The following is a 175198-nucleotide window of genomic DNA, read 5'->3' on the forward strand; positions in this document are numbered from 1 at the left end:
CCGTAGGAGGCGTAGCCGGCCACCTCGCCGTCGATTTCGGCGATCAGGATCGGCATGGCGGCATCGGTACGGGTGGCGAACCAGGTGAGGCGGTCGTCCAGGTCCACTTCGTCGGTGTCCCAGATCGCGGTCGACTCGGCGATGTTGGTGTTGTGGATGGCGAGGACGGCGGGGAGGTCGGCCTTGTCGGCGTCGCGGATCAGCATCGGCTCACCCTCTGCCGACAGCGGCGGCCAGCGCGGCGCCGATGGTCGGGTGCTGGTAGGTGTACCCGGCCTCTTCCAGCACCGCGGGGATGGCGCGTGGGCCGTGCAGGATGGAGTCGGCCAGCTCGCCGACCAGGGCTTGCAGGGCGAAACCGGGGACGATGAACGGGGTCGGCCGGCGTAGTGCGCGGCCGAAGGCGCGGTTGAATTCCGCGTTGGTGACGGGGGCGGGGCCTGCGACATTGATCGGGCCGGAGAGCTCGGGGTGAGTGAGCGCGAAGACGATCGCGCCGACCTCGTCGTCGAGGGAGATCCACGGGAGGTACTGGCGGCCGCTGCCGAGGCGTCCGCCCAGACCTGCCCAGTACAGCGGGTGCAACTTGCCGAGCATGCCGCCGTTGCGGGCCAGCACCACGGCACTGCGCAGCAGCACGATGCGCGCGCCCGCTTCGGCGGCCGGTTCGGTGGCGGCTTCCCAGTCCCGGCACAGGGTGGCCAGGAAATCCGTTCCGGCGGGCGACGTCTCGTCGACGATCGCGTCACCGGTCCCGCCGCCGTAGTAGTGCGAGCCGCTGGCGTTGACCAGCGTCGGCACACCGGTGGCGGCCACCGCGGTGGCCAGGACATCGGTGGGAGTGATGCGGCTGTCACGCAGCAACTGCTTGTAGCCGCCGTCCCAGCGACGGTCGGCGATGCCGGCACCGCACAGGTTCACGACCGCGTCGGCCCCGCGCAACGCCCGCTCGTCGAGCTGGGCGCGCGCGGGATCCCACGCGAATTCGTCCGGTGCGGCGGGAGTGCGCCGCACCAGGCGGGAGACCTGGTGCCCGTCGCGGCGCAGTGCCGCGACGAGCGCCGTCCCGATCAGGCCGGACGAACCGGCGATGACCACCTTCATGAATTCCTCGACTACAGGCCGAGATCGGCCTCGAACGCCGAATCTTCCAGCCGGTGCTTGATGGTGGAGACGAACCGGCCCGCGTCGGCACCGTCGATGAGACGGTGATCGTAGGTGAGCGGCAGGTACACCATCGAGCGCACGCCGATGGACTCGCCACCGGCCTCGTCGGTCACCACCACCGGGCGCTTCACGATCGCGCCGGTGCCCAGCATGGCCGCCTGCGGCGGGACCAGGATCGGGGTGTCGAAGAGCGCGCCCTCGCTACCGATGTTGGTGATCGTGAAGGTGCCACCGGACAGCTCGTCGGGCTTGAGCCCACCGGTGCGCGCGCGGTTGGCGATATCGGCGATCGCGCGGGCCAAGCCGGCCAGCGACAGGTCGCTGGCGTTGTGGATGACCGGCGAGAGCAGACCCTGCTCGGTGTCGACCGCGATCCCCAGGTGCACCGACGCGTGGTAGGTGATCTCCTTGGTGTCCTCGTTGTAGGACGCGTTCACGTTCGGGTGCACACCGAGCGCCTCGACGACGGCCTTCGCGAAGAACGGCAGGTACGTCAGGTTGACGCCCTCGCGCGCCTTGAACGAGGCCTTGGCGAGCTGGCGCAGATGCGCGATCTTGGTGACATCGGCCTCGTGGACCTGGGTCAGCTGCGCGGTGGCCTGCAGCGATTCGCGCGTCTTGGTCGCGGTGATCTGGCGGATCCGGCTGGCCTTCTGCGTGGTGCCGACGAGGGCGGCCAGCTTCGGGGCGGCGGACTGCTTGGCCGCGGGCGCGGGTGCGGCGGCAGCGGCCGGAGCCGGAGCAGCGGCGGGCGCCTTCTTGGCCTCGGCGGCGGCGAGCACGTCCTGCTTGCGGATGCGGCCGCCGACACCGGAACCGGTGAGGGTCGACAGGTCGACGTTGTTCTCGTCGGCCAGCTTGCGGACCAGCGGGGTCACGTACGGGGTGCTGCCGTTGGACGACGCCGGGGCAGGAGCGGCCGCGGCAGGCGCGGGTGCCGGAGCGGGCTTGGGAGCCGGTGCCGGAGCGGGCTTCGGCGCGGGTGCCGGGGCCGCGGCGGCGGGAGCAGGCGCGGGTGCCGGGGCAGGCTCAGCCGCCGGGGCGGGCTCAGGTGCCGGGGCGGGAGCCGGTGCGGGCGCGGCGGCCGCGGGCTGGCCGCTACCGATCACACCCAGCTGACCACCCACATCGATGACGTCGTCTTCCTGCGCCGTGATCTCGAGCAGCGTGCCCGCGACCGGCGACGGGATCTCGGTGTCGACCTTGTCGGTGGACACCTCGAGCAGCGGCTCGTCGACGGCGACGGTGTCACCCACGGCCTTGAGCCAGCGGGTCACAGTGCCTTCGGTGACCGACTCGCCCAGTTCGGGCATCTTCACGGGCGTGCCGGAAGCAGCGGACGCGGCAGGCGCGGCGGCCGGGGCGGGGGCCTCGGCGGCGGGTGCCTGCGCGGCGGGCGCGGGCGCGGGTTCGGGGGCCGGCTCAGGCGCGGCGGGTGCGGCAGCAGGCTCAGGAGCGGTGGCGGGGGTCTCGCCGGCATCGCTGATCACGCCGAGCTCACCGCCGACCTCGACGATGTCGTCTTCCTGGGCGACGATCTTGGAGAGCACGCCCGCGGTCGGCGACGGGATCTCGGTGTCGACCTTGTCGGTGGAGACTTCGAGCAGCGGTTCGTCGACCTCGACCGTGTCTCCTTCCTGCTTCAGCCACCTGGTCACCGTGCCCTCGGTGACGCTCTCACCAAGGGCTGGCATCTGGACGGAGAAGGCCATGTCCTCTGACTCCTCTGAGTGTGTACCCGGCGGACATCCGTCGCGGGTCGCGGCTTTCGTCCACCCCGCCGGTCTCGGCGGAGCACCCGGGAAACGTTGGTTCTTGTTCCGGCAACCATCCTTGCACTCGTCTGTCGCGGGTGTAGCGCAGGGCGGCGATCCGGGCGAAGCTGGCACCATGGAATGTACGGCGGTGAGCAGAATTCCGCCGGAATGTAGGAGGTCGAGCCGGATGGGTTTGCTGGATCGTTTCCGTGGTGGGCGCGGTGCGAGCAGGTCAGGCGCTCGCGAGACCGCGTCGGAAGTGAGCGCCTTGGCGGACTGGGCGCGGACGCGACGCGGCGTCGAAGCTTTCGTCGAACCCAAAACGACTGTGACCGATGTCACAGCAGTGCTGGTGGCCGCGGACGGTGAGTGGACCCGTCGCATCGTCGGCGAGAAGGGCGCGCGGCGGTTGGCCGGCGCGCTGAAGATCCCCGTCTACGACGTGAACCGCACCGGCTACCCACAACGCATGCGCGACTTCGATGCCCGCCGCCGCATCGAGGAGCGGCGGGCTCGCGAAGCCGAGTTGGGGGAGTGACTACTCCGCGCCGATCTCCTCGATCACCGTGATGAGCGTGCGCACCGGGACGCCGGTACCGCCCTTGCCGATGTAGCCGAACGGGCCGCCCGTGTTGTAGGCCGGACCCGCGACGTCCAGGTGGGCCCACTGCACGCCCTCGGGCACGAAGTCCTTGAGGAACAGTGCGGCCGAGAGCATTCCGCCCCAGCGGTGCGGCGCGACATTGGCCAGGTCGGCGACCTTGGAGTTGAGGTCGGCGCGCAGCTCCGCGGGAAGCGGCATCGCCCAGCCGTTCTCGCCGACCGAGCGCGAGATCGCGGCGACGCGGTCGCGGAACTCGTCGGTGCCCATCACGCCCGGGGTGCGGGTGCCGAGCGCGACCATCTGCGCACCGGTGAGGGTGGCGACGTCGATCAGGTAGTCGGGCTCGTCCTCGATCGCGCGCACGATCGCGTCGGCCAGGATGAGACGGCCCTCGGCGTCGGTGTTGATGACCTCGACGGTGGTGCCGCCGTACTGGGTGAGCACGTCGCCGGGGCGCTGTGCGGTAGCCGAGGGCATGTTCTCCGCCATCGGGACGGTCGCGGTGACGGTGACCGGCAGGCCGAGCCGCGCGGCCAGCAGCACGGTGGCGATGACCGCCGCGGCGCCCGCCATGTCGGAGGTCATGTTCTCCATGTTGGCGGCAGGCTTGATCGAGATGCCGCCGGTGTCGAAGGTGATGCCCTTGCCGACGAGCGCGATCTTCTTCGGGCCGCCCGCGTAGGTGATCCGGATCAGGCGCGGCGGACGCGAGGAACCCTGGCCGACGCCGATGATGCCGCCGTAGCCTGCCGCGGCGAGCGCGTTCTCGTCGAGCACCTCGACCTCGAGGCCGGCCCCGACGGCGAGGATCCGGGCCCGCTCGGCGAACTCGGCGGGGTAGAGCGCGCTCGGCGGAGTGTTGACGAAATCGCGTGCGGTGGCGATCGCTTCGGCGACCAGCTGTGCGCGCAGTAGCTCGAGCGTGCCGAATTCCGGCCCGGGTACCAGCAATTCCAGGCGCACCACCGGGCGCTCGTCCGGCTTGGGCGCGCTCTTGGACTTGAACGACGAGAAGGTGTACGCGCCGAGGTAGAACCCTTCGGCCGCCGCACCGAGATCGATGCCGGACAGGGTGGTGGCGACGAGTTCGGTGCCGCTGAGCGCGCGCCCGGCCACACCGGCGCTGCGGCGTACCTGTTCGGCGTCGACCTTGTCGGCCGCGCCGAGTCCGACGGCGAGCACACTGGTGACGTCGGCCAGTGCGGCGGGCGCGGGCACCCGGGTGAGTTCCTCGGGCTTGCCCTTGGCGCCGACCGAGCCGAGAGCGTCCAGCAGTTCCGCGCGAACCTCGGCGGTGAGCACGTCGCCGAACAGGTCGGCGGGCACGATGGCCGGTCCGTTCTCCGAGGACGTCAACCCGATCACCAGCACGTCGGTGTCCGCGGCGATGGTTTCGGTGCGCGCCAATTCCGGTCCGAGTGAACGATCTGCAACAGCTGTCATTGCCCCAGGTTATTCGGTCGCTATCGGTGCTCGCATCACGAGTCCGGGTGGACGGGTGTGCGGCACGTCGGTTCGGCTGTCCCGGAAATACTGGGAATTACTGGACAATACTGGTAGCTGTGGATACGCTCCGACTCGTGACGGACTCGGCCGAGGATCTGGAGGTGCGCATCTCCGGTTTGCGGGCCGAGGTGCGACGGGCGGCCGCCGGTGGGGATCGGGCCGGGGCACGGCAATTGCGCGCCGAACTGCGCCGGGCCGAGTTGGCCTGGGACGCGGCGGTTCTCGGTTCGATGCCGGACGAGGCGTCGGAGGCGCCGGGGGTGCCGGTGCGCGAACATGTGCATCGCGCGTTGACCTTGCTGTCGGTGCCGTCGTCGCCGAAATTGGTGCTCGCCACCCATGACGCGTTCTTCTCCGGCGAGCTGCTGCCCGCCCGGCTGACGAGCCTGCGCCGTGACGAGGAGCGTTCCTTCCGGTCGGCGCCGTACGCCCGGCCGTACTACCTGTGCGCGGCCCTCACCACCGATCTGCTCGCCCCAGCGCGCGGTCTGATGGCGGTGAGTTCGTGGCCACTGGAACGGCGGATGGTCGGCCCGTTGAGTCCCCGGGTCGGGCTGCTGGTGTCGGCTATTCGCTTGGCCGAACATCTTTCGGCGCAGCCTGCGGGGGAAACGTCGGGTTTGCGCGTACTGTGGCGGCTCGCCGTGTCGATTCCTGGCATCTCCACCGCCCCGGATTCGCTCGACCCGGCGAAGGTGATCGAGGCCGCGCGGCGTGAGCTCGCGGTGCACGAGGACGAGGACGCGAGGCAGCGCAATTCGGCCGCGTGTCGGGCGGCGGATCAGCTGGCGGATCCGGCCGCACAACTATTCGGTGTTCGGCTCGGCGTAGCCGATCGGCGACGAATCGAGGTGAAATGAGCACTCTCGCAGCACAGTTGGACGAGTTGCGCGGCGAAGCCCCCGCGACCAGACACAATGCCCGCACCATCGCCGCGCTGACGGCCAATCCCGGATGTGCCCGCCGCGCCCTGCTCGACGCGGCCGCGGTGGACAAGACTGTGATCGCCCAATCGCTGGGGTTCCCGCCACAATTCGGTCAGTCCCAGTTCGCCATTACGCGCGGCAACGCTTTCGAGGCGATGGTGAAGGCGAACGGTTGCGCGGAACTGCTCGCCCTGTTGCGTGACAAACTCGGACTCACGATTCCCGAAGTCGCCTACCACGACCTGAATTCGGTGGGGGAGAACACCGGCAACGCGGTGCGGTATCAACGCACCAGGCAATTGCTGAAGAGCGCGATCGCGGCGGGCGACGGCACCTTGTTCGACCACCCCATGCTGCGGCTCGATATCGCCGGTGCGACGGCCTATCTGGAACCCGATGTGGTGGCCGTGCAGTTGGACGGCAAATTCCATGTGGTGGAGGTCAAGGCCTTCCCCGTGATCGACGGGCAGGCCGATCCGGCGCAGGTGGCGGCCGCCGCGCGGCAGTCCGCGGTGTACGTGATCGCCTTGCGCGAGTTGATGACCGAGATCGGTGAGTCACCGGAGATCGTGTCGCACAATGTGATTCTGGTCTGCGCGAAGGACTTCTCGAATCGGCCGACCGCCGAACTCGTCGATCTGCGCAAGCAACTCGCCACGGTCTCGCGCCAATTGACCAGGCTCACCGCGATTCCCGACCTGCTCGACCTGCTGCCACCCGAGGCCACCTTCGCGCCGGGGGAGCACCTCGAGAAGACGATCGCCGCCATCCCGGCCCGCTACGCGCCCGAGTGCATGTCGAGCTGCGAGCTCGCGTTCGCCTGCCGCGACGAGGCCCGCACCTGCGGTTCGGTGGACGCTCTGGGCCGCGGGGTGTGCGATGTGGTCGGTGGCATCGAGAACATCCACACGGTCCTGGGCCTGGCCGACGGGACGCTGGAACCCGGCCCCGAGCACGCCGACATCACGGCCATGCTGCGGACCGCCCATCGGCTGCGGTGGGAGATCGCCGGATGAGCGTCCTGGCGGCCCTGGCCAAGGCCGAGGCCGTGCGGGCAGGCCGCGCGCAGGCGACCGCGGCGGTGCGCCACATCCACCTCGCCGAGCGGCCGCTGGTCGCGGTGCCGTTGCGGTTGGCGGGGGAGGCGGCGGCGCCGGTGGCGATCATGATCGGCACCTCGGCCGGCGACCAGAACGTGCTGACGGTGCCGCAGCCGCGCGACCGCGTGCTGCGGTTGCGGTTCATCGAGCAACTGGCTGATGTTGTGCTGCCCTATCTTTCGACGTTTCTCGTCGAAACCGAGGAGCTCACCAGCAAGGCGGGTGAGACCTACACGCGGTGTCTCGACGCGCCCCAGATGTGGACACCGAACCCCGGCGGCGTGAATTTCCTGAAGCTGCTGGGGCGTTCGGTGCGATTTCACCGGATCGACGGGGACAACCCGGTGCCGGAGTCGATTCCGCTGCTCGGACGCTGGCTCACCTGGTTCGGTGATCGCGCCGAACATCCCGGTTCGGCGGTGCTGCCCGCGATGACGACGGCGCTGTCGTCGCATTGGGCGTCGGGCCAATCCAGCCTCGAAGACGGCAATCTCGCGGCCCTGCTCGGCTGGATCGATCCGCCGCCCGGGTCGACCGGCGCGGAAGCCGCTGCCCTGGCCGAGGACCCGCTGCTGTCGCCGCCCGCGGGTCCGGCCACCGATCCCGGATTCGACAACGAGGAACTCGCGCCGCTGATCGCCGCCTACAACGCCGCACTTGACGACTCCGCCAGATCTGTCGCGGCCGAACGGCTCGAGCGCTCGCTGCGTGGCCAGCTCGAACCCACCTGGCAGCTGATGTGGCGTTCGATCGAGCTGCTGAGCGCACTGCCCGAAGGCGCCAGCGTCGAGAACCGGTGGACCGATGATCGCGGTGCGTTCTCCCGCTTCGCCGCCGATGTCGCGGAGGGTATTCCGCAGGCCCGCCGCGATTCCGCCGTTCCCGCGGTGCGCAGACTGCTGGAGCGGGAACGGGCGCTGGAAGCCCTGCAGGGGCAGTGTGCTTTCGATGATCCGCTGCGCATGCTCGAGCACCGTGTCAGCGGAGCGGCTTTCCGCGGCACCGTCACCCACAGTGAGCCGGAGCGCCTCGATCGTTCGGGATCGCGTCCGAAACTGCGCCCGCACATCCACATTCGCACCACCGACCCCTTCATCGCCGTGGCCGGGGAGGAACTGACCTGTGTCGAGCGGCCGAAACAGTCCGGGCTCGTCGTCGAGATCGACGGTGACACGATCGTTCTCGAACTGTCCGGCGGAATGGGGCGCAAACTCGTCGCTGAGCCGGGCAGTGTTCCGGAGGAAGGCGATGACCTCGGTTTCGCCCGCTTCAAACCGGCACCGTTCAACGGGATGCTGAACCTGCCCGCGCGCGAGGAGACGCCGTGGACCCACGGGGGCCCGCCGCCGGAATGGACCCCGCCGACCGACGAGGAAGGGGACGAACTCCAGTGACCACACCGGACGAGGCCGTCGCCGGAATTCTCACCGACCTGCGCGACGAGAGCCATCGCGCGATCGTCGTCGACTCCCCACCGGGGGCGGGCAAGTCCACGCTGGTCGTGCGCGCGGCTCGCCAGCTCGCCGAGGACGGCGACCAGCGGATGATCGTCGCCCAGACCAACGAGCAGGTCGACGACCTCATCGACCGGTTGGCCGCCGCCGATCCCGCGCTGCGGATCGGGCGGCTGTCCAGCGCGGCCTACGTCGTGAGCGATCGGGTGGATCGGCACGGCAATGTCCGGGTCGCCAAGCAACCCGGCGACCTCGCCGACCGCGCCATCGTCATCGGCACCGCGGCCAAGTGGGCCACCATCACCGAGGGCAGCTGGTCGCACGCGATCATCGACGAGGCGTACCAGATGCGCTCGGACATGTTGTTGCGTATCGCGAATCGGTTCGATCGCGGGCTGTTCGTCGGCGACCCGGGACAGCTCGACCCGTTCGCGACCGTCGAAACCGCGCGCTGGGCCGGTCTCACCTGGGATCCGACGATGAGCGCGGTCAGCGTGATGCTGGCCAACAACGATCACATTCCCACCCACCGGCTGCCGGTGTCCTGGCGACTGCCCGCCACTGCCGCACCGGTGGTGTCGAAGGCGTTCTACCCCTTCACCGAATTCCAGTCCGGCACCGGACTCGGGGACCGGCGCCTGGACTTCACGACCCGCGGTCTGGGTGGGCCGGTCGACGCGGTGCTGGAGGAGGCGGCCGAGTCCGGATGGGGCTGGTACGAATTGCCTGCCCGGCACACCCTGCGCACCGACCGTGACGCCGTCGCCGCACTCGCCGCGATCGCGGCCCGGCTGATCGAACGCGGCGCTACCGCCCACTCCGAATCCGGCAGCCGCCCGGTGACCACCGAGCGGGTCGCGATCGGCACCGCGCACCGCGACCAGGCCGACGCCATCCGCACCGCCCTGCGCGGTACCTGTGCCGAACCCGTCACTGTCGATACCGCCAACCGGCTCCAGGGTCGCGAATACGACGTCACCCTGGTGCTGCACCCGCTCTCGGGCCGCCGCGACGCCAGCGCCTTCCACCTGGAGGCGGGCCGGCTGTGTGTGCTGGCCTCCCGGCACCGCCACGCCTGCATCCTCGTGGGCCGCGCGGGCATCCCCGAACTCCTCGACGCCCACCCCTCCGCGGACCCTGTCCACCTCGGGGTGCCGGTGAAGTTCCCCGACGGCTGGGAGGCGAATCAAGCCGTGCTGAGTCATCTGTCGAGCCATCGGGTGCGAGCGGCGGCGCTGTAAACCGCACCTGGCGTTCAGATGCTGTGAGTTAGCCTGATACACCCTGTGTTTCGACAATTCGCGACTTCGCGCACACGGTCGGGCCGTCGGTTAGTCTCACGGCGAGACACGCGTGGTGGGTGGCCCATTGGCGGCACCGGTACGCAGCGGGGCGCCCGGGCGCTCCGGGGAGCGGAAAGATTTCAGATTTGAAGATCAGGCGTACCGGTGTTCGTGGCCGGGTCAGTGTGCGTATCCGGTTGTTGTCAATGGTGCTCATCTCCAGTGTCATGCTGTTGGTGGTCGGTGGTGGCGGAGCTGTCTATCTGGTGAATTCGGCCAGGGATTCCACCGACTGGGCCGAATTGGCGAGCAGTACCACCGGGCCCGCGATTCTCATGGTGTCGGCATTCCAGGAAGAGCGCAGGCTGTCGCTGTTGCGGCTGGCCGGTGACGTGTCGTCGGCGCCCGCGCTGGCCACCGCCAAACAGCGTTCCGACGAGGCGCTCGCGGCGGTGATCGCGAAAGGCGACGCGGCTCGCGCGCTGAATCCCGAGGGTTCCCGCGAGGACATCGAGGGATACAACAAGCTGTTCTCCATGGTGCCGACCGTGCGCACCGGCGTGGAATTCCTGCGGATTTCCCCCGATGAGGTTTTCGGGTTCTACACCGGAGTGATCGGCACGATCATCGCCGCGTCGATGCTGGCGGCCCGGGTCGCGCCCGAGGCGAAGGTCGGCATCGAATTGGGCTACGCCGTAGAACAATTGCGTGCGGCCGAAGCGCTGTCACAAGCCGACTCGCTCGGTTCCGTCGCAGTGACCACCGGCGAGATGAGCGCTGCCCAGCTGGTCGACTTCGGCCGTCGGATCGGCGAATTCCGCGGCGAGGCAGCCTATTCCGCGACGGTACTGAAAGGCCGCCGCCTGGCGCAGCTCTCGGAGATCACCGCAGGCCCGCAGTGGCAGCAGGTCATCGCGATGCAGGACGCCATCCTGTTGCGCGGACCGATATCCGTACGCGACGGGGAGGCCGGGCTCCCGATCGGTCTGGCCGACTGGCAGGACGCGTCGAAACACGTCGGCCTGGCCTTGCAGAAACTGTGGGAAGACCAGAGCGGGGACGCCCACGTCATCGCCAGAGAGCAGGGCGAACGCGACACCGGCAGCGCACTGCTCGGCGGTGCGCTGATCGCGCTCGCCGCGGTGGCCGCCTTCCTCGTCGCGCTGGTGATGGCGAATCGGTTCATCGCGCGGATGCACCGATTGCGCCACGACACCCTCGAACTCGCCGACGAGCGGCTGCCGGAGGTGATGCGCCGGGTCGCGACGGGGGAGACCGTCGAGACCGCGGCGGAGGGTTCGAGCCTGGACTTCGGTACCGACGAGCTCGGCCAGGTGGCCGCGGCGTTCAACCGCGCCCACGTGGCCGCGATGTCGGCCGCCGTCGCCGAGGCGCAGACGAAGGCGGGGATCAGCACGGTCTTCCTCGACATCGCGCACCGCAGCCAGGTGGTGGTGCACCGCCAGCTCGCACTGCTCGACCGCGCCGAGCGCGACGAGAGCAACGCCGATCAGCTCGATCTGCTGTTCCAGCTCGACCATCTGGCCACCCGTGCCCGGCGTAACGCCGAGAACCTCATCATCCTCGGCGGCGAACAGCCGGGCCGTCGGTGGCGCAAACCGGTCCCGCTGTTCGAGCTGGTGCGCGGCGCGATCGCGGAAAGCCTGGACTACACCAGGATCGCGGCCAAGCAGATGCCGGATGTGCGCGTCTCGGGGCACGCCGTCGCGGACGTGATCCACCTGCTCGCCGAGCTGATGGACAACGCGACCGCCTTCTCCCCACCCGAGACCCAGGTGGCGGTGTCGGGGATTGTGGTCGGTCGTGGGGTCGCGGTGGAGATCGTCGACCAGGGTCTGGGCATGTCGGAAAGCGATGTGGCCGAACGTAACGCGATGCTGGCCGACCCGCCCGCGTTCAGCGTGGGCATGCTGGCCGGAACCTCGCGGCTCGGGCTGTTCGTCGTGGCCACGCTGGCGGGCAGGCACGGCATCTCGGTGCGGCTGTCGGAGTCGGTCTACGGCGGCGTGCGGGTCGTGGTGCTGATCCCGTCGGCGCTGGCCGAGGCGTCCGATCCCGAGTCGGCGATCTCCGGCCAGTTCCCCGCTGTCTCGCCGCGACCATGAGCGACGAGCGCGAACACTGGTACGAGGACGAAGCTGGTCCGCTGGTGCGCCTCTACGCCGTCACCGGCGGGCGCGCCAAGGCGCAGCGCCCCGACCTCGAGCTCACCACCCTGCTGGTCGACGCGCGCTCGGGCGCCCGCTCACGTCTGCTCGCGCCCGAATACGACGCGATCGTCGAGTTGTGCCGCACGCCACTGTCGGTCGCGGAGGTCTCCGCCCACCTGAACCTGCCCCTGACCTCGACGAAGCTGCTCATCGGCGACCTGATCGACGAGGGCAGGCTCCATGCCAGGGCGCCACGAAATCAGATGAGCACCGCCCCGGACCTGGACGTCCTACGGGCGGTGCTCGCCGGGATCAAACGGTCCTAGGCCGGCTCGTCAGGCTTTCGCCACCGATACCGGCCGCGTCGACAGTGTCGCGAGTTCGGAATCGAGATCGGCGGGCTCGGCCGGTCGGCGCGGAATGGTCATCGCTGTCCCGGCCGCCACGAGCGCGACAGCGGCGCCGATCAGCAGGCCGACATGGAACCCCGCCTCCGACGGCACGGCGTGCCCGGCGAAGTCGGTTGTCATATTGGCCAGCACCACACCGACAACGGCGGCCGACACCGACGTACCGAGCGAGCGCATCAGTGTATTGATGCTGTTGGCGGAGGCGGTTTCCGACAGCGGCACCGCGCCCATGATCAGGGCGGGCATGGCGCCGTAGGCAAGGCCGACACCGATATTGGTGATGCAGACCATCGTCATCAGACCCCAGGTCGAACCCATCAGCACGGCCGAGGAGCCATAGCCGACCGCGATGATCAGTGCCCCGACCGCGAGGGTGACCTTGGGTCCGCGTGCGGCCGACAGTTTCGCGCCCGCCGGTGACAACAACATCATCATCAAGCCACCCGGCGCCATCCACAGACCCATGCCGAGCATGGTTTGTCCCATGCCGTGACCGGTGGCCGCGGGCAACTGCATCAACTGCGGCACGATCAGTGCCTGGCCGTACATGGCGAAGCCGACCAGGACGGAGGCGGCGTTGGTCAGCAGCACCTGCGGCCGGGCCGTGGTGCGCAGGTCGACGAGCGGGTCGGAAGTCCGCAATTCCCACCATCCCCACGCGGCCAGGGTCACCGCCGAGGCGGCGAACAGCCCGAGCGTGGTGGCACTGCTCCAGCCCCACCCGGCACCCTTCGACACCGGCAGGAGCAGGAATACCAGTCCCGCGCCGAGTCCCGCCGCGCCGACGAAATCGAACCGTCCACCCGCGTCACCGCGCGTGGCCTCGGCCGGAACGAGGGTTGCGATGAGCACCACGATCAGGACGCTCAGCGCGGCCGCGGCCCAGAACAGGACCCGCCAGCTCGCATACTGCGCGACCGCGGCCGACACCGGCAGACCCAACGCGCCACCGACCCCGAGCGACGCGCTCATGAGCGCGATCGAGGAACCCAGCCGCTCCGCGGGAAGCACATCGCGCATCAGGCTGATTCCCAACGGAATCAAACCGACCCCCATGCCCTGGATTCCGCGTCCGATCAGCATGGGTACCAGCGAGGAGGACATGGCGGCGATCGCGGCGCCCACGATCAGAAATCCGCCGGAGACCAGCAGCATGCGGTGTTTTCCGTAGAGGTCACCGAGCTTGCCTGCGACCGGGGTGAACACCGCGCCGACGAGCAGCGTCACCGTGATCACCCACGAGGCGTTGGCGGCGCTGGTATGGAGCAGTTGCGGGAGTTGGCCGATGATCGGCACCACCGCCGTCTGCGTAATCGCGGCGACGGTGCCGCCGAAGGCGAGGACGCCGACGACCACCCCGGGTCGTGCCGTCTTTTCCGAGATCCCCACGTACCGCTCCTATCGACAAACACGCAAATTATGTACAGAGCACAAGATATGCATACTGCATCAGATGTGTATAGTACACATCATTGAGCGCGCGAACTCGATCGACAAGTCGTGATGTAGGTCGCAGTTGCGCTAGTGATCCGCGGGCAGGGCCGTGATCGGCCGTGGCCAGTACTCCCCTGACCGGCGTTCGATATCGGTGTTGAATCGTCGCAGGTAGCCGACGAAGGCGGCGATATCCTCGGCCGGCCAGTCCTCGAGGATCGAATCCAGGGCGTCGACGATCAGGGCTCGTTCGGCATTCAAGCGGCGCTCACCCTTGGAGGTGACCCGAAACTTCCGCGCCATCCCGCCCTCGGGATCCGGCATCCGCTCGATCGCGCCGGTCCGCATCATGGCGGCGGTCTGCCGGTTGAGAGTCGAGGCATCCAAGCCCAGTGCGTCACTGAGCTGGCCGATGGACATCAACCCACCCATCCGCAGCCTGCTCAGCAAGATATAGGCGCTGCGGTCCATGGCGTCGGGCCCCCGGCGCGATCTCAGGCTGTGGCGACCCAGGAGCATGGTCTCGAACTCGACCAACTGCGTCGCCTTGTCCATCTCAGCCCTTTCCGCGAATTCGCGCCGGCCCGGCCGCGCGGTGGATCACCACATGTGTAGCGACCACACTACGTGTCCACTGCACATCGACACCACTAGCCCAGCCGGGCCGCGAGCCGTTTCGCGTTCATGTAGCCGATCGCCTCGATGGTGACCATCGGGTTCACACCGGGGGCGGTGGGGAAGCTCGACCCGTCGGCCACCACGATGTTCGGCACATCCCAGGTGGCACCGTCCGGGTCGGTCGCCGAGAGTTCCGGCGTACCGCCCATCCTGGCCGAGCCCATGATGTGCAGCGCGCCCATCGAGCAGCGGCCGGGGCCGTAGCCCGCCTTCTTCGCCGCGGCGTCGAATTCGGCGAGCGAACCGCGGGTGCCCGGTTCGAAGGAGATGCCCGCCTGATGACCGGAGAAGATCCGTTGCGCGCCCGCGGCTTCCAGGATGGAGGCGGCGCCGACGATGCCGGTGTGCAGGTGCGCGGCGTCGTAGTCGGACAGCTGGTATTTCACCACCGGTTCGCCGGACTTGTCGATCGAGACGGTGCCGGGGTCGCGGTCACGGGTGATGATGCCGATGGAGTTCGTGCGCGCGAAATCGAGCATGGTGGCCCGATGTTGCGCCGCGCCGCGCCAGCTCATGAAGCCGGTGGCCAGACCGGGATGGACCGGGCCGGTCTCGTAGATCACGCCGTAGCCGTTGCCGTCGAGGTTCGCGTGGTGCCTGCTGATGCGGGCCTGCAACGCCCCTTCCCACGGGCGGACGTCGTCGTCGAAGACGCCGAAGACCGCCGCGGCCGGGTGCAGGCGCAGATACCGGCCGATGTTCTTGTTGCGCAGACCGGATCGTCGCAGCAGCGCCGGTGTCTGGATCGCGCCCGCGGCGACCACGACGGCCTTGGCGCGCACCGTGATCTCGACCCCGGCGGCGGTGACCGCCGAAACCGATTCGGCCCGACCCGCTGTCACGGTGATCGCGCGGACGTCGGCGTCGACCACCAGGCGCGCACCGTGCTCGGCCGCATCGGCGAGCCAGGTCTTGGTCGCCGACTGCTTGGCGCCGAGGCGGCAGCCATAGCCACAACGCCCACACTCGATTCCGGCGTCACAGGCATCGCTGACATTGCGCGGCAGGGTGTCCACCTCCCAGCCGAGCGCGCGCGCACCGCGCTCGAGAATGCCGTCGCGCGCCGAGAGCGGTGACTTGCTGTCGGTGACGCTGATCCGTTTCTGTACAGCGGCCAGCGCATCACCGAACTCGTCCTCGGCGAACTGCGGCACGCCGGTCTCGGCCCATTCGGCACGGACGGTGTCGGGCGTCGGCAGCGAGGTGCTCCAGTTGACCACGGTGCCGCCGCCGAGGCAGGTCCCCGCGACGAGGGTGATCTGGCCTTCCGCCGAGGCGGCGGGTCCCGGTGCGTACAGACTGGTCAGTGCGTCGAGTTCGCCGTCGCCGAAATCCTGGTCGTCGTAATAGTTTCCGCGCTCGAGCACGATCACGTCGAGGCCTGCTTCGGCCAGCACCGCCGCGGCGGCACCGCCACCGGCGCCGGAGCCGACCACCACCACATCGCATTCGAGCGCGGTGGATTCGGTGAATCGCAGCGGTGACAGCGGCGGCTTCGGGGCGGTCTCGAGCCGACCGGCCGGCGCCGGATAGCCGATCTCCGCCCACAGCGGATTCGTTCCGGTGGGCCCGGGACTCACGTTGTAGGCGAGCAGGGAAGCCTGCTTGAGCGCCTGGAAGATCGCCCGGGCGGGGGCGAGGCCGGAGTCGGCCAAGCGCAGCAGGGCTGCCTCGCGCTGCTCCTGCGAGAGCGTGGAGAACCGGCGTGGGCCGCGGCCGGTGAACAGACCGAAGAGGCGAGAATCCCACAGTCCCAACAGCGTTGCCAGCTGCTTCTGCTCGGCCTCGCGAGGATTGCGCCCGAGGATACGGAAGATCGTGTCGACCGCGCCGATATCGGTCGCGGCGGGTAGTCCGCGCCCGTCGCCAGGGAGAAATGTATCGCAGATCATGCCCAGCGCGGCCCGCTGTTCGGCTGTCGGTTCCATGCGGAAACCACCCCTTTTCACTCTGGGGTGATTTCTATCACGGGACACGCGACCGCGCTGGGGGTCAACAGGTTTCGGGCCGGGCGGTGACAGCGCCCGGCCCGGCCTCCTCGATCAGTCGGCGGTGAACTGGATCGTTTTGAGCGACGGAGTCGACAGGTCGACATCGGCGCGGGTGACCGACTGCGTCGCCGAATCGTTGCGGTAGGCGGTGAGCCGGTAGCGCCCGGGCTGTAGTCCGCGGAAACTCACCTGCCCGTTGGCCCCGGTGGACATGTGCCGGTGAATATTGTCGCCACAGGCGTCGATGCCGGTGAGGACGATCTTGCCGCCCGCGATCGGCATGCGGTTCTTCGCGGTGATCAGCACCGCGTCGATCTGGCCCGCGGCCGCCGGGCTCGCCCCGCGGACTCCCTGGCCGTTCTGCCGTGCCTGTCGTAGTTCCTCGCAGGGCGCCGCGTCCTGCGCGATCGAGTCGTCGGCGCCGGGGTGAGCCCCCGTGGCGGTCGCCGCCGTCCCCATCAGAGCTGTTGCCGCCAATCCGATCGCCAAACACTGGGAAATGACAAATCGTGGCATCGCGCCGTCTTCCTCCTACTTCCTGGCCTGACCTGAAAGTGCACGTGGACATTGCTGAGGTAACGCTCGGGCGGCAACAATACTGACGGGAATTCCGGCGCTGAAACCGGTGTTCCATAGAGGCGGTTGTGGCCGTTTTGTGCGACCGTTGAGCCCTCATGAAGGAGGATGTGTGAGCGACACTCGTAAGGCGATTCTGGCCGGTGGATGCTTCTGGGGCATGCAGGATCTGATCCGCCGGCAGCCCGGCGTACTGGCCACCAGGGTCGGCTACACCGGCGGCACCAACGACAATCCCACCTACCGCAATCACCCGGGCCACGCCGAGGCCGTCGAGATCGAATACGACCCGGCGCAGACCGACTACCGCGCGTTGCTCGAGTTCCTGTTCCAAATCCACGATCCGACCACCAAGGATCGCCAGGGCAACGATCTCGGCGGCAGTTACCGTTCCGCGATCTTCTATCTCGACGACGATCAGCGCCGCGTCGCCGTCGATACCATCGCCGATGTCGACGCCTCGGGCCTGTGGCCGGGCAAGGTCGTCACCGAGGTGACCCCGGCGAGCACGTTCTGGGACGCCGAGCCCGAGCACCAGGACTACCTGATTCGCTACCCCGACGGCTACACCTGCCATTTTCCTCGTCCCGGCTGGAAACTCCCGAAGCGCGAGAACACCGGCAAGTAGCGTTTTCCATATGTCATGATCGGCTGTGTCGGCGTGACCGTGACGTCGGATCGGAGTACTCATATGAGCGGCAGCGACCGTCTCGAACGATGAGGGGAAGCGATTCGGATGACATATGGACAGCAGCAACCCGGTTATCCTCCGGCGGGACCGACGCTCAGTGTCGGTGACGCCATCGGGTACGGGTGGACGAAATTCAAAGACAACGCGCTCGTGTGGATCGGGATGGTGGTCGTCGCATTCCTGATCCAGGCGGTGATCAGCTTCCTGTTCGGGCTCGGAAACTCCGGCGACACCGATTATGACGGCGGTGTCAGTTTCGGGTTCGGGCTCTGGCAGATCCTCGGCACCATCGTGAGCACGGTGATCGGATATCTGATCTCGGCGGCATTCGTGCGTGGCTCGCTGCACGAAACCGATGGCAACAAGCCCGGATTTGGGTCGTTCTTCCAGTTCACCAATGTGGGTGCGGTGATCATCGCCGGCCTGCTGGTCGGTCTGGCGACCGGCATCGGCCTGCTGCTGTGTGTGTTGCCGGGCCTGGTCGTCGCGTTCTTCACCTGGTGGACGATGCAGTTCGTGATCGACCGTGACCAGGACGGTGTCACCGCGATCAAGTCGAGTTTCTCGGCGATCTCGAGCAACGCGGGAACGCTGCTGCTGCTGGCGCTGGCGCTGTTCGGTATCAACGTCGTCGGTGCGCTGCTGTGCGGCCTCGGCCTGCTCGTCACGATCCCGTTGACGATCATCGCCTCGACCTACGCCTACCGGCTTGTCACCGGTGGGCCGGTCGCCGGCGCGGCGAAGACCCCGGAGCCGGGATACCCGCAGCAATACGGCGGGCCCGCAGGGGGATTCGGCGGGCAGCCGGGGTACGGCGGTCCGGAAGGCGGACAGGGTTACGGCGGTCCCGGTTACGGCGGTCCAGAAGGTGGACCGGGTTACGGCGGGCCTGCGGGCGGTCCCGGCACCGGTGGTCCGGGTACAGGCGGACCGGGTTACGGGGGTCCTGGCACCGGTGGTCCGGGCACGGGCGGACCGGGTTACGGGGGTCCTGGCACCGGTGGTCCGGGTACAGGCGGACCGGGTTACGGGGGTCCTGGCACGGGCGGACCGGGTTACGGCGGTCCTGGCACCGGTGGTCCGGGCACGGGCGGGCCGGGTTACGGCGGTCCCGAGCATCCGGATGGTCCCGATCTGGGCAAGCCCAATGACCAGGGCTGGGGTCCTGAAGGCAACCGCTGAGAAGTTGATCCCGAGGGGCGTGCGATGTCGTTCATCGCACGCCCCTCGTGCTGTTCACTCGCAGCCGATGCCGTCTCCGTCGCGGTCGAGGCCGTAGTCGTCGGGGCCGATCACCGTGACGCGGCCGGTGTAGACGGGGCCGTTGCCGCTACCGCCTTCGCAGTCCACATCGCTGACGATGGGCAGGCACGGGGTGTAGGAGGCGTGGCAGTTCGAGGGCTGCGCTGTTGCGACGGCCGGCGTGGCGATCGCGAACGCGAAGGCGGCGATGACGGCGGAACCGAGGGTGACGGCGTACTTCATGGTGCTCCATTCAATTATTTAGCGGCGCACAGTGTTTCACGGGTGGGTGATTTGTCGTAAATTTGCTTGTCGGTACCTGCCGGTAGCATCGGGGCACTCGGACAAGGGGGAGTGATGCGGGGGAAATGGCGGGCGCTGTCGTGGTGGGCGCGGGGTGCGGTGATCGCGCTCGCGCTGGTTCTTGTGGTGACGCTGCCGGTGGCGGGGGTGGTAGCCGCCCTGCTGGTGCACAACATCGGCGAACAGTCCGAACAGGCGCGGACGCGAGGCAGAGACGCGGTCTGGCTCGGTCATGCCTGGGTGGACGGGCGCAAGACCGACGCCGATATCGACGGACTCGGGAAGTTGCTGGCAGGTACCGGAGTTCGGGATCTGTACGTCCATACGGGACCGTTGGAACACGACGGGAGTCTGCGCGACGATCTCGCACCGCGGGCGCAATGGTTTGTCGACGCGGTGCACGCGCGATTACCGGCAATTCGGGTGCAGTCGTGGCTCGGCGACATCGTGCAGCCCGAATTCGACGGCCTGGATGTGGAATCGGCGGCCTCGCGCGAGCGGGTGGTGGCATCGGCGCGGCGAGTGCTGGCCTACGGGTTCGACGGAGTGCATTACGACCTCGAACCCGTTCGGTCCGGGTCGCCGGGATTTCTCGCGCTGCTCGACGCGACTCGGGTCGTGACGTCGGGGGCGCGCGTCCAGCTGTCGGTCTCGGCGCCGGTGATCGATCCGCTGCCCGGATTGCATTCGGTGGGTTCGGCTGTCGCCGATCACGGAAAATGGTGGAGCCAAGCCTATTTCGCCGAGGTCGCCCGTCGCTCCGATCAGGTGGCGGTGATGTCCTATGACACGGCGATGCCTACCCGAGCTCTCTACAGCGGGTATGTGGCGCAGCAGACCGAGCTCGCCGCCGAGGTGACACCGGACGGAGTCGATCTGTTGATGGGAGCACCCGCCTTCTGGGCCGACGACCCGGGCCGTCACGGTACTGCCGAGACCGTTGCCGCCGCGGTACGGGGGATTCGTCTCGGCCTGACCGACACCGACGTCGGCCGCGCGAACTTCGGTGTGGCCTTGTATGTGGATTTCGCCGCCACGCCGCAGGATTGGGCCGACTATCGACGAGAGTGGTGCCGGATGGCCGAATGAATTCGGCGACCGTTCGATTCCGGATCGGCGGTATCGCCCGGTCGCGGTTGGTTCCGCGCCGCCTGTTTGGCGCTATTCCGCAGTGGTGGGGACGACGGCGGGCGCGTAGATCTCGGTCAGCCATGGGTGATCCGGGTAGAGCTGGGTCAGCCAGGAATTCAGCCGGGTGAGCCGGTACTCGGGGAGAAGGGGCAGGACGCGGAGGAAATCGGCATGGTCTTTGGGGCGGTTGGCTTTCGCCTTGAACAGCAGCACGACCTCGGGAACGAGATAGGGGATGCCGTTGGCCGTGGTGCGGATGAGTTCGGTGTAGGAGAGAGTGATCGTGGGGTCGCGGCGGCAGATCCAGGTGTCGCCGTCGTGCGGTTCACGGAAGACGTCGAGATGGAAGGCGCCGGTGAAGGGGTCGCGCAGCCAGGTTTGATGGAGTTCGGGGTTGGCCGCGGCCAGGGCATAGGGCCAGAGCTCGCCGCTGCCGACGACGTCCCATTCGTATTCGGGGAAGGCGGCGGCGATCTGGGGGAAATCCGTTCGGGGAACGGTGATTTCGATGTCGTCGTGGGCGCGGGAGATCGCGCCCGCGAAGAGGTCGAGGGCCCAGCCGCCCGCGACGGCCCAGGGGGCCGGGCAGCTGGCGAGGCGGGCGGCGACCACGCTCGGGGTCCACGGGTCCCAGCGGCGGGCGGCTTCGGTTGCGGTGATCGGACGTCCCCCGTCCGGCGAGCTCATCTACCCATCCTCGGTACCCACGGCCGGGGGCGCAAGGCTGTTGTGGGCGATGGTGATCGAGACGAGACGGGTTTGTGAGGAAGTCAGCGTCGGCGGTCGGTGAGCCAGGCCAGGGGGCGGCGGTGGTGGGGTCGTGGGCGGTTTTCCCAGCGGGGGTTGTCCTCGTTACGGCGGTAGGCCGGGATCCGGCCCGCCACCGAGAAACGGAAAGTGGTTGCGATACCCACTACTTCGCCATCCGCGGCGACGGCGACGGGGGTTCTCGAGGTGACGGTGAGTTCGTGCATCTGACGTTCGCCGTAGACGCGGCTGTGCCCGATGGCGGCGAGCATCAGGGCGATGACGGCGCGGGTCCGGGAGAACCGGACATCGGCGCGGAGCCAGCGGACGTCGAGCAGGCCCTCGTCCAGGCGGGAGCGGAAAGCGGGCACAGCGCCGTGCGGGTGGTAGGGGCCGTTGCCGATGAACAGGAACCACATGTCGTGCCAGCGGTCGTCGAGCCGGATGTGGATCGGTTCCGCGCGGCGCAGCGTGACGACGAGGGCGGCGGCGAAGGCGGGCCACTTGCCCCAGCGGTCTTCCCACTTCTCGCGCAGGCGGACCAGCTCGGGGTAGGCACCGATGCTCGCGGTGTTGATCCAATGGTGGGTGTAGGGGCCGTCGGTGGTGTCGAGTTCGACTGCGGCGATGTCGACTTCGACGGCTTCGCCGGTGCCGGTGGCATCGGCCACCTCGCGCAGGTCGTAGACGCCGAGGTCGCGGGCGAAGTGGTTCAGGGTGCCGGCGGGGATGACGACCAGGGGCAGGTTGTTGCGGACCGCGACGGCTGCCGCCGCGGCGATGGTTCCGTCTCCGCCCGCGGCGCCGACCGCGAGGACCGAGGTGCGGTCGCTCGCCGCGCGATCCGCGGTGTCGCTGTCGGTCGCGACAGCGGTGTCGACCGCTTCCTGCAACACCTCGACGGCGTCACGGCCGGGTTCGGTGCGTACCAGGGTCGCGGCGGGCAGGGCCTCGGCGATGTCCGCCGTGGGGTCGTAGGAGGAGTCGCCGGAGCGGGGATTCACCAGCAGCAGCAGACCTTTGCCGTCGGCGAGGATGGGCGCGTCGTGCACGACGTGGGCGTCGGCCTCGTCGGATTCGCGAATCGGCCACCAGCGGCGGGTGGTGAGAGCGACAGCGGTGCCGACGCCGGCGCCGACCAGCACGTCGGACGGCCAGTGCGCGCCGGTGTGGATGCGCGAGTAGGCGACGGCGGCGGCCACCGGCGCGACGGCGAGCGCGGCGCGCGGGCTCTCCAGGGCGACGGCCGTGGCGAAGGCGGCGGCATTGGCGCTGTGGCCGGACGGGAAGGACGACGACACCGGCGCGGCGACCAGCCTGCGGCCCAGCGGCATCAGTTCGGCCGGCGGCCGCCGCCGCGGGATCAGCGTCTTGAGCACGAGGTTGACGACGAAGCTGCTGCCACCCAGCGCTATGACGCCGCGCAACGCCGCCCGTCGCGGGGGACCCGGCTTCACCGCGAGCGCCGCCGCCACGGCCAGCCATAGACCGCCGGTGTTGGCGGACCGGGTCAACCGCAGCATGCCGCGATCGACCGACGATTCCGGAATACGGGACACCGCCCGGCTCATCGTGTCGTCCATCCGGGCGACATGGCCGAAGCGTGCTCGGGGCAACTCACTCACACCCAGAACACTACCGCCGTTGGGCGTCACGATCTTTCGACGCGGACAGCGTCACCCGTGCACCCTCGGTGGCGGGGCCGCGCTGTTCACCTGGCTGAGGCAGCCGAGGTCGATCTATCCGGTCGAGCCGGAGACGCCGATCCGACGGAGGTTCATGCCCGCCATCCTCGCACCGGCGGACGACGCGCGAAACCGGTCGGATCCCCGCAATTACGGGGGCAGGAAGCGGTAGGCGCGCCGCCCGATAAACTCTGCCCATGACCGACACCGCGCTGCTCGAGGGCCCCATCCACGCTGTTCATGTCGAACTCGGCGCCACCTTCGCGCCGTTCGGTGGGTGGGAGATGCCCGTGCAGTACGCGGGCACGGTCGGCGAGCACACGGCGGTGCGCACCACGGTCGGGCTCTTCGACGTGAGCCACCTCGGTAAGGCGACGGTGGCGGGTCGGGGAGCTGCGGCTTTCGTGAACTCGGCGCTGACCAACGACCTGGGCCGGATCCAGCCGGGCAAGGCGCAGTACACCCTGTGCTGTGCCGAGGACGGCGGCGTGATCGACGACCTGATCGCCTACTACGTCAGCGACGACGAGGTGTTCCTGGTGCCGAACGCGGCCAACACCGCGGCGGTGGTCGCCGAGTTGCGCAAGGTCGCTCCCGAGGGCATCACCGTCACCGACCAGCATCGCGACTACGCGGTGTTCGCGGTGCAGGGGCCCAAGGCCACCGAAGTGCTCACCGCACTCGGCCTGCCCACCGAGATGGAGTACATGGCCTACGCCGACGCCGAGTGGCAGGGCCGCCCGGTGCGCGTGTGCCGGACCGGCTACACCGGCGAGCACGGCTACGAGCTGCTGCCGACGTGGGCAGACGCGGAGCCGCTGTTCCGTGCACTGATCGCGCAGGTCGAGGCCGAGGGCGGCCAGGCGGCCGGACTCGGCGCGCGCGACACCCTGCGCACCGAGATGGGCTACCCGCTGCACGGACACGAACTGTCCCTCGACATCACCCCGAACCAGGCCCGCACCGGCTGGGCCGTGGGCTGGAAGAAGCCGGAATTCTGGGGCAAGGCCGCGCTCGAGCAGGAGAAGGCCGACGGCCCGCGCCGTACGCTGATGGGACTGAAGGCACTGGATCGCGGCGTGCTGCGCCAGGGCCAGACCGTGCTCCGCGACGGCGAGCCGGTCGGCGAGACCACCTCGGGGACGTTCTCACCGTCGCTCAAGGTCGGCATCGCGCTGGCGCTGCTCGACACCGACGCGAAGCTCGAACCCGGCGACGAGGTGGAGGTCGACGTCCGTGGGCGCAAGCTGCGCGCCGCGGTCGTCAAGCCGCCCTTCGTCGACACCAAGACCAAGTAACTCCCCCGTAGTGGGGGCGAGACAGCACCGAATCGGCCCGGATAGGATTCCCACCATGACAGTCGCCGCACAGTTCACCCGTATCCCGCATCCCGCGCCCACCCCGGCGCAGCGGCGGGACGAGGTACTGGCGGCCCCCGGTTTCGGACGATTCTTCACCGATCACATGGTGTCGATCGACTACGCCGACGGCCGGTGGGGCAACGCGCGCGTCGAACCGTACGGCCCGCTCTCGATGGACCCGGCGACCATGGTGTTCCACTACGGCCAGGCGATCTTCGAAGGGCTCAAGGCCTACCGCCAGCCCGGCGGCGAGATCGCGACCTTCCGCATCGATGCCAACGCCGCGCGGTTCCGCCGCTCGGCCGCGCGGATGGCGATGGCGGAACTGCCCGAGGAACTGTTCATCGAGTCCGTGCGCCAGCTCCTCGACGTCGACGCCGACTGGGTGCCCGCGGCCGGTGGCGAGGACTCGCTGTACCTGCGGCCGTTCATGTTCTCCACCGAGGCGGGCCTGGGCGTGAAGCCCGCGTCGGCCTACAAGTACCTGCTGCTGGCCTCGCCTGCCGGGGCCTACTTCCCGCGCGGTGTGAAGCCGGTGCGGGTGTGGCTGTCGACCGAGTACGTGCGCGCGGCTCCCGGCGGCACCGGTGAGGCGAAGGTGGCGGGCAACTACGCCTCGTCGCTGCTCGCGCAGGCGCAGGCCACCGACGAGGGCTGTGACCAGGTGGTCTGGCTGGACGCCTGCGAGCGTCGCTATGTCGAGGAGATGGGCACCAATAACCTGTTCTTCGTGTTCGGCACCGGCTCGGAGGCGCGGCTGGTGACCCCCGAGCTGTCGGGTTCGCTGCTGCCCGGTATCACCCGCGACTCGCTGCTCACCCTGGCCGCCGACTCCGGCTACCCGGTGGAGGAGCGCAAGATCTCGGTGGAGGAATGGCGCAAGGGCGCCGAATCCGGGGAGATCAGTGAGGTGTTCGCCTGCGGAACGGCGGCGGTGATCACGCCGGTCGGCTGGGTGAAGTCCGGTGAGGGTGAGTTCGCCATCGGCGGTGGTGAACCCGGTGAGGTGACGATGGCGCTGCGCGACACGCTGACCGGAATCCAGCGCGGAACCTTCGCCGACACCCACGGGTGGATGCGGACTCTGTAAGCGTCACAACAGCATTCGAGAGCGGGTCCCTGGCGTAGGGGCCCGCTCTCCTGCTGTTCGTTCAGCCCGGCATCAACGCCTGCCACTCGCCGAGGGACTTCGGACGCAGGACGTAGTTGGACTCGCGGACGGAGGACAGCGCGGCGCTGGGGGCTTCGGAGTACCAGTGGCCGGGGTAGACGACCGGGTTGCCGTCGAGAGCGGCGAGTTGGCGCAGGCTGCGGAACATCTCGTCGGTGTCGCCGCCGGGGAAGTCGGTGCGGCCGCAGCCGTCGATGAACAGGGTGTCGCCGGAGATGAGGCGGCCGTCGAACAGGAAGCACTGGCTGCCCGGGGTGTGACCGGGCGTGTGGAGTAACTCGATCTCGAAGGCGCCGACCTTCACCTTGTCGCCGTGGTCGTGGCCGGTCAGTTCGCTGGGGGCGATGCCGGTCGTCTGGGCGACCCAGTCCAGTTCGAGCTTGTTGACATGGACCGGGACGCTGGTCTTCTCGAGCAGTTCGGCCACGCCGCCGAGGGTGAAACCGAGCATGGTGCCGCCGACGTGGTCGGGATGATGGTGGGTGGCGAGCACGCCGGATACGCGCATGCCGTCGGCCTCCGCGACGTCGACCAGGTCGGCCGCTTGGTAGGCGGGATCGACCAGGAGGGTCTCGCCGGTCTCCCGGTCGCCGATCAGATACGCGAAATTGCGCATCTGCGTGGCGATCGGATCGCCGACGGCGTAATCCCGGCCGGACAGCAGCTGGCGGAAGTAGAGGCGCTCGGATGACATGCGCTCCACTGTATTGCCACCGGTGTGCTGGCGACGCACCCGAGTACCGTTGACCGGACGGTCTGTGGGAGCACACAATCGCCGATATCCTGGACTTGTGACCAGTACGAGTTTGCGGTAACTGAGCGTTTCGCTATAACGCCAGCGAGAAGCCCACTGCAGCAATCGAAACCGTGATCTCCACTACTGCGCCGAGAATATCGCCGGACAGGCCCTCGAAACGGCGGACACAGTGCCGGGTGACCACAACGGTCGCCGCGAGGGCGGCGATCACGACAACGGGGCCGAGCCAGAGGTTGTCTGGCACCGCCCACACCGCGATGCCGACGGCGATCGCGGTCCAGATCAGCACGACGGCGCGTGGCTGCGTGCCCGCGACCAACGCGCCGAAACCGGCGTCGGGGGCGGCGCGGATGCCGGTGCGGCACGCAGGCACGACGGCGACCCGGCTCACGGTGACGGCGAGGACGAGCGCGAGCCAGCGGTGCTGATCGGCCAGCGTCGCGAAAGCCACCGCTTGGACGGCGACGGCGAAGATGAGCGCGGCCACGCCGAACGGGCCCGCGCCGCCGGACTTCATGATCTCGCGGGCGCGCTGGGGCGGACCATAGCTGCCGAGCCCGTCGACGGTGTCGGCCAGGCCGTCGAGGTGCATGCCCCGGGTGAGCAGGGCGAGCAGGCCGACGACGAGGAGACCGGCGAGCAGGGCGGTCAGGCCCGCGTTGACCAGTAACCAGAGGGCGCCCGCCGCGAACGCTCCGAGAGCGAGCCCGATCAGCGGGGCGAGCGAGATCGCGTGGCCCGCTGTGCGCCGGTCGACGACTGCCGGGCCGGTGATCGGGACGATCGTCAGCCAGGAGACCGCGAGCCGGAGCGCGTTCACTTGGCCAGGTCGACGGTGTCCGATTCCTCGGCCGAGGTGCTGACGCCCGCGTCGGCGAAGGTCGACATCTCGGCGAGGGTGGCGACCGCGGCCCGCAGGATCGGGAGGGCGGTCAGGGCCCCGGAGCCTTCGCCGAGGCGCATCTCGAGGTCGATCAGCGGGGTCAGGCGCAGGTGCTTCAAGGCCAGGTCGTGAGCCGGTTCGGTGGAGCGGTGGGCCGGCAGCCACCAGGCTTTCGCGCCCGCGGCGAGGTCCTCGGCGACCAGGGCCGCGGCGGTGACCACGACGCCGTCGAGCAGCACGGGCGTGCGACGGACGGCCGCCTGGGCGAGGAAACCGGTCATGGCGGCGAAGTCGGCGCCCGCCGCGACGCGGAGCAGGTCGACGGGGTCGGTGGCGACCGGGCGGGCGCGGCGCATGCCGTCGCGGATGGCGGCGACCTTGCGGATCCAGCCCCGGTCGTCGACGCCGGTGCCGCGGCCGACCGCGGCGACGGGTTCGGTGCCGGTGAGGACGGCGATGAGGACGGTGGCGGGGGTGGTGTTGCCGATGCCCATGTCACCGGCGACGAGCAGGTCGGCGCCCGCGTCGATTTCCTCGTCGGCGATCGCGCGACCCGCGGCCAGTGCGGCGGTGACCTCGGCGTCGGTGAGCGCGTCCTCGCGATCGATGGAGCCGCTCGAGCGACGCACCTTGTGCTGGGCCACCGAGGGTTCGGTGTCACCGTCGACGGCGATGTCGACGACCCGCACGGTCGCGCCCGCGACGGCGGCCAGCGCGTTCACGGCCGCGCCGCCCGCCAGGAAATTGGCCACCATCTGCGCGGTGACCTCGCTCGGATACGCCGAGACACCGTGCTTCGCCACGCCGTGGTCGCCCGCGAACAGCACGACCCTGGCGCGTTCGAACTGCTGGGGTGGGCATACGCCCTGGCACGCGGCGACCCAGTTGCCGAGTTCCTCGAGCCGTCCCAGTGATCCGGCCGGTTTGGTGAGCTGCGTCTGGCGCTGCTCAGCCGCCGCGCGTACCTGCGCGTCCGGGGCCGCGACCGGGTCGAATCCGTGCGTCACTGGCAAGCCTTTCGGAGGTGGTGCGGGGTGTTCGACGCCCATCTTGCCCGGATCACGGTGCACGGCGGCGACCGACCCGGCTCATTTCAATCGAAGCGGCAGCCCGGCGACGATGAGGTACGCCTCGTCGCACGCCTGCGCGAGACGCTGGTTCAGCGCGCCGATCTCGTCGCGGAACAGCCGCCCCGAGCGGGTTGCGGGGATCACGCCCATGCCTACCTCGGGCGATACGATCACCAGCCGTTCCCGGTAGGCCGCGACAGCCTCGACGAGCGTGTCGCAGTCGGGGGTGACGGTGCCGCGCGGTGCGTCCCAGGCGTCGCGGGCGTCGAGGCGGGCGGTGAGCCAGGTGCCGATATCGTCGAGCAGGGTCGCGGGCGCCGCGGTGGCGAGAACCGTTGCGGGCTCGGTGTTCTCGACGGTCGTCCAGTGTTCGGGGCGGCGGTCACGGTGGACGGCGATCCGGTCGGCGAAGTCGTGATCGGCGGGATCGACCACGGCGGTGGCCAGATAGCGAACCGAGGGTGCGTCGGTCAGCACGGCCTCGGCGAAGGCGGATTTTCCGGAGCGGGCGCCGCCGAGCACGAGGACGCGGGCCGAGGGGGACCTGTCTGACATGTCAGCACGGTAGCAATCGGCCACGGCCGCGGCTTCGGAGTCAGGCCGACAGCGCGTCCAAGATCATCGGGCGAGCGGTGGTGAGGGCCTGTTGCCAGTACGGCCAGTTGTGGGTGCCGTTGACGATGTCGACCCTGGCGGAGACCCCGAGGGCGGTGGCCCGGTCGCGGAAGATGCCCGCGGCGACCACCGTCATCGCCTCGAGGCTCATCGCGTTGAGGGTGTTGCCGAGGCCGTAGGGCACATCGGCGGCGCCGGGGATGCCGTTGCCGGTGGTCACGTAAAGGGGCAGGCCGCGCAGTCGCTCGACCTGGGCGGTGGCGTCGTTGCGGGCCCACGCGGGATCGCCTGCCGGGCCCCACATGTCGTCGACATTGAAATTGCCCTCGTCGAGCATGGCGACGCGCATGGCCTGGTTCCACATCGGGTAGGTCGGGTTGACGAAGCCGGAGAACGAACCGGCGAAGCGGAACTGATCACGATGGTGGGCGGCGAGGGTGAGTGCGGCGTTGCCGCCCATGGACGCGCCGACGATGGCGTTGTTGGTACGCGAGACCCCATATCTGGCAAGGAAATCGGGCAGTTCGCGGGTGAGGAACGTTTCCCACCGGTAGGTCGTCTTCTGGCCGTTGGTGCTGCTGGGTCGGTACCAGTCGGTGTAGAAGCTGGAGTGGCCGCCGACCGGGAACACCAAAGTAACGTTGTCGCCGGCGAATTGGCGCAGGGCGTCGGTGTCGGTGGTCCATTGGCTGTGGTCGTCGGGGGCGCGCAGACCGTCGAGCAGATACAGCGCGGAGCTGCCGCCGCGCGCCGCCCATTGCACCTGGACCTTGATCGGGCCCATGCTCGACGGCACGATCAAATCCTCGAAACCGCCTGCGGGCGTTCGTATCACCGGCGGCGCTGCAACGGCCGCGGCGGTGCCGATGGACGACACGACCACGGCCGTCGCGACGATCGTGAGAGCTCGGCTCAGCCGACGAGATCTTCCCCACCCAACGTTGAACACATCAGCCAGCTGATCAGTTTCCGATAGGCCGAGTCAAGCGGACTGTGCGACCTCACAGCCTGAACTCACCCAGTTCGGCGCGCCGAATGGTAAGGGCGGCAACCGGTGACGGTGCGGCCGTCGTAGCTGAATTCCAGGAACACCCGCCAGAGCTGGCGGACCCGGTGATCGGCCCACAGTCCGCGGGTCGGTTCGATGCGATAGAACACCTGCTGGCCTTCGTCGGGGAGTTTGACATTGTCGTAGAGCGAGATATCGGCGAGCCACGGGAACTGCTCGAAGCTGAGGGTGACGGCACGCTGGATCTCGGCGGGATCGGTGACCAGCGTGGCGCGACCCTGGATCTGCACCGAACGAATGGCGTGGCGACCCGCGAAACCGCCGGGTGGAATATGGCTCACCACGTAGCTGACATTCGGATTCTGTTGCATCTGAGCGTGTTTGCGATTGAATTGGAAGGTGTGCATGTAGGCGATGAGACCGTCGGCGGCGATGTGCATGGCCGAGGTCGACGGCGCGCCCTGCTCGTCGATGGTGGCCAATGCGGCGAGCTCCTCGGTGCGCAGGAGCTCGGTGATCGCTTCCTGGACTTCGGCGGGGCCGGGTTCGATGTTCATCAGGCGCCCATTCCCAGGTCGGCGAGGACCGCCAGCGCGGCGGCTCTCGCGCCACCGGTGACACCCTGACCGGGATGAGTGGACGGCCCGACGAGATAGAAGCCCTCGGCGGGCAGCCGGTAGCCCATGTTCGGCAGCGGTCGCATACCCATGAACTGGAACAGCTGGCAGCCGAAGTGGCCGGGATCGCCGTCCACCCAGGCGTCGTTGTAGCGCTCCATGTCCAATGGGCTGTGCACCACCCGTGACAGCACCTGATCGGGGCCGATATTGGTGGTCATCTGCGCGAAGGTGGCGAAGACCTGATCGAAGATCTCCTCCTTGCGGCTGTCCCAATCGCCCTCGGCCAGCTCCATCGGGGCGTAACCGAGCAGGTAGAGCGTGTGATGCGGGGCGGGAGCCCTGCTGGGGTCCCAGCGGGTGGCGGTCGAGACCGTCGGGATGGTGTGCACCGGTTCGCCGTATTTGAGCTGGTCGAAGGTACGCAGCAGGTCGGGCAGATCGAGGGCGACCTCCTGGAAACCGGCTTCGGTGACCTCCGGCCCGGCACGGAACTCGGGCGCCTCGCTCAGGACGAGATGCCCGGCGACCAGGCGGAAACCGGCGGACTTGATCCGATCGACCTTGCGCTCCCACTCGGCGCCGAATCGGTGCTCCACCATCGCGGGCAGCTGCTTGATATTGAGGTCGGCCAGGACAGCGCGACGCGCGCTGAACTCGGTGCCGTCGGCGCAGCGCACCCCGGTGACCCGGTCGCCGTCGAACCGGAACCGCTCGACCTTCGCGCCGGTGTGGATGGTGCCGCCGTAGCCGCGCAGCGCGGCGGCGAGCGCGTCGGACAGTGACTGCGAGCCGCCCACCGCGAAACCCATGCCGTAGCGATGGATGAACGGCACCATCAGCAGCAGGAAGGCGCCGGTGCCGCCCTCGTCCGGCGAGATCAGCAGCTCCGACACCCAACGGCACAGGGCCGCTTTGACTTTCGGGTGCACGAACCATTCGTGGCAGACGTCGAGGTAGCTCATCATGAGCACCCGCATCGTCTCCTGACCGATCTCGGACTGTTCCAGCTGCGCGAACAGCGCGCCGAGCGGGGCCGGCGGGCGGAACATCGCGGGCAGCAGCTGGTCGAGCAGCGGGCTCGCGAATTCGTAGAAACGCAGGTAGTTCTCGGCGTCGACGGGGGAGATCCGCGCGATCGTCTCGGCCGTCTTGTGCACGTCGTGATAGAAGGCGATGAAGTCGTCGTCGGGGAACACCACCGACATGCTGGGGTCGGGATAGACATAGCTCAGCCCGTGCTCGGCGAGCAGGCCCAGTTCGTCGTCGAGGATCATCGGATTGCCGTGGATGAAGATGTGTGCGGCGGCGTGCAGGTCGTGCTGGTGACCGGGCAGGGTCACCGCCTCGCTGACGACGCCACCGCCGATCTCCGACTTGGCCTCCAGGACCACGACATCCAGGCCCGCCTTGGCGAGGTAGGCGGCGGCGGTGAGGCCGTTGTGCCCCGCCCCGACGACGATCACGTCATGGTCAGCCATGGTGTGCTCCGAGTCCGTAGCCGCCGTCGATGTCCCAGATCGAGCCGGTGACGAAACCGGCGCCCGCGGAATCGAGCAGGGTCAGTACCGGCGCCGCGACCTCGTCGGCGGTGGCGATGCGTTTGATCACGTTCGTGGCGACGACGCCTTCCTCCAGTCCTGCGATCGCCTCGGCGCCCGCGCGGAAGCCCGGGGTCTCGGTGATGCCGGCACAGACGCCGTTGACTCGAATTCCCCTGGGGCCGAGTTCGCTTGCCCACGTCGGCACCAGGTATTGCAGGGCTGCCTTGGTAGCGCCGTAGATGCCGGTGCCCGGTCCCGGCTTGCGGCCGATGGCGGAGGAGATGACCGCGATCGAGGAACCGGTCTGCTTGCCCAGCGCGGGCACCGCCGCGGCGACGGTGGCGATGGTGCCGCGCAGGTTGACGTCGATGATCCGGTTCACTTCCGCCATCGGCTGGGCGAAAATCGCACCGGGAATGAGGATTCCGGCATTGCACACCAGGAGGTCGAGGCCACCGAACTGCTCGACCGCGTGGTCGACGGCGTGGTGCGCGGTGTCCGGATCGGCGATGTCGCCGCTGATCCAGGCCGCGCCCAGGGTGTCCGCCGCCTCGGCCAGTTCCTTCTCGCGGCGCCCGGTGAGTACCACCTTCGCGCCCTCGGCGACCAGCGCCGCCGCGATCGCGTAGCCGATGCCCTCGCTCGATCCGGTGATCAGAGCGGTCTTACCTTCGAATCGCATGCTTCTCCTGTGCTGCTTCGGCCCTGCGCCACTGCACGACGCGGCCGTTGTCGGGGGTGGTGCGGATGGTGAGCAGACCGTCGGTCAGCTCGGCGATGCGGACTTGTTCCTCGCCGACCCAGTCGGTGCGTGAGCAGACGAGGATGTGATGGCGCAGGACGCCGTCGTCGACGCTCCAGCGGCCCGCGTATCCCATGAACGCGGGTTCGCCGGGGGCGGTGCGCATCATCGCGACCGAGAGGTGGCCGGACGCGGTGTAGGTGAGGAACCCGGCGGGCTCGGCGCCGAGTGGGCCGGGCGTCGGCGTGCCCGTGGGATCGGTGTCGTGGAACGACGCGAGTTGCCAGGTGCCGATCAGATCGTCGGGTCGGGCCATGGGCTAGCGCCAGCCGCGCGGATCGCGAAACCGGGTGTAGGGCCACACCGCCTGGGGCGGCGACAGCTCTTCGGCCTGCTCGTCATAGGTCAGCAACACCGCGGCGACGGCGGCGATCATCTCTTCGCTCGGATCGTTTCGGGAATCGACCAGCGCTAGGGAATCGGACATGTGGTCCTCCTACTGGGGTGGGTTGCCGTGCTTGCGCACCGGCGGCTCGGAATGCTTGGCGCGCAACATGTTCAGTGATCTGATGAGGATCGAACGGGTGTCGGCCGGGTCGATGACGTCGTCGACCAGGCCGCGCTCGGCGGCGTAGTAGGGATGCATCAACTCGCGGGCGTACCGGGCAACGAGCTCGGTCCTGGCCGCGTCGGGGTCGCCGGCGGCGGCGATCTGTTTGCGGAAGACCACGTTCGCGGCGCCCTGTGCGCCCATCACCGCGATCTCGTTGGTCGGCCAGGCCAGCGCCAGATCGGCACCGACACTGCGCGAGTCCATGACGATGTAGGCGCCGCCGTAGGCCTTGCGCAGCACGATCGAGATCCGCGGCACGGTCGCGTTGCAGTAGGCGTACAGCAGCTTCGCGCCGTGCCGGATGATGCCGCTGTGTTCCTGGCCGACCCCGGGCAGGAACCCCGGCACATCGAGCAGGGTGACCAGCGGGATGTTCATCGCATCGCACATCTGGACGAAGCGTGCGGCCTTCTCGCTGGCGCTGATATCGAGAGTGCCTGCCAGGCACTGTGGTTGGTTGGCGACGAAACCGACTGTCTGACCGTTCATCCGGGCCAGCGCGATGACGATATTGGCGGCCCAGCGTTCCTGGATCTCCAGATACGCGCCGTCGTCGACGATTTCGGCGATCACCGCGCGGATGTCGTAGGGCGTGGTCCCGGTGTCGGGGACGAGATCGCCGAGCGCGGGGCATGGCCGATCGACCGGGTCGTCGGTGGGCACCACCGGCGGCAGTTCCCGGTTGTTCTGTGGCAGAAAGGAGAGCAGGTAGCGCACATCGGCGAGGCAGGTCGCCTCGTCGTCGTGGACGAAGTGCGCGACACCGGAGCGCTCGGCGTGGATGTCGGCGCCGCCCAATCCGTCGAGGGTCACCGATTCGCCCGTGACGGCGGTGACCACCTCGGGCCCGGTGATGAACATCTGCGCGGTGCCGCGCACCATCAGGACGAAATCGGTCAGGGCGGGGGAGTAGGCGGCCCCGCCCGCACAGGGCCCCAGCATGACGCTGATCTGGGGAATCACCCCCGAGGCTGCGGTATTGCGCCGGAAGATGCCCCCGTAGCCGGCCAAGGCGGCGACACCCTCCTGGATCCGGGCGCCCGCACCGTCGTTCAGCGACACCAGCGGCGCCCCCGCGGTGATCGCCAAATCCATGACCTTGTGGATCTTCTCGGCGTGCGCCTCGCCCAGCGCACCGCCGAAGATCCGGAAGTCGTGGGCGTAGACGAAGGTGGTGCGTCCGTCGACGGTGCCCCAGCCGGCCACCACGCCGTCGGTGTAGGGCCTGCTGTGCTCGAGGCCGAACCCGGTGGCCCGATGCCTGCGCAACGGTTCGAGTTCGGTGAACGAGTCCGGATCCAGCAGCAGCGAGATCCGTTCGCGGGCGGTCAGTTTGCCCTTGGCGTGCTGGCGCTCGGTCGCGGCCGGATCGGGGCCGAGCTCAGCCAGTTCCTTACGCAGGCGCAGTTCGTCGATCCGGTCGAGGTCACCGTCGGAGGTGAACGGCAGCGTGTATTCCTCGGTCACAGCGGTGTCCTCTCGCTCAGGCCGCGATGGGGTCGAGCAGGCAGGTTTCGAAAAAGGCCAGCGCACTCGTGTGATAGGCCCTGGCCGCCCAGCCCAGGCTGATGTTGTGGCCCGCCTGCGGGACGCGGGTCAAGCCGCGGCGGGGCGCCGAGGCGAGCAGGGCGGACAGGTCGGCGAGCGCGGCATCGTCGGTGCGCCACCACTTCTCCTGCTCGGCGAAGCTGAACCGCACCGGAATCCGGATGCGATCGGCCAGTTCGGCGAAGGTCTGCGGCCAGGCGGCGGCGTCGACCAGTTCCAGTATCGGCGTCGAGTCCACCGCCGCGCCCGACCGGGCGAAGGTGCCGGGCGGATACAACTGGAGATCGCCCCAATTGCGTTGCCACATCTTGGTTTCGGTGTCCTCGCTGTAGAGGTGCCCGCAGCCCGAGACGTCGACGCCGCAGAACTCGCTCTCGGTCGCCATGGTGAGGGCGAGCTTGCCGCCGAAGGAGTGCCCGAGCAGGAACATCCCGGCGCCGACCTCGTTGTCGGCGGTGAAGTCGGCGAGCGCGGCACGTACGGTCTCGGCCTGGTCGGTCAGCGACTGACCGTCCGGCAGGGCGTCGACCGAGGCACCGTAGCCGGGGCGGTCCAGTGCCAGCACCGCGTAGCCCAGCCGGGTGGCGGTGCTGAGCAGCGACACGTCCGGGTGGGCGCGGCCGTGGAAGTACGCGGCGGACATCCCTGCCCCGTGCAGGGCGACGATGGTGGCACGAGGCAGGGCCAAGGCGGGCGTACTGAGCAGGCCGGACATCGGAATTCCCGCCGCGTCCAGGGTGATCCGGTGCACGCCCGGGGACAGGAGTGCCGCGCTCGCCTCCGCGGAGCTCATGACCGTTCCTCGGCGAACTTCTTGGCATGGGCCAGGGTGGCCATGCTGTTGGTGCTCAGCGCCCGCTGCACGTACTCCCTCGCGGTCGCCACATCGGCGTCGGGACCGAGGACCGCGGTGATGTTGTCGGTGTTGATCACCACGCTGTGCTGCGACGACACCGCCACCCCGCCCTCGGACGGCCGCACGGTCCAGTACCCGGTGTGCAGCGTCATCAGCGCGGGCATGGTCAGCTGCTTGTAGGCGATCATGGTGTCCGGGAACACGATGCGATACGACATGGTGCGGTGCTGGGAACCGTCCATCGCCACCGTGTCCATCGCCAGTGACTGGATGCCGGGACCCGGTTCGATGAGCTCGACCCCCGCCACATGCGGCAGCCGCTCCGGCCACAGCTGCGCTTGGCTGATGAACCCGAACACATCGGCGGCCGTGCCCGCCACCTCGACGGTGTCCTCGAAGGAGAACGTCGCGTCGGTGCCCGCGTCGCCGAGTTCGATATTGCGCTTCAGCGCGGCGAGCTCGGTGGTCGAATTGCGGTCGACCACCTGGTCGATCCAGCTCAGCTGGTCTTCCTCGGTGGCCTGGTAGTCGTGCAGCAGGCGTACGTTGCTCCGATTCACCGAGAGCGCCTCGATGATCCAGGTGCCGCCCATCGCGGCGATCGGCGCGCTGCTGACCTCCTGGCGGAACTCGATGCGGCGTTGCTCCGGATCGAGTACCCGGCGCGACACCCAATGCTTGACGCTCTCGCCCGCGGTGGCCCAGATCCGGATGCGCTGCTCTCGGTCGTCGTTGTCGAGGTAGTCGGCGAAAATGGTGGGCGGGAACAACTGTGGCCAGTTCTCCACCTCCGCGAGCAGCCGGTAGACGGTCGCCGCGGGCGCGGCGATCTCGATCGAATGTTCGGCATGGCCGGTGGTGGTGACGGATACGGATGCGGACATGGTCGATCCCCTTTCAGTAATTCCCGAGTCCGCCACAGACATTCATCGCCTGGGCGGTGATGGACGCGGCGGTGTCGGAGGCGAGATAGCCGACCAGGCCCGCCACTTCCTCCGGAGTGCAGTAGCGGCCGAGCGGGATCTTGGCGGTGAACTTCGCCATCACCGCGTCCTCGGTGCTCTGCTGCAGGCTCGCGTAGTTCCGCCGAACCTGCTGCGCCATCGGCGTTTCCACGTAGCCGGGGCAGACCGCGTTGACGGTGATGCCGGTCGGCGCGAGCTCGTTGCCGAGCGCCTTGGTGAACCCGACGACACCGTGCTTGGATGCCGAGTACGGTGCGCCGAGGACCACGCCCTGCTTGCCGGCGGTCGAGGCGATGTTGATGATCCGGCCGCGGCTGCGGTGGCGCATCCCGCCGGTGTTGAGCACCTCGCGCGTCATCCGGAAGACGCTGTTGAGGTTGGTGTCGATGACGTTGTCCCAGATCTCGTCCACCAGGTCCGCGGTGACGCCGCCGCCGCTGATACCCGCGTTGTTGACCAGCACGTCCACCGGGCCGAACCGGGCGGTGGCGGCTTCGATGAACTCGTGCACCGACTCACCCGAACGCACGTCGACGGCGCTGCCGTCCACCTCGAGGCCGGCTTCGGTGAACTCCTTGACGGTGGTGGCGACGTTCTCCGCGGTGCGCGCGCCGAGGTAGACGGTGTGCCCGTTGCCGGCGAGCAGCCGGGCCACGGCCAGCCCGATACCGCTGGTGGCACCGGTGACCACTGCGTGCATTTTCGACATGATGACTCCTTCTAGGGGGTGCGAACGGGGAGAAGGGCGTTCACCGCGTCGAGAAAGGTGCGCGGTGTGGTCGCTTCGATCACGGTCGAGTCGTCGAGGGTCACCCCGAATTCGCGTTCGACGCGGCTGGCGGTCTCGAGCATCGCGAGGGAGTCGTAGCCGAGATCGTCGAAGGTGAGGTCGAGGATGTCGGACTCCAGGTCGACGTTCTCGGGTTCGCCGGAGCCTTCGAGGAGGATCCGGGTCAGGTCGTCGAGGGTGAATGTCATGAGATTTCCCTTCCTTCGGGTGCGGACACGACCATGGCGGAGTTGAATCCGCCGTAGCCGCGTGCCAGGACGAGTGCGGCACGCACCGTCGCGTGCCGCACCCCACCGACCACCAGGTCCAGTGGCGAGTCGGCGTTCGGGGTGACGTTGATCGTCGGTGGGATCTCGCCGGTCGACATGGCGAGCAGCGCGGTGGCGACATCGAGGGGGCCCGCTCCCGAATACAGCCGTCCCGTCATGGTTTTCGGTGCGGTGACGGGGACGCCGCGGTGACCGAAGACCGCGGTGACGGCGTCGGACTCGATCTGATCGTGCTCGGGCAGACCCGCGGCGTCGGCGAACACCACGTCGATATCGCTCGGCGCGAGTCCGGCATCGGCGAGCGCCCGTTCGATCGCCGCGCGCAGGGCCGGTTCGCGACCGGTTCCGGGCCCGGGATCGAACGTCGCGGCGTATCCGGCGATCTCGCCGTAGCTGCGCGCTCCCCGGGCGGTGGCGGCCGCCGCCGACTCGAGGATCAGGATCGCGCCGCCCTCACCCGGGACATGGCCCGCGGCCCGCGCGTCGAACGGCAGGTAGGCGGCGTCGGGATCGGCGCCCGCGTGCAACCGGCCGCTCGTCCACAGTGCCGCCCAGCCCCACGGGCACAGCGTGGCGTCCATCGCGCCCGACACCATCAGCGCGGTGCCTCGGCGAATCTGCCTGCGCGCATGGGCGATCGCGTCGAGGCCGCCTGCCTGGTCGCTGACCAGGACACCGCTGGGCCCTTTCATACCGTGACGAATGGAGATCTGGCCGCTGTTGACCGCGTAGAACCAGGCGAAGGACTGATAGGCGCTGACGAAACGGCTACCCCGGCTCCAGAGATTCCCGAGCTCCTTCTGCGCGAACTCGAATCCGCCCGAGGACGAGGCGGTGAGCACGCCCATGTCGAAGTCGTCGAGCTCGCCGGTGTCGATGCCGGCATCGGCCAGTGCCCATTCGGCCGCGACGAGAGCGAGGCGGGTCACCTGATCTGTCTGAGGCAGAAGGCGATTGGGCAGGTGTTGCTGGGGATCGAAGTCGTCGATCTCACCGGCCAGCGTGGCCGGGTAGCCCGCCGGATCGAAGCGGGTGAGTCGGCCGATGCCACTGCGGCCCCCGCGCACCGCATCCCAATAGGGCTGAGTACCGAGGCCGTTCGGCGCGGTGATGCCGATGCCGGTGACCACCGCGCGGGTGTCGTCGAGTACCGCGGTCATGCCGCGACTCCCTTCGCCGTGGTGAGGACCATCGCGCTCTGGAAGCCGCCGAAGCCGCTGCCCACCGTGAGTACGGTGTCGGTGCGGTGCTCACGGGCGGTGAGCGGCACGTAGTCGAGGTCGCATTCGGGGTCGGCGGTGTGCAGGTTCGCCGTCGGCGGCACCACGTCGGCGCCGATCGCCAGGACCGAGGCCGCGATCTCGATCGAGCCGATCGCGCCGAGCGAATGCCCGACCATCGACTTGATCGAGCTCACCGGGGTGTCGTAGGCGTGTGCACCCAAACTGCGCTTGAACGCGGCGGTTTCGTGCCGGTCGTTCTGCTTGGTGCCCGAGCCGTGCGCGTTGATGTAGTCGATCGAGTCGCCGGGCAGCCGGGCCTCGTGCAGCGCCACCCGGATGGCCTCGGCCATCTCGACGCCGTCGGGGCGCAACCCGGTCATGTGATAGGCGTTCGCGCGGGTGGCGTAGCCGGCGATCTCGGCGTAGATGTGCGCACCGCGCCGCCGGGCCGCGGACAGTTCCTCGAGGACGAACAGGGCCGCGCCCTCACCCAGGACGAAGCCGGTGCGGGAGGCATCGAACGGCCGGGAGGCGGTTTCGGGGGAGTCGTGGCGCGGGGTGGTCGCCTTGATCGCGTCGAAGCAGGCCATCGTGATCGGCGAGATCGGCGCGTCCGAGGCGCCGGTGACCATGATGTCCACCGAGCCCTCGGCGATGAGCTGGGCGGCGTACCCGACCGAGTCGAGACCGGACGTGCAGCCCGAGGACACCACGGTCGCCGGCCCTTGCGCGCCGACCGCGAAGGCCACCTCGGCGGCGAACGAGCCGGGCGACAGATGGTGGTAGAGGTGCTGGTCGGCGTACTTCTGGTCGACCAGTTCCAGGCGTCCGCCATTGCTGATCACGCGGTAGTCCTGCTCCAGGCGCATCGTCGCGCCGACCGCGCTGCCCAGTGCCACCCCGATCGAGTACGGGTCGATGGTGTCGAACTCGAGCCCGCTGTCGGCCACCGCGCTGCGCGCGCCGACGACGGCGAACTGTGCCGCGCGGTCGAGTCGCTGGATCTCGTGGGGAGTGAGGCCGTGCAGTTCGGGGTCGAAGTCGACCTCGGCCGCGACCTTGGACCGGAACTGCTCGGGATCGAAGAAGCTGATCCGCCGGGTGGCGGTGCGGCCGGCGGTGAGCAGTTCCCAGAACTGCTTGGTGCCGACTCCGCCGGGGGCGATCACCTCCATTCCGGTGATGACGACGCGCCGGGTGTTCACTGTGCCTCCCAGTGGTAGAAGCGGTGTGCGACCGCGTCGGCCGGCTTGCGCCAGGTCGACGAGTCGTACTTGTCGATCAAGGGGTCGAGGTCGTCGCAGATCTGGATGAAGCGCGGGTCGGCTTGCTTCCACGCCTGGGCGATCACCGCACCGCCGTCGGGGGTCTCGAAGTCCTGCAGGTGGAAATAGACGCCGCCGAGGGCGAAGAGCTGCCTGCGCCGGGTGCCCATCCGGTGGGGGACGTCGGTGGTGTCGAAATCGGCGAACAGCTGCGCGACCTGCGGGCGGCGTTCGGGGACCAGGCGATTGACGACGAGGGTGCTGAACATGGCGGGGTCCACCGGGCCGGGCAGCCAGTGGTAGTAGCGCTCGGCGAGCACGGTGGTGTCGAAGGGCGCGATATCGGCGCCGAGGTCGGGGCCCTCGGGCTCGCCGGGCAGCGGTGTGTCGCTGTCGACGATGTGGATGAGCAGGTCGTCGTGATAGTGGAACAGTTGGCGGCGAACGATTTTCGCGTCCGTCGGGGCCGCCGTGGCATCGTGCTCGGCGAACCTGCCCGCCACGCGTGCGCGGGCCGCGATAGTGGTCGTCCTGGCGACCGTGACTGTCGTATGCATCCGGTGTCGGCTCCTCTGCGGTTCAGTTCTGGATCCGGCACAGCACGGCGCCGCTGCCGATACTGGTGCCGATGTCGGTGATCAGGCCGACGACGATGCCCGCCTTGTGGGCGGTGACCGGTTGTTCCATCTTCATCGCCTCGATCACCGCGATGAGCTGCCCGGATGCCACCGAATCACCCTCGGCGGCAGCGAGTTTCACCAGAGTTCCGGCCATCGGGGCGGTCAGTGAGTCGCCGCTGGGGGTAGCGGCGGCGCTCACGCGCAGGGGGCGAGGCGAGGGTCGGGAGGCCGGTTTGGTGCCGCGCGCGGGCAGGGTCACCTCCACTCGTTTACCGCGCACTTCGAGCACCACGGTCTCGCGCGGCGCCGTGGCACCGGGCGGTGCGGCGGTATCGGGGTAGGGCTCGATGGTGTTGTCGAACTCGGTCTCGATCCAGCGGGTGTGTACGCGGAACGGCGCGTCGGTGAAGGCGGGGTCGGCGACCACCGCACGGTGCAGCGGCAGCACGGTCGCGATGCCGTCGATCGCGAACTCGCTGAGCGCGCGCGCCGCCCGTTGCAGTGCCTGGGTCCGGTTCTCGCCGGTGACGATGAGCTTGGCCAGCAGTGAATCCCAGTTCGCGCCGACCTCGGTGCCCGCCTCGACCCCGGAGTCGACCCGCACGCCCGGACCGCTCGGGGTCCGGTAGCCGGTGATCGTGCCGGGCATCGGCGCGAAGTTGCGCCCGGCGTCCTCGCAATTGACGCGGAACTCGATCGAGTGCCCACGCGTCGGGGGATCGGGATAGTCGAGGAGTCCGCCCGCGGCGATGCGCAGTTGCTCGCGGACCAGGTCGATGCCCGTGACCTCCTCCGAGACCGGGTGTTCCACCTGGAGCCGGGTGTTGACCTCGAGAAAGGACAGCGTGCCGTCGGCGCCGATCAGGAACTCACAGGTGCCCGCACCCACGTAGCCCGCGGCACGCAGGATGGCCTTGGAGGATTCGACCAGCGCGCTGTGCTGCGCGGGCGTGAGGAACGGCGCCGGCGCCTCCTCCACGAGCTTCTGATGACGGCGCTGCAGCGAACAATCCCTGGTCGAGACCACGACCACGGTGCCTGCCGTGTCGGCGAGGCACTGCGTCTCCACGTGCCGCGGGGAATCCAGATAGCGTTCCACGAAGCATTCGCCTCGACCGAACGCGGCCGTCGCCTCGCGGACCGCCGAGGCGAAGCACTCCGGGATCTCGGCGAGGGTGCGCGCCACCTTGAGCCCGCGACCGCCGCCGCCGTATGCCGCCTTGATGGCGACCGGCAAGCCGTGGGCCCGGGCGAACGCCACGACCTCGTCCGGATCCGATACCGGGCCCGGGGTACCCGCCACGATCGGCGCGCCCGCCGCGACCGCGATCGTGCGGGCGGTGACCTTGTCGCCGAGATCGCGGATCACCGAGGGCGGCGGGCCGATCCAGATCAGTCCCGCCGCCAGGACCGCGGCGGCGAAATCCGCGTTCTCCGACAGGAAGCCGTAGCCGGGATGGACCGCGTCGGCACCCGCGGCTCGCGCTGCGGCGAGTACCGCCTCGACATCGAGATAACTGGACTGCGCCGTGTCGCCGTCCAGTGCGTAGGCTTCGTCGGCGGTGCGCACATGCAGTGCGTCGCGGTCGGGATCGGCGTACACCGCCACCGCGGTGATGCCCGCGTCACGGCAGGCTCGTGCGATTCTGACGGCGATCTCACCGCGGTTGGCGATCAGCACTTTTCGCACGATGCCTCCTGAAAGTCGTTGGGACGCTTCACTAATCGTGCGTAACGGAGATCACCATATGGTGAACGGAACCTCCGGAAATCTTCAGGAGCTGCGCGCGCCGGGCGCCGCAGTCTGTGGAGTTCGTCCAATTCATCCGGGCTGGTTCAGGTTTCGCTCCGCCCGGTTGCCGACGGTGTGCGTCGGCCCTAGCATCACGCGCCGGCTCCGCGTCGACCGGGTGTCCGCTACCGGTCGCAATTACATGGCTTGCCATGTAATCTGAGGGGAGCCGCAGATCAACGACGATGGAAGGTGGGTATGGAACCGCTCGAGACGCTACCGATGGATCGGAGCAACTCCCTGGGGTACGTGATCAACCATCTGGCGCGGCTCATGGAACAGGCACTGCGCGACCGAATCGCCGGGCACGGTGTGGTGCCCGGGCAGTTCGCACAACTGCTCGCGCTGTACGAGGAGGAGGGGATCTCGCAGCTGCAACTCTGCGAGAAGGTCCGGATCGACCAGTCGACGATGGCCCACACGCTCAAGCGGATGGAGCGCGACGGCCTCATCCAGCGCACCGCCGACCCGCAGGACGGCCGGCGAGCGCTGATCTACCTCACCGACCGGTCCCGGCGATTGCGCACCGCGCTGATCGCCGCGGCCGGGGAGGTGAACGACATCGCGACCGCGGGGTTCCCCGAGGTCCGCGGCGACGACTTCATCCGCATGGTTCGACAGGCGATCGGCAACCTCGAGGCCGATCGGTCCACATGACCATCGAAGAGAGGTAAACCATGCTCTCGCGCATCCATCCCGTCGCGGGCACGATCGGATTGCTCACGATTCTCACCTTCTGGACCTCGACTGTGGTGAGTGAGCTCAGCGGTTCCAAGGACGCGATCATCGCGGTGAAGCAGACCATCCCGTGGGCGTTGCCGATCCTGGTGCTCGCCCTCGCCGCCACCGGCGGCACCGGCTTCCGGCTGGCCGGGGACTCCACGATGCCCCCGATCCTCGCGAAGAAGCGCCGGATGCCGTTCATCGCGGGTAACGGGTTGCTCGTGCTGATTCCCTCGGCGATCACCCTTTCCGTCCTCGCGGGCCGCGACGAGTTCGGGCCGTTGTTCTACGGCGTGCAAGCGCTCGAACTCGTCGCCGGTGCTACAAATATCGTGCTCATGTCACTCAATATTCGCGACGGCTTCCGCATCACCGGCCGTTTCGACAAGTCGAAATCGGAAAATCGAACCGCTACCATCGGTAGCGAGGAATCCCAGGGATAAATGATGAACGAGACCATTCTCCGTGCTGAGCTCGAATCGCTTCGCGCGGAAGTCCGTGAATTGCGCGACCATCGTGAGATCGCGGCACTCTTCGATACCTTCTTCTTTTTCGAGGATCGCAAATCGATGGACGACGCGTGGGCGCAAGCCATTTTCACAGACGATGTTCTTCTCGAATTGCCGCCCGAGGATTATCGCGGTATCGAGGGAATCGCCGCGCATATGACCTATGTGGTCAACCTGTTCGGTCCGACCCATCACACCACCACCGATTGTCATGCCGATATCGACGGCGACACCGCCGCGGTGCGGCTCAATCTCACCGCGACCCACAAGCACGTGGTGCCGGGCGAGGCGCCGCTGCTGGTCTGGGGCTACCTCGACGCTGATGTCGCGCGCACCGCCGCGGGGTGGCGGATCGCTCGGATGAAGTTCATCAAGGTGCTGCGCACCGGCGAGGCGCCGCCCGGATTCGCGTTCGACGAGAACCTGAACGTGGTCGCGGTCGGTAGCTGAGACAGCGAAGCCGCCGACTCCTCGGAGTCGGCGGCTTCGTCGTCGCCCCTCAGTCGCGCGGCATCAACTTGAAGCCGATTCCGCGAACGGCGACGATCCAATTGCTGGCGCCCAGCTTCGCCCGCAGGCTGCTGACGTGCGTGTCCACCGTGTGTTGCGACCAGGAACCGTCCCAGATCTCGCCCAGGATCTGCTTGCGCGCCACCACGATTCCCGGGCGGCGTGACAGCATCAGCAGCAGGTCGAACTCTTTTCTGGTGAGTGCGAGCGGGCGTCCGCGCAGAGTGGCCTCGCGGGCCCACTCGTCGACGCGCAGCGCGCCGCATCCCGAGGGTGACGCGCCGTTCTCGGTCTGTGGGCTGACCCGCCGCATGAGCGAGTCGATGCGGGCGACCAGTTCTCTGATGCCGAACGGTCGGGTGACATAGTCGTCGGCGCCGGAGCGCAGGCCGAGTACGCAGTCCAATTCGGAATCGCGATCGGTGACAACGATGATCGGAACCGTATGGCGCGCACGGATGGAACGGCATACCTCGAATCCGTCGAAATCGGGGAGATCGGGATCGAGCAGCACCAGATCGGCACGGCCGAACAGCTTCAGTGCCATTCTTCCGGTATCGACGGTGGCAACCTGGTGGCCATATCGGGGGAGTTCGCTGTCGAGCGATCCGACAGCATCCGAACCCGCCGCGATAAGAATGCGCCATGACCGTTCCACGGCGACGAGGCGAGGCTCGGGGAAATTCGGGGCGAGCTCGGTGTCGGTTTCCTTGAGTTCGCTGCTACGCATGGCTCGAATACCCTACCGTCCTGGGCATCGAAATGCCGCGCTGACGACCACACTGCTACGGGCGGTCGGGATTTCACCGGTCAGTATCAGCGTAGCCGACTCATTTCATTCGTGCACTGTGGAGTTAGTCGCCTTTTTGCGGAAAAGCGTCCGGATCGGTATTCCACGCACAATAACGGACGGTTGCTCAGCCTGCCGCGCCGAAGCGGCGGCGGTATTCGGTGGGGGCGATGCCGACCTGGCGCTGGAAGTGGTGGCGCAACAGGGCGCCGGAGCCGAAGCCGGACTCGTCGGCGATCCGTTCCAGGGCCATGTCGGTGGTTTCGAGCAGGTGCTTGGCGAACAGGACGCGCTGAGTGGTGAGCCATTTGACCGGGGTGGTGCCGGTTTCGGCGGCGAAGCGGCGGGCGAAGGTGCGGGTGGACATGCTGGAGCGGGCCGCGAGCTCGTCGACGGTGTGTGGGTGGGCGAGGTTCTCGGTGAGCCAGGCCAGGGTGGTGGACAGGCCGATCGAACTGCACTCGGGGACCGGCTGCTCGATGAACTGGCGCTGGCCGCCGTCGCGCTGCGGCGGCACGACCATGCGCCGCGCGATGCCGTTGGCGGCGGCGGTACCGATCTCGCGGCGGACCAGGTGCAGGCAGGCGTCGATACCCGCGGCGGTACCCGCGCTGGTGATCAGGTTGCCTTCGTCGACGAACAGGACGTCGGGGTCGACGGTCGCCTCGGGGAACATCGCGGCGAGTCTGTCGACATACCGCCAGTGGGTGGTGCACTTGCGGCCGTCGAGCAGGCCGGCCGCGCCGGCCAGGAAGGCGCCCGAGCAGACGGTGAGGACGGTCGCGCCCGCGTCGGCCGCCCCGCGCACCGCCGCGAGTACCCGGTCGTCGTACTGGTCGATCGGGGAGGCCGGGATGGCGACCAAGTCGGCCTTCGCGAGTTGGTCGAGGCCGAATTCCGGGGTGACGGCGATGCCGGGGGTGGTGGAACGCAGTGGCGTGCCCGGGTCGGCGCCGCAGACCCGGAAGTCGAAGCCGGGCAGGCCGTCGGCCGTGCGGTCGAGGCCGAAAACCTCACAGACGACACCGAATTCGAACATCGCGAGCCGGTCGCTGAGCACCACGGCAACCTTCGAGAGCATGCCTCATCGTAGCTGGCTGAATCTTTACGCACAATGACAGAACAGCCACTTTCGGCTGAAAATCATCGAGCGCAAAATTACTGCCATGCTTACTTTTCTGATCGTCCTCACCGCCGTCATCGGACTCGCCGTACTGATCGGTCGCGGCACCGCCGGCTCCACCGGGATCGTCGACCGCGACGCTCAGCGCATGGACACCGAGCTCAAAGCCATCGCGGGCTACGCCGACTACATCCGCCCGAGCCATCACTGAAAAGACGAATGCCGCCCCATCCGCAGGGATGAGACGGCATGCGCAAGTCCGGTCGAACTCAGACGGCGTCGCCGGGGCCGACCCGCGGCTTCGGAGCGCGCATCTTGCGGATCTGCGAGGCGCGGACGAAGGCGTACCAGCCGAGCTTGAAGCCGGTGTCGGTGGTGTCGGGGAACCGTTCGATCACCCGGTTGCTCACGATCTTGCCCAGGACGAAGCCCTCGATGATCATGAAGACCATCATCACCAGCATGGCCAGGGTGACGATGGTCTGCAGGCCGGGGGCGACGAACATCGACAGGATCAGCACCAGCGCCATCGGCATGAACAGGCCGACGAGGTTGCGGCGGGCGTCCACCAGGTCGCGCACATACGCGCGGACCGGGCCCTGATCGCGGGGCAGCAGATACTTGTCCTCGCCGGCGAGCATGCGGGCGCGGCGGTCCTGCACGGCGGCGCGACGGTCGGCGGCGGCGGCCTTGCGGTCCTGTTTGGTGCCCTTGACAGCCTTGCGGCGCGCGCGGGCTTCCTTGGCGGTCAGCGGGGCGGGCGCGATCGGACCGCGCCGCTTGCCTTCTGCCTCACGCCTTTTCGGCGTCGGCCTGCCCTTACCAGGAGTGGTCGACGCCGTGGCGGCGGCCTGTTCGGAGTCGGACACCGACGGGTCGACGGACTCGTCGATGGTGCTGGACTCGTCGCGACGAAACAATTTCACGTTCACCAGGCTATTCGATGATGCCGACCATCGGGAAATGCGGTCCGCTCAGCGGTGGGCCCGGTCTCATCCGCGGCCGGGCTGCGACGCAGATCACGCCGTCACAGGGCGTACTGTGGGCACAAGCACCCAGGTGGCGTCCACTGGCTGCGCCGAGGGTGGCAAAATAGGAATAGCAGTTGCTGCGACAGCGTTGAAGACAGTCGTGCGCTGTGCACCTGAGGTCCGTTGACGGGCTGAGTCGAACTAGGAGTGTCCATGACTGTGCAGAACGAGACCGCCACCGAGACCCACGGTGCGACGTTGACCGACGCTGCCGCCATCAAGGCGAAGGCGCTGCTCGACCAGGAGGGCCGCGACGATCTGGCCCTGCGGATCGCCGTGCAGCCCGGTGGCTGTGCCGGTCTGCGTTACCAGCTGTTCTTCGACGATCGCATCCTCGACGGTGACATCGTCGTGGAGTTCTCCGGCGTGAAGCTGGCCGTCGATCGCATGAGCGCCCCGTACATCGACGGCGCCTCGATCGACTTCGTCGACACCATCGAGAAGCAGGGCTTCACCATCGACAACCCGAACGCCACCGGCTCCTGCGCCTGCGGCGATTCGTTCAACTGATGTTCGGCGCCGCGGGTTAGCGGCGCCGTAACCTCGCCTTCGAGGGCGCGCCCGGGATCATTGTGGTTGCGTGGCGAGGTAGCGAACAGGTGAACCACAGGCGGTAGCGCTTGCTAACGTTGAAGTCCGGGATCGGGTGATCCCGGACTTTCTGTTTTCCTCGTCTAGCGTCGAAGGGGCCCTGCCTCGTGTCTGTTGCCGTGTCCGCATCCATCGCCACCGACCACCTCATGCGCTTCCCCGGCCGGTTCGCCGATGCGCTGCTCGCCGATCAACTCGATCATGTGTCCTTGAGCTTCCTCGTCGACGATCTGCAGATCCGCCGCGGCGGAGTGGCGGGCAACATCGCCTACGCGATGGGCCTGCTGAAGCAGCGTCCGGTGCTCGTCGGTGCCGTCGGCGCCGACTTCGCCGAGTACCGCCAGTGGCTGGAGGCCAGCGGCGTCGACTGCTCGGCCGTGCACGTGTCCGCGACATCGCACACCGCCCGGTTCGTGTGCACCACCGACGAGACGATGGCGCAGATCGCGTCGTTCTACCCGGGGGCGATGAGCGAGGCGCGCGATATCGATATCGCCGCGATCACCGCCGCCCACGATGTCGACCTGGTGCTGGTCGGGGCGAACGACCCCGACGCGATGGTCGCGCACACCCGCCAGGCCAAGGCGCAGGGCATCGCCTATGCCGCCGACCCGTCCCAGCAGCTGGCCCGTCTCGACGGCGAGCAGGCGACCGAACTGGTCGACGGCGCCGCCTACCTGTTCACCAACAAGTACGAGTGGGCCCTGCTGCAGCAGAAGACCGGCCTCAGCGAAGCCGACATCACCGCCAAGGTCGGCATCCGGGTCACCACGCTGGGTTCCGAAGGTGTGCTCGTCGTCGACGCCGACGGCACCGAGATCCGCGTCGGTGTGGTGCCCGAGGTGGCCAAGGTCGACCCGACCGGCGTCGGCGACGGTTTCCGCGCCGGCTTCCTCACCGCCCACCGCGCCGGCCTGACCCTGGAACGGGCCGCCCAGCTCGGCTCCCTGATCGCCGTCCTGATCCTGGAGACCACCGGCACCCAGGAGTGGACCCTCAACACCGACGACGCCCTCGAGCGCCTCACCAAGGCCTACGGCTCGGATGCCGCCGACGAACTGGCCTTCCTGCTCTGACTACAGAACGCGAACGCCCCCTGGATCTTTCGATCCAGGGGGCGTTCTTCTGTGCGTCTACAGCGAGACCGGGTAGACCGGTTCCTGGATTTCGGGCTTGATGCGGTCCTCGACGAAGATGCCGTGCCAGACCATGAAGACCAGGACGGTCCAGAGGCGGCGGCTGTGGTCGGAGATGCCCGCTTTGTGGTCGCGGAGCATCTGGAGGACGGCCGGCTTGTGCAGCAGGTGGTCGGTCTGGGACTCGGCGATCTGGGTTTCGGCCCAGTCGTAGAGTTCGGTGCCGCGCAGCCAGTGGCGCAGCGGGACCGGGAAGCCGAGCTTGGCGCGGTGCAGGACGTGGTCGGGGACGATGCCGTCCAGGGCCTGGCGCAGCGCGTACTTCGAGGTTTCCTTGGTGATCTTCTGATCGAACGGGATGCCCTCGGCGACGCGCATGACCTCGTTGTCCAGGAACGGCACGCGCAGTTCCAGGGAGTTGGCCATGGTCATCTTGTCGGCCTTGACCAGGATGTCGCCGCGCAGCCAGGTGAACAGGTCCAGGTGCTGCATGCGCGCGACCGGGTCCCAGCCCGCGGACTGGGCGTAGATCGGCGCGGTGACGTCCTGGTGGGTCCACTCGGGGCGGAAGTCGCGCAGGACCGCGCGCAGCTGGGCGTCGTTGAAGCTGCGGGCGTTGCCGTAGTAGCGGTCTTCGAGGCTGAGCGAGCCGCGCTGCAGCAGCGACTTGCCGCGCTTGCCGTCGGGGATCTTGTCACCGAGCTTGCCGAGCAACTTGCGCGCACCGGCGGGCAGATATTCGAAGGGCTTGAGCGACAACGGTTCCCGGTAGATCGTGTAGCCGCCGAACAGCTCGTCGGCGCCCTCGCCGGAGAGCACGACCTTGACGTGCTTGCGGGCTTCTTTGGCCACGAAGTACAGCGGCACCAGGGCGGGGTCGGCGACGGGTTCGTCGAGGTACCAGACGATCTCCGGGATAGCCGCGGCGAACTCGGCGGGCGTCACCATCCGGATGTAGTGCTTCGCGCCGATCAGCTCCGCGGTCTCGGCGGCGACATCGGCCTCGGAGTACCCCTCGCGTTCGAACGCGGAGGTGAAGGTCAGCAAATTCGGGTTGTGCCGGATCGCCAGCGCGGCGATGGCGGTGGAGTCGATGCCGCCCGACAGGAACGAACCGACTGTCACATCGGCGCGCATGTGCTTGGCGACCGAGTCCTCCAGCGCCGCGGCGATCTCGGCGTAGCGTGCCTTCTCCGACCCCGCCACGAACGGGCGGACCCGGAAGTCGGGGCGGAAATAGCGGGTGACAATCGGTTCCTGGCCGACCTTCACCGTGGCGTAGTTGCCGGACTCGAGGCGACGGATGTTGCGGTGCAGCGACTCGGGCTCGGGCACGTACTGCAGCACCGTGTAGTGCTCGAGCGCGCGCGGGTCCAGCTCGTCGGACAGTTCCAGCGGGCTCAGCAGTTCGAGCAGGCTCTTCTTCTCGCTGGCGAAGGCGGTGCCGCCGGGGCCGGTCGCGATGAACAGCGGCTTGATACCGAACGGATCGCGCGCGAGGAACAGTTGCGAGGTCTCGGTGTCCCAGATCGCGAAGGCGAACATGCCGCGCAGCTTGCGCACGGCCTCGGGACCCCAGAAGTGGAACGCGGCCACGATGGCCTCGCCGTCACCGTCGGTGGCGAAGATCTTGCCATCGGGGAATGCGGCGCCGTGCTCGGCGGCCAGCTGCTCACGCAGTTCGAGGTAGTTGTAGATCTCGCCGTTGAAGGTCATCGCGTAGCGCTGCGGGTTGTCCGCGGGGCCCCAGCGCAGCGGCTGGTGCGAGTGCTCGATATCGATGATGGACAGGCGATTGAACCCGAAGATCATGTGATCGTCGTGCCAGGTGCCCTTCTCGTCCGGGCCACGATGCCGCTGGCAGTGCAGCGCGTCGTACACCTGATCGACCACCGCGGTCGTCGCGGAATCAGCTGTCAGGAATCCGAGCAGTCCGCACACGGTGTCGCCCAACCTTCTCTCGTTCGATGATGGGTGGCCACAACGGGCCGAAACGCTGTGTCCGAGTATGCCGCACGCCTGCCCGACACGCCGCGCTCGCCCGCTCCCGCGGGGTGCGCAGCCACCAGACGAGGGCCAAACCGCAGGTCGCGATGTTCGGCGCGGTCACGGCGGAGTGTCGAAAGTGACCCCGCGACAAGACAGTGCCCGCTTTGGTCTACGCTGCGTAGTACTCAGGTCCTTCTCAGGTGTGCAGGCGTCACAGCGGCAATACTTCGAGAGGCCTGAAACTGCTTTGAAGAGGTGTCGGAACGGGCGAATCGCCGCCCGGACGACGCAATGTGTCGGAATGTGTGGCGACCAGGAAGGCGTGAGCGTGGCGCACAAGGCGAGCGAAGAGATCGGGGCACGACCCGAGAAGGGTCGGCAGGGCCGGATCCTTCGGCGGGCCGGGCTGGCGGTGTCCTTGGGGATCACCGCGATGCTCGTCTCGGGCTGCTCGATCGACAATGTTTGGCTCCGGTTCGGCTGGCCGTCGGGTATCACCCCGCAGGCCACCCGGATGCGCGAGCTGTGGACCTGGTCGGTGCTGGCCGCGCTCGCCATGGGCGTGCTGGTCTGGGGTCTGACCTTCTGGACGGTCATCTTCCACCGCAAGCGCAAGAACTCCCCGGAGTTCCCGCGCCAGACCGGCTACAACGTGTCGCTGGAGCTGACCTACACGGCGATCCCGTTCGTGATCATCGCGGTGCTGTTCTACTTCACCGTGGTCGTGCAGAACTATGTACACGAGAAGACCGACAACCCGGATGTCACCGTCGACGTGACCGCCTTCCAGTGGAACTGGAAGTTCGGCTACCGCAACATCAACAACGTCGGCGGTCTCACCTGGAACGGCATCGACACGGAGAAGGAGCTGCTGAACGAAGAGCAGCTCGCCGAATACCGTGAGCTGAAGAACGACAAGGGTCACCCGCAGCCGGGCCCCCTGCACGGCAAGCCGGCCAACGACATCCTCTCGTACCTGCACTACGACAAGGTCGAGACCTTCGGCTCCAGCGAAGAGATTCCGGTCCTGGTGCTGCCGACCGGTAAGCGCATCGAGTTCCAGCTCGCCGCCGCCGACGTGATCCACGCCTTCTGGGTACCGGAGTTCATGTTCAAGCGCGACGTGATGCCGAACCCGAAGGAAAACCAGTCCGACAACGTCTTCCAGATCTCCGAGATCGAGAAGGAAGGCGCGTTCGTCGGCCGCTGCGCCGAGATGTGCGGCACCTACCACTCGATGATGAACTTCGAGGTCCGCGCGGTCTCGCCGGAGAAGTACGCCAAGTACATGCAGGCGCGCATCGAGGGCAAGACCAACGGTGAGGCGCTGGCATCGATCGGCGAGTCGCCGGTGGCCACCTCCACGTACCCCTTCAACACCAAGCGTGATGCCAAGAGCGCTTCGGTGAACGAGAGCAAGTGAGGATTCTGATATGAGGATCGAAGCGCGGATCTTCGAACTGCTCACGGCGTTCTTCATCCTGGTGGGCATCGTCTACGGCTTCTTCACCGCCCAGTCGCGCACCGGCATCGAGTGGGCAGGCACTACCGCGATCGTGCTGACCGCGGGTCTGTCGCTGATCATCGGCACCTACTTCCGGTTCGTCGCGCGTCGCATCGACCTGCGTCCCGAGGACTACGAAGAGGCCGAGATCGTCGACGGCGCCGGTGACCTGGGCTTCTTCTCGCCCGGTAGCTTCTGGCCCATCCTCCTCGCGGGCGCCGGTTCGGTGACCGCGCTGGGTCTGGCGTTCTTCCAGTTCTGGCTGATCGGCCTCGGCGTGGTGCTCGTGCTCGCCGCCGCCGCCGGCCTGGTCTTCGAGTACTACCTGGGTGCCGAGAAGCACTGATCCATCAGGAAACGGTCGCCGCGACGCCCTCGAGCCGAGGGAGTCGCGGCGACCGTTTTCGTTGTCGGAGGATGTCTCCCGAGAACGGCAGAGCCGGTCGTGCGAGCGCACGACCGGCTCTGGGCATCGAATGCCTCAGTGCGCGAACACCAGTCCTTCCTCCGGCCCTTCCACCGTGCGCGGAGCGGACAGCTGCACGATCCGGCGGGGCAGCGCCGCCGCGACCACCGCACCGATGAGCGCGGTCGCACCACCGATCAGGAAGGCGATCGTGAAGCCGCGGTCCAGATAGAACACCGCGCCCTGCGTCATCTCCGGCGGGATCGGCGCGATGTAGGAGTTGTTCATGATCGTGAAGGCGATAACCGGCAGGACGGCGGGGAACACGCTCTGCGAGACGCCGACGATGCTCGCGGTGCCTGCCTGCAACTGCGGCGGCACGGCCTCGATCAGCAGATTCGGGATCGCGGCGTAGGCCATGCCCATGCCCGTGCCGAAGATGCCCGCGAAGACGATCAGCAGGGGCTTGCTGTCGTGCACGGCGGCGGTCAGCACGAATCCGACGGCCATCAGCAGCATGCCGCAGGTCATCAGGATGCGGGGGCGGACGTCGCGGCGGCCGACGAGCACACCCACGAGCACGCCGCCGACCACCACCATCAGCCCCACCGGCGCCTGGAAGATCGCGAAACCCTCCGCGGTGACGCCGAATCCGTAGTCGAGCCCGAACACGGCGGGCGTCATGGCCATCATCGGCAGCAGGATGGTGAACAGCCCGCTGGCGCCGTAGCAGAGTCCGGCGCCGATCGTGGTGAGCAGCACCGAACGGCGGCCGAGCACATCGAGGTCGATCAGCGGTTCCCGGATCATTCGCGCGCTCGCCAGCCAGGCCAGCAGCAGCACCACGCCACCGAAGAGGTACGCCATGGTCGTACTGTCACGCCAGCCCCAGGTCGGTCCGAAGCTGACCGCGATGAGGATGCCGGCGATGCCGCCACCGAGCAGAATCGCTCCGAGCGGGTCGATCCGTGAGCGCAGCCGCACCGACGACTCGGCCGTCGTGAAGAAGATCAGCGCGCCCAGCACGGCGAGACCGATGACGAAGAACCAGAAGATGCTGCGGAATCCGTGATTGTCGATCAGCCACCCGGTGAGGAACGGCGCGGGAATCGCGATCAACCCCATGCCGCTGGTCGCGATGCTCACCGCCAGCGCGATCGTCTTCGCCGGGAACACGTCCCGGATCAGCGAGTAGCTCAGGAACAGGCAGGGGATGAGCAGGCCGGTCAGCGCACGGCCCGCGATCAGGACGGCGTAGCTGCCCGCGATCGCCGACAGCAGCGATCCCGCCGCTGCCACGGTCACGCACCCGAGCAGGGCTTTGCGCTTGCCGTACATGTCCGCCAGCTTGCCGATCAGCGGCGCGGTGACGGCGCCGACCAGCAGGAACGATGTCAGCAGCCAGGCGCCCTGGGTGGTCTGGTAGTGCGCGGCGATCGACGGTAGCGCCGTCGAGATCATCATGTAGCTCACCGCGAGCATCTCCAGCAGGAGCACGATCGAGGCGAGCGAGAAGATCAGGCGTGGGGTCCAGCGGTCCACGGCGGGTGTCGGAGTGGGAGCGACCATCAGAGGTCCTTTCGAGGATGGGGCCCGCATTCGACGAACGATCGAAATGCGTAACCGACATCACACTTTCTCCGGGTGATCCGTAGAGCCGACTATCCCATCCACTGGGAGATGGATATGACTGATAGTCAGATAGCCACCGTGGGACCCGACGTGACCAGCGGGTTCGGCGTGTAACACAGTGCGCGAATACGCGCAGCCGGGCGAAACGCCGAACCCGCCGGGTCCGTCCGTCAGACGCTGTAGCGCAGGCCCTGCTCCGAGCGGCAGATGTCGTCGATGCCCGAGACGATCTCGCGCAGCTGCTCCGAGGGTAGGGCCGAGGGACGCAGGCGGCAGGTGAAGGTGATCAGGCCGTAGTCGGCGGGCGTGAGGCCGCGGGCGGCGGCTTCGGCGCGCAGGTACTCCGAGCGCACGCCGTAGGTCATCGCGGAGATGACGGTGAAGCAGCCAGAGCGCTCGCGGTGCGCCGAGAACAGATCGTGCAGGCCGTAGAAGACCGAACCGTAGTTGGCCAGCGGGGCGAACACGCCGACGCGGTAGGCAGGGCCGCGTTCGGAGGAGTTGATGACGGTGTCGGCCAGGTACTCGGCGTCGCGCATGGTGAGGACCTTCGGCGCGAACATCAGCGCGCCCGCCGCCGCGTTGCGGACCGGCATGCCCGCGCGGCCGCCCGCGGCGGAAGCGATGGCGCCCAGCGACTTCCGGGTCCGCGTGCCGACCTCACGCCGGGCCCGCAGGCCGCGCGTGGGGGCGGTGGGGTACAGGCTCGACCACTGACCGAAACGGACGGCGCCGAGGGTCACCTGGCCGGTGCCGACCGGGCGCGCCACCTTGAGCGGGGCGGTGTCGACCCAGCGACCGACCTGCAGCGCCGCGCTGCCGGGGTTGGTGATCTCGTTGGTCGCGTGCTCGACGAAGGAGTCGAAGTCGAGGAACCGGTCGGCGTCGGTGGTGAGCATGGTGTGGTCTTTGTCGACCTCGACCACGTCCAGGGTGAGGGCGGTGATGATGCCCGCACGACCGCCCGCGCCGAGGATGCGGTGGAACCGCTCGGTGTGGTGGCCGCGCCCGCAGGTGCCGATCCGGCCGTCGGGGTCGACGTACTCGAGGTCGACGATCTGGTCGATGAACATGCCGTAGCGATGCGAGGCGGTGCTCACCCCGCCGACGGAGGCGAAGCCGCCCGCGGTGATGTCGCGATGATCGCCGACCACCGGCAGGCCGAGACCGTGCGCGCCGAGCCTGCGGTCGATCTCGGACAGCTTCGCGCCCGCCTGCACGCGCACGGTGCGTCGGCCCAGGTTGATGTCGAGCACCGAGTTCATCTTGCGCAGCGAGAGCGCCCCGCGCTGATCGGTCAGGCCATAGGACTCTTCGGTCTGTTCACCGCCGCGCACCGTCAACCGTTCCGACCGACCGCGCGAATCACGCACAGTGCGAACGACATCCGCCGTATCGGTGGGGAGATATTCTTCGGAGATGACGGTATGCGGCGTGCCCATGACCGCATAGCTAACCATAGGTGCGCGGTTCTTGCGCAGGGTACTTCGCACCTATTTCCGCGTGGGCGCGAGTTGCTTGGTGAACAGGACTTTTCCGGTCGCGTCGCACAAGTTGACGGTCATTTCTCCGGTGCGGCCGTCGATTTTCACCTCGCCGAAGTGCTGGTACTCCGGATCCATCGGGGAGGTGTTCGCGGTGGGCGGCGCGTGGACGTAGACCGCCTCGGGCCCGAAGGTGGGATCGAGGGGGTTGGGGCCGAACGCGCCCGCGTTGAGCGGGCCCGAGACGAACTCCCAGAACTCGTCGAAATCGGTGAAGGCGGCGCGGGCGGGGGAGTAGTGGTGCGCGGCGGTGTAGTGGACATCCGCGGTGAGCCAGACGACATCGCCGACCTTGTTCGCCTTGATCGCCGAGAGCACCTGGGCGATCTCGGTCTCGCGGCCCGACGGTGCGCCGGGGGCGGCGTTGGCGGGGCCTTCGAAGGCGGTCTTGCCGTCGGGGACGACCACGCCCAGCGGCAGGTCGGCGGCGACGATCTTCCAGGTGGCCTTGGAGTTCTTCAACCCCTCGGTGAGCCAGGCGATCTGGGCGGCGCCGAGGATCTGGCCCCGGGGCGCGGTATTGGCGGTGTTGGCGTCCTTGTAGGCGCGCATGTCCAGGACGAACACGTCCAGCAGCGGGCCGTAGGAGATCTTGCGGTAGAGGCGGCCGTCGACAGCTTCCTTGGGCTCCAACGGCATCCACTCGTGGAAGGCCTGCCAGGAACGCGTAGCGAGGGTGTCCATGCTGCGCTCGGTGTAGCCCTTGTCAGCGGCGACCGTGCCGCCGGGGGACCAGTTGTTGGTGGTCTCGTGGTCGTCCCACTGGACGATCTGGGCGACGGCGGCGTTGAACCGGCGGTAGTTGTCGTCGGTGAGGTTGTAGGCGTAGTTGCCGCGGAACTGGTCGAGGGTTTCCGCGGGGGCGTTCTTCGCTTCGGCGGTGATGTTGCGCCAGATCCGCCCGTCGGGCAGCGTCACCGATTCCTTCAGCGCGTTGTCGGCGTAGATGCAGTCGCCGGAATGCAGGAACAGGTGCGGGTCGCGAGCGGCCATGGCGGAGAACACCTTCATGCCGCCGAGGTCCGGGTTGATCCCGAAACCCTGGCCGGCGACGTCACCGGACCACAGCAGCGAGATGTCGGCGGGCGCGGTCGGCGCCGTGCGGAACACGCCGGTGAGCGTCTCCGAGCTGGCGCCGCCCTCCCCGTCGAGGCGTACCCGGTAGTGCACGAGTTGCCCGGCGGGCAGACCGTTCACCCGCACCCGTCCGGTGCCGTCGGTAGCCGGGGTGAGCAGCGGCCCCGTGAATCGCTTGACGTCGGTGAACTTCTCGCTCGCCGACGTCTCCACCACCAGCGTCGCGGGCGTATCCGAGCGAGCCCAGATCAGGGCGCCATCACTACGCGGATCCCCGACCGCCACCCCGTGCGTGAGCGAAGGCCTGGCTCGTACCAATGCGGGCCCGTCGTCACCGCAGGCCACCAGGGCGGGAGCGGTCACCACACCGAGGGCGGTTGCGCGCAGCAGCGTGCGCCGAGACATCGCGAAATCCGAAACAGCCATGAACGTCACGGTGCGCCACCGGTCGGAACACCCGGTCGTTAGCAAGGCAACGGAACATGAACGATGCCGTACGGCAGACCGAACTCGGGTGAGGCGTCTACAGCCCCGCGGCGGCGGCGGTTTCGGGGTACCAGCGGGTGCATTCGGCGCGGAGGGGGACGGCGGTGTGGAGTTGGCACAGGACTGCCAGACCGCCGAGGAAGGAGCGCAGGATCGGGGTGTGGGCGGGGGGCATGGTGAGCTGGCGCAGGATGTTCGTCAGGCGCAGGTCGGTGGCGAGGCGGACCTGTTCGCGGAGCCAGTCGGCCGAGAGCGGGTAGGTGGGGGCGAGGAGGGCATCGCGGACCGGTTGCAGGCGGGCGGCGACGGTGGCGATGTCGAGGTCGCGGTCGGGAGCGACGAAGCCGTGGCGGCGCATGGCGGCCTCGAGGTCGGCGGGGGAGTCGGCGATGACGGCGGCGCCGACGTCGCTCGCGACGTCGAGGAAGGTGCCGGGCCACGGTGTGCAGGCGCCGAAGTCGACCACGCCGAGCCGGCCGTCGGGCATGCGAAGGAAATTGCCGGGGTGCGGGTCGCCGTAGACGAGGGCGGCGCGGGCGGGAGCGGAGAACAGGAAACGCATGATCAGCACGCCGAGCCGGTCGAGTTCGTTCGCATTGCCGCGAATGATCAACCGGGACAGAGGAACACCGTCGAGCCATTCGGTGACCAGAACGTCACCGTGCTGGGCGATCACCCGGCTCACCACGACATCGGGGTCGTCGGCGAAGGCGGTGGCGAAGGCGCGCTGGTTGACGGCCTCGCGGGCGTAGTCGAGTTCGTCGCGGATCTCGTTGCACAGCGCCTCCACCACCGGGCGGGTGTCGGCGCCGGGCAGCAGTGCGGTGAACAACGGTGTGGCGCGTCGCAGAGCTTGCAGGTCGGCCAGCACCGCGCGGCGGGAGCCGGGGTACATGACCTTGACCGCGACCTGCGTGCCGTCGTGCCAGCGGGCCCGATGGACCTGGCCGACCGAGGCGGCGGCGGAGGCGCGGTCGTCGAATTCGAGGAACAGCGAGCGCCAGTCCGGGCCGAGATGGGTGGCGAGCTCGGCGTGGACCGCGCCCGGAAGCATGGCGGGCGCCGAATCGTGCAGTCGGGCAAGGGCTTGGCGATACGGTTCGGCCAGGTCGGGGGCCAGGCCGAGTTCGAGCAGGCCGAGGAGCTGGCCCAGTTTCGCGACACAGCCCTTGAGCTCGCCGAGTACCTGGAAGAGGTGTTCGGCGGTGCGAACGCGGATGTCGCGGTCGACGGCGGCGGGGTCGCGACCCGCGGCGCGTTTGCCGAAGCCCGCGATGCGGCGGCCCGCGTAGGCCACCGGTACCGCGGCCAAGCGCGCGCTGCGCACTACCCGGCCGGTGGGCGGATTGCCGTCACGCGGGGTCGTCCGCCGGGCGAACGGCATGACGCGACCCTCGTCGGATTCGCCTCCGGCCATCGTCTACCTCGCTGTCCCCGGCGCCCGCCACCTGTGGTGGCCGCCCGCCCGTGCCTGGCAAAGGTTACCAATCGGGCGCGAAGGTGTCCGGGCAACGGCGGACGCGTGCGCGGAGAAACGATCCGGGCAACGACGACCTACGCCGGTTCATCGTGTGGCGCACCAGGGTTCGGCTCAGCCGGCCTTGGTCTCGGGGATGCGGGTGGCGTCGATCTGGTTGTCGGTGGGCGCGACGCCCTTCTTGAGGCTGTGCGCGTACACGTCGACATATTCCTGGCCGGTGAGCCGCATCAGCTCGTACATCACCTCGTCGGTGACAGCGCGTTCGACGAAGCGGTTACCGCTCATACCCTCGTAGCGCGAGAAATCAAGAGGCGCACCGAACTTCAGCGTGACCTTCTGGCGACGCCACTTGAACGGTCCGGGCGGGCTCACCTTGTCGGTGCCGATCACCGCGACCGGGATCACCGGGACGCCGGTCTCCAGCGCGAGGCGCGCCATGCCGGTCTTGCCCTTGTAGAGGCGGCCGTCGGGGGAGCGGGTGCCCTCGGGGTACAGGCCGACGAGGCGACCTTCGTCGAGGAGTTTGGTGGCGGCGATGAGCGCGTCGTCGGCAGCCGAGGCGCCACTGCGATCGATCGGGTACTGGCCGGTGCCGCTGAAGAAGAACTTCTGCAGGCGCCCCTTGAAGCCAGGGGTGGTGAAGTACTCCGCCTTGGCGAGGTAGTTGATCCGCCGGGGGCTCAGCAGCGGTGCGAACAGCCAGTCGGAGAACGACAGATGGTTACCCGCCATGATCGCCGGTCCATCAGCCGGGACGTTCTCGAGGCCCTCGACAACGGGCCGGTTGTACAGATGCATGAACGGTCCCGGGAAGACGTACTTGAGCAGCCAATAGAACATGGCGTCCTTTCTTCGGACCGGGATCGTGGTGTGCGGCTTCGGACAACGACTTTACCGCTGGTCGCAGGTCACAACCAACCCGAGCTGGTAGCTGGAGCACATGGCTGTGACCCTTATCTCGCCGCGCGACCGGCCACCGGCGCATCGACCGCCGCCCTGGCCAATTCCGCGGCGCCGATCATGCCCGCGGCCTCCCCGAGCTGCGTGGTGCGCAGACGCGCCAGCGGCCGATGCCCGGCTCCGGTGACCGCGCTCGCGTAGTGTTCGCGAGCCTCGTCGAGGAACAGCGGCGCCGAACTGCTCACCCCACCCGCGATCACCACGAGGTCGGGATCGAACAGATCGCTGACGAAGGCGAGGCCGAGTCCGAGCCACCGCGCGAAGTCGGCCATCACCCGGACCGCGAGCGGATCGCCGTCCTGTGCGGCGCCCGCGACCCGGCGGCCGGTGAGCGAGCCGGGGTCGCGCAGCACATCGCGCGCCAGCACCGAACGCACAGGGTCGGTGGCGAGCATTTCGATGGCGGTGTCGGCCAGCGCCGTTCCGCTGCAGTAGCGCTCCCAGCAGCCGTGTTTGCCGCACGGACAGGCACGGCCCTCGGGCACGACCTGGAGATGGCCGAGTTCGGGGGCGATGCCGTGGCTGCCGCGATAGAGCTGACCGTCGATGAGCAGCGCGGCGCCGATGCCGGTGCCGATCGCGACGAGCACCACCGTCTGCCCGCCCGCCGCCGCACCGAAGCGGTACTCGGCCCAGCCCGCGGCGTTCGCGTCGTGTTCGAGGATCACCGGCAGGCCCAGCCGCGCGGTGAGCCGTTGGGCGACCGGGGCGTTCTGCCACGGCAGGTGCGGGGCGAACAGGACCGTCGATTGATCGGTCGAGATGAAACCGGCGACGGCCAGCCCCACCGCCGCGATCGGATGCCGCCGGGCCAGCTCGCGCACCGAGCGGTCGATCGCGTCCTCGAGGGCGCGCGCCGAATGCGGGGTCGGCGCCTGCACAGTGTCGAGCACCTCACCGTCGACGTCGACCACCGAGGCACGAATGTTGGTGCCACCCACATCGATGCCGACGGTGAGCAGGTGTTGAGGGTCGATCCTGCTGGTCATCCCCGGATCGTCACCGGAATGTCGACATATTGCGAGCGCGGCGCGCGGGCGGCGGCCGACCGATCCTCGGCGGTGGGCCTGGGGCGCTGGTTCGGGTTGGCGGCCGTCGGCGGCGCGGTGGTGGCGAATGCGGCAGCGTCCGGCGCGGTCGCGTCGGCGCGGTCGGGTTCGGGGGTGATGTGCGGTGTGCGCGTGGTCCGCGGCGCGTTGTACTCGTCGACCCGGCGCGGGCGAGGGGCGCTGGACTGGTCCGGGCGCGGGGCTCGCGAGCGCGGGCTGGAACCCGGATCCTGCAGACCTGTGGCACCGCTGGAGCGTGGGGGCTGACCCGTGGGCTCGTGTGCGGCGGCATGGTCGTCGGCCGAATTCGGGTGTCCCGCAGCGTGCTCGGCCCATTCCGGCGGGAGGACCGGTTCGACGGGAATGCCCGCGAGGGCTTCGCGCAGGACCGTCACCATGGAGGTGCCGTGGTCGGCGAGGGCCGCGACGACGTCGTGGTGGTCGCCGCGCAGCAGGGCCGCGGCCGCGCAGACCGGGCACCAGGCGCAACCGCCCAGGTCGGCCCGACCGTCGGCGGCGGTGCGGCGTAGCACGGGTTCGACCCGGGCGAGGAGAACTTCGGAGAGTAGGCGCAGCTCCTCGGTGAACTCGGCGAAGCCGTCGTGGCCGTGGCGCTCGGACTGGGAGTCAGTGCTCATCTGCGGTGGCCTTCGTGTAGTTCGGATCGGCGGGCCACACCCGCGGATCGGGCCGGAAGCGGACCACGAGGTGACCGGTGTCGAGTTCGGCGCCCGCCACTGTGCAGCGTCGCAGCACCGGCGCGAGGCGTACGCGTGTGCGTACCCCGTCGGCTCCCACGATCAGATCGTCCTCCACTCGGCCCAGCCGCAAGGTGCCGGGATCGACTACCGGCAGCCGCATCCGCATCGCGTACACGGAGTCGACACCGGAGCCGGACTCCCATCGAACCATCGGTTCGCCCGAATCCGCGCCCTGAGCGTGTTGTGCGGGCAGCGTGTCGACCGAATGCGAGAAGGCCGCCAGCGAATTCACCCCCACCGGCTCGGCGCCGGCGTGCTGGGCGATCAGGATCGGGACATCGGTGAGTTGCTCGTGCAGCCGGGCCACCACCTCGAGTTGCTCGGCGCGGCGGTTCAGATACCAGTGCACGGCCGGGTGGGCGTTGTCGCCGGGCGGTGGCACCGGGGCCAGCACCTTGTTCACCACCACCGCGTCCATCCGCAGGCCCAGCAACGCGGCCGCCGAACGCACCCGCCGCGCCTCGGCGACGGCGACCTGTTCGGGGCCGGTGATCAGGCGGGCGCTGGTGCGGGTGCGGTCGGCGAGGAGATCGCGGACCTGGGTCACCGCGACCACGACCCGTTCGACCGCGGCCGCGAGCACCGCCTTGCGGAGATCCAGTCCGATCGCGCTCATCGTGCGCGCATGCCGGGGCCAGAGGCGTTCGAGATAGTTGAGCATGGTGTCGGGGGCGGTGACGATGCGCAGCATGTCGGCCGAGGGCGGGCAATCGACGACGATGACGTCCCAGTCGTTCTCCTCGGCGTACTGGGCGATCTCGACCAGCATCAGCAGTTCCTGCACACCGGGCAGCCCGGTCAGCTCGGCCGGGTCCAGCGCGGCGAGGTCGAAGCCGTGATCGTGGCCGCCGCCTGTGGCGAGCATCGCCACCACATCGCGGAAACGGTCCTCGAGCAGGGCGAGGGAATCGATCTCGATCACCTCGATGCCGGGCGCCACCCGGGCCACCCCGGCGACGGTGCCAGGATCGTGCGGGAAACGGAAACCGAGCGCGTCACCGAGCGAATGGGCCTGATCCAGCGAGGCGATCAGCACACGCTGACCCGAGCGGGCATAGGTCATGCTCGTCGCGCAGGCCAGCGTCGTCTTCCCGACACCACCCTTGCCGACGAACAGTTCGACGCGGGTACCGCCCGGGGCGCTCAGCCTTCGACCCGCTTCTTGAGCTCGTTGAGCGCGGTGTCGGTGATGACCTTCTCGGCTTTGCGTTTGAACATGCCGATCATCGGGATGTTCAGGTCGACGGTGAGTTCGTAGACCACCTCGGTGCCACCCCCCGGCCGGTCCCGGAGTTCGTAGCTGCCGTCCTGGGCCTTCTGCAGGTCACCTTCGAGCAGCCGCCAGCTCACCGCTTTGCCGTCGGCGCGCCAGGTGTAGGACAGCACGTAGGTGTCCTTGACGACGCCGGCATCGAGCACGAACCGTGCGGTGGCCGCACGCCCTTCGGCATCGCGATCGACGACTTCGACCGACTTCGCGGCGGCCACCCACTCCGGATAGGACTCCAGATCCGCGATAACGGCCATCACCTGCTGCGACGGTGCGTCGATGAGAATCGATCTCTGAGTCCGGTCGGCCATGGCAGCCAAGCCCTCATTTCTGTCTGGGAACGATGCCTGTCAGGGGGCGGCGGGGATCGCGGGCGCGACGCCCGCGGGGCGACCGGCTTCTAGTCGTGCTTTGAGTTCGAAGGCCATGTTGCGGCCCGCGACCCGGCGGGCGCGATTGGCCGCGGCCAGCGCGCGCGGCGGCTTCGATGCGGCCGTGGTGGGCTCGGCGTGCAGGAAGTAGTGCAGGATGGCGCCCTCGGGGACGGCCTCGAGCCATACCTCCATGGTGCCGGTCAGCGCGCCTGCCACCGTCCAGCGGATGCCTTTGTCGCCGCGATCCTCGCGCACATCGAGGCGCAGGTCGGGCCACCAGCGGCGCCAGTTGTTCGCGGCGCTGAGCACCTCGGCGATCGCGGTGCCGGGTGCGGCGAGGAAGGTCTGATCTGCGACCTGGATACTGCTCACCCGGCTGAGCGTAGTGGACGCCACATCGGGCCCGGCCAAGGTGTCACCGCAGCAGTTCCCGCAACCGGGCGCCCTGACGGTCCCAATGCCAGTTCCGCTCCACCCAGGCCCGGCCCGCGGCGCCCATCTCGGCCGCCTTGTCCCGGTCGGTGAGCAGCTCGACGATGGCATCGCTGATCTGCGGGACCGACCGGCCGTGCACCACGATGCCGGTCTCGCCCTCGCGCACCGTCTCGGGGGCGCCGCCGGAGTCACCCGCTACGACCGGGACCCCGGTCGCCGACGCCTCGAGGAAGACGATCCCGAGCCCCTCGACGTCCAGGCCCGCCCCGCGTGTACGGCACGGCATCGCGAACACATCGGCGATCGTGTGATGGGCGGCCAGCTCGCCGGAGGGCACCCGCCCGGTGAACACCACACTGTCCTGCACGCCGAGCGCCTCGGCCAGCGCGCGCAGGCGCGTCTCGTACGGTCCACCGCCGGCGATCACCAGCACCGCGCCGTCGACGCGCTCGCGGATCTCGCTCATCGCCACGATCAGCATGTCCTGGCCCTTACGCGGGACCAGCCGCGACAGGCACAGCACCGTCGGGCGCTCGCCGAGGCCGTAGCGGGCGCGCAGCTCCTCCCGGGCGGCCGGGTCGGGCCGGAACTCGGTGGGGTCGACGCCCGGCGGCAGATGTTCGAGGGCCGCGCGCGGACCGAAGGCCGAGGCGAAACGGCCGCGGGTGTACTTGCTGACGTAGGTCACCACATCGGTGTGCTCGCCGATCGATCGCAGCACCTGGCGCGAACCGGGCAGCATCGACCAGCCGACCTCGTGACCGTGGGTACTGGCCAGGATGCGCTCCGCGCCCGCGCGCCGCAGCATCGGCGCCATCGCCGCCAGGGGAGCGGCCGCGCCGAACCACACGGTGTCGCAGCCGTGTTCGCGCAGCAGCGCACTCGCCCGCTTGATGACCGCGGGGGTCGGCAACATCAGTGTCGTCGGATGACGCACCACCTGGAACTTCTGCGCGGCGTCGAACTTCTCGTGGCTGTCACCGCGCCAGCGCGGGGCGTACACCACCAGGTCCTCGGGCGGCAGCTGATTCGACAGCGCCTGCAGATACGACTGGATTCCGCCCGGCCGAGGCGGGAAATCGTTGGTAACCAGCAGAGTTCGGGCCATAAGAGAACAACCTAATCGGTCGGCTGACGGGTGGGCGGACGTGGTCGGGCGTACCCGCGCCTGCGCCCGTCATGCGGCGCGGCCGCGCAACCAGGCCCGCCACCCGTCCAGCAACTCGGCGCGCGAGGCCCCGAGCACGGCGGTGAACGCCGCATCCTGGGCCGCGGGGGATTGCGGGCCGGTGGCCAGGCGCTTGTACAAGGTGGTGAGGGCGGCGGTGCCGTAGCGGTCGGCGAGGAAGGCGCAGGTGCTCCACGCGCTTTCGTAGGCGTAGGCCGCGTCGACACCGGTGAAATCGGTATCGGCGACGAGTTCGGTGGGTAGGGCGCCGCCGCGCAACCGGGTGGTCAGCGTGGGCGCGATCTGGGAGAAGGTGGTCTGCTGATCGCGCTGAGCGACGTACTCCGCGAAGCCCTCCAGCATCCACAGCGGTGCGCCGTCGGCGGTGTCGGCTCGGGTGGCGAGGTGGGTGAGTTCGTGGCGCAGCAGCGTGGCCATGCCCTCGTTGCCGACCCGCCTGCGGGCGTCGGGGTTGAACACGATGCGCTGGTCGGTGGGCTGGGTGCCCGGGGTGTAGGACCCGGTGAGCGACACGGCGGCCACGTCGGCGCCGGTGGCGCCCGCGGACCTGGTCAGCGCGGTGAATTCGGCTGGAGTGCTCGCCACGACCACCACGGGCGCGCGATTCCACTCGGTGCCCCACACCGCGCTCACATCCGAAATGGCTCGGCCCAGCTGTTGTTCGAGGACATCGAGATCGGCGCGATGGCTGGGGTGGGCCACCAGCAGCGCCGGGGCCGCGGCACCGTCGGCGACTTCACGCACCAGGATCGGGCCATAGGGTTGCAGCTCGCGGCGCACCGGACTCAAGCGCGGATTGTCGATGCCCTCGGAGGTGTCGAGTACTTCGGCCTCGTCGGTGGCCAGCTGCAACGGACCCGCGTTGCGCGGCACCAGGATCAGTGCCACGCACGCCCCGGTCAGCAGTGTGACCGAGGCGAGCGTGATGCAGAATTCCAGGCGGCCGTTCGACGAGAACCACGAACGCAGGCCCGAGCGGGGGGACGGATCGGTCACCGGTCTTGCTCAGTATCGCCGGGCCGAGTGGTACGGGGTGGTGTTGATCGGCGCGACAGCGACCGGCACGCCGAACGTGGAGGCGTGCACCATCATTCCGTTGCCCGCGTAGATGCCGACGTGGGTGATGTCGGGATAGAACAGGATCACGTCGCCGGGCAGCAGTTCGTCCTTGGACACCGGCGTGCCGTAGCCCGCCTGCTGGGAACTGGTGCGCGGCACGTTCTTGCCGACCTGCTTGAACGCCCACTGCACGAGACCGGAGCAGTCGAACTGATCGGGCCCGGTGGCGCCCCAGACATACGGATCGCCGACGCGGGTGAGGGCGGCGGCCAGCGCGCTGGTGCCGCTGCCGGGGACCAGGCCCGCGAGCAGCGAATCACGGTCGAAGCCAGGGGGGAACGGTGAACCGGCCAGCGTCGACTTGTCGCGCGCCGAGAGCTGGCTCCACGCCTCGACCACCGAGGTGGTCGAGGCGGCGAGGTCCTGGCGTTTGCGTTCGACATCGGCGCGCACCGCGTCGGCGGCGGTGGTCGCGGCGTGCGCCGCCTCGGCGGCGGTGCGGGCGACGGCGTCGGCCGCGGTGGCGGCGTCGGCGGCCTGCTTGAACTGGCGGACCGTGTCGGTGGTCTGCTGGGCGAGCACGTCCAGCGTCGACATCTTGTCCAGCAACTGCTGCGGTGAACCGCTCGACAGCACGGCGAACATGCTGTTGGTGCGTACGCCGGTATAGGCGGCCACGGCGGTGCGGTCGATCATCGGCTGGAACCTGCGCACTTCGGCGCGGGCGGCCTCGACGACCGCGGAGGTGGCGGCGACCTTGTCGTCGGCTTCGCGTTGCAGCGCGAGCTTGGCGTCGAGATCGCCTTGCGCGGTGAGCGCGAGCTGGTTGAGTTGCTCGGACTGGCGAGAGAGGTCGACCATGCGCGAGATCGCGTCGGTCGCGGTGGTCGGCATGGCCACGGGGTCGGCACCGGAGGGGCCGGCGGTGTAGATCGCGCACACCAGGATCGCGGCGGAAAGGGCTCCGGCGAAACCACGCGTGGCGTGCGAATTCCGGTGGTGTGCAGTCACAGTGGCCCGTGCCCCGTTCTCTCGTTGTCCGCCGATACAGCGCACTACCTGAGCGCGATCTCCTCGTCAGCCGAGAAGGTCTCGATCAGGTTACGGAACTGTATGCAGTCGTGTCCAGTAAAGGTACGTGCGCCGTCCAACCCAGTGGACGGCGCACGTACCCGGACGATCAGTGCCGTGACGGTGCGCACTTCCCCGCGAACTGCGCATCATGCGGCATTCGATCAGAAGCGTCGAGCACCCGCGAACGGCATCGACGACAGCGACGCGATCTGAACGGGGGTGCCCGCGGTGGAGGCGTGCACGACATTGCCGTCACCGGCGTACAGGCCGGAGTGGCCGCCGCCGTAGAACGACACCATGTCGCCGGGCTGCAGGGCATCGATGGAGACCGGGGTGCCGGCGCCCAGCTGGGCGTCGCTGGTGCGCGGAATGTCCATGCCGGCCTGGGCGTAGGCCCACTGGACCAGACCCGAGCAGTCGAAGGCGTTCGGGCCCGCGGCGCCGTAGACGTAGGGCGAGCCGATCTTGCTCAGCGCGGCATCGAGGGCGATGTCGGCGGCGGTGGCGCGCGGTGCGGTGAAAACCTGCGGCGCGGCCGGGATCTCGATGCCGGGGACGCCCTGGGGCAGCGGAATCTCGTTCGGAACCTCGAAAGTGCCGATGCCGGGCACGGTCACCGGGGTGGCCGATGCCGGGGCGGCCGGCAGGAGGAACGCGCCGATGGTGGCAGCGCCGACGGCTCCGACGGCAACGGCACGCTGCGCCTGACGCTTGACGGTGTTGTTCGCCATGATGCGGAACTTCCAATCTGCCCCACGACGCCGTGTCCGTTTGACGCGGCGGGCTTCGTCTCGCTGACCGTTTCCGATCGGCGGGACTCCGTGAGGTCTCAAAAAGGTTACGAAGACATCACGGGGGTTTGTAAAGTCGGACATCGGTCCAAGGGGGGTTTCGGCTGATATCACCGAAGAATGTGTGCGAGCTGAGTCACACCCGATCACGAAACGATAACGCCAGGTCGCGGCGATCGAGATTTCCGGGTGCTACCGGCGCGTCGCCAATAGGGCTCGCGCGGCGATTTTCGTGCCCAGAATCGGTAAATCCGCAGGTCGCGCAGGCTTGGAGCATGGTTTGCCTGCGTGTCGGACGGTTCGCCTCACGGGCGGCGCGCCGTAAGCTGCGGCGCGCGCAGAGCGGTAAGGCCGATTACCCATTGAAATCTGATGAACTCATGTGAATTCGATAATAATGTGAGCCCGGTCACAAATCAGTTTGATCTTGGGCATTTTGTTCGCATCAGAACGAAAGTCTCGCGCCGAATTGTCGGCTCCGAAGATCACGGCCCCGGGTTGTGCCGGGTCGCGGGACGGGTCGCTGGGCGGTCCTCTCCGACATCTACTGGCCATGGCCGACTCGATGCGCTCGGGGGAGGTGCGCCCGATCGGCTGGGCGGTCATCGAGTTCGGGCCGAGCTTGTCGGACCCCCGTCCTACGCTGCTCGCCGTGCCCGATCCCGCTCCGCTCCCGGCTGCCGCCCGGCAGTTGGCCTTCGATGAGCTCGATACTCCGCTGTATGCCACCACTTTCGTCGTCGTCGACCTCGAAACGACCGGGACCAGCGCTGATCGGGACGCGATCACCGAGATCGGGGCGGTGAAGGTGCGCGGCGGTGAGGTGCTGGGGGAGTTCGCGACCCTGGTGAATCCGGGGTACGCGATTCCGCCCGCCATCGTGCAGATCACCGGGATCACCACGGCGATGGTGTACGAGGCGCCGCGGATCGAGGGGGTGCTGCCGGGGTTCTTCGAGTTCGCCGCCGGGGCAGTGCTGGTGGCGCACAACGCGCGGTTCGACACCGCGTTTCTCAAAGCGGCCGCGGCGCGTCAGGACATCGCGTGGCCCAATCCGCAGGTGTTGTGCACCGTGAAGCTGGCGCGGCGGGTGCTCACGCGTGACGAGGCCCCGTCGGCACGACTCGGGGTGCTGGCACAGCTCCTCGGTGCGTCGACGACACCGACGCACCGCGCGCTCGACGACGCCCGCGCCACCGTCGACGTGCTGCACGCGTTGATCGGCCGGGTCGGCAATCAGGGCGTACACAGCTTGACCGAGCTGCTCGACTACCTGCCCGGCGTCACCGGAACCCAGCGCGCCAAGCGCACTTTCGCGACCGATCTGCCTGCCGCGCCCGGCGTCTATCTCTTCCGCGGACCGTCGGGCGAAGTCCTCTATATAGGGACTGCGGTGAATCTGCGCCGTCGCGTCCGCAACTACTTCACCGGTTCGGAGACCCGCGGCCGGATGAAAGAGATGGTGGCACTGGCGATTCGGGTCGACCATGTGGTGTGCGCGCACGGCCTCGAAGCCGGGGTGCGCGAGCTGCGGTTGCTCGCCGCGCACGCGCCGCCGTACAACCGCCGCTCGAAATTCCCCAAGCGTGGGTGGTGGCTCACCCTGAGCGAGGAGGCATTCCCCCGGTTGACCGCGGTGCGCACCCCGACCCGGACTGCGGTGGGGCCGTTCAATTCCCGGACCGACGCCGTCGACGTGGCGTCCACGATCGCCGAATTCGCCGGAATCCGAACCTGCGCCACCCGCCTCACCCGCACGGCGAAACACACCTGCCCGCCCGCGGTGGTCGGCGGCTGTCCCGCCGCACGCCACGACGCTGACCACAACGCCACGAGCTACGCTCCCGCCGTCGACGCGGTCCGCGACCTGTTCACCGGCCGCGCCGACACCCTGCTCCGCGCGATGATAGATCGAATCGAAACATATTCCACCGCAGAGCATTTCGAGGCAGCGGCGCGCTTGCGCGACCGCACCGCCACCGTCGTCACGAAACTGCACCGCACCCAGCGTCTCGCCGCCCTCGCTCGCCTCGCGGAACTGATCATCGCCCTCCCCGACGGTGCGGGCGGCTGGGAATTCTCTGTCATCCGCTACGGCCGCCTCGCCGCCGCGGGCACCGCTGCGCGCGGCACCCCACCGATGGCCGTTGTCGATCAGATCGTCGCCGCCGCCGAAACAGTGATCCCCGACCTGGGCATCGCGTCGCCGGGTAGCGGGACCCAGCGGTCGGCAGCTGAGTCCGATCGGGTGAATGCGCCGGAAGTGGCGTTCTCCCTCGACGGTGCGGTCGTCGACCTCGGCGACCGCATCCCACCCCTGCGCGGAGCCCCACCGGAGGAAGTCGGCGTCATCGCCCGCTGGCTTGCCAAACCCGGCGCGCGGATCGTGCGGACCAGCGACGGATACCACGAACCGCTGCACGGTGCGGCGCGCTGGGTGGGCTGGGCGCAGCTCGCGCGCACGGCCGCGACCACCAGGAGCGAGCAGGAGGAGTATCTGGCCGAACGTTGACGAGCCACACCGGGGCGGCCGAGACAGGCGAGAACAACCCGTCCTGGATCATGGACGACGACTCCGCGCACCGTGGCGGGGCCCGAGGACAAGGAGCAGCGGCGAATGTTCGTGAAGGTGTGCGGTCTGACCACCGAGGAACAGATCGACTGGGCGATCGAGCTCGGGTACTCCGCGATCGGCGTCATGGTGACGACGAAGAGCAAGCGCTACCGCACCCCCGAACAGGCACGCGCGCTCGCCGGCTACGCGCGTGGTCGCATCACCACCTTCGCCGTCGCCCTCGAGGCGAGCGAGGTCGCCGAGGTAGCGGACGCGTTCGACGTCGTGCAGCTCTATGAGTGGACCGACCTGCCGAACCTGGCCTTCTGCTCCTCGAACCCGCCGGAACCGGGTCAGACCAGCGAATACTTCTTCTACGACGCCAGCGCGGGCTCCGGTGTGTTCGAGGAGTTCCCCGATTGGGTCCGCGCGCAACCGGGCCGGGTGGTGCTGGCGGGCGGCCTGGACCCCGGCAACGTTGCCGATGTGATCGCCCGGCACCGTCCCTATGGCGTGGACGTGTCCAGTTCGGTGGAAGCGGCACCCGGGGTGAAGAGCTATGACCTGATGCGTCGGTTCAAAGCGGCCACCGAGCGGCCCGAAGTTCTAGAGTGATCCCATGATTACCGCGATCGTGATGATCCAGGCGCAGAACTCTCGCATCCCCGAGACCGCGCAGGCCCTCGCCGACACCGAAGGAGTCGCCGAGGTGTACTCCTGCGCCGGTGACGTGGACCTGATCGCGATCGTGCGCGTGCGCGACCACGCGCGCATCGCCGAAGTGGTCACCGCGGGCATCGACAAGGTGGACGGCGTGGTCCGCACCACCACCCACATCGCGTTCAAGTCCTATTCCAGCGCCGACGTGGAAGCCGGATTCTCGCTGGGGGAGTGAGCCTTCGGGGTCAGTTCTCGTCGAGCGTCCTGGTGAGTTCGGCCCAGCTCTGCAGCAGCTTCGCCGCCGCCCCGCTGTCCACCGCGGCGGCGGCGCGCTCGAGCCCGTCGGTCAGCGCCGCGTCCAGGTCGAGATCGACATCGCCGACCCCGCGCGAGAGGTCGTAAGCCACGATCGCCGCGGCCGAGTTCAACAGCACCGCGTCACGGACAGGTCCGGCCGTCCCCGCGAAGACATCGCGCGCGACCTGGGCGTTGACCTCGGCATCCCCGCCACGCAGGTCGTCCAGGTCCACCCTCGCGATGCCGAGCCGCGTCGGATCGATCAGCGTTCGACGGATCCGCCCACCACTGACCACCCACACGTCGGTCAGATCCGAAGTGGTGATCTCGTCGAGCCCGTCACGCCCACGCACGACCAGCGCACTCGACCCACGCGCCTCGAACACCCCGGCGATCACGGGCGCGAGATCGGCGAACGCGCACCCGATCAGCCCGGCGCGCGGCTGGGCCGGATTGGTCAGCGGGCCCAACACGTTGAACACGGTCGGAATGCCGATCTCCTTGCGCGCCGCCCCGGCGAAACGCAGCCCGGAGTGGAACAGCGGCGCGAAACAGAACCCGATCCCCGCCTCGCGCACCGATCGCGCCACCGACCCGGGTCCGAGCGCGAGCTTCACACCCAGCGCTTCGAGCACATCGGCACCACCGGACTTCGACGACGCCGCCCGGTTCCCGTGCTTGACCACGGGGACCCCGGCCGCGGCCACGACCACCGCGGACATGGTCGAGATGTTCACCGACCCCGAACGATCGCCGCCGGTGCCGACGACATCGACCGCGTCGCCGTCGACGTGAACCAGCCGGGCGTGCCCGAGCATCCCGGCCACCATGCCCGCCAGTTCGGTCGGCGTGGGGCCCTTGATCTTCATGGCGACGCCGAACGCCGCGATCTGGGCGGCGGTGGCGTTGTCGGTGAAGATCTCGTCGATCACCCAGGTGGTGTCGTCCGCGGCCAGGTCGCCACCGTCGGCGAGGGTTCCGAGCACCTGGGCCCAGCTGCGCACGCTCATCTGCTCTGCTTCTCCTTCGACGACACCGTTGCGCCACTGTAGATCGGGCGCGCGGAGGTGGCGCAAGGTCTTTTGCGCCGTCGGGCAAAGTTTACGGGGCGGTGCGCGGGGGTTGCAGCGCGTCCCAGCCGTCGGCGACGCCGTCGTGGCGCTGGGCGAGCCCGGCCATCCGCGAGCGTTCCTGCGAGCAGGTCAGCGGATCGAGCCGTTGCACCCGCTGCAGGATGATCGGGACCAGGTCCGCGGCCGGCGCGGCGGGCTCGGCGCGTTCGTATCCGTCATACCCGGCGATCTCGCACGCGGCCTCGATCTGCCCGGCGGGCAGCCGCAGATGGTGGCGCAACACCGCATCGGCCTCCCGATCCAGCTCGCTCGCCCGATCCAGCGCGGTCGAACAAGCCTCGACATCGTCGAAACTCGACGCGACCACCACAAGATCGTCGCGCCCCGGGTCCAACTCCCGCGCCGACCCACCGAACAGCCGCCGCCACATCCGCACCACGACCATCGCCGCCTCCTCGTCTCAGCCTATCCACATCCAACGCTGTCACAATGAGTTGTCGCGCGGTCGTCGCCAACACGCCGACGGAAGTCGTAGACCCCCTCTGTGCGTGGGTTTTCCGACTGGCGCCACAAACTTTCGTACCCGGGTACATGTGTCGTACTACGAAGAGTCATACTTACCCCGTGACGACCGCAGTAGGCACCCCAGGATCGGCCATTACTCAGCGTGTGCATTCGCTGAACCGGCCCAACATGGTCAGCGTCGGAACCATCATCTGGCTGTCGAGCGAGCTGATGTTCTTCGCCGGGCTGTTCGCCATGTACTTCGTTGCTCGCGCGCAGGCGCACGGGAACTGGCCCCCGGAGCCGACCGAGCTGAACATGAAGCTTGCGATTCCGGTGACGGCCGTGCTGATCGCGTCCTCGTTCACCTGCCAGATGGGTGTGTTCGCGGCGGAGAAGGGCGACGTGTTCGGCCTTCGTCGCTGGTACAGCATCACCCTGCTGATGGGCGCGTTCTTCGTCGCCGGGCAGGGCTACGAGTACTACCACCTGGTGGAGGAGGGAACTTCGATCGCCGGCAGCTCGTACGGCTCGGTTTTCTACATCACCACCGGCTTCCACGGTCTGCACGTGATCGGCGGTCTGATCGCGTTCGTGTTCCTGCTCGTCCGCACCACGCTGAGCAAGTTCACCCCCGCCCAGGCCACCGCCGCGATCGTGGTGTCCTACTACTGGCACTTCGTCGACATCGTCTGGATCGGGCTGTTCGCCACGATCTACTTCGTCCGATAGCGCGCGGCGCGCACAGCATTTGCACAAGTCGGTTCCGTCTACTCCAAAGGGACACAGATGAGTTCATCTCCCCCGTCGGCCCCAGAGCCCGCCGGCCCCGGCGCCGGGCAGGACGCACAGGCCGCCAAGGCGCGTAAGCAGCGCCGCGCCCGTCGTCGTATCGCGGGTGCTCTCGCGCTGATGATCGGCTTGGTCGGAGCCGGCTTCCTGGCGACCGCGCTCACCCCGCAGGCGCAGGTCGCGACCGCGCACGAGGACCAGTCCGCGCTCATCCGCGAGGGCAAGCAGCTCTACGACACCTCCTGCATCACGTGCCACGGCGCGAACCTGCAGGGTGTCGCCGACCGTGGTCCGAGCCTGATCGGCGTCGGCGAGGCCGCGGTCTACTTCCAGGTCTCCTCCGGCCGCATGCCGATGGCCGCCAACGGCGCCCAGGCGCTGCGCAAGCCGGAGAAGTTCGACGCGCACCAGACCGACGCGCTCGGCGCCTACGTCGCCGCCAACGGCGGTGGCCCCTCGGTGATCCGCGACGCCAACGGTGAGATCGCCCAGGAGTCGCTGCGCGGCGACGACATCGCCCGTGGCTCGGAGCTGTTCCGCATGAACTGCGCCTCCTGCCACAACTTCACCGGTCGCGGTGGCGCGCTCTCCGGCGGTAAGTTCGCGCCGCCGCTGGCCGAGGCCAGTGAGCAGCAGATCTACCAGGCGATGGTCACCGGCCCGCAGAACATGCCCAAGTTCTCCGACCGGCAGCTGACGTCGGAGGAGAAGCGCGACATCGTCGCCTACGTCAAGAACTCCGCCGAGGAGAAGTCGCCCGGCGGCTGGGATCTCGGCGGGTTCGGTCCGGCGACCGAAGGTTTGGCGATCTGGGTCATCGGCATCACCGCCGTGGTCGGCGCCGCGATGTGGATCGGATCGCGGTCATGATCGGTCAGTGCGCGGAGGCGGCAGCGCAGCGTAACCACGCGGCGTGCCCGAGCATGACGAATTGGATGCAGCCATGAGTGGACAGGAGCACAGCGACATGGGTCGCGAACCCACCGAAGACGAACTGGACGCGATGTCGCGTGACGAGCTGGTCGAGCTCGGCACCAATCGCGACGACGTCGATGTCGTCTACCGCAACGAGCGGTGGCCGGTGCCGGGCACCAAGGCCGAGAAGCGCGCCGAACGTGCGGTCACGTTCTGGTTCGCCATCTCCGGCCTCGCCGCCGCCGCGCTCATCGGTGTCTTCCTGTTCTGGCCGTGGGAGTGGAAGGGCTACGGCGACGAGGGCCACAGCGCCTACTCGCTGTTCACCCCGCTCGTCGGCCTGACCTTCGGCATCTCGGTGCTGGTCATCGGTGTCGCCGTGGTGCTGATCCGCAAGCGGTTCATCCCCGCCGAGATCTCGATCCAGCAGCGCCACGACGGCCCCTCCGACGAGGTCGAGCGGCGCACCCTGGCGGCCGAGCTGCAGGACGCGCTCGACACCTCCACCCTCGGTCGTCGCAAGATGATGCTCGGTACCGCGGGCGCCGGTGTCGGTGTGCTCGGTATCGGCGCACTGCTGGTGTTCGTCGGCGGCATGGTGAAGAACCCGTGGGCCAAGGGCGACAAGTCGCCGCTGTGGGTCTCGGGCTGGACCCCGGACTACCCGGGCGAGACCGTCTACATCCGCCGCGACACCGGTCGCCCCGGCGACATCGTGCTGGTGCGTCCCGAAGATCTGGACGCCGGCTCGATGGAAACCGTGTTCCCGTGGAAAGAGAAGTGGCGCGGCGATGAGCACGCCACGCTCGAGTCGCTGCGCGGTATCCGCAACGCGGTCATGATGATCCGGTTGCGCACCGAAGACGCCGAGAAGGCGATCAAGCGCAAGGGCCAGGAGAGCTTCAACTTCGGCGACTACTTCGCCTACTCGAAGATCTGCACCCACCTCGGCTGCCCCACCTCGCTGTTCGAGCAGCAGACCAACCGGATCCTGTGCCCCTGCCACCAGTCGCAGTTCCTCGCGACCGAGTGGGCAAAGCCGGTCTTCGGTCCTGCCGCCCGCGCACTGCCTCAGCTGCCGATCACCGTCAACTCCGAGGGCTATTTGGTCGCCGCGGGCGACTTCATCGAGCCGCTCGGCCCGGCCTTCTGGGAGCGTCGTTCATGAGCGTTGTGGCCAATCAGGCAAATGAGATGGACGAGCGGTACCGCGCCGCCGCGTTCATGAAGCGTTCGATCAACAAGGTCTTCCCGACCCACTGGTCGTTCCTGCTGGGTGAGATCGCGCTCTACGCGTTCATCATCCTGCTGCTGTCGGGTGTGTACCTGACGCTGTTCTTCGACCCGTCGATGACCCACGTGGTCTACGACGGCGCCTACCAGCCGCTGCGCGGCGTCGGCATGTCGCGGGCCTACGAGACCGCGCTGAACATCTCCTTCGAGGTGCGCGGCGGTCTGTTCGTCCGGCAGATCCACCACTGGGCGGCCCTGCTGTTCGCGGCATCGATCATCATCCACCTGTTCCGCATCTTCTTCACCGGCGCGTTCCGCAAGCCGCGTGAGGCGAACTGGGTGATCGGCTCGCTGCTGCTGATCCTGGCGATGTTCGAAGGCTTCTTCGGCTACTCGCTGCCCGACGATCTGCTCTCGGGCACCGGCCTGCGTGCCGCGTTCGGCGGTATCACCATGAGCCTGCCGGTTATCGGTACCTGGATGCACTGGCTGATGTTCGGCGGCGACTTCCCCGGCGACATCATCATCCCGCGCCTCTACATCGCGCACGTGCTGCTGCTGCCCGGCATCATCCTGGCGTTGATCGGCGCGCACGTCGCCCTGGTCTGGTACCAGAAGCACACCCAGTTCCCCGGACCGGCCCGCACCGAGCACAACGTCGTCGGCGCGCGCATCATCCCGGTGTTCGCCGCCGACCAGGGTGCGTTCTTCGCGTTCACCCTCGGCATCGTCGGCATCATGGGCGGTGTCCTGCAGATCAACCCGATCTGGAACCTGGGCCCGTACAACCCCTCTCAGGTCTCGGCGGGTTCACAGCCCGACTTCTACATGATGTGGACCGACGGTTTGGCGCGTCTGATGCCGCCGTGGGAGCTCTACCTCGGTCGCTACACGGTCCCGGCCGTGGTCTGGGTCGCGCTCATCATGGGCCTGGTGTTCACGCTGCTGATCGCCTACCCGTGGATCGAGAAGCGCCTCACCAACGACCACTCGGCGCATCACAACCTGCTCCAGCGTCCGCGCGACGTGCCGGTGCGTACCGCGATCGGTGCCATGGCGATCGCGTTCTACGTGGTGCTCACGCTCTCGTGTGTCAACGACATCATCGCGCTGAAGTTCGACATCTCGCTGAACGCGACCACCTGGATCGGTCGTATCGGCGTGCTGCTGCTGCCGCCGATCGCGTACTTCGTGACCTACCGGTTCTGCATCGGTCTGCAGCGCAGTGACCGGGCGGTGCTCGAGCACGGTATCGAGACCGGTGTGATCAAGCGTCTGCCGCACGGCGAGTACATCGAGGTGCACCAGCCGCTGGGCGGGGTCGACGCACACGGCCACGCCATCCCGCTGGAATACCAGGGCGCCCCGGTGCCCAAGAAGATGAACAAGCTCGGTTCGGCGGGCAAGCCCGGCACCGGTAGCTTCCTCAAGGCCGATCCCAAGGCCGAGGGCGAGTCCTGGGCCGAGATCGAGGAGAACGAGGAGCACCGGATGCTCACCGTTCTCGCCGAACAGCAGGCGATCGCAAACAACAGTGAGCCGTTCGGTCACTGATCGAACATCGCGAACAACGAAGGCCCCGAGTCGAATTCGACTCGGGGCCTTCGTTGTGCCGGACAGGCGCTGTGTCCTAGAGGCGCGGGGTGCGCCGGTATGTCTCGATGGCCTCGAACTTGGCCAGGTTGTGGCGGGCGTCGGCGAGTGCGTCGTGCGCGTCGTCCGGGATCGGCGGCAGGTCGGGGCTGCCGTGCGCGGCCCAGTGCTGGCGCAGCTCGTTGGTGTAGCGGGGCATGCCCTTGGGCAGCGCCGTCATGTCACCCCACAGCTGGCACAGCGCCACGTGGTCGTAGGCGGACACCCACGCCCACAGCTCCGGCTGCACGCTCGGGCGCGGCAGGAAGAACTTGAACAGGTCGTCGCGGATCTGTTCCCTGGTGCGATACAGCGGCGACCCGGCGGCAGGCAGCTTCGGCAGCACATGCTTGCGCACCCACGGCCCGGCCCGCTTCGCATCGAATTCGGTGGAGACCGCGTAGTACTCGCGCCCGTCCTCACAGACGACGCCGATCGAGATCAGGTCGATCGTCACCCCATCCTCGATGAATTCCGAATCGTAGAAATATCGCAGGGAGATCGCCTCTTCGTGCCGGTGGGTTGCTCGTGGGGCTCCGGCGCGCCGGGCGATGGACCCCACGACGGGTCGACGAAACCCTATGTGGGCGCCCTGTGCGTGTTTCGCACGGGTCGGCGGTGGCTTCGCGGGTACGCCGGATAGTCGCTCGGACGCGCGGGTCGTATTCTGATCTGGTGACCTGGACCGTCGACGTACCCATTGACCGTTTGCCGGAACTGCCGCCGCTGCCCGAAGAGCTGCGTGGTCGCCTCGATGCCGCGCTGGCCCGGCCCGCTCTGCAGCAGCCGTCCTGGGACGCCGACGAGGCCGCCACCATGCGCACCGTGCTGGAGAGCGTGCCACCGATCTGCCTGCCCGCCGAGGTGGAGGACCTCAAGGCGCAGCTGGCCGCTGTCGCGCGCGGTGAGGCGTTCCTCATGCAGGGCGGTGACTGCGCGGAGACCTTCGCCGACAACACCGAGCCCCACATCCGCGGCAATATCCGCACGCTGCTGCAGATGGCCGTGGTACTCACCTACGGCGCGAGTATGCCGGTGGTGAAGGTGGCACGGATCGCGGGCCAGTACGCCAAGCCGCGTTCGTCCGACACCGACGCGCTGGGTCTGAAGTCCTACCGCGGCGACATGGTGAACTCGCTCGTCGCCGACGAGGCCCTGCGTCGTCACGACCCGTCGCGTCTGGTCCGTGCCTACGCCAACGCCAGCGCCGCGATGAACCTGGTTCGCGCCCTGACCAGCGCGGGCACCGCCGACCTGCACCGCCTGCACGACTGGAACCGTGACTTCGTCGCCCAGTCGCCCGCGGGCGCGCGCTACGAGACCCTCGCCGAGGAGATCGACCGCGGTCTGCGCTTCATGGCCGCCTGTCAGGTCAACGACCCGAGCCTGAAGACCGCGCGTATCTACGCCTCGCACGAGGCGCTCGTCCTCGACTACGAGCGCGCGATGCTGCGGCTGAGCGAGTCCGAGACCGGCGAACCGCTGCTCTACGACCTGTCCGCGCACTTCCTGTGGATCGGCGAGCGTACCCGTCAGCTCGACGGCGCCCACATCGCGCTGGCCGAACTCCTCGCGAACCCGATCGGGCTCAAGATCGGGCCCACCACCACGCCGGAACTGGCCGTGGAATACGTCGAGCGGCTCGACCCGAACAACGAGCCCGGCCGGCTCACCCTGGTCGCCCGCATGGGCAACGGCAAGGTGCGTGATGTGCTGCCCCCGATCATCGAGAAGGTGCAGGCCACCGGCCACCAGGTCATCTGGCAGTGCGACCCCATGCACGGCAACACCCACGAGTCGTCCACCGGTTTCAAGACCCGCCACTTCGACCGCATCGTCGACGAGGTCCAGGGCTTCTTCGAGGTGCACCACGCCCTCGGCACCCACCCCGGCGGCCTGCACATCGAGCTGACCGGCGAGAACGTCACCGAGTGCCTCGGCGGCGCCCAGGACATCTCCGATCTCGACCTGGGCGGCCGCTACGAAACGGCCTGCGATCCCCGCCTGAACACCCAGCAATCCCTGGAACTGTCGTTCCTGGTCGCGGAAATGCTGCGCTGAATCAGCGGGACGAGCCCGGGGCGGTCAGCGGGGACCGCGCCCGGGTTTTTCTTTGTCCTTCTCGGGATCCTTGCCCCTTCAAGGCAGGGCGGTGAGCGTTACGACGCTGCCCGCCTCCACATTCGAGTTGAAGCCGGGAACCTGGCCGATGACCAGGGAACTGTCCGAGTCGGTGAGGGATTTGACCTCTACCCGCAGGCCGAGCTGTTGCAGTTTGGAGCGGGCGTTGCCGACGCTTTGACCCATCACATTGGGGACCTTCACCGCGTTCGACACGATCAGCGTCACGGTGTCGCCCGATTGCAGGGTGGTGCCGACGGCGGGCTCGGTCGCGATCGCCTTGTCGCCTTCGACACTCTTGTCGAACTGCACGCGCGTGTCGCGAACGACCAGGCCCGCGGTGGTCAGCGCGGCGGCAGCCTCCTCGGCGGTCTTGCCCCGGACGTCGGGCACGTTGACAGGCTGGGAACCCTTGCTGCGGTACACCTTCACTTGCGCGCCCATCGGCAGGATCGTGCCGGGCGCCGGCTCCACCTTGGCCAGCGAACCCTTCGGCGCGGTACTGGCCGCCTCGCCGCTGTCGATCGGCTGCAAACCGGCATCGCGGATCGCCTGGTTGGTGGCGGCGAGCTGGTCGCCGGGCTTGATATCGGGCACCCGCGGCTTTCCGTTGGAGATCAGCACCGCGACCGTGGAACTCTTGGTCACCCGCGACCCGGCCGACGGCTCGGAGCCGACGACCCCGCCCACCGGCACCGTGTCGGAGGCCTTCTGCCGCAACTCCGTCTCGAAACCGGCTTCCTGCAGGACCGCGACGGCCCGCTGGGAGTCCATGCCCGCGATCGGCGGCACCGCGGTGTAGCGACCGACGCCGAGCCACCAGCCGCCGATACCGACCAGCAGGGTCAGCGCGGTGACGATGCCCACCCACACCAAACCTGTTCGGCGCGAATGATCGTCGCCACCGCCGAACGCGCTCGCCGCCGGTGCGGGGGCGTACTCCTCCGGGCGCGGGCGCGGTGCGGTGACCACCCGGGTGTGGTGTGGTTCGGGCGCGGGGGAATGGTGCGCGGCCATCGGCGGCGGGGTTGCCGGGCGCTCGCCGGGATGATGCGCGGCGCCGGTCTGATAGCTCTCGCTGAGATGTTCGGCCGAATCGCGCGGTGCGGGCACCCGGTAGGGCGGCAGATTCAGTTCCATCGCGATCGTCTGCAGTTTCGCCGCCATCTCGTTGGCGTCGGCGAAGCGCTGCGCGGGGTCGCGGGAGGTGGCCTTGGCGACCAACGCGTCGAATTCGGGCGGTACGCCACCGATGAAGTTGCTCGGGGCGGGCACATCGTTCTCGACCCGCTGATACGCCACCGACAGCGAGTTGTCGCCGGTGAACGGCACCCGCCCGGTGAGCAGTTCGAAGATCAGGACGCCGAAGGAGTACACATCGCTGCGGGCATCGGCGGTACCGGTGGTGACCTGCTCGGGGGACAGGTAGGCGGCGGTGCCGAGGATCACGCTCGCGGAGGTGGTGTTGGCCGCGGCCACGGCGCGGACCAGGCCGAAGTCGGCGATCTTCACCTCGCCCGCGTCGGAGATCAGCACGTTCTCCGGCTTCACATCGCGGTGCACCAGGCCCGCGTCGTGGGCGGTGCCGATCGCGCGCAGCACCGGCTCGGCCACGGCGCGCACGGCGTGCGGCGGCATCGGCCCGCGTTCGCGCAGCAGCTCGCGCAGCGTGCCGCCCTCGACCAGTTCCATGATCAGGAACGGGTATTCGCCATCGACGCCCTGGTCGTACACGGCGACCAGCGACGGATGCTTGAGCTTGGCCACCGCCCGGGCCTCGAACTCGAAACGGCTGAGGAACTGCGGGTCAGCGGCGAACTTCGGGTCCATCACCTTGATCGCGACGGGGCGATCGAGCCGGGTGTCGGTCCCGCGGAAGACCATCGACATCCCGCCGCGAGCGATCGGCGCATCGATGCGATAGCGCCCTTCCAGCATCTGGCCGATCAAGTGATGTCCTCCGGCATTCAACCGGCCGCCGTGTGCGGCCACCACGATGGTAACCGGGTGGTGTGGGCATGCCAGACGATGCGTGCGCGCTGACACGTACTACCGTTGTGGGAGTGAGTGCCTTCCCCTGCAGCGACGACGTGCTGCCCGACACCGAAACCATCGTCTCGCTTCCCGAGGCGGCCGATATCCTCGGCGTCCCGGTCACCTCGGTGCACCAATTGCTGCGTGACCACCAGATCCTCGCGATCCGCCGGCACGGCGTCGCGGGCATTCCGTCCCGCTTCTTCGATTCCGAGGACGAGATCGTCCGCATGCTTCCCGGCGTGATCACCGTCATGCGCGACGCCAAGTACACCGACGAGGACATCCTCGGCTGGCTCTACACCGACGACCCTTCCCTGCCCGGGCGCCCGGTGGACGCTCTGCACGGGCAATTGGCCCGCGAGGTAGTTCGCCGCGCGCACGCTGAACCCTTCTGATCGTCACACCGCCGGATCGCGCGCGGCCGCGGGCAGCGGCCGTCGCGAGCGAACCGCGATAACTAGCCGCCGGTGAAACCCTTGGCGGCGACCAGGATCCGGCGACGGCGGGGGACCGTGGCCCGGGTGGTGAAGACCTGGTAGTCGGCCGCTTCGATGCGGTCGAGGATTTCGGCGTAGAGGATGGCGGCGGTAATGATCGCCGGGCGTACGCGGGGGGCGAGCAGGGCGATGCCGGGGACGGCTTGCCGGTAGATGTCGCGGTTGACAGCGATCAGGTGGGCCAGCGCACGCCGCAGCGGTGCGTCGGTGTGGCCCCGATGACGGCAGTCGCGCAGGTGGGCTTCGTCTACGCCGAACGCCGTCAGCTCGTCGGTGGGCAGGTAGACGCGGTCGCGGTCGAGGTCTTCGGCGACATCGCGCAGGAAATTGGTGAGCTGGAAGGCCTCGCCGAGGGCAGCGGCGGCCGGTTCGGCCTCGGCGACGGGGACGACGGTGCCCAGGACCGGCAGTAGCTGCAGGCCGATGGCGGCGGCGGACCCGCGCATGTACTCGCGGAGCTCGCTCATCGTGGCGTAGCGGGTGCGGTGGGTGGCCGTACCGGGGACGTCCATGCGCATGGCGTCGAGGAATGTCCAGAGGTGGGTGTGCGCGATGTCGTAGCGGCTGATGGTGTCCGCGGCCGCGGTGACGATCTGGCGGCGGCGCGGGTCGGTGCTGTCGATGTCGCCGTGTTCGAGGGCCAGTCGCAGGTGTTTCTCGACGAGGTCGAGGTGCTGGGCGGGGGAGACGTCGACGACCTGCGCGGGTTCACTCGGCACGTGCCGCTGGGTGGTGGTGAGCCGCGCAGGGGCGCGTCCGCCGGCGACGAGGTGGGTCGGGGCCAGGCTGTGCCGGGCGCCGTCGCGGGGGTCGAGGACGCGCGCGGGGTTGTCGGCATGATCGACGATGTCGTCGACCATCCGGGCGAAGGCGTACAGCGCGTGTACCGCTCGCCGACGTTCCGGTGAGAGCAGTGTGGTGGCCAGGTAGTAGGTGCGCCCGTGCTCGGCGGCGATCCGCCGGCAACTCGCGTAGGCCGCATCCAGCTCGCTGGTCAGCGGTCGGGCATCTCCGGAAACGTTCACGGTGTCGCGTCGAAGCCTCTGCGCGCGAGGGCTCATGCTCGAACTGGCGGCGCCGATTCCGTGGCAACGGCCTTCGAGCCGGCCGAACGCAGATGCAGCGGATCCACGGTGCGCAGCGACACCGCCGCGACCACGGCGGCGAAGGTCGCCAGCGCGACATGCCAGAAGTTGTAGAGGCCGATCGACCCGTCGGGCTGGAACACCAGCATCAGCCACGTGCAGATCCCGACCAGCCACATCAACGTGCGGGTCGACATCGCGAACCCGGCGGCCAGCGCGAGCGGCCACGAGTAGTACCAGGGCAGCGCGGCGGGGGAGAGCAGCACGATCGCGACGAACGCGATGATGATGCCCATCACGGCCTCGCGCTCACTGTGCCGGAACCGCCACCAGGTCGCGACGAGCAGCGCGACCATGGCGATCTGGCACAGCAGGCGGGTCACGTCCAGTACGGAGTTGAAATCGAGCGGGGTCACCCAGGTGACCATGTGCGCGAGAATCGTCGGCAGCGACAGCCAATTGATGATCTTGTTCGAGCCCTGCAACGCGGTGACCCAGCCGAAGCCGACTCCCGCGATCACCGACGCCGCGCCGAACACCAGCGCGAACACGCCGACGCCGATACCGGCGATCTTGGCGAAGACGAACAGCGGGTGCGGCATATCCGCGGACGGTCTGGCAGCGTCGGGGTGTTTCTGTTCCTCGGCGAGTGCGGCGTCGGAATCCACCGCGGCTCGCCGCTCGGCGGCTCGCCGTTCCTTCTCGTGCAGAATCCAGATCCACACCAGGAACGGCAGCGCCACGCCTGCCGTCGCCTTGATCGCCACGCCGATGGCGACCACCACGATGCCGGCCACATGATGGCGTTCGAGCACGAGCGCGACGCCCGCGCACATCAGCCCGACCATCAGCATCTCGTTGTGCACGCCACCGATCAGGTGCACCAGCACCAGCGGGTTGAGCACGGCCAGCCACAGCGCGACCGTCGGCTTTCCGCCCAGATGCTTGGTCAGATACGGCACCGCCCACATCATCAGCGCCAGTCCGGGCAGCATGACGACGCGCAGCGCGATGGTCCCGGCGATGACGTTCTCGCCGGTGAGCGAGGTGATCGCACGGCCCATCAACAAGAAGACGGGGCCGTACGGTGCGGTGGTGGTGGTCCAGACCGGGCTCACGTTGTCCAGCAGCACGCCGGGATTGGCGACGGGACCCACCTGATAGGGGTCGAAACCGTCACGCAACAGGGCACCCTGGGCGAGGTAGGAGTAGGAGTCACGGCTGAACATCGGCGCCGCGAACAGCAGGGGCGTGATCCAGATACCGACGATCGCCCGCAACTCGTTGAGCGTGACCGTCGATTCGCCCTTGCCGATGGTGGTGCGACCCAGCCGGACCCACGCCGTGATCATCAGCAGCACGCCGATCCAGATCACGATCGTCGACAACACGTATCCGTGGCCGAATCGCAGCCACGACAGGTGCAGCGCTTCGAGTAGCGGATCGCGCTTGCGAACAGCCCCCGCACCGAAGCCACCGAAGGTGATCATCATGGCGCCGAAGAAACCCATCAGAGCAGCGTGGCCCTCGGGGCTCCTGGCGAACTCGCCTGCGGTGCGCAGCCAGGTCCGGACGCCCGGGTCGCTCCCGGCGGGTAGGTGACGCTGGCGCTCGAGGGTGCGCGTGTTGTCCATGGTGCCTACGGTCGTCTCGGAGGGCGGCATGTTCGGTCGGTCCCCCCGGATGGTCGGCGGTCGCAACCGCGAGCTGATAAGTCGGCCGTCAGTTTACGGCTTCAAGTTGGAACACTAACCCGGTGGTCGGTACCGGCGTGTGCCCGGCTGCCGGTGATTCGTGCCGCCGCCAGCTTGCCGGACAGCAGTGTGGTGGGCACACCCACCCCCGGAGTGGTGCCGCAACCTGCGAGAACGACGTTGTCCACGCCCCTTGGCAGATTGCGTGGCCGGAAGGGCCCGGTTTGCCGGAATACGTGGGCGAGGGAGAACGGTGTGCCCGCGATCATGCCCTGGGCGGCCCAGGTGGCGGGCGTGTCGAGGTGGTCGACGCGGAAATGTTCGGCGATGCCGGTGTAGCCGCGCCGCTCCAGTTCCGCGAGCAGCTCGCGCAGGTAGGCGGGGGCGAGCCGGTCCCAGTCGAGCGGGGCGGCGGTCAGGTTGGGGCACGGCGCGAGCACCGACAGCGGTTCGAAGCGCCCGGTGGCCCGGTCGACGAACTGGTCGGCGTCGGTGAGCGCGGGCCGGGTGAGCAGCAGCGACGGATCGCTCATGAGCCGGCCGCGACCCTTGCGCGCGGCGATCTCGGCGAAGGTCTGTGCCCAGGCGGCGCCGAACTCGATGGTGTGATGGGCCTGCACGGGCCAGCGCGCGGCGATCTCGGCCGCGATGGTGCCGTGGGCGACGACGGCCGACGGTGAGGCGCGCAGGCCGCGACGGTGGCGCAGGCCGAATGTCGGCAGTGACGCGATGTCGGCGGTGAGGACCACCGCGTCGCAGGGGTAGGCGCGCCCGTCGGCGGTGCGCACCGCTTCGGCACGTCGCCCACGGGCCGCGCCCTTCTGTCCCTGTCCGTTCGGTGTCCGTCCGGGGCGATAGTCGATGCCGTCGACCTCGGCATTCAGTACGAGCTGACCACCCGCGGCCGTGAACGCCTCGGCGAGCGCCGCCGTGATCGCGCGCATTCCGCCTTCGGGGAAGTAGACACCCAGGCAGGTGTCCATGTTCGGGATCGCGCCGTAGACGGCGAGCGCGTCATCCGGCGACATGCCCGCGTACAGCGCCTGGAAGGTGAACAGCCTGGTCAGCCGTTCGTCGCCCAGAAAGGACCGTACGCGCGGCCCGAGTTTTCCGAAGCCGCCGAGCTTGGCGAGTGCGGTGAGCGCGGCCCTGGAGCGCGGTGTGCGCACCATGTCGAGCGGCGAATCGAAATCGGCGTTCATGAACTCGTCGAACTCGGCGTCGTAGACGCGGCCGAGCCAGTCGCGCAGTCGGCGGTAGTTGCGCGCTTCAGCAGGCCCGCAAGCACTTTCGACCTCGGCGGCCATCTGGTCGGCGTCGTCGAAGACGCGGATGTCGCTGCCGTCGGCGAAGCGTGCGTGATAGGCGGGAGCGAGGCGGTGGATGCGCAGGCCGACGCTCTGCCTGGTGTGCCCGACGGCGGCCAGCGCGTCGTCGATCACTTCCGGCAAGGTGAGTACCGTTGCGCCGCTGTCGATCTCGTAGTCGTCGAACCGGTATCGGCCCACCCGGCCGCCCGGATGATCGGCCCGTTCCAGCACCGTCACCTCGCGACCCGCGCCCCGTAGGTGCAGCGCGGCCGCCAGACCTGCCAGCCCGGCCCCGACTACGACGACATGATTCGCTTGTCCCACAACACTTTTCCTATCAGGCCGCGCGGCGGGTGGCAGCCAGTGCCATGGCGTGGAGCAACTGCTTGGCCTCCGGCGTCGCGGAACTGGTCGCGATCGCGGCGAGCCCGGTGTCGGTGAGCTCGGTGATCCGGCGCTCCACCTCGTCGACCGCACCCAGGTCGGTGAGCACTGTGCGCAGCCGGTCGATGGCGGCATCGTCGAGGTCCGTGCCGAGGCCGGTCCGGATCAGGGCGGCGGCGGCCGGATCGGCCCGGCGCAGCGCCTCCGCGATCAACACGGTCCGCTTGCCCTCCCGCAGGTCGTCGCCCGACGGCTTTCCGGTCACCGCCGGGTCGCCGAACACGCCGAGCAGGTCGTCACGCAGCTGGAACGCGATCCCCACGTCGGTTCCGTAGATCCGCAGCGCGTCCACCAGCGCCTCGTCGGCACCCGCCAGCGCCGCGCCCAGATGCAACGGCCGTTCGATCGTGTACGCGGCGGTTTTGTACCGGTTGATCCGCAACGCGGCCTCGACCGACTCGTCGCCGCCCGCCTCGCCGTTGATGTCGAGGAGTTGCCCACCGAGCACCTCGGTCCGCATCCGCGCCCACACCGGTGCGAACCGGGCCAGCGCCCGTGGGCTCAAACCGGCCTCGTGCACCAGATCGTCCGCCCAGGCCAGCGCGAGATCGCCGATCAGAATCGCGACCGCCGAGCCGTAGGCGGCGCCGTCGCCGGGCCAGCCCGCCGCCGCGTGCCGATCCTCGAACTCGATGTGCACGGTCGGGAACCCGCGCCGAGTGCGCGAGGAGTCGATGATGTCGTCGTGCACGAGCGCGCACGCCTGCACCAATTCCAGTGCCGAACAGGCGGTGAGTACCGCGGCGGCATCCGGCCCGGCGGGATCGCCACCGGCGCCCAGCCAGCCGGTCCACGCGAATCCCGGTCGCGTCCGCTTGCCGCCCCGAACCACGAACTGTCCGAGCGCCTCGACGGCGTCGAGGAAGACGGGCCCCAGCGGCTCGACGATCTCACGCCGGGTGGCGAAGAAGCTGGTCAGCACCTGTTCGACAGCGGCGACGAAGGCCGGCGTGCCCGGGGTCAGCGCGACGAGGTCGACCGAGGTCAGAGCGTCGGCGGCGGACCGGGATAGCGGGGTACCGATTCCGGCGGACAGGGCGGCCTCCAGGGGCGAAGTGGGCGAACAGCGGGACCGGTTGGGCACTCGGTGGTGCGGTCACCAGCGTTGTCCCGAACGATACGCGGGCGGACCGGGCGCGCTCTCGGCGCACAGGGCCGCTGCGACGCAGCCCACATCCGGGTTTCCGCGGTGCTACCGTCCGCGGGCACGTTCATCGGCCTTGACGCGTTGCTGGGTGTTCGGCGCCCGGTTTCCCAGTCGGTGCCGGGGCGCCATCGCCTCCCACTAGACTGAGCCGGTGGATTTCGACAATGGACGGGGAAGTTCGACCCCAGATCGACCCGCCCAGCGGCCGTCGATCGTCTCGAACACCCCCTCGGTGGTGCAGAGTCTGCGCACCCATTCGGGCAACGGCGTGCCGTTCTCCGTGGAGTTCAACCCTCCGCGAGACGAAGCGGGCGAGGCTCGGTTGTGGCGCGCGGTCCGCGAGTTCGAACGCATGCATCCCGCCTTCGTGTCGATGACCTACGGCGCGGGCGGTTCCACCCGCGACCGCACCGTGCGCATCACCGGTGCGCTCGCGCAGGAAACCACTCTGCTCCCGGTCGCCCACCTCACCGCGGTCGGGCACAGCATCGCCGAACTGCGCTCCCTGATCGGGTCCTACGCCGACTCCGGCATCTGCAATGTCCTGGTTCTGCGTGGTGACCCGCCCGGTGACCCGCTGGGTGAATGGGCCAAGCACCCCGGCGGTGTCGAATACGCGGAGGAACTGGTCCGCATCGTGCGCGATCTCGGCGACTTCCACGTCGGCGTCGCCTCGTTCCCCCAGGGCCACCACCGCTCGCCCGACCTCGACCACGACACCCACCACCTGGCGGCGAAACTCCGTGCGGGAGCGGAGTATTCGATCACCCAGATGTTCTTCGACGTCGAGCACTATCTGCGTCTGCGTGACCGCGTGATCGCCATGGACCCCATCGAGGGCGCCAAGCCGATCATCCCCGAGCTGATGCCCATCACCTCCCTGCGCACGGTCGCCCGCGCCGAAGAACTCAGCGGCCGCCCCGTCCCCGCCGACGTGGTAGCCCGCCTCACCCGCGCGGCAGGTACCGGCCCGGAGGAAGACCGTGCCGCCGTCCGCGCCGAAGGCATCCAGATCGCCACCGAAATGGCCCAGCGCCTCACCGAAGAAGGCGCCCCCTGCCTCCACTTCATCACCTTGAACTTCGCCAAGGCCACCAGCGAAGTCCTCACCAACCTCGGCTACGGAGTATCCGCCGCCCCGCTCAGCGCGTAGGAACAGCGCTTACCGCGTCACGGCGAGGTCGTTCCAGCTGCGTTCCCAGCTGCGGGTCATCGCCGGGTAGACGATGCCGTAGCGGAAGGGCTTGATCAGGGCCATGTAGAGGCGGCCGAATCGACCGTTGGGCTTCACCAGGACCGCCATTTGTAGGTGGTAGCCGGTGGTGTCGGGGACCCAGCCCAGGTGCATGATGCCGTGCATCGTGCCGTTGGCGATTTCGGCGGCGTATTCGTTGTCGAGGACATAGAGGGCGGTGAGTGGGCCGTCTTCGGCGGGGATGTCGGTGTCGCGCAGGTCGGCGGGCAGACGCTCGCGCAGAGACGGGACGCGGGTGCCGGTGCCTGCCTCTTCGCGGTCCCAGCCGAACAGTTCGCCCAGCTTCCAGCGGATCTTGAACAGCAGGCCGCTGATGCCGGTGGACTCGGAGGCGCGTTCGGCCTGGAGGGCGGCGAGTAGGGCGGGGAAGTCGTCGGGGCCCGCGCCGGGGGTGCGGAACTGCCAGATGTCCTCGACGTCGAAGTCGGGGGCGATCTCGTGGATGCGCCAGGGCTGGTCGGTGTGGGCCGATTCGGGTAGTCGCATAGCGGGGACCTCCATGTGTACGGCGGCGTATATGTCGAGAGTACCGCTGATATACGCCTACGTATAGAAAGGGGGAGTGTGATTGATGCGGGCTTGACGACCGGGCAGCGTGGGGGCCGCGGAACGAGTCCGGGCCCCCGGTGGACCGGTGCTACTCGTGTCGTTCGGGTTCGACGAATGCCGTAGTGGCCAAGGCGAGCACGAGCAGGCCGGCGCACAGGTAGCTCGCCACCTCGATGCCCGCGGCCATGGCCGCGCGCGCCGCTTCCGCGATGGGCAGTGTGTTCGGGTTTTCGGCGAACGCTCCGATCACCGAACCGGCGCTGTCGGTGACGGTCGACTCCAGTTGCCGCACTTCGGGTTCGGGCAGGCCCGCGTCGGTCAGGCGGTCGCGCAGGCCGGTGCCGACGGTACTGAAGTAGATGGTGGTGAGGACGGCGATGCCCAGTGCTGAGCCGAGTTCGCGTGCCGCGCTTTGTATTCCCGAGCCCTGTCCCGCGCTCTCGCTCGGCACGTCGGCGAGCACGATATTGGTGACCTGGGCGGTCGCGAAGCCGACGCCGATGCCGTAGACGAACAGTGCGAGCGCGATCGACCACCAGCTGCTGTCCGCCGCGGCGAACAATCCGAGCAGCGCCAGTCCGGCCGCTTCCAGCAGCAAGCCGATCCTGACCTGGCCCGAGGCCGAGACCGAGGCCGTCAACGAGAAACTCGCGCCGCTGGCGACGAAACTGCCGATCGCGAGCGGCATGAGGGCGAGTCCGGCTTGCAGCGCGGTGTAATCGAGGGCGAATTGCATCCACAGCGGCAGGACCGCGATGATGCCGAACTCGCCGACGCCGACGATCAGTGTCACCACATTGCCCCTGCGGAACGAATCGATCGAGAACAGCCGCACGTCGACCAGCGGTTCCCCTTCGGTGCGTCCGAGTCGCGCCTGCCTGCGCCAGAAGAGCCCGAGGGCGAGTGCGGCGCCTGTGAACGCGACGAGAACCGGTGAAGGCCCGCTGCGCCAAGCGAACCCGCCGATGCTCAGCGGCTCGGTCACGAACAGCCAGCCATAATGCCGACCCTCGATCATGGCGAAGGCGAGCAGGCCGAGGCCGAGTGCGGACTGGGCCGCCCCGAGCCAATCGACGCGACCGGCGTTCTTCGGTGCGGCGGGGAGGTAGACCAGCACGGCCACCATGATCAGCGCGACCGCGGGGATGTTGATTCCGAAAGCCCACCGCCAGGAGAAGCCGGCGAGCCAGCCGCCGAGCAGCGGGCCGAGCGCCGCGGCCGCGCCGATCGTGGATCCCCAGATCGCGAAGCCCTGTCCGCGAGCCTTTCCGGTGAATGCCGCGTTCACCAGGGCCAGCGAGGTCGGCAGGATCATCGCCCCGCCGATGCCCTGCAGGAAGCGGGCCGCGATGAGCAGGCCGCCACTCGGTGCGAGCGCGGCGAGCAGACTGGTGGCGCCGAAGACGACCAACCCGATCAGGAACAGCCTGCGTGCGCCGTAGAGATCGCTGAGTCGACCGGCGACCAGGAGGAGCGCGGCGAAAACGATCGCGTACGACTCCTGGATCCATTGCGCCTGAATCGAGGTGATCGCCAAGTCCTCGACGATCGGCGCGAGGATCACGTTCACGATCGTCAGGTCGACCACGATCAACGCGACGCCGAGCGAGACGGCGATCAGCCCCAGCCACAAGCGCAGCGGTGGGGTCTCGGTTTCTGTCCGCACTATACCTCCGTCATAAAGTTACTTGACGATGAAGGTAAATGGCGGGCCGGTAAGTTGTCAATCGGTGGTCGACGAGAGGACGAGATGGTGGAGCAGACATCCGGCGATGTCGCGATGCGGCGGCAGCGGCTCGCCGCGGGGCTCATCGACTACGGCGCGAGCTTCACCGAACTGGGCCGCCGATTCGCGGAAACGCTCGGCGTGCACTCCACCGACGCCTTCGCGCTGATGGAGATCGCGGCCGCCGAACACGCCGAAGAACCGCTGTCTCCCGCGCTGCTGAGCAAGCGGATCACCCTGACCTCGGGGGCGATGACCACCCTGCTCAACCGGCTGGAGCAGGCGGGATACATCACCCGCAGCCGCGAGCACACCGATCGCCGGGTCGTGACGTTGCGGTGCAGCGCGAACGCTCGACAGCTGGCCGACGAGTTCTTCCACCCGATCAACGCCGAGCAGGACGCGATCCTCGCCGAATACGAGCCTGCCCAGCTCGCGCAGTTCGAGCGGTTGCTCGAGCGGTTGCGCACGGCGATGGACCCCGGACAGCCGAAGGGCGCCCCGTAGTCGAGTCGACGTTGTGGGGCGCCCGAGGGGGTAGGCCGGTCAAGCCGCGCGGGCGGCTCGCAATCCCCACGCGTCGGCCAGCAGGCGGTGTGATTCGAGCCGGTCGGCGTGGTCGTGGGTGATGGTGGTGATGAGCAATTCGTCTGCGCCGGTGACCCTTTGGAGGGCCTCGAGCCGCTCGACCACGGTGGTGGGCGAGCCGACGATCTGCGAAGCCAGGCGGTCGTCGACGAGGCGGAGTTGATCCGGGGTGAGCGGGGACGCTGTTGCGGGATCGGGGTATTCGGCCGCGCCGCCGCTGCGGATGCTGTGCACCCAATGTCCGTACGTGCTCGCGAGGTGGCGGGCGGTGTCGTCGTCGGCCGCGGTGACCACGTCCGCCGAGACGATCACGTGCGGTTCGGCCAGCTGCGCCGACGGCCGGAACGCCGCCCGATACGCCTCGACCGCGTCCAGCGCGGACCCCGGTGCGACGTGGTAGGCGGCCGCGAACGGCAATCCCGACTTGCCCGCCAGCTCGGCGCTTTCGCCCGCCGAACTGCCGAACAGCCACAGCTCGGTGTCGATGCCCTCGCCGGGAACGGCGTGCAGCTCGACACCACTCGGGGTGAAGTAGCGGCCGTCGAGGAGCGCCTGCACCTCGGCCACCTGGTCGGCGAAGTCCAACGACTCCGCGCCGGGCTGCTGCAGCGCCTCGGCCGAGGCCAGGAACTTCGTGCGGTCGGTGACCCGGCGTGGATCGAACGGTGGCGGCACCACCACACCGTCACGCACCTCGGTCCGGCCGGTGACCGTGTCCACTATCGGGTGCCCGCCCTTGGTGGTCGTGGCCGCGGCGCCGAACTGGCTGCGCCGATGCCCCGACCGGCCCAGACCCACATCGAGTCGTCCCGGGTACAGCGCGTCGACGGTGCCGAAGGCCTCCACGATCGAGGCGGAGGTGTGATGGCCCACCTGCACCGCGCCGGTCCCCACCCGGATACGCGAGGTCGCCGCGGCGACCAACCCGAGCAGCGTCAGCGACGACGAACTCGCCACCGACACGAAATGGTGTTCGGCCAGCCAGTATCGGCGATACCCCCACTGCTCGGCCTGCCGGGCGAGGTCGACGGTGTTGCGCAGTGCCTGTGCGGCACTGGACCCTTCGCTGATCGGTGACAGATCGAGAATCGACAGCGGCACGCTCATAGCTTCGGATCCTGTTCTCCTGCTTCGATCGCCACGCGCAGCCGGTTCTCACGGGGGGCGACAGGGCAGGTGGCGAAGTCGGTGAACGCGCACGGCAGGTTCACCGCCCGGTTGAAGTCGAGGGTGACGGTGCCGTCGGCCTCGACTGCGCCGAGGGCGAGCGAGCGGGCGGCCGGGTAGGTGGTGACGCCGCTGGTGGCGTCGGTGAACAGCACCTTCAGGTCGTCGGGGGTGCCGAAGGCGAGCAGCGCCTCGTGGCTGTCGCCGATGCGGAACTCGACGATTCCCGCGGCGCTGTGGTGGTGCTCGAGCCCGTCGACCACGGCGCCGGTGGTGACGGTGCGTGCTTGCCCGAACGCGGTGAAACGCCCGGTCACCACCCAGCGCGGGTCGGCCGGGTAGGCCGCGACCCCGGTGAACGCGGTCAGTGTCGGCGTGGCCGGATCGTGCACCCGCACCGCGTACTGTCCGGAGCGCCGGATCACCTCGAGGACCCTCTCCTCGTTGAGCACGCTCACCCCCGGGGCGCCCTCCACGGGCGTCACGATCTGCACGCCGCCGATCCGCTCGCCGTCGACATCGAGCCGGTCGGCGGGCTGCGCGGTGATGAACACCTTGTCGTCGGTGACCCACCAGGTGCCGGGGACGCCGTCCAGGCGGGCCGGGCTGTCGGTGAGCCAGTGCAACCCCGCCAGGCTGAGCCAGCCGAGGGGATCGCGCAGGCCGTCTTCGCGGGCGTGATGCCAGCGCGCCCAGTCGTCGGCGAATGTCGTGGTGGGGGTCGGGTTCTCGACGGTGATCGTCATGACGCGCGTGCTCCTTCGGCGACGGTGTGGTGGTGGGGGTGACGCAGACCGAGATGGTCGCGCAAGGTAGTGCCGGTGTATTCAGTGCGGAAGCTGCCGCGTTCCTGCAGTTCGGGGACCACGGTGTCGACGAATTCGTCGAGCCCGCCGGGTGTCAGGTGCGGGACGAGGATGAAACCGTCGGACGCGTCGGACTGCACGTACTGGTCGATCTGCTCGGCGACCTGGGCGGGTGTGCCGATGAACTGCTGGCGGGCGGTGACCTCGATGATGAGTTCGCGGATGCTGAGGTCGCCCGCCTCGGCCTGTTCACGCCACGTCTTGGCCACGGCCAGTGGATCTTTCGTGTGCCGGACCCGGCCCCGGGTGATCTCCGCGGCGGCGTCGGGCTCGACATCGGGCAGCGGGCCGTCGGGGTCGTAACCGGAAAGGTCACGGCCCCAGACCTGTTCGAGGAAGGCGATCGCGGTCTGCGGGCTCACCTGCTGGTAGCGGATGTCGCGGGCCCGTTCGTGCGCCTCGTCGGTGGTGTCGCCGAGGACGAACGTGGCCGCGGGCAGCACCAGCAGATCGCCGTGTGCGCGACCGTATTTCGCCAGCCGGCCCTTGACGTCGGCGTAGAACTTCTGGCCCGCCTCCAGGGTGCCGTGCCCGGTGAAGATCGCGTCGGCGGTCTTCGCGCCGAACTCGCGGCCTTCGTCGGAATCGCCCGCCTGCAACAGCACCGGATGCCCCTGCGGGCTCGGCGGGACGACGAACGGTGCCGCGAAGTCGAACTGTGAACTGCGGAACGCGGTGTCGGGAATGTCGCGGGCGAAGATCCCCCGCTCGCGATCGATCACCAGCGAGTCGGTGGGCCAGCTGTCCCACAGTGCCCTGGTCGCGGCGACCACCTGTTCGGCCCGCCGATACCGCTCACCGTGTTCGAGGTAACCACCGCGCCGGAAGTTCTCTCCGGTGAACGCGTCCGAGGAGGTGACCACATTCCACGCGGCCCGGCCGCCGGAGAGGTGATCGAGCGAGGCGAACTGCTTGGCGACCTCGAAGGGTTCGTTGTAGGTGCTGTTGATGGTGCCCGCCAGCCCGAGCCGCTCGGTCACCGCCGCCACCGCGTTGAGCACGGTGAAGGTATCCGGCCTGCCGACCACATCCAGGTCGTGGATCTGCCCGCGATGCTCGCGCAGCCGCAATCCCTCGGCCAGGAAGAAGAAGTCGAACAGGCCGCGTTCGGCGGTGCGCGCCAGATGCTCGAAGGACACGAAATCGACCTGCGATTTCGAGGCCGGATCGGCCCAGACGGTGGTGTTGTTGACGCCGGGGAAGTGCGCGGCGAGGTGGACTTGCTTGCGTGGTTTCGAGGTCACCGCGCTGCTCCTGTCGTGGCGTATCGGCTGAGTGGACGGGGGAGACCGAGGCGCTCACGCAGGGTCGCGGTGGTGGTGGTCGGCGCGAGCGCGGATCGGTGGGTGGTGAGCTCGGCCAGCGAGGCGTGCAGGGCCAGCGGTCGCAGGACCACGCCGTCGACGGCGTCGGCGCGCGTGATCTCCGTGAGGAGATCGTCGAGCGCGGCGGCGGTACCGACGTGGTGGAATCCGAGCGGCGGGTGGTCCGCCGCCCAGCGATCGAGCTCGCGCACCTCGGCGAGTGCGGTGTCTGCCGAATCCGCCAGGTGCACAGGTAGATCCAGCAGGATCTGCACGATGCCGGGATCGCGGCCCTGCGCGGCGATCGCCGCGCGCAAGGCCGCGCGATGCGCGGCGGCGGTCGCGAGATCGGGGGCGCTGACGCGGATGATGTCGGCTCGGCGGACGGCGACCTCGGTCGACTCGGGGGTGTCGGCGCGGACCGTGATGACGGGTTGGCCCTGCGGCGACCGCGGGGTGATCGACGGGCCCTTGACCGAGAAGTTGTCGCCGGCGAAGTCGATGTAGTGCAGGCGGTCACGGTCGATGAACCGGCCGGTGGGTACGTCGCGGATCTCGGCGCCGTCCTCCCAGCTGTCCCACAACCGGGTCACCACCTCGATCGCCTCGTCGGCCTCGTGCCACAGCGACTTCGGATCTTGCACCTGCTTGCGCCCGAAGGCCTTCGCCTCGACCTCGGTGGTGGACACGGTCACCTCCCACCCCGCGCGGCCCAGGCTCGCGAAGTCGAGCGCGGTCACGGCCTTGGACGCGTGGAACGGTTCGGTGTGGGTGACCGGTACCTGCGGGATCAAGCCGATTCGGCTGGTCAGCGGGGCGGTGCGGGCGGCGATCGCGACGGCGTCGAGCCTGCCGCGGGTCACGGCCGCGCCACCGGACTGGATGCCGAACGCGTCGGGCAGGAAGACGGCGTCGAACCCGAGCTGCTCGGCCGAGGAGATCACGGCGGTCCAGTAGCCGGCGGTGAACAGGTCTTCGGCGCCGGAATCGGTGCGCCGCCAGGACGCGGGATGCGTTCCGGTGCCTACCGTTTCGATGCCGAGGAACAGTCTGGGCTGGCTCATCGGGTGAGGTCCTTTCCGTCGAGGGGATCGATCCGGGTGCCCGGCGCGGGAATCGCCGCGAGCAGCTCCCTCGTGTACGGGTGCCGCGGATCGGTGAACAGGGTTGCGGTGGGCCCGGTTTCGACGACGCGACCGTGGCGCATCACCGCGACCCGGTCGCTGATCCGGCGCACCACGGCCAGGTCGTGGGAGATGAACAGGTAGCCGAGGGCGAGTTCGCGCTGGAGGGTGTCGAGCAGGTCGAGGATCTGCGCCTGCACCGAGGCGTCGAGCGCGGAGACCGGTTCGTCGAGCACCAGCAGGTCGGGGTGCAGGGCCAGCGCGCGGGCGATCGCCACGCGCTGTCGTTGCCCGCCCGACAGTTCCGCGGGCCTGCGTTTCGTGAAATCCGCCGGTAGCGCGACCTGTTCGAGCAGCTCGGCGACTCGTTTCGTCCGGTCGCCGATCCCATAGGCGCGCAGGGGTTCGGCGATGATGTCGGCGACCTCCCAGCGCGGATCCAGCGAGGAGTACGGGTTCTGGTACACCACCTGGAACCGTCGGCGCAGCGTGCGCAGGCGGTTTCGGCGGGCGCTGGTGAGGTCGTGGCCGTCGAAGGTGACCGTCCCGCTGTCGGCGTCGGTGAGTCGCAGAGCGATGCGCGCCGTCGTCGACTTGCCCGAACCGGATTCGCCGACCAGCGCGAGCGTTTCCCCTCGATCGAGACTGAACTGCACATCGTCGACGGCGGTGATGGAGCCCGCTCCCGCGTGGAAGCGCTTGTGCAGGGCGTGAACCGACAGCAACGGTTTTTCCGCTCGGGGTCGCAGGGGCCGGAATTCGGTGGGCGACAGCGCGGGGGACGCGGCGAGCAGGCGCTGCGTGTACGGCTGTGCCGGGTGGTGCAGAACCTGTGCGGTAGTGCCGGATTCGACGACCTTGCCCTGCTCGAGCACCACCAGTCGATCGGCCCGTTCCGCGGCAACGGCCAGGTCGTGGGTGATCAGCAGGACGGCCGTCCCGCGGGCCGCGATCCGCTCGGCCAGCCGATCCAGCACCTGCCGCGCCACCGTCGCGTCGAGGGCGCTCGTCGGCTCGTCCGCGATGATCAGTTCCGGCCCGCACGCCAGCGCGATCGCGATCAGCACGCGCTGACGCTGCCCGCCGGACAGCTCGTGCGGATACTGCCGCGCCCGCAACTGCGGGCGATCCAGCCCGACCTCTTCCAGCAGGTCGAGCGCCTGGAGCGCCGCCCCGCGCCGGTCGGCCAGCCGATGCACCAGCAGCGCCTCGGCCACCTGATCGCCCACCCGCAACACCGGATTGAGCGACAGACCCGGATCCTGCGGCACGAATCCCACCCGCGCCCCGCGCAGCCGCCGCAGGGCCTTCTCGTCGTCCGGGTCGATCCGCTCACCGGCGAACTCGACCTTGCCCGCCACGATTCCCGCCGAATCCCCGAGCAGCCCGATCACCGCGTGTGCCAATGTCGATTTGCCCGACCCCGACTCGCCGACGAGGGCGACGACCTCTCCGCGCGCCACCTCGATCGACACGCCGCGCAGCGCGGACACCGACCCCGCGCCGGTCCGATACTCGATGTGCAGATCTTCCACCTGCAGCAACGGCTGGTCCGGCGCGGCCGAACTCCGCGTCGGGTGCGTTCCGTTCGTCTTGTCGCTCATCGTGTTTCGGTCCTTCCCACGAATCGACCCACACGCTGAGCCGACAACACCACGGCGATGATGACCAGGCCCGGCAGCGTCGTCAGCCACCAGGCGGAGGCGAGGAAGTTGCGGCCCTCCGAGATCAGCGAACCCCATTCGGGGGTGGGCGGTTTGGTGCCGTAGCCGAGGAAGCTCAGCGAGGACACGGCCAGCACCGCCATGCCGAACTCGACCGCGGCCAAGGCCAGCACCGGCTGGAACGCATTGGGCAGCACGTGCCGAACGAGCACCGCGTACCAGCGCACGCCGGACGCGTGCGCGGCCTCGACATACGGCGCGTGCCGCACCCGCAGCACCTCCGAGCGCATCACCCTGGCGAAGTTCGCGATCAGCGAGACACCCACGGCGACAGCCACATTGCGGGTGCCGAAGCCGAGCGCGGTGACCAGGGCCAGCGCGAGCAGCAGCGACGGGATGGACAGCAGCACATCGACGACCCGCATGATCGCGGTGTCGACGATGCCGCCCGCGGCGCCCGACAGCAGCCCGAGTACCGACCCGACCACCAACGCGATCCCGACCGCGGTGAGCGTGGCGGTGAGCGAGAGCCCCGCACCGTGCACCATCCGCGTGTACAGGTCGCGTCCGAGATTGTCGGTGCCGAACCAGTGCGCCGCGCTGGGGGCCTGGAACTTGTCCGCGGGCACGCCGATCAGCGGATCGCCGGAGGCGAACACCGAGGGCGCCACCGCCCAGCCGACCGCGACGGCCAGCACCACGCCCGACACCACCAGACCCAGGTGTGCGCGGGCCCATCGGGCAGTTCGGGCCACTCGGTGCACGCGCGCGACGCCGTGATCGGTCACCGATTCGGGCCGTGCGGTCGGCGCCGGTCGGCGCACGAGGATGTCAACCACGTTCACTCCGTTCGGTGTCGGTGTTCGAGCCATCCGATTCGCCGGATTTCCCAGCGACGGACACGGCGTCGGCGGGGGTGCCCGCGACCGGCACGCCACGAGCGCGACGTGTCCCGGTGATGCGCGGATCGAGCAGCGGATAGAGCAGGTCGACCGCCAGATTCACGCCGACGAAGATCAGCGCCGAGAGCAGGACCACGCCCTGGACCACGGGGATGTCCTGGTTGAGCACGGAGGTCTGGGTGAGCCGGCCGACGCCCGCGCGGGCGAACACCGACTCCACCACCACCGACCCGGCCAGCATCGTGCCGACCAGCACCCCCGCGATGGTGAACGCGGGCACGCTGGCCAACCGGGCGATATGGCGACGCTGCACCCACCAGCGCGACGCGCCCTTGGCCAGCGCCACATCGGTGAACGGCTGACGCCAGGTCTGTTCCAGCCCGGCAGCGAGAACCTGGGCCAGCACCGCCCCGATCGGTAGCGCCAGCGTCAGCGCGGGCAGTAGCGTCCCGCGCAGCCCGGTCCCGCCGAAGGCGGGGAACCAGTGCAGCCGGAAGGAGAACAGCTGCAACAGGAGCAGACCGGTCCAGAAGGTCGGCACCGAAACGCCCAGCGGCGGTAGCGCACTCAAGGTATTGCGAAGCCACGGCCGCCTTGTGTAGGTGGCGGCGAACGCGAGGATCGTCCCGCCGACGATCGCGAAAAGCAGTGCGAGAGACGCCAGTCCGAGCGTGGCCGGTAGAACGTCGCCGAGGGCTTCGGTCACGGGCTGACCGGTGTTGATGGAGCGCCCCAGATCGCCGGTGACGGCATTGCCGAGTGCGGTCACGTACTGGTCCCACAGCGGCTTGTCCAGCCCGTAGCGAGCCTGCAACTCGGCGATCGCCGCCTGGTCCACCGGCGCACCGGTGCCCGCGCTGTCGGCCGCCATCGAGACCGGATCCGCGGGCAGCAGGTACAGCACCACGAAGGAGATCGTGAATGCCGCCCACAACACCCAGATCGCCTGTAGCAAACGAGAACCCACGTAGCGTGCGAAGTCCGCCCGGCCGTCCGCGCGCCGGATCTCGCTACCCGCGCCGTCGCGCCGCGGACTCCCGACCACCTCGCTCATCTCAGTGCCCGCTCAACCAGGTGTCGAAGAACTGCAGTCGTGCCGAAGCCTCGAACTTCAGATCCTGGGTGTGCGCGGCCGCGCCGACTGCCTGCGACAACTCGACCGTCGGGATCAACAGACCGTTGTCGAGCACCTGCCGCTGCGCGGATCCGATCAGTTCCGCACGGGCGGCCGGATCACTGGTGGCGAGCTGCTTGTCGAGGGTCTCGTCGAGCTGGGGGATCGGGCCACGCGCGGTGATGTTGCGCCCGGCGAGTCCGAACGACGTGCGCAGGATGTCACCGTCGGCGCGGGTGGTGTTGCCGTAACCGGCGTCGATATCGTGCGTGTTCTGCCGGGTGATGGCCTCCGGGGTGGACACGAGATCGAGCTTCAGGTCCACCCCGACCTGGCGCAGTTGCTGCTGCACCAGCTCGAGAATCGCCTGATTGCCCGCGAATACCTGGCTGAACGTCACCGCGAAACTCAGTCGCTCACCGTTCTTCGCCCGGACACCGTCCGCGCCGAGGACCCAGCCTGCCTGATCGAGGATCGACTTCGCCTTGGCCGGTTCATAGGCCAGCCGCGCCGACTGATCCAGGTACGCCGGGGTCGCCGATGCCAGGCTCGAGGTCGCAGGCTTGAACTGGGGACCGAGCACGGTCTCGACGAGCTGCTTGCGGTCGATCGCGGGGAGCAGCGCCTGCCGGACGGCCGGATCACGCAGTGGGCCGCGAGTCACGTTGACCTGAAAACCGAACGGAGTGCCGGGGTTGGATGTCGACAGGATCCGCCCGCCGACGGCCTCGATCTGCGGAGCGTCCTGGGGCAGCGCGTCGCTGACGGCGTCGAGCTGGCCCGATGCCAGGCTGCCCGTGCGCACACCCGATTCGGGAACGACGGTGAACTCGATCCGGTCCAGATACGCCTCGCCCTGGTGGCCGAAAACAGCGGAGCCCCAGTTGTATCCGGCGCGTTTGGCCAGCGTCACCGAGGTGTCCTGCTTGTAGGAGGCGTAGGTGAACGGCCCGCTGCCGATGTTGTCACCCGCGCACCGGGCTTCGGCCGGTTTGGCATTGGTCGACTGCGCCAGGATGCCGAGCTGCGTGGTCGAGGACGCCTGCAGGAACTGGGCGTTCGGCGCACTGAATTCGACACGGGCCGTGAGCTTGTCGACCGCCGTCGTGCCGACGTAGCCGGTCAGATAGCTGGCGCCCAACTGCGCCTTCGCGGCACCGAGCTTGACGACCGCGTCGAAGGTATCGCGCACCGAATCGGCGGTGAGCGCGGTGCCGTCGCTGAAAGTGACCCCATCGGCCAACTTGAAGGTGAACACCTTGGCGTCGGGACTGACCTCCCAGCTCTTGGCCAGCCACGGGGTGATCGCGCCGGTCTTCGGGTCCTGATCGGTCAGCGAGTCGACGATCTGGCGGGCCACATAGATGGTCTGGTTGGTGCCCGACTGCGCCGGATCCGAGCAGGTCGGAGCGCCGGACAGCCCGTAGCGCAACGTGCCGCCCGGCTGCGGCGGACCGGCTTGAGCACCGGAGCCTGCGGTGTCGCTGCCACAGGCGACCACCGTGGTGACGGCGGCCAGTGCGCCGACGGCGGCGGCGATGCGATGACGAGGACGGATCACGAGACAACTCCAGAGAATTGGCGGCCAGCGGCCAGGGGACGACTCGGAATGCGGCGGCGCAGCTCGGGCGCCACCTCGGCCTGGAACAGTTCGAGACTGCCCAGGTACTCGGATTCGGTGCGGCCGTCACGTTCGGCGGACAGGTGGATCACCTCGTGCCCGAACTGTTCGTGATAGCGGCCGACCTTGTCGATCACCTGCTCCGGGCTGCCGACCAGCGCCGACGAGCGGGTGACGAAGTCTTCGACGGTCTCGAACACGACCGGATTGCCGACCTTGCGCTGCAGCGAGGTCCGCGCCTCGAACAGCGGGCGGAACACCGCGACGGCCTCCTGCGAGGTCCGCGCCACATGGAAGCCCGCGGTGCCCGCGCCGACCAGCGCATCGGCCGGGTCGTGACCGTAGTGCGCCCACCGCTCGCGATAGTGGCGGATCAGCGCGGCGTACGGCTCGATCGGATTGGTGACGTTCGCCGAGAACACCGGATCACCGTGGCGCGCGGCCAGTTCCACCGACTCCAGGCTCGTCGCACTCCCGTGCCAGATCCGCACCTGCGGCTGCAGCGGCCGGGGCAACGCCTTGGCCGCGGCGAGCGAGGGCCGGAACTGTCCCGACCACGTCACTTCCTCGCTGTCCCACAGCGCCCGGAACAGCTCGTACCCTTCCCGATTGCGCTCCCACTGATCCTCGGTGGTGACGTGATAGAGCTGCGCCTGCGCCGCGCCGTTGCCCTTGCCGATGATCAGCTCGAGCCGGCCCTCGGACAGGTTGTCGAGGGTGGAATAGTCCTCGAACGCGCGCACCGGATCGAGCAGGCTCAAGGTGGTGACCGCGGTGAACAGGCTGATTCGCGAGGTGAGGGCCGCGATATGGCTCAACACCACCGGGGGAGCGGCCGACAGGAACGGATCCTCGTGCCGCTCACCGACCGCGAACCCGTCGTAGCCGAGTTCCTCGGCGCGCCTGGCCTGTTCGACCACCTCGTGCAGGCGATCGCGCGTCGTCGGGACCACGCCGGTGACCGGATCGGGCACCCGCGTGATCAGCGTCATCAGTAGGAACTTCATGCGGCGGGCTTCTTCGGCAGACCGGGCGGGTTGATCCGCGACTCGGTGACCTTCTCCGAATTCAGGCCCCAGCGATCGAGGATCTTCTGGTAGCTGCCGTCGGCGATCGCGTGCTGCAGCGCCTTGTGGATCGGGCCGATCAGGCCGTTGTCCTTCTTGGTGAGCGCCGCGATCTCGCCCTGCAGCTGCTCGCCCGCGCCGGAGAAGGTGGCGATGATCTTGCCGTCGCTGGTGGCGGAGTGATAGACGGCCGCGGGGTTCGGGCCGATGTAGCCGTCGATGCGCTTGGAGGCCAGCGCGAGGTAGTAGTCGGTGCTCTGCTGGTAGTAGGCGATGTCGACCGGGGGCAGGCCCTCGGCGACGTTCTTCTCGTTCCAGCTCACCAGCAGCTGTTCCTGATTGGTGCCCGCGCCGATCCCGATCCGCTTGCCCGCCAGGCTCTTGCGGTCGGTGTAGGTCAGCGTGCTGTCCTTGGGGACCTCGAGGGCGACGGTGTCGGTGCGGTAGGTGGCGAAGTCGTACTTCTCCTTGCGCTCCTCGGTGACGGTCACGTTCGAGATGAACGCGTCCACCTCACCGGAATCCACCCGCACGAAGTTCTGCGACCAGTCGGCCACCTGGATGTCGAGCTTCAGGCCCAGGATGTCGGCCACCAGGGTGGCGAAGTCGACCTCGGAGCCGATGACGGTCCGGTCGTCGGTGGCGTAGAACCGCAGCGGCGGCACGGAACCGGCGGGACCGGTCACCACCAGCGTGCCGCGGTCGCGGATGGCCTTGGGCACCTCGGCGGCGATCGCGTCGACCTTGGCGGCGCGCACCCTGCCCTCCTGGGCGGGGGACAGGTCGTAGGTGATCGCACCGGCCTGCACGGTGTCGGCGGCCTCGGGCTCGGCGGTGCAGCCTGCCGTCAACAGCGTGGCCGCCGCGACGATGCCGATCAGAGTGGAGAGCTTCATCAGTGTCGAAACCTGTTCGTGGGAAGGGATGTTCAGCGGACGCGGGACAGGAACGCCTGCGTACGCGGGTGTTCGGGGTGATCGAGAACGCTGGCGGCCTCGCCCTGCTCGACGATCACGCCCTCGTCGAGGAACACGACCGTGTCGGCGACCTCGCGGGCGAAACCGATCTCGTGGGTGACGATCACCAGCGCGGTGCCGCTGTGCGCGAGATCGCGGATCACCGCGAGGACCTCGCCGACCAGCTCCGGGTCGAGTGCGGAGGTGGGTTCGTCGAACAGGATCAGCCGTGGTTTCAAGGCCAGGGCCCGTGCGATGGCCACGCGCTGCTGCTGTCCACCGGACAGACGCCGGGGGTAGGCGTCGACGAAATCGGCCAGGCCCACCCGTTCCAAGAGCTGTGTCGCCTCGGCGATCACCTCGCCGCGCGGACGGCGCTGCGCCGAGACCGGGGCGAGCACCACGTTGTCGAGCACCGTGAGATGCGGGAACAGATTGAACTGCTGGAACACGAAGCCGATGCGGCTGCGCTGGGCGCGCACCGCGTGGTCGGGCAGCGAACGCAGGGTACTGCCGCGTTGGCGGTAGCCGATCAGCTCACCGTCGATGTGCACGGTGCCCGCGTCCTGCGCTTCCAGATGATTGAGCACCCGCAGCAGCGTGGACTTGCCGGAGCCGGACGGCCCGATCAGCGCGACCACCTCACCGGCGCGTACGGCCAGATCCACGCCACGCAGTACCTCGGTGCCGCTGTAGGACTTGCGGATTCCGCGCGCCAGCACCGCTGCGGTCATCGGGTTGCTCCTCGGGGTGCGGCCGCACCGGCGGCGATCTCGGTGACCTTGGCGCGGACCCGCTGCCACGGTGTCGGCGGCAGCTCACGCTGCGCGCCCTTGGCGTAGTGCCGTTCGATGTAGTACTGCAGGATCGACAGCGCCGTGGTGAGCACGATGTACCAGACGGTCGCCACCATCAGCAGCGGCACCACCCGGCCGTTGCGGCCGAAGATCACCTGCACCTGGTAGAACAGCTCGGCGATCGCCATCACCGACACGATCGAGGTGCCCTTGAACAGGCTGATCACCTCATTGGCCGCGTTCGGCAGAATCGAGCGCATCGCCTGCGGCAACACGATCGTGCGGAACTGGCGCCAGCGTGGAATCCCCAGCGCCGCCGCCGCTTCGAGCTGACCGTCGTCGACGGCGAGCAGACCCGCCCGGATCAGTTCGGCCGAATACGCCGCCTGATGCAGGGCCAGCCCGATCACCGCCGCGGTGAAACCGCTGATCACACCATTGACATCGAACTCGTAGAAGCCGGGGCCGAACGGAATGCCCACGGACAGGCGGGGATACAGGTAGGCGATGTTGAACCAGAACAGCAGCTGCACGATCAGCGGGATCGAACGGAAAGCCCAGATATAGGTCCAGGCGATCACCCGCAGCACGGGATTGTTCGACACCCGCCCGATCGCCAGCAGCGTGCCGATCGCGAAACCGAGGGCGGTGCCCCACAGGGTGAGCTCGATGGTCACCCGGAGTGCGGCCAGCACCGACTTCGCGGTGAAGTACTGGGCGAAAGTGCCCCAGTCCCAACCCGGATTGGTGATCAGGCCGTGCGCGAACTGGGCCACCAGCAGTAGAGCGATCGCCGCGACGGCCCAGCGCCACGGGTGCCACGACCCGGCGATCCGGGGCAGGTCGTCGATGGGCGCCTTGTCGGCGGGGAGAGCGTCGCCGGGCGGTGCGGGCGCGGTCTCGGCGCCGGATACGGCAGACGCGGTCATGGGAATCCTTCGGAAAACAGTGGAACGAGGCACAGTGACCTCCACCCGGCCAGCAACGGGTTCGCGATCTGGCGGCGCTCAGGCCGGACAGGTGGACAGCACGAAAATCTCCTCCATCGAACCCGGCAGAAGCACCCACACCCCGAAACGGGCGGGTTGCTGCGACGTCGTAGAGCCAGGTCTCTCGGTCGCTCTGGATGGTTGTGCCCGGCCGTCGTGGCCCGAGCTGAATCAGCATGTGGCATATGCACTAGTGCGCGCAACGATAGAAATCAACGTGAGCGCAGAGGTTGGAACCGATCGTGGGCACCGGCATAATTGCCCCGGTTCGGCGCGGTAGGTGATTCGCGCGCGGGCGCGTGCGCAGGGGTCTGGGCGAACGCGTCCGGGCATAGGGATCCTGCGGATGCGTCGTTGGGTCCGGTGCCGAGAAGGGGGCGGACACCGGGCCGCGGCGGCGGGTTCGCTGCGAGATTGCGACGCGCCGAACGGCCGGTGACTTCACCTGTCCGGATTCACCCACCGCACGCGGTAGCGTCGGCCTTCTCTGCGTCGATGAGGAGTTTCGCCGTGATCGTTGCACGTCGTTCCGCCACACTGACCTCGCTGACGGCCTGCGCCGCCGCGCTACTGCTGGCCGCGCCACCGGCCGCCGCCGAACCGGCCGCACCGGTGACGCCCGCTGTCACCCGGGATGCGCCGGCTGTTCGGCCATCGGCGGGCCCGGGTGATCTGCTCGGCGCCTACCAAACCGTCGTCGAGACGCTGAAATCCCTGGGTATCCAGCCGTTCCTGTACCCCACGGTCGCCGCGAACTGCACCGGTGACGGCGCGGGTCTCGTGCCGGCCGTCGCGGGCGCGGTCCCTGGGCCGTGGCCGGCGAACACCCTCCCGATCCCGGGCATCGACCTGTCGGCCGTGAAGTCCGGCCAGACCCTGTTCACCTTCCTGCCCTACGGGCTCGCCCCCGACACCGCCGCGACGAAAACCTCCGGTATGCAGGTGGCCTGGCTCAATATCAGCACCGGTCGCGGCGGCATGGCTTCGATGGGCTCGATCGCCGACATCGTTCGCGCCATGGTCCCGCCCGAGGTTCCCGCCGAACTGCGTCCCCTCGCCGAAACCGCCATCCGTGACTTCCTCTTCGCCGCCATCCCCGTCGGCGGCGTTCGCGCTGTCCCGGTAGACACCGGCCGCGGTACCGTCCTGGCCGCCGTCTTCGGCACCACCGACAATGCGGGCAGGTCTTGCTTCTTCTTTCCCACCATCGGCATTACCGAGGTCGCCTGAAACTCGCGGGTCGGCGTCAGGCTCGGCATCGCCCAGTACTGGATCGTCCGCGTGGTCGACGACGACGGACCGGTGTCCTCCATCGAGCAACTGCGTCTCGCTTCGGACGGCAGGTGCGTCACCGACCGAATCGGGCTACGTGGTCAGGACCTTGTCACCGCAATCGACCTGGTCGAGGTCGAAATCGCCTGGGCAGATCTGGATCTGGACATCGAACAGTCGTCAACCGCCGGAGTGGCGACGGCGGCGGTGGTCATGCCAGGCGGGTAACGGCGTCGTCGGGCGTCACCAAAGGTCGCTGTTTCCAGCGGAGGCGGCCGGTGCGGTGGCGGTGGTGGGAGCGGGTCCAGAGAACGAGGTAGTGGGCTACCGAGAGGGGGTGGGCCAGGGCTGAGGTGAGGTCGATGGCCGTTGGAGGGCGGCGGGTTTCGATGGTGCGGGCGGTCAGACGGCTTGTGACGGCGGCCAGGTAGCCGAGTAGCCCTGCTCGGCGGGTTCGGGTGCGGCCGAAGATCGCGGCCAGTGGGGGAATCCAATAGGCGAGGGCGGCGAGGATTCCGATGGCTGCGCCGGTGTCACGGCGGCCGCCGTAGGCCGACCACAGCCAGCGGGTGTAGCCGTCGGTGAGTTCGGTGGTGCCGGTATACATTCGGGTGCTCGCGGCGGGGCCCGCGGTCACCAGGGCGGTGCGATGGCCTGCTCGGCGGATGGCGCGGGCCAGGTCCAGGTCCTCGGTGGCGCTGGCTGCTACGGCCGCGTGGCCGCCGCCGGCGCGGTAGGCCGCGGCGTCGACGGCGAGGAACTGGCCGCACGCTACGGCGGTGGACGGGCGCAGGCTGTGATTGGCGGGCCCGACGGGCAGGGTCGAGGCCCACGACCAGGCCAGCAGGGGCTGGATGAGGCGCTCGGCGGTCGAACCGGCGTCCTGCCTCGGCCAGGCCGAGACCAGACCTGCTCCGCGCCTGCGCAATTCGGTCACCGCCGCGGCGATCGCATGGGGGGCCAGGCGGACGTCCGCGTCGATGAAGACCAGGGCGGCCGCGTCGGTGCGGGCGGCCAGGCGCGCGCACGCGGCGGCCTTGCCGGTCCACCCGGGGGCGGGGTGGGCGGCCGAGCGCAGGACGGTGAAGCGCTCGTCGTCGGCGATCGCGTCGAGTGCGGCTTCGTAGGTGCCGTCGGTGGACGCGTCGTCGAGAATCAGCACGCTCAGGCGGGGGACGCCGACCTGCGCGCGAAGGTCGGCGATCAGCGCGGGCAGGCGCTGCGACTCGTCGCGGGCGGGGACGCACACCGTGACCGGTTCGATCACGCCCGCGACCCCGCGCGGCAGGGTGCGCAAGGTGACCAGGTTGTAGGCGGCGGTGGCCGCGCCGAGCGCGGCCAGACCGGTGCCCGCCCAGGTCAGGTAGCGGGCAGCCGCGCTCATGTCAGCGGCCCAGTCTGCGACTGGAGATTTCGCGCCACATCTCCGAGGGGGAGAAACCGCCACGCGGTGCGTTCGGCGGGCCGGGGTTGCGGTCGCGGAACGCCAGGCCCGCGATCAGCGCGGCCACCGCGAGGGTGATGCCGCCGACGATGCCCGCCCAGCCCGCGAACGAGCGGGTGTTGGGGTCGGCGTACTTCACCTCGGCACGCAGGGTCGACACCTCGCCCGCGGGCAGCTTCCACGACACCGTGTTCTCACTGTCGGTGGTCTCCCGGGTGCCGTTGGTCTTGGCGACGCGGGCCGGGAACGCCACGGAGAACTGCACGTCCGAGCCGTGCGGCGGCACCGATTCCAGGTCGACCCGCCCGGTGAGACTCACCAGATCGCCGCTGCGCTGGAATTCGAGCGTGAACATGCCCTGGGTCTGATCCGACAGGCCACCGAGCTGGCCGACCTCGCCGAAGGACAGATCGTCGAAGAACACCTGGGTACCCATGTACCCGTCCTGGTTGTAGTTCTCCACCCGCACCTTCGCCGCCAGCTGCTCCGGCGCCTTCAGCTGCGGCCCCTTGTCTTCAGGCCCCGTCGGCACCACCGCGGCGACGATCCGCCCCGACACGCGATCGTTCGATGACACCCCCATCGACACCTGCACACGCAGGCACCCGGCGAGCGCGGGCACGAGCAATGCCAGCAGGACGGCAACGGCCGCGACGCGCCGCGCGGGCACGGAACGACGCGGCGAAGGAGCGGGCATGTCGGCGACGGGACTCGGCTGCACGGTTGACATCGTGCCAGGCTCAGGCCCGAGAGCCCACACGACGGGCCCAGCGCTCACCACCCACCCGTGCCGATCAGGCATTTTCGCCCCGAATCGGGGTGTGTCGCGGCGGGGCCTGCCCGCTCAGAACGCGCGTCGCGCGGCCCGCGCACGCAGAAACAACGGGATTCCGAGCACACCGAGACCGAGGAAACCCCAGATCGCCGAGGCGGGAAGGCCGAGGAACACCGCGTGTGCGAGAGCCGAGCCGAGCCAGGTCCACCCGAACACCGCGACCGGGACCGCCACCGACGGATCGCGCGGCGGCGGCAGGAAATGATCGAGCAGGGTGAGAATCACTGCCATGACCACGGCGACGAGCGTCCAGCCCAGGTAGTTGGTGTACGGGATCTCGGGGATGCCGGGCAGGCCCGCGTCGGTGACCGCCCAGGTCCATTGGCCGTCGGCCACCATCTGCGGATCGAGGAACAGATCCCAGCCGACCGCGCCGAGGACGAACAGTCCCACGCGCCCGGCATTCGACCCGCTGAGCAGTCGAGCGTCCGACGCGCTGTGTGCCCGCGCACGCACGGATCCGGACCGACCCGGGCGCCGCGTGATCGAGGCGCTCGAGGGGCGCTCGCGAGACACGAGCATGCCCGCGACGATCCAGATCGGGTACAGCCCGCCGGTCCACGCCAACGGCACCGCCAACGGGACATCGGCGAACGCGGGCCCGAGCCGATCGACGGCATAGGCGTAGCCGCCGAACGGGAATCCGGTCGCGGTGCCGACGATTTCGGCGGTGAGCCCCAGCCCGGACACGACGACGAAGAACCCGGCGGCCCACCGCAATCCACGAGTGGTCGCCGCGTGCAGCAGGGCGGTCGAGGCGGACAGCACCACGACCGCGACGGTGATCCGGTCGCGCGCCACCCCCGCGCTCAACGGGTACGTGATCTGCGCGAGCACCAGCGCCAGCGCGGTCACGGCCGGCATCGCGCGGCGTGGGTCGGCGCGTAACCAGGCGCGGATCGCGGCGAGAGTACGACGACCTGTGTCGAGAATCGTGCCGGTCATCGATGCCGCCGAACTGTCGGGCCGGTGCTGCCGTGCCGCTGACTCCGGCGGTGTGGCGGGCAGGCCTTCATCGCTTGCGCAGCGGCGTGAACCGGCGCTTGCGCCCGTCGCCGAGGACCAACCGGGCCGCGCTGCGCCCGCTGGCTCCGGAGACTCCGCCGCCGGGATGGGTGGATGCGCCGGTCAGATACAGGCCGGGAGCGCCGGGGACGCGCTGGCCCGACAGCTCGGGCAGCGGCCGCCACAGCATCATCTGATCGAGTGACATCTCCACATGCATGACGTTGCCGCCGCGCAGACCCATCTCCCGCTCGAGATCGACCGGCGTCTGCACGAATCGCCGGAGCACCGACGAGGTGAAACCCGGGGCGTACCGGTCGACCTCGGCGATGATCCGGTCCGCCTCGTGCTCGGCGTGTGCTGCCCAGTCGCCGCCGTCGGCGAGCTCGTAGGGATGCCACTGCGCCCACAGCGACAGCTGATGTTCGCCCGCGGGCGCGATGGACGGGTCGAGCGCGCTGAAACTCATCGCCAGCACCACCGGGCGTGGCGGCAGCGAACCGGCCGTGGCGGCGCCGTGAGCCAGGCGCAGCTGCCGGCGGTCGGAGACGAGAAACTGCAGACCACGGGCGGATTCGGCGGGGGAGGCGCCGGGGTATTCGGGTAGCCGGTCGGTGGCCAGGCGCACGACCATGCCGATGCCGGGGCCGACCCGGATGCGGCGCTGCCAGTCGTCGAGGACCTGGGGGTCGAAATCGCCCGCGCGCAACAGGTCGAGTGTCGACAGGATATGGGAACCCGCGATCACCGTGTCGGCGTGCAGTGTCCGGCCCGATTCGGTCGCCACCTGCCACCCGCTGCCGGATCGGCGCAGCGAGGTGACGGCGTCGCCGGTGTGCAGCTCGCCGCCGTCGGCCCGCAGGCGCGCGATCAACGCCGCGCTGAGCGCCCCACTCCCACCCACCGCACGCCCGGGCGGCACTGTGTGCATGAGCGCGGCGAACCCGGCCATCGGCGCCGTTCCCGGCTCCGACATCGGCGGACCCGACTGCGCGCCGAACCACGCGAGCGACGCCTTGAGCCGTTCGTCGTCGAACCAGAAGTCCAGTAGCGCGTCACCGGACTGCAAGAACTCCCGCGACAACGCCGATCCGCCGGCCCGCGCGTCCAGCCCCCAGAACGAGCGAACGAGCCTGCCCGGCGTCGGCGGCCCGCCGAACGACCGCATCACCCGTGCGCTGCGCTCGCCCCACACCTCGACGAAGCGGCGATATGCGTCAGCGTCCTTGACACCGCAGGCGGCCGCGATCGAGGCGCACGTCTCGTCGAGATCACGGTGGAACACGATCGGCGGGCGCGCACCGTCGGACGGTGTGAAGCCCCAGGGATCACAGTCGAGATAACGCAACCCGAACCGTTCGAGCTCGAGCTCCTCGATGATCCCGGTGTGCCGGATCATGATGTGCGCCGAAGATCCACGATCAACGAGATGGCCGGGGAATCGCGCCACCGTCGATACCGCGCCACCGGGCACCTCGTCGCGCTCGAGCACCTGCACCCGGTGCCCGGCCCGGGCCAGATAACAGGCCGCGACCAGCGCGTTGTGACCGGATCCGACCACCACCGTCGTCATGGGTGCGTGGGCGGCATCGGCAGCCTGCGGCCGAGGATGGCGAACGGCCGGGTATCGCCCGCGAACACGAAATTGCGGATCACATCGGTGAATCCGGCCCGCCGGTACAACTTCCAGGCCCGGTTCGCCTCCTCCGGGACTTCCGGCGTCGACAGCAGCACCGCGGCCTCGGCGCGGTCGGCCAGCAACCGCTCGAGCAGGCGCGCGCCGATCCCGCGGCCCTGCGCCGCCGGGTGGACGTGCAGCTCGGTGAGTTCGAAATAGTCGGCGAGCAGGTCACGGGCGGCGGTGTCGGGCCATCCGCAGCGCCGCATACCGGTCTGTACCTGCTGGTGCCACCACTGACGCGGCGCACCGCTGTACCCGTAGGCGATCGCCAGGATCGGCGCGGTGCGCAGGTCGACGCCGCCCGCGTCGTCGGGCAGCACCGCGGCCACCGCCCGCCAGCCGGCCCTGGTGGTGTGTTCGGTCCACATCGGGGCGCGGTGATGCTCGGTGCCACGGGGGTATTCCATGGCGGCGACATAGACCGACAGGGCGTCGTGCAGGCGTGCGCGCAGGGCGGCGACGCTGAGGTCGACGATGACGGGTGCGGGGGTGTGATTCGGCTTGACGGCTGTCATGGCTCTCGTCGATGGCGCGCGGACGCGGAAAGTTGTCGGTGGGTGTCCCTATATTCAATCTCAATTCAAACGTTCGAATGTTAGTTCGATCAGTGCGAGGGGTGAAAGGGGCAGCAGATGGCTGGTCACAACGATGGTCGAGCGCACGCGGGCCACGACGGGCGAGCCGGCGGACTACTACGCCAGGCCGATGCGCTGCTCACCGATTCCGCCTGGGAGCACGAACCGGGGGAACGGTTCCGCACCGCGTACCTGGCCGCGCTGCGCGGCGCGGGCTCGATGATCGCGCTCACCGGCGCCGATCGCGCGCCGCGGGCACGCTCGCGTAGCGCCTGGGTGTTACTGAGACGCGCCAGCCCGGAGTTCGTGATGTGGGCCGACTACTTCGAGGCGCACTCGCAATTACGGGCCGCGCTGGAGGCCGGATTGGACCGAGCGATCACCGACACACAAGCTGACGAGTTCTGCTCACGGGTGGGCGCATTCCTCTACGACGTCGACGATGCGCTGGTAGCCGCGGCTAAGAGCCTCCCGCAGCCGAGTCGTGGCCGCGACATGACCGCTTAGTTATGACCGAGTAGGTGGTACGCCACCGATCGAACTCGTATCATGGGGAGCAGATAGCCGCCAAGGTCGGCTACCCGTCGCCTACCCGGAGGCGACCAGCCACGCCTAGTGCCGGGGGAGGTACCGTGCCACTCTCCGAGCACGAGCAGCGCATGCTCGAACAGATCGAGAGCGCTCTCTATGCTGAGGATCCGAAGTTCGCCTCGTCCGTCCGCGGCGGACGTCTTCGCTCCACGTCGAGTCGACGCAGACTCCAAGCTGCGGCGTTGTTCGCCGTCGGCCTCTTTCTGCTCGTCGCCGGCATCGCCGCCCCGTTCAAGCCGGGCGGTTTCCCGATCATCAGTCTCGTCGGATTCATCGCCATGTTCGGCGCTGGTGTCCTGTTGATGATCGGCAACTCGCGTCGCGCCGCCCGACCGGACGCGACCGAGCCTCCCGCGGCGGGCAGCGGCCCGACCACGGGGCACCCGGCCCGTGGTGGTCGCCAGCGCAAGTCCGGCGGCTTCTCCGAGCGAATGGAAGACCGATTCCGGCGGCGGTTCGAGCAGGAATAGCTCAGACCTAGCCGACAACGTTGGCGGCGCCACATCCAGCACGGGTGTGGCGCCGCTTTCGTGCGTCCATGGGTGCGGTGACTGTCAGAACGCGAGGCCAGGGCGGTTCCCCCACCTTCCCCACCGCTCCCCACCCTTCCCCCGCCCGGCCACTCGACCGATGTCGCACCTGCGATGTTTGCTGAACGTTGTCGGAACGAGGGGTTGCCGACCCGCGCGGGTTGCCCGAACACGGGATAACCGCGAATCTCAGTGATAGCTGGGATGACCTGCGGAATTGTCTTGGCGGGGAGCAGGATCACTCAGGGTTTCGATTGAAAGTGGGGGAAAGTGGGGTAATGTGGGTCGCGCACTACAGGAGAGGCCGTACGGCGAGGTGAATCCAGTAGGGAGGTGGCCGAGATGTTCCTCGGTACCTACACCCCCCGATTGGACGACAAAGGGCGGCTGACGTTGCCTGCGAAATTTCGAGACGATCTGGCGGGAGGGTTGATGGTCACGAAAGGCCAAGACCACAGCCTGGCCGTGTATCCGAAAGACGAGTTCACCGCGCTCGCGCGGCGAGCCGCGTCGGCGTCCCGAAGTAACCCGCAGGCAAGGGCTTTCGTTCGAGCGCTGGCGGCGGGCACCGACGAGCAACGTCCGGATGCACAGGGCCGGATCACGCTGTCGCCGGACCATCGGCGCTATGCGAACCTCTCGCGGGATTGCGTGGTGATCGGTTCGGTCGACTTCCTCGAAATATGGGATAAGCAGGCGTGGGAGACCTACCTCGAGGAACACGAGGAGGACTACGCGCAAGCCGGAGACGAGTCGCTGGGCGGAATCTTCTGACCCGGAGCACGCGAGTGCTGCGAGGCCTCTGCCCGGGCGTGGACCCTGACGTACTTCCCCGACGCCAGGTGCCTTGCCCCGGTCAGAGACCTCGAAGCATTCGCATCAACTCGTTCGACAAGCACTCATTCGAAAAGCACTGTGTGGCACGGCGATCCGTCTGCGACGCGAGGCAGTATCCCGGGAGGTCGAGGTGAACCATGACGCCGAGAACCCCCGTCATGTGCCGGTTCTGCTCGAGCGCGCCGACGATCTGCTCGGCCCCGCGCTGAGCGAACCGGGCGCCGTCTACATCGACGCGACCCTCGGATTGGGCGGGCACGCCGAGCATTTCCTGCGTACCTACCCGCAGGCGCGTCTGGTCGGTCTCGACCGCGACACCACCGCGTTGCGGATGGCGGGCGAGCGCCTGGCGCCCTACGCCGACCGGATCACGCTGGTGCACACCCGCTACGACGGTATCCCCGCGGCCCTGGCCGAAGCGGGGCTCGACGAAACCGGTTCCGTCTCAGCCATCCTCATGGATTTGGGTGTGTCCTCGATGCAGCTCGACGAGGCCGAACGCGGCTTCGCGTACTCCGTCGACGCACCGCTGGACATGCGCATGGACCCGACCACCGGGATCACCGCGGCCGACGTGCTCAACACCTACAGCCACGGCGACCTGGCCAGGGTGCTGAAAACCTATGGCGACGAACGGTTCGCGGGCAAGATCGCCTCGGAGGTGCTGCGCAGGCGGGCGGTCAAGCCGTTCGCCACCAGCGCCGAACTGGTCGAGGTGCTCTACGCGACCATTCCGGCCGCGGCACGCCGCACCGGCGGACATCCGGCCAAGCGCTCGTTCCAGGCGCTGCGGGTGGAGGTCAACGGCGAGCTCGACTCGCTGCGGGCGGCCCTGCCCGCGGCACTGGATTCACTGCGTGTGGGCGGACGGATCTGCGTCATGTCGTACCAGTCGCTCGAAGACCGGCTGGTCAAACACGAACTCGCGCCACGGATCGTGTCCCGGTCGCCGATGGACCTGCCGGTCGAACTGCCCGGCATGGGACCGGAATTCCGGATGCTGACCCGTGGAGCGGAAAAAGCGACCGAGTCCGAGATCGAGGTCAATCCGCGATCCGCGCCGGTGCGGATGCGCGCGGCCGAACGAATCGCGGAGAGGTCAGGGAGGACACAGGAGGGGACACGATGAGCGTGCGGACGAGCACAGTCGCGGTGCCGAGCAAGACGGCCCGGCGCGTAGCGGCGGCCGAACGAGTGAAGTCCGGTGCGGCAGAGCGGGCCTACGCCCGCAAGCGCACCAGGGAACAGCTGCTCGACGGCATCGAGCTGCCCGAACGGGCCTCGACGATGGCGGGGCGGATCCCGTTCGTCACCGCGATCATCGGACTGCTCGGCTGCGGCCTCGCCCTGACCCTGTTGCTCACCACCCGCGCCGCCGAGGACAGCTATCAGCTCGGTGACGCCAGGGCGGTCAACCGCAAGCTCGACGACGAGCGGGCCGCGCTGCAGCGCGAGGTCGCCGCCGCCGACTCCGCGCCCGAATTGGCCGCTCGCGCACGTGAGCTCGGCATGATCCCCGCGAAGGATCCGGCCCGGCTGGTGATCGGCGCCGACGGCGAGGTCACCGTGATCGGTAACCCGACGCCCGCGCAGGGTGCACCGGTGCCGCCGCTGAACGGTCCGCCGACCACCGCCCCGAACACCCCGGCGCCGGGACACGCCCAGGCGCAGGGCGAGCGGGTCGTGCCGGTGCAGCCGGGTGCGGCCACCGCGAGTCCGAGCGCGCCCGCCGGTGCCGCGCCCAGCAGTGTGCCGGCGAACGTGCTCGCGTCTCCGCCCGCGCCGACGGCCCCCACCGTGAACGCGCCGCAGCCCGCGGTCGCTCCGGTCGCTCCAGCCCCGGTCGAAGCAGCCGTTCCCGCTCCGGCGAACGGTCAGGCACCGGCGGCGAACGGTGAAGTCCCCGCTCCGGTGGACGGCGCTGCCCCGGCCCCGCTCGCCCCGGCGACGGTGCCCGATCGCATCGACGTCGCGGGTCAGGGTGCACCGCTTGTCTCGGCCGACACGCCTGCGCTCGCACCGGATGTCGTGGCCGACCCGCCGATTCCGGCCGGTGCGCCGTTACCGGGTGCGGTGGCTCCGGCCCCCGCATTACGAGCCCCCTCGGCCGGACCGCCGAGTGAACAGCCGCAGGTCGTCGAATCGCAGGATGGTCCTCGATGAAGCAGAGCGGGCCCGCGTCGCAGCAGCGACGCGGGCCGGTCTCGTCGAGGGCCCGCCGCGCAGGCTCGCTCTCGCCGGACCGGCCGATCCGCCTGCGCCTCGGCGTCGGCCGGGTCACCCTGCTGGCCTCGTTGGCCGTGGTCGCGTTGCAGCTGCTCTACATTCAGAGTCTCGCCGCTCCCGCGCTGTCGGCGCAGGCGGCCTCGCAGCGCACCATCAAGGCCACCGAGGCGGCCGTGCGCGGCCCCATCACCGACCGGCACGGCAACCAGCTCGCCTTCACCCTCACCGTGAAAGCTCTGACCTTCCAGCCGGTGACCGAGCGCGAGAAAATGGTCGAAGCCAAGAAGCTGAAGCCCAGCGCGCCGGACCCCGAACAGCGGCTCAAGGACATCGCGAAGTTCATCCACGACAAGCTCGGGGCGCCCACCGAGCAGGAACTGCTCGACAAACTCAAGAGCGACAAGAAGTTCCACTATCTGGCCAAGAACGTCGATCCGCGCGTGGCTGCCGAGATCACCGCCAAGTTCCCGGAGGTCGGCGCCGAACGGCAGGACCTGCGCGAGTACCCGGGTGGTTCGCTGGCGTCCAATGTCGTCGGCGCGATCGGCGGCGACCGGCACGGTCAGATGGGTCTGGAATCGGCACTGGATTCGGTGCTCTCGGGTACCGACGGTTCGCGCACCTACGACCAGGGTTCCGACGGCGCGGTGATCCCCGGCAGCTACCGGGATCTGCAGCCTGCGGTGAACGGCTACGGCGTCGAGCTGACCCTGGACGCGGACCTGCAGTACTACGTGCAGCAGCAGGTGCAGCAGGCCAAACAGGTCTCCGGCGCGTCCTCCGCCTCGGCGGTGGTGCTCGACGCCAAGACCGGCCAGGTGCTCGCGATGGCCAACGACGGTACCTTCAATCCCGCACTGGGCCCGAACCATTGGGCCTCGGGCAAGATGGGCAACCCCTCGGTCTCCGAGCCCTTCGAACCCGGCTCGGTGAACAAGATCATCACCGCGGCGGCCGCCATCGAATACGGCGTGACCACCCCCGACGAAGTACTGCAGGTGCCGGGCTCGATCCGGATGTCGGGCGTCACGGTGAACGACGCGTGGCAGCACGATGTCGCGCCCTATACGACCACCGGCATCTTCGGAAAGTCCTCCAACGTCGGCACTCTCATGCTCGCCCAGCGCGTGGGCGAGGACCGCTTCGCCGACATGGTCACCCGCTTCGGGCTCGGCCAGCGCACCGGCGTCGGCCTGCCCGGCGAGAGCGGCGGCCAGGTACCCGCCCGCGACCAGTGGTCCGGCGGTTCCTTCGCGAATCTGCCCATCGGTCAGGGACTCTCGATGACGACCCTGCAGATGACGGCCATGTACCAGGCCATCGCCAACGACGGCCTGCGGATCCCGCCGCGCATCGTCAAGGCCAAGGTCGCCCCCGACGGCACCCGCACCGAGGAGTTGCAGCCCGACGGCGTGCGCGTGGTCAGCCCACAGACCGCGCACACCCTGCGTGAGCTGTTCCAGGCGACCGTGCAGAAAGACCCGATGGGTGTCCAGATGGGCACCGGCGCACCCGCCTCGATCGAGGGGTACCAGGTGGCGGGCAAGACCGGCACCGCGCAGAAGGTCGACCCCGCGTGCCGCTGCTACTCGACTTCGTCGTTCTACAGCACGTTCGCCGGGATGGCGCCCGCCGACAACCCCCGCTACGTGATCGGCATGATGCTCGACGCGCCCGTGCGCAGCTCCGACGGCACCGGGGGCGGCTCGGCCGCACCGCTGTTCCACAGCATCGCCTCCTGGGCGTTGCAGCGCGACCGGGTGCCGCCCTCCCCGGAGGCCAAGCGACTGGTGCTGGAGGCGGTGTCATAACGGCTGGTGCCGTAGTTCTCGGCCCCTTCGTCGCACCGTCCACTCAGTCCGGAGGCGGGCGGGCCGAGAACACCAATTAACTCAACCCGCGTTGTCCGACCGACACCGCGCGTCGGTAACCTGACTGCTCGTCTCGCCCACGCGCTCGATCACTCTCAGAGAGGAGCCTTGTGCCCGCGCAGTCCAGCCCGCACGCGCTCCGGCCAACCACTCCGCTGTCGACATCGCTGCAGGCCGTGGCGGACCTCACCGGGGCCACGTCGGTTGCCCCGGTGTCCGCCGAGGTGACGGTCACCGGCATCGAGCAACGATCCAACGCGGTGCGCGCCGGAGACCTGTTCGCCGCGCTGCCCGGCGCGAACTCGCACGGCGCCCGATTCGCCGCCGACGCGATCGCGAACGGCGCGGTCGCCGTGTTCACCGATGCCGCGGGCGCCGAGCTGATCGGTGACGTCGCGGTGCCCGTGCTGGTGCGCGAGCAGCCCCGCGCGGTGCTCGGCGAGCTCTCCGCCGAGATCTACGGCCACCCCAGCGATCGGCTGCGCATCGTCGGCATCACCGGCACCTCGGGTAAGACCACCACCTCGTATCTGGTGGAAGCCGGTCTGGCCGCGGCCGGACTGTCCACCGGGCTGATCGGCACCATCGAAACGCGGATCGGCGGGCAGCGGGTGCCGAGTGCGCTCACCACGCCCGAAGCGCCGCAGCTGCACGCGATGTTCGCCGCGATGGTCGAGCAGGGTGTCGACGCGGTCGTGATGGAGGTGTCGAGCCACGCGCTCGCGCTGGGCCGGGTCGACGGCGTGCGGTTCGCGGTCGGCGCGTTCACCAACCTCTCGCAGGACCATCTCGACTTTCACAAGGACTTCGAGGACTACTTCGCCGCGAAACGTCGGCTGTTCGACGCGGATTCGCCGGTTGCCGCGCGCACCGCGGTGATCTGCGTCGACGACGAATGGGGCACCCGCCTGGCCGGTGATCTGGTCGAACCGGTCACCGTGTCGACCACCGGCGCGGCGACCTGGCAGGTCAGCGGCGACATCAAGACCACCGGCGGCGAGCAGGAATTCACCGCCGCCGGACCCGACGGCGAACTGGCGGTGCGCCTGCGCCTGCCCGGGCGCTACAACGTCGCCAACGCGCTGCTGGCCGTCGCCACTTGCGCTGCCGCAGGCGTCGATCCGGGGATCGCGGCTCCGGCGCTGGCCGGTGTGGACGTGCCGGGCCGGATGCAGCGCGTCGAGCGCGGCCAGGACTTCCTCGCCGTCGTCGACTACGCGCACAAGCCCGCCGCCATCGAGTCCGTGGTCACCACTCTGCGCGGCCACCTCGTCGAAGCGGGTACGGGTCGGCTGGCTGTCGTGCTCGGCGCCGGTGGCGACCGTGACGTGGCCAAACGCCCGCTCATGGGCGCCGCGGCAGCCCGCGCCGACCTGGTGATCGTCACCGACGACAACCCACGCACCGAGGACCCGGCGGCCATCAGGTCCGCCGTGGTGGCCGGTGCGCACGAACTCCCGGCCACCGAACGCGGCGAGATCCGCGAGATCGGTGACCGCGCGGCGGCCATCGCCGCGGCCATCGCCTGGGCGCGTGCGGGCGATGTGGTGCTCGTCGCGGGCAAGGGCCACGAGGCGGGCCAGGAGATCAAGGGCGTCAAGCATCCCTTCGACGACCGCGAGGTGGTCGCGGCGGCGCTGGATGCCCTGCGGATACGACACAGTCCGCACACGGACTCGGAGGACTTGACAGTTTCATGATCGAGATGACACTGCGGGAGATCGCGGACGTTGTCGGCGGCGAGCTGCACGACGTACCCGACCCCCAGGCACTGGTGACCGGTTCGGTCGAATTCGATTCGCGCCGAATCGGTTCCGGCGATCTGTTCCTCGCCCTACCCGGCGCCAACTCCGACGGACACGACTACGCCGCGAAGGCGGTCGCCGCCGGGGCGGTCGCGGTACTGGCTGCCCGCCCGGTCGGCGTGCCCGCCATTGTCGTGGCACCCGAGCTCGGCGCAGTTCCGGGGACGTCGGTGGCGCTCAGCCACGATGACAGCGTCGGCTCCGGCGCGGCCGTGCTGGCCGCGCTGGCCGAGCTGGCGCGGGTCAGCACCGAGAAGCTGGCCGAGCGCACCGGTCTCACCGTCGTCGGCGTCACCGGGTCCTCTGGCAAGACCTCGACCAAGGATCTGCTGGCCGCCGTGCTGGCGCCGCTGGGTCCGGTCATCGCCCCGCCGGGCTCGTTCAACAGCGAACTCGGCCACCCGTGGACGGCCCTGCGCGCCGGTCTGGACACCAAGTTTCTCGCGCTCGAACTGTCGGCTCGCGGTGTCGGCCACATCGCCGCCGCGGCCCGCATCGCACCGCCGCGGATCGGTGTCGTGCTCAATGTCGGCACCGCCCACCTCGGCGAATTCGGGAGCCGCGAGGCGATCGCGCAAGCCAAGGGCGAGCTCGTCGAGGCGCTGCCCGCCGAGGGGCTGGCGGTGCTCAACGCCGACGACCCCAATGTCTCGGCCATGGCGTCGCGCACCAAGGCACGCGTGGTGAAGGTCGGCCTGTCCGGCGACGCCGACATCCGCGCCACCGACGTGATCACCGACGATCAGGCCCGCGCCCACTTCACCCTGCACGTGGGCGGCGAATCGATCCCGGTGCGACTCGCTGTGCACGGCGAACACCAGGTCGGCAACGCCCTGGCCGCCGCGGCCGTCGCTCTCGAATGCGGCGCCGACCTGGCGACCGTCGCCCAGGCGCTGTCCGGCGCCACCGCGGCCTCGGTCCGCCGGATGGACGTGACGACCACCCCTGCGGGCGTCACTGTCATCAACGACTCCTACAACGCCAACCCCGACTCGGTGCGCGCGGCGCTCAAAGCGCTGGTCACTCTCGCGAAATCGGCTGACGAGCCCCGGCGCAGCTGGGCCGTGCTCGGCGAAATGGGCGAACTCGGCGACACCTCGGTGATCGAACACGACGCGATCGGACGCCTGGCCGTGCGCCTCGACGTCGACCGGTTGATCGTGGTCGGCACCGGACGACCCTCCCACGGCATGCACCAGGGAGCGGTGATGGAAGGCTCATGGGGCGAGGAATCGATCCTCGTTCCCGATATCGACGCGGCGATCGCGCTGCTCGACGACGAGATCGCCGCAGGCGATGTGGTACTGGTCAAGGCGTCGAAGGCGGTGGGCCTGTGGGCCGTCGCCGAGCACCTGACCGGGGCAGCGGAAGGTAATACAGCTCGATGAGGCAAATTCTGTTCGCGGCGGGGATCGCACTGGCGGTGTCGATCCTGCTGACGCCGTTGCTGGTTCGGGTGTTCGCCAGACAGGGCTTCGGCCAGGAGATCCGGGTCGACGGCCCGGCCAGTCACCAGGCCAAGCGCGGCACCCCGACCATGGGCGGTGTCGCGATCCTGATCGGTATGTGGGCGGGCTATCTCGGCTCGCACCTGATCGGCATCGGCTACGACGCGGAGGGTCCGACGGCGTCGGGTCTGCTCGTGCTCGGGCTCACCACCGCGCTCGGCGTCGTCGGTTTCCTCGACGACTTCATCAAGCTGCGCAAGCAGCGCAACCTCGGGCTCTCGGCCGCGGGCAAGTACATCGGGCAGACCGCCGCGGCGGTCATCTTCGCGGTGCTGGCCCTGCAGTTCCGCAGCACCGACGGGCTCAGCCCCGCCAGCAAGCACCTGTCGTACGTGCGCGACTGGAACACGGTGTCGATGGGCGCGATCATCTTCGTCGTCTGGGTGCTGTTCCTGGTCGTGGCCTGGTCCAACGCGGTCAACCTGACCGACGGCCTCGACGGTCTCGCGGCCGGTTCGATGAGCCTGCTGCTCGGCGCGTACGTGATCATCACCTTCTGGCAGTACCGCAACTCCTGCTCCACCAGTCCCGAAGCCGGGTGCTACAACGTGCGCGACCCGCTGGACCTGGCGTTGGTCTGCGCCGCCGCGGCCGCCGCGTGTATCGGATTCCTGTGGTGGAACGCCGCGCCCGCGCGAATCTTCATGGGCGACACCGGTTCGCTGGCCCTCGGCGGCCTGATCGCCGGTCTGTCGATCACCACCCGCACCGAGCTGCTGATGGCCGTGATCGGCGCGCTGTTCGTCGCCGAGGCGGCCTCGGTCATGCTGCAGGTGGCGGTGTACCGCACCACGCGCAATCGGTTGTTCAAGATGGCGCCGTTCCACCATCACTTCGAGTTGAGTAAGTGGGCCGAAACCACGGTGATCATCCGGTTCTGGATTTTGGCGGGCATCTCCGCCGCAGTGGGCCTCGGCCTGTTCTACAGCGAATATCTGTCACAGGTCGGGTGAGTAGAGACATGGTCGAACACTCGCCCCGCGCCCTGCGTTCCCCGGGCCCGATGCTCGAATTCCTGCGTGGCCGCGACGTTCTCGTCGCCGGTTGGGGCGTCTCCGGGCGCTCGCTGATCGAACCGCTGCGCGATATCGGCGCCCACCCCGTGGTCACCGACAACGGCGCGAAGGCGCTCGCCGAGGCCGCCGAACTCGGCCTCGAGATCGCCACCAGCGTCGAACTCGAAGGCGCCGACCTGAGCCGGTTCGCGCTCGTGATCACCAGCCCGGGCTGGCGACCGGATTCGCCGGTGCTGGTTTCGGCGGTCACCGAGGGCGTGCCCGTCTGGGGCGACGTCGAATTCGCCTGGTGGGTCGATCAGGCCCGCATCTACGGGCCGGTCCGCAAATGGCTGGTGATCACCGGCACCAACGGCAAGACGACCACCACCCAGATGACGCATTCGATCCTGCGCGCCGCCGGCATCTCCAGCGTGGCCTGCGGCAATATCGGCCTGCCGATCCTGGACGCACTGCGCCGCAACCCCGGCCCGCAGGTTCTCGCCGTCGAGCTGTCCTCGTTCCAGCTGCACTGGGCGCCGTCGGTGCGACCCGAGGCAGGCGTCGTGCTCAATGTCGCCGAGGATCACCTGGACTGGCACGGCGGTCTCGATGCCTACGCCGCAGCGAAGGCCCGTGCGCTGACCGGTCGCGTCGGTGTCGTCGGCCTCGACGACCCGGTCGCGGGCGCACTGGCCCGCAAGGCCAAGGCGCGGCGCACCGTCGGCTTCCGGATCGGTGTTCCCGCCGACGGTGAGCTGGGTGTGGTCGACGGCAAACTCCTCGACCGCGCCTTCACCAAGGCCGCGATCCTCGCCGAGACCAGCGACATCAGCCCGCCGGGACCCGCGGGCATCGCCGACGCGCTGGCCGCGTCCGCGCTGACCAGGGCCATCGACGTGGCCCCGCAGTTCGTCAAGGAAGGCCTCGCCGAACACAAGGTGGGCCCGCACCGCACCGCGTTCGTGCGCGAACTCGGCGGTGTGGAGTTCATCGACGATTCCAAGGCCACCAACCCGCACGCCGCGCGCGCCGCGATCATGGCGCATCCGCAGGTGGTCTGGGTGGCGGGCGGTCTGCTCAAGGGCGCAAGTGTCGACGATCTGATCGAAGAGATCGGTGACCGGCTGGTCGGCGCGGTGCTGTTCGGGGCCGACGCGCCGGTGATCGCCGCCGCGATGACGCGACACGCACCCGAAGTCCCGGTCATCGAGCTGGATGCGGGAGACGATGCAGACATGGAGTCGTCGAGATCGCAGCGAGCCGAGGCGGTCATGGGCCGCGCGGTGCGCGCCGCGGCGGGTCTGGCTCGCGCCGGAGACACTGTCCTGCTCGCGCCCGCGGCCGCTTCCCTCGACATGTACGACGACTACACCCATCGCGGACGCTGTTTCGTGGATGCGGTGACGGCACTGGAAGATGGTGACATCGGGCGGGCGCTGTGACGAAGGCGCGCCCGGCCGAGCAGTCACCGCCCAAGAGGGGGCAGCGTGGTTAAGAGCCGGGGCAGCGTGGACGACAGCCGGGTCGCTAAGGGCCAGGCGGGCGCGAGTACTCGCCGCAAGAGTTCGGGGCAGCCGAATTGGGCGGGGGAGCGCTTCGGTGCGTGGTTGGCCCGGCCGCTCGCGTCGTTCCATCTGATCGTCACCATCGCGACCCTGCTCACCGTGCTGGGTCTGGTGATGGTGCTGTCGGCGTCGAGCGTCGAGGCCTACGCCGGTGGTGGTTCGGCCTACGCGTTGTTCATCCAGCAGGCCATGTTCGCCGGGCTCGGTGCCATCGCCTTCTATGTGGCGTTGCGGTTGCCGCTGCGGTTCTTGCGCCAGTGGTCGTTCCCGATCTTCAGCATCTCGGTGCTTGCGTTGGTGCTGGTGCTCATCCCGGGCATCGGCGCGATCCACGGCGGCGCGCGCCGCTGGTTCGACATCGGCCCGCTGTCGATCCAGCCCTCCGAAGTCGTCAAGGTGACCCTGATCGTGTGGGGTGCGCACCTGCTCGCCTCGCGCCGGGGCGCCCAGCTCAAGGACATCCTGGTGCCGCTGGTGCCCGCGGGTCTGCTGGTGTGCCTGCTGGTGGTGCTCGAGCCGAACCTGTCGACCACCATCGCCCTCGGCATCGTGCTGATGGCGCTGCTGTGGTTCGGCGGGCTGCCGGCGCGACTGTTCGTCGGGATCATGGTGACCGGTCTGGTCGCCGCTTCCGTCCTGGCACTGTCGGCCGGGTACCGCTCCGACCGTGTGCGCGCGTTCTTCAATCCCGGTGACGATCCGCAGGGGGTCAACTACCAGGCGCGTCAAGCCAAGTACTCCCTCGCCGACGGCGGTATCTGGGGCCGTGGCCTCGGACAGAGCCGCGCGAAGTGGAGCTACCTGCCCAACTCGCACAACGACTTCATCTTCGCCATCATCGGCGAGGAACTCGGCTTCCTGGGCTGCATGCTGGTCTTGGCGCTGCTCGCCCTGTTCGTCTACGCGGGTATCCGCATCGCACTGCGCTCGGTCGACCCGTTCCTGCGCCTGCTCACCGCGACCGCCACCACCTGGATCACCGCGCAGGCACTGATCAACATCGGCTATGTCGTCGGGCTGCTGCCGGTGACCGGTCTGCAGTTGCCGCTCGTTTCGGCCGGTGGTTCGTCGCTGGCGATCACGCTGTTCATGTTCGGCATCATCGCCAGCGCCGCCCGGCACGAACCCGAAGCGGTGTCGGCGTTGAAGGCAGGTCAGGACGGCAGGCTCAGCAGGCTGCTCCGACTACCGGTGCCCGAGGTGTACACCCCGCCGGCGCCGCGCAAAGTGGCGCCGCGCGCCCGAACCGAACGACCACGTCAGGCCCCTCGCCGCCAGCCGCCCGCCGACCGCAGGCGACGGGTGCCGGAAAGCCGCGGCACGAGTTCGCTACGGTCGACAAGAGCGTGGGAGCCGACCTACCCGATGCCACACCGCCCGGTGAAACGGCGGACCGGCGGAGGCGGCGGAGCATGACCACGCAGGCTTTCGCGAGATCGAATTCGATACAGAGAGAACGAGGTAGATCCAGGTGAGTAACCCGCGATCCGGGTTGTCGGTGATCGTCGCAGGCGGAGGAACCGCAGGCCACATCGAACCCGCGCTGGCTGTCGCCGACGCGCTGCGCAGACTCGACGACTCGATCCGGGTGACCGCCTTGGGTACCGAGCGTGGACTCGAGACGAAACTGGTGCCCGAACGCGGGTACCCCCTGGAGCTGATCCCGCCGGTGCCGTTGCCGCGCAAGCCCTCCGCCGACCTGCTGCGGCTGCCCGGCCGGGTACTCGCCTCGGTCAAGGCCACCAGGGCGGTGATCGACGACGTGCAGGCCGACGTGATCATCGGGTTCGGCGGCTACGTCGCGCTGCCCGCGTATCTCGCCGCGCGCGGCGGGCTGTTCGGTCGCAAGCGCAAGGTAGCGGTGATCGTGCACGAGGCCAACGCGAAGGCCGGCGTCGCCAACAAGGTCGGCGCGAAACTCGCCGCGAAAGTGCTCGCCGCTGTACCTGATTCGGGGCTGGCGGGCGCGCAGGTCGTCGGCATTCCGGTGCGTGCGTCCATCACCGGACTCGACCGTGCCGCGTTGCGCGCCGAAGCTCGCGCGCACTTCGGCCTGCCCGCCGAGGGGCCGGTGCTGCTGGTGTTCGGTGGTTCGCAGGGCGCGCGCAGTCTCAACGAGGCCGTCTCCGGCGCCGCACCGCAACTCGCGGCCGCGGGCGTCTCGGTGCTGCACGCGCACGGCCCCAAGAACAGCGTCGAGGTGAGCACCGCCGACGCGCCCGCCCCCTATGTGGCGGTGCCCTACCTGTCGCGGATGGACCTGGCCTACGCCGCCGCCGACGCGGTGGTGTGCCGATCCGGTGCGATGACCGTGGCCGAGGTGTCGGCGGTCGGCCTGCCCGCCTTCTACGTGCCGCTGCCGCACGGCAACGGTGAACAGGAATTCAACGCCCGACCAGTGGTCGCGCAAGGTGGTGGCACAATTGTGGCCGACGCCGAGCTGACCCCGAAATACGTGATCGATGAGGTGATTCCGCTGCTGCTCGACCCCGCTCGACTCGCGCAGATGAGCCGCGCCGCCGCAGGCGCAGGCCATCGCGACGCTGCCGACACGGTGGCCAGGATCGTCACCGAGGTCGCCCGATGAGCGAGCCGGACCAGCAGATCGGGGAGTCCGCGGGCGCGGCCCTGCCACCCGAACTCGAACGCGTGCACATGGTCGGCATCGGTGGTGCGGGCATGTCCGGTATCGCGCGCATCCTGCTCTCGCGCGGCGGCAAGGTCTCCGGCTCCGATGCCCGCGAGAGCCGTGGCGTGCTGTCGCTGCGGGCCCGTGGCGCCGAGGTGCGCATCGGGCACGCCGCCGACGCGCTCGACCTGCTGCCCGGCGGCCCGACGGTCGTGGTCACCACCTACGCCGCCATTCCGAAGACCAACCCCGAACTGGTCGAGGCGAATCGGCGCGACATCCCCGTGCTGATGCGCCCGACCGTGCTCGCCGCGCTGATGCGCGGGCACAGGACCCTGCTGGTCTCGGGCACCCACGGCAAGACCTCGACCACCTCGATGCTGATCGTCACGCTGCAGCACTGCGGCGCCGACCCGTCGTTCGCGGTCGGTGGTGAGCTCAACGAGGCGGGCACCAACGCCCACCACGGCAGCGGTGACATCTTCGTCGCCGAAGCCGACGAGTCCGACGGCTCACTGCTGCAATACGACCCGGACGTCGCGGTGGTCACCAATATCGAATCCGACCATCTGGACTACTTCGGCACCGACGAGGCCTACATCCAGGTCTTCGACGACTTCGCCGACCGGCTGGCCCCCGGCGGCCTGCTGGTGGTGTGTCTCGACGATCCCGGTTCGCGCGCCTTGGCCCAGCGCGTCGCGCCGCGCATGGCCGAACGCGGGATCGAGGTCCTCGGTTACGGATCGGGCGATCTCGATGACGCGCCCGTGCCCGTCGGCGCGCGGCTGCTCGACTGGCAGCCGCGCGATGTCGGCGGCATCGTGGAGTTCCAGCTCGACGGCGAGACCATCCCGCGGTCGTTGCGCCTGTCGGTGCCCGGCAGGCACATGGCCCTCAACGCGCTGGCCGCGCTGCTCGCCGCCCGCGCCACCGGCGCCGACATCGACGAGATCGTGCAGGGTCTGGAGGGATTCGGCGGCGTGCATCGCCGGTTCCAGTTCACCGGCCGGGAGAACGGGGTGCGCGTCTTCGACGATTACGCCCATCACCCCACCGAGGTCCGTGCGGTGCTGGAGGCCGCCGCGCAACTGGTCGCCCAGGAAGCGCGGGACGGCGCTCGCCTGCAGCGCGGCCGGGTGATCGTGGTGTTCCAGCCGCATCTGTACAGCCGCACCGCCACTTTCGCCACGGAGTTCGGCACTGCGTTGAGCCTGGCCGACGAGGTGGTCGTTCTCGATGTCTACGGCGCGAGGGAAGACCCGTTGCCCGGCGTCAACGGCGCGCTGGTCGCCCAGTCGGTGACCACACCCGTGCACTACCAGCCGGATATGTCCAAGGTCGGCAAGCAAGTCGCCGCGCTGGCGGGCGACGGTGACGTCGTGATCACCATGGGCGCGGGCGATGTGACGATGCTCGGCAGCCAGATCCTCGACGGCCTGCGGGCCAGGCCGCAGCAGGGCGGCCGGTGAGATTGCCGATGCCCGCCGCGCGCGGGTGGCACGGCTACCGTCTCTGGACGGTGGTCGGGGTGGTCGTGGTGAGCCTGCTGGTGGTGCTGGCCTGGTTCACACCGGCGTTGTCGGTGCGCACGGTGCGCGTCGACGGGCTGTCGGCGGTACCGGAGGCCGACGTGCGTGGTCGGCTCGAAATTCCGGACGGGCGTTCGATGTTACGGATCGATACCACCGCGATCGCCCAGCGCGTCGCCGCGATCCCGAAGGTGCGTTCGGTCCGGGTGCAGCGTAAATTCCCCTCGACAGTGCTGGTCACCGTCGTGGAGCGAACACCGGTGGTGTACTTCGACGCGCCGGACGGCGCCCATCTGGTCGACGCCGAGAGCGTCGAATTCGCGATCGAGCCCGAATCACCCATCGGAGTCCCGAAACTGCTCACCGAGGGCTCGTTCACCGGGCCCGCGGCGGCCAGGGCCGCGGTGGATGTGCTGGTCACCCTGCCACCCGCCTTGTCGGTGCAGGTGGGCGAGGTTGTCGCACGGTCGATTTCGGACGTCTCGCTGAGCCTTCGCGATGGCAGGAAGGTAGTGTGGGGCGGCACGGGCGACGGTGAGCGCAAAGCTGCTGTCGTGTTGCCACTACTGACCCGTGAGGGGACCGTGTTCGACGTTTCGAGTCCGAATCTGGTCACGGTAAAGTGAGCGACATTCTTTGTGGCACAAGATTCTGGCTCTCATCTCGGCGCGCCTGCGCCGGGATCGCAGTGGCTGCGAATAGCGTTCCGCAGCAGTCGGATACTTGACATAACGCCAACCCTATGGTTGAGGTTGAGGGTTTAAGATCGAAGGAAGGCGAGAGCCCATGACGCCCCCGCACAACTACCTTGCAGTGATCAAGGTCGTCGGTATCGGCGGCGGCGGCGTGAACGCCGTCAACCGAATGATCGAACAGGGACTCAAGGGAGTCGAGTTCATCGCGGTCAATACCGACGCGCAAGCCCTGCTGATGAGCGATGCCGACGTCAAACTCGATGTCGGTCGTGAGCTCACCCGCGGCCTCGGTGCCGGAGCCGATCCGGAAGTCGGCCGCAAGGCCGCAGAGGACCACAAGGACGAGATCGAAGAGGTGCTCAAGGGCGCCGACATGGTCTTCGTCACGGCGGGCGAGGGTGGTGGCACCGGTACCGGTGGCGCCCCCGTCGTCGCCAGCATCGCCCGCAAGTTGGGCGCCCTGACTATAGGGGTCGTCACCCGGCCGTTCTCCTTCGAAGGAAAACGGCGCGGGAACCAGGCCGAGGTAGGGATCAACCTGCTTCGCGAGTCGTGCGACACCCTCATCGTCATTCCGAACGACCGGCTGCTGCAGCTGGGCGACGCCGCGGTGAGTCTGATGGACGCCTTCCGCTCCGCGGATGAGGTGCTACTCAACGGTGTTCAGGGTATTACCGACCTGATCACCACCCCGGGCCTGATCAACGTCGACTTCGCCGACGTCAAGAGCGTGATGTCGGGTGCCGGATCGGCACTCATGGGCATCGGCTCGGCGCGGGGCGAGGGACGTTCGGTGAAGGCGGCCGAGACGGCGATCAACTCGCCGTTGCTCGAAGCCTCCATGGACGGCGCGCACGGCGTGCTGCTCTCGATCGCGGGCGGTTCCGACCTCGGGCTGTTCGAGATCAACGAGGCGGCCTCGCTGGTGCAGGAGGCGGCCCACATCGAGGCCAACATCATCTTCGGTACGGTCATCGACGATTCGCTCGGCGACGAGGTGCGAGTCACCGTCATCGCCGCGGGATTCGACGGTGGCGGCCCGTCTCGGCGGAGTTCGGAGCCCAGCGCGGTCACGACCAGCCGGACCGGGGTGAACCCCATCGGTTCCGGCCGCGCGGGCGAGATCGGCCAGGGACGTCCGTCGGAGGCGCCGTCGCGTCCCACCGAGCCCGCCACGGCCGGGGTGTCCGGTGGCCGGGCCGCCGCGCCGAACTACCGCGATACCGAGCGGTACCGGGAGTCGGAGCGTCAGCGGGTCACCGAGCGCGCGATGAACCAGGTCAACAACCCGGAAGTGCGCGAAGGCGACGACGACGACGAGATCAACGTCCCGGACTTCATGCGTCGATAAGCGTTCGCAGACACGAAAAGCGCCCGAACTCCTGTCGAGTTCGGGCGCTTTCGCGTGCTGGGCGGGGATCAGCCCTTGGCGCTGCCGAGGCAGTAAGTGATCTTCGGATCATTGACCACGAGCACCTGGTCGGCGTCCTCGCCGCACAGCTGCTCGTCGACCTGACCGTCGACGCGGGTGACGACCTTGAAGCTGGCGTCGGACGCGGTGCACGGCACGAACTTGTAGCCGGTCATCATGCCCTCGTTGTAGCAGCTGCCCTCCTTGAAGTTCGGGGCCAGACAGAGGAACGCGACCGTGCCGCCGCTGCCGAAGGTCTCCTCGTAGGAGGTGTAGTCCTCGTGGCACTCGACCTTCTTGTCGTGGACCTGCACGACCTGGTAGACGGCGTTCTCGGCCGAGCACGGGACCGGCTCGGTCTTGGAGTCGATCACCGACGCCGAGATCACGTTGATGCACTCACCGACCTTCGAGCGGGCGGTGTCGGACTTGCTCGCGTCCTTGGCGACCTCGGTGACCTTGTCCACGGCCGAGCAACTCGCGGCACCGAGTGCCGCGACCGCCAGCAGTGCGAGCGAGAACCGCGAAACCATTCCCTTGCCGGTGAACGTCATGCGAACCTTCTTTCTGCAGAACCTCACCGCGGACCCTTCGGCGGTGTAGGCCCCGATCACCCAACCTCACCCGGCACCGGCGAGCATCCGGGAAACCACGGTAATTTCGCCGCGGTGGCACCGTTATGCTCTGATCCGGCCGTCCACGGCCGATCTCGCCAGTGAGGTACGGAGTGTCATGTTCGAACGCGCATTCGTCGGCCGTGCCGCCGAACTCGCCGCGCTGACCACGACTTTCACCGGCCCGGACGCGCCCTGGTTGCTGCTGGTCGACGGACCGGCCGGAATCGGCAAGTCCCGCTTGATCGCCGAGTTCATCGGCGCGGCCCGCTGCCGGGTCCTGGTGGTCACCAGCGCCGAGGACGCGCAGTCCCAGCCGCATTATCTCGCCGATGACATCGTCGAACAGCTGGACGAGGGCGCGGGTGATGCGTCCGCGGCGGCACCCAAGACCTCGGGAGTGACGCCGGATTCCCGCGACCCGGCCGATCTGGTTCGCCATGTGCGGCGTGCGCTCGGCGCGGTCGAGACCCTGCTCGTCGTCGACGACGCGCAGTGGGCAGACCTGGAATCGATGCGGCTGCTCGCCTTTCTGATCCGGAACCGCCCCGCGCGAGGATTCCGCCTGCTGCTCTGCTTCCGCGACGGCGGTTGCCCACCGTCGATCGCCCGATCGGTCCGCGCGCCGCGGGTGCGGACGGTGCACGTGCGGGTTCCACCGTTCACCGAAGCTGATGTCGACGGGTTGCTGCCCGGGGAGGAACCGGATCGGCGGGCCAGATTGTTCGCCGCGTCGCATGGCAATCCGCTGTACCTGACGCTGCTCGCCGATCTGCCCGACCGCGAATTGGATCGGGCATTGCAGGGGGAGGAACCCGACCCCGCGTCGAACGATTTCGCGGCGCTGGACCGGACGATCCGCGCCGAACTGGCCCAGCTTCCGGACACCGAGCGGCTGGTAGCGCAGGCCATCGCGGTGTGTGGACTGCCCCCTGACCTCGAATTATTGTGCTCGACAGCCGATCTCGCGGAGGGCGCCGTGGTCGCGGCGGTGGACGGGCTGGTTCGGCGCGGAGTGGTCAGCATCGGTGACGGCGCGGTGACGTTCGCGCATCCGCTGATTCGCACGGCCGCCTACCGGCTGTCCGGCCAGGGCTGGCGAGCGCTGGCGCACCGCAGGGCCGCGCTCGCACTGCGCGCACGTGGCGCGTCGATGCCCTCGCGCGCGCGTCATCTCGAGCACACGCTCCTCGGCGCCGACGAGATCGCGGGCGCGGAACTGCGACTGGCCGCCGCACAGGTGCTCGCCGACGCCCCGGCGGCGAGCGCCCGCTGGCTTTCGGCCGCCGCGCGGATCGCGCCCGCGACCGACGACCCACTCGCCGCCGCCCTGGCACTGGGCCGGGCGCAATTGCTGTCCGGCGCGGCCGCGCGAGCGGTGGAGACCCTCGAACCGGCTGCCGCCACCGCGGGTCGGCACCAGCTGGAGGCGCTGCTGCTGTCAGCCCGTTGCGCGCGCATGCTCGGTCGCGTCGACCAGGCGCGCACGCTGCTGGCGCACGGTGCGACGCTGCCTCGCCGCCCCGGCGACGGACCCGTGCAACTGGAACTCGCGATCCTGGAAATGCAGGATCGCCAGGACTCCGAAGGCCAGGCCCGCCTCACCGCGTTGTTCGACTCCGACGCCATCGACGACCCGGCCGTTCGCGCCGCCGCGACAGCCCTGCGCTGTCTCGGTCTCCTGGCCGACGCGCGTATCGCCGAGGCCGCCCAGCTCTACGACCCCTGTGGCCGAGCCTTCGGCCTGCTCACCGACACAGTCCTGCGTGAGGTGGTCCACGCCGCCCCCGCGTTCGGCTGGTGCGCCTACTTCCTCGACCGCGACGCCGACGGCCTGCACCACCTGGACCGCGCGATCGCGGTGAGCCGCCGCTTCGGCCGCACCTACGCTCTCGCCGAACTCCACACGGTTCGCGCCTACTCGCTGGCCAAACTCGGCCGTCTCCACGACGCCATCGCCGCCGCCGATGAAGCCACCGAAGCGGCGACCACCTTCGGCTATCCCGACCTGGTCTCCTTCGCAGGCGCGCTGAAACTGCGCACTCTCCAACTGACAGCCCCGCCGGCGGCGGTAACCACCCAGTGGCACACCGTTTCCGCGCTCATACGTCCCACCGTGCGCTGGTGGCGCCAGGTGGTGGAGACAACCCTCACCGAAGTCGGCCGAACCCTGGACCTGCCCGCCTGCGCACCCCCACCCCAGAACGGACGACCCGGCCCGCTCACGCCGACACACCTGTCCCGGGCCGCCCGCGCCGCGATAGCCACCGGCGACCTCGCCGCCGCCGCCGACCTGGTCACTCGTGCCGAAGCGGCCGCCGCGGCGACGAGTCACGCCGTCCACCTCGGCGAGCATTCCGTCGCGACCGTGCTGATCACCCCGGGCGGGGACCTCGGCAGTCAAGTGGGTGCGGCCGCGCTGGCGCGGGCCGAGTACGCCGCCGCCACGGGCGAGGTGGCCGTCGCGGCAGCGGCTGCCGAGGCAGCGGTCGCGGCGTTCGCGCGTGCCGGAATGGTGGTGAACCGGGCACAGGCCGAGTTGATCGCCGGTGTCATCGCGGGCAGATGTGGTGATTTCGGTCGCGCGACCAGTCGATTCGCCTCCGCACGCGCTGTCTTTCTCGCCACCGGTGCCACCCGTCTGCTCGACGAGGTGACCACCGAACAACGTCGTCTCGCAGGCGCCCAGCCTGTCGGTCCCCCGGCCGCACTGACCCGGCGCGAACGCGAAGTCGCCGAGCTGGCCGCCAACGGCCACACCAACAAGGCCATCGCCGAGCACCTCTGCCTCAGCCCCCGCACCGTCGAGGACCATCTCAGCCGAGTACTGCGCAAACTGGGGCTGGCCGGCCGCGCGGGCATCGCGCGCAAGCTCGGCGAGCTCGACATCGCGGAGTCCACCGGGTGACCGGGCGCGCGGTGATCGCCGTGGCGGTCGACGGCGCCGGTCCGTTCGGTGAGGTCGAGCACCTGTCGGCCCAGTCGTTTCGGGCTTGACCGACGTCACTGCGCGCGATGACCGCCCGACCCGGTGACCGCACTACGCTCGAACACATGACTTCCGCACCTCCTACCGTGACCGTTCGCCGGGTGACCACCACCCGCGCCGGTGGCTTCTCCGCCGCGCCCTACGACTCGTTCAACCTGGGTGACCACGTCGGTGACGATCCGGAAGCTGTGCGCCGTAACAGGATTCGGCTGGCCGAGGGCATCGGCCTCACTCCCGACCGGCTGGTGTGGATGGAGCAGGTCCACGGGCGCACTGTCGAGATCGTCGACGGGCCGCGCGCCGAACCGGTGCCGGTGACCGACGCGCTGGTCACGACCGTGCCGGGACTGGCGCTGGTGGTGCTCACCGCCGACTGCGTGCCGATCCTGCTCTCCGACGACGAGGCCGGCGTCATCGCCGCCGTGCACGCGGGCCGCATCGGCGCCCGGATCGGCATCGTGCCGCGCGTCCTGGACGCGATGGTGTCGGTCGGCGCCCGCGTCGACCGCATCGGCGCCTTCCTCGGCCCCGCCGCCTCGGGTCGTCAGTACGAGGTCCCCGCCGCGATGCGCGCCGACGTGGAAGCCCACCTGCCCGGCAGCGCGACCACGACCGTTCGGAAAACTCCCGGTCTCGACCTGCGCGCGGGCATCCGCCGACAGCTCACCGAGGCGGGTGTCGCCGGAATCGCCGTCGACCCCCGCTGCACCATCGAGGACAAAACCCTGTTCAGCCACCGCCGCGGCGCCCCCACCGGCCGCATCGCCGGCGTGATCTGGATGGATCCCGCCGCATGACGACCGAAACCGCGACGGACCGCACCGCGGAGCTCTCGGCCCGCCTCGACGGGCTGCTCGCGCGCGTCGACGCCGCCGTCGACGCCGCCCGGCGCCCGGCGGGCTCGGTCCGTCTGCTCCCGGTGACGAAGTTCTTCCCCGCCACCGATGTGGCCATCCTGTACGCCCTCGGCCGGCGCGAATTCGGCGAGTCGCGCGAGCAGGAAGCCTCGGCGAAGGTCGACCAGCTGGCCTACGACGATGTCGAATGGCACATGATCGGTCGTTTACAACGCAACAAGGCGCGCTCGGTCGCGCGCTGGGCACACACCGTGGCCTCGGTCGACAGCGAACGTCTGGCAAATGCCCTGGGCCGGGCGGCGCAGGACGCACTCGCAGCCGGCGAGCGTATCGCGCCGCTGCGGGTGCTGCTGCAGGTGAGCCTGGACGCCGATCCCGGACGCGGGGGTGTCGCACCGGCCGATCTGCTCGCCCTGGCCGACCTGGTAGCGAAGGCGCCCGGACTGCATCTGGCCGGTCTGATGGCGATTCCGCCCCTTGACGCCCCAAGTGATGTGTCGTTTGCGAATCTTGCGACATTGCACACTTCGCTGCTCGCGCAACACGCCGAAGCCACCGAACTTTCTGCAGGTATGTCGGGTGATTTGGAGATTGCGGTCGAACACGGTTCGACGTGCGTGCGTGTCGGAACCGCCCTGATGGGCGCGCGACCGATAACCTCGGCGTAGCAAAGAAACCTCACCAGTCACATTCGACACATACGATTGGACTGAAGAGGCGCTGAGCAAGAACTTCAACACCCGGCCGCCACCGGGGCCGAAGGAAGGTCGACCAGATGAGTACCCTGCATAAGTTCAAGGCGTACTTCGGCATGGTTCCGCTCGATGAGTACGAAGACGACTACGTCGACGATCATGCCCCTCGCGGCGTCGAGGAGCGCGCTGGCCGCGTTCGTCCGCGCAGCTACGACCGTTATGCCGAAGACCGCTACGGCGCCGACCGTTTCGAGGACGAGGCCGACGACTTCCCGCAGCCGGCGTACAAGTCGGCCTACCAGGCGCGTCGCGACGACTATGTCGCCGACACCTACGCCGACGATCGCTACGAGACGCCGCGTCGCCCCACCAGGATCGAAACGGCGCCGTCGTCGGGCCGGTCCTTCCGGGCAGGCGGTGTCGCACCCGGTATGCGCGGCTCCACTCGTGGTGCGCTCGCGGTCGATCCCGACGCCGAGGAGCGCAGGCTGGAGGAGCGCTTGCGCCCCGAGCCCGCACCCGCGCGGCGTCCTGGGATCTTCGAGGACGGAGGTCCCTTGTCCAAGATCACCACGCTGCGTCCGCGCGATTACAGCGAGGCCAGGATCATCGGTGAACGGTTCCGCGAAGGGAATCCGGTCATCATGGACCTGGTCGACCTGAGCAATGCCGATGCCAAAAGGCTGGTCGATTTCGCGGCCGGACTCGCTTTCGCGCTGCGTGGTTCGTTCGACAAGGTGGCGACGAAGGTGTTCCTGCTCTCACCGGCCGATGTCGACGTATCAGCGGAAGAACGCCGCCGCATCGCCGAAAACGGCTTCTACAACCAGAAATAGAGAACACACACCGGATACCGAGATGGCCGCCCGCGCACTGCGCGGCGCGGCCATTTTGCACCATGCCGATTTTGCGGCAGAGTGAAGCCGTGGCCCTGTTCGCGGTTCTGTACCTCGTGCTTTTCATCTTCTGGCTGTTGCTCATCAGTCGGGTGATCGTGGAGTTCATTCGCAGTTTCGCGCGCGACTGGCGCCCGACCGGTGTGGTGGTGATCGTCCTCGAGGTGATCTTCACCGTTACCGACCCCCCGGTGAAACTGCTGAGGCGGTTGATACCTCCTGTGAATCTTGGGGGGATTCGTCTCGATCTTTCGATAATGGTCCTGCTCTTCCTCGTCTTCATCCTGATGTCGATCGTGGGTAGGCTCGGTCAGCCCGTGACCTCCGTGTGACACAATGAATCGAGAAGACCGCTTGCTAGTTCTCCAAAAGACGCGTGAAGGGATCCTTCGATGCCGCTGACTCCTGCCGATGTGCACAACGTCGCGTTCAGCAAACCGCCGATCGGTAAGCGCGGCTACAACGAGGACGAGGTCGATGCCTTCCTGGATCTCGTCGAACAGGAGCTTTCGCGCCTGATCGAGGAGAACGCCGACCTGCGTCAGCGGGTCGCCGAACTCGACACCGAGCTGGCCGACGCCAAGAAGAACCGTGGTCCTGCCCCGGTCAGCGCCGCGAAGGCGCCCGTACAGCAGGCACCTCCTCCCGCGCCGGAACCTGTTCCGCAGCCGGTTCCCGTCGCGCCGCCCGCCCCGATGCCCGTCGCGGCGCCGGCGCAGAACAACGGCCCGGACGCGAACATGCAGGCCGCGAAGGTGCTCACCCTGGCGCAGGAGATGGCCGACCGCCTCACCACCGACGCCAAGACCGAGGCCGAGGGTCTGCTCTCGAACGCGCGAGCAAACTCCGAGCGACTGGTCGGCGACGCTCGCACCCGTTCGGAAGCGATGATCGCCGACGCGCGTCAGAAGTCCGACGCGATGCTGGCCGACGCGCAGAACCGCTCCGACACCCAGATCCGGCAGGCCAAGGACAAGGCGGAGGCGCTCACCGCCGACGCCGAGCGTCAGCACGCCGAGATCATGGCCACGATCACTCAACAGCGCACGGTGCTGGAAAGCCGCATCGAGCAGCTGAAGACCTTCGAGCGCGAGTACCGCGTGCGCCTGAAGTCCTACCTGGAATCGCAGCTGGAAGAGCTCGAGAACCGTGGGTCGGCCGTGCCGGTCGACGGCGGCGAGTTCGCGGGCGAAACCAACGGTTCGGCCAACAGTCTGGCTCCGGCTTCCTTCGCCAAGGGCGGCAAGTAAACTGGTTCCCGAGTCGCGCGACGCAGCGCGTCGCGTGATTCGGGAATGCCCAGTTATCGTCGGGCTGCTCGGTTGGCTTGGGAGTCACCATGCTCGTCTTGACGCTTGTTCTAGCGGCGATCGGCTTCGGACTGCTCGTCGCAGCGCTCGCCACCGGTTCGGTGGTGTGGGCGTGGGGGTGCATTCTGATCTGCGTAGTCGGTGCCGCGAGTTTGCTCGTGAGCGCGCTGGCCACCCGAAAACCCGAGAGCGAACCGGCCTCACCCGGCCGACACGCCCGGCGGAACTGAGCGGCGCGGAATATCCACTGGACGCACCCGGTTAGAATCGAACTACACATGGCGCTGATCCGGCTATCACCGGGGAGCCTTCGGAAGAACGGCGCGTCAGCGCTCAGTAGAACCGAACGGGTGAGCCCGTCACAGCTCACACAACGAGAGGCCTGAACCCTTCGCAGGGAGTGGATCAGGCAAACGGGGTGGTACCGCGGTACGGCGCACCGGCGCCGACATCGTCCCCGTGCCCACATTCCGCGCTCACGGCGCGGCGGCACGAGGAGCAATCCGCGATGGCGGACGAGACAACTACCGGTAGCGCATACCCCCGGGTCGATTTCGGCGCGGCGTCGGGCGCGACGTTCCCGGAGCTCGAAACCCAGGTGCTCGACTACTGGGCCCGCGACGACACCTTCCGCGCCAGCATCGACAACCGCGACGGTGAGGGTGAGTTCGTCTTCTACGACGGTCCGCCGTTCGCCAACGGTCTGCCGCACTACGGGCACCTGCTGACCGGCTACGTCAAGGACCTGATCCCGCGCTTCCAGACCATGCGCGGCAAGAAGGTCGACCGCCGCTTCGGCTGGGACACCCACGGTCTGCCCGCCGAGATCGAAGCCGAGAAGCAGCTCGGCATCACCGACAAGGCCCAGATCGACGAGATGGGGCTGGCCGAGTTCAACGCCGCCTGTAAGTCGTCGGTGCTGCGCTACACCGGTGAGTGGCGCGACTACGTCACTCGTCAGGCCCGCTGGGTCGACTTCGACAACGACTACAAGACCCTCGACCTCGACTTCATGGAGTCGGTCATGTGGGCGTTCAAGTCGCTGCACGAGAAGGGCCTGATCTACCAGGGCTTCCGCGTGCTGCCCTACAGCTGGTACGAGCAGACGCCGCTGTCGAATCAGGAGACCCGCCTCGACGACGCCTACAAGATGCGTCAGGACCCCGCGGTCACCGTCGACATGCGCCTGTCCGTCCCCGCCGAGCACCCCTTCGCCGCGCTGGACGGCGCGAACGCGCTGATCTGGACCACCACGCCGTGGACCCTCCCGTCCAACCTCGCGATCGGGGTGCATCCCGACGTGCGCTACGTGCACGTGCGCGGCGCCGACGACAAGCGCTACCTGCTCGCCGCCGAACGTCTGTCGCACTACAGCCGCGAACTGGGCGAGGAGCCTGAGGTACTCGGCGAGTACGACGGCGCGGCGCTGGCCGACCTGTCCTACGCCCCGCCGTTCGACTTCTTCGTCGGCCACCCGAACTCGCACCGCGTGCTCACCGCCGACTACGTCACCACCGACTCCGGCACCGGAATCGTCCACCTCGCACCGGCTTTCGGTGAAGAGGACATGGACGTGGCCACGGCCAACGGCATCGAGATCGTCCAGCCACTCGACCCGGCGGGCAAGTTCACCTCGATGGTGCCGCCGTACGAGGGTCTGATGGTCTTCGACGCCAACCCGGTGATCATCAAGGATCTCAAGGCCGCCGGAAAGCTGTTGCGGCACGAGACGATCGAGCACTCGTACCCGCACAGCTGGCGCTCCGGTCAGCCGCTGATCTATATGGCCGTGCCGTCCTGGTTCGTCGCGGTCACCAAGTTCCGCGACCGGATGGTGGAGCTGAACCAGCAGATCAGCTGGGTGCCCGAGCACATCCGCGACGGACAGTTCGGCAAGTGGCTCGAAGGTGCGCGCGACTGGAACATCAGCCGGAACCGCTACTGGGGCAGCCCGATCCCGGTCTGGGTCTCCGACGATCCGGCCTACCCGCGCGTGGACGTCTACGGTTCGCTGGACCAGCTCGAGGCCGACTTCGGCGTGCGCCCCACCGACCTGCACCGCCCGCACATCGACGACCTCACCCGGCCCAATCCCGATGACCCGACCGGGAATTCGACGATGCGCCGGGTCCCCGAGGTGCTCGACTGCTGGTTCGAGTCGGGCTCGATGCCCTACGCCCAGGTGCACTACCCGTTCGAGAACAAGGAGTGGTTCGACAGCCACTTCCCCGGCGATTTCATCGTCGAGTACAACGGGCAGACGCGCGGCTGGTTCTACACCCTGCACGTGCTCTCCACCGCGCTGTTCGACTCGCCGTCGTTCAAAACCGTGGCCGCGCACGGCATCGTGCTCGGTGAGGACGGCCTCAAGATGTCGAAGTCGAAGGGCAACTACCCCGACGTCAACGAGGTCTTCGACCGCGACGGTTCCGACGCCATGCGCTGGTTCCTGATGAGCTCGCCCATCCTGCGTGGTGGCAATCTCATCGTCACCGAACGTGGCATCCGCGAGGGCGTGAGCCATGCGATGCGGCCGCTGTGGAACGCGTGGACCTTCCTGCAGCTCTACGCCTCGAAGCCCGGTGTGTGGCGCACGGATTCACCGAACGTGCTCGATCGCTACATCCTCGCCAAACTCGCGGTCACCCGCGACGTGGTCACCGAGGCCCTGGAAAGCTACGACATCGCCGGTGCCGCCGACGAGTTGCGTGGGTTCGCCGACGCGCTCACCAATTGGTATGTGCGCCGGTCGCGTTCGCGGTTCTGGTCCGAGGATCGCGACGCGGTCGACACCCTGCACACGGTGCTGGAAGTGGTCACCCGGCTCGCTGCGCCGCTGCTGCCGCTGATCACCGAGGTGATCTGGCGGGGGCTCACCGGCGAGCGTTCGGTGCACCTCACCGACTGGCCGACCGAGACCGAGCTGCCGCACGATCCCGAACTCGTCGCCGCCATGGACGAGGTGCGGGTGGTGTGCTCGACGGTGCTGAGCCTGCGCAAGGCGCAGAACCTGCGGGTGCGGCTGCCCCTGGCCGAGGTCACCATCGCCGCGGCCGATGCCGAGCGGCTCGCGTCGTTCACCGAGCTGATCGCCGACGAGGTCAACGTCAAGAAGGTCGACCTGACCACCGACGTCTCCGCGCACGGCCGGTTCGAGCTGGTCGTGAACGCGCGCGCCGCGGGACCGCGCATCGGCAAGCAGGTCCAGACGGTGATCAAGGCCGTGAAGGCGGGGGAGTGGAGCGAGTCCGCCGACGGTGTCGTCACCGCCGCCGGGATCACCCTGCTGCCCGAGGAGTACACCCAGCGTCTGGTGGCCGCCGAACCCGAGTTCACTGCCGCCCTGCCCGGCAATGCCGGCCTGGTGGTGCTGAACTCGGTGGTCACCGAGGAGCTCGAGGCCGAGGGCTGGGCCCGCGACCTGATCCGCGACCTGCAGGAAACCCGCAAGTCGCAGGGTCTGGAGGTGTCCGACCGGATCAGTGTGGTGCTGGACGTGCCGGCGGAGCGGGCCGAGTGGGCTGCGACCCACCGGGACCTGATCGCCGGGGAAATCCTCGCCACCACACTGACTTTCGGTGACGCCGGTGCCGATGCCGCCGAGATCACGGGCGGCGTGAAGGTATCGGTCGCGAAGGTCTAGTACGTCGGGACAGCGAAAAAGGGCGGGACCAGCTGGTCCCGCCCTTTTTCGCGTGAATGCGGTTACTCGACGACCAGTTCCACCGGGATGTTGCCCCGGGTGGCGTTGGAGTACGGGCACACCTGGTGGGTCGCCTCGATGAGTTGCTGCCCCTGCTCGTTGTGCAGGTGCTCGGGCAGTTCCACCCGCAGCACGACCGAGAGTCCGAACCGGCCGCCGTCGAGGGGGTTCAGGCCGACTTCGGCGGTCACCGACGCGTCGTCGGCGTCCAGCTTCATCCGCTTGGAGACCAACTGCAGCGCACTGGCGAAACAGGCCGAATAGCCCGCCGCGAAGAGTTGCTCCGGGTTGGTGCCCGCGCCGTCGCCGCCCATCGCCTTGGGGCGGGCGAGCGTCAGATCGAGCACGCCGTCGTCGCTGTAGGAACGGCCGTCGCGGCCGACCGAGGTGGCTACTGCGGTGTAGATGGATGCCATGGTGTCCTCCTAGACAGACTTGTCTGTTCGCTTGTGATCTCAGAGTAGACAGACCTGTCTGGTATCGTCAAGGGAAAGCGCTGAATCCCGGAAAGGACACAGGTCAGGCGATGAGTGCGGCTCGTGAACGTCTGCTCGATACGGCAACCCGGTTGTTCTATGCCGAGGGTGTCCACACGGTGGGCATCGACCGGATCATCGCCGAGGCCGGTATCGCCAAGGCCACGTTCTACCGGCACTTCAAGAGCAAAGATGACCTGGTAGTCGCCTATTTGCAGCGCGAATACGCGCGCCAGCGCGAGGCGCTGGAATCGGTCGAGGGCGAAGGCTTCGCCGCGATCGCCACCACCTTCGACGCGCTCCGTGACATCAGCTGCGGCCCCGGCTTCCGCGGCTGCCCGTTCCTCAACGCCGCCGTCGAATTCACCGACCCGGCGCACCCGGTCCGCCGCGTCGTCGACGACTACCGCACCTGGTTCCGTGAACTCATGGCCGAACACCTGCGCGCCGGCGGTCACTCCGCCCCCGGCGACGCGGCCCGCGCCCTGCTGCTCACCCGCGACGGCGTCACCATCAGCGGCGGCGTAGGCGACACAGACACCGTGCGCGCCGGCATCGAGGCGGCGCTGAAACTCATCGGCTGATCACGCGAGACCGGGGCGACTCACCGGATACGCCCACGACTCGGCTTCGACCCGACCGTCGGCCCGGCAACCTCGTGGCCACGCCGTCACGACCGGCAGAAGTCGCCGAGTGGCCGCACAGTCGTGCAGAATTGTGACGTTACTGCTGATGCGCATGGAACCGCTGAGGCGACAGTGACTGCTCGTGACGTTTGTCCTGTGGAAACGGTGCCGCGCCGATGATGGCCACATCCCGGCGCGACACCGGATCAGTGGGTGGCTCACCCGGATCAGGCGATGCCGCCCGATAGCCGACCAGCCGGAAGCTCAGCTCCCGGCCGTGAGGAAGGGCGCGCACATGAAGCGAAAACTCCTGGGACGGTTGGCCTTCGGCTTCGTCGCCACCGTCACCACCACCATGGTCCTCGCTGGGCCCGTGTGGTCGCAGCCGGGCAGCTCGTCGGGCTCGGGGACGTCAGGTTCCTCGTCGGGGAGTTCCAGCGGCTCCGGCATGATTCCGCTGCCCAGCGCCACCGGCATCGGCGCACTCACCGCCGCCATGACCCAGCTCGGCAAACCCTACGAGTGGGGTGCCATGGGACCGCATTCCTGGGACTGCTCGGCGCTGGTGCAATGGGCATTCCGGCAGGTCGGCGTCACCTTGCCGCGCACCACGTGGGAGCAGGCGAAGGTCGGACTTCCGGTGACCTTCGGCGGCCTGGCACCCGGCGATGTCGTCATCCTCAACGGCGACGGCTCCCACGTCGGCATCTACGCGGGCCTGGGCCAGCTGCTCGACGCCCATGACTGGGGCGTCCCGGTCGGCCTGCACCCGTTGCGCGAATTCGATATCTTCGCGATTCGCCGGTTCTAGTTCTCGTCCACCAGCTGACGCAACAGCGGGCCGTATTCGGGATGGGCCAGTGCCGAGGCGAACTGGGCCACCAGGTAGTCGGCCGGGTTGCCGGTGTCGTACCAGCGGCCCTGGATGACCTGGCCGTACACCGCGTGCTCGGCGGCGTAGTTGTTGATCGCGTCGGTCAGGTACACCTCGCCGGTCTGGTGGGTGTACCAGTTCTCGGTCTGGATGCGCAGCTCGTCGATGATGCCCGGCGTCACCACGTAGCCACCGATCGCGGCGAAGGCCGACGGCGCGTCTTCGGGCTTGGGCTTCTCCATCAGGCCGGAGATCCGCAGCAGTCCGTCGTCGAGGTCCTCACGCACCACGGGCACGCCGTAGCGCTGCGATTCACCCGGCGACATCGGCAGCAGCGCCAACACCGGGCATCCGGTGGATTCGTAGGCGGTGATCAGCTGCTGAGCGCGCGGTACTTCGGCGACGAACACGTCGTCGGGCCACAGCACCAGCATCGGCTCGTCGCCCAGATGACGTGCGGCGTTGAGCACCGGCGTGCCGTTGCCGTACGGGCCGTGCTGGTCGAGGTAGGTGATGTGGCCCTCGCGGGAGAGCTCGCCGACCTCCTCCACGGCGTCGGCGTAGGCGGACTTGCCGTCGGCGCGCAGCTGCGCGACCAGTGCCGGATTGGGCCGGAAGTGATCCTGGATCAACGACTTGCCGCTGCTCACGACGATGGTGATGTCGGTGATCCCGGAGGCCACCAACTCACGCACGGTGTGCTCGATGACCGGTTTGTCCCCGACCGGCAGCATCTCCTTCGGCGTCGCCTTGGTCAGCGGAAGCAGCCGGGAGCCGATTCCCGCCGCCGGAATGACAGCCTTGCGGATCTTCATCTCCCGATCATCACATATTCGGCTGTGTGATCGGTGTGCGACGGCTGGCAACGGGCTCGAGGAATTGTCGGTGACCCGGCGTAGATTGCGCTCGTGAGCACTCACACTCCTGTCGCCGGGGCTCCGGCCAGGCCCGATGCGGCGGTCACCGCCCGTCGCTGGGTGCTGCATATCGATATGGACGCTTTCTTCGCCTCGGTAGAACAATTGACCAGACCCACGCTGCGTGGCCGCCCGGTCCTCGTGGGCGGGGCGAGTCAGCGTGGCGTCGTCGCGGGGGCCAGCTACGAGGCTCGGGTCTACGGCGCGCGTTCGGCCATGCCGATGCACCAGGCCCGGCGGCTGATCGGCGTGTCGGCGGTGGTCGTCCCGCCGCGTGGCGCGCTGTACTCGGTGCTGAGCGGGCAGGTGTTCGACGCGTTGCGCAGCTGTGTCCCGGTGCTGGAGACGCTGTCGTTCGACGAGGCCTTCGCCGAACCGGCCGAGTTGGCCGGAGCGAGTGTCGCGCAGGTGCAGGACTACTGCGCGATGCTGCGCGCGCTCGTCCGAGCGCAGACCGGGCTCACCGCCTCGATCGGCGCGGCGACCGGGAAACAGCTCGCCAAGATCGGTTCCGGTCTCGCCAAACCCGATGGGATGCGGGTCATCTCGCCCTCGGAGCAGGGCGAGCTGCTCGCCTCGCTGCCGGTGCGCAAGCTGTGGGGGATCGGCCCGGTCGCCGAGTCGAGGCTGCGCAGCCTCGGCATCGAGACGGTCGGCGCGTTCGCCGCGCTGCCGGAATCGGAGGCCGTCTCGACCCTCGGCGGCAGCATGGGCGCCGCCCTGCATCGGCTCGCGCGCGGGATCGACGATCGCCCGGTCACCGAACGCGCCGAGGCCAAGCAGATCAGCGCCGAGAACACCTACGAGCGCGACATCGTCACAATGGCCGACCTGCGGGCCGCCGTCACCGCGATGGCCGCGTCGGCGCATCGCAGGCTCGAACGCGACGGCCGCGCCGCCCGCACCGTGGTCCTCAAACTCAAGAAATCCGATATGGGCATCGTGACCAGGTCCTTCACCCTGCCGTACGCCACCGCCGACCTGACCACCCTGGCCGCGGCCGCGCAGCGTTCGGCGATCGATCCCGCGGAACTGGGCCCGATCCGGCTCGTCGGTGTCGGGTACGGGGGATTGTCGCTGGTGCGCCAGGAATCGCTGTTCCCCGAACTGGATCAGGCGGTGCCCGCCGATCTCGGCACCGTCGAGGATCCGCCGCCGCCGTCACCGGAAGAGCCGAATCTGGCTGCGGGACTGTGGTTTCCGGGAATGGATGTGCATCATCCGGAATTCGGGCACGGCTGGGTGCAGGGCGCGGGCTACGGCGTGGTGACCGTGCGATTCGAGACCAGCTCGACAGGTCCCGGTGCGGCGCGTACCTTTCCAGCCGACGACACGGGGCTGACACGGGCCGATCCGCTCGCCAGTCTCGCGTGAAGAGTAGCCTCGGCTACCGCGATGGAACGACTCCCCCCTCGAACGCAAAGGACGAGCAGTTGAAGCTTCGTACGACCGGACGTGTAGCGATCGCCGGACTGGCCGTGGTCGCCGCCCTCGGCCTGAGCGCGTGCAGCGACGACAAGGGTGACAAGCCCGCCGCCAAAGCCACCACCAGCGCGAAGGCTTCGGCTTCGGCGGCCACGGACCTGCCCCCCGTGCCGACCGTGGAACAGCTCAACCAGCAGCTCACCACCGCGTTGGATCCCGCGGTCCCCAACGACCAGAAGCTGGACTTCGTGCAGGGCGGCGAGGCCGACCCCGAGCTGCCGAACCGCTTGGCCCAGGCCGCCTCGGACGCCAATGTGCAGGTGCAGGTCACCGAGGTGACCTCCTTCGGTGACAGCGTCAACGCCAAGGCCAACTTCACCGTCAACGGCCAGACCAATGTCGTCGACGTGCCGTTCGTGGCCGAAGACGGCAAGTGGAAGGTCCAGAAGTCGTGGGCCTGCGGCATGATGACCAACCTGGGTCAGACCTCGGTCGCCTGCCCCTGATCTGCCACGCTCGAGCCCCGTTCGGATGTTTCCGGGCGGGGCTTTCGCGTGTGAGTCGCGACGGTGTTTCGCCTGCTGCCGGTGGCGCGGCTACTATCGGGCCCCGTGGTAGAGACGATCGTGCGGCAGGGGCATCCGCCCAAGGATGTGTCGGAGCCGGCGCGACGTGATCGCCCGGGGTGGGCGCGCATCGTCGCGATCGTCGCGGGACTGATCGGCATTCTCAGCGCCGCGGTGATCCCGTTCCTGCCCGTGCGGGTCGACGCCGCGACGGTGTCCTGGCCCCAGCAGGGGTCGCCCGCCGCGGTCGAATCGCCGCTCGTCGCCTACGCGCCCGCCGCCCTCTCGGCGACGGTGCCGTGTGCCGCGCTGAGTTCGCTGGCCGCGACCGGCGGTGTCGCGGTCTCGACCGTGCCGCGGCAATCGGCCGATATGGAGAAGTACGGCTTCGTCGTGAAGGTGGTCGCCGACACCGCCGAACGCTCCGGCCGGGTGGACGTGGTCTCGCGTTCGACCCTGGTGTGGACGGCCCCGCTCGCCGACGTGCTCGACCGCTCCTGCGCGCTGACGATCGCGATCACTCCGCAGGAATCCACGGTCACCACGTCAGGTCTCGGTGCGGGCGCCGCCGTGGCCGCCGACCTGCGTCCCCAGGTCGTGGGTGTGTTCAGTGAGCTCACCGGCGCCGCCCCCGCGGACCTGGCGGTGCGCGTCGACGTCGACGCCCGCTACACGTCGTCGCCGACCTGGCTCAAACTGGCCGCCATCGTGCTGTGCCTGGTGGCCACCGCGGTGTCACTGTTCGCCCTGCACCGTCTCGACGCCCTCGACGGCCGCTCCGCGCGCCGATTCCTGCCGCAACGCTGGTGGCGGCTGCGCCCGGTCGACTGGCTGGTGTTCGCGGTGCTGCTCGTCTGGCATTTCATCGGCGCCAACACCTCCGATGACGGCTACATCCTCGGGATGGCGAGAGGTGCGCGCAGTTCGGGCAACATGTCCAACTACTACCGCTGGTTCAGCGTCGACGAGGGCCCGTTCTACACCCCTTATGTCGACATCATCGGCTGGCTCACCCACATCTCCGCGGTCAGCCCGCTGGTCCGGCTGCCCGCCCTCGCTGCGGGCGTGCTCACCTGGTGGTTGATCAGCCGCGAAGTGCTGCCCCGCCTCGGCGTCGCGGTGCGCCGCGAACGCATCGCCACCTGGACCGCGGCCTTCGTCTTTCTGGCCTTCTGGCTGCCCTACAACAACGGGCTGCGCGCGGAATTCGTTGTCGCGCTGGGTGTTCTGGTCACCTGGGTATCGGTCGAACGAGCGATCGCGACCCGGCGGCTCGTGCCGTTCGCCGTCGCGGTGATCGTGGCCGCGTTCACCCTCACCGGCGCACCCTCGGGCCTGATCTGCCTCGGCGCGCTGGTGGCCGGCGCGCGTGTCGTCACCGCGATGATCGTGACGCGGTCGAAGTCGGTGGGCTACCTCGCGCAACTGCTGCCGATCCTGGCCGCGGGCACGGTGGTGCTCACCGTCGTCTTCGCCGACCGGACGTTCGCCGGGGTGCGGGAGATGTTCGCCGTGCACAGCGTGATCGGTCCGGGGGAGTCCTGGTTCTTCGAGTTCCTGCGCTATCAATATCTTCTGCAGCTCAATGCTGATGGCTGGCTGACCAGGCGATTCGGTGTCTTCGCGATGCTGATCGGTTTGATCGTCTGCACTGCCGTCATGCTGCGGCGCGGCGGCCGTATCCCCGGCATCGCTGTCGGCCCCACTCGGCGCATGCTGGGCATCACCCTGGCCGCCATGGTGCTGATGATGTTCTCGCCCACCAAGTGGACCCACCAGTTCGGCGTGTTCGCGGGGTTGGCCACCTGTGTCGCCGCGGTGACGGCGGTCGCGGTGAGCGCGCACGTCCTGCGGCCGATGCGTAATCGCGCGCTGTTCGCCGCGGGTGTCTTCTTCGCCCTCGCCATGACCTGGGTCGGCGCCAACGGCTACTGGTACGTCTCCTCGTGGGGGATCCCCTGGTGGGACAAGCCGCCGACCGTCGCCGGATACGGCGTCTCGACCGTATTCGTCGGTCTGACTCTGCTCGCGCTCGCCGCGGCCGCGTGGTATCACGTCCATCCGAACCTGAACCCGAAGGCCGAGGTCGGCTGGTTCGCGGGGACACCCGTTCTCGCTGTCGCCGCCGCGGTGATGGTGCTGTTCGAGGTGGCATCCTTCGCCAAGGCCACCGTCGCCCAGTATCCCGCGTACTCCCTGGCCGGCTCCAACCTCTCCGCGGCCTTCGCCGGCGGGTGTGGGATGGCCGACGAGGTGCTCGTCGAAACCGACCCGAACGCCTCGATGCTCGCGCCGCTGTCCGGCGACATGACCAGCACGATGAACGGCACCGACTCCACCGGCTTCCGGGCCGGCGGAGTCGCGCCGGTGCTCACCTCCGACGAGGTGGAATCGACCACCGGCCAAGCGAATTCGGTATCCGACGACCCCGACAAGCTGCGCGACGCCTCCACCTCGGCGGGCTCGGAATCACGACAGGGCTCGCTGCAACTGCCCTTCGGTCTCGACCCCGCGACCCCGGTTCTGGGCAGCTACCGCCCCGGTGCCCAGGAGCCCGCCGCGCTGACCACGGGCTGGTTCCGGCTGCCGGACGGCCCGCGCGGCCCGCTGCTGGCGATGTCGGTGGCAGGCCGGATCCGCTCGGTCGACGCCGACGGCATCGTCCACCCCGGCCAGGAACTGGCCCTCGAATACGGCACCGCCGCGGCCGACGGCACCGTCACCGTGACCGGCCAGATCGCGCCGACCGATATCGGCCCGGCGCCGATGTGGCGCAATCTGCGCGTCCCGATGGATCAGCTGCCGTCCGAGACGAGCGTTGTCCGCTTGGTCGCCGCCGACAAGGATCTCGGCCCCGACCAGTGGCTCGCTCTCACCCCGCCGCGCATGCCGCAGACCACCACGCTCAGCGCGCTGGTCGGCCGTGCGGCGCCGGTGCTGCTGGATTGGGCTGTGGGGCTGCACTTCCCGTGCCAGAACCAGATGCCCACCTACAACGGCGTCGCCGAGCTCCCCGAATACCGCATCCTGCCCGACCGCAACGGTGCCACCATCACCAACCTCTGGCAGGGCCACGACGGTGGCGGCCCGCTCGGCTGGACCCAGCTCCTCTTCACCGCCCGCACCCTGCCGACGTACCTGAACAACGACTGGGACAGGGACTGGGGCTCCCTCGAGCAGTACCTTCCCCTCGACCCCACCGCCGGCCCCGCGAAGATCACCGTCGACTCCGAAAACCGCTGGGGCACCTGGACCCCCGGCCCGATCATCACCGCCTGGTAGCCACGGCGGTGGGCCGGTCGATCACCACGCTGCCGGGGGAGCGCCGCCGAGTGCGGTCCGCACCACGGTGTGGTGATCAGCTGCCCACCGTCAGCGGGAGTTGGTGGCGATGCGCAGGGCCAGATCGGGCAGGTCGGCGCCGGTGAGGCCGGGGTAGCCGTGCAGGATGGCGCGCCAGCGAGCGGGGACCGCCGAGGCGCCCCAGCGGGCGCCGAGGAGGCCCCCCGCGATGGCCGCGGTGGTGTCGGTGTCGTTTCCGGCCCGGACGCACGCCTCCAAGGCGAGCGGAAGGTGCTCGGGCGTCGACTGATCGGTGGTCGTGATCGCCCACCACGCGGTCTGGAGGGCGTGCACGACCCAGCCGTTGTTCGGGAAGTCGGCGGGCGTGCCCTTCTCCGCTTCGTCGAGACGGTCGGTCCAATAATCGGACTGGGCTGAGCCGCTGACGTATTCGCGAACGCCGTCGAAATCGGCGTTCAGTACCGCATGCCGGATCGCGTAGGTCCACATCTTGCACGCCTCGACAGCGTTGTCGTCGTGGTGCGTGAGCAACCCGACCCGGCCCGCCGCCGCGACGCATTCGGCGGCATCGTCGAGATAGGCCAGCGCGACCGGCGCGGTCCGCATCAGCGAGCCGTTGCCACCGGTTCGGCCGGTGAGCGACATCGCCACCGCCTGCATGTCCAGTGCCGAGGAAGGTCTGGCGGACAACACGTTTCGCGTCTGGTTCCCGATGTCGGGCGGCTTCGAGTCGTACCAGGAGACGAACCCGGCCGCGACCGCGTCGAGATCGATGCCCGGGCCGCCGGCAGCGGCGACCGCCACGGCGACGGACATCGACGTATCGTCGGTCCACTCGCCCGGCGCCCAGTCGAATACTCCGCCGCCGATCATGTCGATCACCGTGTCCGGTCCGGGATGTGTGAACTCGTAGCCTGCCCCCAGCGCGTCGCCGGCGGCGGTACCGACCAGCACGCCGGCGACCCGATCCGAGTACCCCGCATCGTGCACAGAATCCACCCCTCTCGGGTGTGCCCACTATCCGATTGTTCGATGGGCAAGCCTACCGGTCGGCTTGTGGTCCTCCGGCGATTCGTGCCGGTGTGACACCGAATCGAGCTTCGGGTGTGACACCGAATGGGCTAGTGCGTGGTCGCGTCCACCGTCTCTGCCACCGAGAGCTGCCTGGTGCGGCGCGCACGCAGCAGGGCGTCGGTGGTGAACACCGCCAGCGCCGTCCAGATCAGGGCGAATCCGGCCCAGCGCGACACGGGCATGGGTTCGTGCATCACCGCCACGCCCCAGGCCATCTGCAGGGCGGGGGTGAGGTATTGCAGAATGCCCATCGTCGAGAGCGGGACCCGCTTGGCCGCGACGGCGAACAGCAGCAGCGGCAGCAGCGTGACCGGCCCGGTGGCCAGCATGAGACCGAAATGGGCGGGGCTGGAGGTCATCTCACTGCGGCCGGTGGCCATCGAGACGATCAGAAAGGCCAGCGCGAACGGCACGGCGACAATCCCCTCGGCCGCGATGCCGGGGAGCGCGTCGAGCCGGATCACCTTCTTCACCAGCCCGTAGGTGGCGAACGAGCAGGCCAGGATCAGCGCGATCACCGGCGGCCTGCCGTAGTCGACGGTGAGCACCACCACCGCCAGCGCACCCAGCCCCAACGCCGCCCACTGCGCCCTGGTGAGCCGCTCCCGGAACAGCAACACGCCGATGGCAACGGTGACCAGCGGGTTGATGAAGTAACCGAGCGCGCATTCGACGATGTGCCCGGTGGTGACGCCGAAGACGTACACACCCCAGTTCAGCGACAAGGCCGCCGAGGCCGCGGCCGCTAGGCGCCAGGTCCTGGCATCGATGCCGCGCAGGTTTCCCAGCCGTCCCGTCAGCGTGAGCACCAGCAGGACCACGACCAGCGTCCACACGATCCGCTGCGCCACCACCTCGGCGGGCGAGGCGAACGACAACAGTCCGAAGAAGGCGGCGAACGAACCCCAGATGAGGTAGGCCCCCGCCCCGAAAACGACACCGGGCGGGGATGAGCTGCGCTGCATTCATCCCATGTTACGACCGGCTAATCTGGCGAGCATGTCCATTTCCGTGCAGGAACCGGCGGCTGCCGGGCTCACCGCCGCACAGGTCGACGAGCGCCGCCGCGACGGGCGCACCAACGACGTCCCCGCCAGGGCGAGCCGGTCGGTCGGCGAGATCGTCCGCGCGAATGTGTTCACCCGCATCAATGCCATTCTCGGTGTGCTGTTCCTGCTGGTGCTGTCGACGGGCTCGATCATCGACGGCATGTTCGGGCTGCTCATCGTGGCCAACAGCGCGGTCGGCATCATCCAGGAGGTCAGGGCGAAACGGACCCTGGACGAGCTGGCGATCGTCAGCCAGGCCAAGCCGACGGTGCGCCGCGACGGCGTCGCCCAGCAGATCTCCCCCGGCGAAGTGGTGCTCGACGATCTGATCGAGCTCGGCCCCGGCGACCAGATCGTGGTCGACGGTGAGGTCGAGGAGGCCGCCGCGCTCGAGATCGACGAATCGCTGCTGACCGGCGAGGCCGACCCGATCGACAAGGGCGTCGGCGCGCCGGTGATGTCGGGCAGTTTCGTGGTGTCGGGTTCGGGCGCCTACCGCGCCACCAAGGTCGGCAAGGACGCCTACGCGGCGAAACTGGCCGAGGAGGCCAGCAAGTTCACGCTGGTGCACTCCGAATTGCGTTCGGGCATCGACAAGATCCTGAAATTCATCACCTACCTGCTCATTCCCGCCGGCCTGCTCAGCATCTACAACCAGCTGGTCTCGAGCGGGGAATCGTGGCGCCCGGCCGTCACCGGCATGGTCGCGGCGTTGGTGCCGATGGTCCCCGAGGGCCTGGTCCTGATGACGTCGATCGCCTTCGCGGTCGGTGTGGTCCGCCTGGGTAAACGTCAGTGCCTGGTGCAGGAATTGCCCGCGATCGAGGGCCTGGCCAGGGTCGACGTAGTGTGCGCCGACAAGACCGGCACGCTCACCGAGAACGGTATGCGCCTGGCGCAGGTCGAACCGCTCGGCGCGTTCGACGAGGCACAGGTGAAGGCCGCGCTGGCCGCGCTGGCGAGCGACGATCCGCGCCCCAATGCCAGCGTCCAGGCCATCGCCGAAGCGCTGCCCGACTCGCCCGGCTGGTCGCAGACCGCCGTCGCGCCGTTCTCCTCGGCCAAGAAGTGGAGCGGCATCTCCTATGGCGACCACGGTGATTGGCTGCTCGGCGCCGCCGACGTGCTGCTCGACCCCGACTCCGAGGACGCCGCCCACGCCGAGCAACTGGGCTCGTCGGGGCTGCGCGTGCTGCTGCTGGCACGCAGCGACCGTGCGGTCGACGCCGAGGACGCGCCAGGCCGGGTCGAGCCCGCCGCGCTGGTGGTGCTCGAACAGAAGGTGCGGCCCGATGCCAAGGCGACGCTGGAATACTTCGCGAGTCAGCAGGTCTCGATCAAGGTGATCTCCGGCGACAACGCCGTATCAGTCGGCGCGGTCGCCTCCTCGCTCGACCTGCCCGGCGGTGACCACGCCGTCGACGCGCGCACCCTGCCCGACGATCCGGCCGCGCTCGCCGACGTGCTCGATCACGAAACCACCTTCGGCCGGGTGCGTCCCGATCAGAAGCGCGCCATGGTCGGTGCGCTGCAATCGCGCGGGCACACCGTCGCCATGACCGGTGACGGCGTCAACGACGTGCTGGCGCTCAAGGACGCCGATATCGGTGTCGCGATGGGCGCCGGTAGCCCGGCCACCCGCGCGGTGGCGCAGATCGTGTTGCTGGACAACAAGTTCGCGACCCTGCCCTACGTGGTGGGGGAGGGGCGCCGGGTGATCGGCAATATCGAACGCGTCTCGAACCTGTTCCTCACCAAGACCGTGTACTCGGTGCTGCTGGCCTTCCTCGTCGGGCTGGCCGGTGTCGGCTCGCAGATCTTCGGCTACGACCCCATCGGGTATCCGTTCCTGCCGCGCCACGTCACCATCGCGGCCTGGTTCACCATCGGCATCCCCGCGTTCGTGCTCTCGCTCGCGCCGAACAACGAGCGCGCCCGCACCGGCTTCGTCGGCCGGGTGATGCGTCTGGCCGTGCCCTCGGGCGTGGTGATCGGCGTGGCGACGTTCGTGGCCTACCTCATCGCCTACGCCGGACCGGAAGCCACGGAAACGCAGAAGGTGCAGGCGGGCACCACCGCGTTGATCACGCTGATCATGATCGCGGTGTGGGTGCTCGTGCTGGTCGCGCGGCCGTATGTGTGGTGGAAGGTGGTGCTGATCGCGGTGTCCGTGCTGGCCTACGTCGCGCTGTTCACGATCCCGTTCACCCGCGAGTTCTTCAAACTCGATCCGTCCAACCCGCGCCTGACGCTGGCGGCGGTGGTCTGCGGTGTGATCGGCATCGTGCTGGTCGAGCTGGCATGGTGGGTGCAGGCGCGGCGCTCGGGCGGCGCGGGCAAGCTCTTTCCCCCGGTGGGCGCGCAGGGGGCGTGACCGGCCGCTGACGCGGGTCTGGTGGTTTCGAGAACCCTTGTGCCCGACGAACATTCGGTGTTGGAGTACCTTTGCCGGTTATGGAGGTATTGCTGCCGCTGTCGCACCGTCTCGGGACCACCCGGTGACCCCCGACGAATTGGATGATCTGTTCGCCGACCTCATCGGGCAGATCGATCGGCTCGACGTCGATGCGCTGGAATTGATGGCAGCCGCTTATGACCAGGCCGGAGATGTCGACCGGGCCCGCGAGCTGTGGGTGATGGCCGAGACGCGTCGCGGCAGTGATCGGCCGTAGACGCAGCGGCTCGGCGCGATCGAGCGGCGCGGACCTACTCGGTGGGAACCGGGCCGTCGTCGGGGCTCGGTGTGACGGTGTCGCTGCTGCCGGGAAGTAGGGGACTCACCGCGAACCGTCCCGCGACGGCGTCGGCCGGCAACGCCTGCACTGCTCTGACGCCGGGTTGTGTTGCCAGGTCACGTAATTGGGGCAGGGTGCCGCGCACCACGAGGCCCGCCGTGCACGCGCAGCCCGCACGCAGGCGGCTCTCGGTGACGTGCGCGATCGCGGCGCTGCGCTCGTCGCGGAACTGCTGGGCCGCGACCAATCCCGCGGCTGCCTCGCCGGACTTCACCGCGGGTTCGTCACCGCCCGGCGTCGCGACGGTGATCACCGGTGTCTGCACCCGGTCGACCGGCACGTGCTGGATCACCCCGGAGATCCGCAAGCCGTCGGCCGTGGCCGGAAGCTGTTGGGGTGCGATGTATTCGGTGAACGACACCAGCGCCCAGTGCTGGTCGGTATCGGCGCCGTCGAGGGAAGCCTTCGCGTCGACCAGGTAGTGCTCGACCTGCTCGCCGGGCGCGGGCCCCAGTCGATCGGTGGCCACCGCCGACGCGGGCGGCGGCTCGCGGAAGGCGATCACCAACAGGATCGCCGCGCCGACAGCCGCGATCCCGAAGATCACCGAGTTGCGCAGCGACATCTGCCGGTCGGCTGAATCATCTTCGGCGGCAGTCGATTCGGCGGGCATGTTCCCGAGGTCCTCGGCGGTCGAACCCGGACCACCGTCCCGCGGCGCCTGCCCGGCCGATGAATTCCCGCGGTCGTCCGACGCCGTATCCGGCGCCGGTTCGGACGACCGCGGGTCGTCAGGCATTGCGTAGTACGTCCAAGGCGCCCGCCAGATCGTCGGGGTACTCGCTGGTGATCTCCAGCCAGCGACCGTCGGCGGGATGGTGGAAGCCGAGCTGACGCGCGTGCAACCACTGCCGTTCCAGACCGAGGCGTTTGGCCAGCGTCGGGTCGGCGCCGTAGGTGAGGTCACCCGCGCAGGGGTGGCGGACCGCGGAGAAGTGCACCCGGATCTGGTGCGTGCGGCCGGTCTCGAGGTGGACGTCGAGCAGGCTGGCGGCCTGGAACGCCTCGATGGTGTCGTAGTGGGTGACGCTGGGCCTGCCGTCGCCGGTCACCGCGAACTTCCAGGCATTGCCCCGCGCACGCCCGATCGGCGCGTCGATGGTGCCGCTGCTCGGATCCGGGTGTCCCTGCACGAGTGCATGGTATTGCTTGTCGACCGTGCGTTCCTTGAAGGCGCGCTTGAGCATCGTGTAAGCGTGTTCGGATTGTGCCACCACCATCACCCCGGAGGTGCCCACGTCGAGCCGGTGCACGATGCCCTGGCGTTCGTGCGCGCCCGAGGTGGAGATGCGGTAACCCATCGCCGCCAGGCCGCCGACCACGGTCGGACCGGTCCAGCCGACGCCGGAGTGCGCGGCGACCCCGATCGGCTTGTCCACGGCCACGATGTCGTCGTCGGCGTAGAGGATGTTCATCCCGTCGACCGGCGTGGCCTCGACCGTGAGCTCGCGCTTGGGTTCGGGGAAGATCACTTCCAGCCACGCGCCCGCGGTCAGCCGGTCGGACTTGCCCGCGGCGACGCCGTCGATCTGCACCGAGCCGTCCTCGGTGAGCGCCACGACCGCGGTCCGTGAGAGACCGAGCAAGCGGGCGAGTCCCGCGTCCACCCGCATCCCGTCCAGTCCGTCGGGAACGGGCATTGTCCTGGTTTCTCTCATGCGGTCTCCTCGGTGTGTTTGCGACCGCTGCGGGTGCCGTCCGGTTCGAAACCGAACACGGTGAGCGCGACCAGCAGGATCGCCCCGCACACGATGGCCGAGTCGGCGACGTTGAAGACCGGCCACCAGCCGACGGCGACGAAGTCGACCACATGGCCCTGCAGCGGGCCTGGGTATCGGAAGAGCCGGTCGACCAAGTTGCCCAGCGCGCCACCCAGGACCATGCCGAGGCCGATGGCCCACCACAGTGATCGCAGGGTGCGTCCGATCCGGATCACACCGATCACCACCGCGGCGGCGATCAGGGTGAGCAGCCAGGTCATGCCGGTCGCCATCGAGAACGCCGCGCCCGGGTTGCGGACCAGGGTGAACCGCGCGAAATCGCCGATGATCGGCACCGATTCGCCCGGGTCGATGAAGGCGACCGCGAGGCACTTGGTCAGCAGGTCGAGCCCGAACAGCACGACGGCGATGATCAGCAACGTCGTCAAACGACGGCGACCAGCGGGTTTCGCCGTCTCGGCCGTCTCGGGCACGGCAGCCGCCGACGGTGTGGCTGAGTCGTCGCCGGTCTCGGGGACAGCAGCGTTGTCGGTTGGCCGGTCTTCACTCACGCGTCCATCATTCCCTAGTGGCGATCCGGCCCGCGCCGCGGTGCCGAGGAGTCCCAGGTGTTACTCAGGAAGCGGTCGTACCCTGATGGCTGTGACGGTGTTGTCTAGATCTCGCTTACCCCGCATCGCGCGCCCCGGGGTGTTACTGGTGGCGCTCGTGCTCGGGTTCGCGACCTTCGGCGCCGGCTGCGCCGATCGCTCGGCCCCTGCCGCGGAGGTCGACGGCACCGAGCCGCTCGGTATCGGCAAGGAAGTCACCGTGCCGATCTCGGCCGCGGTCACCACGATGGTCTCGCCCGGCGAGGAGCCGCGCGATCTGCTGCGGCCGCGCTATGCCGCGGGCACCACGCAGGAGGTGACGCTGCGCACCGACTACCGGATCCAGCAGCAGGTCAACGATCAGCCCGCTCGCGACTTCTCGCCTGCCGCGCTGACCATCCCGATGACCGCGCGCACGGGCGCCGACGGCGTCGATCTCACCGTCGGTGCGGTCACCACGCCCGACCCCGCGCTCAACAAGGCGTTCACCTCTGCCGACGGTTCACATGCCGGTTTGGGGATGAGCGATTTCGGTGCGATCACCGAGCTGCGCATGGCGCCCTCGCCGGACACCCCGAACACCGCGCGGGCCGCGCTCGAACAGGCCTTCTATCAGGCTGTGTACCAGTCGATCGCGTTCCCGGACCAGCCCGTCGGCGTCGGCGCGGTCTGGACGGTGCACCAGCAGATCACCGGCGGGGTGACCCTGGACCAGATCACCACCGCCACGCTCACCAGCCGCGAGGGCGACCGGCTCACCATCGATCTCCAGGTGAATCAGACGCCAACCGACAACGTGTGGGAGCTGCCCAACGACGCCGGTGAGCTCGACATCGACGGTTACGTCATGGAAGGCGTCGGCTCGATCACCATCGATCTCGGTATGCCACTGCCGGTTTCGGGTTCCATCGAGATCGGTGGACAGCAGACCTACCGCGACGCCCGCAGTGTGAGCACCTTGGTGCAGACGCAGTCGACCCGCGTCTCCTGGACGGAATGATGCGGGCGGATTCGCTGCGCGTAGGCGCGGTGGTTTCGGCGTGTGTCGGGTTGGTCGGCGTTGCGGGCTGTGGGTCCGACGACACGGTGGACACGCCGGGATCGGGTCCGTTCTCCGCCGCCGTCACGGCCGCACCGGGAACCGGGGCCGTGATCAGCGATGCGGCGCAGTTGTCGGCCGGTCTGCTCGCCGCTACCGATCTGCCCGGTGATTTCGCGGTCGTACCGTCGCGCGGTGAATCCGACGAGCCCGCGGTGCCGCCCGCGGCGCTGACGGATCCGCCGGATTGTGGGCGCCTGCTCTCACCGATCGCGCAGCAGTGGCCGGGGTCGGCTGCCGCCGCGTCGGTGCAGTTCGCGGGGCCCAGCTTCGCCACCATCGACATCGACGCCGCCAGCTACTCCGACGCGGCGCTGGTGCCGGCATTCGACGCGCTCCAGGCGCAGCCTCGGCGCTGTACCAGCTACTCCGGCGACGATGCGGGCGTGCGGATCGAGTATCGAACCAGCGCGCTCGCGCAGCCGGTCGCGGGCGACGCGGGCTCGGCGTTCACCCTGACCGCCACGAGTGAGGGGCTCACCCTCACGTCGGCGACCTCGCTTGTCCAAGTGGGGAACACGCTGGTTCAGGTTGTCGTCACGGCACCGGAAGTCGTCGATCCCGGTGTACTCGCCGATCTCACCGCGGCGCAAGTGCGCAAACTCCGCGGCTGAGACCGGCTCGGGTTCACGCCGATACGGCGAGTTTCCCGCCGAGATGGCCGAGGTAGCCACGGACCTCGTCGGCACTCTTGTCGGGCAGCCCGAAGACCACCTCGGTGACGCCTTGGTCGGCCCAGCTCGCGAGCTGCTCGGCGTTGTGACGACCGGCCAGCGCGATCACCCGCGGGGTGCCCTCGCGGCCTGCTTCCTTCCAGACCCGGTGCAGGAGATCGACTTTGGCGCCCAGGTCACCTTCGGTCGGGGTGGTGATCCAACCGTCGGCGTTGGCGGCCAGCCATCCGAACGATTTCTCGGTACCGCCCGCTCCGAGCAACACCGGAACCCCGGCGCGTACCGGCTTCGGCCAGGACCAGCTCGGGCCGAACTTCACGAAGTCGCCGGCGAATTCTGCTTCCTCCTGCGACCACAGCGCCCGCATCGCGTCGAGGTTCTCGCGCAACACCGTGCGCCGCTTGTTCGCCGGAACGCCGTGATGGGCGAGTTCGTCGGTGTTCCAGCCGAATCCGACGCCCAGCTCCACCCGTCCACCGGACAGGTGATCGAGCGAGGCGATGGTCTTGGCGAGGGTGATCGGGTGGTGTTCGGCGGGCAGCGCGACCGCTGTCGACAGGGTGATCCGCTCGGTGACCGCGGCGGCGGTGGCCAGCGCGACCCACGGGTCGAGCGTGCGCAGGTACCGGTCGTCGGGTAGCGAGGAGTCGCCGGTCTGCGGATGGGCCGCGGCCCGCACGACCGGGATATGGGTGTGCTCGGGGACGTAGAACGCGTCGAATCCGGCGTCCTCGGCGGCCTTGGCCGCATCGGCGGGCGCGATGCCCCGGTCACTGGTGAACAAGACAACCCCGTAGCGCACGTCCCGGCCCTCCGACTTCGGCAGCAAAACTGAAACAGGTTCTAAACCTGAGACAAGTTCTACAGGAGTAAAACGAGTTCTACTAGTCCTGATCTCATCGGACGGCCGAAACGGCGAGGCCCTTTTCCCGATCAGGCGAGGGGAATACGCTGGTGGTCGTCCGAGCATCACTCTCGACACGGAGGTATCCGATGTCTGATGTTTCCCCTTTTCCCGAGGGTTATCCGCGGATCTGTCCCGGCCTGGCGTGCGTGGGAGCGGCCGCCGCGATCGACTTCTACACCGCGGTCTTCGGCGCCACTGTGCGCATGAAAATGGACGGCCCCGGTGGCACCATCGTCCACAGTGAACTGCTCGTCGGCGATTCGGTGCTGATGGTGGGCGATCCGGTCCCCGAGATCGGCTTCAACGACCCGAAGGCCGTCGGCGGTTCGCCGGTGAACCTGATGGTCTACGTCGCCGACGCCGACGCTGCCTTCGGCGCGGCCCTCGACGCGGGCGCTACCGCCATCACTCCCATGACCGACCAGTTCTACGGCGACCGTAGCGGCGCCTTCGAGGACCCGTGGGGTCACCGCTGGACCGTGGCCACCCACATCGAAGACGTCTCGGCGGAAGAAATGGAACGGCGTATGTCCGAAATGATGGACGCCGCCGGCTGAGCTGAACGGCACGCCCGCACCGTCGGCGAGGACCGCAGTGCGGGCGTGCCGCGCGTCTAAGCGGGAACGATCGAGTCTCCCTCGACGCGAACAGGTTTGGCGGGCAGCGGCTCGGTCGCGGGACCGCCGCGCACCGCGCCGTCGAGCTCGAATCGGCTGCCGTGGCAGGGGCAGTTGATCGTGCCTCTGGCCACCGTAGCGACCTTGCATCCAGCGTGCGTGCAGGTCGACGACAGCCCGATGAAATTACCCGCGGTCGGCTGGGTGACGACGGTGTCACCGACGATCACCCCACCGCCTACCGGAACATCCGCCGCTTTGGTCAGCGCACCCGCCGGCGCCCCCGGTTCGGGTGACGCGGCGGCCGCCGACTCGGTGTTGTCGTCGGCACTGCACGCGGTCATCGTCGCCGCGGCGGCCAAGACGCCGACACCCACCACGACGGTGCGGCGGTTCAGCGAGAAATCGTTGATGGTCATCGGTCGTTCTCCGCTTCCGTTGGTGCGGCCGCCGGTCCGTGGCCCCATGCCCACCGGCTCCTTCCCTGTCAACGGCCCACACCCCCTCGCGGTTCGACCGATTCCTCGAGATTTCGAAGCGTTCGGTGCCACGCGGGCAATTCCGCACCTGGCGTGAAATCTCCGGAGACATCGGGGAATTCCCTGATGTGGGTGGGCGGGTCGGGCGCCTAGCGTTCTCGGTGTGAGGGCGATCGTGCAGCAGGTATACGGGTCATCGGCGATGTTGGCGACGGCGGAGATCGGGCGGCCGCCGGTGGGAGCGGGGCAGGTGCTGGTGCGCGTTCGCGCCGCGTCGGTGAATGCGCGGGATTGGCATGTGATGCGGGGCGATCCGAAGATCGCGCGGTGGATGGACCGGTCGGTCTTCGGTCGACGGGGGCCGGCGAATCCGGTGCCGGGCGGTGATTTCGCGGGGACGGTCGAGGAGGTGGGGGACGGTGTCACGGAGCTGGCGGTAGGCGACGAAGTCTTCGGGGAGGCGGTCAGCGGTGCGTTCGCGGAATTCGTCGCGGTGCCGCGGGGGTTGCTCGATCGGAAACCGGCGAACCTGAGTTTCGAGGAATCGGCGGCGGTGCCGTTGGCCGCGAACACCGCCCTGACCTGCCTGCGTCACGTCGGCGAGGGCGAGCGGGTGCTGATCATCGGCGCGTCCGGTGGCGTCGGCACCTTCGCGGTTCAGATCGCCCGAGCGCGGGGTGCGCGAGTCAGCGCGGTGTGCAGCACCCGCAATGTCGAGGCGGCGCGCAGACTCGGCGCCGAACACGTCGTCGACTACACCCGCGACACTCTGACCGGCCGCTACGACACTGTCCTCGACCTGGCCGGTACGCGGACGCTGCGGGAACTGCTCCGCCTGGTCGAACCCACCGGCACGCTGGTCCTGTCCGGTGGCGGCAACTTCGACGGCGGCAACTGGTTCGGCCCGGTCGGCCTGCTCGCGCGCGGTCAGCTGGCTCGACCGTTCGTGAAACCGGCCGTCCGTGCTCCGCTGGCGGAGCAGACGCCGGAGTCGCTGACCGAGCTTCGCGAACTGATCGAGTCGGGCCTGCTCCGCCCGGCCATCGACCGGACCTACCCACTGGCGGATACGCCGGCCGCCATCGAGTACATGGAGACCGAACACGCCCGCGCGAAGATCGTGATCACCATCGCGCCGGCGGGCTGACGTCACAGCAGGCGGAACTCCATCATCGCGATCGCGTCGTCGACGGAGGTGGACAGGGCCTCGAGCCGGCTGTGCGCGTTCGGGGCGGACAGGGCCGACTGACGGTCGGTCGGCCCGATCGGCAGGCGAGCTGCGAGCTCGTAGGAGCGAGTGGTCGGATCATCGGACAGATCGTTCAGCGAGGCCGACGGCGGCGGACGGCGGATGCCGTTGCGTCGCGCGAACTGGGCCGTGAGGGTGTGCAGGCGGTCCGCGCGTTCACGCAAACCCGCCAGCAACGCGCTGTCGTCGAGGCCGGGGTCGTCCGGCCAGGTCTCGGCTTCCGCCTGGGGATACGGCGCGTCGACGAGCCATTTCTCGATGCGAATGCGGTCGGTTCCTTTGCAGCGCAGCCGGTATCGCGAGCCGGGCAATTCGATGACCTCGGTGATCCGGGCGACGGTGCCCACTTCCGTGCGTACCTCACCGCCGCCCACTTCGTGCCCGCGCGCGATCAGCACGACACCGAATTCCGGCTCCCGCCGACCGTCCATGCAGTCCTCGATCAGCGCTACGTACCGCGGCTCGAAGATCTGCAACGACAACGACTCACCGGGTAGCAGCACCGCTCCCAGCGGGAACATAGGTATCTCCACCGTCCCAGCATGCCCGGTGCCGCGCGAACTACGTCCATCCGGCGCGCTCACGCTGTGTCCTTTCGGCAGGTTCGGGTTCGGTCCACGGTGACAGGGGCCGGCCGATGCTTCCCGCGCCACCGACCGGTGGCGCGGGCTGTTGTCCTGCCGTCACGCGGTGGCGATCGACTCGAACACCGTCGGATCGACCAGTGTCGAGGTGTCGCCGAGCTCGCGTCCCTCGGCGACATCACGCAGCAGCCTGCGCATGATCTTGCCGCTGCGGGTCTTGGGCAGTTCCGGCACGATGTGGATTTCGCGTGGCCGCGCGATCGGGCTGATCTCGAGCGACACCGCCGCCTTCAGCTCCGACACGAGCCCGTCGGCCGTGGCCGCCGATCCCGTGAGGATGACGAAGGCGACGATTCCCTGCCCGGTGGTCTCGTCGGACGCACCGACCACCGCGGCCTCGGCGACGGCCGGGTGCCCGACGAGCGCGGATTCCACCTCGGCGGTGGAGATGCGGTGACCGGACACATTCATCACGTCGTCGACGCGCCCCAGAATCCACAGATCACCGTCGGCATCGAGCTTGGCACCGTCCCCGGCGAAATACCAGCCTTCGGAAGCGAAACGCTGCCAATAGGTTTCGCGGTAGCGGTCCATGTCGTTCCAGATGCCGCGCAGCATCGACGGCCACGGCTGATCCAGGACGAGCAGACCGGACCCGTCGGGACCCAGCGGTGTGCCCTCGTCGTCGACGACTTTCGCGGAGATCCCCGGCAGCGGGCCCATCGCGGCGCCGGGCTTGGTGTCGGTGACGCCGGGCAGTGGCGCGATCATGATGGCGCCGGTCTCGGTCTGCCACCAGGTGTCGACGATAGGAGTCTCGTTGGCGCCGAAGACTTCCCGGTACCAGCGCCAGGCTTCGGGGTTGATCGGTTCGCCGACGGAGCCCAGCAGTCGCAGCGTGCTCAGATCGTGCGCGTCGGCGATGTCGCGGCCCCACTTCATGAACGTGCGGATCAATGTCGGCGCGGTGTAATAGATCGTGACGCCGTACTTCTCGATGATCTCGAAATGACGATTCTCGTCAGGGAAGTTCGGAGTGCCCTCGTACACGATCTGCGTCGCGCGGTTGGCGAGGGGACCGTAGACGATGTAGCTGTGCCCGGTGACCCAGCCGATGTCAGCGGTGCACCAGTAGACGTCTTGTCCCGCTTTGTGGTCGAAGACGTTGTGGTGGGTGTAGGCGGTTTGGGTGAGGTATCCGCCGGTGGTGTGCAGGATGCCCTTGGGTTTCCCGGTGGTGCCGGAGGTGTAGAGGATGAACAGCGGGTGCTCGGCGGGGAAGGGCTGTGCCTCGTGGGAAGGCGAAGCGACAGCGACGGTTTCGTCCCACCACAGATCGCGCACCTCGGTCCACGGCACGTCGAGGCCGACCCGGCGCACCACCAGCACATGCTCGACGCTCGACGGATCCGAACCCAGCGCCTCGTCGACGGCGTACTTCAGCGCGGCGGGCTTGCCGCGACGCCACTGCCCGTCGGTGGTCACGATCAACCTGGCCTCGGCGTCGTCGACCCGCTGGCGCAGTGCCGTGGGGGAGAACCCGGCGAACACCACCGAGTGCGTGAGACCGAGCCGTGCGCATGCCAGCATCGTCACGATCGCTTCGGGCACCATCGGCATGTAGATCGCGACGCGATCGCCCGCCTCGAGTCCCAACGCGGTGAAAGTGTTCGCGGCCCTGCACACCTCATCGAGCAACTCCGCGTAGGTGATCGCGCGGGAGTCGCCGGGTTCGCCCTCCCAGTGGATGGCGACCTGGTCGCCGTGGCCGTCGATGACGTGGCGGTCGAGGCAGTTGTAGGCGACGTTGAGCTCGCCGTCGCCGAACCAGCGTGCGACCGGCGCGTCGGTCCAGTCGAGTACCTCGGTGAAGGGCTTGTGCCAGTGCAGCCGGTTGGCCTGCTCGGCCCAGAAACCGTCGCGGTCGGTGCGCGCCCGCTCGTACAGCGCGGCATCGGCATTGGCCTGCGCGACGAACTCCGGGGCGGGCGGGTAACTGGTCACAAGAATCTCTCCTTCGAAAAGCATGGGGGTACAACCCGTGCCGGTGGGGCGAACCACCGGCACGGGCAGGGTTGGCGTCAGTGCGAGATCGCCTTCTCCGCACCGACGCCGGTCAGGGACCGGACTTCCATCTCCGCGGCCTTGGCCTGGTCGACCTGCTCACCGCGGCCACCCAGGTAGGTGCCGAGGATGCCGAGCACGAAGGCCAGCGGAATGGACACGATGCCCGGGTTGGACAGCGGGAACCAGTCGAAATCCGCGCCCTTGATCATCGCGGTCTTGTTGCCCGACACCGCGGGCGAGAACACGATGAGCACGATGGTCGAGATCAGGCCGCCGTACATCGACCACAGCGCACCGGTGGTGTTGAAGCGCTTCCAGAACAGCGAGTACAGGATCGTCGGCAGGTTCGCCGCCGCCGCCACCGCGAACGCCAGCGCCACCAGGAACGCGATGTTCTGGCCGTTGGCGAGGATGCCGAGACCGATCGCGAGGACACCGATCACCACCGCGGTGATCCGCGAGACCCGCACCTGCTTGACCTCGTCGACGTTGCCCTTCTTGAGCACGCTGGCGTAGATGTCGTGGGCGAACGAGGCCGACGCGGTGATGGTGAGACCGGCCACGACCGCGAGGATCGTCGCGAACGCGACCGCCGAGATCACCCCGAGCAGGATCACCCCGCCGAGTTCGAACGCCAGCAGCGGCGCCGCCGAGTTCTGGCCACCCGCCGCGGCGAGGATCCTGTCCGGGCCCACGATGGCCGCCGCGCCGTAACCGAGCACCAGGGTGAACAGGTAGAAGGCGCCGATCAGGCCGATCGCCCACACCACCGAGCGCCGAGCCTCTTTCGCGGTCGGGACCGTGTAGAAGCGCATCAGCACGTGCGGCAGACCCGCGGTGCCGAGTACCAGGGCCAGGCCCAGCGACAGGAAGTTCAGCTTCGACATCTCGCTGCCGCCGTATTGCGCGCCGGGCGCGAGCACGTCGCGGGCGGCGACCGCCTTGCTGGTGGACTCGCTCACCGATTCCTGTGCGGCACCGAGGATGTCGGAGAAGTTGAAGCCGAACTTCGCCAGCACCATCACCGTCATCAGCGCGGCGCCCGCGATCAGCAGCACCGCCTTGATGATCTGCACCCAGGTGGTGCCCTTCATGCCACCGACCAGCACATACACGATCATCAGCACACCGACGGCCGCGATGACGATGGATTGCCCGGTGCGGCTGGAGATATCGAGCAGCAGCGCCACCAGGCCGCCGGCGCCCGCCATCTGCGCGAGCAGATAGAACAGCGAGACGGTGAGGGTGGTCAGCGCGGCCGCGGTGCGCACCGGGCCTTCCTTCAGTCGGAAACTGAGGACGTCGGCCATGGTGAATTTGCCGGTGTTGCGCAGCATTTCGGCCACCAGCAGCAGCGCGACGAGCCAGGCGACGAGGAACCCGATCGAATACAGGAACCCGTCGTAGCCGTAGACGGCGATCGCGCCCGCGATGCCGAGGAAGCTCGCGGCCGACAGGTAGTCACCGGCGATGGCGATGCCGTTCTGCGGACCGGAGAAGCCGCGTCCGCCGGTGAAATAGTCGGCGGCACTGGCGTTGTTGCGGCTGGCCCGGATCACCACCACCATGGTGACCGCGACGAACAGCAGGAAAATGGCGATGTTGGCGATGGGATTGCCCACCGTCGACGACGCGGCAAGGGTGACGCTCATGATGCCTGGCCCCCTTCGAGTTCTTCGCGGATGGCCGCGGCGCGCGGATCCAGTTCACGGTTGGCGAAACGGACGTAGAGCCCGGTGATGAGGAACGTGGAGACGAACTGCCCGAGTCCGAGCAGCAGGCCCACGTTGCTGTTGCCGAAGACCTTCTGGGCCATGAAGTCGTGCGCGTACGCGCCGAGCAGCACATAGCTCAGGTACCACACCAGGAACAGCGCGGTCATCGGGAAGATGAAGCGGCGCAGCCGGTTTCGCAGATCTTGGAACTGCGGACTTGCTTGTACCGCGAGCCATTCGTCGGCACTCGGCGTGCGCGGATCTGGCGCCTCGGTGTCGGTTTGGGTCATGCCGGTCGTCCTAGCGTGAAGGGGGGGTCGTGCGTGGAGATGACGGTAGGTCCCCGGACGCGGGCGCATGATGGTGTGGCGTGGGTCACTCGGTGAAGGTGGCCGCCCGTGCGGTGAGCGGTCGGTGTGGTGCGACGAACGGTCGGTGCGAGATCACCGATGAGTGGCGGTTTCGGGGTCGCGATCGGCACTCATCCCGAGCCGTTCGGGGGCGTGCATGCGCAGGAACACCCCCGCCACCGCCCGGGGATCCTGACCCGTGGTGGCGAGGCTCACCAGGATGGTCACCGCGAAGGCCAGCGGAACACTGACCGCGCCCGGATAGTCGACGATCGCGGCCGGCCAGCCGTTCGCCAGGTCGGGGGAGACGCCACCGAGCACCGCCAGCACGGTCGCGCCGCCCGCGGTGACCCCGCCGGTGAGCATGCCCGCGGCCGCGCCGGTCGCGGTGAGTCCGCGCCACCAGATGCCGAGCACGAGCAGCGGGCACAGCGTCGACGCGGCCACCGAGAAGGCCAGGGCGACAGTGCGCGACAGATCCAGGGACGCCACGGTGACCGCGAGTGTCAGCGGGACCAGGCCCGCGACCAGGGCGGCGAGGCGGAAGTCCCGGATCCGGCCGCGCAGCACGTCGGTACTGAGCACTCCCGCCAAGCTGACCAGCAGCCCCGACGAGGTGGACAGGAATGCCGCGATCGCCCCGGCCGCCGCCAGCGCGGCCAGCAGCTGTCCGCCGAGGCCACCGAGCACTGCACCGGGCAGCAGCACGACGGCCGCGTCGGAGGCGCCGGTGATCAGCAGTTGGGGCACGTAGAGGCGGGCGAAGACGCCGAGCAGGATCGGGAACAGGTAGAAGACGCCGACCAGCCCGATCACCGTCAGCGCGGTCCGGCGCGCGGACGGGCCGTCGCGATTGGTGTAGAAGCGGACGAGCACGTGGGGTAATCCCATGGTGCCGAGGAAGGTCGCCACGATCAGCGAGAACACCTGGTACTGCGGGTGTTCCCCGCCGAATCCGCCGCCGGGCGCCACCCAGCCGGCGCCGTCGGCCGGTGCGCCGGCCACCACCGGAACGGCCGAGCCCGGCGCGAGGATCAGTTCGGTGCCTTCGTCGAGGGTGTGATTGCCCGGTGTCAGCACGACCGGGCCCGCGGTGGGGTGTCCGTCGAGTGTTCCGGTGATCGTCACCTGCTGCGAAACGTCCAGGTGCACGACGACATCGGTCGAGATGTCGACGGTGGTGCGCTCGTCGACCGTGGGTGGCACCGGGGTGGCGACCGGTCGTTCGTCGGCGAGGAAATGCATTCCGAGCACCAATGCGGGTACCGCCACCGCGGTCAATTTCAGCCAATACTGGAATGCCTGCACCAGGGTCACCGACCGCATGCCGCCGCCGATCACATTCGCCGACACGATCGCGCCCACCGCGACCGCCCCCACCCAGGCGGGTACGCCGAGCAGAATGTGCAGCGTCAATCCGGCTCCTTGGAACTGCGGAATCAGATACACCGCGCAGACCAGCACCACGAGACCGGCGGCCATGCGCCGCAACCGAATAGATCCCAACCGGAATTCGGCGAAGTCCGGCACGGTGTACGCACCGGATCGGCGCAGCGGGGCGGCCACGAACATCAGCAGGCCCAGATAGCCCGCGGTGAAACCCACCGGATACCACAGGGCGTCCGCACCGTATTTGGCGATCAGTCCGGCGACGCCGAGAAAGGAAGCGGCGGAAAGATATTCACCGGAGACCGCTGCGGCATTCCATCGCGAACCCACCGTGCGTGACGCGACCAGGAAATCCGAAGTCGTGCGGGACAGGCGCACTCCATAAAACCCGATGCCGACAGTGGCAAGCGCCGCCAGCAGCAGTGCGGCGACCGTGAGCGCCGGATTGTCGGGGCTCATGAGCTCGGCCCGCCCGACGGTGCCGGTTTCGATCCGCGGGCGCGGACAGGCCCATACGGCGCTGTCGACAGCTCGTACGGCATGTGTCAGTCCCCGGCCAGTTCCAGGAAATCGTCTTCGTTGCGCTGGGCGAGGCGAACATACGACCACCCCACCGCGTACAGCGCCGGGAACGCGAGCACGCCGAGAATCAGCCAGGGCAGCCGGATGCCGGCCACCGTCGCCTCGGCGATCGCGTCGACGCGCAACAGCACCGGCAGCGCGCCGAACCCGACCGCCACCATCAGGCCCAGGCGCAATGCCAGGCCCAGCTGCGCCCGGATCAGCCCACCGATCAGCGCCGTGCCGAGGTCGGTCTGCTCGACCATCTCCGTGCGCGTGCGCACCTGGCGCGCACCCCGCCGCTGCGCCAGCACCACGCGTTCCCGCGGCGGTCGCTGCGGACCCGTCATCGCTGTGACCAGTTCTGTCGAGGTCCGTGCACCAGCCGCTGCTTGAGTTCGCGCACCTGGCGACGACTCACCGGCAATTCCACCGCGCCGGCCGCCCCTTCGGCCCGCAGACACACCACCGTCGCGTTGCCCGCGCTCCGCAGCCCGGTCACCAACCGCAAGGCCACCAGATAGGACCGATGCACCCGCAGAAATCCGGCATCCTCCCACCGTGATTCCAGCGCCGACAGCGGAATTCGCACCAAATGCGACCCGCTGCCGGTGTGCAACCGTGCGTAATCCCCATCCGCTTCGACCCACGCCACATCAGCCCGGTTCACCAAGGTGGTCACCCCGCCGAGCTCCACCGGAATCACCTCGCTCGGATGCGCGGACTGCGCCACGACCGTCGCGGGCACCGAAATACGCCCCGCCAGAATCCGTCGCACCGCCTCACCCAATCGAGCACCTCGCAGGGGCTTCAACAGGTAATCCACGGCCCCCAGATCGAAGGCTGCCACCGCGTGATCATCATGGGCGGTCACGAACACCACCGCGGGCGGCTCAGCGAATTCCGACAGGATTCCCGCCAATTCCATCCCCGTGAGCCCCGGCATATCGATATCGAGAAATACCGCGTCGATCGGATGTGCCCGCAACAACCGCAAAGCCCCGGTCGCTTCACCGGCCCGATAGATCTCACCGACTCCCGCCTGCGTGCTCAGCAGATACACGAGCTCGTCCAGCGCCGGTTTCTCATCATCGACGGCGAGCACCCGCAGAGCGGTCGAGGGTTCATCGGTGTTCCAAGTCACAACCCATCCATCGTAACCGGCAGGGTCGGCGGCGGTGCCGAACGCCGCCATGAGACCGGGATCAGGCCCGAATACCGGCGCGAAACTTCGGGACCCGCATGCTGACTTTCGTGCCTGCGCCGGGTGCGGTTTCCACGACCAGGCCGTAGTCGTTGCCGAAAGCGGCGCGGAGGCGGTCGTCGACGTTGGCCAGGCCCACGTGGGCCGCCTCGCCGGTGCGGGCGGGGCCGGAGCCGGTGTCGACGGCGTCGAGTGCGCCGGAGCGCAACAGGTCCGGGTCCATGCCGATGCCGTCGTCTTCGACACTGATCAGGCAGTCGGTGCCGGCGTCGGTGGCGACGATGCTCAGCTGGCCGCCTCGGCCGCCGCCGGCGAGGCCGTGCCGGACCGCGTTCTCGACGAGTGGCTGCAAGGCGAGGAAGGGCAGCACGACACCGAGAACTTCTGGTGCGATGCGCAGCCGCACGTCGAGCGCGTCGCCGAAGCGGGCCTGTTCCAATGCCAGATATCGCTCGATGTTGCGTAGTTCGTCGGCGAGCACGGTGAATTCGCCTGCGGCGCGGAAGGAATAGCGGGTGAAGTCGGCGAATTCGAGGATCAGTTCGCGAGCCCGATCCGGGTCGGTGCGGACGAACGAGGCGATCGTGTTGAGCGCGTTGTAGATGAAATGCGGGCTGATCTGGGCTCGCAGCGCCCGCAATTCCGCCCGGTCGACCCGCGCCCTCGACGCGTCGAGCTCGGCGAGTTCCAGCTGTCCACACGCGTAGCGCGCCACCTCCGCGACCGCCCCGAGCATGCCGGGCCCCGGCTTCCCGGTCGTCACCATGCCGAGCGCACCGACCGCCGCCCCCGTGTCGATCGGCAACGGTTGCGCGATCAACGTGTGCTCGTCACCGGTGACCAGCACGGGCCGCTCATCGGCGACGGCGCGGCGCGCCGCCTCGGCGAACGAGGCGAACATCCCGGTCTGCGGACCGTCCCACGCCAGCAGCGTCCCCTCGGCATCGGCCACACCCAGCGCCTCGGCACCCGCGAGCGCCCGCAGGTGTGGCGCCGCTTCACTCGCGGACTCCTCGGTCAGCCCGCGCCGCAACGGCACGGCGGCCAGCGACGCGGTGTGCAGTGCTTGGTGGACGGCCCGCTGGGCGGGTGTGGTGACGACCCGCTGGGTTCGCCGCCAGACCAGCAACGCCACGACCAGCAGGGCGAGGGCCGCGGCGGCCACGATGAAGGGGGTCATCGAGTCGGCCGATCGGTGTGCACCGATCGATTATGTCGGGGCGAGCGCCGGAATCGGATCAGGCCGCCTTCTTCGCGAGATCGAGGGCCCGTCGGTGACGTTCACCACGACACGCCGCCCCTCGCCCAGGCGCGGTTCGTGGCGTGCCGAATCTGTCGGACCCCCGTGCATAGAATGCCAAGGCCAACCCCCGCCGACTCTATGGGAGGAAGGACCGTCTTGGCTCCGTCCGGATCGTTCGTTCACCTGCACAACCACACCGAGTACTCGATGCTCGATGGAGCGGCGAAGATCTCGCCGCTGTTCGCGGAGGCGGATCGGTTGGGCATGACCGCGGTCGGCATGACCGACCACGGCAACATGTACGGCGCCTCGGAGTTCTACAACTCGGCCAAGAAGGCGGGCATCAAGCCGATCATCGGCATCGAGGCCTACATCGCACCGGGCTCGCGCTTCGACACCAAGCGGGTGAAGTGGGGCGATCCGGGTCAGAAGGGCGACGACGTCTCGGGCTCGGGTGCCTACACCCACATGACGATGGTCGCCGAGAACGCGACCGGCCTGCGCAACCTGTTCAAGCTGTCCTCGCTCGCCTCGATCGAGGGCCAGCTCGGCAAGTGGGCGCGCATGGACGAGGAGATCATCGCCCAGCATGCCGAGGGCATCATCGCGACCACCGGCTGCCCGTCGGGTGAAGTACAGACCCGCCTGCGTCTGGGCCACGACCGCGAAGCGCTCGAAGCCGCCGCGAAGTGGCAGGAGATCTTCGGCGCCGACAACTTCTTCCTCGAGGTGATGGACCACGGTCTGTCCATCGAGCGCCGGGTCCGCGAGGGCCTGATCGACATCAGCAAGCAGCTCGGCATCCCGCCGATCGCCACCAACGACTGCCACTATGTCACCAAGGACCAGTCGGTCAACCACGAAGCGCTGCTGTGCATTCAGACCGGTAAGACGCTGTCGGACCCGACCCGTTTCAAGTTCGATGGTGACGGCTATTACCTCAAGTCCGCCGCGGAGATGCGTGCGATCTGGGATGCCGAGGTCCCCGGTGCGTGCGACAACACCGAGCTCATCGGTGAGCGGGTGCAGTCCTACGACGACGTGTGGGCTCACCGCGACCGGATGCCGATCTTCCCGGTGCCCGAAGGCCACGACCAGGCCAGCTGGTTGCGCAAGGAAGTCCTCGACGGTCTCGATCGCCGCTTTCCGGACGGTCCCTCGCGCGAATACCTCGACCGTGCCGACTTCGAACTCAAAGTCATCTGCGAGATGGGTTTCCCGGCCTACTTCCTCGTCGTCGGTGACCTGATCAAGCACGCGCTCGAGGTCGGTATCCGGGTCGGTCCCGGTCGTGGTTCGGCCGCCGGTTCGCTGGTCGCCTACGCGATGGGTATCACCAATATCGATCCCATCCCGCACGGTCTGCTGTTCGAGCGATTCCTCAATCCCGAGCGCGTGTCGATGCCCGATATCGATATCGACTTCGATGATCGCCGCCGCGGTGAGATGGTCCGCTACGCCACCGAGAAGTGGGGCAGCGACCGCGTGGCCCAGGTGATCACCTTCGGCACCATCAAGACCAAGGCCGCGATCAAGGACTCCGCGCGAGTCCTGTTCGGCCAGCCCGGTTTCGCCATCGCCGACCAGATCTCCAAGGCGCTGCCGCCGCCGATCATGGCCAAGGACATCTCGGTCTCCGGCATCACCGATCCCGACCACGAGCGGTACAAGGAAGCTGCCGAGGTCCGCGAACTGATCGGCTCCAATCCCGACATCGCCAAGATCTACGAGACCGCGAAAGGCCTGGAAGGTCTGATCCGCAACGCGGGCGTGCACGCCTGCGCAGTCATCATGTCCTCGGAGCCGCTCACCGACGCGATCCCGGTGTGGAAGCGCGCCCAGGACGGCGCGATCATCACCGGCTGGGACTACCCGTCGTGCGAGGCCATCGGCCTGCTGAAGATGGACTTCCTCGGCCTGCGCAACCTCACCGTCATCGGTGACGCCCTGGAGAACATCAAGGCCAACCGCGGCATCGATCTCGACATGGACAACCTGCCGCTCGACGACCCGGCCACCTACGAACTGCTCGCCCGCGGCGACACCCTCGGCGTGTTCCAGCTCGACGGCAGCGCCATGCGCGACCTGCTGCGCCGCATGCAACCCACCGGCTTCGGCGATATCGTCGCCGTCCTCGCGCTGTACCGCCCCGGCCCGATGGGCATGAACGCCCACAACGACTACGCCGACCGCAAGAACAACCGGCAAGAAGTCAAACCGATCCACCCCGAACTCGAAGAGCCACTGAAAGAGATCCTGGCCGACACCTTCGGCCTGATCGTCTATCAGGAACAGATCATGCAGATCGCGCAGAAGGTGGCCGGGTACTCGCTCGGCCAAGCCGATATCCTGCGCCGCGCCATGGGTAAGAAGAAGCTGTCCGTCCTGGAAGAGGCTTACGCCGGCTTCCGTGACGGCATGCTGGCCAACGACTTCTCCGAGCCCGCCATCAAGGCGCTGTGGGACACGATTCTCCCGTTCGCCGGGTACGCGTTCAACAAATCGCACGCGGCCGGCTACGGCCTCGTCTCCTTCTGGACCGCCTACCTCAAGGCCAACTACCCGGCCGAGTACATGGCCGGTCTGCTCACCTCCGTCGGTGACGACAAGGACAAAGCCGCCATCTACCTGTCGGATTGCCGCAAGATGGGTATCACGGTGCTGCCGCCCGATGTCAACGAATCGGAGCTGAACTTCGCCTCTGTCGGCACCGATATCCGGTTCGGTCTCGGCGCGGTCCGCAACGTCGGCACCAACGTGGTCGGCTCGATCATCACCGCGCGCAAGGAGAAGTCGAAGTTCACCGACTTCTCCGACTACCTGAACAAGATCGACGCGATCGCCTGCTCCAAGAAGGTCACCGAATCCCTCATCAAGGCAGGCGGATTCGACTCCCTCGGGCATCCGCGCAAGGGCTTGCTGCTGATCCACTCCGACGCGATCGACGCGGTGATGTCGACCAAGAAGGCCGAGGCGATCGGCCAGTTCGACCTGTTCGGCGGCCTCGGCGACGGCGACGACTCGATGGCGTCGGTCTTCAATGTCAAAGTCCCCGAGGACGAATGGGAGACCAAGCACAAACTCGCCCTCGAACGGGAGATGCTGGGGCTCTACGTGTCCGGCCACCCGCTCAACGGCGTCGAGCACGTGCTGGCAGCGCAGGTCGACACCCCCATCCCGGCGATCCTGGAAGGCGACGTCAAGGACGGCGCGCAGGTGACCATCGGTGGCATCCTCGCCTCGGTGAACCGCCGGATCAACAAGAACGGGTTGGCCTGGGCCTCGGCCCAATTGGAAGACCTCACCGGTGGCGTGGAGGTGCTGTTCTTCCCACAGTCGTACTCGGTGTACGGCATGGATGTGGTCGAAGACGCCGTGGTGCTGGTGAAGGCCCGCGTCTCGGTGCGTGACGACCGCATCTCCCTGATCGCCAACGACCTCGTCGTTCCCGACCTCTCGGCCATCGGCGTGGCCAAGCCGGTGGCGGTGGTGATGACGACCCGGATGTGCACGCCCGACAAGCTCGGTGAGCTGAAGAAGGTCCTCACCCGGCACCAGGGCACCTCGGATGTCTTCATCCGCCATGTCGGCGCCCGGGAGAAGACCACCATGCTCAAACTCGACGACGCCTGGCGAGTGTCTCCCTCCTCCGCGTTGATGGGAGACCTGAAAGCGCTACTCGGCCCGGGCTGCCTGGGCTGAGCCCGAGACGTGGGGACCACCCCGAAGAGGAGGGGGGGGGTTTGGCGGGGGATTAACAAGATGTGGGGGGGGGCGGGGTGGTGGGGGTCGGTATGGACGGGGGGTTTATAAAAAAATAAGAGGTACAC

General features: G+C 68.6%; 161 protein-coding genes and 1 riboswitch (1 of these 162 running past the window's edge). Of the genes, 68 read left to right on the forward strand and 93 right to left on the reverse strand.

Going from position 1 to position 175198, the window contains the following annotated elements:
• The 3 genes in view from ACFQ9R_RS20425 to sucB are tightly spaced (at most 11 nt apart) and all read right to left on the reverse strand, a layout consistent with a single transcriptional unit that may run on beyond the window.
• Positions 1 to 206: the beginning of a GNAT family N-acetyltransferase gene (locus ACFQ9R_RS20425; protein WP_378992463.1), read on the reverse strand. It extends 298 nt beyond the left edge of the window; the window shows 206 of its 504 coding nt (coding positions 1-206); its start codon is at positions 204 to 206; its stop codon lies off the left edge, out of view.
• Positions 207 to 210: 4 nt separating this feature from the next.
• On the reverse strand, positions 211 to 1104 hold the full coding sequence (locus ACFQ9R_RS20430; protein WP_378992464.1) for a TIGR01777 family oxidoreductase: 894 nt from the start codon (positions 1102 to 1104) through the stop codon (positions 211 to 213).
• Positions 1105 to 1115: 11 nt separating this feature from the next.
• Complete coding sequence (gene sucB / locus ACFQ9R_RS20435; protein WP_378992465.1) at positions 1116 to 2879, reverse strand: 2-oxoglutarate dehydrogenase, E2 component, dihydrolipoamide succinyltransferase; 1764 nt, start codon at positions 2877 to 2879, stop codon at positions 1116 to 1118.
• A gap of 232 nt (positions 2880 to 3111) precedes the next feature.
• Between sucB and ACFQ9R_RS20440 the strand changes: the two genes are divergently transcribed.
• Positions 3112 to 3462 (forward strand): oxidoreductase, encoded by a 351-nt coding sequence (locus tag ACFQ9R_RS20440; RefSeq protein ID WP_378992467.1) that lies wholly within the window; start codon positions 3112 to 3114, stop codon positions 3460 to 3462.
• Here ACFQ9R_RS20440 and ACFQ9R_RS20445 read toward each other — a convergent pair whose 3' ends face one another.
• A complete protein-coding gene (locus ACFQ9R_RS20445) occupies positions 3463 to 4971 on the reverse strand; it encodes a leucyl aminopeptidase (protein WP_378992469.1) in 1509 nt (502 codons plus the stop codon).
• Positions 4972 to 5108: 137 nt separating this feature from the next.
• On the opposite strand from ACFQ9R_RS20445, the gene ACFQ9R_RS20450 reads away from it, so the two are divergent.
• From ACFQ9R_RS20450 to ACFQ9R_RS20475, 6 genes are all read left to right on the forward strand, one after another.
• Positions 5109 to 5894, forward strand: coding sequence for a hypothetical protein (locus ACFQ9R_RS20450; protein ID WP_378992471.1), 786 nt, complete (start codon positions 5109 to 5111; stop codon positions 5892 to 5894).
• Positions 5891 to 6976, forward strand: coding sequence for a hypothetical protein (locus ACFQ9R_RS20455; protein ID WP_378992472.1), 1086 nt, complete (start codon positions 5891 to 5893; stop codon positions 6974 to 6976). The genes ACFQ9R_RS20450 and ACFQ9R_RS20455 overlap by 4 nt, the downstream gene beginning before the upstream one ends.
• Positions 6973 to 8454, forward strand: a complete 1482-nt coding sequence (locus ACFQ9R_RS20460) for a hypothetical protein (RefSeq protein WP_378992474.1) — start codon at positions 6973 to 6975, stop codon at positions 8452 to 8454. Before ACFQ9R_RS20455 ends, ACFQ9R_RS20460 begins: the two co-directional genes overlap by 4 nt.
• Complete coding sequence (locus ACFQ9R_RS20465; RefSeq protein ID WP_378992475.1) at positions 8451 to 9755, forward strand: AAA domain-containing protein; 1305 nt, start codon at positions 8451 to 8453, stop codon at positions 9753 to 9755. Before ACFQ9R_RS20460 ends, ACFQ9R_RS20465 begins: the two co-directional genes overlap by 4 nt.
• Positions 9756 to 9943: 188 nt before the next feature.
• Positions 9944 to 11923: a nitrate- and nitrite sensing domain-containing protein gene (locus ACFQ9R_RS20470; protein WP_378992477.1), complete on the forward strand. Its 1980-nt coding sequence runs from the start codon at positions 9944 to 9946 to the stop codon at positions 11921 to 11923.
• Positions 11920 to 12294, forward strand: a complete 375-nt coding sequence (locus tag ACFQ9R_RS20475; protein ID WP_378992480.1) for a DUF742 domain-containing protein — start codon at positions 11920 to 11922, stop codon at positions 12292 to 12294. The genes ACFQ9R_RS20470 and ACFQ9R_RS20475 overlap by 4 nt, the downstream gene beginning before the upstream one ends.
• Positions 12295 to 12303: 9 nt before the next feature.
• On the opposite strand, the gene ACFQ9R_RS20480 is transcribed toward ACFQ9R_RS20475, so the two are convergent.
• The 4 genes from ACFQ9R_RS20480 to ACFQ9R_RS20495 form a co-directional block, all read right to left on the reverse strand.
• Positions 12304 to 13767: an MFS transporter gene (locus tag ACFQ9R_RS20480; RefSeq protein WP_378992482.1), complete on the reverse strand. Its 1464-nt coding sequence runs from the start codon at positions 13765 to 13767 to the stop codon at positions 12304 to 12306.
• Positions 13768 to 13899: 132 nt separating this feature from the next.
• Entirely contained in the window at positions 13900 to 14367 is a 468-nt protein-coding gene (locus tag ACFQ9R_RS20485; RefSeq protein WP_378992484.1) for a MarR family winged helix-turn-helix transcriptional regulator, read from the reverse strand.
• A gap of 95 nt (positions 14368 to 14462) precedes the next feature.
• On the reverse strand, positions 14463 to 16418 hold the full coding sequence (locus tag ACFQ9R_RS20490) for a GMC family oxidoreductase (protein ID WP_378992485.1): 1956 nt from the start codon (positions 16416 to 16418) through the stop codon (positions 14463 to 14465).
• Between the two features lie 114 nt (positions 16419 to 16532).
• Entirely contained in the window at positions 16533 to 16997 is a 465-nt protein-coding gene (locus tag ACFQ9R_RS20495) for a carboxypeptidase-like regulatory domain-containing protein (protein ID WP_378992486.1), read from the reverse strand.
• Positions 16998 to 17169: 172 nt separating this feature from the next.
• Between ACFQ9R_RS20495 and msrA the strand changes: the two genes are divergently transcribed.
• Together msrA and ACFQ9R_RS20505 are read left to right on the forward strand one after the other, a co-directional pair.
• Complete coding sequence (gene msrA / locus ACFQ9R_RS20500) at positions 17170 to 17685, forward strand: peptide-methionine (S)-S-oxide reductase MsrA (RefSeq protein ID WP_378992487.1); 516 nt, start codon at positions 17170 to 17172, stop codon at positions 17683 to 17685.
• Positions 17686 to 17793: 108 nt separating this feature from the next.
• Positions 17794 to 18930, forward strand: coding sequence for a hypothetical protein (locus ACFQ9R_RS20505; RefSeq protein WP_378992489.1), 1137 nt, complete (start codon positions 17794 to 17796; stop codon positions 18928 to 18930).
• Between the two features lie 54 nt (positions 18931 to 18984).
• On the opposite strand, the gene ACFQ9R_RS20510 is transcribed toward ACFQ9R_RS20505, so the two are convergent.
• Positions 18985 to 19233 (reverse strand): hypothetical protein, encoded by a 249-nt coding sequence (locus ACFQ9R_RS20510; protein WP_378992491.1) that lies wholly within the window; start codon positions 19231 to 19233, stop codon positions 18985 to 18987.
• Between the two features lie 114 nt (positions 19234 to 19347).
• Between ACFQ9R_RS20510 and ACFQ9R_RS20515 the strand changes: the two genes are divergently transcribed.
• Positions 19348 to 20382: a hypothetical protein gene (locus tag ACFQ9R_RS20515; protein WP_378992492.1), complete on the forward strand. Its 1035-nt coding sequence runs from the start codon at positions 19348 to 19350 to the stop codon at positions 20380 to 20382.
• Between the two features lie 72 nt (positions 20383 to 20454).
• Here ACFQ9R_RS20515 and ACFQ9R_RS20520 read toward each other — a convergent pair whose 3' ends face one another.
• Both ACFQ9R_RS20520 and ACFQ9R_RS20525 read right to left on the reverse strand, forming a co-directional pair.
• Positions 20455 to 21111: a nucleotidyltransferase domain-containing protein gene (locus ACFQ9R_RS20520; RefSeq protein WP_378992494.1), complete on the reverse strand. Its 657-nt coding sequence runs from the start codon at positions 21109 to 21111 to the stop codon at positions 20455 to 20457.
• A gap of 83 nt (positions 21112 to 21194) precedes the next feature.
• Positions 21195 to 22796 carry a phosphatase PAP2 family protein gene (locus tag ACFQ9R_RS20525; RefSeq protein WP_378992495.1) on the reverse strand — a complete coding sequence of 534 codons (1602 nt, stop codon included), beginning with the start codon at positions 22794 to 22796 and terminating at the stop codon, positions 21195 to 21197.
• Between the two features lie 257 nt (positions 22797 to 23053).
• Between ACFQ9R_RS20525 and gcvT the strand changes: the two genes are divergently transcribed.
• On the forward strand, positions 23054 to 24154 hold the full coding sequence (gene gcvT / locus ACFQ9R_RS20530) for a glycine cleavage system aminomethyltransferase GcvT (RefSeq protein WP_378992496.1): 1101 nt from the start codon (positions 23054 to 23056) through the stop codon (positions 24152 to 24154).
• A 55-nt stretch (positions 24155 to 24209) separates the two neighbouring features.
• Entirely contained in the window at positions 24210 to 25307 is a 1098-nt protein-coding gene (locus tag ACFQ9R_RS20535; protein WP_378992497.1) for a branched-chain amino acid aminotransferase, read from the forward strand.
• Positions 25308 to 25368: 61 nt separating this feature from the next.
• Here ACFQ9R_RS20535 and ACFQ9R_RS20540 read toward each other — a convergent pair whose 3' ends face one another.
• The 19 genes from ACFQ9R_RS20540 to ACFQ9R_RS20630 form a co-directional block, all read right to left on the reverse strand.
• Positions 25369 to 26082, reverse strand: a complete 714-nt coding sequence (locus tag ACFQ9R_RS20540) for an MBL fold metallo-hydrolase (RefSeq protein ID WP_378636506.1) — start codon at positions 26080 to 26082, stop codon at positions 25369 to 25371.
• A gap of 133 nt (positions 26083 to 26215) precedes the next feature.
• Positions 26216 to 26965 (reverse strand): adenosylcobinamide-GDP ribazoletransferase, encoded by a 750-nt coding sequence (locus ACFQ9R_RS20545; RefSeq protein WP_378992498.1) that lies wholly within the window; start codon positions 26963 to 26965, stop codon positions 26216 to 26218.
• The gene (gene cobT / locus ACFQ9R_RS20550; protein ID WP_378992671.1) at positions 26962 to 28077 is read right to left on the reverse strand and encodes a nicotinate-nucleotide--dimethylbenzimidazole phosphoribosyltransferase; all 1116 of its coding nucleotides are present in this window, start codon (positions 28075 to 28077) and stop codon (positions 26962 to 26964) included. Before cobT ends, ACFQ9R_RS20545 begins: the two co-directional genes overlap by 4 nt.
• Before the next feature lie 39 nt (positions 28078 to 28116).
• Entirely contained in the window at positions 28117 to 28653 is a 537-nt protein-coding gene (gene cobU, locus ACFQ9R_RS20555; RefSeq protein WP_378992499.1) for a bifunctional adenosylcobinamide kinase/adenosylcobinamide-phosphate guanylyltransferase, read from the reverse strand.
• A 40-nt stretch (positions 28654 to 28693) separates the two neighbouring features.
• A complete protein-coding gene (locus ACFQ9R_RS20560; RefSeq protein ID WP_378992501.1) occupies positions 28694 to 29509 on the reverse strand; it encodes an alpha/beta hydrolase in 816 nt (271 codons plus the stop codon).
• 218 nt (positions 29510 to 29727) lie between these two features.
• Complete coding sequence (locus ACFQ9R_RS20565) at positions 29728 to 30279, reverse strand: pyridoxamine 5'-phosphate oxidase family protein (RefSeq protein WP_378992502.1); 552 nt, start codon at positions 30277 to 30279, stop codon at positions 29728 to 29730.
• Positions 30279 to 31820, reverse strand: coding sequence for a phytoene desaturase family protein (locus tag ACFQ9R_RS20570; protein ID WP_378992503.1), 1542 nt, complete (start codon positions 31818 to 31820; stop codon positions 30279 to 30281). Before ACFQ9R_RS20570 ends, ACFQ9R_RS20565 begins: the two co-directional genes overlap by 1 nt.
• Positions 31813 to 32565 (reverse strand): SDR family NAD(P)-dependent oxidoreductase, encoded by a 753-nt coding sequence (locus ACFQ9R_RS20575; RefSeq protein WP_378992504.1) that lies wholly within the window; start codon positions 32563 to 32565, stop codon positions 31813 to 31815. Before ACFQ9R_RS20575 ends, ACFQ9R_RS20570 begins: the two co-directional genes overlap by 8 nt.
• Positions 32549 to 32941, reverse strand: coding sequence for a lipocalin-like domain-containing protein (locus ACFQ9R_RS20580; RefSeq protein WP_378992506.1), 393 nt, complete (start codon positions 32939 to 32941; stop codon positions 32549 to 32551). The genes ACFQ9R_RS20575 and ACFQ9R_RS20580 overlap by 17 nt, the downstream gene beginning before the upstream one ends.
• A gap of 3 nt (positions 32942 to 32944) precedes the next feature.
• Complete coding sequence (locus tag ACFQ9R_RS20585; protein WP_378992508.1) at positions 32945 to 33112, reverse strand: hypothetical protein; 168 nt, start codon at positions 33110 to 33112, stop codon at positions 32945 to 32947.
• A gap of 9 nt (positions 33113 to 33121) precedes the next feature.
• Positions 33122 to 34705 carry an acyl-CoA carboxylase subunit beta gene (locus ACFQ9R_RS20590; RefSeq protein ID WP_378992510.1) on the reverse strand — a complete coding sequence of 528 codons (1584 nt, stop codon included), beginning with the start codon at positions 34703 to 34705 and terminating at the stop codon, positions 33122 to 33124.
• A 16-nt stretch (positions 34706 to 34721) separates the two neighbouring features.
• Positions 34722 to 35579, reverse strand: a complete 858-nt coding sequence (locus ACFQ9R_RS20595) for an alpha/beta hydrolase (protein ID WP_378992511.1) — start codon at positions 35577 to 35579, stop codon at positions 34722 to 34724.
• Positions 35576 to 36526 (reverse strand): aromatase/cyclase, encoded by a 951-nt coding sequence (locus ACFQ9R_RS20600; protein WP_378992512.1) that lies wholly within the window; start codon positions 36524 to 36526, stop codon positions 35576 to 35578. Before ACFQ9R_RS20600 ends, ACFQ9R_RS20595 begins: the two co-directional genes overlap by 4 nt.
• A 13-nt stretch (positions 36527 to 36539) precedes the next feature.
• A complete protein-coding gene (fabG, locus tag ACFQ9R_RS20605) occupies positions 36540 to 37316 on the reverse strand; it encodes a 3-oxoacyl-ACP reductase FabG (RefSeq protein ID WP_378992513.1) in 777 nt (258 codons plus the stop codon).
• An 11-nt stretch (positions 37317 to 37327) separates the two neighbouring features.
• Positions 37328 to 37585 carry an acyl carrier protein gene (locus ACFQ9R_RS20610; protein WP_378992514.1) on the reverse strand — a complete coding sequence of 86 codons (258 nt, stop codon included), beginning with the start codon at positions 37583 to 37585 and terminating at the stop codon, positions 37328 to 37330.
• The gene (locus ACFQ9R_RS20615; RefSeq protein WP_378992515.1) at positions 37582 to 38826 is read right to left on the reverse strand and encodes a ketosynthase chain-length factor; all 1245 of its coding nucleotides are present in this window, start codon (positions 38824 to 38826) and stop codon (positions 37582 to 37584) included. The genes ACFQ9R_RS20610 and ACFQ9R_RS20615 overlap by 4 nt, the downstream gene beginning before the upstream one ends.
• On the reverse strand, positions 38823 to 40094 hold the full coding sequence (locus ACFQ9R_RS20620) for a beta-ketoacyl-[acyl-carrier-protein] synthase family protein (RefSeq protein ID WP_378992516.1): 1272 nt from the start codon (positions 40092 to 40094) through the stop codon (positions 38823 to 38825). The genes ACFQ9R_RS20615 and ACFQ9R_RS20620 overlap by 4 nt, the downstream gene beginning before the upstream one ends.
• Entirely contained in the window at positions 40091 to 40711 is a 621-nt protein-coding gene (locus ACFQ9R_RS20625; protein ID WP_378992517.1) for a TcmI family type II polyketide cyclase, read from the reverse strand. The genes ACFQ9R_RS20620 and ACFQ9R_RS20625 overlap by 4 nt, the downstream gene beginning before the upstream one ends.
• Positions 40712 to 40733: 22 nt before the next feature.
• Complete coding sequence (locus ACFQ9R_RS20630; RefSeq protein WP_378992518.1) at positions 40734 to 42464, reverse strand: biotin carboxylase N-terminal domain-containing protein; 1731 nt, start codon at positions 42462 to 42464, stop codon at positions 40734 to 40736.
• A gap of 300 nt (positions 42465 to 42764) precedes the next feature.
• Between ACFQ9R_RS20630 and ACFQ9R_RS20635 the strand changes: the two genes are divergently transcribed.
• From ACFQ9R_RS20635 to ACFQ9R_RS20645, 3 genes are read left to right on the forward strand one after another with little or no spacing between them, the layout of a single operon-like run.
• A complete protein-coding gene (locus ACFQ9R_RS20635; RefSeq protein WP_378992519.1) occupies positions 42765 to 43223 on the forward strand; it encodes a MarR family winged helix-turn-helix transcriptional regulator in 459 nt (152 codons plus the stop codon).
• Positions 43224 to 43243: 20 nt separating this feature from the next.
• Positions 43244 to 43732, forward strand: coding sequence for a hypothetical protein (locus tag ACFQ9R_RS20640; RefSeq protein WP_378992520.1), 489 nt, complete (start codon positions 43244 to 43246; stop codon positions 43730 to 43732).
• 3 nt (positions 43733 to 43735) lie between these two features.
• On the forward strand, positions 43736 to 44248 hold the full coding sequence (locus ACFQ9R_RS20645) for a nuclear transport factor 2 family protein (RefSeq protein WP_378992522.1): 513 nt from the start codon (positions 43736 to 43738) through the stop codon (positions 44246 to 44248).
• 49 nt (positions 44249 to 44297) lie between these two features.
• On the opposite strand, the gene ACFQ9R_RS20650 is transcribed toward ACFQ9R_RS20645, so the two are convergent.
• Together ACFQ9R_RS20650 and ACFQ9R_RS20655 are read right to left on the reverse strand one after the other, a co-directional pair.
• Positions 44298 to 45038 (reverse strand): response regulator transcription factor, encoded by a 741-nt coding sequence (locus tag ACFQ9R_RS20650; RefSeq protein ID WP_378992524.1) that lies wholly within the window; start codon positions 45036 to 45038, stop codon positions 44298 to 44300.
• Positions 45039 to 45225: 187 nt separating this feature from the next.
• Positions 45226 to 46179, reverse strand: a complete 954-nt coding sequence (locus ACFQ9R_RS20655; RefSeq protein WP_378992527.1) for a helix-turn-helix domain-containing protein — start codon at positions 46177 to 46179, stop codon at positions 45226 to 45228.
• Between the two features lie 85 nt (positions 46180 to 46264).
• Here ACFQ9R_RS20655 and ACFQ9R_RS20660 point away from each other — a divergent pair, with 85 nt between their 5' ends.
• Positions 46265 to 46432: a hypothetical protein gene (locus ACFQ9R_RS20660; RefSeq protein WP_378992528.1), complete on the forward strand. Its 168-nt coding sequence runs from the start codon at positions 46265 to 46267 to the stop codon at positions 46430 to 46432.
• A 58-nt stretch (positions 46433 to 46490) separates the two neighbouring features.
• Here ACFQ9R_RS20660 and ACFQ9R_RS20665 read toward each other — a convergent pair whose 3' ends face one another.
• Positions 46491 to 47090 carry a DUF3043 domain-containing protein gene (locus ACFQ9R_RS20665; protein ID WP_378636811.1) on the reverse strand — a complete coding sequence of 200 codons (600 nt, stop codon included), beginning with the start codon at positions 47088 to 47090 and terminating at the stop codon, positions 46491 to 46493.
• 315 nt (positions 47091 to 47405) lie between these two features.
• On the opposite strand from ACFQ9R_RS20665, the gene ACFQ9R_RS20670 reads away from it, so the two are divergent.
• Both ACFQ9R_RS20670 and ACFQ9R_RS20675 read left to right on the forward strand, forming a co-directional pair.
• Complete coding sequence (locus tag ACFQ9R_RS20670) at positions 47406 to 47762, forward strand: iron-sulfur cluster assembly accessory protein (protein WP_067459056.1); 357 nt, start codon at positions 47406 to 47408, stop codon at positions 47760 to 47762.
• Between the two features lie 230 nt (positions 47763 to 47992).
• Positions 47993 to 48919, forward strand: coding sequence for a carbohydrate kinase family protein (locus tag ACFQ9R_RS20675; RefSeq protein ID WP_378992673.1), 927 nt, complete (start codon positions 47993 to 47995; stop codon positions 48917 to 48919).
• 57 nt (positions 48920 to 48976) lie between these two features.
• Here the strand turns inward: ACFQ9R_RS20675 and asnB are convergent, their stop codons facing one another.
• The gene (gene asnB, locus ACFQ9R_RS20680) at positions 48977 to 50920 is read right to left on the reverse strand and encodes an asparagine synthase (glutamine-hydrolyzing) (protein WP_378992674.1); all 1944 of its coding nucleotides are present in this window, start codon (positions 50918 to 50920) and stop codon (positions 48977 to 48979) included.
• A gap of 481 nt (positions 50921 to 51401) precedes the next feature.
• On the opposite strand from asnB, the gene ACFQ9R_RS20685 reads away from it, so the two are divergent.
• Together ACFQ9R_RS20685 and ACFQ9R_RS20690 are read left to right on the forward strand one after the other, a co-directional pair.
• Entirely contained in the window at positions 51402 to 52391 is a 990-nt protein-coding gene (locus ACFQ9R_RS20685; protein WP_378992675.1) for a cytochrome c oxidase subunit II, read from the forward strand.
• A gap of 10 nt (positions 52392 to 52401) precedes the next feature.
• Positions 52402 to 52818, forward strand: a complete 417-nt coding sequence (locus ACFQ9R_RS20690; RefSeq protein WP_056816603.1) for a cytochrome c oxidase subunit 4 — start codon at positions 52402 to 52404, stop codon at positions 52816 to 52818.
• A gap of 135 nt (positions 52819 to 52953) precedes the next feature.
• On the opposite strand, the gene ACFQ9R_RS20695 is transcribed toward ACFQ9R_RS20690, so the two are convergent.
• The 14 genes from ACFQ9R_RS20695 to ACFQ9R_RS20760 form a co-directional block, all read right to left on the reverse strand.
• On the reverse strand, positions 52954 to 54447 hold the full coding sequence (locus ACFQ9R_RS20695; RefSeq protein ID WP_378992529.1) for an MFS transporter: 1494 nt from the start codon (positions 54445 to 54447) through the stop codon (positions 52954 to 52956).
• 233 nt (positions 54448 to 54680) lie between these two features.
• On the reverse strand, positions 54681 to 55952 hold the full coding sequence (locus ACFQ9R_RS20700) for an FAD-binding oxidoreductase (RefSeq protein WP_378660387.1): 1272 nt from the start codon (positions 55950 to 55952) through the stop codon (positions 54681 to 54683).
• 51 nt (positions 55953 to 56003) lie between these two features.
• Positions 56004 to 57557: an alkaline phosphatase D family protein gene (locus ACFQ9R_RS20705; RefSeq protein ID WP_378992530.1), complete on the reverse strand. Its 1554-nt coding sequence runs from the start codon at positions 57555 to 57557 to the stop codon at positions 56004 to 56006.
• A gap of 97 nt (positions 57558 to 57654) precedes the next feature.
• Entirely contained in the window at positions 57655 to 59034 is a 1380-nt protein-coding gene (locus ACFQ9R_RS20710; RefSeq protein WP_378992531.1) for an ABC1 kinase family protein, read from the reverse strand.
• Positions 59035 to 59208: 174 nt separating this feature from the next.
• Positions 59209 to 59937 (reverse strand): lysophospholipid acyltransferase family protein, encoded by a 729-nt coding sequence (locus tag ACFQ9R_RS20715; protein ID WP_378992532.1) that lies wholly within the window; start codon positions 59935 to 59937, stop codon positions 59209 to 59211.
• A gap of 113 nt (positions 59938 to 60050) precedes the next feature.
• On the reverse strand, positions 60051 to 61046 hold the full coding sequence (locus tag ACFQ9R_RS20720; protein ID WP_378636564.1) for an ROK family protein: 996 nt from the start codon (positions 61044 to 61046) through the stop codon (positions 60051 to 60053).
• Positions 61043 to 61744 carry a hypothetical protein gene (locus ACFQ9R_RS20725; protein ID WP_378992533.1) on the reverse strand — a complete coding sequence of 234 codons (702 nt, stop codon included), beginning with the start codon at positions 61742 to 61744 and terminating at the stop codon, positions 61043 to 61045. Before ACFQ9R_RS20725 ends, ACFQ9R_RS20720 begins: the two co-directional genes overlap by 4 nt.
• On the reverse strand, positions 61734 to 63014 hold the full coding sequence (locus ACFQ9R_RS20730) for an ArsA family ATPase (RefSeq protein WP_378992677.1): 1281 nt from the start codon (positions 63012 to 63014) through the stop codon (positions 61734 to 61736). Before ACFQ9R_RS20730 ends, ACFQ9R_RS20725 begins: the two co-directional genes overlap by 11 nt.
• On the reverse strand, positions 63011 to 63448 hold the full coding sequence (locus tag ACFQ9R_RS20735; RefSeq protein WP_378992534.1) for an SRPBCC family protein: 438 nt from the start codon (positions 63446 to 63448) through the stop codon (positions 63011 to 63013). The genes ACFQ9R_RS20730 and ACFQ9R_RS20735 overlap by 4 nt, the downstream gene beginning before the upstream one ends.
• 39 nt (positions 63449 to 63487) lie before the next feature.
• Complete coding sequence (locus ACFQ9R_RS20740; protein ID WP_378992536.1) at positions 63488 to 63883, reverse strand: polyketide cyclase / dehydrase and lipid transport; 396 nt, start codon at positions 63881 to 63883, stop codon at positions 63488 to 63490.
• A 43-nt stretch (positions 63884 to 63926) separates the two neighbouring features.
• The gene (locus tag ACFQ9R_RS20745) at positions 63927 to 65054 is read right to left on the reverse strand and encodes a glycosyltransferase family 4 protein (RefSeq protein ID WP_378992538.1); all 1128 of its coding nucleotides are present in this window, start codon (positions 65052 to 65054) and stop codon (positions 63927 to 63929) included.
• Positions 65055 to 65123: 69 nt separating this feature from the next.
• On the reverse strand, positions 65124 to 66131 hold the full coding sequence (locus ACFQ9R_RS20750; protein WP_378992540.1) for a peptidase MA family metallohydrolase: 1008 nt from the start codon (positions 66129 to 66131) through the stop codon (positions 65124 to 65126).
• A gap of 9 nt (positions 66132 to 66140) precedes the next feature.
• A complete protein-coding gene (locus tag ACFQ9R_RS20755) occupies positions 66141 to 67205 on the reverse strand; it encodes an NlpC/P60 family protein (protein WP_378992541.1) in 1065 nt (354 codons plus the stop codon).
• A 224-nt stretch (positions 67206 to 67429) separates the two neighbouring features.
• Positions 67430 to 67999, reverse strand: coding sequence for a C40 family peptidase (locus tag ACFQ9R_RS20760; RefSeq protein WP_378636581.1), 570 nt, complete (start codon positions 67997 to 67999; stop codon positions 67430 to 67432).
• Between the two features lie 613 nt (positions 68000 to 68612).
• On the opposite strand from ACFQ9R_RS20760, the gene ACFQ9R_RS20765 reads away from it, so the two are divergent.
• The 3 genes from ACFQ9R_RS20765 (at position 68613) to ACFQ9R_RS20775 (ending at position 71508) form a co-directional block, all read left to right on the forward strand.
• The gene (locus ACFQ9R_RS20765; protein ID WP_378992542.1) at positions 68613 to 70571 is read left to right on the forward strand and encodes a DEDD exonuclease domain-containing protein; all 1959 of its coding nucleotides are present in this window, start codon (positions 68613 to 68615) and stop codon (positions 70569 to 70571) included.
• Positions 70572 to 70676: 105 nt separating this feature from the next.
• Complete coding sequence (locus ACFQ9R_RS20770; RefSeq protein ID WP_378992543.1) at positions 70677 to 71228, forward strand: phosphoribosylanthranilate isomerase; 552 nt, start codon at positions 70677 to 70679, stop codon at positions 71226 to 71228.
• A 4-nt stretch (positions 71229 to 71232) separates the two neighbouring features.
• Complete coding sequence (locus ACFQ9R_RS20775; protein WP_101463603.1) at positions 71233 to 71508, forward strand: Lrp/AsnC family transcriptional regulator; 276 nt, start codon at positions 71233 to 71235, stop codon at positions 71506 to 71508.
• Positions 71509 to 71518: 10 nt separating this feature from the next.
• On the opposite strand, the gene trpD is transcribed toward ACFQ9R_RS20775, so the two are convergent.
• Positions 71519 to 72580 (reverse strand): anthranilate phosphoribosyltransferase, encoded by a 1062-nt coding sequence (gene trpD, locus ACFQ9R_RS20780; RefSeq protein WP_378992544.1) that lies wholly within the window; start codon positions 72578 to 72580, stop codon positions 71519 to 71521.
• Between the two features lie 91 nt (positions 72581 to 72671).
• On the reverse strand, positions 72672 to 73088 hold the full coding sequence (locus tag ACFQ9R_RS20785) for a hypothetical protein (RefSeq protein ID WP_378992545.1): 417 nt from the start codon (positions 73086 to 73088) through the stop codon (positions 72672 to 72674).
• A 179-nt stretch (positions 73089 to 73267) separates the two neighbouring features.
• On the opposite strand from ACFQ9R_RS20785, the gene ACFQ9R_RS20790 reads away from it, so the two are divergent.
• From ACFQ9R_RS20790 to ACFQ9R_RS20805, 4 genes are all read left to right on the forward strand, one after another.
• Complete coding sequence (locus ACFQ9R_RS20790) at positions 73268 to 73879, forward strand: heme-copper oxidase subunit III (protein WP_378712418.1); 612 nt, start codon at positions 73268 to 73270, stop codon at positions 73877 to 73879.
• A 57-nt stretch (positions 73880 to 73936) separates the two neighbouring features.
• Entirely contained in the window at positions 73937 to 74809 is an 873-nt protein-coding gene (locus ACFQ9R_RS20795) for a c-type cytochrome (RefSeq protein ID WP_378992546.1), read from the forward strand.
• A gap of 73 nt (positions 74810 to 74882) precedes the next feature.
• Positions 74883 to 76022: a ubiquinol-cytochrome c reductase iron-sulfur subunit gene (locus ACFQ9R_RS20800; RefSeq protein WP_378992547.1), complete on the forward strand. Its 1140-nt coding sequence runs from the start codon at positions 74883 to 74885 to the stop codon at positions 76020 to 76022.
• Positions 76019 to 77641: a cytochrome bc complex cytochrome b subunit gene (locus tag ACFQ9R_RS20805; RefSeq protein WP_378992549.1), complete on the forward strand. Its 1623-nt coding sequence runs from the start codon at positions 76019 to 76021 to the stop codon at positions 77639 to 77641. Before ACFQ9R_RS20800 ends, ACFQ9R_RS20805 begins: the two co-directional genes overlap by 4 nt.
• Before the next feature lie 76 nt (positions 77642 to 77717).
• On the opposite strand, the gene ACFQ9R_RS20810 is transcribed toward ACFQ9R_RS20805, so the two are convergent.
• A complete protein-coding gene (locus ACFQ9R_RS20810) occupies positions 77718 to 78215 on the reverse strand; it encodes a polyadenylate-specific 3'-exoribonuclease AS (RefSeq protein WP_378992678.1) in 498 nt (165 codons plus the stop codon).
• A 179-nt stretch (positions 78216 to 78394) separates the two neighbouring features.
• On the opposite strand from ACFQ9R_RS20810, the gene ACFQ9R_RS20815 reads away from it, so the two are divergent.
• Positions 78395 to 79780: a class II 3-deoxy-7-phosphoheptulonate synthase gene (locus ACFQ9R_RS20815; RefSeq protein WP_378636602.1), complete on the forward strand. Its 1386-nt coding sequence runs from the start codon at positions 78395 to 78397 to the stop codon at positions 79778 to 79780.
• Between the two features lie 78 nt (positions 79781 to 79858).
• Here the strand turns inward: ACFQ9R_RS20815 and pknB are convergent, their stop codons facing one another.
• On the reverse strand, positions 79859 to 81778 hold the full coding sequence (gene pknB / locus ACFQ9R_RS20820; protein ID WP_378992680.1) for a Stk1 family PASTA domain-containing Ser/Thr kinase: 1920 nt from the start codon (positions 81776 to 81778) through the stop codon (positions 79859 to 79861).
• 125 nt (positions 81779 to 81903) lie between these two features.
• Here pknB and ACFQ9R_RS20825 point away from each other — a divergent pair, with 125 nt between their 5' ends.
• Positions 81904 to 82272: an Rv2175c family DNA-binding protein gene (locus ACFQ9R_RS20825; RefSeq protein ID WP_378992550.1), complete on the forward strand. Its 369-nt coding sequence runs from the start codon at positions 81904 to 81906 to the stop codon at positions 82270 to 82272.
• A 62-nt stretch (positions 82273 to 82334) separates the two neighbouring features.
• On the opposite strand, the gene ACFQ9R_RS20830 is transcribed toward ACFQ9R_RS20825, so the two are convergent.
• The 4 genes from ACFQ9R_RS20830 to ACFQ9R_RS20845 form a co-directional block, all read right to left on the reverse strand.
• Positions 82335 to 83399, reverse strand: a complete 1065-nt coding sequence (locus ACFQ9R_RS20830) for a phytoene/squalene synthase family protein (protein WP_378992553.1) — start codon at positions 83397 to 83399, stop codon at positions 82335 to 82337.
• A gap of 32 nt (positions 83400 to 83431) precedes the next feature.
• Positions 83432 to 85093, reverse strand: coding sequence for an alpha-(1->6)-mannopyranosyltransferase A (locus tag ACFQ9R_RS20835; RefSeq protein WP_378660424.1), 1662 nt, complete (start codon positions 85091 to 85093; stop codon positions 83432 to 83434).
• A gap of 101 nt (positions 85094 to 85194) precedes the next feature.
• Positions 85195 to 86787 (reverse strand): phytoene desaturase family protein, encoded by a 1593-nt coding sequence (crtI, locus tag ACFQ9R_RS20840; RefSeq protein ID WP_378992554.1) that lies wholly within the window; start codon positions 86785 to 86787, stop codon positions 85195 to 85197.
• Between the two features lie 13 nt (positions 86788 to 86800).
• Positions 86801 to 87955, reverse strand: a complete 1155-nt coding sequence (locus ACFQ9R_RS20845) for a polyprenyl synthetase family protein (RefSeq protein WP_378992681.1) — start codon at positions 87953 to 87955, stop codon at positions 86801 to 86803.
• A gap of 250 nt (positions 87956 to 88205) precedes the next feature.
• Here ACFQ9R_RS20845 and ACFQ9R_RS20850 point away from each other — a divergent pair, with 250 nt between their 5' ends.
• On the forward strand, positions 88206 to 89207 hold the full coding sequence (locus tag ACFQ9R_RS20850) for a methylenetetrahydrofolate reductase (RefSeq protein WP_378636616.1): 1002 nt from the start codon (positions 88206 to 88208) through the stop codon (positions 89205 to 89207).
• A 9-nt stretch (positions 89208 to 89216) separates the two neighbouring features.
• On the opposite strand, the gene ACFQ9R_RS20855 is transcribed toward ACFQ9R_RS20850, so the two are convergent.
• A complete protein-coding gene (locus ACFQ9R_RS20855; protein WP_378992555.1) occupies positions 89217 to 89795 on the reverse strand; it encodes a DUF2867 domain-containing protein in 579 nt (192 codons plus the stop codon).
• Positions 89796 to 89946: 151 nt separating this feature from the next.
• Positions 89947 to 91524 carry a DHA2 family efflux MFS transporter permease subunit gene (locus tag ACFQ9R_RS20860; protein ID WP_378992557.1) on the reverse strand — a complete coding sequence of 526 codons (1578 nt, stop codon included), beginning with the start codon at positions 91522 to 91524 and terminating at the stop codon, positions 89947 to 89949.
• An 84-nt stretch (positions 91525 to 91608) separates the two neighbouring features.
• Here ACFQ9R_RS20860 and ACFQ9R_RS20865 point away from each other — a divergent pair, with 84 nt between their 5' ends.
• Positions 91609 to 92091 (forward strand): MarR family winged helix-turn-helix transcriptional regulator, encoded by a 483-nt coding sequence (locus tag ACFQ9R_RS20865; RefSeq protein WP_378992558.1) that lies wholly within the window; start codon positions 91609 to 91611, stop codon positions 92089 to 92091.
• A gap of 39 nt (positions 92092 to 92130) precedes the next feature.
• Here the strand turns inward: ACFQ9R_RS20865 and ACFQ9R_RS20870 are convergent, their stop codons facing one another.
• Genes ACFQ9R_RS20870 through ACFQ9R_RS20925 form a run of 12 tightly spaced genes read right to left on the reverse strand, consistent with a single transcriptional unit; the run spans position 92131 to position 105683 of the window.
• Positions 92131 to 93279 (reverse strand): LLM class flavin-dependent oxidoreductase, encoded by a 1149-nt coding sequence (locus ACFQ9R_RS20870; RefSeq protein WP_378992559.1) that lies wholly within the window; start codon positions 93277 to 93279, stop codon positions 92131 to 92133.
• A complete protein-coding gene (locus ACFQ9R_RS20875) occupies positions 93276 to 94085 on the reverse strand; it encodes a DUF1684 domain-containing protein (RefSeq protein ID WP_378992560.1) in 810 nt (269 codons plus the stop codon). The genes ACFQ9R_RS20870 and ACFQ9R_RS20875 overlap by 4 nt, the downstream gene beginning before the upstream one ends.
• Positions 94082 to 95449 carry an NtaA/DmoA family FMN-dependent monooxygenase gene (locus ACFQ9R_RS20880; protein WP_378992561.1) on the reverse strand — a complete coding sequence of 456 codons (1368 nt, stop codon included), beginning with the start codon at positions 95447 to 95449 and terminating at the stop codon, positions 94082 to 94084. The genes ACFQ9R_RS20875 and ACFQ9R_RS20880 overlap by 4 nt, the downstream gene beginning before the upstream one ends.
• Positions 95446 to 96573, reverse strand: a complete 1128-nt coding sequence (locus tag ACFQ9R_RS20885; protein WP_378992563.1) for an LLM class flavin-dependent oxidoreductase — start codon at positions 96571 to 96573, stop codon at positions 95446 to 95448. Before ACFQ9R_RS20885 ends, ACFQ9R_RS20880 begins: the two co-directional genes overlap by 4 nt.
• Entirely contained in the window at positions 96570 to 98237 is a 1668-nt protein-coding gene (locus tag ACFQ9R_RS20890; protein ID WP_378992564.1) for a dipeptide ABC transporter ATP-binding protein, read from the reverse strand. The genes ACFQ9R_RS20885 and ACFQ9R_RS20890 overlap by 4 nt, the downstream gene beginning before the upstream one ends.
• On the reverse strand, positions 98234 to 99169 hold the full coding sequence (locus ACFQ9R_RS20895; RefSeq protein ID WP_378992566.1) for an ABC transporter permease: 936 nt from the start codon (positions 99167 to 99169) through the stop codon (positions 98234 to 98236). Before ACFQ9R_RS20895 ends, ACFQ9R_RS20890 begins: the two co-directional genes overlap by 4 nt.
• Positions 99129 to 100253 carry an ABC transporter permease gene (locus ACFQ9R_RS20900; RefSeq protein ID WP_378992568.1) on the reverse strand — a complete coding sequence of 375 codons (1125 nt, stop codon included), beginning with the start codon at positions 100251 to 100253 and terminating at the stop codon, positions 99129 to 99131. The genes ACFQ9R_RS20895 and ACFQ9R_RS20900 overlap by 41 nt, the downstream gene beginning before the upstream one ends.
• A 1-nt stretch (position 100254) precedes the next feature.
• Positions 100255 to 101874 (reverse strand): ABC transporter substrate-binding protein, encoded by a 1620-nt coding sequence (locus ACFQ9R_RS20905; RefSeq protein WP_378992570.1) that lies wholly within the window; start codon positions 101872 to 101874, stop codon positions 100255 to 100257.
• The gene (locus ACFQ9R_RS20910) at positions 101871 to 102941 is read right to left on the reverse strand and encodes an LLM class flavin-dependent oxidoreductase (RefSeq protein WP_378992571.1); all 1071 of its coding nucleotides are present in this window, start codon (positions 102939 to 102941) and stop codon (positions 101871 to 101873) included. Before ACFQ9R_RS20910 ends, ACFQ9R_RS20905 begins: the two co-directional genes overlap by 4 nt.
• The gene (locus ACFQ9R_RS20915; protein WP_378992572.1) at positions 102938 to 103897 is read right to left on the reverse strand and encodes an ABC transporter substrate-binding protein; all 960 of its coding nucleotides are present in this window, start codon (positions 103895 to 103897) and stop codon (positions 102938 to 102940) included. Before ACFQ9R_RS20915 ends, ACFQ9R_RS20910 begins: the two co-directional genes overlap by 4 nt.
• Positions 103898 to 103929: 32 nt before the next feature.
• Entirely contained in the window at positions 103930 to 104691 is a 762-nt protein-coding gene (locus ACFQ9R_RS20920) for an amino acid ABC transporter ATP-binding protein (protein WP_378992573.1), read from the reverse strand.
• Positions 104688 to 105683 carry an amino acid ABC transporter permease gene (locus ACFQ9R_RS20925; RefSeq protein ID WP_378992574.1) on the reverse strand — a complete coding sequence of 332 codons (996 nt, stop codon included), beginning with the start codon at positions 105681 to 105683 and terminating at the stop codon, positions 104688 to 104690. Before ACFQ9R_RS20925 ends, ACFQ9R_RS20920 begins: the two co-directional genes overlap by 4 nt.
• Positions 105684 to 105793: 110 nt before the next feature.
• A riboswitch (SAM riboswitch) is annotated at positions 105794 to 105887 on the reverse strand.
• Between the two features lie 366 nt (positions 105888 to 106253).
• Here ACFQ9R_RS20925 and ACFQ9R_RS20930 point away from each other — a divergent pair.
• Both ACFQ9R_RS20930 and ACFQ9R_RS20935 read left to right on the forward strand, forming a co-directional pair.
• Entirely contained in the window at positions 106254 to 106973 is a 720-nt protein-coding gene (locus ACFQ9R_RS20930) for a hypothetical protein (RefSeq protein WP_378992576.1), read from the forward strand.
• A 51-nt stretch (positions 106974 to 107024) separates the two neighbouring features.
• Positions 107025 to 107243, forward strand: a complete 219-nt coding sequence (locus ACFQ9R_RS20935) for a hypothetical protein (protein ID WP_378992577.1) — start codon at positions 107025 to 107027, stop codon at positions 107241 to 107243.
• On the opposite strand, the gene ACFQ9R_RS20940 is transcribed toward ACFQ9R_RS20935, so the two are convergent.
• The 5 genes from ACFQ9R_RS20940 to ACFQ9R_RS20960 all read right to left on the reverse strand — a co-directional run bounded on the left by ACFQ9R_RS20940 (position 107227) and on the right by ACFQ9R_RS20960 (position 112495).
• The gene (locus ACFQ9R_RS20940; protein WP_378992579.1) at positions 107227 to 108399 is read right to left on the reverse strand and encodes a glycosyltransferase family 2 protein; all 1173 of its coding nucleotides are present in this window, start codon (positions 108397 to 108399) and stop codon (positions 107227 to 107229) included. The two genes, ACFQ9R_RS20935 and ACFQ9R_RS20940, sit on opposite strands and share 17 nt — an antisense overlap.
• Before the next feature lies 1 nt (position 108400).
• Positions 108401 to 109156, reverse strand: coding sequence for an LppM family (lipo)protein (locus ACFQ9R_RS20945; protein WP_378992682.1), 756 nt, complete (start codon positions 109154 to 109156; stop codon positions 108401 to 108403).
• Between the two features lie 147 nt (positions 109157 to 109303).
• Positions 109304 to 110239, reverse strand: coding sequence for a carotenoid biosynthesis protein (locus tag ACFQ9R_RS20950; protein ID WP_378992581.1), 936 nt, complete (start codon positions 110237 to 110239; stop codon positions 109304 to 109306).
• Positions 110240 to 110306: 67 nt separating this feature from the next.
• A complete protein-coding gene (locus ACFQ9R_RS20955) occupies positions 110307 to 111872 on the reverse strand; it encodes a phytoene desaturase family protein (RefSeq protein WP_378992582.1) in 1566 nt (521 codons plus the stop codon).
• Positions 111869 to 112495, reverse strand: coding sequence for a GNAT family N-acetyltransferase (locus tag ACFQ9R_RS20960; protein WP_378992583.1), 627 nt, complete (start codon positions 112493 to 112495; stop codon positions 111869 to 111871). The genes ACFQ9R_RS20955 and ACFQ9R_RS20960 overlap by 4 nt, the downstream gene beginning before the upstream one ends.
• A 117-nt stretch (positions 112496 to 112612) precedes the next feature.
• Here ACFQ9R_RS20960 and ACFQ9R_RS20965 point away from each other — a divergent pair, with 117 nt between their 5' ends.
• From ACFQ9R_RS20965 to ftsZ, 15 genes are all read left to right on the forward strand, one after another.
• Entirely contained in the window at positions 112613 to 113062 is a 450-nt protein-coding gene (locus ACFQ9R_RS20965; protein WP_378636670.1) for an SAV_6107 family HEPN domain-containing protein, read from the forward strand.
• A 125-nt stretch (positions 113063 to 113187) separates the two neighbouring features.
• Positions 113188 to 113616 (forward strand): DUF3040 domain-containing protein, encoded by a 429-nt coding sequence (locus ACFQ9R_RS20970; RefSeq protein ID WP_378636672.1) that lies wholly within the window; start codon positions 113188 to 113190, stop codon positions 113614 to 113616.
• A gap of 402 nt (positions 113617 to 114018) precedes the next feature.
• Positions 114019 to 114450 carry a division/cell wall cluster transcriptional repressor MraZ gene (gene mraZ, locus ACFQ9R_RS20975; RefSeq protein WP_056816815.1) on the forward strand — a complete coding sequence of 144 codons (432 nt, stop codon included), beginning with the start codon at positions 114019 to 114021 and terminating at the stop codon, positions 114448 to 114450.
• Positions 114451 to 114643: 193 nt separating this feature from the next.
• Positions 114644 to 115642 carry a 16S rRNA (cytosine(1402)-N(4))-methyltransferase RsmH gene (rsmH, locus tag ACFQ9R_RS20980; protein WP_378636675.1) on the forward strand — a complete coding sequence of 333 codons (999 nt, stop codon included), beginning with the start codon at positions 114644 to 114646 and terminating at the stop codon, positions 115640 to 115642.
• The gene (locus ACFQ9R_RS20985) at positions 115639 to 116676 is read left to right on the forward strand and encodes a hypothetical protein (protein ID WP_378992584.1); all 1038 of its coding nucleotides are present in this window, start codon (positions 115639 to 115641) and stop codon (positions 116674 to 116676) included. Before rsmH ends, ACFQ9R_RS20985 begins: the two co-directional genes overlap by 4 nt.
• Entirely contained in the window at positions 116673 to 118550 is a 1878-nt protein-coding gene (locus tag ACFQ9R_RS20990) for a peptidoglycan D,D-transpeptidase FtsI family protein (RefSeq protein ID WP_378992587.1), read from the forward strand. Before ACFQ9R_RS20985 ends, ACFQ9R_RS20990 begins: the two co-directional genes overlap by 4 nt.
• A gap of 170 nt (positions 118551 to 118720) precedes the next feature.
• Positions 118721 to 120310 (forward strand): UDP-N-acetylmuramoyl-L-alanyl-D-glutamate--2,6-diaminopimelate ligase, encoded by a 1590-nt coding sequence (locus tag ACFQ9R_RS20995; protein ID WP_378992588.1) that lies wholly within the window; start codon positions 118721 to 118723, stop codon positions 120308 to 120310.
• Positions 120307 to 121803, forward strand: coding sequence for a UDP-N-acetylmuramoyl-tripeptide--D-alanyl-D-alanine ligase (gene murF, locus ACFQ9R_RS21000; RefSeq protein WP_378992589.1), 1497 nt, complete (start codon positions 120307 to 120309; stop codon positions 121801 to 121803). Before ACFQ9R_RS20995 ends, murF begins: the two co-directional genes overlap by 4 nt.
• A complete protein-coding gene (gene mraY, locus ACFQ9R_RS21005; RefSeq protein WP_101463569.1) occupies positions 121800 to 122876 on the forward strand; it encodes a phospho-N-acetylmuramoyl-pentapeptide-transferase in 1077 nt (358 codons plus the stop codon). Before murF ends, mraY begins: the two co-directional genes overlap by 4 nt.
• A 50-nt stretch (positions 122877 to 122926) precedes the next feature.
• Entirely contained in the window at positions 122927 to 124363 is a 1437-nt protein-coding gene (gene murD / locus ACFQ9R_RS21010; protein WP_378992683.1) for a UDP-N-acetylmuramoyl-L-alanine--D-glutamate ligase, read from the forward strand.
• 165 nt (positions 124364 to 124528) lie between these two features.
• A complete protein-coding gene (gene ftsW, locus ACFQ9R_RS21015; RefSeq protein WP_378992685.1) occupies positions 124529 to 125902 on the forward strand; it encodes a putative lipid II flippase FtsW in 1374 nt (457 codons plus the stop codon).
• A gap of 55 nt (positions 125903 to 125957) precedes the next feature.
• Positions 125958 to 127073, forward strand: a complete 1116-nt coding sequence (gene murG, locus ACFQ9R_RS21020) for an undecaprenyldiphospho-muramoylpentapeptide beta-N-acetylglucosaminyltransferase (protein ID WP_378992591.1) — start codon at positions 125958 to 125960, stop codon at positions 127071 to 127073.
• On the forward strand, positions 127070 to 128584 hold the full coding sequence (gene murC, locus ACFQ9R_RS21025) for a UDP-N-acetylmuramate--L-alanine ligase (protein WP_378992593.1): 1515 nt from the start codon (positions 127070 to 127072) through the stop codon (positions 128582 to 128584). The genes murG and murC overlap by 4 nt, the downstream gene beginning before the upstream one ends.
• A gap of 8 nt (positions 128585 to 128592) precedes the next feature.
• A complete protein-coding gene (locus ACFQ9R_RS21030; protein ID WP_378992686.1) occupies positions 128593 to 129270 on the forward strand; it encodes a cell division protein FtsQ/DivIB in 678 nt (225 codons plus the stop codon).
• Positions 129271 to 129430: 160 nt separating this feature from the next.
• The gene (ftsZ, locus tag ACFQ9R_RS21035; protein WP_378992594.1) at positions 129431 to 130690 is read left to right on the forward strand and encodes a cell division protein FtsZ; all 1260 of its coding nucleotides are present in this window, start codon (positions 129431 to 129433) and stop codon (positions 130688 to 130690) included.
• 68 nt (positions 130691 to 130758) lie between these two features.
• Here the strand turns inward: ftsZ and ACFQ9R_RS21040 are convergent, their stop codons facing one another.
• A complete protein-coding gene (locus ACFQ9R_RS21040) occupies positions 130759 to 131304 on the reverse strand; it encodes a hypothetical protein (protein WP_378636696.1) in 546 nt (181 codons plus the stop codon).
• Positions 131305 to 131482: 178 nt separating this feature from the next.
• Here ACFQ9R_RS21040 and ACFQ9R_RS21045 point away from each other — a divergent pair, with 178 nt between their 5' ends.
• From ACFQ9R_RS21045 to ileS, 8 genes are all read left to right on the forward strand, one after another.
• Positions 131483 to 134272: an AAA family ATPase gene (locus ACFQ9R_RS21045; RefSeq protein WP_378992595.1), complete on the forward strand. Its 2790-nt coding sequence runs from the start codon at positions 131483 to 131485 to the stop codon at positions 134270 to 134272.
• Positions 134273 to 134418: 146 nt separating this feature from the next.
• Positions 134419 to 135150, forward strand: a complete 732-nt coding sequence (pgeF, locus tag ACFQ9R_RS21050; RefSeq protein WP_378992596.1) for a peptidoglycan editing factor PgeF — start codon at positions 134419 to 134421, stop codon at positions 135148 to 135150.
• Positions 135147 to 135878 carry a YggS family pyridoxal phosphate-dependent enzyme gene (locus ACFQ9R_RS21055; RefSeq protein WP_378992597.1) on the forward strand — a complete coding sequence of 244 codons (732 nt, stop codon included), beginning with the start codon at positions 135147 to 135149 and terminating at the stop codon, positions 135876 to 135878. Before pgeF ends, ACFQ9R_RS21055 begins: the two co-directional genes overlap by 4 nt.
• A 107-nt stretch (positions 135879 to 135985) precedes the next feature.
• Complete coding sequence (locus ACFQ9R_RS21060; RefSeq protein WP_378636706.1) at positions 135986 to 136741, forward strand: cell division protein SepF; 756 nt, start codon at positions 135986 to 135988, stop codon at positions 136739 to 136741.
• Positions 136742 to 136830: 89 nt separating this feature from the next.
• Positions 136831 to 137133: a YggT family protein gene (locus ACFQ9R_RS21065; RefSeq protein WP_056816435.1), complete on the forward strand. Its 303-nt coding sequence runs from the start codon at positions 136831 to 136833 to the stop codon at positions 137131 to 137133.
• 60 nt (positions 137134 to 137193) lie between these two features.
• Positions 137194 to 138051 carry a DivIVA domain-containing protein gene (locus ACFQ9R_RS21070; RefSeq protein ID WP_378992599.1) on the forward strand — a complete coding sequence of 286 codons (858 nt, stop codon included), beginning with the start codon at positions 137194 to 137196 and terminating at the stop codon, positions 138049 to 138051.
• 89 nt (positions 138052 to 138140) lie between these two features.
• On the forward strand, positions 138141 to 138341 hold the full coding sequence (locus ACFQ9R_RS21075) for a hypothetical protein (RefSeq protein ID WP_378636709.1): 201 nt from the start codon (positions 138141 to 138143) through the stop codon (positions 138339 to 138341).
• A 278-nt stretch (positions 138342 to 138619) separates the two neighbouring features.
• Positions 138620 to 141754, forward strand: a complete 3135-nt coding sequence (ileS, locus tag ACFQ9R_RS21080) for an isoleucine--tRNA ligase (protein ID WP_378992601.1) — start codon at positions 138620 to 138622, stop codon at positions 141752 to 141754.
• Between the two features lie 62 nt (positions 141755 to 141816).
• Here ileS and ACFQ9R_RS21085 read toward each other — a convergent pair whose 3' ends face one another.
• A complete protein-coding gene (locus tag ACFQ9R_RS21085) occupies positions 141817 to 142230 on the reverse strand; it encodes an organic hydroperoxide resistance protein (RefSeq protein WP_378992602.1) in 414 nt (137 codons plus the stop codon).
• 110 nt (positions 142231 to 142340) lie between these two features.
• Between ACFQ9R_RS21085 and ACFQ9R_RS21090 the strand changes: the two genes are divergently transcribed.
• Both ACFQ9R_RS21090 and ACFQ9R_RS21095 read left to right on the forward strand, forming a co-directional pair.
• Positions 142341 to 142874: a TetR/AcrR family transcriptional regulator gene (locus tag ACFQ9R_RS21090; RefSeq protein WP_378992604.1), complete on the forward strand. Its 534-nt coding sequence runs from the start codon at positions 142341 to 142343 to the stop codon at positions 142872 to 142874.
• Between the two features lie 337 nt (positions 142875 to 143211).
• The gene (locus ACFQ9R_RS21095; RefSeq protein WP_378992606.1) at positions 143212 to 143727 is read left to right on the forward strand and encodes an NlpC/P60 family protein; all 516 of its coding nucleotides are present in this window, start codon (positions 143212 to 143214) and stop codon (positions 143725 to 143727) included.
• On the opposite strand, the gene ACFQ9R_RS21100 is transcribed toward ACFQ9R_RS21095, so the two are convergent.
• Complete coding sequence (locus ACFQ9R_RS21100; RefSeq protein WP_056816413.1) at positions 143724 to 144605, reverse strand: UTP--glucose-1-phosphate uridylyltransferase; 882 nt, start codon at positions 144603 to 144605, stop codon at positions 143724 to 143726. The two genes, ACFQ9R_RS21095 and ACFQ9R_RS21100, sit on opposite strands and share 4 nt — an antisense overlap.
• Positions 144606 to 144782: 177 nt before the next feature.
• Between ACFQ9R_RS21100 and ACFQ9R_RS21105 the strand changes: the two genes are divergently transcribed.
• The 3 genes from ACFQ9R_RS21105 to ACFQ9R_RS21115 all read left to right on the forward strand — a co-directional run bounded on the left by ACFQ9R_RS21105 (position 144783) and on the right by ACFQ9R_RS21115 (position 149980).
• A complete protein-coding gene (locus tag ACFQ9R_RS21105) occupies positions 144783 to 146081 on the forward strand; it encodes a DNA polymerase IV (protein WP_378992688.1) in 1299 nt (432 codons plus the stop codon).
• 59 nt (positions 146082 to 146140) lie between these two features.
• Complete coding sequence (locus tag ACFQ9R_RS21110; protein ID WP_378992608.1) at positions 146141 to 146638, forward strand: hypothetical protein; 498 nt, start codon at positions 146141 to 146143, stop codon at positions 146636 to 146638.
• A gap of 105 nt (positions 146639 to 146743) precedes the next feature.
• On the forward strand, positions 146744 to 149980 hold the full coding sequence (locus tag ACFQ9R_RS21115) for an arabinosyltransferase domain-containing protein (protein WP_378992610.1): 3237 nt from the start codon (positions 146744 to 146746) through the stop codon (positions 149978 to 149980).
• A 90-nt stretch (positions 149981 to 150070) separates the two neighbouring features.
• Here ACFQ9R_RS21115 and ACFQ9R_RS21120 read toward each other — a convergent pair whose 3' ends face one another.
• Both ACFQ9R_RS21120 and rarD read right to left on the reverse strand, forming a co-directional pair.
• Positions 150071 to 151000, reverse strand: a complete 930-nt coding sequence (locus ACFQ9R_RS21120) for an ADP-ribosylglycohydrolase family protein (protein ID WP_378992612.1) — start codon at positions 150998 to 151000, stop codon at positions 150071 to 150073.
• Positions 151001 to 151122: 122 nt separating this feature from the next.
• On the reverse strand, positions 151123 to 152040 hold the full coding sequence (gene rarD / locus ACFQ9R_RS21125) for an EamA family transporter RarD (protein ID WP_378992614.1): 918 nt from the start codon (positions 152038 to 152040) through the stop codon (positions 151123 to 151125).
• Between the two features lie 34 nt (positions 152041 to 152074).
• Between rarD and ACFQ9R_RS21130 the strand changes: the two genes are divergently transcribed.
• Together ACFQ9R_RS21130 and ACFQ9R_RS21135 are read left to right on the forward strand one after the other, a co-directional pair.
• Complete coding sequence (locus ACFQ9R_RS21130; protein ID WP_378992615.1) at positions 152075 to 154498, forward strand: cation-translocating P-type ATPase; 2424 nt, start codon at positions 152075 to 152077, stop codon at positions 154496 to 154498.
• 124 nt (positions 154499 to 154622) lie between these two features.
• On the forward strand, positions 154623 to 154796 hold the full coding sequence (locus ACFQ9R_RS21135; RefSeq protein WP_378992616.1) for a hypothetical protein: 174 nt from the start codon (positions 154623 to 154625) through the stop codon (positions 154794 to 154796).
• 34 nt (positions 154797 to 154830) lie between these two features.
• On the opposite strand, the gene ACFQ9R_RS21140 is transcribed toward ACFQ9R_RS21135, so the two are convergent.
• The 3 genes from ACFQ9R_RS21140 to lspA form a co-directional block, all read right to left on the reverse strand.
• On the reverse strand, positions 154831 to 155532 hold the full coding sequence (locus tag ACFQ9R_RS21140) for a hypothetical protein (RefSeq protein WP_378992618.1): 702 nt from the start codon (positions 155530 to 155532) through the stop codon (positions 154831 to 154833).
• Between the two features lie 118 nt (positions 155533 to 155650).
• Positions 155651 to 156577, reverse strand: a complete 927-nt coding sequence (locus ACFQ9R_RS21145; protein ID WP_266299589.1) for an RluA family pseudouridine synthase — start codon at positions 156575 to 156577, stop codon at positions 155651 to 155653.
• A complete protein-coding gene (lspA, locus tag ACFQ9R_RS21150; protein WP_378636736.1) occupies positions 156574 to 157191 on the reverse strand; it encodes a signal peptidase II in 618 nt (205 codons plus the stop codon). Before lspA ends, ACFQ9R_RS21145 begins: the two co-directional genes overlap by 4 nt.
• Positions 157192 to 157276: 85 nt before the next feature.
• On the opposite strand from lspA, the gene ACFQ9R_RS21155 reads away from it, so the two are divergent.
• Both ACFQ9R_RS21155 and ACFQ9R_RS21160 read left to right on the forward strand, forming a co-directional pair.
• On the forward strand, positions 157277 to 158230 hold the full coding sequence (locus ACFQ9R_RS21155) for a hypothetical protein (RefSeq protein WP_378992621.1): 954 nt from the start codon (positions 157277 to 157279) through the stop codon (positions 158228 to 158230).
• Entirely contained in the window at positions 158227 to 158943 is a 717-nt protein-coding gene (locus ACFQ9R_RS21160; RefSeq protein WP_378992622.1) for a hypothetical protein, read from the forward strand. Before ACFQ9R_RS21155 ends, ACFQ9R_RS21160 begins: the two co-directional genes overlap by 4 nt.
• Positions 158944 to 158956: 13 nt before the next feature.
• Here ACFQ9R_RS21160 and ACFQ9R_RS21165 read toward each other — a convergent pair whose 3' ends face one another.
• Complete coding sequence (locus ACFQ9R_RS21165; protein WP_378992623.1) at positions 158957 to 159805, reverse strand: TIGR03619 family F420-dependent LLM class oxidoreductase; 849 nt, start codon at positions 159803 to 159805, stop codon at positions 158957 to 158959.
• 191 nt (positions 159806 to 159996) lie between these two features.
• Here ACFQ9R_RS21165 and ACFQ9R_RS21170 point away from each other — a divergent pair, with 191 nt between their 5' ends.
• Entirely contained in the window at positions 159997 to 160467 is a 471-nt protein-coding gene (locus ACFQ9R_RS21170) for a VOC family protein (protein WP_378992624.1), read from the forward strand.
• Positions 160468 to 160523: 56 nt separating this feature from the next.
• Here ACFQ9R_RS21170 and ACFQ9R_RS21175 read toward each other — a convergent pair whose 3' ends face one another.
• Positions 160524 to 160946 (reverse strand): ubiquinol-cytochrome c reductase iron-sulfur subunit, encoded by a 423-nt coding sequence (locus ACFQ9R_RS21175; protein WP_378992626.1) that lies wholly within the window; start codon positions 160944 to 160946, stop codon positions 160524 to 160526.
• A gap of 223 nt (positions 160947 to 161169) precedes the next feature.
• Between ACFQ9R_RS21175 and ACFQ9R_RS21180 the strand changes: the two genes are divergently transcribed.
• Positions 161170 to 162153, forward strand: a complete 984-nt coding sequence (locus ACFQ9R_RS21180; RefSeq protein ID WP_378992628.1) for an NAD(P)-dependent alcohol dehydrogenase — start codon at positions 161170 to 161172, stop codon at positions 162151 to 162153.
• 2 nt (positions 162154 to 162155) lie between these two features.
• On the opposite strand, the gene ACFQ9R_RS21185 is transcribed toward ACFQ9R_RS21180, so the two are convergent.
• The 8 genes from ACFQ9R_RS21185 to ACFQ9R_RS21220 form a co-directional block, all read right to left on the reverse strand.
• Complete coding sequence (locus ACFQ9R_RS21185; RefSeq protein ID WP_378992630.1) at positions 162156 to 162776, reverse strand: LON peptidase substrate-binding domain-containing protein; 621 nt, start codon at positions 162774 to 162776, stop codon at positions 162156 to 162158.
• 162 nt (positions 162777 to 162938) lie between these two features.
• Positions 162939 to 164843: an acetate--CoA ligase gene (gene acs / locus ACFQ9R_RS21190; protein ID WP_378992631.1), complete on the reverse strand. Its 1905-nt coding sequence runs from the start codon at positions 164841 to 164843 to the stop codon at positions 162939 to 162941.
• Positions 164844 to 164920: 77 nt separating this feature from the next.
• Positions 164921 to 166558, reverse strand: a complete 1638-nt coding sequence (locus ACFQ9R_RS21195; protein ID WP_378992633.1) for a cation acetate symporter — start codon at positions 166556 to 166558, stop codon at positions 164921 to 164923.
• On the reverse strand, positions 166555 to 166911 hold the full coding sequence (locus tag ACFQ9R_RS21200) for a DUF485 domain-containing protein (RefSeq protein WP_378992634.1): 357 nt from the start codon (positions 166909 to 166911) through the stop codon (positions 166555 to 166557). The genes ACFQ9R_RS21195 and ACFQ9R_RS21200 overlap by 4 nt, the downstream gene beginning before the upstream one ends.
• Positions 166912 to 167064: 153 nt before the next feature.
• Positions 167065 to 168819, reverse strand: coding sequence for a cation acetate symporter (locus ACFQ9R_RS21205; protein ID WP_378992636.1), 1755 nt, complete (start codon positions 168817 to 168819; stop codon positions 167065 to 167067).
• Positions 168820 to 168905: 86 nt separating this feature from the next.
• Positions 168906 to 169271 (reverse strand): hypothetical protein, encoded by a 366-nt coding sequence (locus tag ACFQ9R_RS21210; RefSeq protein ID WP_378992638.1) that lies wholly within the window; start codon positions 169269 to 169271, stop codon positions 168906 to 168908.
• Positions 169268 to 170065 carry a LytR/AlgR family response regulator transcription factor gene (locus ACFQ9R_RS21215; protein ID WP_378992641.1) on the reverse strand — a complete coding sequence of 266 codons (798 nt, stop codon included), beginning with the start codon at positions 170063 to 170065 and terminating at the stop codon, positions 169268 to 169270. Before ACFQ9R_RS21215 ends, ACFQ9R_RS21210 begins: the two co-directional genes overlap by 4 nt.
• A gap of 61 nt (positions 170066 to 170126) precedes the next feature.
• Positions 170127 to 171305: a sensor histidine kinase gene (locus ACFQ9R_RS21220; RefSeq protein WP_378992643.1), complete on the reverse strand. Its 1179-nt coding sequence runs from the start codon at positions 171303 to 171305 to the stop codon at positions 170127 to 170129.
• 201 nt (positions 171306 to 171506) lie between these two features.
• Here ACFQ9R_RS21220 and dnaE point away from each other — a divergent pair, with 201 nt between their 5' ends.
• Positions 171507 to 175070 carry a DNA polymerase III subunit alpha gene (gene dnaE, locus ACFQ9R_RS21225; protein ID WP_378992645.1) on the forward strand — a complete coding sequence of 1188 codons (3564 nt, stop codon included), beginning with the start codon at positions 171507 to 171509 and terminating at the stop codon, positions 175068 to 175070.
• The last annotated feature ends 128 nt before the right edge of the window (positions 175071 to 175198 follow it).

The organism is Nocardia sp. NPDC056541 (assembly GCF_042794235.1).
Classification (GTDB): domain Bacteria; phylum Actinomycetota; class Actinomycetes; order Mycobacteriales; family Mycobacteriaceae; genus Nocardia.

What these genes read in the sequence shown, in the direction of transcription:
- ACFQ9R_RS20430 (WP_378992464.1), bottom strand. Translation starts at nt 1,104, where the DNA reads ATGAAGGTGGTCATCGCCGGTTCGTCCGGCCTGATCGGGACGGCGCTC.
- sucB (WP_378992465.1), bottom strand. Translation starts at nt 2,879, where the DNA reads ATGGCCTTCTCCGTCCAGATGCCAGCCCTTGGTGAGAGCGTCACCGAG.
- ACFQ9R_RS20440 (WP_378992467.1), top strand. Translation starts at nt 3,112, where the DNA reads ATGGGTTTGCTGGATCGTTTCCGTGGTGGGCGCGGTGCGAGCAGGTCA.
- ACFQ9R_RS20445 (WP_378992469.1), bottom strand. Translation starts at nt 4,971, where the DNA reads ATGACAGCTGTTGCAGATCGTTCACTCGGACCGGAATTGGCGCGCACC.
- ACFQ9R_RS20455 (WP_378992472.1), top strand. Translation starts at nt 5,891, where the DNA reads ATGAGCACTCTCGCAGCACAGTTGGACGAGTTGCGCGGCGAAGCCCCC.
- ACFQ9R_RS20460 (WP_378992474.1), top strand. Translation starts at nt 6,973, where the DNA reads ATGAGCGTCCTGGCGGCCCTGGCCAAGGCCGAGGCCGTGCGGGCAGGC.
- ACFQ9R_RS20475 (WP_378992480.1), top strand. Translation starts at nt 11,920, where the DNA reads ATGAGCGACGAGCGCGAACACTGGTACGAGGACGAAGCTGGTCCGCTG.
- ACFQ9R_RS20485 (WP_378992484.1), bottom strand. Translation starts at nt 14,367, where the DNA reads ATGGACAAGGCGACGCAGTTGGTCGAGTTCGAGACCATGCTCCTGGGT.
- ACFQ9R_RS20490 (WP_378992485.1), bottom strand. Translation starts at nt 16,418, where the DNA reads ATGGAACCGACAGCCGAACAGCGGGCCGCGCTGGGCATGATCTGCGAT.
- ACFQ9R_RS20495 (WP_378992486.1), bottom strand. Translation starts at nt 16,997, where the DNA reads ATGCCACGATTTGTCATTTCCCAGTGTTTGGCGATCGGATTGGCGGCA.
- ACFQ9R_RS20505 (WP_378992489.1), top strand. Translation starts at nt 17,794, where the DNA reads ATGACATATGGACAGCAGCAACCCGGTTATCCTCCGGCGGGACCGACG.
- ACFQ9R_RS20510 (WP_378992491.1), bottom strand. Translation starts at nt 19,233, where the DNA reads ATGAAGTACGCCGTCACCCTCGGTTCCGCCGTCATCGCCGCCTTCGCG.
- ACFQ9R_RS20515 (WP_378992492.1), top strand. Translation starts at nt 19,348, where the DNA reads ATGCGGGGGAAATGGCGGGCGCTGTCGTGGTGGGCGCGGGGTGCGGTG.
- ACFQ9R_RS20520 (WP_378992494.1), bottom strand. Translation starts at nt 21,111, where the DNA reads ATGAGCTCGCCGGACGGGGGACGTCCGATCACCGCAACCGAAGCCGCC.
- gcvT (WP_378992496.1), top strand. Translation starts at nt 23,054, where the DNA reads ATGACCGACACCGCGCTGCTCGAGGGCCCCATCCACGCTGTTCATGTC.
- ACFQ9R_RS20535 (WP_378992497.1), top strand. Translation starts at nt 24,210, where the DNA reads ATGACAGTCGCCGCACAGTTCACCCGTATCCCGCATCCCGCGCCCACC.
- ACFQ9R_RS20540 (WP_378636506.1), bottom strand. Translation starts at nt 26,082, where the DNA reads ATGTCATCCGAGCGCCTCTACTTCCGCCAGCTGCTGTCCGGCCGGGAT.
- cobT (WP_378992671.1), bottom strand. Translation starts at nt 28,077, where the DNA reads ATGGGCGTCGAACACCCCGCACCACCTCCGAAAGGCTTGCCAGTGACG.
- cobU (WP_378992499.1), bottom strand. Translation starts at nt 28,653, where the DNA reads ATGTCAGACAGGTCCCCCTCGGCCCGCGTCCTCGTGCTCGGCGGCGCC.
- ACFQ9R_RS20565 (WP_378992502.1), bottom strand. Translation starts at nt 30,279, where the DNA reads ATGAACATCGAACCCGGCCCCGCCGAAGTCCAGGAAGCGATCACCGAG.
- ACFQ9R_RS20570 (WP_378992503.1), bottom strand. Translation starts at nt 31,820, where the DNA reads ATGGCTGACCATGACGTGATCGTCGTCGGGGCGGGGCACAACGGCCTC.
- ACFQ9R_RS20575 (WP_378992504.1), bottom strand. Translation starts at nt 32,565, where the DNA reads ATGCGATTCGAAGGTAAGACCGCTCTGATCACCGGATCGAGCGAGGGC.
- ACFQ9R_RS20580 (WP_378992506.1), bottom strand. Translation starts at nt 32,941, where the DNA reads ATGGCCCGACCCGACGATCTGATCGGCACCTGGCAACTCGCGTCGTTC.
- ACFQ9R_RS20585 (WP_378992508.1), bottom strand. Translation starts at nt 33,112, where the DNA reads ATGTCCGATTCCCTAGCGCTGGTCGATTCCCGAAACGATCCGAGCGAA.
- ACFQ9R_RS20595 (WP_378992511.1), bottom strand. Translation starts at nt 35,579, where the DNA reads ATGAGCTCCGCGGAGGCGAGCGCGGCACTCCTGTCCCCGGGCGTGCAC.
- ACFQ9R_RS20600 (WP_378992512.1), bottom strand. Translation starts at nt 36,526, where the DNA reads ATGTCCGCATCCGTATCCGTCACCACCACCGGCCATGCCGAACATTCG.
- fabG (WP_378992513.1), bottom strand. Translation starts at nt 37,316, where the DNA reads ATGTCGAAAATGCACGCAGTGGTCACCGGTGCCACCAGCGGTATCGGG.
- ACFQ9R_RS20610 (WP_378992514.1), bottom strand. Translation starts at nt 37,585, where the DNA reads ATGACATTCACCCTCGACGACCTGACCCGGATCCTCCTCGAAGGCTCC.
- ACFQ9R_RS20615 (WP_378992515.1), bottom strand. Translation starts at nt 38,826, where the DNA reads ATGACCGCGGTACTCGACGACACCCGCGCGGTGGTCACCGGCATCGGC.
- ACFQ9R_RS20625 (WP_378992517.1), bottom strand. Translation starts at nt 40,711, where the DNA reads ATGCATACGACAGTCACGGTCGCCAGGACGACCACTATCGCGGCCCGC.
- ACFQ9R_RS20635 (WP_378992519.1), top strand. Translation starts at nt 42,765, where the DNA reads ATGGAACCGCTCGAGACGCTACCGATGGATCGGAGCAACTCCCTGGGG.
- ACFQ9R_RS20640 (WP_378992520.1), top strand. Translation starts at nt 43,244, where the DNA reads ATGCTCTCGCGCATCCATCCCGTCGCGGGCACGATCGGATTGCTCACG.
- ACFQ9R_RS20645 (WP_378992522.1), top strand. Translation starts at nt 43,736, where the DNA reads ATGAACGAGACCATTCTCCGTGCTGAGCTCGAATCGCTTCGCGCGGAA.
- ACFQ9R_RS20650 (WP_378992524.1), bottom strand. Translation starts at nt 45,038, where the DNA reads ATGCGTAGCAGCGAACTCAAGGAAACCGACACCGAGCTCGCCCCGAAT.
- ACFQ9R_RS20655 (WP_378992527.1), bottom strand. Translation starts at nt 46,179, where the DNA reads ATGCTCTCGAAGGTTGCCGTGGTGCTCAGCGACCGGCTCGCGATGTTC.
- ACFQ9R_RS20660 (WP_378992528.1), top strand. Translation starts at nt 46,265, where the DNA reads ATGCTTACTTTTCTGATCGTCCTCACCGCCGTCATCGGACTCGCCGTA.
- ACFQ9R_RS20670 (WP_067459056.1), top strand. Translation starts at nt 47,406, where the DNA reads ATGACTGTGCAGAACGAGACCGCCACCGAGACCCACGGTGCGACGTTG.
- ACFQ9R_RS20675 (WP_378992673.1), top strand. Translation starts at nt 47,993, where the DNA reads ATGCGCTTCCCCGGCCGGTTCGCCGATGCGCTGCTCGCCGATCAACTC.
- ACFQ9R_RS20685 (WP_378992675.1), top strand. Translation starts at nt 51,402, where the DNA reads ATGCTCGTCTCGGGCTGCTCGATCGACAATGTTTGGCTCCGGTTCGGC.
- ACFQ9R_RS20690 (WP_056816603.1), top strand. Translation starts at nt 52,402, where the DNA reads ATGAGGATCGAAGCGCGGATCTTCGAACTGCTCACGGCGTTCTTCATC.
- ACFQ9R_RS20695 (WP_378992529.1), bottom strand. Translation starts at nt 54,447, where the DNA reads ATGGTCGCTCCCACTCCGACACCCGCCGTGGACCGCTGGACCCCACGC.
- ACFQ9R_RS20700 (WP_378660387.1), bottom strand. Translation starts at nt 55,952, where the DNA reads ATGGGCACGCCGCATACCGTCATCTCCGAAGAATATCTCCCCACCGAT.
- ACFQ9R_RS20705 (WP_378992530.1), bottom strand. Translation starts at nt 57,557, where the DNA reads ATGGCTGTTTCGGATTTCGCGATGTCTCGGCGCACGCTGCTGCGCGCA.
- ACFQ9R_RS20710 (WP_378992531.1), bottom strand. Translation starts at nt 59,034, where the DNA reads ATGGCCGGAGGCGAATCCGACGAGGGTCGCGTCATGCCGTTCGCCCGG.
- ACFQ9R_RS20715 (WP_378992532.1), bottom strand. Translation starts at nt 59,937, where the DNA reads ATGTTCTATTGGCTGCTCAAGTACGTCTTCCCGGGACCGTTCATGCAT.
- ACFQ9R_RS20720 (WP_378636564.1), bottom strand. Translation starts at nt 61,046, where the DNA reads ATGACCAGCAGGATCGACCCTCAACACCTGCTCACCGTCGGCATCGAT.
- ACFQ9R_RS20725 (WP_378992533.1), bottom strand. Translation starts at nt 61,744, where the DNA reads ATGAGCACTGACTCCCAGTCCGAGCGCCACGGCCACGACGGCTTCGCC.
- ACFQ9R_RS20735 (WP_378992534.1), bottom strand. Translation starts at nt 63,448, where the DNA reads ATGGCCGACCGGACTCAGAGATCGATTCTCATCGACGCACCGTCGCAG.
- ACFQ9R_RS20745 (WP_378992538.1), bottom strand. Translation starts at nt 65,054, where the DNA reads ATGGCCCGAACTCTGCTGGTTACCAACGATTTCCCGCCTCGGCCGGGC.
- ACFQ9R_RS20760 (WP_378636581.1), bottom strand. Translation starts at nt 67,999, where the DNA reads ATGGCGAACAACACCGTCAAGCGTCAGGCGCAGCGTGCCGTTGCCGTC.
- ACFQ9R_RS20765 (WP_378992542.1), top strand. Translation starts at nt 68,613, where the DNA reads ATGGCCGACTCGATGCGCTCGGGGGAGGTGCGCCCGATCGGCTGGGCG.
- ACFQ9R_RS20770 (WP_378992543.1), top strand. Translation starts at nt 70,677, where the DNA reads ATGTTCGTGAAGGTGTGCGGTCTGACCACCGAGGAACAGATCGACTGG.
- ACFQ9R_RS20775 (WP_101463603.1), top strand. Translation starts at nt 71,233, where the DNA reads ATGATTACCGCGATCGTGATGATCCAGGCGCAGAACTCTCGCATCCCC.
- trpD (WP_378992544.1), bottom strand. Translation starts at nt 72,580, where the DNA reads ATGAGCGTGCGCAGCTGGGCCCAGGTGCTCGGAACCCTCGCCGACGGT.
- ACFQ9R_RS20785 (WP_378992545.1), bottom strand. Translation starts at nt 73,088, where the DNA reads ATGGTCGTGGTGCGGATGTGGCGGCGGCTGTTCGGTGGGTCGGCGCGG.
- ACFQ9R_RS20795 (WP_378992546.1), top strand. Translation starts at nt 73,937, where the DNA reads ATGAGTTCATCTCCCCCGTCGGCCCCAGAGCCCGCCGGCCCCGGCGCC.
- ACFQ9R_RS20800 (WP_378992547.1), top strand. Translation starts at nt 74,883, where the DNA reads ATGAGTGGACAGGAGCACAGCGACATGGGTCGCGAACCCACCGAAGAC.
- ACFQ9R_RS20805 (WP_378992549.1), top strand. Translation starts at nt 76,019, where the DNA reads ATGAGCGTTGTGGCCAATCAGGCAAATGAGATGGACGAGCGGTACCGC.
- pknB (WP_378992680.1), bottom strand. Translation starts at nt 81,778, where the DNA reads ATGCTGGAAGGGCGCTATCGCATCGATGCGCCGATCGCTCGCGGCGGG.
- ACFQ9R_RS20835 (WP_378660424.1), bottom strand. Translation starts at nt 85,093, where the DNA reads ATGGACAACACGCGCACCCTCGAGCGCCAGCGTCACCTACCCGCCGGG.
- ACFQ9R_RS20855 (WP_378992555.1), bottom strand. Translation starts at nt 89,795, where the DNA reads ATGCGACTACCCGAATCGGCCCACACCGACCAGCCCTGGCGCATCCAC.
- ACFQ9R_RS20865 (WP_378992558.1), top strand. Translation starts at nt 91,609, where the DNA reads ATGGTGGAGCAGACATCCGGCGATGTCGCGATGCGGCGGCAGCGGCTC.
- ACFQ9R_RS20870 (WP_378992559.1), bottom strand. Translation starts at nt 93,279, where the DNA reads ATGAGCGTGCCGCTGTCGATTCTCGATCTGTCACCGATCAGCGAAGGG.
- ACFQ9R_RS20875 (WP_378992560.1), bottom strand. Translation starts at nt 94,085, where the DNA reads ATGACGATCACCGTCGAGAACCCGACCCCCACCACGACATTCGCCGAC.
- ACFQ9R_RS20885 (WP_378992563.1), bottom strand. Translation starts at nt 96,573, where the DNA reads ATGAGCCAGCCCAGACTGTTCCTCGGCATCGAAACGGTAGGCACCGGA.
- ACFQ9R_RS20890 (WP_378992564.1), bottom strand. Translation starts at nt 98,237, where the DNA reads ATGAGCGACAAGACGAACGGAACGCACCCGACGCGGAGTTCGGCCGCG.
- ACFQ9R_RS20895 (WP_378992566.1), bottom strand. Translation starts at nt 99,169, where the DNA reads ATGGCTCGAACACCGACACCGAACGGAGTGAACGTGGTTGACATCCTC.
- ACFQ9R_RS20900 (WP_378992568.1), bottom strand. Translation starts at nt 100,253, where the DNA reads ATGAGCGAGGTGGTCGGGAGTCCGCGGCGCGACGGCGCGGGTAGCGAG.
- ACFQ9R_RS20910 (WP_378992571.1), bottom strand. Translation starts at nt 102,941, where the DNA reads ATGAAGTTCCTACTGATGACGCTGATCACGCGGGTGCCCGATCCGGTC.
- ACFQ9R_RS20915 (WP_378992572.1), bottom strand. Translation starts at nt 103,897, where the DNA reads ATGAAGCTCTCCACTCTGATCGGCATCGTCGCGGCGGCCACGCTGTTG.
- ACFQ9R_RS20920 (WP_378992573.1), bottom strand. Translation starts at nt 104,691, where the DNA reads ATGACCGCAGCGGTGCTGGCGCGCGGAATCCGCAAGTCCTACAGCGGC.
- ACFQ9R_RS20925 (WP_378992574.1), bottom strand. Translation starts at nt 105,683, where the DNA reads ATGACCGCGTCTGCCGTATCCGGCGCCGAGACCGCGCCCGCACCGCCC.
- ACFQ9R_RS20940 (WP_378992579.1), bottom strand. Translation starts at nt 108,399, where the DNA reads ATGAGCGCGGCTGCCCGCTACCTGACCTGGGCGGGCACCGGTCTGGCC.
- ACFQ9R_RS20945 (WP_378992682.1), bottom strand. Translation starts at nt 109,156, where the DNA reads ATGCCCGCTCCTTCGCCGCGTCGTTCCGTGCCCGCGCGGCGCGTCGCG.
- ACFQ9R_RS20950 (WP_378992581.1), bottom strand. Translation starts at nt 110,239, where the DNA reads ATGACCGGCACGATTCTCGACACAGGTCGTCGTACTCTCGCCGCGATC.
- ACFQ9R_RS20955 (WP_378992582.1), bottom strand. Translation starts at nt 111,872, where the DNA reads ATGACGACGGTGGTGGTCGGATCCGGTCACAACGCGCTGGTCGCGGCC.
- ACFQ9R_RS20960 (WP_378992583.1), bottom strand. Translation starts at nt 112,495, where the DNA reads ATGACAGCCGTCAAGCCGAATCACACCCCCGCACCCGTCATCGTCGAC.
- ACFQ9R_RS20965 (WP_378636670.1), top strand. Translation starts at nt 112,613, where the DNA reads ATGGCTGGTCACAACGATGGTCGAGCGCACGCGGGCCACGACGGGCGA.
- mraZ (WP_056816815.1), top strand. Translation starts at nt 114,019, where the DNA reads ATGTTCCTCGGTACCTACACCCCCCGATTGGACGACAAAGGGCGGCTG.
- ACFQ9R_RS20985 (WP_378992584.1), top strand. Translation starts at nt 115,639, where the DNA reads ATGAGCGTGCGGACGAGCACAGTCGCGGTGCCGAGCAAGACGGCCCGG.
- ACFQ9R_RS20990 (WP_378992587.1), top strand. Translation starts at nt 116,673, where the DNA reads ATGAAGCAGAGCGGGCCCGCGTCGCAGCAGCGACGCGGGCCGGTCTCG.
- murF (WP_378992589.1), top strand. Translation starts at nt 120,307, where the DNA reads ATGATCGAGATGACACTGCGGGAGATCGCGGACGTTGTCGGCGGCGAG.
- mraY (WP_101463569.1), top strand. Translation starts at nt 121,800, where the DNA reads ATGAGGCAAATTCTGTTCGCGGCGGGGATCGCACTGGCGGTGTCGATC.
- murD (WP_378992683.1), top strand. Translation starts at nt 122,927, where the DNA reads ATGCTCGAATTCCTGCGTGGCCGCGACGTTCTCGTCGCCGGTTGGGGC.
- murC (WP_378992593.1), top strand. Translation starts at nt 127,070, where the DNA reads ATGAGCGAGCCGGACCAGCAGATCGGGGAGTCCGCGGGCGCGGCCCTG.
- ACFQ9R_RS21030 (WP_378992686.1), top strand. Translation starts at nt 128,593, where the DNA reads ATGCCCGCCGCGCGCGGGTGGCACGGCTACCGTCTCTGGACGGTGGTC.
- ftsZ (WP_378992594.1), top strand. Translation starts at nt 129,431, where the DNA reads ATGACGCCCCCGCACAACTACCTTGCAGTGATCAAGGTCGTCGGTATC.
- ACFQ9R_RS21040 (WP_378636696.1), bottom strand. Translation starts at nt 131,304, where the DNA reads ATGACGTTCACCGGCAAGGGAATGGTTTCGCGGTTCTCGCTCGCACTG.
- ACFQ9R_RS21045 (WP_378992595.1), top strand. Translation starts at nt 131,483, where the DNA reads ATGTTCGAACGCGCATTCGTCGGCCGTGCCGCCGAACTCGCCGCGCTG.
- pgeF (WP_378992596.1), top strand. Translation starts at nt 134,419, where the DNA reads ATGACTTCCGCACCTCCTACCGTGACCGTTCGCCGGGTGACCACCACC.
- ACFQ9R_RS21055 (WP_378992597.1), top strand. Translation starts at nt 135,147, where the DNA reads ATGACGACCGAAACCGCGACGGACCGCACCGCGGAGCTCTCGGCCCGC.
- ACFQ9R_RS21060 (WP_378636706.1), top strand. Translation starts at nt 135,986, where the DNA reads ATGAGTACCCTGCATAAGTTCAAGGCGTACTTCGGCATGGTTCCGCTC.
- ACFQ9R_RS21070 (WP_378992599.1), top strand. Translation starts at nt 137,194, where the DNA reads ATGCCGCTGACTCCTGCCGATGTGCACAACGTCGCGTTCAGCAAACCG.
- ACFQ9R_RS21075 (WP_378636709.1), top strand. Translation starts at nt 138,141, where the DNA reads ATGCTCGTCTTGACGCTTGTTCTAGCGGCGATCGGCTTCGGACTGCTC.
- ileS (WP_378992601.1), top strand. Translation starts at nt 138,620, where the DNA reads ATGGCGGACGAGACAACTACCGGTAGCGCATACCCCCGGGTCGATTTC.
- ACFQ9R_RS21085 (WP_378992602.1), bottom strand. Translation starts at nt 142,230, where the DNA reads ATGGCATCCATCTACACCGCAGTAGCCACCTCGGTCGGCCGCGACGGC.
- ACFQ9R_RS21090 (WP_378992604.1), top strand. Translation starts at nt 142,341, where the DNA reads ATGAGTGCGGCTCGTGAACGTCTGCTCGATACGGCAACCCGGTTGTTC.
- ACFQ9R_RS21095 (WP_378992606.1), top strand. Translation starts at nt 143,212, where the DNA reads ATGAAGCGAAAACTCCTGGGACGGTTGGCCTTCGGCTTCGTCGCCACC.
- ACFQ9R_RS21100 (WP_056816413.1), bottom strand. Translation starts at nt 144,605, where the DNA reads ATGAAGATCCGCAAGGCTGTCATTCCGGCGGCGGGAATCGGCTCCCGG.
- ACFQ9R_RS21105 (WP_378992688.1), top strand. Translation starts at nt 144,783, where the DNA reads ATGGACGCTTTCTTCGCCTCGGTAGAACAATTGACCAGACCCACGCTG.
- rarD (WP_378992614.1), bottom strand. Translation starts at nt 152,040, where the DNA reads ATGCAGCGCAGCTCATCCCCGCCCGGTGTCGTTTTCGGGGCGGGGGCC.
- ACFQ9R_RS21130 (WP_378992615.1), top strand. Translation starts at nt 152,075, where the DNA reads ATGTCCATTTCCGTGCAGGAACCGGCGGCTGCCGGGCTCACCGCCGCA.
- ACFQ9R_RS21140 (WP_378992618.1), bottom strand. Translation starts at nt 155,532, where the DNA reads ATGCCCGCCGAATCGACTGCCGCCGAAGATGATTCAGCCGACCGGCAG.
- ACFQ9R_RS21145 (WP_266299589.1), bottom strand. Translation starts at nt 156,577, where the DNA reads ATGAGAGAAACCAGGACAATGCCCGTTCCCGACGGACTGGACGGGATG.
- ACFQ9R_RS21155 (WP_378992621.1), top strand. Translation starts at nt 157,277, where the DNA reads ATGGCTGTGACGGTGTTGTCTAGATCTCGCTTACCCCGCATCGCGCGC.
- ACFQ9R_RS21160 (WP_378992622.1), top strand. Translation starts at nt 158,227, where the DNA reads ATGATGCGGGCGGATTCGCTGCGCGTAGGCGCGGTGGTTTCGGCGTGT.
- ACFQ9R_RS21170 (WP_378992624.1), top strand. Translation starts at nt 159,997, where the DNA reads ATGTCTGATGTTTCCCCTTTTCCCGAGGGTTATCCGCGGATCTGTCCC.
- ACFQ9R_RS21175 (WP_378992626.1), bottom strand. Translation starts at nt 160,946, where the DNA reads ATGACCATCAACGATTTCTCGCTGAACCGCCGCACCGTCGTGGTGGGT.
- ACFQ9R_RS21185 (WP_378992630.1), bottom strand. Translation starts at nt 162,776, where the DNA reads ATGTTCCCGCTGGGAGCGGTGCTGCTACCCGGTGAGTCGTTGTCGTTG.
- ACFQ9R_RS21195 (WP_378992633.1), bottom strand. Translation starts at nt 166,558, where the DNA reads ATGAGCGTCACCCTTGCCGCGTCGTCGACGGTGGGCAATCCCATCGCC.
- ACFQ9R_RS21200 (WP_378992634.1), bottom strand. Translation starts at nt 166,911, where the DNA reads ATGACCCAAACCGACACCGAGGCGCCAGATCCGCGCACGCCGAGTGCC.
- ACFQ9R_RS21205 (WP_378992636.1), bottom strand. Translation starts at nt 168,819, where the DNA reads ATGAGCCCCGACAATCCGGCGCTCACGGTCGCCGCACTGCTGCTGGCG.
- ACFQ9R_RS21210 (WP_378992638.1), bottom strand. Translation starts at nt 169,271, where the DNA reads ATGACGGGTCCGCAGCGACCGCCGCGGGAACGCGTGGTGCTGGCGCAG.
- ACFQ9R_RS21220 (WP_378992643.1), bottom strand. Translation starts at nt 171,305, where the DNA reads ATGACCCCCTTCATCGTGGCCGCCGCGGCCCTCGCCCTGCTGGTCGTG.
- dnaE (WP_378992645.1), top strand. Translation starts at nt 171,507, where the DNA reads ATGGGAGGAAGGACCGTCTTGGCTCCGTCCGGATCGTTCGTTCACCTG.